223 protein-coding genes, 4 tRNA genes, 2 rRNA genes, 5 pseudogenes and 1 riboswitch (2 of these 235 only partly in view) are annotated in these 227,782 nt (G+C 53.7%); of the genes and pseudogenes, 118 read left to right on the top strand and 116 right to left on the bottom strand.

The annotated features are described in order from the left end of the window. The 3 genes and pseudogenes from M0646_RS05670 to M0646_RS13125 form a co-directional block, all read left to right on the top strand. A protein-coding gene (locus tag M0646_RS05670; protein WP_286626972.1) for a ParA family protein crosses the window boundary here: on the top strand, positions 1–429 show its 3' end. Its footprint begins 963 nt before the window's first position; 429 of the gene's 1,392 nt are visible here — the last part of the coding sequence; the start codon falls outside the window, past its left edge; the stop codon is at positions 427–429. Positions 430–522: 93 nt separating this feature from the next. Continuing rightward, a complete protein-coding gene (locus M0646_RS05665) occupies positions 523–828 on the top strand; it encodes a hypothetical protein (protein ID WP_149818940.1) in 306 nt (101 codons plus the stop codon). An 83-nt stretch (positions 829–911) separates the two neighbouring features. Further along, positions 912–1,183, top strand: a pseudogene (locus tag M0646_RS13125) (transposase); the annotation flags it as partial. 79 nt (positions 1,184–1,262) lie between these two features. On the opposite strand, the gene cysK reads toward M0646_RS13125, so the two are convergent. Both cysK and M0646_RS05650 read right to left on the bottom strand, forming a co-directional pair. After that, positions 1,263–2,228, bottom strand: a complete 966-nt coding sequence (gene cysK, locus M0646_RS05655; protein WP_149818938.1) for a cysteine synthase A — start codon at positions 2,226–2,228, stop codon at positions 1,263–1,265. 63 nt (positions 2,229–2,291) lie between these two features. After that, the gene (locus M0646_RS05650; RefSeq protein WP_149818936.1) at positions 2,292–2,729 is read right to left on the bottom strand and encodes an Rrf2 family transcriptional regulator; all 438 of its coding nucleotides are present in this window, start codon (positions 2,727–2,729) and stop codon (positions 2,292–2,294) included. Between the two features lie 215 nt (positions 2,730–2,944). On the opposite strand from M0646_RS05650, the gene tsaD reads away from it, so the two are divergent. Then, positions 2,945–4,006, top strand: coding sequence for a tRNA (adenosine(37)-N6)-threonylcarbamoyltransferase complex transferase subunit TsaD (tsaD, locus tag M0646_RS05645; protein WP_286626969.1), 1,062 nt, complete (start codon positions 2,945–2,947; stop codon positions 4,004–4,006). Here the strand turns inward: tsaD and M0646_RS05640 are convergent. After that, positions 3,951–4,805: a metal ABC transporter permease gene (locus tag M0646_RS05640; protein WP_286626967.1), complete on the bottom strand. Its 855-nt coding sequence runs from the start codon at positions 4,803–4,805 to the stop codon at positions 3,951–3,953. The genes tsaD and M0646_RS05640 overlap by 56 nt on opposite strands. Positions 4,806–4,887: 82 nt before the next feature. On the opposite strand from M0646_RS05640, the gene ispE reads away from it, so the two are divergent. Continuing rightward, a complete protein-coding gene (gene ispE, locus M0646_RS05635; RefSeq protein ID WP_286649952.1) occupies positions 4,888–5,823 on the top strand; it encodes a 4-(cytidine 5'-diphospho)-2-C-methyl-D-erythritol kinase in 936 nt (311 codons plus the stop codon). On the opposite strand, the gene M0646_RS05630 is transcribed toward ispE, so the two are convergent. The 4 genes from M0646_RS05630 to M0646_RS05615 all read right to left on the bottom strand — a co-directional run bounded on the left by M0646_RS05630 (position 5,820) and on the right by M0646_RS05615 (position 8,912). Then, positions 5,820–6,932, bottom strand: a complete 1,113-nt coding sequence (locus M0646_RS05630) for an RNA polymerase sigma factor, RpoD/SigA family (RefSeq protein ID WP_286649951.1) — start codon at positions 6,930–6,932, stop codon at positions 5,820–5,822. The two genes, ispE and M0646_RS05630, sit on opposite strands and share 4 nt — an antisense overlap. Before the next feature lie 107 nt (positions 6,933–7,039). Next, positions 7,040–7,627, bottom strand: a complete 588-nt coding sequence (locus M0646_RS05625) for a hypothetical protein (RefSeq protein WP_399374965.1) — start codon at positions 7,625–7,627, stop codon at positions 7,040–7,042. 68 nt (positions 7,628–7,695) lie between these two features. Then, a complete protein-coding gene (locus M0646_RS05620; RefSeq protein WP_149818926.1) occupies positions 7,696–8,406 on the bottom strand; it encodes a Crp/Fnr family transcriptional regulator in 711 nt (236 codons plus the stop codon). Between the two features lie 8 nt (positions 8,407–8,414). Next, positions 8,415–8,912 (bottom strand): HNH endonuclease, encoded by a 498-nt coding sequence (locus M0646_RS05615; protein ID WP_149818924.1) that lies wholly within the window; start codon positions 8,910–8,912, stop codon positions 8,415–8,417. A gap of 143 nt (positions 8,913–9,055) precedes the next feature. Here M0646_RS05615 and M0646_RS05610 point away from each other — a divergent pair, with 143 nt between their 5' ends. Beyond that, positions 9,056–9,595, top strand: a complete 540-nt coding sequence (locus M0646_RS05610; RefSeq protein WP_286626962.1) for a YqeG family HAD IIIA-type phosphatase — start codon at positions 9,056–9,058, stop codon at positions 9,593–9,595. Here the strand turns inward: M0646_RS05610 and aroQ are convergent. From aroQ to sufR, 5 genes are all read right to left on the bottom strand, one after another. Next, positions 9,592–10,038, bottom strand: coding sequence for a type II 3-dehydroquinate dehydratase (gene aroQ / locus M0646_RS05605; RefSeq protein ID WP_190278250.1), 447 nt, complete (start codon positions 10,036–10,038; stop codon positions 9,592–9,594). The genes M0646_RS05610 and aroQ overlap by 4 nt on opposite strands. Positions 10,039–10,088: 50 nt before the next feature. Next, entirely contained in the window at positions 10,089–10,217 is a 129-nt protein-coding gene (locus M0646_RS05600; protein ID WP_286626960.1) for a hypothetical protein, read from the bottom strand. Between the two features lie 126 nt (positions 10,218–10,343). Continuing rightward, on the bottom strand, positions 10,344–10,676 hold the full coding sequence (psb28, locus tag M0646_RS05595) for a photosystem II reaction center protein Psb28 (protein ID WP_149818920.1): 333 nt from the start codon (positions 10,674–10,676) through the stop codon (positions 10,344–10,346). A gap of 50 nt (positions 10,677–10,726) precedes the next feature. Next, the gene (locus tag M0646_RS05590) at positions 10,727–11,605 is read right to left on the bottom strand and encodes an alpha/beta fold hydrolase (protein WP_286649949.1); all 879 of its coding nucleotides are present in this window, start codon (positions 11,603–11,605) and stop codon (positions 10,727–10,729) included. Position 11,606: 1 nt separating this feature from the next. Continuing rightward, complete coding sequence (gene sufR, locus M0646_RS05585; protein WP_149818916.1) at positions 11,607–12,266, bottom strand: iron-sulfur cluster biosynthesis transcriptional regulator SufR; 660 nt, start codon at positions 12,264–12,266, stop codon at positions 11,607–11,609. A gap of 121 nt (positions 12,267–12,387) precedes the next feature. Between sufR and sufB the strand changes: the two genes are divergently transcribed. Then, a complete protein-coding gene (gene sufB / locus M0646_RS05580; RefSeq protein WP_286649948.1) occupies positions 12,388–13,824 on the top strand; it encodes a Fe-S cluster assembly protein SufB in 1,437 nt (478 codons plus the stop codon). An 88-nt stretch (positions 13,825–13,912) separates the two neighbouring features. Here the strand turns inward: sufB and M0646_RS05575 are convergent, their stop codons facing one another. Continuing rightward, positions 13,913–14,923: a WD40 repeat domain-containing protein gene (locus M0646_RS05575; RefSeq protein ID WP_286649947.1), complete on the bottom strand. Its 1,011-nt coding sequence runs from the start codon at positions 14,921–14,923 to the stop codon at positions 13,913–13,915. 148 nt (positions 14,924–15,071) lie between these two features. On the opposite strand from M0646_RS05575, the gene M0646_RS05570 reads away from it, so the two are divergent. From M0646_RS05570 to M0646_RS05560, 3 genes are read left to right on the top strand one after another with little or no spacing between them, the layout of a single operon-like run. Then, positions 15,072–15,506: a thioesterase family protein gene (locus M0646_RS05570; protein ID WP_149818910.1), complete on the top strand. Its 435-nt coding sequence runs from the start codon at positions 15,072–15,074 to the stop codon at positions 15,504–15,506. A gap of 42 nt (positions 15,507–15,548) precedes the next feature. After that, complete coding sequence (locus M0646_RS05565) at positions 15,549–15,875, top strand: 2Fe-2S iron-sulfur cluster-binding protein (protein WP_149818908.1); 327 nt, start codon at positions 15,549–15,551, stop codon at positions 15,873–15,875. A 4-nt stretch (positions 15,876–15,879) separates the two neighbouring features. Then, positions 15,880–16,476 carry a CPBP family intramembrane glutamic endopeptidase gene (locus M0646_RS05560; protein ID WP_149818906.1) on the top strand — a complete coding sequence of 199 codons (597 nt, stop codon included), beginning with the start codon at positions 15,880–15,882 and terminating at the stop codon, positions 16,474–16,476. Here the strand turns inward: M0646_RS05560 and M0646_RS05555 are convergent. From M0646_RS05555 to M0646_RS05535, 5 genes are all read right to left on the bottom strand, one after another. Beyond that, a complete protein-coding gene (locus tag M0646_RS05555; RefSeq protein WP_149818904.1) occupies positions 16,473–18,086 on the bottom strand; it encodes an HD family phosphohydrolase in 1,614 nt (537 codons plus the stop codon). The two genes, M0646_RS05560 and M0646_RS05555, sit on opposite strands and share 4 nt — an antisense overlap. A 60-nt stretch (positions 18,087–18,146) precedes the next feature. After that, the gene (locus M0646_RS05550; protein WP_286626953.1) at positions 18,147–19,067 is read right to left on the bottom strand and encodes an NAD(+) kinase; all 921 of its coding nucleotides are present in this window, start codon (positions 19,065–19,067) and stop codon (positions 18,147–18,149) included. Between the two features lie 4 nt (positions 19,068–19,071). Continuing rightward, a complete protein-coding gene (gene kaiC, locus M0646_RS05545; RefSeq protein WP_286626951.1) occupies positions 19,072–20,628 on the bottom strand; it encodes a circadian clock protein KaiC in 1,557 nt (518 codons plus the stop codon). Between the two features lie 76 nt (positions 20,629–20,704). Next, on the bottom strand, positions 20,705–21,031 hold the full coding sequence (gene kaiB / locus M0646_RS05540) for a circadian clock protein KaiB (RefSeq protein WP_286626948.1): 327 nt from the start codon (positions 21,029–21,031) through the stop codon (positions 20,705–20,707). A 5-nt stretch (positions 21,032–21,036) separates the two neighbouring features. Then, the gene (locus M0646_RS05535) at positions 21,037–21,888 is read right to left on the bottom strand and encodes a circadian clock protein KaiA (protein WP_286626947.1); all 852 of its coding nucleotides are present in this window, start codon (positions 21,886–21,888) and stop codon (positions 21,037–21,039) included. Between the two features lie 218 nt (positions 21,889–22,106). Between M0646_RS05535 and M0646_RS05530 the strand changes: the two genes are divergently transcribed. Continuing rightward, the gene (locus M0646_RS05530; protein WP_286626946.1) at positions 22,107–24,263 is read left to right on the top strand and encodes a histidine kinase dimerization/phospho-acceptor domain-containing protein; all 2,157 of its coding nucleotides are present in this window, start codon (positions 22,107–22,109) and stop codon (positions 24,261–24,263) included. Here the strand turns inward: M0646_RS05530 and hemL are convergent. Beyond that, positions 24,254–25,489, bottom strand: coding sequence for a glutamate-1-semialdehyde 2,1-aminomutase (hemL, locus tag M0646_RS05525; RefSeq protein WP_315863180.1), 1,236 nt, complete (start codon positions 25,487–25,489; stop codon positions 24,254–24,256). The two genes, M0646_RS05530 and hemL, sit on opposite strands and share 10 nt — an antisense overlap. Positions 25,490–25,725: 236 nt before the next feature. On the opposite strand from hemL, the gene M0646_RS05520 reads away from it, so the two are divergent. Next, entirely contained in the window at positions 25,726–26,247 is a 522-nt protein-coding gene (locus tag M0646_RS05520; RefSeq protein ID WP_286626944.1) for a glycosyltransferase family 2 protein, read from the top strand. A 176-nt stretch (positions 26,248–26,423) separates the two neighbouring features. On the opposite strand, the gene M0646_RS05515 is transcribed toward M0646_RS05520, so the two are convergent. Further along, entirely contained in the window at positions 26,424–30,164 is a 3,741-nt protein-coding gene (locus M0646_RS05515; RefSeq protein ID WP_286649945.1) for a PAS domain S-box protein, read from the bottom strand. 307 nt (positions 30,165–30,471) lie between these two features. On the opposite strand from M0646_RS05515, the gene M0646_RS05510 reads away from it, so the two are divergent. The 5 genes from M0646_RS05510 (at position 30,472) to M0646_RS05490 (ending at position 38,305) form a co-directional block, all read left to right on the top strand. Then, a complete protein-coding gene (locus M0646_RS05510; protein WP_225901554.1) occupies positions 30,472–30,699 on the top strand; it encodes a hypothetical protein in 228 nt (75 codons plus the stop codon). Continuing rightward, positions 30,654–31,505, top strand: coding sequence for a prepilin peptidase (locus tag M0646_RS05505; protein WP_399363006.1), 852 nt, complete (start codon positions 30,654–30,656; stop codon positions 31,503–31,505). Before M0646_RS05510 ends, M0646_RS05505 begins: the two co-directional genes overlap by 46 nt. A gap of 302 nt (positions 31,506–31,807) precedes the next feature. Further along, the gene (gene alaS / locus M0646_RS05500) at positions 31,808–34,483 is read left to right on the top strand and encodes an alanine--tRNA ligase (protein WP_286626941.1); all 2,676 of its coding nucleotides are present in this window, start codon (positions 31,808–31,810) and stop codon (positions 34,481–34,483) included. Positions 34,484–34,517: 34 nt separating this feature from the next. Continuing rightward, the gene (locus M0646_RS05495; RefSeq protein ID WP_149818884.1) at positions 34,518–35,750 is read left to right on the top strand and encodes an LL-diaminopimelate aminotransferase; all 1,233 of its coding nucleotides are present in this window, start codon (positions 34,518–34,520) and stop codon (positions 35,748–35,750) included. 71 nt (positions 35,751–35,821) lie between these two features. Next, positions 35,822–38,305: an O-antigen ligase gene (locus tag M0646_RS05490; protein WP_286626939.1), complete on the top strand. Its 2,484-nt coding sequence runs from the start codon at positions 35,822–35,824 to the stop codon at positions 38,303–38,305. Here the strand turns inward: M0646_RS05490 and M0646_RS05485 are convergent. Beyond that, positions 38,302–39,009 carry a molecular chaperone gene (locus tag M0646_RS05485; protein ID WP_286626938.1) on the bottom strand — a complete coding sequence of 236 codons (708 nt, stop codon included), beginning with the start codon at positions 39,007–39,009 and terminating at the stop codon, positions 38,302–38,304. The genes M0646_RS05490 and M0646_RS05485 overlap by 4 nt on opposite strands. Before the next feature lie 69 nt (positions 39,010–39,078). Next, positions 39,079–39,152 (bottom strand) — tRNA-Met (locus M0646_RS05480). 194 nt (positions 39,153–39,346) lie between these two features. Between M0646_RS05480 and M0646_RS05475 the strand changes: the two genes are divergently transcribed. The 8 genes from M0646_RS05475 to nagA all read left to right on the top strand — a co-directional run bounded on the left by M0646_RS05475 (position 39,347) and on the right by nagA (position 48,043). Beyond that, entirely contained in the window at positions 39,347–39,952 is a 606-nt protein-coding gene (locus M0646_RS05475; RefSeq protein WP_286626937.1) for a hypothetical protein, read from the top strand. 52 nt (positions 39,953–40,004) lie between these two features. Next, positions 40,005–40,703: a response regulator transcription factor gene (locus tag M0646_RS05470; protein WP_149818876.1), complete on the top strand. Its 699-nt coding sequence runs from the start codon at positions 40,005–40,007 to the stop codon at positions 40,701–40,703. 73 nt (positions 40,704–40,776) lie between these two features. Next, entirely contained in the window at positions 40,777–43,344 is a 2,568-nt protein-coding gene (gene leuS / locus M0646_RS05465) for a leucine--tRNA ligase (RefSeq protein WP_286649944.1), read from the top strand. A 173-nt stretch (positions 43,345–43,517) separates the two neighbouring features. Continuing rightward, the gene (locus M0646_RS05460) at positions 43,518–43,724 is read left to right on the top strand and encodes a DUF2839 domain-containing protein (protein WP_286626933.1); all 207 of its coding nucleotides are present in this window, start codon (positions 43,518–43,520) and stop codon (positions 43,722–43,724) included. Positions 43,725–43,731: 7 nt separating this feature from the next. Continuing rightward, complete coding sequence (locus tag M0646_RS05455) at positions 43,732–44,979, top strand: D-alanyl-D-alanine carboxypeptidase (RefSeq protein WP_286649943.1); 1,248 nt, start codon at positions 43,732–43,734, stop codon at positions 44,977–44,979. A 3-nt stretch (positions 44,980–44,982) separates the two neighbouring features. After that, complete coding sequence (locus M0646_RS05450; RefSeq protein WP_286649942.1) at positions 44,983–46,614, top strand: ATP-binding protein; 1,632 nt, start codon at positions 44,983–44,985, stop codon at positions 46,612–46,614. Positions 46,615–46,664: 50 nt separating this feature from the next. After that, positions 46,665–46,898: a ferredoxin family protein gene (locus tag M0646_RS05445; RefSeq protein ID WP_149818865.1), complete on the top strand. Its 234-nt coding sequence runs from the start codon at positions 46,665–46,667 to the stop codon at positions 46,896–46,898. Further along, complete coding sequence (gene nagA, locus M0646_RS05440; protein ID WP_286649941.1) at positions 46,895–48,043, top strand: N-acetylglucosamine-6-phosphate deacetylase; 1,149 nt, start codon at positions 46,895–46,897, stop codon at positions 48,041–48,043. The genes M0646_RS05445 and nagA overlap by 4 nt, the downstream gene beginning before the upstream one ends. On the opposite strand, the gene M0646_RS05435 is transcribed toward nagA, so the two are convergent. Continuing rightward, positions 48,014–48,283, bottom strand: a complete 270-nt coding sequence (locus M0646_RS05435; RefSeq protein WP_149818861.1) for a CD225/dispanin family protein — start codon at positions 48,281–48,283, stop codon at positions 48,014–48,016. The two genes, nagA and M0646_RS05435, sit on opposite strands and share 30 nt — an antisense overlap. 226 nt (positions 48,284–48,509) lie before the next feature. On the opposite strand from M0646_RS05435, the gene M0646_RS05430 reads away from it, so the two are divergent. Both M0646_RS05430 and M0646_RS05425 read left to right on the top strand, forming a co-directional pair. Continuing rightward, entirely contained in the window at positions 48,510–49,376 is an 867-nt protein-coding gene (locus M0646_RS05430; protein WP_149821693.1) for a tetratricopeptide repeat protein, read from the top strand. Between the two features lies 1 nt (position 49,377). Continuing rightward, a complete protein-coding gene (locus M0646_RS05425; protein WP_286626929.1) occupies positions 49,378–49,917 on the top strand; it encodes a GNAT family N-acetyltransferase in 540 nt (179 codons plus the stop codon). Here M0646_RS05425 and recA read toward each other — a convergent pair. Both recA and M0646_RS05415 read right to left on the bottom strand, forming a co-directional pair. Continuing rightward, positions 49,884–50,942 (bottom strand): recombinase RecA, encoded by a 1,059-nt coding sequence (gene recA, locus M0646_RS05420; RefSeq protein WP_149818857.1) that lies wholly within the window; start codon positions 50,940–50,942, stop codon positions 49,884–49,886. The two genes, M0646_RS05425 and recA, sit on opposite strands and share 34 nt — an antisense overlap. Before the next feature lie 74 nt (positions 50,943–51,016). Then, positions 51,017–51,805 (bottom strand): hypothetical protein, encoded by a 789-nt coding sequence (locus tag M0646_RS05415; protein ID WP_286626928.1) that lies wholly within the window; start codon positions 51,803–51,805, stop codon positions 51,017–51,019. A gap of 17 nt (positions 51,806–51,822) precedes the next feature. Between M0646_RS05415 and M0646_RS05410 the strand changes: the two genes are divergently transcribed. Together M0646_RS05410 and M0646_RS05405 are read left to right on the top strand one after the other, a co-directional pair. Next, on the top strand, positions 51,823–52,296 hold the full coding sequence (locus M0646_RS05410; RefSeq protein ID WP_226972021.1) for a co-chaperone YbbN: 474 nt from the start codon (positions 51,823–51,825) through the stop codon (positions 52,294–52,296). 14 nt (positions 52,297–52,310) lie between these two features. Further along, the gene (locus M0646_RS05405; RefSeq protein WP_286649940.1) at positions 52,311–53,468 is read left to right on the top strand and encodes a DUF58 domain-containing protein; all 1,158 of its coding nucleotides are present in this window, start codon (positions 52,311–52,313) and stop codon (positions 53,466–53,468) included. Here the strand turns inward: M0646_RS05405 and M0646_RS05400 are convergent. After that, positions 53,465–56,155 carry a CHAT domain-containing tetratricopeptide repeat protein gene (locus M0646_RS05400; RefSeq protein WP_286649939.1) on the bottom strand — a complete coding sequence of 897 codons (2,691 nt, stop codon included), beginning with the start codon at positions 56,153–56,155 and terminating at the stop codon, positions 53,465–53,467. The two genes, M0646_RS05405 and M0646_RS05400, sit on opposite strands and share 4 nt — an antisense overlap. 426 nt (positions 56,156–56,581) lie before the next feature. Between M0646_RS05400 and M0646_RS05395 the strand changes: the two genes are divergently transcribed. Beyond that, positions 56,582–56,842 carry a hypothetical protein gene (locus M0646_RS05395; RefSeq protein WP_206199935.1) on the top strand — a complete coding sequence of 87 codons (261 nt, stop codon included), beginning with the start codon at positions 56,582–56,584 and terminating at the stop codon, positions 56,840–56,842. A 164-nt stretch (positions 56,843–57,006) separates the two neighbouring features. Next, a complete protein-coding gene (locus M0646_RS05390; RefSeq protein WP_286626924.1) occupies positions 57,007–57,222 on the top strand; it encodes a hypothetical protein in 216 nt (71 codons plus the stop codon). Here M0646_RS05390 and M0646_RS05385 read toward each other — a convergent pair. Beyond that, positions 57,219–58,664, bottom strand: coding sequence for a DUF58 domain-containing protein (locus tag M0646_RS05385; RefSeq protein WP_286626923.1), 1,446 nt, complete (start codon positions 58,662–58,664; stop codon positions 57,219–57,221). The two genes, M0646_RS05390 and M0646_RS05385, sit on opposite strands and share 4 nt — an antisense overlap. Next, complete coding sequence (locus tag M0646_RS05380; RefSeq protein ID WP_286626922.1) at positions 58,661–59,602, bottom strand: MoxR family ATPase; 942 nt, start codon at positions 59,600–59,602, stop codon at positions 58,661–58,663. Before M0646_RS05380 ends, M0646_RS05385 begins: the two co-directional genes overlap by 4 nt. A 130-nt stretch (positions 59,603–59,732) precedes the next feature. Between M0646_RS05380 and M0646_RS05375 the strand changes: the two genes are divergently transcribed. After that, positions 59,733–60,473: a hypothetical protein gene (locus tag M0646_RS05375; RefSeq protein ID WP_286626921.1), complete on the top strand. Its 741-nt coding sequence runs from the start codon at positions 59,733–59,735 to the stop codon at positions 60,471–60,473. Positions 60,474–60,601: 128 nt separating this feature from the next. Then, positions 60,602–63,130: a glycogen/starch/alpha-glucan phosphorylase gene (locus M0646_RS05370; protein ID WP_286626920.1), complete on the top strand. Its 2,529-nt coding sequence runs from the start codon at positions 60,602–60,604 to the stop codon at positions 63,128–63,130. A gap of 76 nt (positions 63,131–63,206) precedes the next feature. Here the strand turns inward: M0646_RS05370 and M0646_RS05365 are convergent, their stop codons facing one another. After that, positions 63,207–63,569, bottom strand: coding sequence for a DUF6464 family protein (locus tag M0646_RS05365; RefSeq protein WP_149818841.1), 363 nt, complete (start codon positions 63,567–63,569; stop codon positions 63,207–63,209). Positions 63,570–63,681: 112 nt separating this feature from the next. On the opposite strand from M0646_RS05365, the gene M0646_RS05360 reads away from it, so the two are divergent. Continuing rightward, positions 63,682–64,332, top strand: a complete 651-nt coding sequence (locus M0646_RS05360; RefSeq protein WP_286626919.1) for an exopolysaccharide biosynthesis protein — start codon at positions 63,682–63,684, stop codon at positions 64,330–64,332. Positions 64,333–64,366: 34 nt separating this feature from the next. Further along, complete coding sequence (locus M0646_RS05355) at positions 64,367–64,993, top strand: hypothetical protein (protein WP_286649938.1); 627 nt, start codon at positions 64,367–64,369, stop codon at positions 64,991–64,993. Positions 64,994–65,004: 11 nt separating this feature from the next. On the opposite strand, the gene M0646_RS05350 is transcribed toward M0646_RS05355, so the two are convergent. The 4 genes from M0646_RS05350 to M0646_RS05335 all read right to left on the bottom strand — a co-directional run bounded on the left by M0646_RS05350 (position 65,005) and on the right by M0646_RS05335 (position 68,303). After that, positions 65,005–65,862: an aminotransferase class IV gene (locus M0646_RS05350; RefSeq protein ID WP_149818835.1), complete on the bottom strand. Its 858-nt coding sequence runs from the start codon at positions 65,860–65,862 to the stop codon at positions 65,005–65,007. Between the two features lie 12 nt (positions 65,863–65,874). Continuing rightward, positions 65,875–66,198: a DUF1825 family protein gene (locus M0646_RS05345; protein WP_286649937.1), complete on the bottom strand. Its 324-nt coding sequence runs from the start codon at positions 66,196–66,198 to the stop codon at positions 65,875–65,877. A gap of 85 nt (positions 66,199–66,283) precedes the next feature. Beyond that, positions 66,284–67,309 (bottom strand): 4-hydroxythreonine-4-phosphate dehydrogenase PdxA, encoded by a 1,026-nt coding sequence (pdxA, locus tag M0646_RS05340; protein WP_149818831.1) that lies wholly within the window; start codon positions 67,307–67,309, stop codon positions 66,284–66,286. Position 67,310: 1 nt separating this feature from the next. Further along, positions 67,311–68,303: a 30S ribosomal protein S1 gene (locus M0646_RS05335; protein ID WP_149818829.1), complete on the bottom strand. Its 993-nt coding sequence runs from the start codon at positions 68,301–68,303 to the stop codon at positions 67,311–67,313. 223 nt (positions 68,304–68,526) lie between these two features. On the opposite strand from M0646_RS05335, the gene mscL reads away from it, so the two are divergent. Both mscL and M0646_RS05325 read left to right on the top strand, forming a co-directional pair. Beyond that, positions 68,527–68,943, top strand: coding sequence for a large conductance mechanosensitive channel protein MscL (gene mscL / locus M0646_RS05330; RefSeq protein WP_286626914.1), 417 nt, complete (start codon positions 68,527–68,529; stop codon positions 68,941–68,943). 12 nt (positions 68,944–68,955) lie between these two features. Next, entirely contained in the window at positions 68,956–70,227 is a 1,272-nt protein-coding gene (locus M0646_RS05325) for an ABC transporter substrate-binding protein (RefSeq protein WP_149818825.1), read from the top strand. A 13-nt stretch (positions 70,228–70,240) separates the two neighbouring features. On the opposite strand, the gene M0646_RS05320 is transcribed toward M0646_RS05325, so the two are convergent. The 6 genes from M0646_RS05320 to M0646_RS05295 form a co-directional block, all read right to left on the bottom strand. Next, the gene (locus M0646_RS05320) at positions 70,241–72,115 is read right to left on the bottom strand and encodes a potassium transporter Kup (protein ID WP_286649936.1); all 1,875 of its coding nucleotides are present in this window, start codon (positions 72,113–72,115) and stop codon (positions 70,241–70,243) included. 16 nt (positions 72,116–72,131) lie between these two features. Continuing rightward, entirely contained in the window at positions 72,132–73,328 is a 1,197-nt protein-coding gene (locus tag M0646_RS05315) for an aspartate aminotransferase (protein WP_286626911.1), read from the bottom strand. Then, positions 73,329–74,459 (bottom strand): iron-containing alcohol dehydrogenase family protein, encoded by a 1,131-nt coding sequence (locus M0646_RS05310; RefSeq protein ID WP_149818819.1) that lies wholly within the window; start codon positions 74,457–74,459, stop codon positions 73,329–73,331. Positions 74,460–74,528: 69 nt separating this feature from the next. After that, complete coding sequence (gene psbM / locus M0646_RS05305; protein ID WP_149818817.1) at positions 74,529–74,639, bottom strand: photosystem II reaction center protein PsbM; 111 nt, start codon at positions 74,637–74,639, stop codon at positions 74,529–74,531. A gap of 25 nt (positions 74,640–74,664) precedes the next feature. Next, entirely contained in the window at positions 74,665–75,789 is a 1,125-nt protein-coding gene (locus tag M0646_RS05300; protein ID WP_286626910.1) for an FAD-binding oxidoreductase, read from the bottom strand. After that, positions 75,786–76,139, bottom strand: coding sequence for a hypothetical protein (locus M0646_RS05295; RefSeq protein WP_149818813.1), 354 nt, complete (start codon positions 76,137–76,139; stop codon positions 75,786–75,788). Before M0646_RS05295 ends, M0646_RS05300 begins: the two co-directional genes overlap by 4 nt. Before the next feature lie 192 nt (positions 76,140–76,331). Here M0646_RS05295 and tmk point away from each other — a divergent pair, with 192 nt between their 5' ends. Then, a complete protein-coding gene (gene tmk / locus M0646_RS05290) occupies positions 76,332–77,045 on the top strand; it encodes a dTMP kinase (protein WP_315863024.1) in 714 nt (237 codons plus the stop codon). Here tmk and M0646_RS05285 read toward each other — a convergent pair. The 3 genes from M0646_RS05285 to M0646_RS05275 are packed head-to-tail and all read right to left on the bottom strand — an operon-like array spanning position 76,971 to position 81,884. Further along, on the bottom strand, positions 76,971–79,589 hold the full coding sequence (locus M0646_RS05285; RefSeq protein ID WP_286649935.1) for a DNA polymerase III subunit alpha: 2,619 nt from the start codon (positions 79,587–79,589) through the stop codon (positions 76,971–76,973). The genes tmk and M0646_RS05285 overlap by 75 nt on opposite strands. 36 nt (positions 79,590–79,625) lie before the next feature. Beyond that, positions 79,626–80,084 carry a photosystem II protein PsbQ gene (gene psbQ / locus M0646_RS05280; RefSeq protein WP_149818809.1) on the bottom strand — a complete coding sequence of 153 codons (459 nt, stop codon included), beginning with the start codon at positions 80,082–80,084 and terminating at the stop codon, positions 79,626–79,628. A gap of 39 nt (positions 80,085–80,123) precedes the next feature. Then, a complete protein-coding gene (locus tag M0646_RS05275; RefSeq protein WP_286649934.1) occupies positions 80,124–81,884 on the bottom strand; it encodes an NFACT family protein in 1,761 nt (586 codons plus the stop codon). A gap of 90 nt (positions 81,885–81,974) precedes the next feature. On the opposite strand from M0646_RS05275, the gene M0646_RS05270 reads away from it, so the two are divergent. The 5 genes from M0646_RS05270 to M0646_RS05250 all read left to right on the top strand — a co-directional run bounded on the left by M0646_RS05270 (position 81,975) and on the right by M0646_RS05250 (position 84,867). Then, positions 81,975–82,511 carry an RDD family protein gene (locus M0646_RS05270; protein WP_226972044.1) on the top strand — a complete coding sequence of 179 codons (537 nt, stop codon included), beginning with the start codon at positions 81,975–81,977 and terminating at the stop codon, positions 82,509–82,511. 35 nt (positions 82,512–82,546) lie between these two features. After that, positions 82,547–82,741, top strand: coding sequence for a 50S ribosomal protein L33 (rpmG, locus tag M0646_RS05265; RefSeq protein WP_149818803.1), 195 nt, complete (start codon positions 82,547–82,549; stop codon positions 82,739–82,741). A gap of 13 nt (positions 82,742–82,754) precedes the next feature. Then, positions 82,755–82,970: a 30S ribosomal protein S18 gene (gene rpsR / locus M0646_RS05260; protein WP_011057896.1), complete on the top strand. Its 216-nt coding sequence runs from the start codon at positions 82,755–82,757 to the stop codon at positions 82,968–82,970. 122 nt (positions 82,971–83,092) lie between these two features. Then, the gene (locus tag M0646_RS05255; RefSeq protein ID WP_286649933.1) at positions 83,093–84,154 is read left to right on the top strand and encodes a metal ABC transporter substrate-binding protein; all 1,062 of its coding nucleotides are present in this window, start codon (positions 83,093–83,095) and stop codon (positions 84,152–84,154) included. Beyond that, entirely contained in the window at positions 84,151–84,867 is a 717-nt protein-coding gene (locus M0646_RS05250) for a metal ABC transporter ATP-binding protein (RefSeq protein WP_149818799.1), read from the top strand. The genes M0646_RS05255 and M0646_RS05250 overlap by 4 nt, the downstream gene beginning before the upstream one ends. Here the strand turns inward: M0646_RS05250 and M0646_RS05245 are convergent. After that, positions 84,864–85,307: an NUDIX hydrolase gene (locus M0646_RS05245; RefSeq protein ID WP_149818797.1), complete on the bottom strand. Its 444-nt coding sequence runs from the start codon at positions 85,305–85,307 to the stop codon at positions 84,864–84,866. The genes M0646_RS05250 and M0646_RS05245 overlap by 4 nt on opposite strands. A gap of 371 nt (positions 85,308–85,678) precedes the next feature. Here M0646_RS05245 and M0646_RS05240 point away from each other — a divergent pair, with 371 nt between their 5' ends. Beyond that, positions 85,679–85,999 (top strand): DUF1815 family protein, encoded by a 321-nt coding sequence (locus M0646_RS05240; protein WP_149818796.1) that lies wholly within the window; start codon positions 85,679–85,681, stop codon positions 85,997–85,999. An 84-nt stretch (positions 86,000–86,083) separates the two neighbouring features. Then, positions 86,084–86,959 (top strand): alpha/beta fold hydrolase, encoded by an 876-nt coding sequence (locus M0646_RS05235; protein ID WP_149818795.1) that lies wholly within the window; start codon positions 86,084–86,086, stop codon positions 86,957–86,959. Positions 86,960–87,017: 58 nt separating this feature from the next. Here M0646_RS05235 and M0646_RS05230 read toward each other — a convergent pair whose 3' ends face one another. After that, on the bottom strand, positions 87,018–88,256 hold the full coding sequence (locus M0646_RS05230) for a DUF4912 domain-containing protein (protein ID WP_149818794.1): 1,239 nt from the start codon (positions 88,254–88,256) through the stop codon (positions 87,018–87,020). Between the two features lie 328 nt (positions 88,257–88,584). On the opposite strand from M0646_RS05230, the gene M0646_RS05225 reads away from it, so the two are divergent. Beyond that, on the top strand, positions 88,585–89,835 hold the full coding sequence (locus tag M0646_RS05225) for a SufS family cysteine desulfurase (RefSeq protein ID WP_286626904.1): 1,251 nt from the start codon (positions 88,585–88,587) through the stop codon (positions 89,833–89,835). Here M0646_RS05225 and M0646_RS05220 read toward each other — a convergent pair. From M0646_RS05220 to M0646_RS05200, 5 genes are read right to left on the bottom strand one after another with little or no spacing between them, the layout of a single operon-like run. After that, complete coding sequence (locus M0646_RS05220) at positions 89,832–91,190, bottom strand: OB-fold nucleic acid binding domain-containing protein (RefSeq protein ID WP_286626903.1); 1,359 nt, start codon at positions 91,188–91,190, stop codon at positions 89,832–89,834. The two genes, M0646_RS05225 and M0646_RS05220, sit on opposite strands and share 4 nt — an antisense overlap. A gap of 27 nt (positions 91,191–91,217) precedes the next feature. Further along, entirely contained in the window at positions 91,218–91,850 is a 633-nt protein-coding gene (locus M0646_RS05215; protein WP_286626902.1) for a hypothetical protein, read from the bottom strand. Beyond that, positions 91,847–92,248, bottom strand: coding sequence for an HI0074 family nucleotidyltransferase substrate-binding subunit (locus M0646_RS05210; RefSeq protein ID WP_286626901.1), 402 nt, complete (start codon positions 92,246–92,248; stop codon positions 91,847–91,849). Before M0646_RS05210 ends, M0646_RS05215 begins: the two co-directional genes overlap by 4 nt. Continuing rightward, positions 92,224–92,535 (bottom strand): nucleotidyltransferase family protein, encoded by a 312-nt coding sequence (locus M0646_RS05205; protein ID WP_286626900.1) that lies wholly within the window; start codon positions 92,533–92,535, stop codon positions 92,224–92,226. The genes M0646_RS05210 and M0646_RS05205 overlap by 25 nt, the downstream gene beginning before the upstream one ends. 18 nt (positions 92,536–92,553) lie before the next feature. Further along, a complete protein-coding gene (locus M0646_RS05200) occupies positions 92,554–93,099 on the bottom strand; it encodes an Npun_F5560 family protein (protein ID WP_286626899.1) in 546 nt (181 codons plus the stop codon). 59 nt (positions 93,100–93,158) lie between these two features. Here M0646_RS05200 and rsmH point away from each other — a divergent pair, with 59 nt between their 5' ends. The 7 genes from rsmH to M0646_RS13115 all read left to right on the top strand — a co-directional run bounded on the left by rsmH (position 93,159) and on the right by M0646_RS13115 (position 97,502). Next, positions 93,159–94,031, top strand: a complete 873-nt coding sequence (rsmH, locus tag M0646_RS05195) for a 16S rRNA (cytosine(1402)-N(4))-methyltransferase RsmH (protein WP_286626898.1) — start codon at positions 93,159–93,161, stop codon at positions 94,029–94,031. Positions 94,032–94,119: 88 nt separating this feature from the next. Continuing rightward, positions 94,120–94,560, top strand: coding sequence for a hypothetical protein (locus M0646_RS05190; protein WP_190278241.1), 441 nt, complete (start codon positions 94,120–94,122; stop codon positions 94,558–94,560). A gap of 9 nt (positions 94,561–94,569) precedes the next feature. Further along, positions 94,570–96,336 carry a penicillin-binding protein 2 gene (locus M0646_RS05185; RefSeq protein WP_286626897.1) on the top strand — a complete coding sequence of 589 codons (1,767 nt, stop codon included), beginning with the start codon at positions 94,570–94,572 and terminating at the stop codon, positions 96,334–96,336. 24 nt (positions 96,337–96,360) lie between these two features. After that, entirely contained in the window at positions 96,361–96,912 is a 552-nt protein-coding gene (gene psbP, locus M0646_RS05180; RefSeq protein ID WP_149818780.1) for a photosystem II reaction center PsbP, read from the top strand. A gap of 10 nt (positions 96,913–96,922) precedes the next feature. Continuing rightward, positions 96,923–96,995, top strand: a tRNA-Ala gene (locus M0646_RS05175). Position 96,996: 1 nt separating this feature from the next. Next, on the top strand, positions 96,997–97,272 hold the full coding sequence (locus M0646_RS13120; RefSeq protein ID WP_149821683.1) for a hypothetical protein: 276 nt from the start codon (positions 96,997–96,999) through the stop codon (positions 97,270–97,272). After that, entirely contained in the window at positions 97,260–97,502 is a 243-nt protein-coding gene (locus M0646_RS13115) for a hypothetical protein (RefSeq protein WP_315863011.1), read from the top strand. The genes M0646_RS13120 and M0646_RS13115 overlap by 13 nt, the downstream gene beginning before the upstream one ends. 16 nt (positions 97,503–97,518) lie before the next feature. Here M0646_RS13115 and M0646_RS05165 read toward each other — a convergent pair whose 3' ends face one another. The 4 genes from M0646_RS05165 to M0646_RS05150 all read right to left on the bottom strand — a co-directional run bounded on the left by M0646_RS05165 (position 97,519) and on the right by M0646_RS05150 (position 100,613). Beyond that, positions 97,519–98,259, bottom strand: a complete 741-nt coding sequence (locus M0646_RS05165) for a hypothetical protein (protein WP_286626894.1) — start codon at positions 98,257–98,259, stop codon at positions 97,519–97,521. Beyond that, positions 98,151–98,732: a CRISPR-associated endonuclease Cas3'' gene (locus M0646_RS05160; protein ID WP_286626893.1), complete on the bottom strand. Its 582-nt coding sequence runs from the start codon at positions 98,730–98,732 to the stop codon at positions 98,151–98,153. The genes M0646_RS05165 and M0646_RS05160 overlap by 109 nt, the downstream gene beginning before the upstream one ends. A 242-nt stretch (positions 98,733–98,974) precedes the next feature. Next, entirely contained in the window at positions 98,975–100,096 is a 1,122-nt protein-coding gene (locus M0646_RS05155; protein ID WP_286626892.1) for an aldo/keto reductase, read from the bottom strand. A gap of 1 nt (position 100,097) precedes the next feature. Beyond that, on the bottom strand, positions 100,098–100,613 hold the full coding sequence (locus M0646_RS05150) for a bifunctional nuclease family protein (RefSeq protein ID WP_190278239.1): 516 nt from the start codon (positions 100,611–100,613) through the stop codon (positions 100,098–100,100). A 261-nt stretch (positions 100,614–100,874) separates the two neighbouring features. Here M0646_RS05150 and wecB point away from each other — a divergent pair, with 261 nt between their 5' ends. Together wecB and M0646_RS05140 are read left to right on the top strand one after the other, a co-directional pair. Then, entirely contained in the window at positions 100,875–101,999 is a 1,125-nt protein-coding gene (gene wecB / locus M0646_RS05145) for a non-hydrolyzing UDP-N-acetylglucosamine 2-epimerase (RefSeq protein WP_149818770.1), read from the top strand. A gap of 26 nt (positions 102,000–102,025) precedes the next feature. After that, positions 102,026–102,676, top strand: a complete 651-nt coding sequence (locus M0646_RS05140; protein WP_190278238.1) for a diacylglycerol/polyprenol kinase family protein — start codon at positions 102,026–102,028, stop codon at positions 102,674–102,676. Here M0646_RS05140 and M0646_RS05135 read toward each other — a convergent pair. Both M0646_RS05135 and M0646_RS05130 read right to left on the bottom strand, forming a co-directional pair. After that, positions 102,663–103,307: an alpha/beta hydrolase gene (locus tag M0646_RS05135; RefSeq protein WP_149818768.1), complete on the bottom strand. Its 645-nt coding sequence runs from the start codon at positions 103,305–103,307 to the stop codon at positions 102,663–102,665. The genes M0646_RS05140 and M0646_RS05135 overlap by 14 nt on opposite strands. 1 nt (position 103,308) lies before the next feature. Then, the gene (locus M0646_RS05130) at positions 103,309–104,265 is read right to left on the bottom strand and encodes a LysR family transcriptional regulator (protein WP_315863010.1); all 957 of its coding nucleotides are present in this window, start codon (positions 104,263–104,265) and stop codon (positions 103,309–103,311) included. A gap of 95 nt (positions 104,266–104,360) precedes the next feature. On the opposite strand from M0646_RS05130, the gene M0646_RS05125 reads away from it, so the two are divergent. Further along, complete coding sequence (locus tag M0646_RS05125; RefSeq protein ID WP_286649932.1) at positions 104,361–105,107, top strand: pentapeptide repeat-containing protein; 747 nt, start codon at positions 104,361–104,363, stop codon at positions 105,105–105,107. Between the two features lie 9 nt (positions 105,108–105,116). Here the strand turns inward: M0646_RS05125 and ispF are convergent, their stop codons facing one another. From ispF to uvrB, 3 genes are all read right to left on the bottom strand, one after another. Further along, entirely contained in the window at positions 105,117–105,599 is a 483-nt protein-coding gene (ispF, locus tag M0646_RS05120) for a 2-C-methyl-D-erythritol 2,4-cyclodiphosphate synthase (protein ID WP_149818762.1), read from the bottom strand. A gap of 80 nt (positions 105,600–105,679) precedes the next feature. Then, positions 105,680–106,189: an allophycocyanin subunit beta gene (gene apcB, locus M0646_RS05115; RefSeq protein WP_149818761.1), complete on the bottom strand. Its 510-nt coding sequence runs from the start codon at positions 106,187–106,189 to the stop codon at positions 105,680–105,682. 158 nt (positions 106,190–106,347) lie between these two features. Further along, positions 106,348–108,357, bottom strand: coding sequence for an excinuclease ABC subunit UvrB (gene uvrB, locus M0646_RS05110; protein ID WP_286626885.1), 2,010 nt, complete (start codon positions 108,355–108,357; stop codon positions 106,348–106,350). A gap of 360 nt (positions 108,358–108,717) precedes the next feature. On the opposite strand from uvrB, the gene pyrR reads away from it, so the two are divergent. Both pyrR and M0646_RS05100 read left to right on the top strand, forming a co-directional pair. Next, on the top strand, positions 108,718–109,260 hold the full coding sequence (gene pyrR / locus M0646_RS05105) for a bifunctional pyr operon transcriptional regulator/uracil phosphoribosyltransferase PyrR (protein ID WP_190278235.1): 543 nt from the start codon (positions 108,718–108,720) through the stop codon (positions 109,258–109,260). A 15-nt stretch (positions 109,261–109,275) separates the two neighbouring features. Continuing rightward, positions 109,276–110,070, top strand: a complete 795-nt coding sequence (locus M0646_RS05100) for a site-specific DNA-methyltransferase (RefSeq protein ID WP_286626884.1) — start codon at positions 109,276–109,278, stop codon at positions 110,068–110,070. Between the two features lie 113 nt (positions 110,071–110,183). On the opposite strand, the gene M0646_RS05095 is transcribed toward M0646_RS05100, so the two are convergent. Next, a tRNA-Ser gene (locus tag M0646_RS05095) sits at positions 110,184–110,270 on the bottom strand. A 137-nt stretch (positions 110,271–110,407) separates the two neighbouring features. On the opposite strand from M0646_RS05095, the gene M0646_RS05090 reads away from it, so the two are divergent. After that, positions 110,408–111,397, top strand: coding sequence for a cysteine synthase A (locus tag M0646_RS05090; RefSeq protein ID WP_149818753.1), 990 nt, complete (start codon positions 110,408–110,410; stop codon positions 111,395–111,397). Between the two features lie 88 nt (positions 111,398–111,485). Beyond that, positions 111,486–112,325: a M48 family metallopeptidase gene (locus M0646_RS05085; RefSeq protein ID WP_226972018.1), complete on the top strand. Its 840-nt coding sequence runs from the start codon at positions 111,486–111,488 to the stop codon at positions 112,323–112,325. Here the strand turns inward: M0646_RS05085 and shc are convergent. Then, on the bottom strand, positions 112,322–114,265 hold the full coding sequence (shc, locus tag M0646_RS05080) for a squalene--hopene cyclase (RefSeq protein ID WP_286626882.1): 1,944 nt from the start codon (positions 114,263–114,265) through the stop codon (positions 112,322–112,324). The genes M0646_RS05085 and shc overlap by 4 nt on opposite strands. Before the next feature lie 87 nt (positions 114,266–114,352). Between shc and M0646_RS05075 the strand changes: the two genes are divergently transcribed. From M0646_RS05075 to cobT, 4 genes are all read left to right on the top strand, one after another. Next, the gene (locus M0646_RS05075; RefSeq protein ID WP_286626881.1) at positions 114,353–115,066 is read left to right on the top strand and encodes a phycocyanobilin:ferredoxin oxidoreductase; all 714 of its coding nucleotides are present in this window, start codon (positions 114,353–114,355) and stop codon (positions 115,064–115,066) included. A 79-nt stretch (positions 115,067–115,145) separates the two neighbouring features. After that, complete coding sequence (locus tag M0646_RS05070) at positions 115,146–115,439, top strand: nucleotidyltransferase family protein (RefSeq protein ID WP_286626880.1); 294 nt, start codon at positions 115,146–115,148, stop codon at positions 115,437–115,439. A 44-nt stretch (positions 115,440–115,483) separates the two neighbouring features. Continuing rightward, entirely contained in the window at positions 115,484–116,254 is a 771-nt protein-coding gene (gene pgeF, locus M0646_RS05065; RefSeq protein WP_149818742.1) for a peptidoglycan editing factor PgeF, read from the top strand. Continuing rightward, on the top strand, positions 116,251–117,339 hold the full coding sequence (gene cobT / locus M0646_RS05060) for a nicotinate mononucleotide-dependent phosphoribosyltransferase CobT (protein WP_286649931.1): 1,089 nt from the start codon (positions 116,251–116,253) through the stop codon (positions 117,337–117,339). Before pgeF ends, cobT begins: the two co-directional genes overlap by 4 nt. Positions 117,340–117,368: 29 nt before the next feature. On the opposite strand, the gene M0646_RS05055 is transcribed toward cobT, so the two are convergent. From M0646_RS05055 to M0646_RS05015, 9 genes are all read right to left on the bottom strand, one after another. After that, a complete protein-coding gene (locus tag M0646_RS05055) occupies positions 117,369–117,905 on the bottom strand; it encodes a hypothetical protein (protein ID WP_286626878.1) in 537 nt (178 codons plus the stop codon). Beyond that, positions 117,902–118,870 carry a metal-binding protein gene (locus M0646_RS05050; RefSeq protein WP_286649930.1) on the bottom strand — a complete coding sequence of 323 codons (969 nt, stop codon included), beginning with the start codon at positions 118,868–118,870 and terminating at the stop codon, positions 117,902–117,904. The genes M0646_RS05055 and M0646_RS05050 overlap by 4 nt, the downstream gene beginning before the upstream one ends. Positions 118,871–118,913: 43 nt before the next feature. Next, the gene (locus M0646_RS05045) at positions 118,914–120,704 is read right to left on the bottom strand and encodes a serine/threonine-protein kinase (RefSeq protein WP_286649929.1); all 1,791 of its coding nucleotides are present in this window, start codon (positions 120,702–120,704) and stop codon (positions 118,914–118,916) included. Between the two features lie 94 nt (positions 120,705–120,798). Beyond that, positions 120,799–121,599 (bottom strand): tetratricopeptide repeat protein, encoded by an 801-nt coding sequence (locus tag M0646_RS05040; RefSeq protein WP_286626874.1) that lies wholly within the window; start codon positions 121,597–121,599, stop codon positions 120,799–120,801. 38 nt (positions 121,600–121,637) lie between these two features. Then, entirely contained in the window at positions 121,638–122,120 is a 483-nt protein-coding gene (locus M0646_RS05035) for a 2Fe-2S iron-sulfur cluster-binding protein (protein WP_149818733.1), read from the bottom strand. Between the two features lie 51 nt (positions 122,121–122,171). After that, positions 122,172–122,843 (bottom strand): V4R domain-containing protein, encoded by a 672-nt coding sequence (locus tag M0646_RS05030; RefSeq protein ID WP_286626872.1) that lies wholly within the window; start codon positions 122,841–122,843, stop codon positions 122,172–122,174. A gap of 56 nt (positions 122,844–122,899) precedes the next feature. Continuing rightward, entirely contained in the window at positions 122,900–123,385 is a 486-nt protein-coding gene (locus tag M0646_RS05025; RefSeq protein ID WP_286626871.1) for a phycobilisome protein, read from the bottom strand. A gap of 9 nt (positions 123,386–123,394) precedes the next feature. Then, positions 123,395–123,970 (bottom strand): hypothetical protein, encoded by a 576-nt coding sequence (locus tag M0646_RS05020; protein WP_190278233.1) that lies wholly within the window; start codon positions 123,968–123,970, stop codon positions 123,395–123,397. After that, on the bottom strand, positions 123,951–124,688 hold the full coding sequence (locus M0646_RS05015; protein WP_149818725.1) for a V4R domain-containing protein: 738 nt from the start codon (positions 124,686–124,688) through the stop codon (positions 123,951–123,953). The genes M0646_RS05020 and M0646_RS05015 overlap by 20 nt, the downstream gene beginning before the upstream one ends. Before the next feature lie 332 nt (positions 124,689–125,020). Here M0646_RS05015 and M0646_RS05010 point away from each other — a divergent pair, with 332 nt between their 5' ends. Together M0646_RS05010 and larC are read left to right on the top strand one after the other, a co-directional pair. Beyond that, the gene (locus M0646_RS05010) at positions 125,021–125,401 is read left to right on the top strand and encodes an MGMT family protein (protein WP_149818723.1); all 381 of its coding nucleotides are present in this window, start codon (positions 125,021–125,023) and stop codon (positions 125,399–125,401) included. Positions 125,402–125,473: 72 nt separating this feature from the next. Further along, positions 125,474–126,673, top strand: coding sequence for a nickel pincer cofactor biosynthesis protein LarC (gene larC, locus M0646_RS05005; protein WP_286649928.1), 1,200 nt, complete (start codon positions 125,474–125,476; stop codon positions 126,671–126,673). Here larC and M0646_RS05000 read toward each other — a convergent pair. Further along, entirely contained in the window at positions 126,665–126,883 is a 219-nt protein-coding gene (locus M0646_RS05000; protein WP_149818719.1) for an Hfq-related RNA-binding protein, read from the bottom strand. The two genes, larC and M0646_RS05000, sit on opposite strands and share 9 nt — an antisense overlap. Positions 126,884–126,912: 29 nt before the next feature. Between M0646_RS05000 and dapF the strand changes: the two genes are divergently transcribed. The 4 genes from dapF to M0646_RS04980 are packed head-to-tail and all read left to right on the top strand — an operon-like array spanning position 126,913 to position 130,517. After that, on the top strand, positions 126,913–127,773 hold the full coding sequence (gene dapF, locus M0646_RS04995) for a diaminopimelate epimerase (protein ID WP_149818717.1): 861 nt from the start codon (positions 126,913–126,915) through the stop codon (positions 127,771–127,773). A 7-nt stretch (positions 127,774–127,780) separates the two neighbouring features. Next, complete coding sequence (locus tag M0646_RS04990; RefSeq protein WP_149818715.1) at positions 127,781–128,683, top strand: VWA domain-containing protein; 903 nt, start codon at positions 127,781–127,783, stop codon at positions 128,681–128,683. Between the two features lie 9 nt (positions 128,684–128,692). Further along, positions 128,693–129,412, top strand: a complete 720-nt coding sequence (locus M0646_RS04985) for a peptidase (RefSeq protein WP_149818713.1) — start codon at positions 128,693–128,695, stop codon at positions 129,410–129,412. Further along, positions 129,405–130,517, top strand: a complete 1,113-nt coding sequence (locus M0646_RS04980) for a DUF819 domain-containing protein (RefSeq protein ID WP_149818711.1) — start codon at positions 129,405–129,407, stop codon at positions 130,515–130,517. Before M0646_RS04985 ends, M0646_RS04980 begins: the two co-directional genes overlap by 8 nt. Here M0646_RS04980 and M0646_RS04975 read toward each other — a convergent pair. Together M0646_RS04975 and M0646_RS04970 are read right to left on the bottom strand one after the other, a co-directional pair. After that, positions 130,509–131,828 (bottom strand): class I SAM-dependent methyltransferase, encoded by a 1,320-nt coding sequence (locus M0646_RS04975; protein ID WP_286649927.1) that lies wholly within the window; start codon positions 131,826–131,828, stop codon positions 130,509–130,511. The genes M0646_RS04980 and M0646_RS04975 overlap by 9 nt on opposite strands. 80 nt (positions 131,829–131,908) lie before the next feature. Continuing rightward, positions 131,909–133,180 (bottom strand): FAD-dependent hydroxylase, encoded by a 1,272-nt coding sequence (locus tag M0646_RS04970; RefSeq protein WP_286626866.1) that lies wholly within the window; start codon positions 133,178–133,180, stop codon positions 131,909–131,911. Between the two features lie 120 nt (positions 133,181–133,300). Here M0646_RS04970 and M0646_RS04965 point away from each other — a divergent pair, with 120 nt between their 5' ends. Continuing rightward, complete coding sequence (locus M0646_RS04965; RefSeq protein WP_149818704.1) at positions 133,301–133,891, top strand: DUF3318 domain-containing protein; 591 nt, start codon at positions 133,301–133,303, stop codon at positions 133,889–133,891. Here M0646_RS04965 and M0646_RS04960 read toward each other — a convergent pair. After that, the gene (locus M0646_RS04960) at positions 133,888–135,045 is read right to left on the bottom strand and encodes a DUF445 domain-containing protein (RefSeq protein WP_255451733.1); all 1,158 of its coding nucleotides are present in this window, start codon (positions 135,043–135,045) and stop codon (positions 133,888–133,890) included. The two genes, M0646_RS04965 and M0646_RS04960, sit on opposite strands and share 4 nt — an antisense overlap. A 126-nt stretch (positions 135,046–135,171) precedes the next feature. Further along, positions 135,172–135,486, bottom strand: a complete 315-nt coding sequence (gene trxA, locus M0646_RS04955) for a thioredoxin (RefSeq protein WP_149818701.1) — start codon at positions 135,484–135,486, stop codon at positions 135,172–135,174. 128 nt (positions 135,487–135,614) lie between these two features. On the opposite strand from trxA, the gene M0646_RS04950 reads away from it, so the two are divergent. Next, positions 135,615–137,261, top strand: a complete 1,647-nt coding sequence (locus M0646_RS04950) for an AarF/ABC1/UbiB kinase family protein (protein WP_286649926.1) — start codon at positions 135,615–135,617, stop codon at positions 137,259–137,261. Positions 137,262–137,265: 4 nt separating this feature from the next. Here the strand turns inward: M0646_RS04950 and M0646_RS04945 are convergent, their stop codons facing one another. Together M0646_RS04945 and typA are read right to left on the bottom strand one after the other, a co-directional pair. Continuing rightward, entirely contained in the window at positions 137,266–137,547 is a 282-nt protein-coding gene (locus M0646_RS04945; protein ID WP_149818699.1) for a DUF3593 domain-containing protein, read from the bottom strand. After that, positions 137,547–139,337, bottom strand: coding sequence for a translational GTPase TypA (gene typA / locus M0646_RS04940; protein ID WP_149818697.1), 1,791 nt, complete (start codon positions 139,335–139,337; stop codon positions 137,547–137,549). The genes M0646_RS04945 and typA overlap by 1 nt, the downstream gene beginning before the upstream one ends. Positions 139,338–139,476: 139 nt before the next feature. Between typA and M0646_RS04935 the strand changes: the two genes are divergently transcribed. After that, positions 139,477–141,945, top strand: coding sequence for a sigma 54-interacting transcriptional regulator (locus tag M0646_RS04935; RefSeq protein WP_286626863.1), 2,469 nt, complete (start codon positions 139,477–139,479; stop codon positions 141,943–141,945). A gap of 28 nt (positions 141,946–141,973) precedes the next feature. Here the strand turns inward: M0646_RS04935 and M0646_RS04930 are convergent, their stop codons facing one another. The 3 genes from M0646_RS04930 to M0646_RS04920 form a co-directional block, all read right to left on the bottom strand. After that, positions 141,974–142,429, bottom strand: coding sequence for a hypothetical protein (locus M0646_RS04930; protein WP_190278231.1), 456 nt, complete (start codon positions 142,427–142,429; stop codon positions 141,974–141,976). 193 nt (positions 142,430–142,622) lie between these two features. Beyond that, a tRNA-Tyr gene (locus M0646_RS04925) sits at positions 142,623–142,704 on the bottom strand. Between the two features lie 71 nt (positions 142,705–142,775). After that, complete coding sequence (locus tag M0646_RS04920; RefSeq protein WP_149818693.1) at positions 142,776–143,288, bottom strand: hypothetical protein; 513 nt, start codon at positions 143,286–143,288, stop codon at positions 142,776–142,778. Positions 143,289–143,330: 42 nt separating this feature from the next. On the opposite strand from M0646_RS04920, the gene M0646_RS04915 reads away from it, so the two are divergent. Further along, the gene (locus tag M0646_RS04915) at positions 143,331–145,295 is read left to right on the top strand and encodes an adenylate/guanylate cyclase domain-containing protein (protein ID WP_286626859.1); all 1,965 of its coding nucleotides are present in this window, start codon (positions 143,331–143,333) and stop codon (positions 145,293–145,295) included. Here M0646_RS04915 and M0646_RS04910 read toward each other — a convergent pair. From M0646_RS04910 to M0646_RS04890, 5 genes are all read right to left on the bottom strand, one after another. After that, a complete protein-coding gene (locus M0646_RS04910) occupies positions 145,292–146,419 on the bottom strand; it encodes a geranylgeranyl reductase family protein (protein ID WP_286627161.1) in 1,128 nt (375 codons plus the stop codon). The genes M0646_RS04915 and M0646_RS04910 overlap by 4 nt on opposite strands. Before the next feature lie 69 nt (positions 146,420–146,488). After that, complete coding sequence (locus M0646_RS04905; protein WP_286626857.1) at positions 146,489–146,707, bottom strand: GDCCVxC domain-containing (seleno)protein; 219 nt, start codon at positions 146,705–146,707, stop codon at positions 146,489–146,491. A gap of 16 nt (positions 146,708–146,723) precedes the next feature. Further along, on the bottom strand, positions 146,724–147,101 hold the full coding sequence (locus M0646_RS04900; protein WP_149818687.1) for a SaoD/DsrE family protein: 378 nt from the start codon (positions 147,099–147,101) through the stop codon (positions 146,724–146,726). Between the two features lie 32 nt (positions 147,102–147,133). Continuing rightward, positions 147,134–147,289 (bottom strand): DUF2256 domain-containing protein, encoded by a 156-nt coding sequence (locus M0646_RS04895; RefSeq protein ID WP_149818685.1) that lies wholly within the window; start codon positions 147,287–147,289, stop codon positions 147,134–147,136. Positions 147,290–147,298: 9 nt separating this feature from the next. Continuing rightward, the gene (locus M0646_RS04890; protein WP_286626855.1) at positions 147,299–148,345 is read right to left on the bottom strand and encodes a GTP-binding protein; all 1,047 of its coding nucleotides are present in this window, start codon (positions 148,343–148,345) and stop codon (positions 147,299–147,301) included. A gap of 208 nt (positions 148,346–148,553) precedes the next feature. On the opposite strand from M0646_RS04890, the gene pyk reads away from it, so the two are divergent. Together pyk and M0646_RS04880 are read left to right on the top strand one after the other, a co-directional pair. Beyond that, positions 148,554–150,338 carry a pyruvate kinase gene (pyk, locus tag M0646_RS04885; RefSeq protein WP_286649925.1) on the top strand — a complete coding sequence of 595 codons (1,785 nt, stop codon included), beginning with the start codon at positions 148,554–148,556 and terminating at the stop codon, positions 150,336–150,338. Between the two features lie 10 nt (positions 150,339–150,348). Continuing rightward, complete coding sequence (locus M0646_RS04880) at positions 150,349–151,302, top strand: serine hydrolase (RefSeq protein WP_149818679.1); 954 nt, start codon at positions 150,349–150,351, stop codon at positions 151,300–151,302. On the opposite strand, the gene psaK is transcribed toward M0646_RS04880, so the two are convergent. Continuing rightward, positions 151,279–151,530: a photosystem I reaction center subunit PsaK gene (gene psaK, locus M0646_RS04875; protein WP_226972017.1), complete on the bottom strand. Its 252-nt coding sequence runs from the start codon at positions 151,528–151,530 to the stop codon at positions 151,279–151,281. The two genes, M0646_RS04880 and psaK, sit on opposite strands and share 24 nt — an antisense overlap. Before the next feature lie 95 nt (positions 151,531–151,625). Here psaK and M0646_RS04870 point away from each other — a divergent pair, with 95 nt between their 5' ends. Further along, positions 151,626–152,318 carry a phosphoribosylanthranilate isomerase gene (locus M0646_RS04870; RefSeq protein ID WP_149818675.1) on the top strand — a complete coding sequence of 231 codons (693 nt, stop codon included), beginning with the start codon at positions 151,626–151,628 and terminating at the stop codon, positions 152,316–152,318. Here the strand turns inward: M0646_RS04870 and M0646_RS04865 are convergent. Further along, the gene (locus M0646_RS04865) at positions 152,268–153,002 is read right to left on the bottom strand and encodes a DUF2993 domain-containing protein (RefSeq protein WP_149818673.1); all 735 of its coding nucleotides are present in this window, start codon (positions 153,000–153,002) and stop codon (positions 152,268–152,270) included. The two genes, M0646_RS04870 and M0646_RS04865, sit on opposite strands and share 51 nt — an antisense overlap. A gap of 141 nt (positions 153,003–153,143) precedes the next feature. Here M0646_RS04865 and M0646_RS04860 point away from each other — a divergent pair, with 141 nt between their 5' ends. Further along, positions 153,144–153,728, top strand: a complete 585-nt coding sequence (locus M0646_RS04860; RefSeq protein WP_226972016.1) for a Uma2 family endonuclease — start codon at positions 153,144–153,146, stop codon at positions 153,726–153,728. On the opposite strand, the gene M0646_RS04855 is transcribed toward M0646_RS04860, so the two are convergent. Beyond that, positions 153,725–156,283: a DUF3536 domain-containing protein gene (locus M0646_RS04855; protein ID WP_286649924.1), complete on the bottom strand. Its 2,559-nt coding sequence runs from the start codon at positions 156,281–156,283 to the stop codon at positions 153,725–153,727. The genes M0646_RS04860 and M0646_RS04855 overlap by 4 nt on opposite strands. Positions 156,284–156,397: 114 nt before the next feature. Beyond that, entirely contained in the window at positions 156,398–156,787 is a 390-nt protein-coding gene (locus M0646_RS04850; RefSeq protein WP_149818669.1) for a universal stress protein, read from the bottom strand. 154 nt (positions 156,788–156,941) lie between these two features. Here M0646_RS04850 and M0646_RS04845 point away from each other — a divergent pair, with 154 nt between their 5' ends. The 13 genes and pseudogenes from M0646_RS04845 to M0646_RS04790 all read left to right on the top strand — a co-directional run bounded on the left by M0646_RS04845 (position 156,942) and on the right by M0646_RS04790 (position 168,596). After that, positions 156,942–158,144, top strand: coding sequence for a phosphoglycerate kinase (locus M0646_RS04845; protein ID WP_149818667.1), 1,203 nt, complete (start codon positions 156,942–156,944; stop codon positions 158,142–158,144). A gap of 409 nt (positions 158,145–158,553) precedes the next feature. Next, positions 158,554–158,880: an HU family DNA-binding protein gene (locus M0646_RS04840; RefSeq protein ID WP_190278230.1), complete on the top strand. Its 327-nt coding sequence runs from the start codon at positions 158,554–158,556 to the stop codon at positions 158,878–158,880. 5 nt (positions 158,881–158,885) lie between these two features. Then, positions 158,886–159,950: a threonine-phosphate decarboxylase CobD gene (cobD, locus tag M0646_RS04835; protein ID WP_149818663.1), complete on the top strand. Its 1,065-nt coding sequence runs from the start codon at positions 158,886–158,888 to the stop codon at positions 159,948–159,950. Positions 159,951–160,378: 428 nt separating this feature from the next. Further along, positions 160,379–161,686, top strand: a complete 1,308-nt coding sequence (locus M0646_RS04830; RefSeq protein WP_286649923.1) for an aminopeptidase P N-terminal domain-containing protein — start codon at positions 160,379–160,381, stop codon at positions 161,684–161,686. Positions 161,687–162,193: 507 nt separating this feature from the next. Beyond that, positions 162,194–163,156, top strand: a pseudogene (locus tag M0646_RS04825) (transposase). 187 nt (positions 163,157–163,343) lie between these two features. After that, positions 163,344–164,303 (top strand): SPFH domain-containing protein, encoded by a 960-nt coding sequence (locus M0646_RS04820; protein ID WP_149818658.1) that lies wholly within the window; start codon positions 163,344–163,346, stop codon positions 164,301–164,303. A 3-nt stretch (positions 164,304–164,306) separates the two neighbouring features. Next, complete coding sequence (gene purS / locus M0646_RS04815; protein ID WP_149818656.1) at positions 164,307–164,576, top strand: phosphoribosylformylglycinamidine synthase subunit PurS; 270 nt, start codon at positions 164,307–164,309, stop codon at positions 164,574–164,576. Between the two features lie 5 nt (positions 164,577–164,581). After that, a complete protein-coding gene (locus M0646_RS04810) occupies positions 164,582–165,187 on the top strand; it encodes a hypothetical protein (protein ID WP_286649921.1) in 606 nt (201 codons plus the stop codon). After that, positions 165,184–165,909 carry a phosphoribosylformylglycinamidine synthase subunit PurQ gene (purQ, locus tag M0646_RS04805; protein ID WP_149818651.1) on the top strand — a complete coding sequence of 242 codons (726 nt, stop codon included), beginning with the start codon at positions 165,184–165,186 and terminating at the stop codon, positions 165,907–165,909. The genes M0646_RS04810 and purQ overlap by 4 nt, the downstream gene beginning before the upstream one ends. A 7-nt stretch (positions 165,910–165,916) precedes the next feature. Continuing rightward, on the top strand, positions 165,917–166,894 hold the full coding sequence (locus M0646_RS04800) for a linear amide C-N hydrolase (RefSeq protein ID WP_149818649.1): 978 nt from the start codon (positions 165,917–165,919) through the stop codon (positions 166,892–166,894). A gap of 226 nt (positions 166,895–167,120) precedes the next feature. Next, on the top strand, positions 167,121–167,375 hold the full coding sequence (locus M0646_RS04795) for a type II toxin-antitoxin system Phd/YefM family antitoxin (protein ID WP_286626843.1): 255 nt from the start codon (positions 167,121–167,123) through the stop codon (positions 167,373–167,375). An 89-nt stretch (positions 167,376–167,464) separates the two neighbouring features. Further along, positions 167,465–167,752: pseudogene (locus tag M0646_RS13110) on the top strand (type II toxin-antitoxin system VapC family toxin). Positions 167,753–167,879: 127 nt separating this feature from the next. Further along, complete coding sequence (locus M0646_RS04790; protein WP_286649920.1) at positions 167,880–168,596, top strand: C40 family peptidase; 717 nt, start codon at positions 167,880–167,882, stop codon at positions 168,594–168,596. On the opposite strand, the gene M0646_RS04785 is transcribed toward M0646_RS04790, so the two are convergent. The 5 genes from M0646_RS04785 to M0646_RS04765 form a co-directional block, all read right to left on the bottom strand. Continuing rightward, positions 168,593–169,756 carry a GuaB3 family IMP dehydrogenase-related protein gene (locus M0646_RS04785; protein ID WP_149818647.1) on the bottom strand — a complete coding sequence of 388 codons (1,164 nt, stop codon included), beginning with the start codon at positions 169,754–169,756 and terminating at the stop codon, positions 168,593–168,595. The genes M0646_RS04790 and M0646_RS04785 overlap by 4 nt on opposite strands. Before the next feature lie 112 nt (positions 169,757–169,868). Then, the gene (locus tag M0646_RS04780) at positions 169,869–170,756 is read right to left on the bottom strand and encodes a hypothetical protein (RefSeq protein ID WP_286649919.1); all 888 of its coding nucleotides are present in this window, start codon (positions 170,754–170,756) and stop codon (positions 169,869–169,871) included. A 144-nt stretch (positions 170,757–170,900) separates the two neighbouring features. After that, positions 170,901–173,084 carry a glycine--tRNA ligase subunit beta gene (glyS, locus tag M0646_RS04775; RefSeq protein WP_149821668.1) on the bottom strand — a complete coding sequence of 728 codons (2,184 nt, stop codon included), beginning with the start codon at positions 173,082–173,084 and terminating at the stop codon, positions 170,901–170,903. A 12-nt stretch (positions 173,085–173,096) separates the two neighbouring features. Beyond that, a complete protein-coding gene (locus M0646_RS04770) occupies positions 173,097–175,244 on the bottom strand; it encodes a polyribonucleotide nucleotidyltransferase (RefSeq protein WP_149818643.1) in 2,148 nt (715 codons plus the stop codon). 70 nt (positions 175,245–175,314) lie between these two features. Then, positions 175,315–176,340, bottom strand: coding sequence for a hypothetical protein (locus M0646_RS04765; protein WP_149818641.1), 1,026 nt, complete (start codon positions 176,338–176,340; stop codon positions 175,315–175,317). A gap of 201 nt (positions 176,341–176,541) precedes the next feature. Between M0646_RS04765 and M0646_RS04760 the strand changes: the two genes are divergently transcribed. Both M0646_RS04760 and menA read left to right on the top strand, forming a co-directional pair. Continuing rightward, positions 176,542–176,931, top strand: a complete 390-nt coding sequence (locus M0646_RS04760; RefSeq protein WP_190278228.1) for a hypothetical protein — start codon at positions 176,542–176,544, stop codon at positions 176,929–176,931. Between the two features lie 33 nt (positions 176,932–176,964). Beyond that, complete coding sequence (menA, locus tag M0646_RS04755) at positions 176,965–177,861, top strand: 2-carboxy-1,4-naphthoquinone phytyltransferase (protein WP_149818639.1); 897 nt, start codon at positions 176,965–176,967, stop codon at positions 177,859–177,861. Here the strand turns inward: menA and M0646_RS04750 are convergent. From M0646_RS04750 to metE, 5 genes are all read right to left on the bottom strand, one after another. Beyond that, the gene (locus M0646_RS04750; protein ID WP_149818636.1) at positions 177,849–178,115 is read right to left on the bottom strand and encodes a DUF5340 domain-containing protein; all 267 of its coding nucleotides are present in this window, start codon (positions 178,113–178,115) and stop codon (positions 177,849–177,851) included. The two genes, menA and M0646_RS04750, sit on opposite strands and share 13 nt — an antisense overlap. 44 nt (positions 178,116–178,159) lie before the next feature. Next, the gene (locus M0646_RS04745) at positions 178,160–178,666 is read right to left on the bottom strand and encodes a GNAT family N-acetyltransferase (RefSeq protein ID WP_226972042.1); all 507 of its coding nucleotides are present in this window, start codon (positions 178,664–178,666) and stop codon (positions 178,160–178,162) included. Positions 178,667–178,837: 171 nt separating this feature from the next. Beyond that, entirely contained in the window at positions 178,838–179,494 is a 657-nt protein-coding gene (locus tag M0646_RS04740) for an NAD(P)H-dependent oxidoreductase (RefSeq protein WP_149818632.1), read from the bottom strand. Between the two features lie 128 nt (positions 179,495–179,622). Beyond that, positions 179,623–179,859, bottom strand: coding sequence for a His/Gly/Thr/Pro-type tRNA ligase C-terminal domain-containing protein (locus tag M0646_RS04735; protein WP_226972012.1), 237 nt, complete (start codon positions 179,857–179,859; stop codon positions 179,623–179,625). A gap of 169 nt (positions 179,860–180,028) precedes the next feature. Continuing rightward, positions 180,029–182,281 carry a 5-methyltetrahydropteroyltriglutamate--homocysteine S-methyltransferase gene (metE, locus tag M0646_RS04730; protein WP_286649918.1) on the bottom strand — a complete coding sequence of 751 codons (2,253 nt, stop codon included), beginning with the start codon at positions 182,279–182,281 and terminating at the stop codon, positions 180,029–180,031. A gap of 290 nt (positions 182,282–182,571) precedes the next feature. Next, positions 182,572–182,717: riboswitch (cobalamin riboswitch) on the bottom strand. 151 nt (positions 182,718–182,868) lie between these two features. Here metE and M0646_RS04725 point away from each other — a divergent pair. Beyond that, on the top strand, positions 182,869–183,312 hold the full coding sequence (locus tag M0646_RS04725) for a SufE family protein (RefSeq protein ID WP_286649917.1): 444 nt from the start codon (positions 182,869–182,871) through the stop codon (positions 183,310–183,312). A 117-nt stretch (positions 183,313–183,429) separates the two neighbouring features. Here M0646_RS04725 and M0646_RS04720 read toward each other — a convergent pair whose 3' ends face one another. Both M0646_RS04720 and thrS read right to left on the bottom strand, forming a co-directional pair. Then, positions 183,430–184,212, bottom strand: coding sequence for a glycosyltransferase (locus M0646_RS04720; RefSeq protein ID WP_286649916.1), 783 nt, complete (start codon positions 184,210–184,212; stop codon positions 183,430–183,432). Between the two features lie 17 nt (positions 184,213–184,229). Beyond that, positions 184,230–186,044 carry a threonine--tRNA ligase gene (gene thrS, locus M0646_RS04715; protein ID WP_286649915.1) on the bottom strand — a complete coding sequence of 605 codons (1,815 nt, stop codon included), beginning with the start codon at positions 186,042–186,044 and terminating at the stop codon, positions 184,230–184,232. 248 nt (positions 186,045–186,292) lie between these two features. Between thrS and M0646_RS04710 the strand changes: the two are divergent. Continuing rightward, positions 186,293–186,832 (top strand): annotated as a pseudogene (locus M0646_RS04710) (response regulator); the annotation flags it as partial. A gap of 166 nt (positions 186,833–186,998) precedes the next feature. Here M0646_RS04710 and recR read toward each other — a convergent pair. Together recR and prfC are read right to left on the bottom strand one after the other, a co-directional pair. After that, the gene (gene recR / locus M0646_RS04705; RefSeq protein WP_286649913.1) at positions 186,999–187,607 is read right to left on the bottom strand and encodes a recombination mediator RecR; all 609 of its coding nucleotides are present in this window, start codon (positions 187,605–187,607) and stop codon (positions 186,999–187,001) included. A 7-nt stretch (positions 187,608–187,614) separates the two neighbouring features. Further along, positions 187,615–189,240 (bottom strand): peptide chain release factor 3, encoded by a 1,626-nt coding sequence (prfC, locus tag M0646_RS04700; protein WP_149818617.1) that lies wholly within the window; start codon positions 189,238–189,240, stop codon positions 187,615–187,617. Positions 189,241–189,284: 44 nt separating this feature from the next. Between prfC and galE the strand changes: the two genes are divergently transcribed. Then, positions 189,285–190,316, top strand: coding sequence for a UDP-glucose 4-epimerase GalE (gene galE, locus M0646_RS04695; protein ID WP_286649912.1), 1,032 nt, complete (start codon positions 189,285–189,287; stop codon positions 190,314–190,316). Positions 190,317–190,339: 23 nt separating this feature from the next. Here the strand turns inward: galE and M0646_RS13195 are convergent. Continuing rightward, positions 190,340–190,706 (bottom strand): annotated as a pseudogene (locus M0646_RS13195) (transposase); the annotation flags it as partial. Between the two features lie 166 nt (positions 190,707–190,872). Between M0646_RS13195 and M0646_RS04685 the strand changes: the two are divergent. Further along, positions 190,873–192,138: a hypothetical protein gene (locus tag M0646_RS04685; RefSeq protein ID WP_286626818.1), complete on the top strand. Its 1,266-nt coding sequence runs from the start codon at positions 190,873–190,875 to the stop codon at positions 192,136–192,138. Here M0646_RS04685 and M0646_RS04680 read toward each other — a convergent pair. Together M0646_RS04680 and M0646_RS04675 are read right to left on the bottom strand one after the other, a co-directional pair. Next, complete coding sequence (locus M0646_RS04680) at positions 192,127–192,885, bottom strand: hypothetical protein (protein WP_286626817.1); 759 nt, start codon at positions 192,883–192,885, stop codon at positions 192,127–192,129. The genes M0646_RS04685 and M0646_RS04680 overlap by 12 nt on opposite strands. Positions 192,886–193,112: 227 nt before the next feature. Further along, on the bottom strand, positions 193,113–193,322 hold the full coding sequence (locus tag M0646_RS04675; RefSeq protein WP_149818613.1) for a chlorophyll a/b-binding protein: 210 nt from the start codon (positions 193,320–193,322) through the stop codon (positions 193,113–193,115). Between the two features lie 187 nt (positions 193,323–193,509). Between M0646_RS04675 and M0646_RS04670 the strand changes: the two genes are divergently transcribed. The 3 genes from M0646_RS04670 to M0646_RS04660 are packed head-to-tail and all read left to right on the top strand — an operon-like array spanning position 193,510 to position 197,943. Beyond that, positions 193,510–194,490, top strand: a complete 981-nt coding sequence (locus M0646_RS04670; RefSeq protein WP_149818611.1) for a bestrophin family protein — start codon at positions 193,510–193,512, stop codon at positions 194,488–194,490. Positions 194,491–194,513: 23 nt separating this feature from the next. Continuing rightward, positions 194,514–196,820 carry a heavy metal translocating P-type ATPase gene (locus M0646_RS04665; RefSeq protein ID WP_286626816.1) on the top strand — a complete coding sequence of 769 codons (2,307 nt, stop codon included), beginning with the start codon at positions 194,514–194,516 and terminating at the stop codon, positions 196,818–196,820. Beyond that, positions 196,795–197,943 (top strand): tyrosine-type recombinase/integrase, encoded by a 1,149-nt coding sequence (locus M0646_RS04660; RefSeq protein WP_286626814.1) that lies wholly within the window; start codon positions 196,795–196,797, stop codon positions 197,941–197,943. Before M0646_RS04665 ends, M0646_RS04660 begins: the two co-directional genes overlap by 26 nt. Here the strand turns inward: M0646_RS04660 and M0646_RS04655 are convergent. From M0646_RS04655 to M0646_RS04645, 3 genes are all read right to left on the bottom strand, one after another. Continuing rightward, positions 197,921–198,124 carry a hypothetical protein gene (locus M0646_RS04655; protein ID WP_011058047.1) on the bottom strand — a complete coding sequence of 68 codons (204 nt, stop codon included), beginning with the start codon at positions 198,122–198,124 and terminating at the stop codon, positions 197,921–197,923. The genes M0646_RS04660 and M0646_RS04655 overlap by 23 nt on opposite strands. Before the next feature lie 65 nt (positions 198,125–198,189). After that, a complete protein-coding gene (locus tag M0646_RS04650; RefSeq protein ID WP_149818605.1) occupies positions 198,190–198,453 on the bottom strand; it encodes a DUF3146 family protein in 264 nt (87 codons plus the stop codon). Positions 198,454–198,465: 12 nt separating this feature from the next. Next, positions 198,466–200,058 carry an Hsp70 family protein gene (locus M0646_RS04645; RefSeq protein ID WP_286626812.1) on the bottom strand — a complete coding sequence of 531 codons (1,593 nt, stop codon included), beginning with the start codon at positions 200,056–200,058 and terminating at the stop codon, positions 198,466–198,468. Positions 200,059–200,178: 120 nt separating this feature from the next. Between M0646_RS04645 and hemH the strand changes: the two genes are divergently transcribed. The 3 genes from hemH to M0646_RS04630 all read left to right on the top strand — a co-directional run bounded on the left by hemH (position 200,179) and on the right by M0646_RS04630 (position 201,898). Beyond that, on the top strand, positions 200,179–201,345 hold the full coding sequence (gene hemH / locus M0646_RS04640) for a ferrochelatase (protein WP_190278227.1): 1,167 nt from the start codon (positions 200,179–200,181) through the stop codon (positions 201,343–201,345). Between the two features lie 81 nt (positions 201,346–201,426). After that, entirely contained in the window at positions 201,427–201,711 is a 285-nt protein-coding gene (locus M0646_RS04635) for a hypothetical protein (RefSeq protein ID WP_149818600.1), read from the top strand. 16 nt (positions 201,712–201,727) lie between these two features. After that, complete coding sequence (locus tag M0646_RS04630) at positions 201,728–201,898, top strand: hypothetical protein (protein WP_149818598.1); 171 nt, start codon at positions 201,728–201,730, stop codon at positions 201,896–201,898. A 3-nt stretch (positions 201,899–201,901) separates the two neighbouring features. Here M0646_RS04630 and argC read toward each other — a convergent pair whose 3' ends face one another. Continuing rightward, a complete protein-coding gene (gene argC / locus M0646_RS04625; protein WP_286649911.1) occupies positions 201,902–202,954 on the bottom strand; it encodes an N-acetyl-gamma-glutamyl-phosphate reductase in 1,053 nt (350 codons plus the stop codon). 202 nt (positions 202,955–203,156) lie between these two features. Between argC and M0646_RS04620 the strand changes: the two genes are divergently transcribed. Next, a complete protein-coding gene (locus M0646_RS04620) occupies positions 203,157–203,486 on the top strand; it encodes an Hpt domain-containing protein (RefSeq protein WP_226972011.1) in 330 nt (109 codons plus the stop codon). Positions 203,487–203,491: 5 nt separating this feature from the next. After that, positions 203,492–204,190: a DUF1995 family protein gene (locus tag M0646_RS04615; RefSeq protein WP_286626807.1), complete on the top strand. Its 699-nt coding sequence runs from the start codon at positions 203,492–203,494 to the stop codon at positions 204,188–204,190. Positions 204,191–204,197: 7 nt separating this feature from the next. Here the strand turns inward: M0646_RS04615 and M0646_RS04610 are convergent, their stop codons facing one another. From M0646_RS04610 to lpxA, 3 genes are read right to left on the bottom strand one after another with little or no spacing between them, the layout of a single operon-like run. Then, the gene (locus tag M0646_RS04610; protein WP_286649910.1) at positions 204,198–205,634 is read right to left on the bottom strand and encodes a serine/threonine-protein kinase; all 1,437 of its coding nucleotides are present in this window, start codon (positions 205,632–205,634) and stop codon (positions 204,198–204,200) included. Positions 205,635–205,641: 7 nt separating this feature from the next. Next, complete coding sequence (locus M0646_RS04605; protein WP_286626804.1) at positions 205,642–206,175, bottom strand: hypothetical protein; 534 nt, start codon at positions 206,173–206,175, stop codon at positions 205,642–205,644. Positions 206,176–206,229: 54 nt separating this feature from the next. Beyond that, positions 206,230–207,033, bottom strand: a complete 804-nt coding sequence (gene lpxA / locus M0646_RS04600) for an acyl-ACP--UDP-N-acetylglucosamine O-acyltransferase (RefSeq protein ID WP_190278226.1) — start codon at positions 207,031–207,033, stop codon at positions 206,230–206,232. A gap of 64 nt (positions 207,034–207,097) precedes the next feature. Here lpxA and M0646_RS04595 point away from each other — a divergent pair, with 64 nt between their 5' ends. The 13 genes from M0646_RS04595 (at position 207,098) to M0646_RS04535 (ending at position 221,780) form a co-directional block, all read left to right on the top strand. Further along, positions 207,098–208,624, top strand: coding sequence for a UbiD family decarboxylase (locus M0646_RS04595; protein ID WP_149818584.1), 1,527 nt, complete (start codon positions 207,098–207,100; stop codon positions 208,622–208,624). 25 nt (positions 208,625–208,649) lie between these two features. Beyond that, complete coding sequence (locus tag M0646_RS04590) at positions 208,650–209,063, top strand: HI0074 family nucleotidyltransferase substrate-binding subunit (protein ID WP_190278225.1); 414 nt, start codon at positions 208,650–208,652, stop codon at positions 209,061–209,063. After that, positions 209,060–209,380, top strand: a complete 321-nt coding sequence (locus M0646_RS04585; RefSeq protein WP_286626801.1) for a nucleotidyltransferase family protein — start codon at positions 209,060–209,062, stop codon at positions 209,378–209,380. The genes M0646_RS04590 and M0646_RS04585 overlap by 4 nt, the downstream gene beginning before the upstream one ends. Before the next feature lie 64 nt (positions 209,381–209,444). Further along, positions 209,445–210,284, top strand: coding sequence for a DNA repair protein RecO (gene recO / locus M0646_RS04580; protein ID WP_286626800.1), 840 nt, complete (start codon positions 209,445–209,447; stop codon positions 210,282–210,284). Then, entirely contained in the window at positions 210,281–211,582 is a 1,302-nt protein-coding gene (locus tag M0646_RS04575) for an MFS transporter (RefSeq protein WP_286626799.1), read from the top strand. The genes recO and M0646_RS04575 overlap by 4 nt, the downstream gene beginning before the upstream one ends. Before the next feature lie 118 nt (positions 211,583–211,700). Further along, on the top strand, positions 211,701–213,077 hold the full coding sequence (locus tag M0646_RS04570; protein ID WP_286626797.1) for a PP2C family protein-serine/threonine phosphatase: 1,377 nt from the start codon (positions 211,701–211,703) through the stop codon (positions 213,075–213,077). Positions 213,078–213,203: 126 nt separating this feature from the next. Then, complete coding sequence (locus M0646_RS04565; protein ID WP_190278224.1) at positions 213,204–213,593, top strand: hypothetical protein; 390 nt, start codon at positions 213,204–213,206, stop codon at positions 213,591–213,593. A 76-nt stretch (positions 213,594–213,669) separates the two neighbouring features. Then, positions 213,670–216,303: a DNA mismatch repair protein MutS gene (gene mutS / locus M0646_RS04560; RefSeq protein ID WP_286626796.1), complete on the top strand. Its 2,634-nt coding sequence runs from the start codon at positions 213,670–213,672 to the stop codon at positions 216,301–216,303. Between the two features lie 429 nt (positions 216,304–216,732). After that, complete coding sequence (locus tag M0646_RS04555; RefSeq protein WP_286649909.1) at positions 216,733–217,890, top strand: MFS transporter; 1,158 nt, start codon at positions 216,733–216,735, stop codon at positions 217,888–217,890. A gap of 68 nt (positions 217,891–217,958) precedes the next feature. After that, positions 217,959–219,668 carry an AarF/ABC1/UbiB kinase family protein gene (locus M0646_RS04550; protein WP_286626792.1) on the top strand — a complete coding sequence of 570 codons (1,710 nt, stop codon included), beginning with the start codon at positions 217,959–217,961 and terminating at the stop codon, positions 219,666–219,668. A 24-nt stretch (positions 219,669–219,692) separates the two neighbouring features. Continuing rightward, a complete protein-coding gene (locus M0646_RS04545) occupies positions 219,693–220,415 on the top strand; it encodes a Stp1/IreP family PP2C-type Ser/Thr phosphatase (protein ID WP_149818567.1) in 723 nt (240 codons plus the stop codon). Between the two features lie 17 nt (positions 220,416–220,432). Next, positions 220,433–220,612, top strand: coding sequence for a hypothetical protein (locus M0646_RS04540; protein WP_149818565.1), 180 nt, complete (start codon positions 220,433–220,435; stop codon positions 220,610–220,612). A 34-nt stretch (positions 220,613–220,646) separates the two neighbouring features. Further along, entirely contained in the window at positions 220,647–221,780 is a 1,134-nt protein-coding gene (locus M0646_RS04535) for a cob(I)yrinic acid a,c-diamide adenosyltransferase (protein WP_286626789.1), read from the top strand. Here M0646_RS04535 and M0646_RS04530 read toward each other — a convergent pair. From M0646_RS04530 to M0646_RS04515, 4 genes are all read right to left on the bottom strand, one after another. Continuing rightward, positions 221,777–222,100, bottom strand: a complete 324-nt coding sequence (locus M0646_RS04530) for a helix-turn-helix transcriptional regulator (protein WP_149818561.1) — start codon at positions 222,098–222,100, stop codon at positions 221,777–221,779. The genes M0646_RS04535 and M0646_RS04530 overlap by 4 nt on opposite strands. After that, the gene (locus M0646_RS04525) at positions 222,100–223,422 is read right to left on the bottom strand and encodes a S41 family peptidase (RefSeq protein WP_399363193.1); all 1,323 of its coding nucleotides are present in this window, start codon (positions 223,420–223,422) and stop codon (positions 222,100–222,102) included. Before M0646_RS04525 ends, M0646_RS04530 begins: the two co-directional genes overlap by 1 nt. A gap of 169 nt (positions 223,423–223,591) precedes the next feature. Next, positions 223,592–223,708 (bottom strand): 5S ribosomal RNA (gene rrf / locus M0646_RS04520). Positions 223,709–223,833: 125 nt separating this feature from the next. Beyond that, positions 223,834–227,782, bottom strand: a 23S ribosomal RNA gene (locus M0646_RS04515) (it continues 1,095 nt past the right edge of the window).

Here is a 227,782-nt window from a genome sequence, read left to right as displayed (position 1 = left end):
AGCGCCGTGTATGCCAGTGACGCCGTTTTGATTCCCACCCGCCACACCGATCTCTCCTCCCTCAACAATGCCGCTCAGGTGATTCACCAATTTCTCTTTAATGAAATTCACACATTGCGCCGTGAAGGCGGCCCCCTTCCTTTGCCTATTTTCTTTAATGGTGCTCCCACAACCGACAAGGCAATGGCCGTTGCCCAAACAGAAATTGAACGGATTCTCCAGAAACTCCCCCACCTCACTCCCTACTTTTGGCCACAGTATCAAGCCAACGACACAAGCGTATTTGCCATTCCTGAATATGCCATTATTTCCCGTGCCGCCTTTGCCCGTGTTCCTGCTGTCTTCAAAGATAAGCGCGTCTTAGGCTTTTATCAAACATTGGTGCAGACCTATCTTCGCCCCTTAGCTGCTGTCAATGACCTCCCCTAACCAACAACCTTCCTAACAAGATTTATAAAAAAATCTGAAAACAGAAATTGCTTGTTCCCCTAAAATGAAATTACCCCTCCCTGAGCAGCCGTCATGACCGAGCCTGTCACCCAATCCCAACTAGCCGAAGTTCTGGAAACCGTCAAGGCAATCCAGTCGCAGTTGACAGAACTCACCCTTGAAGTGAAGGTGGGGCAAGCAGAAATCCGTGAAAAGTTCAACACCATGGAGGCCAAAATCGAGGCCGTTCGCCTAGAAGTACAGAACAATCGCGAGCAGTTAGTGGAGCTAGGGAAACGCCAAAGTTCAACGGACAATCGCCTGTGGGCATTACTGGTGGCACTGTTTTTGATGGTGGCAGGACTCTTGGCCAAAATTACACTGTTTGACAGAGTTTAGAGGAAAATTGCTGTGACTCAGTCCCAATTGGCCGAAGTTCTAGGGCGTGTCATCAGATAAATTGACCATCGAGGCAGTGTTTTGCTGAGGCATTACTGGCGGACAAAGCCTATGCTGCAGATGAGCGGGTGCTAAGACGGCTAGCGGAGAAAGGGTGCGAGGCTGTCATCCGCGCAAGTCTTGTCGTAAACAGCGTCGTGGTTATGACAAAGAACTGTACAAAGCTCGGCACTTGATTGAGAATTTTTTTGCTAGGCTCAAGCCGTATCGAGGGATTGCCACACGTTACGATAAGACAGCGCGAAACTTTTTAGGTGCGATATATCTCGCTGCCGCTGTTATCTGGCTTAACTGATGACACACCCTAGGCCCCACCCCACAAACCAAGTTTTAGTTGGCACAAAACAACCTCTGACGCTGAACTCAAAGCAGGCCTAATGTTGCAAGTAACTGGGTACCAAGGGCAGTGCATCCTGAAACAGGGGTGTGGTTAAGTAGCGTTCACCAAAACTCGGCTGCACCATGACAATTAACTTGCCCGCATTTTCGGGTCGTTGAGCCACCTGAATGGCAGCGCAAAGGGCAGCCCCACTGGAAATGCCTGAAAGAAGGCCTTCTTCACGGGCTAGGCGGCGACCAAAATAAATCGCTTGGTCGTCAGAGACGGGGATCACTTCATCAATGAGTTCTCGTTTAAGAACGGGGGGTACAAAGCCGGCGCCAATACCTTGAATTTTGTGGGGGCCTGGTTTGCCTCCTGAAAGGACAGGACTATTGCTAGGTTCGACAGCGATCGCCTGAAAGCTGGGCTTCTTGGCTTTGATCACTTCTGCCACTCCCGTAATCGTACCTCCAGTACCCACTCCAGCCACCAAAATATCCACTTGACCGGCCGTATCTTGCCAAATTTCGAGGGCAGTGGTTTCACGATGAATCTTGGGATTGGCGGGATTTTTGAATTGTTGCAGCATGAAAGCATCTTCAAGGGAGGCAGCAATTTCTTCGGCGCGACGAATGGCACCACTCATCCCCTCTGTGCCGGGGGTCAAATCCAGCTCTGCTCCATAGGCACGCAGCATAGCTCGCCGCTCTGCACTCATGGTCTCTGGCATAGTGAGAATCAGGCGATAGCCCTTTGCCGCCGCCACCATTGCTAAGGCAATCCCGGTATTGCCCGATGTGGGTTCCACCAAAACCGTCTTACCGGGGGTAATAAGACCCGCTGCTTCTGCCTCCTGAATCATACTCAGGCCAATGCGATCCTTAACCGAGGCCGCAGGATTCATGCTCTCTAGCTTGACAACAATTTGCGCAACGCAGCCTTCCGCTTGGGGAATGCGGTTCAGGCGTACGAGGGGCGTCCGACCAATGAGGGCAGTAATATCGGGGGCAATGTTCATGGGATATCAATCTCCAATTCAAGACAAAAACCTTAGAGAAATTAGATGAATGTCAACCCCAGCCTAGATGTAGTACATGACATCCACTTGCTGGTAAGCCTGCCGCCGATCGCACAAATCTTGAAGGGTATGCTTTTTCAAAACATCATTGGCTGCTGCGCAGGCTTCTAGCCACACTGAACGGATCAGACTACGCTCCAGATCGCCCTTTTCAGGCGGCTTTTGGGCGAGCTTGGACTCAATCCCCTCGATACAGTTGAGCACGTCCAAAATTGAGATTTGCCAAGGTGCTTTTGCCAGCAAGTAGCCACCCCGGGCGCCCCGCTGACTGCGAATCAGCCCCTTGCGGCGTAGGGTCGCCATCAGTTGCTCCAAATAGCGATCGGGAATGTTATGCAGGGCAGCAATTTGGCGAATTTGTAGCGGCTCCGCCTGTTCATAGGCCGCTGACATTTCCAAGAGCGCCAAGAGGGCGTACTCACTTTTGGCAGACAGTTCCACAAGACGTTTGGCACACGCACGACATTGAGCAGATTGCCCAACCCATAGTATATCCTACTTCTTGATCGGGATTTAGGAGATTCTTAAGAATCTTCACCGTGGCGCAGGTTGCAACCTCGAGAATTCACGGCATTGCGCAAACGCCCTTCAGCAACTTCACTCGAAAAACCGGCTAGACTGAAAAGAGGCTCTAGCTTCATGCCCACGTCTGCCCGATGGTCAGAATTCTAGCCATTGAAACCAGTTGTGATGAAACGGCTGCTGCCGTAGTGCGCGATCGCGCCATTGAAAGTAATGTGATTGCCTCCCAAGTGCGTGCCCATCAACCCTTTGGCGGTGTCGTACCGGAAGTTGCCTCCCGTGCCCACTTGGAAAACATTAACGGCGTGATCACAGCAGCGATGAGTGAGGCCGGTTGTGATTGGTCTGCCATTGATGCCGTTGCTGTCACCTGTGCTCCCGGATTGGTGGGGTCGCTGCTCATTGGGGTTACGGCGGCAAAAACCCTTGCCCTTGTGCAGCAAAAACCGCTCTTGGGAATTCACCACCTTGAAGGCCACCTCTATGCCTCCTACTTAGCGGAACCGACCCTTGAACCACCGTTTCTCTGCCTCTTGGTATCTGGCGGGCATACCAGTCTCATTGGCGTTTATGGCTGTGGCGAGTACCAACTCTTTGGCCAAACGCGGGATGATGCGGCGGGGGAAGCCTACGATAAGGTAGCACGCCTACTGGGCTTGGGCTATCCAGGGGGGCCAGTGCTCGATCGCTTGGCGCAGCAGGGCAATCCAGAGGCCTTTGATCTACCAGAGGGAAATATCCGCCTCCCCGATGGCAAGGTGCATCCCTACGATTCCAGTTTTAGTGGGCTGAAAACCGCAGTGGCACGACTCGTGGAGGAGCTGCGTCAAACCCATGATGAATTGCCGGTGGCTGACCTTGCAGCCAGTTTTCAGAAGGCGGTAGCACAGGCCTTGACCAAGCGGGCGATCGCGGCAGCAGTGGATCATGGATTCAAAACCCTCGCCATTGGGGGAGGCGTAGCGGCAAATTCTGGACTGCGACAACACCTGACTGCGGCTGCTGAACCCTTGGGGCTACAGTTGATTTTTCCGCCTCTGCGGCTATGTACCGATAATGCGGCGATGATTGGTTATGCGGCAGTGGATCATTTCCAGCGGGGCGATCGCTCCCCCTTGGAGCTGACAGCCCGTTCACGCCTCAGCTTGCTGGAGATTTCTGCCCTCTATGCAGCCACGCCCCTCGCAGTGAGTTAATGGCGATCGAGCCTAAAAAGAACACCAGTTGACAGACCACAATACTCGGCCCCGATGGCCAATTCATCCCTGCTGACAAGAGCATACCAACAATGGCACTGCCTACCCCTACTAGGGCCGCCAAAACCACGTACTGCGAAAATTGCCGACTCCACAGGCGAGCGCCACAGGCGGGAATCACCACAAAGGCACTAATGAGCAATACCCCCACTGTCTTAATCGAGACGGCAACCACCAAGGCCAATAGGGTGATAAACAGCAGCCGCTGAATCCCCACCGCCGCCCCCCGCGCCACCGCCAAGGCCTCATTCACTGTGATTAACAATTGCACCCGTAACGTGAGCAGGATGAAAGTGCCGACAAGGGCGCAGAGCGTGCCACTCATGACGAGATCGGCTGGGCGCACCGCCAAAATATCGCCAAACAGTAAATTATTTAGCCCCCCCTGATAGCGATCGCTGATACTGAGCAAAATCACCGCCACCGCCAACGAGGCCGAATAGATGATATTCAAGAGGGCATCCGTCCACAGTCGCGTATGCTCGAGCAAATACGTCACCCCGAGGGCAAACACCACGGCAAAGGGCAACAACATCACGGAGGGATTCAATCCTAAAATAATTCCTAGGCTAATTCCCAGTAGCGCGGAATGCCCCAAGGCATCACTAAAAAAAGAAAGTTGCCGCAGGATTGTAAAGCTACCGAGGGCACCCGCCATCCCTCCCGTAAAGATCCCTGCCCACAGTGCCCGCTGCATAAAGGGCAACTGCAACAGCTCAATCATTCGTTCCAAAATCATGGGGACTTCTGTTTAGCGCCTGCCAAAGAGGAATAGAAGAATAATATGCTATTGAACGAGGTGGTTGTGAGGATGGGGCTGCGTGTATCGTCTGCTGGCACCTGCCAAAATTAATCTCTTTTTACAAATTGTTGGCAATTGTTTAGATGGCAGTGGCTACCACGAGCTGGTAATGGTCATGCAGGCGGTTTCCCTCATGGATCGCATTGAACTCATCCCGCGGCGCGATCGCCAAATTAAAGTCCATTGCACCAACCCGGCTGTCCCCTGCGATCAACGAAATCTCGCCTACAAAGCAGCGGCCTTACTCCAGCAGCATTTTCCCGATCGCGATGGCGTTGAAATTTTCATTGAAAAACGAATTCCTATGGGGGCAGGCTTGGCCGGGGGATCCACCAATGGGGCAGCGGTACTGGTGGGCTTAGATCTCCTGTGGCAGTTGGGTCTGACGCAAGCGGAATTGCAAACCTTTGCAGCGCAATTGGGGGCTGATGTGCCCTTCTGTCTGCAAGGGGGGACCGCCTTAGCCCTAGGGCGCGGTGAACAGTTGACGCCCCTAGCGGATTTACAGGGATTAACTGTCATCCTAGGGAAGTATCGCTCCCTCAGTGTGGCTACCCCTTGGGCCTATCAAACCTATCGGCAAGAATTCGCCGCCACCTATGCCCAAACCCCCAACGAGCAGGAAAAAGCCCGCCAAGAGGGGGGATCCGCAACCTTGTTACAGGCCATTCAGCAGCGTGACATCGCCAAATTGACCGCCAGCCTCCGTAATGATTTAGAGAAGGTAGTGTTGCCCCGCTATCCCTTGGTGGCAGAGTTAAAGGAGCAATTCCTCGCCGCTGGGGCGATCGCCAGCATGATGTCAGGATCCGGGCCAACAGTGTTTGCCCTAGCGCCCTCTGCCGATGAAGGTTACAGCATCATGCAACGGGTACGGCGCGCCCTACCAGACCCCGACCTTGATCTATGGATCTGTGAGTGCTGTCCCCACGGCATTCAGTTGGAGACGCCCTAGGCAAACTCCTCAAGATAGTCTTGAATTTCTCGGCGCCGTTGGGGCTGCCGCAACTTTTGCAGGGCACGGTGCTCAATTTGGCGAATCCGCTCCCGACTCAGTCCCAGCAGTGCCGCAATTTCCGCCATCTCAAGGGCGGGCTGCTCCCCGAGGCCATAGCGCAGTTCCATCACTTGCCGCTCACGGGGCGAGAGATCACTGAGGAGTTGCTTCAAAGTAGTACGCAGGGACTCACGCATGATCACTTCATTGGGGGTGGGGGCAGTGGATTCAATCAGCTCCTGCAATTCCGTTTCTTGGTCGGAGCCAACCCGCTGTTCCAAGGCCACGGATTTAGGAACAGCCATGAGCACTTCCCGCACCTGTGACACCTCCAGATTCAGTTCTTGGGCAATGTCCGCTAGACTGGGCATCGCGCCTTGTTGAGCCGCAAGACGCCGTTGGGCACGCTTAATTTTATTGAGTTTTTCCACCATGTGAATGGGCAAGCGGATTGTGCGGCTTTGGCTAGCAACGGCACGGGTGACACTTTGGCGAATCCACCAGTAGGCATAGGTGCTAAAGCGAAATCCCTTGGTCGGATCGAATTTTTCAACGGCACGTTCTAGACCCAAACTCCCCTCTTGGATCAGATCTAAAAATTCCACGCCGCGATGTTGATATTTTTTGGCAATATTCACCACCAAGCGCAGGTTGGCTTGCAGCAATTGGGCTTTTGCCCGCTGTCCTTGCCGCTCAATGTGCTGAAGTTCACTTAGGGTCATATTCGCTGCCTTTGCCCAAGCTTGACGACCCGCCTGCACACAGGTTTGCAATTCAGCCACACTCATCTTAAGTCGCGCAGCCCATTGGGTACGGGTAAGGGGACGCCCCAACTGCCGCTGCTGGCGATCGCGCTCCGTAACAGCCGCCACATAGCGCTTGATCTGGGGGTCATCGGACTGATCTCGCACTGCGAGCAGGGCTTGGTACTGCTGAACCTGTTGGGCAAGGCGCAGTTCTTGGCTAGGGGTGAGCAAGGGCACACGGCCAATTTCCTGCAAATACTGCCGCACCAAATCCGTTGTCAATGGACGGTCGGACACGGGTTGAATGGGGGTAGCCACCATAGGACAACTCAACTCACAATATCGAGAATTCAGCTCGATAGTGGTATTCTCTGCCCTTGGCGAGGGGGACGGCAGTGATGGAGCTGGTGCTTAAGTTGTGATATTGATCAACCTTCTGTGCTTTCTGAGGCACCCGTCATAAGCTTTGTGGCTGAAGACGGCTGTTCCTTGAGAATCGTGGTATCAATCACGCAGGGCAATCGGGCAGCCTTGAGACCGCGCTTGATCACGGCAAGGGTTTCTTGAAAGAGGACAAAGAGGGGAAATTGACGATTGGCGCCCTCACTAAAGACATCCCGATGCTGCAAGGGCATATCCCAGCTATAACTGCGACTGAGGAGCACTTGGGATTGGCGCCAGCGGGTCAGCAGTTCCGTAAAGCTTTCCCCTGGCCGATGGATAAAGACCAGCAGTTCAATGTCGGTTTTGACTTTCCACTCGGGATCGCACAGGACAAAGACCAAATCACAGGGCACCATCACCGACTTCACTTGGGGACGTTGGTTCGAGGTTGTGGCGGCAGGAACCTGAATATGGGCGATCGGCAGCGGAATTGGAATTAAACTCTCTTGAGGTCGCCGCATACTGGGAATCATTTCTAGGTACGGGCGATATTGCCGCAGGAGTTCTGTCGCATGCAGCGGATCCGTGTAGCGAACCAAGGTGTGTTCGTAGAGGTTGGGGGCGATCGCCATAGCAGAAAGAGCTTGCAACTATTGCTATCCTAGGCGAGGTCACTGCTCCTCAACAAGCCAACAGAACTTTAATTCACCGCTTGCTGTGCCAATTGCTCTAGTTGCGGCAAATTGAGAATTTGGAGTTGTTGCTTGGCCGCATCAATCTTGATCCAGTTTTTCGCCACCAGTTTATCCAGCAGTTGATGGGCTTCATCAGGGCTAATGTTAGCCACATCCGCTAAATCCTTGATGGGCACATTGAAAATCACGGCTGTGTTGGCATTGCCCCCTGGATGCTGACCATAGCGCCGTGCCAAATTCACCAAGACATGGGCTAGTTTGACGGCAGGAGGTTTGTGCAACAGTTCAATGCGCGTATTGGTCAAGCGTAGCCGTTGTGCCATCAATTGCAGCATCCGATAGTGCAGATCCGGCTCATGGCGCAGGACATGGACAAATTTTTGCGCCGGCACAGACAAAACTTCCGCTGGACACAGCGCCACCACATCTGTTGAGCGGGGTGATTGGTCAAGAATGGCCATTTCACCAAAAAAATCCCCCGGCCCAAGGATCGCTAGGGTCATGAAATCCCCATTGGCGAGCAGTCGTCGCACCTTCACCCAGCCTGCGAGGATAAAGTAAACTGCATTGCCCCACGCATCTTCAATTAGAATGGCACGCCCCGCCGGGTAGGTGTTATGCCAAGCCACTGAGAGCATCGAGGAAAGCGCCTCTTGGGAACTGGCACCAAAAAGCGGAAAGAGTTGACTAAAGTTTTCGGTCTCAATACTTGACATAACAACCTTTAGACACCGATGACATATTTCCGCCACTCTTGATGAGTGCCGGTGCGCACGTGTTTCGTGACTTCGAAGTACAAACTACTAATGGGACGACGCGGTGTTTGCCGTAGGGGCATATTTGCTTCTTTAGGGGTGCGATTCCCTTTCTTGACGTTACAGCGAACACAGGCGGTCACAATATTTTCCCAAGTTTCACCGCCACCGCGCGATTTGGGGATGACGTGATCAAGGGTGAGCTCATCCCCGGTATAGCCACAGTATTGGCAAGAATGGCCATCTCGATGCAGGATATTGCGGCGAGTAAGGGGAATTTCTTTGTAGGGAGTGACGACATAATGCCGCAGACGAATGACGGTCGGCAAGGGAAAATTGTTGTAAACCATCTTGCCGTTGTGCTCGACTTGCTCCGCCTTGCCCTTGATTAAAAGGACAACTGCCCGTTGCCAACTCGTAATATTGAGTGGTTCATAGGAGGCATTGAGTACCAGAACCTTCGCCATATCCGTTGACACGCGGCATTCTCTCAGATGGTAGCATATCCTTTGTGATTGGAGTAACACTAGGAAAGATTTTTGCAGTTCCCACTCTCCCCTGGGATCGTGATAGTCTGGCAGAAGCTTCTTCTTCGTTATTTGCGTTTTCAATGGCCACTGGGTCTCTAGCAGCACTGCTGCAACCGGATTTAATTCTTGAAAGCACCATTGAACAGTTGCACCCCAGTCTGTTGGAAAAATATCATCTGCGGGGCATGGTGTTGGATGTGGATGATACGCTCCTCCCCACGTGGGATGAAGATCTGCCGCCGAAAATTTTGGCGTGGCTACTGGAGATCAAGCATCAGATGCCGATCTGGCTAGTGAGCAATAACTTGAACCATCGCCGCATTGAACGTATTGCCCAGCAGGTGGAGTTACCCTTTTTGATGGGGGCGGGCAAGCCCTCGCGGCGTAAGATTCGTCAGGCCGTGCAAGCCATGAATTTGCCCTATGATCAGGTGGCCATGGTGGGCGATCGCCTGTTTACGGATATTCTCGTGGGCAATCGCTTGGGGATGTTCACGATCTTGGTGCAACCCGTTCTTGTCAAGCGCCTTGATGGTAAATCTTGGGTACGCAATCTGGAATTTTGGCTGGCACGACAGTTGGGAACACCGCTGGCGATCGCGCGCCCCGCTGAGAATTAGCCTTTTGCTTGTAAATAATTGACCAGTGCCCGTAACCCCAACAAATAACTATCAGCACCAAAGCCAGCAATTTGACCGATCGCCACCGGCGCAATGTAGGAATGATGGCGAAAAGTTTCCCGTTGATGAATGTTACTCAGGTGAACTTCCACAGTGGGCAGGGCAACCGCAGCAATCGCATCTCGTAGAGCTACGCTGGTGTGGGTATAGGCGGCGGGGTTAATTAAAATGCCTTGGGCACGCCCCATTGCCTCTTGAATCGCATCTACCAAGACCCCTTCATGATTGGATTGGAGGCACTCAATGGTTACCCCTAACTCCTGCGCCAAGGCTGCCAAAGATTGGTTGATGCTCGCTAGTGTCACAACCCCATAAATCCCCGGCTCCCGTTGCCCTAACAGGTTTAGATTGGGGCCATGAAGCACCAAGATATGAAAGGCCAAGCTTAACCTAACCGTTCAAAACTGACTCAATTTTGTTGAATGCTGTCGCTCTATCGGCGATCGCGCACGGGAATCGGAATTGGCTCCAGCTCAGGGGTGGGCTCGGCGCCACCTAGAAGTTCCAACAGTTTTTTTAACCACGATTTGAGGGTGTCAAGCAGGCTCTCTAGATAATCCATTGATGTCCCTACTGTATCGCTATAGAACTTGCAGATGCCCTGTGTCCTGAATAAAGACAAAAAAGGCATCGTAACTTTAAGCTAGCACAATCTTTTTGAATCGGCACCCGATCAATTTAAGACTGGTTAGGACTTCTGGAAGCCAAGGCCATGGCTGGCAGCGTAGCGATCCATAAAGCGAATAAAGCGATCCCACTCTTGGGGGCTGCGCATCGTGTAGGTGGCCTCAATGGCAACGGGCTGACCGTTAATGAACTTGGCATTGACATCACGGGTAACAATTTCGCCTTCTTCGTCCACCATGTACATCCCCGTGATCTCCAAATTGCCCTCTTGGACGATTTTCGGGTTATCAAAGTAAAACATGGCTTGACCACTGCTGCCATCCCGTGCCCGCGTCAAACGCACATCGGGAACCACTTCTTCATCAACGCCACGGATAAATTGAATTTCTGCCATTGCACCAACACTTCAAGCAATACTTCTAGGATACCTGTATCGGGAACAACTTAAAGCAAGAAATCGCGCCGCAGGCTGTAGATCACCCATTCGGGTTGCTCCAGATGGGGTAAGACCCCTGCTTTGGGGATCACGTGAAACTGTTGCAGGCGATCGCGGGCGGTGGCATAGAGTCGCTGACCTAGAGAAAGGGGCGTGAGCTTGGCCTTTTCTCCCCAGAGGATCACGGTGGGGATCGTTAACTGGGGTAAATACTGGCTGAGATCAAAGGAGAGATTTCCCTTCAGGGTCGCCAGAGCTGCCCATTCGGCATTGGGACGACAGGCGGCATCCAAGTAGGCTTCAACAGTTTCCGAGCGTAGCCGCTGCGGATCGGCAAAAATAAATTGGGTGAGGAAGTTGCGCACCGCCAAGGGGTTAGCAGCAGCAACGGTGTAAATGAGGCGATCAAGAATCGGCACCCTCAGCAGGGCATTGGCGATCGCCTGTCCTTGATCTTCACCAAAGTCATTGAATCCACTGGGGCAGACTAGACACAAACGCTCAAAAAGATGGGGTTGTTGAATCGCCAAGCGCACCACAATGCCCGCCGTTAGGGAGGAAGCAACCACCGGCACAGGGGAACCCAGCATGCGCAGCAGTTCAGCAATCATCAGCCAGTAGTCGCTGCTGGTGTAGTCACGGGCGGGGTGATCCGACTCCCCCCAACCAATCAGATCCGGGGCAATAACGCGGTAGCGAGCCGCAAAGGCAGGATACACCTGCGACCACTCGTAGTGGCTAGAACCACCCCCCAAACTGTGGAGAAAGACAAGGGGAGGGCGAGATTGCACCTGACCCCAGTAGCGATCGCTGGGGGTGTAATAGACCATACGGCCACTGCTGGTGCTGAAGCTCTGCTGGACAAAGGTGGGCGGACAAAAGGCCATGCTACTTCAGAGGACGAATCAGGTAACCACAGCGATGTTCACCATCCACAAGCCAATGGGTGCGCTCCACAGCACAATCCCCAAGGGCGATCGCAAACATCTCTAACTCATGATTACAGACGGTGGGAAAAGACTGGGCAACGGCGGAAATTGCACAATTGTATTCCGTAAAGAGATAGGCACCTTGGGGTTCACTCACAGGGTAAAACTCTGCCATATACCCTTCCTGTCGCCGCAGGGCCACCAGTCGTGCCAAGCGTTCCGCCAAAGTACCGCTTCCCATTTGCTCGCGATAGGCCAATGCCTTGCGCTGCCAAGCTGCCTGCAATACGTCCTGCATCTGCTCGGGGCCAAGGGTTGCTGCTACGGATTCCAAGAGTTCAACGGCAAAGCCCTTTGTCTGACTCGACTGTTGCCGCAGTTGCAGTTGCCGTAGTTCCTCTCGTCCCGCCTCGCTAATCGTGTAACGGTATTGGGGACGCCCCACCGTACCCGACAGGACTTCATAGGTCACTAGTTGCTCCGCCTCTAGATCCTTGAGGTGCCGCCGCACCGCTTGCGGACTAATCGCCAGTTGTGCCGCCAACTCCTGGGCACTGAGGTGACCGTCGCGGAGAAGGCAGTGTAAGATGTCCTGTTTAGTATCTGATGTGAGCGTCACGCAACGCCCCCTTGACTAAAACAACCGTTTTGTTGCTAAATTAGTCCTAGGGATAAAGCAACCATCTTGTTGCTTAATATACTCTAAATTTTGGCCATTCCTTCACCCAAGAGAACACTCGATGTCGGCAACGGTACAATCCCTCGTCAATCAGCCCTATAAATACGGCTTTGTCACCCCAATTGAGACGGAAACCATTCCCCGCGGTCTCAATGAAGACATTATCCGCCTCATCTCTGCCAAAAAGAACGAGCCAGAGTTCATGCTGGAGTTTCGCCTGCGGGCCTATCGCCAATGGCTGAAGATGAGCGAACCCACATGGCCACGGGTGAGCTATCCCCCCATCAACTACCAAAACATTGTCTATTATTCAGCTCCAAAACAAAAGGAAAAGCTGAAGAGCTTGGATGAAGTGGATCCCGTCCTGCTGGAAACCTTTGAGAAACTGGGGATTCCCCTTTCCGAGCAAAAGCGGCTGAGCAATGTGGCCGTCGATGCCATTTTCGATAGCGTGTCAGTGGCTACCACATTCCGTGAAGAGTTGGCCAAGCAGGGGATCATTTTCTGCTCCATTTCTGAAGCGCTCCACGAATATCCCGAGTTGGTGCAGAAATACTTGGGCAGCGTTGTCCCCATTGGCGATAACTTCTATGCTGCTTTGAACTCCGCCGTCTTTTCCGATGGCTCTTTTGTCTATATTCCCAAGAACACCCGCTGTCCGATGGAGCTATCCACCTATTTCCGCATTAACAATGGTGAGTCGGGGCAGTTTGAGCGCACGCTGATTATTGCTGATGAGGGCAGCTATGTGAGCTACCTTGAAGGCTGTACTGCTCCCATGTTCGATACCAATCAACTCCACGCAGCAGTCGTAGAACTGATTGCCCTTGACAATGCCGAAATCAAATACTCCACGGTGCAAAACTGGTACGCTGGCGATGAAAACGGCAAGGGGGGCATCTATAACTTTGTGACCAAGCGTGGACTCTGCCTTGGCCGCAACTCCAAAATTTCTTGGACACAGGTGGAAACGGGTTCAGCCATTACTTGGAAGTACCCCAGTTGTGTCTTGGTGGGGGATAATTCCGTGGGTGAATTCTACTCCGTTGCCCTCACCAATCATTACCAGCAGGCGGACACGGGCACCAAGATGATCCACATTGGTAAGAATACCCGCAGCACGATTGTCTCCAAGGGGATCTCGGCAGGGCACTCCCAAAATAGCTATCGCGGCTTGGTGAAAATTGGGCCGAAGGCCACAGGGGCACGCAACTATTCCCAATGCGATTCGATGCTCATTGGTGATACGGCAGCCGCCAATACCTTCCCCTATATTCAGGTACAAAATCCCACGGCACAGGTGGAGCATGAGGCCTCAACCTCAAAAATTGGTGAGGATCAACTCTTCTACTTTGCTCAGCGGGGCATTTCTGCCGAAGATGCGGTCTCAATGATGATTAGTGGCTTCTGTCGCGATGTCTTTAACCAGTTGCCGATGGAATTCGCGGTCGAGGCCGATCGCCTGCTGAGCCTGAAGCTCGAGGGGAGTGTTGGCTAAAGAAGATTCAAGCCGTTGTTCTCCGTGGCTAAGATTCTTGGGCATCTTAGCCGTTTTTTTTGCTTCGCAGTTGAGACATATAAGTTCTCTATGAGCTTCCGGGAAAGAGGCGCCACACCTTAATGGTTCGGTCTTCACTGGCGGAAATCAGTTGATCTTGACCAAAAATGACACTGTACACGGCACCAGAGTGGCCTTTGAGGGTGCGCAATGACTGGCCGGAGAGAGACCAAAGTTTGACGGTTTGATCGCCGTGGCCACTGGCAATGGTGCTGCCATCGGGACTCACCGCCACGCTAAAGACTTGCCCACCTTCGGTGCCAAACTGATGCTGGAGTTCTCCTGTGGCTAGGTTCCAGACTTTGATACCGTCTTTGTCACTGCCGCTCACTAGTTGGCTGTTGTCGGGGGTGAAGGCGAGGCTATTGACATCGCTGGTGTGTCCTTCGAGGGTGCGCAGGAGGCGGCGAGAGGGCAAATCCCAAATGCGGATCAGCTTATCCACTCCGCCAGTGGCTAAAAAACGCCCATCGGGACTAATGGCAACGCTGAGCATGATGCCCTCATTGCCCTTTAGGGTAGTGATTTCCTGACGGCTAGGGAGATCCCACAGTTTGACGGTGTGATCATAGCTGGCACTGGCAAGGGTGCGGCCATCGGGACTAAGAGCTAAGCCATTCACAAAATCTTGGTGGCCACTGAGGGTGGCTTGGAGCTGGCGATCGCTCACACCCCAGAGTTTGATGGTTTTGTCTTTGCTGCCGCTAATCACGGTTTGACCATCGGGAGTGATCACAAGGGCGTAGATCCAATCGGTGTGACCGGTGGCTTGTCCGAGGGCAGTTCCCGTAGCCAAATTCCAAAAATACAGCTTGCGATCGTCGCCACCACTGACGAGTAAATTGCCATCGGGACTGAGGGCGATCGCGTTCACTTCATCTTGATGGCCGCGCAGCGTCGTAGCGAGGGCAATTTTTTGCCACTTGGAGGTGGTTTCTGTGGGGGAGCCACCATTCTGATCGGGGGAGGGCGTCCAGCGTTGACTGAGTTGCCAATAGGCTAGTCCTGCGACCAAGCCGCTGATGACAAGTGTGCTCAAAAGAAGCCGAAGATCAGAACTGCCTTTGTTACTCATCCGTCCCGTACCCCAATAGCTTGCGAAAGGGCTGTACCCTACATTAACAATAAAGGCTGTGGCACGTTTTTGCGTATGACTTGTGTTGGGCAACCCTATGGGATGGTCATCAATGAATACAACACCCCTTCGCGACTATGAGCGCACGGTTCATTTTGCTGACACGGATGCCGCTGGGGTAGTTTACTTTGCTAATCTACTGCGGTTTTGCCATGAGGCCTATGAGGATGTCCTTGCCCAGTTGGGGGTGGATCTGCGGCAATTTTTTAGCAACAATGGCTTGATTGTGCCGATTACGGAGGCGCAGGTGCGCTTTTTGAAGCCCCTCTACTGTGGCGATCGCCTGCGGGTGACCATTGACCCCCAAAGACTGGATCACAGCCGTTTTCAACTCACCTATACCCTCTACAATGCGGGGGGCGATCGGGTGGCCATTGCCCAGACGCAACACATTTGCCTGCAAGAACGCCAACGGGTCGCCATCCCTGAACCTTTGAGCCGCTGGCTAAAGTCCGCACCAGAGGAAACCAGCGATCGCGAGGATTAGGGGGATAATAGGAAAGATGTTGCGTCATAGCTCACTGCAAGAATGACCCAAACCTTTCGTGTTGAAATCCTGCACCAAGGACAAACCTACACGTTTGAAGCCAGTGCCGATAAACCCATCCTGCGATCGGCCACCGCTGCCGGCATTGATCTCCCCAGTTCCTGTAATGCCGGGGTGTGCACTACCTGTGCCGCCCAAATTCAAGAGGGCACCGTTGATCACGGCGATGCCATGGGGCTGAGTCCCGAACTGCGGGAAAAAGGTTATGTGCTCCTCTGTGTGGCTCGCCCCTGTTCAGATCTCAAACTCATCTCTGAAAAAGAGGAAGAGGTCTATAACTTCCAATTTGGTCAATTCCAGAAAGCGTAGGCCTATGGAGGAGTCCCCCCTGCCCGATGAGCCTCTGAGTCGTACGCAGGTCTTAGTGGCCATGGCGTTGACAGCCATTCTGTGGCTGATTTTGGCGCGGGTGTGGTTATTGACCCCCTTTTCCGGGGGACTTCTGCCGCTGCGCTGGGATGGTTGGGCAGTGGTTTTAGGGATTGTCCTCTGCTTAGGAATTACGGGGATGGGGGCTATTTTGTATCGCCTCTGGCCCGCCTACCGCCATGCGTCGGATACCTACCTGAAACTGGTACTTTCACCGCTGCTGTGGCCTGATTTATTTTGGATTGGCATTCTGCCCGGCCTCAGTGAAGAGCTGCTCTTTCGCGGGGTGCTCCTACCAAGCTTGGGTCTCAACTGGGCAGGGATCATCGGTAGCTCGGTGTGCTTTGGTATTTTGCACGCTGGATCGCGGCAGCAGTGGCCCTATGCCCTGTGGGCAACCATTGTGGGCGGGCTGTTTGCCTATAGTGCCGTCGCAATGAATAATTTACTCCTAGCGATCGTCGCCCATACCTGTACTAATTGGCTGGCGGCTACGCTTTGGAAAGTCTCCTTTTTGCGATCGTCTCCCCATCAACCCTAGCGCTGGTGCCCCAGCACCCGAAAGACCTCCTGTTGCTCAAAGAGTTCAACGAGATCGGGATTAATCTTAAATTCCTTGGCCTCCTGCCACAGAATCTCTAGGGCCGCATCCACGGGTAGGCTCTTTTTGTAGGGGCGATCCTTGGCCGTCAGGGCATCGTAAATATCGGCGATCGCCAGCATCTGGGTTTGCAAAGGAATCTCCGCCGCCCCAATACCTCGCGGGTAGCCACTGCCATTCAATCGCTCATGGTGACCATAGGCAATGATCGGCACATTTTTTAGGTGGGGTGTCCAAGGAATGCGGCAGAGAAACTGGTAGGTATGGGTGACGTGGGCCTCAATGAGCCGCCGCTCCTGTTGGGTAAGATTCCCTCGCCGCACCAAGAGTTGTTCCAGTTCGCTGGCCGTAATCAGGGGATGGAGTTCGCCATCAGTCCCGCGATAATAAAACTGGGTTAATTCCTGAAGGCGGGCAAGGGGTTCTTGATCGAGAATTTGCGGCTCATTGGCCTGCTCGAGCAACTGCCAATAGGCTTCGAGGGTGACCAGTTGTTGGCGGAGTTCCTCATCGAAGTGACGCAAAAAGGCGCAGTGGTGACAGGCCTGTTCTGGGCTATGAACCGTGTGGGGATGACACAGGAGATAGTTCACCTTGGCTTGAGCCGTTTCCATTTCTAGGGTGCGGCGCACGAGGGCAAACCGTTGGCGAATCACCTCCAATTGTTCAGGGTAGAGTTTCTTTTGCTTGTTGAGAATAGCCTCCGGCACACCCACCTTGCCAAAATCATGGAGCAGCGCTGCATAGCGAATCTCTTGCAGTTGGCGATCGCTAAAGGAGACTTCCCGAAAGACCCCCCTTGAGGTTGCATGGGTGATCTCCGCTAAGCGTACTGTCAGTGCTGCCACCCGTTCCGAATGTCCCGCCGTCGTGGGATCCCGCACCTCAATTGCTTGTACTGAGGCGGTGACAAAGCCCTCAAAGAGCTGTTCAATACTTTCCAGCAGATGGTTGCGCTCAATAATCACAGCGGCCTGACTGGCCAGCGATCGCACAATGTGTTCTTCCCAAGGGCTATAGGGTTGGGTGAGAGCCACAGTGGTTTCTGGCGTCAGCAGGGTGTCGGGCGATCGCTTGCGATTAATCAGCTGCAGCACCCCAATCACCTCACCACTGACATTTTGCATTGGTACCACCAGCACCGAGCAGGTTCGATAGCGCAGGGCTTCATCAAAAGAACGATTGAATTGGTACAGCTCGTTTCCCGCTAGGGCATACACATCGGGAATATTCAGGGATTCCCCCGTGAGGGCGGCATAGCCCACCAAGCTATCAGGGGTGAGGGGGACTGTAGTGTCCTGTACCTGCTCAGGGAGAGCAACACTATCATTTTGAGCCGCCTTAAATTCCAGAACTGCCCGTTCGCCCTGAACTAGAAAAATTGTGCCGGCATCGCTAGCAGTAATTTGGCGACTTTTCGTGAGAATGAGATGCAGTAGTTCCTCTAGGGATTGGCTCGCGGAAAGGGCAATGCCAATTTCCAGAAGCTGATCGACCAGCGTTTCGGCACTCGATCCAAGCACCGCTCGTTCAAGGGGACTGACAATCATCGCAAAAGACCCGTGAGGAATGCGCCCATTATAGATGCGTTGCCAGCATGGGGTTGTGATCTAATTGCGGTGGTTGTTGTGGTAAGGAATGCGTGCCCCTGCCCAAGCCAACTTCTCCCGTAGCGTTTGATAGAAAGAGTAGTGATCCCGCAGGATGATAAAGCGTGCCTGACAATCGGCCATCGTCACCTGTACCCGCTGTCCCGGCCAGATGGAGGTGGCCAGTACGCCATCCATCCACAGTTTAGTATTGAGGCTGTGATCATCCAACGGCCAAATGCTCACTGACGAGCGTGCAGGCAAGACAATGGGGCGACTCGAAAGACTCAAGGGGCAAATCGGCGTCACCACAAGCGCTTCCATCCCCGGATGCAAAATGGGGCCATTGGCGGCGACCGTATAGCAGGTGGAGCCGGTGGGGGTGGCCACCAGCAACCCATCCCCTTGGTACTGATCCACCACATCGCCATCAATTTCCATTTCGAGGATGGCGGTGATCATGCGATCGGCAGATGCCGGCTTAATGCACATTTCATTCAGAGCATAGTAGCGATCGCCCACCACTTCAGGATGCAATTTTGATCCCTCAAACACTTGGGCTTGCAGCATCATTCGCTGTTGCATGGCGTACTCATCCCGCTCAAGGCGATCCCAAACCGCCTCCATATCGCGAAACAGCTCTAATGGTTCCGTCAAAAACCCCAAATGCCCCCCCACATTGACCGCCAGAATCGGAACCTCCGCCGCAGCCAGATGCCGTGCCGCCGCCAAGGAAGTGCCATCTCCCCCCAGAACAATGGCCAGATCTATGGGCTCTGTTACCGAGGCCATAAAGACGGGGTAGGGGTTGTCCTTAGGTCCACTCGGCCCCACAAGCACATTGGCGCCACGCTGTTGCAATTGACGGGAGGCGCGATCCGCCCATTCCTTGCTCTGGCGATCGCCGGCCTTGTGCACCACAATGACTTGGTTGAGCTGCATGGGGCTACTGGTTCTCTAGATCCTGCATTCCCTTGGCAATCCGTGCCAACTCTGTTTTTTCATCCACCGCAATACGGGTTGGGGTACCGCTGATAATCCCCTCAAAGTTACGGAACGAATCGCGGATCTCGGCGCCCTTTTCTGTGATGACATACTCGCGAATGCCCTTGTCGTGCCACGAACCCCGCATCTTAAAGACGTTAATTGCCCGGGACATTTCACCGCGAATTTCCACATACTGCAGCAGCAAAATCGTATCTGTGATCGTGGAAATATGGGACTCGGTAATGGAGTTAGAGCCCATAAACTGATCGGTCGTATTGGTGAAAAAGCCGGTGATCTCCTCCTGCTTAGCAAATCCAGTAACCCCAATCACAAACTGACGGAAGGCATTGTTGCTTACCCCCCGCGCCAAAGCAGAAAGGGAGTCAATGGCCACCCGTGAGGGCTTAAAGTCAGCAATCTCGGATTTAATAATCTGTAGGTGATCCTCTAGTCCCGCAGACTCAGGGTAGGCACAAATAATCCGCAACAGATCTCGCCGTTCTAGCTCCTCAAAATCAATTCCCCAAGAGGAGGCATTGCGAGACAACTGCGCTCTTGACTCTTCATAGGCAAACAGCAAGGCTCGTTCCCCCTGCTGGCAGCCTGTCTCCAAGAACTTGCTCACCAACAGGGTCTTGCCCGTACCCGTTGCCCCCGTGGCCAAAATAATGGAATCCTTGAAGAAGCCGCCGCCACACATCTCGTCGAGGGTCTTGACCCCCGAAGACACCCGCACATTGGAGGAGCGCTGGGTAAGACGCATGGCTCCCAAGGGGAAGATATTGATGCCGTTGTTGATCGTAAAGGGATATTCCCCCTTCATGTGGGTGGTGCCCCGCAGCTTGAGAATTTCTACAGTGCGCCGCCGCCGTTCCCCCTCAAGCACATTACGTAAAATCACCACGTTGTCGGAGACAAATTCCTCCACCCCAAAACGCGCCACTGGTCCATATTCATCTACCCGCTCCGTGGTCATAATGGTGGTCACGCCCAGTTGCTTCAGACGAAACGCCAAGCGAAAAATTTCTCGCCGTACCACCGAGGCGGCATCGTACTGCTGAAAAACGGCTGTTACGGAATCAATTGAGACGCGTGTCGCTTTGTATTTGCGAATTGCGTATTGAATGCGCTCAATCAGAGCAGATAAGTCAAAATCCCCAGCCACCTCCTGACCATCGGGATCTGGGGAAGCATCGAGGATAAAGAGCTTACCTTGATCAATGAGGCTTTGCAGATTCCAGCCAAAGCTCAGGGCATTTTTAATAATGTCGTGGGGAGACTCTTCAAATGTAACAAATATACCCGGCTCATTAAAAATCGTAATGCCATTGTAGAGAAACTGAACTGCAAAAAGGGTCTTCCCTGTGCCAGAGGTGCCACTGACTAAGGTGGTGCGTCCCTGGGGAAGTCCCCCATGGCTGATGTCGTCAAATCCCTCAATCATTGTTGGGATTTTCTTGACTTCCGCAGGGGATTGCCCAGTTGTACTGAACTGACTTTCAGGTAGGTTCGTCATAGAAGATTTTTTAGATCAGTATGCTGCCAAAAATTCCAAAAGGTTATTCTAAACTGAGATACTCTAACCACTGCGCCTATTCCAAGCTGAGATCATCATCCGCTGGCTCGCTAATTTCTTCATACAGCAAGTCCAAGCCAATGAGCACCTTCTCTCGGTTGGACAGATCACCAATGATGCGGCGCACCGGTGGGGGCAAAACTTTGGCAAGGGTTGGAGTTGCTAGAATTTTATCCTCCTCCGCTAGTTGCGGATTTTTTAGGACATCAATGACTTTGAGGGCATAAACCCCCTTAAATTCCTTTTCAAGAATATTATTGAGGGTCTTGAGGGCACGCACGGAGTTGGCGGTGTTGCCAGCCACATAGAGCTTGAGAACGTAGGTTTTCCGCAGTGGGGCCATAGAAACTACACCTCACGCGGAATTGAGCGACGGTACATTTCGCACAGATGGGCAATGACATCGATGAGGGTCAGGCGATAATCGAGCAAAATGTCCTCACTACGACCTTCGAGTTTGAGTTGCTTGGAAAAGTTATCCATGAGTTCGACGTGAATCTCTAGCACTTGGGAAACAGAAATATCCGCGAAGAACGCTTTACTAACAAACTCGTCAATATGCTCATTAACTTTGGCATCGGTGTTAAAGTATTCAAGGATAATGGTACGATAAATTGAGCGCAATTCGTCCAGCAGCTTGCGTTTATCGGCAGTGGACATACGGCGGAAGAAAAATTCCGTGTCTCGCTTGTAATAGACCCCTAGGTAGCCGAGCCGCTCCTTCAATTTTTGGGAAAGACGATGCTGCGGATCGACATTACTACTTTCTTTCAGGGCTGGCATGCGAAACATGACATGGGGCGGCACCGCACAACCCGGACAGAGTTTGACAAATCCCGTAATGGCTTCCTCAATTTGGTGGTTGAGCTGGTGGAGGTTGTCAGCGGTAAGAATGATTTCAGCAATGTGGTAGTGCGGCCCCGGCGGAACGGGTGAGGTGCCGGCAGGAAAGACAATGATCGCGGGCAGGAGTGTGACGCTGTGGTGAAGATAGGTAATGATTTGCGGCGTACCCTCTCCCCATTCTAAAATTAAACAAGCGACATTATTGCGCCGCTGCTCTAGGTAAGTGCAAAACTCTCTCTCGTTGGAAAAGTAAACCAGTTCATCGATGTCGGAGTTGTGCAAACGGACTAATTCTTGGCCAATAGCGGGCGAGTAAACTAAGCCACAGATTGTTAGTGCGGTTGACTGCGCCACGTGCTTTCAGAACTTGAGTTTGCATCTGATAGCATCCTATCACTTTCTCGCTGGTGGTGGCAGTGTTTTCTGGAGGAGTGTTGCCATTTCATTACAAGCTTAGGACCAACAGCCCTGCTCACAAGGACAGAACACACTCAAGAATGGCAAAGCCTGTGTAAAGCGGCATCCTACTTCATTATTTGATGTATCCCCCATTGCAAAAAAGGGCTGTATCCATGAATTCCCTCTCCCTAGCCAGCTTTACTGAACCTGCAATGACGGTGGGGGCAGGTTTGTCTCTCAGCGAGGTGTGCCAGCGTTGGCAAGAAACCCTCCCAGAGACGATCGTCATTGTGGATGAGGGGCAAAAACCCTTGGGAGTGGTGCAGGGCTGGCAGTTGGCGTTGAGTTTGGAGCGGGAAGGGACGTTAGCCGACTTGGCGGTGGGGAGTGTGACGGCTTCTTGGCGATCGCCCGTGATGGTGGTACCCGCAACGTGGACACTATTGCAGTTTCAGGGGTGGTTGCGCAGCCAAGTCCAGATGCCAGCCTATATTGCGGTTGTGGATGCACAGGGTTGTTTTTTGGGACTGCTGGATCAGCAACGCTTGCTCTATCGCTGGGCGTGCCAGCCCCCTTTGCCTTGGCTGGAGGTGATTGAAGAATTGCCTTTGCCGGTACAAATTCAAAACGCCCAAGGGAGAGTCGTTTGGCAAAATCGCGCTTGGTCAGAACACTTAACTGATTTCTTGCCACTGGTGCAGCCTAAATTTGAAGGCATGAATTGTCAGGCACTAGAGGCGCGATCGCGTAGCGGGCCCTTCGGGCGATCGCTCTGGCAGGTGTGTTCGTTTCCCTTGAATTTAACGTCGTTGGACTGGGAGAAGGCAGAAAGCGGTGTCGCGGTGGCGAGCGATCGCTATTGGTTATTTTTTGCCCAACGGCGGCAGGAGTCAGATCCGACGACCCCCACCCGCTTGCACCAACTGCGCCTCCATCAGCAAAAGCGCCTCCTCCTGAGCTTGGGGCATGAACTCAAAAATCCCCTAACGGCGATTCTCAGCCTCACCCAACTTTTGTGGCAGCACCCTCTACCAGAGCAACAGGACTACCTTGCCCTGATCCAGCGTAGCGGTTGGCAAATGAATCGCCTCATTCAGGCGTGGCAGGACTACACCCGTGCCCTTTGGCGAGAGTTGGAATTGCAATGGGAAACCGTAGAATTGGCGGGTTTGTGGTTGCGATCGCAGGAGTTGGCGGAGCATCTCTACAATCTAACCCCGCTAGGTTGGCAGTGGCAGTGGCACATTGATCAGCCCTTGAGCCATGTGTACCTCTACGGCGATGCTCTGCGGCTACGGCAGATTCTTGCCCATCTCTTGGGGTGGCTGATGCTCTTTCCCAGCGATCGCTATGGACTGCGCTTGAGTCGCTGGCAAAATTGGCTGGCGCTGCAACTGTGGGAAGAGGGACATGGCATTCCCCTCAAGGATCACGATCGCCTGCTGCACGAATGCCTCGAGGACTATGCCGAAGTCACCATGGGGCTGATGCTCGCCCGCCAACTCTGTCGTCTCCACAATGGTGAGCTTTCCTTTATTGCCCAAGCTGACGACTCCAGTGAGTGGACAGTGCTACTGCCCTTTGCTGAGGAACTTCCCCCTGAGTTACCCACTACGGCTCAATTGATCCTTTTGGTGAGTAATGATGCCACGTGGATCATGGACACGACTTCCGCATTGCGGCGCAATCACTACGGCTATGTGGTCGCTCGCCATCCCCTTGAAGCGCTGGATAAGCTGGAGCAACTGCAACCCACGGCCATTGTCGTCCGCCCCGCCAGTAGTCTCATTCTGGCTGATGTGGTTGAAAGTCTGGCCACCAGCTCCTTCACGGCCACTGTTCCGTTGATCATCCTCTCCGATGAAGCCACTCCCTTGGGCTTGACCGGTTTTGTACAACGGCTGCCCTTGAGTAGTCATCCCAGCCTGCTGATTGATGTCCTCGATCGCTGGTGTTTCCCGCGATTGGTTGCTCCAGTGGAAGAATCGACTTTTGAGCGTCCCCTCCTCAATCAAACGGTACTCCGCCTCGGCCTCCTCCATGACATTAGCCTGCCCCACCTGCGGCTCCTCGAAGCAGAAGACCTTGAACAGGCCGATCTCTTGGTGGAGATTTGGCAACCCGATGTTCTGATTTGGGATTTGCCCGCTGACGCGGTCGCCCATCTGGAGAATCATCCCAAACTGCGAAAACTCCCCATGATTACCTTGGCCGAAGATAGCAGCCGAGCCATTCATCAATTGGGGGATGTCATGGTCTTTCCCTGCCTCAACCTTGCGGACTTAATGGATGTGGTGCTCCTTGCCGCGACGGTGAAAGCTCAAAGCTGACTCAGCACTGTCCGCGCTGCCGCAATGGTGCGCTCAATATCCGCCTCTGTATGGGCAAGGGAAGTAAAGCCCGCTTCAAACTGGGATGGCGCAAGGTAAATCCCCTGCTCCAACATACCCCGGTGGAAGGCCGCAAACTTTTTCAAATCGGACTGCTTGGCTTGCTCATAGTTCGTCACCGGACCAGCGGTGAAAAAGAGACCAAACATGCCACTGATGTACCCACCACACACCTCATGGCCAAATTCCCGTGCGGCCTCTAACAGTCCTTGGATCAGCTTGCCTGTGATCCGATCCAGTTGCTCATAGCTACCGGGGCGGCTGAGAATTTCCAAGGTTTTAATGCCCGCTGTCATTGCCAAGGGATTGCCAGAGAGGGTACCCGCTTGATACACCGGTCCTGCCGGCGCCACCATCTTCATAATGTCAGCGCGACCGCCATAGGCACCCACCGGTAGGCCACCGCCAATCACTTTTCCGAGGGTGGTGAGGTCTGGTGTCACACCAAATTTTTCCTGAGCACCGCCATAGGCAATGCGAAAGCCAGTCATCACTTCATCGAAGACCAAGAGGGCACCGTACTGTTTCGTCAGCTCCCGCAGCCCTTCGAGAAAGCCAGCATCTGGCGGAATAAAGCCAGCATTGCCGACCACAGGTTCAAGGATCACCCCCGCAATGTCATTGGGATACTGTTCAAAGAGGCGACTAACCGCTTCGAGATCGTTGTAGGGTGCGGTTAATGTGGCGGCGGTGGTTGCTTTCGGCACGCCGGGAGAATCGGGTAAGCCCAATGTAGCGACTCCTGACCCTGCTTTGACCAAAAACATATCGGCATGGCCGTGGTAGCAACCTTCAAACTTGATCACTTTTTCCCGCTGGGTATAGGCACGCATGAGCCGCAGCACTGCCATACAGGCTTCGGTGCCAGAATTCACAAAGCGCACCATCTCGACACTAGGGACAGCGGCAATCACCATTTCCGCCAAGATATTCTCAAGCACGCAGGGGGCGCCAAAGCTGGTTCCCTTTTCAAGGGCGGCATGGAGAGCATCAATGACTTCGGGGTGGGCATGCCCGACGATCGCGGGTCCCCAAGACCCCACATAGTCAATGTATTGGTTGCCGTCCACATCCCAAATGTGGGCACCCTTGACGTGATCAAAGACAATGGGCTGGCCGCCGACGGACTTGAAGGCACGCACGGGTGAACTGACGCCACCGGGCATGAGTTTTTGGGCAGCGGCAAAAATTTCTTGGGATTTTGTGGTTTGAAAAACGGTCGTGGTCAACGTCAACTCCCTCAAGCATTGGCGTGCTCACAGTATTATAGGCAATTCTTCTGCCCCTTAACCCGACAAAGGCGCATGTTGCAATTCTTTACGGTTTGGGCGGCTCATTTATGGCGCTTGGGAGAATAACACTGGAGTTGTACCCACAGAACGGCTACCTCTGCAAGATGTCTATGTCCTCCACGCCACTTCTGCCCACCTTCTCCATCATCTTGGAAACTGAGAACTTGGCAAATGCGGATATGGCTGGACTCCACTGTGCCCTCCAGTCCCTTGCTAGCCAAGATTTACCCCCCACTGCCGCCAATGAAGTCCTGCTCTTGGAAACAGGGGATGCTCCCCAAGCGTATCTTGCGCAACTGGCCGAGGCCTACCCTTGGCTGACGTTTTGTGCCGTGCCCAAGGCGCTTGGCTACTACGAGGTGAAAATGTGGGCAGCGGAGAAAGCAACGGGTGAGGTGATTGTGTATTGTGATTCGGACTGTTGCTATGAGCGCAGTTGGTTGCAAAGGATGGTGATGAGCTTTACAGCCAATGAACAGATTCAAGTGCTGGCTGGGGAAACTGCGATTCGGGAGTGTATTTGGCGTCAACCCCAAGCCCGTGCGAGTCATGCTCCCCCAATGGCCTCCGGCACTTCTACTGGCGATTTTTGCTCATTGGCCACGATGACTACTGGCAGCAGCGCTTGTTAGGAAAGCCCTCCCAAAGGCCACGGGTGCAAGATCATCAGGGCTGGCGGGGCAAGTTGAAAATTTTTGGCCAGCGGTTGCGGCGGATGGTTCGCCATGATCCAAAGCATATACTGTTCCTGCCCTCAAGCCCCACTATCTGCTGAAGGCCTACGAAAGAGTTCTCACTAAGCAAGAACCTAAGCATAGCAATAGCGATCGCGCCCGCCCCGCTTGGCGAGATAGAGCTGCTGATCAGCAAGGGTGATGAATTCATTCACCGGTTGGCCAACTTGGGGCAGCAAGCTGACAATGCCCATACTCAGGGTGACGCGATCGCTCACTGAGGAGGCCATATGGGGAATCTCCAAGGCATAGAGAAGCTGTTGGATGCGTTCGGCGACGCGCAGACTGCCAGTGAGATCGGTATTGGGCAAAATCAAGGCAAATTCCTCACCACCGTAGCGTGCGGCTAAATCGGTGGGACGGCGCACCGCTTGGGTTAATATTTTCGCGATCGCGATCAGGCAGTCATCCCCTGCTTGGTGGCCGTAGTGGTCGTTGAAGTTCTTGAAGCAATCGACATCACAAAGAATCAGGGAAATGTTCGTCTGTTCTCGCTGGGCTAACTGCCACTGCTGCTGCAAATACTGGTCAAAATAGCGCCGATTGGCAATCTGGGTGAGACCATCAATGGTCGCAAGGCGAGAAAGTTCGGCATTGGCCAATTGCAGTGAGTCATACAAGTTTGTTTGCTGAATGGTAATTGCCAGTTGATCGGTGAGGGAGAGAATGAGTTGGCGTTCCTCATCTGTCCAGCCGCTGGAATGATTAAAACGCTGAAAGGAAAAAGCCCCCCAAATCTGCTGATTGATCCGAATTGGGGCAATGAGCCAGCCACCACCGAGCACTTGAGCAATTGCACGGTTCACTGCATCGGTGGGATCCAGATTCTCTAGGGCAGGCAGCTCGGCAATTTTTCCTTGGTGGAGGATTGCGGCAATGGGATTATGCTCGTCTGGAATCGTCAGCCCCACGCTAGGGGTTATATACGGTTTGTTGAGAAACTCCACTAGGGGAATCCAGTGGTGCTGTTCTGGCTCGTACTTGACGACAATGGCGCGATCGACCCGCAGGATATGACACACCTCCTGTACCGCCTTGGCAAAGGCCTGATTGAGATCAGGGGCTTCGCGAATCTCCTGAATGAGCTGGTTGAGTTCCCGCTGGCGAACGGCTTGATCTTGAAGGTAGGCCTCGTAGTGCTTGCGATCGCTAATATCGCTAAAGGTGAGAATCACCTGCTCAATACTCCCTGTTGCCGTGACTTCTGGATCAGCGGTCACTTGCAACCAGAGCCGCTGTTGGGTTTGTTGATTGAGAATGCCCATCACCCCTTGTACCCGTTGCTTTTGAGCAATGGCAATCATCAGCGGAAAAGCCGCTGGCGGCATTGGTTCTCCGGCATCGTTGAGGGCATCCCAAGCCATTTCTGTTGGTTTTTGACCAATGATGTCCGCTTCCTTGACCCCCAGCAGCTCACAGCCCCGAGGATTAATCACTTTTGCGTAGAGATCGGCAGACAGCAGCATCACTCCCACATCTAAATCGTTAATGAGATTGCGAAAGAGTGCTTCCCGTCGGCTGAGTTCTTTGGCGATCGCCACTTGAGTTTCTTCAAAACGCTTGATTTGTGTAATATCGCGGATGACGCAGAGGACTTGATTTTTGCCTTTGTAGCGCAACCTTGTGGCAAAGATATCCACATCAATAATCTGGCCATCGCTACAGCGATGCTTGCTGACACCGTGCCAAGTGGGCTGATGCCGAATCGTCTCTAGGAATTCCTGAAACTGATCGCGGTAGTCGGGGTGCAGAAAATCCTCAGGTTGGAGTTCAAGGCATTCACTACGACTGAAACCATAGACGTCGCAGATGGCATCATTGACCTCAACGATCTGTAGGTTTTCGGTGTCATAGATCACTAGGCCATCGGCCACAGACTCGAAAACACTGCGATATTGAGCCTCGCGCTCATCCAGTTCAGCAAGGGCACGTTTGCGATCGCTAATATCAGTACAGACCACCACACAGCCGACAATTTCTTCCTCCTCATCCAGCAGGGGAAAAAGGTGGCTGAGCATATCACAGGGAGCATCGGTGCGGCAACGCAGCAGAATTTCTTCATCGTTAATGGTTTCTCCGTCCAGAACGCGGTCAATCAGGGCTTCCACCCGAGTCACTGATTCTTGGGGATGGAGCAGTGCCGAAAATAGCATACCGAGCACCACTTGAGCCGCTGCCAGTGTCTTCAAGCCAACCCAATTACTGGTTAAGAGAGTTTTGTCGCGATTGAGAGTCAAAATGATGACGGGGCAATTGTTCACTAACTGCTCATAGCGGTTGCGCTCGCGATCGAGGGCGAGTTGCAGTTGGCGTTGGCTAGTAATGTCATCAATCAGGGCAATTAGCAGGTGAAGCTCACCATGGGCATTGCGCACACAGGAGAGGGTTAAATTTCCCCAGACGGTGTGCCCTTTTTTGTGGCGGTAACGCTTGACAATTTGATAGGTGTTGCGCAGTCCCAGTTGACACTCTTGGATGAGAGCCGCCTCCTCAGGCCAATCTTCAGCAAAGGTCAGATCATGGGCGGTGAGATTTGCCAGTTCAGGAGCGGTGTAGCCGACAAATTGGCAAAAAAAGGGATTGCAATACACAAGGCGGTAGTGGTTAGCAGGGCCAGTGACAATAATCCCGACTTGGGCATTTTCAAAGACTGCACGCCAGGGATACTCACTTTCTCTGAGGGCTTGCTCTGACTGAATTCGTTCTGCTTCATCCACAATGATGCCCTCAATTGCATAGGCTTTGCCAGTTACGTCATAGACTCCCTGACCGTACTCATGTACCCAACGCTCCGACCCATCAGCACAGAAAATGCGGTAGCCGACACTAAAGGGCAAGCCCTTGGCAAGGGCCTCATGGATTGTGCAATCAACGCGATCGCTATCTTCTGGATGCGTAATACTAGCGTAGCTACGAACCTGATTGTGCACCAGTTCGCTCGGGAGATACCCCGTCAGCTCAGTGAACTTGGGACTTAGGTATTCCATCGTCCACGAAGCATCGATGGCACAGCGATACACCACGGCGGGTAGGTGATCTACGAGGTTGCGATAGCGTTGTTCGCTTTCCCGCAGGCGCATTTCCTGTATCTTTTGGTCATGGATATTGACCATAACGCCGATGATGGTTGTGGTGTTTGGTGGTTGCTGCCGATATTCCCAGCGATCGCGCACCCACACATACGCACCATTGGCATGGCGCAGGCGATATTCCAAATCGCAGGGTGTTGCTCCCCCTTGCTGAGGGATGGCTTGCCAAAAGCGCTCTTGATCCTCTGGGTAGATGAGTTGCTGCCACGCTCGCAGGGTTTTGGGCAATTGCTCTAGGGGGTACCCCAGCACCCCTTGACTGTCACCGTACCAATAACACCACTCCCCTTGGATTTCCCAGAAGAGCTGTTGACCTATCTCCGTCAGGGTGTGAAATCGCTGCCACCATTTTTCCAGTTCATTAACCCGCGCTTCTTGGAGCAGCCAATGGCGATAGCGTTCCGTAATTTCCGTTAGGATCAGGGTCCAGCCGTGAGCATCAGCGGTTAAATCCAGTTGCCACCACTGCTGTTTGCGCGGATCATAGCAGTCCCATTGTGCCGGGGTTTGGGTGTTGAGCACCTGCTGGAACCGCTCTAGGGAAAGGTCAAAGTTGGCGGACAGTAGCTCGATGACGGAGAGGCCCGCTAAATCGGTACTAGCGTGGTTCAATAACCGTTGCGCCGCAGCGTTGGCATAAAGAATGGTGCCCTTGCGATCGCCCGCCAAGACAGGATGAGGTAAATGGTGCAGATGATTGGCAAGGGAGAACTGCTGTGAGTTCATGGTTCGGTCAAGGGAGTGTGAGGAAACAAGGAACACAGTCAATAGCTACAGGGCGACGTTAGCGATCGCCAAGGGGCTGGGCATGGTGAAACAATCAATTCTTTAATGAATAGGTGATTTCACGAGGAAGATGTCTTAGCGCCGTCCTACCCCTATGCTATCGCTTTGCTAAGACAAGATGATTGATAGTCAGGTAGAGGATTTCAGATCTGCTTTTGCATAGGCGGAGCGCTTGGCGAGAACTGATGATTGGCTCAAAACCAAACATAACCGTTTCTAATTGTTCGATTGCCGAGGAGTGGGGCACATGCCAGTTTTGCAGACCATGGAAACCGTTGATACCCCCCTACTAGCCGCTGCTCAATCCATCTATAATCTCTACCAGCAGGTTCATGGGGCAAAAACGGTGCCTGCGGGTGTCGCTGTTAATCGGCAAACCCTGCGGGGCTATGTGCTGTTTACTAGTCAACCAGTGCTGCTGCCCCAAGAATGCTTTATTCCCTACGATCATCTGCCGGAAGTAACACGCCTATAACTGCACTAACTTTTTTGACCTTTGCTAGCTACTGCCTTGTCTTTGGCCTTGGGGCAGCGGTGGGGAGCTTTCTCAATGTTGTGATCTACCGTGTGCCGAGCGGGCGATCGCTCCTTTATCCGCCGTCTCGCTGCCCGATCTGTTTGACCACACTCAAGCCCTGGGACAATATCCCAATTTTGGGCTGGCTATTCCTGCGGGGGCAATGTCGTTACTGCCATGCACCGATTTCTTGGCGGTATCCTGCGATTGAGCTGTTGACGGCACTGCTGTACGTCCTGATTGTGGCTGTGAGTGGCTGGCAAGTGCAAACCCTTGTGCTCTGGCTGTTGAGTGCGTGGCTCTTGGCCTTGGCCTTGATTGATCTAGACACGATGACGCTGCCCCATCCCCTGACAAAATGGGGGTTGATTGTCGGCCTGCTCGTGAGAGGGTTAACGACGGGTCTAGGCGGACTCACGGAAAGCATCATTGCCGCAGTGATTGGCATTTGGCTCTTTGATCTGATCCGCTGGGGGGGGGCGATCGCCCTTGGTCAGGAGGTCATGGGGGGAGGGGATAGCAAACTGGCAGCGATGATCGGGGCTTGGCTAGGTTGGCAGGGATTGCTCGTTACCTTTTTCTTGGCCTGTGCCCTCGGTGGCCTGATGGGTGGACTGGGGATTGCCCTCGGTTGGATTCAGCGGCGGCAACCGATTCCCTTTGGCCCTTTTTTAGCAGTAGCGGCTATTGTCAGTGGTCTCTTTGGCCGCCAATTGATTCATCTTTATCTCGAAACCTTTTTGCCCGGCGTGTTTGTGCGCTAACTCTTATCAAAGTAAAGACAACTTGACAAGATAAGCCGAAATTCCCTGACAAGGGCGACAATAAAACCCCATAGGCGGGCATCCACCACCCGCTGGCGATCGCTCAGATCGGCAACTTTCTCATATTAGCGCGCATTCCTCTCACTTCCTCAAGGAGTTGACCCATTTCAGAGCGGGTGGCTGGCTCAGCCATGGCTATTCTCGTAAATCCTGCCAATGGGGTGCCTTATTCCCAGAGTACAATCCAGTATGATGAAATAGTATTCTTGCCGTTTGTTGCGCTCCGTTGAGACTTTGCTCCAATGACCTCGTCCCCCTCTGCGTCGGCGACAACTGCCCTCACAGGTGATCAAATTCGCCAAAAATTCCTTGAGTTCTATGCCGCTAAGGGACACACGATTTTGCCCAGTGCCTCGCTGATTCCAGAGGATCCGACGGTGCTGCTGACGATCGCCGGCATGCTCCCCTTCAAACCAATTTTCCTCGGCCAAGAAGCCCCGAAAGTGCCTCGCGCCACCACTGCCCAGAAATGTCTGCGCACCAATGACATTGAAAATGTGGGTCGCACTGCTCGCCACCACACGTTCTTTGAAATGTTGGGCAACTTCAGCTTTGGCGACTACTTCAAGGCGGAGGCCATTGCTTGGGCATGGGAATTGATGACCACGGTTTATGGTTTGCCCCCGGAACGGCTCTTGGTGAGCGTCTTTGAAAATGACGATGAGGCCTATGACATTTGGCATCGCCAAGTGGGCTTGCCCAAGGAGCGCATCCAGCGCATGGGAGAGGAGAGCAACTTCTGGACGGCGGGGCCAACGGGTCCCTGTGGCCCTTGTTCTGAGATTTACTACGACTTCTATCCGGAAAAGGGACTAGCTGACGTTGATCTCGATGACGATCGCCGCTTCATTGAACTCTACAACCTAGTGTTCATGGAGTTGAACCAAGACGATCAAGGGCGCCGCACCCCCCTCAAGGCGAAAAACATTGATACCGGTATGGGCTTGGAGCGGATGGCGCAGGTTCTGCAAGGGGTGCCCAACAACTACGAGACAGACTTAATTTTCCCGATTATTGAGGCGGCAGCGCAGCGAGCCGGGATTCAGTACCGCAAAGCCAATGCCAGCACCAAAACGTCCCTCAAGGTGATTGGCGATCACACCCGTGCCGTGGTTCATCTCATTGCCGATGGCGTTACCGCCAGTAATGTGGGGCGTGGCTATGTCCTGCGGCGATTGATTCGGCGCATTGTCCGCCATAGTCGGCTGTTGGGGATCAATGAACTGGTGACCCCTGCCTTGGCTCAAGTGGCGATTGATCTGGCTGCCAATGTCTATCCCAATGTGCGTGAGCGGCAGGCAGTGATTCTCAGCGAACTCCAGCGGGAGGAGGAACAGTTTCTTAAGACCTTGGATCGGGGTGAGAAGCTCTTAGCGGAGATGCTCGCTCCATTGAAGACAACTAAGGGCAAAAAACGCAGTAAACCACAATTGGCAGGGCGCGATGCCTTCGTTCTCTTTGATACCTATGGCTTCCCCTTGGAGTTGACCCAAGAGATTGCCGCCGAGCAAGGCATTGGTGTGGATGTGGCTGAGTTTGAGGCCTGTATGGCCGAGCAGCGGCAACGCTCCCAAGCCGCTCACGAAACCATTGATATTACCGTTCAAGAGGGGATTGACTCCCTAGCGGATCAACTGCATCCGACGCAGTTTCGTGGCTATGACGAGTTTAGTTTGACCACGACCGTAACAGCGATTTTGGTGGCGGGTCATCCGGTAACAACGGCAACGGCAGGGACTGAAGTGCAGGTGATCCTTGAGGAAACTCCCTTCTATGCTGAATCCGGTGGCCAAATTGGCGATCGCGGGTATCTTGCCAGCAGTGATGCGCTAGTGCAAATCCACGATGTGCAAAAGCAAAAGGAAGTGTTTGTTCACTACGGCAAAGTGGAGCGGGGCAGCCTCAGCGTTGGCGATCGCGTGAGCGCCCAAATTGATCTCAGTTGTCGGCGGCGGGTACAGGCGCACCACACCGCAACGCACCTCTTGCAGGCGGCCTTGAAAAAGCGGATTGACGAGAACATTTCCCAGGCGGGGTCACTGGTGGCCTTTGATCGGTTGCGGTTTGACTTTAACTGCCCCCGTGCCCTCACTCGCGAAGAACTGCAACAGATTGAAGATCAAATCAATACTTGGATTAGTGAAAGCCATGCCACCCACACCAGTATCATGGCGCTCAATGAAGCCAAGGCCAAGGGGGCGATCGCCATGTTTGGTGAAAAATACGGCGAGCAGGTGCGGGTTCTCGATATTCCGGGCGTTTCTATGGAACTCTGTGGTGGCACCCATGTCCACAACACTGCTGAAATTGGCCTCTTTAAGATCATTAGTGAAAGTGGCGTGGCTGCCGGGATTCGTCGCATTGAAGCCATTGCAGGACCAGCGGTGCGTGACTATTTGCAACAGCGCGATAGCATTGTCCGCGAGTTGTGCGATCGCTTCAAAGCCAAACCGGAAGAGATTCTAGATCGCATTAGCCAACTCCAAGCGGATCTCAAAGCCCAGCAAAAGGAACTGGAACACCTCAAAGCTGAACTAGCCCTCGCTAAAACTCAAGCCCTCTTGGAGCAGACTGAAGCCGTCGGCAATACCCACATTCTCATTGCCTCCTTAGCAGGGGTGGATCCCCAAGGGCTAAAAACCGCCGCTGAATGGCTCCTGAATAAACTGGGTAGTGGAGCTGTGGTGTTGGCCACTCAACCGGCTGCTGACAAAGTGAACCTTTTAGTCGCCGCCAGTCCGGACGTTGTAGAGCGGGGGGTTCATGCCGGTCAACTGGTGGCGGAACTCGCCCAAGTCTGTGGTGGCCGCGGTGGTGGGCGTCCCAACTTTGCCCAAGCGGGGGGATCTGAACCTGAAAAGTTATCCGAGGCGCTGCAATTGGCGCACTCTCGCCTCAAAGGGATTCTCGAATCCTGATATATTGAGCTTCTGTTTCTCACTCAGCAGCACTATGGCCTTTGTTAACGCAAACTACCTCAAACTCAAGGCAGGGTATCTCTTTCCGGAAATTGCCCGCCGTGTCAATCAATTCTTGCAAGCCCATCCCGATGCCCCCCTGATTCGTCTCGGCATTGGGGATGTCACCGAACCGCTGCCAGCGGCCTGTCGTCAAGCGATGATTCAAGCGGTGGAAGAAATGGGCGATCGCGCCACCTTCAAAGGCTATGGGCCTGAGCAGGGGTATCCTTGGCTACGGGAAAAAATTGCCGCCCACGACTTCCAAGCCCGCGGCTGCGACATCGATGCCAGTGAAATTTTTATTTCCGACGGCTCCAAGTGCGACACAGGGAATATCCTCGATATTTTTGGCGACGGCAACCGCATTGCCGTTACCGACCCCGTTTATCCCGTCTATGTGGATACCAATGTCATGGCAGGGCACACGGGGGAAGCCAATGAACGCGGGGAGTACGCTGGACTGGTCTATTTGCCGATTACCGCTGAAAACTACTTCACCGCCACGCTGCCCAGTGAACCTGTGGACTTAATCTACCTCTGCTTCCCCAACAATCCCACCGGTGCGGTGGCCACACGGGAGCATTTACAGGCGTGGGTGGACTATGCCCGTGCCCATAAAGCAATTATTTTCTTTGATGCCGCCTACGAAGCCTTTATTACCGATCCCGCTATTCCCCACTCGATCTATGAAATTCCCGGTGCCCGCGAGTGCGCCATTGAATTCCGCTCCTTCTCGAAAAACGCCGGTTTTACGGGAACCCGCTGCGCCTTTACGGTGGTGCCCAAGGGTCTTAAGGGGCAAACCCCCAGTGGCGAGGCCGTCGAACTCTGGGCGCTGTGGCAACGGCGGCAATCCACGAAGTTTAATGGTGTGTCCTACATTGTGCAGCGGGGCGCGGAGGCGGTTTACTCTGAAGCCGGTCAAGCCCAAGTACGGGAACTGGTGGCCTTCTATATGGACAATGCCCGTCTCATTCGCGAAAAACTCACCCAAGCGGGCTTTGCAGTCTATGGTGGGGTCAATGCTCCCTATGTCTGGCTGAAGACGCCCCAAGGGATTGGCAGTTGGGACTTTTTCGATAAATTGCTGCACACTTGCTATGTAGTGGGTACCCCCGGTGCTGGTTTTGGGGCAGCGGGTGAGGGCTATCTGCGCCTTTCGGCCTTTAATAGTCGGGAAAATGTGGTTGAAGCCATGGATCGGGTGGTGGCAGCCTTTGCCTAAGAATTCACCTAGAATCAGGACAAGGCTCATCAAAGCGGTTGGAGCGGCTTTAAACCCTTTTAGCATCACCGATGACGGCAAAACATTGGGGCGAACAGGCGGCTAAACAGGAGGGCATTCTGCTGGGGTTGTTCACAGCAGCTGGCTATGCCTTTTTTACCCTCTTACCCGATAGTCACAGTCTGATGGTGGCGTGGCCTTGGGTCTTACTCTGGCAAGCCGCGCTGGGGGTGCCTCTGCTCTGGTTTTTGCAGGTGTTGGCCTATCAACGGCGGGTGCAGCCCTTGGGAAATGGCTTTGATGGCGTAGTGCTATTACTCCTGTTGGCATTGGCGATTTCAGGGACGTGGAGTGCTTTTCCCCATCAGGCTCGCTGGTATGGCTGGGCACTCTTGGGAAGCATCGCTGTCCTTTATCCCCTCGGGGCTTGGTTGCGAACCCCAGAACGCCGCTGGCAAATCGTGCGCTTTCAAGGCTATCTCACTGCCCTCGTGATTCTTGTCAGTTTAGGCCTTTGGCTGGGCACGACGATCGCCCCCGCAATTTTGAATAGCCCTCAAGGATTCACCCCCCATTTGAATCCAGATACCCTAGAACTACGCAACTGGGCACCCTTTGGTCACCAAAACTACGTGGCGGGCTACCTGCTGCTGGCATTACCCTTGGTAGGACTGTTGGCCATAGAAGCAGAAACCAGTGGATCGCGCCGGTTTTGGATGGCGGTGCTGCTTTTGGGTCTAGTTACCCTCTATACAACATTTTCACGGGGGGGCGGCCTCGGCTTACTGGCAATGGTCATTCCCCTTGGCGTGGGTTGGGTTTGGCACTATCGCCGCCAGCGTCGCTTCTGGTGGGGATTTTTGGCTTTGGTGGGCTTAGCGGTGGTCGCTTTGGCCAACGATCGCCTGCGCCGCAGCTTAGTGGCTCTCTGGCAGGGAGGACAAGGGAGCGAACTGGCCTACCGCTGGATTACCAGTATTGTTGGCTGGCGGATGGGGGCCGCACATCCTCTGAGGGGCAATGGCTTAGGTAGTGTGCCCCTGTGGTATCAGCACTATCGTCCGGGCTGGGCTGGCCGTGAAGCGGAGTGGATCTATCAACTCCACAGTACCCCCGTACAACTCTGGGCCGAACTTGGGCTTTGGGGCATTGCCGTATTGCTCTTGGGGGTGGGGCTACTGGTCTATTGGGCAATGCGCTACCGGCGCTGGTGGCCGAACTTAGCACAGCGGGAACAACGGCTGGCGATCGCCCTCTACTTTGCGCTTTGGGGCTACGGCGTGCTCAGTCTTACGGATTTTCAACTGGACAATGTCGGCATTGGTGGCCTCTTCCTAATTGAACTCACCCTCTTAACAACCCTGATTCGCACAGGCCAAGGGCAAGCTCCTCCTCAACGGTTGCGGGTACGCTGGGCACTCTCGCTGGTGGGCGTGGGTTTAGGAATCATCCTAGTGATGGTGGGTTGGCTGACACCGATTCACCGTGCTTGGGCAAGTAGCAGCGAAGGTTTTCTAGCCCTCTTGGAAACCCCTCCCGACTGGAATCGCTTTACTGAGAAGCTCTTCCATGCTCAGGAACTCGCCCCTTGGGAACCCTACTATCCGCTGCAACTGGGGTGGAACTATGGCCAGCGGGGCATGATGGCAGACAATCCTGAAGCACGAACCAACCTCTTGCGCACAGCAATGGTTAACTTTGAGAAGGGAATTGAGCTGTCTCCCTACCTAGAGTTTGGCTACAGCAACTTGGCGTGGCTCTACTGGCGAGATGCTAATTTTGGCGCAGCAGCACAGACATTTGCCAAAGCGGCTCAACTTGTACCGGCTAAACGGGGCAATTTTCTGGGTCTCGGCTTAGCCCTCATTCGTAAGAATCAACCGCAACTCGCCACCCAAGCCCTGATCCTTGAGGTGCTGCGCCATCCCATCTTCATCACCAGTCCGGCTTGGCGGGTTGCTCCCCTCGCACCCTTTTATCAACCAGTTCTGACGGCGGTCACGGAGCGTTATCGTCAGCTTGAGCAGGACATTGCCAGCGATCGCCCCTCAGGCGCCTATGTGCGTCAAGTGTCAACCCTCCTCCGCTGGTGGCAAGGGGAACTCCCTCGGGACACCGACCCCCTAGCTGCATGGCTACAACCCTTGGCCAACCCCCAAGAGGCAACATTGAAGGCTCCTGCAACGCTGCAAACCTTTCTCAAGGCATGGGATGACCCTAACAACCGCCGTGACCTCTTGGCCTCCATTTGGTCGGGTAGCCCGGAGCAACTGGAACAGATGGTGCGCTCCATAGCTGGTCAGCCAACACCCCTTGAGTGGTTGCGTTCGGCGGCTCCTGCTGTTGCTATTACCTATAGCCGTAGCGGTTTTGGGGTGAATAGTCGCCACATTGATGGCCGTCAACCCACCGACTTTTTCATTGCCATTGACAATTTGCCGATGGTAACGTTGTTTGCATCGCTGTGGCCAGACAACACCTTTTTGCCTGAACTGGATCAAGCCCTAGAGGGCGATCGCCAGCGTCTTTTTGCTGCTCTTAACCAAAGGCTCTAACGGCAAACCCCCGTGGGTCGCTCAATTTGGGTGGTGGGGGGATTGGCAGCAATGTCTAAGACAATCTGTAGGCTTCGCACGGCTGCACACTGGTCTTGGGGCAAAGGCATGGGCATTAAGGGCCGCGTCACCCCTGCAAGAACATATTCCCGTTGCGGGCGCAGCTCAAAGAGCCGTTGACCATTCTCCGCCAAGCCTCTGACTGTGATTTGATCCGCCTCGATATGCACATTGCCCCGATTACTGACAGTCATTTGCAGGGTTCCCTGCTGCACTTGGGCATTGAGGAGTTGCCCCTGCCGCCGAATGACCGCTGGTTTGATAAATACGGGTAGGCTATGCACCGTTACGAGGCGCGTTTCTGAGCCGATTCCTTGAGGGGCTGGAGGAATTTCTGCAACTAAAAGCCGATATGTCCGCTCGACATCAGCAGCCGGCAAGCGATGTCCAATGCGAATTTCAGCCCGTCCGCCCACGGGCAGATGCAGGAGGTTGGGAAAGGCGACTAGCTCTAGGCTATTTGCGGGTAAGAGATGGAGTTCATCTTCCCCCGTTGCCCGCTGTTGCCACTGCTGCACCCGCACCTTAAAGTCGAGGGGGACATTGCCCGTATTAGCGATCGCCAGTACCGTAAAAGGTTCTTGGGGTGCCAGTTCAATCTTCAGCGCACTCAAGCGATATTGAGCCGTCTGCGCTGTGGACATGCCAAGAATCAAGCTAGGGAGAGGAATTAAAGGAGCTAAGAAGCGCCAGAATCGATTGAAGATCATGAATGGCGGGGCATGGATTTGAACCATGGACCTTCGGGTTATGAGCCCGACGAGCTACCAGACTGCTCTACCCCGCGTTGCTCTAGCTTATCCAAGATAGCGTATTCCCTAGAGGATTGGCAAGCGATCGCTAGAAGATTTATAAGATCCTATCAATACCCTAAGTTTTTTCTGGGTCAACTGTAGCAACCCTTACTTCCATCATCCCGACAAACACATATAAAGAAAGTATTAAGATTACCTAGGTCTTTTTAGACTAACTCCTTGAGCAATGCTGCTACCGCCTCTTCTCCTCGATACTCTGAGGGAAATTTATCAGCGCCAAGGCTCAGCCCTCTCTGCCAGTCCCCTGCGAACTGAAAATCAGCTTCTTCCCCTGATTGAGGGACTCCCAGAAGCAACCCGTGCCACCCTAGAAACATTGCTGATGTCCTACTCTCGGGCTAAGGCGTCTCTCCCTATCAATTTGGCCTACCTCTTGGCACTAGAGGGTGAAATCCTGAACCTGCTTGGCGTGACATCCGCAGTACGCCCCTTGTTTACGCCACCAGTGGTACAAACGCTGCAAAACTATCTGCCATGGTTTAGGAAGGCAAGCCAGATCGTCCAGAATCACCTCGGTCGCGCCCTTGTGCGTAACTACTGGTTGATTACCCGCCCGACTCATCCTTGGCTGCGCACGATTCGGGTTGAGACCTTTTACACTGAGCAAGTACCTGCTCTCGATCGCTACCTCAACGAGGAGCAGCAAGACCTGCTACAAACATGGTTAGAGCAATTTCTTCTCTACTGTTATCGCCTTGTACCCACACTGCCAGCGGAGGCGATCGCAGCGGGAATTCCGGTGCCGCCTCAGTTGCTACAAGCAGCCGCCTAACTCAAGAGGATTTCGCTAAAATTTTGGTGTCCATCGGCCATCAATTGATGTTGTGGAGCACATTCTGCTGCTAGAGGATGAAACGGAGCTAGCCGATCCCTTGGGTCACATCCTGCGCCAAGAGGGCTACCACGTTGACGTGGCCTACGATGGTGAAACGGCTCAAGCCTACTGGCAAACGCAGCGCCCCTACCACCTCTTAATTTTGGATTGGATGGTGCCACCGCCTACGGGGCTAGAACTTTGTCAACGATTGCGCCAAGCCGGTGATGAGACTCCCGTTCTCTTTCTCACTGCTCGAGACACGGTGGATGACAGGGTGCGGGGTCTGGATGCCGGTGCTGATGATTACTTGGTTAAACCTTTTGAACTGCGGGAATTGCTGGCACGGGTACGAGCACTGCTGCGGCGGCGACATACCATGGGGTGTGCAGCCCCGATTCTTTGCTGGCAAGATTTGCGTTTAGATGTCGAAGGTCGTCTGCTCTACCGGGGGCAACAGTGCATCTGTCTCTCGGAAAAGGAAACGGCACTTTTGGCGCTCTTCCTCAAGCACCCGACGGAACTCCTCAGCCATGAATTGATTGCCAGTCAACTGTGGCCGGATCAGCCCTGCGTCAATCGCAACCTATTGGCTGCCCAGATTCGGCTGCTACGGCGCAAAATTGAGCATGCCGACGAACCCTCTCTAATTCAAACGGTCTATGGTCAAGGCTATCGGCTACGCCCCGTTGCGGCACCGGCAAGCTAAGACCACTGTTGCCGTATCTTGGAAAGGAACGTGCTAGATACAATAGATAAGCTGTTCTTTCGGGAAAACTGTTGTGGACGATCGCTACGACCCCCAAGTGATTGAGGCCAAGTGGCAACAGGAATGGGCTGCCCGCCAGATCGATCGCACCGATACCGATCCGCAAAAGCCGAAATTCTATGCCCTCTCAATGTTTCCCTACCCCTCTGGGAATCTGCACATGGGGCACGTTCGCAACTACACCATTACTGATGTCATTGCCCGCTGTCGGCGGATGCAGGGCTATCGCGTGCTTCACCCCATGGGGTGGGATGCCTTTGGCCTGCCGGCAGAAAATGCCGCCATTGAACGGGGGATTCATCCTCGCGTCTGGACACAGCAAAACATTGCCCAAATGCGCCAAGAACTCCAGCGCTTGGGTCTGTCCTACGACTGGGAACGGGAAGTGGCCACCTGTCACCCCGACTACTACCGCTGGACGCAATGGCTCTTCTTGGAATTCTTTGAGGCGGGCTTGGCCTATCAGAAGGAAGCGGCGGTGAACTGGGATCCCGTGGATCAAACAGTGTTGGCCAATGAACAGGTGGATAGCGAAGGGCGATCGTGGCGATCGGGCGCCTTAGTGGAACGGCGACTGCTTAAGCAATGGTTTCTGAAAATTACTGCCTATGCCGAGGAACTGCTGAATGACTTGGAACAACTGACCGGCTGGCCAGAGCGGGTGAAATTGATGCAGGCCAACTGGATCGGCAAGTCCACGGGTGCCTATCTGGAATTTCCAATTGTTGGCAGCGATGAGAAAATTGCTGTTTTTACCACCCGTCCCGATACGGTCTATGGGGTGACCTACGTGGTGCTGGCGCCCGAACATCCCCTGACACCGAAAGTGACCACTAGCCGCCGCCGCAAAACCGTCGAAGCCTTTATTGCCAGTGTCCAACAGCAAAGTGAACTCGAACGCACAGCGGGCGATCGCCCCAAGCGGGGTGTGGCCACCGGTGGCAAAGCTCTGAACCCCTTTACCGGTGAAGAAATCCCGATCTGGATTGCCGATTATGTCCTCTACGAATACGGTACCGGTGCTGTAATGGGCGTGCCTGCCCACGATGAGCGCGATTTTCAGTTTGCCAAGGCCCACAAGCTCCCCATTCGCCAAGTGATCATTCCCCCAGACGGCAAAGCCAGTGCCCGCCTCAAGGCTGCCTATACGGAGCCGGGGAGATTGATCAACAGTGGTCCATTTGATGGCATGGACTCCACCGCAGCTAAAGCAGCCATTACCGAATACGCAACCACCCAAGGCTGGGGACGGGAGCAAGTGCAGTATCGGCTGCGGGATTGGCTCATTTCCCGCCAACGCTATTGGGGTGTCCCCATTCCCATCATTCACTGTCCGCAGTGTGGAGCGGTGCCTGTGCCGCGCTCAGAATTACCCGTGCTGCTCCCCGAGGAAGTGGAGTTTACCGGTCGTGGCCCTTCTCCCTTGGCGAAACTTACTGCATGGCGGGATGTTCCCTGCCCGAAATGTGGTACCCCTGCCCAGCGGGAAACGGACACAATGGATACCTTTATTGACTCCTCTTGGTACTACTTCCGCTACGCCGATGCTCGCAACAGTGAAGCCCCCTTTGACCCAGCAGCCATTAAGGACTGGTTGCCGGTGGATCAGTACGTGGGGGGGATTGAGCACGCCATTCTCCATTTGCTCTACTCGCGCTTTTTCACCAAAGTTTTGCGCGATCGCCAGCTTGTCCATGTCAGTGAACCCTTCCAACGTCTGCTCACCCAAGGCATGGTTCAAGGACGCACCTACAAAAATCCGCGCACGGGCAAGTACATCATTCCTAGCCGCATCGCCGATCTCAACCAACCCACTGACCCCGACACAGGGGAAGCCCTAGAGGTCGTCTATGAAAAAATGTCCAAATCCAAGTACAACGGCGTTGCCCCCGGCGATGTGATTCAGAAGTACGGGGCGGATACTGCCCGCATGTTCATCCTTTTCAAGGCGCCCCCCGAAAAAGACCTCGAGTGGGACGATGCCGATGTCGAAGGTCAGTTTCGCTTCCTCAACCGCGTCTGGCGCTTGGTGCAAACCTTCAAAGTCAAGGGGGGTCAGCTGGGTCAACCCCTGCCTGCAAGCCTCACTAAAACTGAAAAAGAGCTGCGCCGTGCCATTCATACCGCAATTAAAGAAATTAGCGAGGACATTGAGGGCGACTATCAATTCAATACCGCGGTTGCCGAACTGATGAAACTCACCAATGTCCTCAGTAGCGCCGATTACTATACCTCTGGCGTGTATAGCGAGGGCATCCAAACATTGCTAACCCTGCTTGCTCCCTTTGCCCCCCACATCAGCGAAGAACTCTGGCACCAACTGGGTGGCACCGACTCCATCCACCGCCAGCCTTGGCCGAAAGCAGACCCCACTGCCCTTGTTGCCGATGAAATCACCCTTGTCATTCAGGTGATGGGCAAAACCCGTGGTGCGATTCAAGTCCCTGCCACGGCTAGTCAAGTGGAACTGGAGGAAGCCGCCAAGCAGTCGGAGATTGGCCAACGCTACCTTGCCGGTAAAACCATTAAAAAAGTCATTGTCGTGCCGGGCAAGTTGGTGAACTTTGTCCTAACTCCTTAAACACTAGCACTTTGCTGTGGTCCACTTGGTCTGCTGAGGACGCCCCATTTTTCCCATAGGATTTTGCAGAAGCTAGCGGAGTTTGGCGTAGTGTGTCTAGGATCGAGTCTAAGGGGGTCGATCGCTTCCTAAAAGCGTCTAGGATAAGGACTGTAACCATTTGAGCGGCAACTATGGGTGAGGCAAAACGGCGCAAGGAAACCCTTGGTGAGGGCTACGGTCAAGAAAAGGGGGGCTGGCTCCGGAAGGAGCAACTGCTGCTAATCCAGAAGTGGGTAACGCGGGGTACCTGGGTAGGGATTGGCCTGCTGGTAGTCATTTGGCTCACGGTTCGCTTTATTGGCCCCAGTTTGGGATGGTGGGAATTGACAGTGAATTAGAACTGGCATGTTGGATCTGTTGGCAGCATTGGCATGGTACTGGGGACAACCGCGCTTTGAGGCGTTAAAAGCAGTGATATTTCCCTATGAGGCTGCGCTGCATCAGTATCGCGATCGCTACCTGCAAACATTGGCACAGGAGGGTTTTTCTCCCAATCAACAGGGCATCTGGGTTCAAAGTGCCCACCAGTTATTGGTCAACCACCAGGGCGATCGCCCCCTTGCCGCTGCCTCTGTTACCAAAGTGGCAACCAGTCTGGCGGCTCTAGATAAATACCCCTTTGACTATCAGTTTCTGACTCGCATCGGCACCACAGGCACGCTGCAAAATGGTGTTCTCAGGGGGGACTTGGTCTTGATTGGCGGCAATGATCCCCTCTTTATCTGGGAGGAGGCGATCGCCATCGGTAATGCCCTCAATCGCTTGGGCATTCGCCAAGTACAGGGGAATCTAGTCATCGTTCCCCCTTTTATGATGAACTTTTACCCTGAACCCCAGACCGCCGCAGCGCTCTTCAAACTCGCCCTAGATCACCGCCGCTGGACGCCTGAAATTCAAACGGCCTATGAACAGCACTTCAAGGGACAACCCCGCCCCCAAGTCACGATGACGGGTGAAACACGCTTCCAAAGCACGATCCCTGCGAGTGTTACCCTGCGCCTCGAGCATCGCTCACTCCCCTTGGGGGAAATTGTGCGGCAAATGAATATCTACAGTAATAATGAGATTGCGGAAACCCTAGCAGAAATGGCAGGGGGTGCTGCAACCGTAGCTCAAGTGGCCGCCCGTAAAGCCAATGTACCCCCCAGTGAAATTCAACTGATCAACGGCTCAGGTCTGGGGGAGAAGAATCGCATTTCTCCCCGGGCGGCGTGTGGGATGCTTTTGGCGCTTCAGGAGATGCTCGCTCAGAAAAACCACAGTTTGGCGGATGTGCTACCCATGGCGGGGCGCGATCGCGGTACGTTAGAGTATCGTCAACTACCGGCGGCAACCCTAGTAAAAACGGGGTCTCTTTGGAATGTGAGTGCGTTGGTTGGCGTCTTACCCACAGCAAAATACGGCACCGTCTGCTTTGCGCTTCTCAATGGCGGTGGCAACCTAGAAGGGTTTCGGCAGATACAGGATCGCTATGTGCAGCACTTGAGTCAAACGCTACAAGCGACGCCAAGACCGGGTGCTGAATTCCACAGCCAAGCCCCTGCTCCGCGGTTTGGCGACCCGCAACGCATCCAACTCGTGACCGCTCAATAGGCAATGACGGCTCAACAACTGGGAATTGTTGTCCAAGGTTCCCTCAGTCAAGGCCTCGAAGTGCGGCTCAGTGGCAGCGTCTCTGTTGAAGAACTGCGGGTCGGCCAATTTTTGGTGGTGCAAGGCCAGCGATCGCGCTTCTTTTGTCTGCTGACGGATGTCGTGCTTGGTACGGCCAATCCCCGCATTCTGCTCAATCCCCCCGCCCTTGAGGATACCTTTTTGCAGGAGGTACTGGCGGGTACGGGCACGTTTGCGACGCTGAGTGTGGCACCGATGTTGATGATCCTCAACGATGAGCAGGATTTACTGCCCGTAAAAACCATCCCTGCCCATTTTAGTCCCGTCTATGAAGCCAGTGAGCGGGACTTTCGCGCCGTGTTTGGCTGGGAGGACGATCCGCAGCGGCGTAACTTTGCCATTGGCACTCCCTTAGATATGCAGGTGCCCATTTGCTTGGATTTGGATCGTTTTGTCGAGCGCAGCAATGGCGTATTTGGCAAGTCGGGTACTGGCAAGTCCTTTTTAACGCGGCTGTTGCTGTCGGGAATTATCCGCAAACAGGCGGCGGTGAACTTGATTTTTGATATGCACTCGGAGTATGGTTGGGAAGCCACCCGTGAAGGCAAGCAACTGAGTACCGTTAAGGGATTGCGGCAACTGTTTCCCCGCCAAGTCAAGATCTATACGCTTGACCCTGAATCCACCCAACGGCGAGGGGTGCGCGATGCCCAAGAACTCTACATTGGCTTTGATCAAATTGAGGTGGAGGACTTGGCCTTGGTGCAAGCGGAACTGAACCTCTCGGAGGCCAGCCTTGAAAATGCAATTATTCTGCGCAATGAGTTTGGCAAGGGTTGGATTAGTCGCCTCTTGGTGATGACCAATCAGGAGATTCAGGAGTTTTGCGAAACGAAGATGGGCAGCAAAGCCTCGATCATGGCGCTGCAACGCAAACTGACACGGCTGGAACAACTGAAGTACCTACGGAATACCTGTGCTAAGAACTACATTGGCCAAATTTTGGAGACCCTCGCTGCCGGCCACCACGTAGTGATTGAGTTTGGCTCCCAAGCCAATATGCTCTCCTATATGCTGGCGACGAATATTATTGCCCGCCGCATCCACCAAGCCTATGTGCAGCAGTCGGAGATTTTTTTGCAAACCAAAAATCCCAGCGATCGCCCGCGTCAACTGGTAATCACGATTGAGGAGGCTCACCGCTTCTTGGATCCGGCCACGGTGAAGCAAACGATTTTTGGGACGATCGCCCGCGAAATGCGCAAGTACTTTGTCACGCTCCTCGTTGTTGATCAACGGCCTTCGGGCATTGATAGCGAGATCATGTCGCAAATTGGCACCCGCATCACCGCACTCCTTAACGATGAAAAGGACATTGAGGCCATTTTCACGGGGGTGGCGGGTTCGCAGCAGTTGCGATCGGTGTTGGCCAAGCTGGATTCTAAACAACAGGCGCTTGTGCTGGGTCATGCGGTGCCGATGCCTGTGGTGATCCAAACCCGCAGCTATGACGAAACCTTCTATGCCGAGATCGGCGATCGCGATTGGGAGGAACTCCCTACACCCATGTTATTGGAGGCGGCTCAAGCGGCGAAGTCAGATCTGGGGATCTAGCCTAGAGCTTTAGAATTGATCCTGAATCAACTCTCAGTGAGGAGAACACTGTGGCGCACACCATTGTCACCAATACCTGCGAAGGGGTTGCCGATTGCGTTGAGGCGTGTCCGGTGGCCTGTATTCATCCGGGACCGGGGAAAAATGCCAAGGGCACCGATTGGTTCTGGATTGATTTTGCCACCTGTATTGACTGTGGCATTTGTTTGCAAGTGTGTCCTGTGGAGGGGGCAATTGTGCCTGAAGAACGCCCTGATCTGCAATTAACCCCCACCACCCCATGAGTGTTTATTGGCTCGATCGCGTGCGGCTTTTGGGGAGCGATCGCCTGCAACAGGTACAACTCACGAATGGCAAAGTGACGGCGATCGGCACTGACCTGATTCCCCCCGATTGCTCTGAGGTGCTGGACTTCGGCGGCGATTATCTCTCCCTTGGGGGCGTCGATCTGCAAATTAACGGTGCCTTGGGCATTCCCTTTCCTTGGTTAAAGACCACCGAACCACTGCCAAAAATTGGCCGCTATCTTTGGCAAGAGGGGATTGATGCCTACGCCCCGACGATTGTGACTGCTCCCCTCGCGGAAATTCACACTGCCTTGAAGGTGCTCCACGAATACGCGCCCAATGCGCAAGAGTCTGAAGCCAAAATCTTAGGTGTGCATTTAGAGGGGCCTTTCCTCAATCCCCAGAAGCGGGGTGCACACCCCCAGCAGTATCTGCAACCCTTGACTTTTGAAGCGGTTAAACAGGTTCTAGCAGAGTTTAGCCGCTCGGTCTGTATTCTTACCCTAGCACCGGAACTGGATGCCACTAATCAGGTTCTGGCCTACTTACGTGGCTTGGGAATTACCGTGAGTTTAGGTCACTCTTTAGCCACAGTGGAGGAAGCGCAGGCGGCTTTTGATGCCGGTGCCACAATGATCACCCATGCCTTTAATGCCATGCCCCCTCTGCATCATCGCGAGCCGGGACTGTTAGCAGCAGCCTTGACAGATCAGCGCGTTTGGTGTGGCGTGATTGGCGATGGGGTGCATGTTCATCCGCAAATGCTGAAGGTGTTGTGGCAGTGCGCGGGCGATCGCCTGTTTTTGGTGAGTGATGCCCTTGCTCCGCTGGGGTTAGGCGATGGGGTCTATCCTTGGGATCAGCGGCAGATTGCAGTGAAAAATGGTACGGCACGACTGGCTGATGGCACCCTCTGTGGCACCACTGTGCCGCTGTTGGCAATGGTGGGACGCCTAGTGGATTGGGGAGTTTGCGATTTTGAAGCAGCGTTGACCCTAGCAACGGTGAATCCTCGCCGCGCCATCGGTTTGACGACAGAACTCCTACAGCAGCCGGTGACCCATCTTCTGCGCTGGCGATCGCCCCACCACTATGAACGACTGCCCAGCGAGCTACATCCCCCCTTGCTCAGCCATGATTGAGAGCACCATGAGTACCGCATAAAGGGCACCACCGAGCAATCCCGCAATCACCGAAATCCAAGTAAATAGCTTGGCCTTGTTTGAGGCCTCCAACGCCCCGGCGCGATCGCCGACTGCTAACCTTGAATTGACTTGGGCAGCAAAAATAATAGCGACAATACCGAAAGGCAAACAGCAGCAAATCGTGGACAGAATCGCTGGAACCATGTAGTTAGGAATGTTTTCATTTGAAGGGTTCATTGTTAAATTTCCTTAAAAATCAGGTTTGAATAGGGTTTAAAAAATTGACAGCAATTGATTAGCGATCTTTGAATAAGCACAGGCTAGCCTATTTTTTCTCTAAAGGCAATCATCTCCCTTCCACTTTTGTCAAGAGTTGCCCTCAGTCACCGCAAACGTCGGTAGGGTATGGCAAACTAAAGAGGAATTCACTTAGCTTGCAACACGGAAATTGATCGTGCCTAAAATGCTTGCCCGTTTAACCCTGAGTCTGGGTCTTGTTCTCCTGAGTGGCAGTCTGGCAACGGCACAGGTGGTGTTACCGCGCACCCTTGAACTCAATGCCAAGGAGATGGAGCAAAATGGCTTTATTGTGGCTCAAGAAGCCCTACAACTGGCACAGTTTCGGCAATTTCAAGAGGCGTTGGTGCGAGCCAAGCTAGCAGTGCAGTTGGCACCCCAAGCCCACGAAATTTGGGCATTACTGGGGGGACTCTACCTCACGGTCAATCAACCCAAGGATGCAGTGCCAGCCCTAGAGCAGTCTTTGAAACTCAATGATAAAAATCCGGGGGCTTATTTCAACTTAGGCTCTGCCCATTTTCGCCTAGGGCACTATGGAGCCTCAGTGCGGGCGATCGAGCAGGGATTGGCACTGAAACCCGATGCCACAGAGGAATGGTTCAACCTTGGCAATGCCTATCTCAAATTGGGACAAAAGGATCGGGCGATCGAGCAATACCGCCGCTCATTGCGCTTGGATCGTCAGTTTTGGCCAGCCTATACCAACATTGGCCTCGTGCTCTATGAACAAGGCAATATCCGTCAAGCAGCCAAGAACTGGGAACAGGCAGCAGACATTGACCCCAAGGCAAGCGAACCGAAACTGGCTTTGGCCACAGCCCTGTTGCAACTGGGAAATGAAGCAAGAGCACTACAACTGGCGGAAGAAGCCCTGCGCCTCGATAGCCGCTATGGCACGGTGGAGTTTCAACGGGAAAACCTCTGGGGCGATCGCCTAGTGGCCGATACGCAAACCCTATTGGCCAAGCCCCCTCTGCGGGCACTGCTGAGCCAACTCCAACCTGAGCAATCTGTCCTTCCTCAGCCCTAGAATGATTGAGATTCGTGCGGCAGAGATCACCGACCTGCCCAGTGTGGCTCAACTCGTGGCACTGAGTTTTCACCCAGGGGGAGGGTGGCAAGCCCTTTGGCGCAGCTTTGTCCAGTTGGGGATGGAGCAGGATTTGCGCGATCGCTGGCAGCGCGAGCGTCCCCACTACCACTGTTGGCTAGCCCTCCTATCCACAGGTCAATCTGCTCTATGTGTGGGGAGTGTGGAAATGCAGCTCCGTGAGATCAAGGGTGAATCCAAACCTTATCTCTCCAATTTGGCGGTGCATCCGGACTACCGGCGGCGTGGCATTGGTCGGCGGCTATTACACACTGTTGAGGGCAGCCTTTGCTCCGCCTATTGCGATCTCTATCTGCACGTCCTTGCTCACAATCAAGCGGCGCAGCAGTTATACGCCCGCTGTGGCTTTGCAGTCGTTGAGGAAGGCTTCACCTTTTGGGGAGAGCGGAAATTGCTCCTACGGAAGTCCCTCGCGGGCGATCGCCCCTATTCCTCGTCAGCCATTTCCTCGTGGGTATGAGTCACCGTATTGGCAGAGACGGCTACCCCTTGGTCTAGCTTTTGCCGCACCTGCTGTTCGACCTCTTGGGCAAAGGCAGGGTTCTCCTCCATATATTTAATTGTGTTGTCGCGGCCTTGGGCAAGATTTTCGCCGTTGTAGGAATACCAAGCTCCTTTGCGGCTAATCACACCGGTTTCCTCGGCCATATCAAGAATGCAGCCGAGATTGGAAATGCCCTTACCAAAAATGATGTCAAACTCAGCAATGCGAAAGGGTGGCGCCACTTTGTTTTTGGCCACCTTGACTTTGGCGCGAATCCCAAATTCCTCCGTTCCCTTCTTCAGAGTTTGCACCCGCCGAATATCTAGGCGCACTGAAGCATAGAACTTGAGGGCAGTTCCCCCCGTCGTCGTTTCTGGGTTACCGTAGGTGACACCAATTTTTTGCCGCAATTGGTTCAGGAAAATCACGGTGCAGCCTGTTTTACCAATATTACCGGTAATTTTGCGCAAGCCTTGGCTCATGAGGCGCGCTTGCAGCCCCACATGGCTGTCGCCCATTTCCCCTTCCAGTTCAGCGCGGGGCACCAAGGCCGCAACGGAGTCCACCACCACAATATCTACGGCTGTCGAGCGCACCAGTTGATCAACAATTTCTAGACCCGTTTCCCCAGTGTCTGGCTGAGCCACCAGTAGGTTTTCAATGTCCACGCCGAGGGCAGCCGCATAGGTGGGATCAAGGGCATGTTCAGCATCGACAAAGGCAGCTACACCACCGGCTTTCTGGACTGCGGCCACCGCATGAAGTGCCAAGGTGGTTTTCCCCGAACTTTCAGGGCCATAAATTTCAATGATCCGCCCCTTCGGCAGTCCACCCCCCAAAGCAAGGTCAAGGGTGAGGGCACCGCTAGAGATGGTTTCCACCTTCATGCGGGTGGCATCCCCAAGGCGCATGATGCTGCCCTTACCAAAGTTGCGTTCGATTTGGGAGACGGCAAGCTCAAGGGCTTTGCGTTTTTCGGAGGCAAGGGTGGTGTCACTCATAGCAAGCTGAAGAAGTTGGCACTTTTCTAGGTTAGCGGATTGGCGAAATTGATGGCTTAAGCTGCGGGGGTGAGTTAGATCAGCTTGCGACGCACAACGATGGCATTATCACCCACCACCGGATTGCGGACAAGCAGGTGACCTTCGGTATCCACCACAATGACGGTCTGATACCCCAAGTCATGGGCAGTTTGCCAAAGGTTCTGGGCTAGTTGATCCTGCTTTGTAGGACTGAGATCATACCAACTGTTGGCCAGCATCAATTCCAAGCGCTGTTCGCTGGGGGTGAGGGTCAGGGTGGGATCAAGGGCGTTGCTGTAGCGATCGCAAAGGGCCAGCAATTGCTGGCGGACGGTGAGGCTGTCACTGACGAAGGTGGAAGGAGCGATCGCCCTTGGTGACGGAGTGGGTGTTGGTGTCGGCTGAGGTATTGGGGCGGGTGTTGCTGCCATGGGTGTGGGTGCCGGGCGGGGTTGCACAAGGACACTGGGTTGGGGACGCTGGGTTGCTTTCACCGTTGGCTGGCGAGGAGATTGCAGCCAACTGAGGGGATTCAACCAGAGCAAAATGAGGAGTAGGGCGATCGCGATCCCAGTTAGAGTAGCGCGGTTATACCGCTCCTGGAGATGGTTCGGCAGCCGTTGCTGCACCCAGCCCATTCCCTGCCACCATAGGGCTGCCCCTCGACCGACCCATGAACGTTCGGGATTCAGCTGCTCTGGGGCGATCGCCCGTTGTGTGGCTACCTTCTTGAGTTGCGCTGTGGCCTTGCTCAGCAGTTCACTGATCCCCTGAAGTGTGGCGATCGTTTCCCGTAACAGCAGGGGGAACAGTTTTTGCCAAAGGGTGGGCTTGGGGGTCATTTGGGCACGCCAATCGATTGGATAAACTATTTTTGATCCTACGGCATCAGATCGCCGCAAATGGCTGCTGCAAAACCGCCGCTGACTGCTACCATGATCCCAAGACAAAACGAGATAACAACGTGAAGGGCATTCAGCAATTTAATATTGAAGGATTCCAGCGGCAAATTCGCAGTGCCCCCGTGCCTGTGATCGTGCATTTTTGGGCCCCTTGGTGTGGCCTGTGCCGCCTCATTGATCCCCTGCTGGATCAACTGGAGCAGTCACTGCCGCACCGGCTGCAAATTCTCAGGATCAATGCTGATGAAAACTTTGCCCTCAGTCGTCACTTCCAACTGACGAGTCTGCCAACCCTTCTTTTTTTCGATCGCGGCGAATTGGTGCAGCGGTTTGATCCCGCCCTTGTCAAGGGGGACTTTCGTCAAGCCTTGCAGCAACTGCTTGCCTACTCCTTTCCTAGCCTCTTGCCCGCTGAGTCCCACCGCTCCTAAGGCGAGAATTTGCGATGGCCAAGCTGCGTCGCCTCAGTCAGTTTTTAGAGGAACGCTGGGTGACCCCCGCCTACGCGGGACTGCTGCTATTGGGCATGAATCTCTTTCTTTTTGCGGCAGCCATTAATTCGATGGCGGGTTGGCTGTACGTGATTACGGGGATCATTTTTGGTCTGCTCTTGGTGGCGGCGATTCTACCGCCGCGCTATTTGCGGGGATTGGTGCTGGAGCGAGCCAAGGTGGCGCCAGTTCATGCGGGCGATCGCCTACGCCTGACCGTCTTTCTGACCAATGCCACCCAAACGCCTCGCCACAATTTGCAAGTGATTGACCCCGTTCCCCGTGATCTATGGTCAGCCACCCAGAGAAAATGTCCCCAACAGGCAATCGCGGAACTGCCACCGCAGCAAACCATTCCTTGGCACTACGATCTGATCCCACCCCGTCGGGGCATTTATGAGTGGTCGCAGCTAATCCTCCGCACCGCTGCCCCCTTGGGCCTCTTTTGGTGTCAGCGCGCATTTCCCGTACCGCAGCAGGTGGTGGTTTATCCGCAAGTTCTGCAATTACAACAGTGTCCTTTGCTGGATCAACTGGGGCAAGAGATTTCCCAAGAGTGGCGCGATCGCCAGCATCATCTTCACGTTGCCCAAGAGGGCATCACCCGTGCCTTACGTCCCTACCGCTGGGGTGATCCTTTGCGTTTAGTCCATTGGCGCACCAGTGCTCGCTATGGCGAACTGCGGGTACGCGAGTTTGACACCTTTAGCGGTGGGAATGCGGTGACCATTGCCTTGGATACCCGTCCCCATTGGATTGGGGAGGACTTTGAGCAGGCGGTGATTGCGGCGGCTAGCCTCTACCTTTACAGTTTGCAACAGCAAATTCCTGTCCAGTTTTGGAGTCCCGCCACGGGGATGCTCCACGGTCAGCCAACGGTACTGCGGGCCCTAGCAGCGATCGCCCCCAGCGACACCGATGCTGAGTATCCCATCGATTCCCTTGTCTGGCTCACCAGTCAATGGCCTAGCCCTGAACCTTTGCCCCCCGGCAGTATCACTGTGCTCTGGGGAGAGCCACCCTCACGGCGGCAAGGGGCACTTCTGTGGATTGATCGCGATCGCCCCCTCGGCAGCCAATTACAAACCCCTGTCAGCTACCCCCTGTCTTAGGGCAGCGGGCGCCACTCACCACTGCTAACAAAGGCAGCCCAAAAATAGGGAATTTGCTTACTGGGGTCATTCATTAACTGCAACTGCGCTTGCCGTAGAGCCTCACTGCGTCCCTTGCCAGCCGCTAGATTTTGATAAAAGGCAACCATCAGTTGTTGGGTCGTGGTGTCATCCACCTTCCAGAGGGAACTCACTTGGGTACGCGCCCCCGCCAAGGTAAAGGCTCGCCGCAAGCCATAGACACCATCGCCATTGAGAATATCGCCGCGCCCCGTATCACAGGCGGACATCACCACTAACTCGGTACCATCAAGGTTAATGCCGGTGACTTCAAAAGCCGTTAACACGCCATCATCCACCCCACTCTGCCGTTGATTGAAACCCGCCAAGGCCAAGCCGGAGCGCAACAGTGGATTTTCCCCCCTAAAGGGAGTATTGGCATTGAGACCACGGGTATGTTGCAGGACTTGGGGAGATAGCGGCGGACTCTCTAGGAAAAATCCATGGGTGGCGAGGTGAAGTACCCGCGGCCGCTGCGTTTGTTTGATGGCAGTTTCGGTGGCACTGCTGCCCGTGAGGATCTGCGCTTGGGGCAAGAGCGTGCTTACGGTTTTCACCTCCGTGGCGGTTCCGGGTAACTCCGTAAATGTCAGGCTGCGCAAATCCAGCGATCGCGGGTTCACTCCCCGCTGACTACTTGCCACAGCACGACCACTCCCTTGACTAAACGTGGGATTACCCACCACCAAGGGGGGATTGGCGGGTTTAACCCGCTGTTGCAGCCGCAGCAAGTCGCGTCCTGAGGTGAGCAGCGTGATCGTATAGGACTGCACCAGATAGCGATCCTGCCGATCCACCAAGGCCTCAAAGGAGAGAGTATTGAGCTGACCGTCGGGAGCCACCAGCAGATGGGTACTGCCCGCTAGGAAGGGTTCCAGAGGAGCCAAGAGGCGCTCATAGGCCGCCTTCAAAGAGGGCTTCGTTACCGTAGCGGGCAATCTTGGATCCGCCATCCGCTGGCGTGCTGCCTTAATGACCGTATCGAGATCAGCGACGGTACCCAAGTCACGCCATTGGGGAGCACCCCTATTTTTCAGGGCATAGAGGGCGTAGCGGGGGGCTTCCCAGCGGTTGGCTTTCGGGTTGTAGGGCACATACTGGATAAACTCCAACAGCACAGCATTGGCGGGAATCGCTTGCTGCACCGCACTGAGGGTGACGGGGGTAACGTCTAAACGGAAGCTGACATTTTGACTCACCAGTTGCGCTTCCAGTTGGTTAGCACGCTGTTCGAGTTGGCTAATTTGGCTGGCCGGCGGTGGGCGATCGCGTACAAAGGTGAGGCTAGCAATCTGTGTTCGCACACGAATTAATTCATCCAGTTGCTGCTGCCCCGAGGCATCCAGTTGATTACGTAGGCGACTGGCTGTTGCCGCTAAAACATCCAACAACCGACCTTTACGGCGCAAAATGGTAGTCAAGGCGAGGTTGGCCACTGCTGGATTCTGGGAACTCCCCTGTAAATGGAAGGAAATGGCGGTGTTGGTGGAGTCTTGAAACGTGGCCAGATAGTTGCGCTTGTATTCCTCGGAGCCAACCACGAGGTTACGGCTGAGGTTGACCTCTTCAATCTCAAGGGCGCGGTTGAGAGCCGTTAAGGCCTCGTTGATCATTCCCTGCGCCCAGTAGGCTTTGGCTAAATTGGCAAGACTTAGCGCCAAATAGGGATGCTCGCCACTGAGGGTACGCTGCCGCAGGGCAATACTGCGTTGATAGAGGGGAAGCGCCGCCCCATAATTCCCCTGTACCCGATAGAGTTCAGCCAAGTTGTTGAGGCTAGTGGCAACATCGGGGTGATCTGTCCCCAGTACCTTTTCACGGATCGCCAAACTGCGTTGGTAAAGGGGAAGCGCCGCGCCATAATTGCTCTGAGCACGATAGAGTTCGGCAAGGTTATTCAACACCGTTGCCACCAAGGGATGTTCTGCCCCTAAGGCGGGTTCGAGGAGACCCAGACTGCGCTGGTAGAGGGGCAAGGCTGTGGTTAGGCTGCCCTGCAAATGGTACATCACTGCCAAGTTGTGCACACTCAAGCCCACATCGGGATGGGTCTTGCCAAGGGCTTGTTCACGGATGGCAAGGGCGCGTTGATAGAGAGGCAGGGCCTCACCGTAGTTGCCTTGATCGGTGTAGAGGTTGGCGAGGTTATTGAGGCTGGTGGCAACATCGGGATGATTGGCGCCAAGGGCTTGTTCACGGATGGCTAAGCTGCGCTGATAGAGGGGAATCGCCTCACTAAAGTTGCCCAGTTCCTTGTAGGTGACAGCAAGGTTATTCAAAGTTGCAGCCACAGTGGGGTGATGGGCACCTAAAACCCGCTCAGCGATCGCCACCAATTCCCGCGAGGGTGCCACTGCTGCGCCATAATTCCCCTGTTTTTGCAACTGCTCAATCTGATTTGTGAGGGCAATGACATGATTACTATCGCCGCCAAAAGAGGTTTTGCGAATCACGTCTAGTTCACTGACGGCGGCACTATAGCGCTGTTGTAGGGCGTCCAACCGCTGCATAATATCGCGCAACTGTTGGGCTTCATTTTGTGCGAGTCCCCGCTGGTAAAATCCTGTGGTTGTGGCGATCGCCAACAGAAGCGCAAAACAACACCGATGACCCGACATCTGTCTCATAAAGCACCTGCCGCTGCTGCTTCTTTATCCTAGACAGCCAAGCGTCAGAATGTGTTTCCAATGTAACGACAAATTACAGTTATCCCCTAACCCCTAGGCGTTGCCTATAATAGAAGTGTTACGGTTGTTAACAACTCACGACAATCTCTCATTTTCAACCGAACTTAGCAATAGCAATAGCAGCCTTAATGCCTGACGGACAGGGTTTTCGGCTATTCTTGGGAACACTAGCAAAAACAACAATCGCAGTTAGGGTAAGCTTATCTAAAGGTCATCAATTTGTAAAGAAGTGTGATTCATTTTTCAATTCTTTATTTGTATTGATGAGAATGAAGTGCCTATGAAGTATTTCCACTCACCAATCATCCCAACTGATCAATGTTTCTTTAGGTGATTTTCTGCGTCAACTCAGCCGAGAGTATTTTTATGGATAGTGATGGTTATTTACCAGAGATTCTTACCCTTCTAAGACAATTGCTACCTTTGTTGATTAGCCTTTTAGATGATGCCTTTGCCCTTGTCCTGACCCGCCTCGGTTGCCATCTTCCTTGGCTCGAGAAGATCATGCCTTTTGTCCTCAGTGGAGTGACGCTCTATGTGATTATTCATGGCGGTAAGGTGATCCACGAGTTTTGCCAGCAGAAATGGGAATCACCTCAATCCCCGAATGTATCCCCGTTGCAATAGTGTTAGGAAATCCCCACAAATCCCACTGCATTTTGGTAGTCATTTTTACAATCGTGGGCGATCGCCGTTAAGATCGAGGTGAGGCCTATGACCGGTTGAATGTGGGTGTGGGAAGCGCACGGAAGCCTGTGTCGCCGTGAACAACGGTGAATTCGAGGCAACCTATGGAACTGCAACGTTCAGTCCCCCCAGCAATTGAACAAGAATTTATTCGACGTCAGGTGGTGAGTCAACTCCTGCAAGCGCGTTTGCGGGCAACTTGTGGGCTGACGCAGACCCCGACACCCCTTCCCCTAGCGACATCAACGGGCGATCGCCCGCCCCTACGGCCATTACAGGAGCCAAGGAATACCAGTGTGATCGAGGCTAGCCAACCCTAGAGGCGACCACGGGCTTTTAGCAGCAGATAGCGATCCACCAGTTGCTCACTCATTTGATCCGCAGGCGCGTCAAGGACAAGAACCCCCTGTTGCTCCAAGTGGGCAAAGGCGCGCTGGCGCTGGTGCAGGAGATCGAGAGCGACGGCTTGCTCGTAGAGGCTGGAAATTTGATCTACGGAGCCTGTGAAGGGGCGGTGGGCAAGGGTTTCAATGTAGCGATCGCGCAAAGCAACGCAGAAGGGTAGAAAACGCGGCGTGAGGCGAGCCATGGCTGCGAGGAGTTCTTGGGAAGCCACCTCATCAATGACTTCTGTAAGAACCACCACAAGGGCACGGCGGGTATAGTGTCCCAAGATCGCGCTGACGGTGCCCACATAGTCGGATTCTTCGAGAATGGGTTCACAGCGATACACCTGACTTAGAATCTGCCCCAGATGGGAATCGCCACTTTGAGGCGCAATCCACGTGTGCAGTTGCTGATCAAAAATCCCCAAGCCCACCTTATCCCCCCGTCGCAAGCCCGTCAGCGCCAGTGCCAATGCCGCGTTTAAGCCCCAGTCAAAGCGTTTCAAACCAGCGACAGTAGCGGTCATCAAGCGGCCTCGATCCAGCAGAATGATCAGGGGTTGATCCCGTTCGGGCTCCATGGCGCGCACAAGAGGCCGTCCGCGGCGGGCACTCGCTTTCCAGTCCATGAGGCGCAGATCATCCCCCAGATGGTACTCCCGCAATTCGGCAAACTCGGTGCCCCCCAAGGCATAGCGTCGCCGCCGCAAGCTGCCACTGGATTCTAAACTGAGGCGAATCGAGAGCGATCGCAAGCCCATCAAATCGGGATAGACTTCCACCTCAGTCACAACGGGTGCAAACCAGCGTCGCCACGCCAAGCCCCAAGAACTGCGCAGCCGCACATCGCAGCCTGACCATTGAAAGGCACCCCGTCGCGGTGGAAACACATGGTAGAGCAATTCCAACGTCCTCTGGGCTGAGGCCGCCAAGGCAAAGTAGGGGATTTCACCCGTAAACTCAGCAGGCATATAGTCGTAGAGTTCAACCCAGATCTGCTCATTCAAGGAAACCTCACCACGGGTGTGCAGCCTGAGGCGAATCGGGTTTTGCCGACCAATGGAGAGCCGTGACTCACAGGCGCGATCGAGGGTCAGTTGCCAGCGACCGATGCGGATATAGTCCCACAGGGACAGGCCGAAAATGAACAGATCGTACAGTCCCATCAGGAGCCATCCCAGCCCCAGAGGCCAGTGGTGCAACCATTCCCGCAACTTCCCTTGGGGAACCGCCTCGGCGATCGGCCATAGCTCTGCTGGCAGAAAGCTGGTCAGCACTGGAAAGAGAAGCCCCAGCAGCAAGAGGCCATAGAAGCGAACCGTGGGCACCCAGCGGGGGCGATGGCGACCAAACTGATAACTGGCAGGTGCTTTCATCGAGGAACAGCAACTTTCGCGAGAATACCTTGGATCACTTGGGGCAGCGTGGTGCCGTCTAACTGGGCTTCGGGCTTGAGGATTAAGCGGTGTTGCAGTAGCGGGGTGGCGATCGCCTTCACATCCTCAGGGGTAACATAGGCGCGATCCTCTAACCACGCTTGGGCTTGGGTGGCGCGTAACCAGCCCACTGCCGCTCGTGGGGAAGCCCCCAACAGCAGTTCAGGATGTTGACGACTGGCCTGCACCAAGGCCAACAGATAATCCAGCACCGCAGGCGCCACATGGACTTGCCGCACTTGCTGCCGTGCTGCCAAAACTTGCTCAACGGTAATCAACGGCTCCAAATTGAGTTGATCGAGATCCCGCGCCTCAAAGCCCCCAAGGGCATTTTCAAGCATTTGCCGTTCTGAGGTTGGCTCTGGGTAGGGAACGACTAGCTTAAATAGGAAGCGATCCAGTTGGGCTTCGGGCAAGGGATACGTCCCTTCAAATTCCAAGGGGTTTTGGGTGGCCACTGTCCAAAATAAACCCGAGAGGGGCAGAGTGGTGCCGTCAAGGGTTACCTGCCGTTCTTCCATGGCTTCGAGGAGAGCCGCTTGGGTCTTAGGCGGTGTGCGGTTAATTTCATCCGCCAGCAGCACTTGGGTAAAAATTGGCCCCTTGCGCAGGCGAAATGTGCGACTGTTAAAGTCAAAGATACTCGTACCGAGAATATCGGCGGGGAGGACATCGGGAGTGAGTTGGATACGGCGAAATTCCGCTGCAATCAGGCGAGCGAGGAGCTTCACAAGGAGAGTTTTAGCAGTTCCTGGCACCCCCTCAAGGATGACATGGCCTTCGGCGAGGAGCGCCACAACCAACCCTTGGGCGATCGCCCCTTGACCGACAACAATCTCATTGAGACGCTGCTGCAGGCGATGAAAAAGCTCTTTCACACGCGTTCTGTTACTGCTAAACTCTCCCAATGCTAGCAGAGGTCTTGACAATCTCCCCTTGATGACAATCAATAAATTATCGTCTAGGAAAATTGGCTAGAATACAGATCGAGGGACTTTTGGCAAACCTGTGACGACAACAACTTCTCCAATTGCCACCGCTGCCCAACAAATCGTCCAGCATCCGCAGCACAGTCGTCTTTTTAAGCTACTGTATGCCCTGCAGCAAAATCAATGGCCGACTCAAGCGCCGCCGTGGACCGTCAGCGATGTGCAACAGGCCGTGATCCAAATCCTTGAGCAGCTGAAAACCCCCACCCTTTTGGGACAACGCCTAACGGCCATTGTCAATAGTCTCAACAAAGCACCAGCCTACCAGATTCTTTCAGCAGCACTCCTGCAAATTTTGGTGCCCCTCTACACCCAATCCCCAACGGCCACACTGACCATCGAGGCGCCAACCCTCAGCACCGCCGATCTCTACGATTTGCGCTTGGAAGTCACTCGCTACTGTACCCCCCTGCAGATGAAGCTTCTTGTGGCCGCTCTGTTGACCACTAAACCGGTGCATGCTCAAGGCCTAGAGCGGTTTACCCTCATTGATTTACTGCAACGGCTGACCCGCCGCTATGGGGATTTAGAGATCTTGCAGACGCAGATGGCCGCTGCTTTGGCGCGCTTGCCCGATGACCCTCTCTATGCCAGTGGCGGCGATCGCCTGATCAAACTGCTGACTACGCTCTATCAACGCTATCAACAAAGCCCCGCCCCAGACATGACCCTTGGCACTACCCCACCCACCGTTGCCCCACCAGATCCCTCAGAAACCGAGGAAGAACTCACCTGCCAACTGCTCCCCCACAGTCAATAAACGCTAGGGAAGGGCTGGCCTGCTGGTAAAGAGATTCTGTACTTAGCGGGGAATCCTTGGCGATCGCGGTAGAACAGAAGGGAAGGGCTGACTACTAATCGCGTTAATTCTTTGCGAGGATTCCCACAATGACCAGTCTCATTCCGCCCGGTTGTCCCACGGTGCTGACGGAAGACGATCGCACCGGTACGAGTATTGAAACGCTGCGCCGCGCCTTTATGGATAATCTCTTCTTTATCCAAGGGCGATTCCCCGAAGTGGCGACGAAAAATGATTACTACTTGGCCTTGGCCTACACCGTGCGCGATCGCCTACTGTTGCGCTGGTTGAATTCTGCCAAAACCTATCGAGATCAAGAAAGCCGCACTGTTTGCTATCTCTCCGCCGAATTTTTGCTAGGGCCACACCTCGGCAATAACCTGATTAACCTCGGACTCTATGAGGCCGTTGAAGAAGCCATGCGGCAAACGGGTTTGAACCTCAAGGAACTGCTGGATCAGGAGGAAGAGCCGGGCTTGGGCAATGGTGGCTTGGGTCGCTTGGCCGCCTGCTATATGGATTCCCTCGCCACATTGGAAATCCCCGCCATTGGCTACGGCATTCGCTATGAGTACGGCATCTTTGACCAAGAGATTCGCGATGGCTGGCAAGTTGAGATTACGGATAAGTGGTTACGCTACGGCAACCCTTGGGAAATTCCGCGACCAGAGTTGATTTTGCAGGTGAAGTTTGGCGGCTATACCTATAGCTACACCGATGATCAGGGTCGCTATCGGGTCGTTTGGGAACCCCACCAAGTGATTCAAGGGGTAGCCTATGACACCCCAATCTTGGGCTACAAGGTGAATACCGCCAATCTTTTGCGTCTATGGCGGGCAGAGGCGGTGGAGTCCTTTGACTTTCAAGCCTTTAACACGGGCGATTACTACGGTGCCGTCAACCAAAAAATTGCCTCGGAAAACATCACCAAGGTGCTCTATCCCAACGATGAGCAATTGCAGGGCAAAGAACTGCGGCTGATGCAGCAATATTTCTTCTGCTCCTGTGCCCTTCAGGACATGATCCGCCTCTACAAGCAATCGGGGAATAAGGATCTCAGTCGCTTCCACGAGAAGTTCACCGTGCAGTTGAATGATACCCACCCGGCAATTTCAGTGGCAGAACTGATGCGCCTGTTAGTGGATGAGCATCTCATGCCTTGGGAGCAGGCGTGGGACATTACTTGCAAGACATTTGCCTACACCAACCACACCCTCTTGCCCGAGGCACTGGAAAAATGGCCGCTAGATCTCTTTGGCTCACTACTACCCCGCCACTTGCAAATTATCTACGAAATTAACCAACGCTTCCTCGATCAGGTGCGCCTGCAATATCCGGGGGATAACGATCGCCTACGGCGGCTGTCGATTATTGATGAAAGTGGCTGTCGTTATGTGCGCATGGCACACTTGGCAGCGGTGGGGAGTCATGCCATCAACGGAGTGGCGGCGCTGCACTCAGAACTCTTGAAACAAACGGTGCTCAAGGATTTCTACGAACTGACGCCGCAGAAATTTTCCAATAAAACCAATGGCGTCACCCCTCGGCGCTGGATGGTGCTCAGTAATCCCGGATTAACTCGCCTGATTACCGAACGCATTGGCGAAGATTGGGTGAAGCACTTGGATCAACTGCGGCGATTGGAACCCTTGGCAGAGGATCGCGACTTTGCGGCTCAGTGGCGATCGGTGAAGCATGGAAACAAGGAACGCCTTGCGGAATACATTCGCGATCGCGTGGGAGTAACGGTGGATCCCCACTCCCTCTTCTCCATTTTGGTGAAGCGCATCCACGAATATAAGCGGCAGCACCTGTGTGTCCTCAATATCATCACCCTCTATCAGATGTTGAAGGACAATCCGCAACTGGAGATGGTACCCCAAACGTTTATTTTTGGCGGTAAGGCGGCGCCGGGCTACTACATGGCCAAGCTAATCATCAAGCTCATCAACTCGGTAGCCGACGTGATTAACCGTGATCCAGCGGTGCGCGATCGCCTGAAGGTGGTCTTTTTACCCGACTACAATGTGACTCTGGGACAGTGGGTCTATCCCGCAGCGGATCTCTCCCAACAAATCTCAACAGCGGGCTACGAGGCCTCAGGCACAGGGAATATGAAATTTGCCCTCAATGGGGCGCTGACGATTGGCACCCTCGATGGTGCCAATGTGGAGATTCGCGAAGAAGTAGGAGCAGAAAACTTCTTCCTCTTTGGCAATACGGTGGAGCAATTGCAGGAATTGTGGCGTAACGGCTACCGTCCGTGGGAGTTTGCCAATAATAACCCGATACTGAAGCGAGTCCTTGACCTCATCGGCTCTGGTTACTTTTCCCATGGGGATACGGAACTCTTTCGCCCAATTGTGGAACACCTCTGGCAAAACGATCGCTATTGCCTTTTGGCAGACTACCAAAGCTACATGGACTGCCATCAACAGGTGCTTCAGGTCTATCAAGATCAAGCCCAATGGGCAAAAATGTCGATTCTGAATGTGGCACGGATGGGCAAATTTTCTAGCGATCGCGCCATTCGCGAGTACTGCCAAGACATCTGGCACGTTGAACCGGTGAAAATTGTTCTACCGGAAACCTCCTATATGACGCCCGCTGTGCAGTAGGCTGGCCGTCTCTGGCTCAATCTGAAATCACCCTGATGCTCCCCCTCTGCGCGAGGGGGTTTTTCGCAGCAAAACGTTAAGGTTCTCGAGGCTGGTAATCTCGACAGTCTTGGCAGGAGCCTTGAGGGTTCACAGCACACCGCAACAAGGGTGAAAGCGCATTCCAGCGGCAGGTGGGATCTCCAATCACCCACTGTCCATTGACGAGATGGCGATCGCTGGTAGTATCGCTGTGCTGCACATAGAGGGCAATTTTTTCCAGCTGATAACGTCCGCCACGAAACCGGTAGCGATGACGGCGTTCTAACACGGTATAGGTTTCCCCTTCATGATCCACATGGCAACCAGGTTGGGGTGTCCAGTCGAGATAAACATGACCCAGCGATCGCCGCGGGTTGATCAGGTGCAACTCTGTCGGTAAGTCAGATGGGGTTGCCATGGCTTCAGGTTGATCGCGGCCTTAGGATCGCCTGTCAACTGTGTTGGGCATAACTAACGATCAATCTATCGTATCCTAGCAGTGGCAACATTTCCACCTCCCGTAATTTTTTATGGCAAAACTGTCCACTGACCTCGAACGTGCCTTTTTGAGTCCTGTGCCCAGCCCCAGCAATGGCGAGGTGTTAACGCAGCAACTGGTGTCCTTGGGGGATATTCTGCAGTTGGCGGGAGAGCGAACCTTCGGCTTTTTGCTGGCTGTACTTTCATTGCCCTCGGCGCTGCCTATTCCAGCCCCCGGTTACTCCACCCCTTTTGGCATTGTGCTGTTACTGTTGGGCTGGCAATTGCTCGTGGGTGCCTCAACCCCTTGGTTACCCCCGCGGCTGCTCAAGCGCACGATGCCGCGATCCCAGATTCAAAAGATTGTGCGCACAGCTTTGCCTTGGCTGCGGCGGATTGAATTGATCTCCCGTCCCCGCTTGCGCCCCATTTGCACGACCCGAGGCGGACGTTTGGGCTTGGGAGTTGCCGTGTCACTGATGGCAATCTCGATGATTTTGCCCATTCCCGGCACCAACACCATTCCAGCGATGGGCATTTTTACGATTGGCTTTGGTCTTTTGGATGACGATGGTTTGATTAGTCTGGCAGGGGTGGCTATTTCTCTGATTGGCTTAGCGGTGACCACCTCCATTCTGGTTGCCCTTGCGTGGGGGGGGAATAGTCTCCTCGATGTATTGAAGGCTTGGCTGCATCCGTAATATAGGAGGTAATCTCCTTCCCGACTCAAAGCAAATGAGAACCCTATCCCCTCCCAAGTCCTGTGGCCGATGGTTGAGTGCCGTGGGGACGATCGCGCTATTAGGGTTGCAGCCCCTCAAAACAGCCGCCAATACCTCGGCAGAAGACTTACCGCCAGCGGTTGCGGGGGCGATCGCGCTGCCGGTCAATGAAAAACAAGTCGTGGTGAGTGAGCAACCCTCGGCAGTGGGCTTAACGGTACCCAGCCTCTGGTGGGCAGTGCAGCAGTTTGGGGATGGGGTGATTCAGCGCTGGCAGGCTTTTCCGGCCATCACAGCGCCGGGGGGTAGAGTTGAAGCCTTTGTGTCGCCGTCTGCTTGGGGACGCCTGCCCTATTTACGGCGTTTTGCCCTGATCAATCAGTTGGGCAATGCCAGTCGCAGCTTTGGTTATCAGTTGATCCTGCGCGATCGCGCAGCGCGCCCTTCGGGCGATCGCCGGCAGGTCATTTATGGTGCCTACACCTGTCAATTTGATGCCCTACCCCTTGAATACCTGCCAGAAGTCACCGATGCCGCAGGCAACCCGATTCCTTTTTTCCCAGCCAGTACCGAACTCGACTGTCAAGTATGGGTGAATCCCAATATTCCCGTCATGTTCCCAACTCAAGGACTTCGCTAAAAGGACTGTATCTAGGCCAGAGTCGCCTTTTCCATCACTGTTAATAATTCCTGCCATAACTTTTGGGTCACAGGCCCTGGACAGGCGGGAAAGATCACCTCATCCACTTGGCGAATCGGCATTAGCAGGCGCACCGATGAACTCAGAAAGCCCTCACTGGCTCTCGCTAGCTCCTGTGGGGTGAGAATCACTTCCCGATGGGGCATGCCCAAGTTTGCAACGATCTGCAACAGCGTCGCTCGCGTAATTCCGTGGAGCATCCCAACAGCAGTGGGGGGTGTCTCGACCACACCCTCACGGACAATCCAGAGGTTACTGGTCGTGGCCTCGGTCATCTGCCCTTGGGCATTGAGAAGCAGGGCGTCGTCAAACCCAGCTTGCTGCGCTTCCAATAGCGCCAAGATATTGTTGAGGTAATTGCCCGTTTTGGCGGCTGGATCAAGGGCAGCAGTGCTCGTGCGTTGCCGCTTGGCAATGGTCAGGCAAATTCCCTGTTCGCTCAATGTTGGTTCGGGGGCGATCGCCATCAACACAATCAATAATCTGGGCTGGGTCGTTGGTTCTGGCAATAGCCCAATGCGGCGATCCCTACCACGGGTCACGACAATCCGAATGTAATATTCTCCCGCTGGGGCAGCCGCTAAGGTGCGTTGCACTTCTTGGGTAATGTACTCATCAGACCACGGCACGCTCATGTAGAGATAGGCCGCTGAAGCACGCAACCGTGCGAGGTGCTCTGGTAAGGCAAAGGGAATCCCGCGGTAGGTACGCATCACTTCATAAACGCTATCGCCGTAGAGAAACCCGCGATCAAGAACAGAAATCGAGGCCTCTGGCGTAATCACCCCATCCAAATTGCAGAGCAACACTCGCCCTCTCCCCTAGGGTTGGCGTTCCACTTCGGCTTTCATGCGCTCAAGGGTTTGATGCATTTGATCAAACATGGTTTGGGCAGACATACCAAACTGGCTGAGTTGGGTCTCCAATTGTTTGATGGTCATCTGCGCCATGAAGTCATCGGACAACTCAAACCGCTTCATAAAAATACGGTAGCGCTCCATGAGTTCTTCCATTTTTTCGATATAAATTTTCTTGCCTTCGCGGTCAAACTTGCCGTACTCGGAGCCAAGCTGCATCAACTGCTGGTAGTCCTGAAACAGGCGTTGTGCTTCCTGTTGAACAATTTCTGAATCAAAGAATCCCATATGACTCTGCCCGATACAGCAACAACCCAAATGCCAACGCTTGACCGTTTGGTTTGTTATCTAGTTGCATTCTATCAAAGGCACTTTAGGCGGGGGGAAGAGGGAAAACCGATCCTTCACTCAGGGTTTGCGCCCAAGCGATCGCCGCCAGAAAACTCTGTGGGTCTGCCATCCCTGTACCCGCAATATCAAAAGCCGTACCGTGATCCGGGGACGTGCGAATAAAGGGCAAGCCAATCGTCGTATTCACCGCTTCCCGAAAAGCGAGCATCTTCACGGGAATCAACCCCTGATCATGGTAAAGCGCGAGGTAGGCATCGTAGGCAGTTGCCGGGGCAGGGCGTCCCCACCACGCATCGGCAGCTCCAATCCAGAGGGTATCAGGGGGCACAGGACCAATCAGTTCAACTTGGGGATACTGCTGCTGGGCTGCTGCGAGCCATGGAATCAGCCAAGTCACTTCCTCTTGGCCTAAGTGTCCCTGCTCACCACTGTGGGGATTCAAGCCAGCAATGGCAATGCGAGGCCGCTCCAGATGCCGTCGCTCCCTCAGAAACTGCACAAGGAGCGCGAGTTTTTCATTGAGGCGTTCGGGGGTCAGTGCTTTGGGCACCTCTTGCAAGGGGATGTGGGTCGTCGCGAGTAAAGTGGTCAGCACCCAGTTGGTTACGGGCGATCGCCCCAAGAACACCATGCCCACGTTGGCGGTTCCTGTAAAGTGAGCCAGCACTTCTGTTTGACCGGGAAAAGCATAGCCTGCCGCCTGCCAACTGGCCTTAGAAATCGGTGCCGTCACAATGCCTGCCACCTCGCCAGCGATCGCCCGCTGAATGGCTGTTTCTAAGTAGGCAAAGCTCGCCGCCCCACTCACCACACTCGGTTGCCCCGGCACAATCACCGCATCGAGGGGATGCTCCCAAATCCGAAGCTGGGCAGGATCAATGGCCACCTGTCCCTGCTGGCAGAGGCGAGCGTACGTTTCCTCTAATACTTGGCCTGTACCAGCAATAAAAAACTGCCCTAACATTTCTGAGGGCAGGTGAGCTAGGGCTTTCAGGAGAATTTCTGGGCCAATGCCCGCTGGATCCCCAAGGGTGAGGGCAAGGGACATCCTAGGCTTCTTGAAGAATCGGCTCAGCCGTATCGTCTTCAGTGGCTTCGGGAATGTCTTCAATGACTTCCTCAGTGGTCTCTGCGGTGGCCTGCTGCTGTTGTTGCAGGAGTTGCTGACGATAGCGCTCTGCCATCTCTTCAGCCTTTTCATAGACCAACTGCGGATTTTTCACCATGTCACCGGGTTCTGGCTCCAGTTGCTTGGTGGACAGGGAAATCCGACCCCGCTCAGCATCAAGGTCAATAATCATCACCTTGACTTGGTCATTGACATTGAAAACACTGTGGGGCGTATCAATGTGATCGTGGGAAATCTCGGAAATGTGCAGCAGACCGCTAACCCCACCAATGTCAATGAAGGCACCGTAGGGCTTAATCCCACGCACGGTTCCAACCACTACTTCGCCCACTTCCAGTTTGTTCATCTTGCGTTCGACAAGGGCACGGCGGTGGCTGAGGACGAGGCGGTTGCGCTCTTCATCCACTTCTAAAAACTTCAGGGGTAGCTCTTCACCCACCAATTCTTCTTTGTTGACACGGGTGCTGATGTGGGAACCGGGGATAAAGCCGCGCAGCCCTTCAATGCGCACAAGGGCACCCCCACGGTTGGTGGCAAAGACCTGAGAACGAACGGTGGCATCTTCCGCTTGCAGTTGGCGAACGCGCTCCCAAGCCCGCATGTACTCAATACGGCGAATCGACAGCGTCAGCTGCCCTTCCTCATTTTCATCCGCCAAGATAAAGAACTCACGGGTTTCGTTCGGTTGCAGGACTTCTTCCGGACTGTCAATCCGGTTGATAGACATTTCTTGGATGGGGATGTAGGCAGCGGTTTTCGCACCGATGTCAATCAGGGCACCCTTCGGTTCGATGCTAAAGACGGTGCCAGCAACAATGTCGCCGGGGTTGAAGTGGTAATCGTACCGGTCGAGTAAGGCTGCAAAATCAGCATGCGTAAAGCCCACGTCTAACGTTTTTTCCTGATTGACCATGCGAGTGTTTTCCTAGCTCCTTTAACGAAAATGGGGGTGTATAGTGAGTTATCAAGCGGGCAGAAGTGGGTGCCATACGCAATCATACCAGCGATCGCTCGAACACTTTCTGACTGGATCTACAATGTTAGCCTAGAGTTTGCCCGTTGGCTAGCGGCATCGCTAAAATTTTGGTCATTGATGAAGATAAGTGTTAATTTTTGTGTACTACTGAGGAGTGGGCATGGGGCGATTGAACCGCCGACAGGTCAAGCAATTTTGGCAGGAGTTCCGCCAATTTGCCTTAAAGGGGAATGTGATTGATCTGGCGATCGCTGTCGTGGTGGGGGGTGCCTTTAGCCGCATTGTCACCTCCGTGGTGGAAGACCTGATGATGCCTTTGATCAATCCCCTGATTCCGGGGGGCGACTGGCGCGAGCTTACGGTCGGGTCGGGGATTAGAATTGGCAAGTTTTTGGGCAGTTTGCTCGACTTTGGGGTGATTGCCCTGAGCTTGTTTATTCTTCTGAAGCTGCTTTTACCCTTGCTACCGAAGAAACCCCCTGCGTCAGAACAACGGGAGTGTCCCTACTGCTTGGAATCAGTGCCCCTCAAAGCAACTCGCTGTCGTGCCTGCACCTCTGAACTCCCCCCCCTGTAGGAGTCCTCAGCAATGCGATCGTGGCAACGCTGGATCGGTGGGCTGTTGGTGGGGCTATGGCTGGCCATCCTCACCAGTTGTGGAACAACGCCGCCTACCCAAGGCACCCAGATTGAATTCTGGACCATGCAACTGCAACCGAAATTTACTGACTACTTCCATCGCCTGATTGCGGAATTTGAAGCCCAACATCCCGATGTCCATGTGCGCTGGGTGGATATTCCTTGGACGGCAATGCAGACCAAAATTCTCATGGCAGTATTAGCGGGCACTGCTCCCGATGTGGTGAACCTGAACCCCGACTTTGCGGCGTTGTTGGCAGGACGCAATGCGTGGCTCAATCTCAATGACTATGTGCCGCCAGCCGTGCGCGAGCGTTATCTACCGAATATCTGGCAGGCAACGACGTTAGAGGGCAAGAGTTTTGCCGTGCCTTGGTACCTCACCTCGCGGGTAACGATTTATAACAAGGCGATTCTTGCCGCCGCTGGGATCGATCGCCCCCCGCAAACCTTTGCTGAACTTGCCAGTGTTGCTAAAGTCGTGAAGGAGAAAACGGGCAAATACGCCTTCTTTATCACGATGGTGCCCGAGGACTCTGCCGAACTGATGCAGGCCATGGTACAGATGGGGGTGAAGCTTGTCGATGATCAAGGCCGTGCTGCCTTTAATTCCCCAGTGGGCAAAGCCGTTTTCCAGTATTGGCTGGATTTCTATCGTCAGGGACTCTTGCCGCCACAGGTGCTGACTGAAGGCCACCGCCAAGGTATCGAACTCTATCAAGCGGGACAAACGGCTCTATTGATGACCAGTCCGGAATTTTTGAACGCGATCGCCACCAATGCCCCCAGTATTGCAGCCGTTTCAGCCCCCGCCCCCCAGTTGACCGGAGACACTGGCAAGAAAAATGTTGCTGTGATGAATTTACTTGTGCCCCGCCAGAGCCGCCATCCTGACCTAGCCGTAGAATTTGCCCTCTTTGTCACCAATAATGCAAACCAACTCGCCTTTGCCAAGGAAGCCAATGTCCTGCCTTCTACACAAGCGGCTCTAGCGGATCCCTACTTCTGTACCATTGGCGAAAATGCCACCCCCGTGGACATTGCCCGATCGGTCAGCGCTCGTCAAATGAACCAAGCAGAGGTTCTCATTCCCCCTCTGCGGGATATTAAGGAGCTACAACGACTCCTCTACGAGAATTTACAGGCAGTTCTCTTGGGACAAAAGACAATTGATCAGGCACTCAAGGATGCAGAAACCGCATGGAATAGCCGTTTGGGATAAATGCTCCCACGTATCAAATCTCTACCTGTATGCCAAGCTCCACTACTTGTTCAGGGGGCAGACGAAAGTAGATCATGGCATCCTCAGCATTGCGATATAGCCAAGCAAAGACAACCTTTTGCCAGTAGGTCATACCGGGGGCGTGGGTGGGGATGATTGTGCGACGGCCTAGGAAGAAACTCATCGGTTCGTTGAGGGGGAGATTGAGGACACGTTGGCAAGTTTCAAGGGCGAGTAGGACATCGGGGCGATCGCGAAACCCCGAGGTAAGGATGATTTCATAAATACCGACATCCGTGACTGTATAGGCGAATTGTTCTGACAAGGGCACATGGGGTAAATTCGCAGTTGCTAAATGGATAAAGATCATCTGCTCATGCAACACATGATTGTGCTGAAGGTTTTGAATAAAGGTCGGTGGAATGGTGTGGGGAAGTGGTGAGAAGAAAACAGCAATCCCCGGCACACGCGCAACCCCTTGACTGAGCAGTTCCTTGAGGGAGAAGTGAGTATTTGCTTGCAGCAGTTGCTGGCGCAGCAGAACCTGACCTTGTCGCCACGTCACTAAGAGCATATAAATAATCCCGCCGAAAACAAGGGGATACCAGCCACCGTGGGGAATCTTGAGGGCATTTCCCATCAGGAAAGCAATTTCAATTACTAAAATACTGACCCAAACAAGGCTAATTTGCAGAATAGACCACCGCCACAAGTGCCGCGCCACCAAAATCAGGCAGAGAGTCGTAACTACCATGGTTAAGTTAACTGCCAAACCATAGGCACCCGCGAGTTCTGATGAGTTTCTAAAGGTGATGACCAAGAGCAGAACCGTAACCAATAGCAACCAGTTGATTACAGGAATATAAATCTGGCCACGGTGATGATCATCCGTGACATCAATGCGCAGCCGGGGCAGATAGCCCAACTTAATAGCCGCAGCAGTCATTGAAAAAGCCCCCGAAATTACCGCTTGAGATGCAATAACGGTGGCCAATGTACTGAGAATGACTAAGGGCAAAACGCTCCACTCAGGCACAAGTTGGAAAAAGAGATTATGGGTAGCCGTTGGATGCTTGAGAATGAAAGCACCCTGCCCCAGATAATTCAAGGCAAGGGCAGGAAAGACTAGACGATACCACGCCAAGCGAATCGGCTGGACGCCAAAGTGTCCCATATCGGCATACATCGCCTCGGCACCCGTCAGTGCCAGAATAACCACTCCCAATAGAAAAAGAACTTGGCTGGGATGGGTGCGAAAGAGTTCTACTCCCCACCAAGGATTGAGGGCGTTCAGAATTGTGGGGTGCTCGAAGATGTGAATCGCGCCAAGAATGCCCAAGGTCATAAACCAGAGGAACATGATCGGGCCAAAGACCTGCCCCACTTGGGTGGTACCGCGATGTTGAAACCAAAACAACCCCACTAAAATGACCCCCGTTAGCGGAACTGTCCAAGTTGCAAACTGGGAACTGAGCACCTCTAGCCCCTCAACGGCAGAGAGAACACTAATCGCAGGGGTAATGGTGCTATCTCCATAGAACATGGCCGCCCCCACGAGACCGAAAATGATCACCCAGCGCCGCCAGTGGGGACTAAGGCGAATTCGGGAGAGGACAAGTGCCGTCAGGGGAAAGATGCCGCCTTCACCGCCATTGTCAGCACGCAGGGCAAAGATTGCATACTTGAATGTTGGAATGAGGACAAGCGACCAGAGGATCAAAGAGAGAATGCCGTAGATATTGTCCGGAGTAACCGTTAGGGGATGAAGGGGATTGAAGGTTTCTTCAAAGGCATAGAGGGGACTGGTCCCTAGGTCACCATAGACGACACCGAGGGCACCCAGAATGAGGAGCCTTGAGGGCTGGTGGGCAGCATTCGTTTTTGTCATGGCCGGATGGAGTATGTTACCGACTTAAGCTATCGAAGCGAATATTGGCTTGAGCCATGCGTTTGAGGGCTTCCCCTAAACGATCGCGATCGGCAATGAGGCTAATGCGCACGTATCCTTCACCCCCTTCGCCAAAAGCATTGCCGGGGGTCACAACAACGCCTGTCTCCTGAAGCAGTTTGAGGGCAAAATCGGTCGAACTCATGCCCACGGGTACGGGCACCCACAGGTACATGGTTGCTTGGGTTGGGGTGAGTTGCCAGCCCAGTTCATTCAAGCCTTGAATCAGAAAATCCCGCCGTTGGCGATAGCGATCGCACACAGAGGCAATGTAGCTATCGGGCAGGCTCAAGGCCACCTCTGCCGCTTTCTGTAAGACGGAAAAAACCCCATAATCTAAGTTCGTTTTCAGGGTACGCAAGCCCTGAATAATGTGGCGGTTGCCCACCACAAACCCCACCCGCCAACCGGCCATATTGTAGGTTTTCGAGAGGGTATGGAACTCAACGCCGATTTCCTTGGCACCGGGAATTTCCAGTAAGCTGGTGGGTTGATAGCCATCAAAGGCTAGTTCGGCGTAGCAAAGGTCATGCACTAGAAGGATTTGATAGTCGCGGGCAAAGGCAACGACTTCTTCAAAGAAAGAGCGGGGGGCGATCGCCGCCGTAGGATTGCTGGGATAGTTGAAGTACAAAACCTTCGCTTGACGGGCAATGTCACTGGGAATCTCACTGAGATCAATGAGCCAGCCCTTTTCTGGTTTCAGAATCAGGGGATAGATGTTGGCACCGGCAATCGCGGGTCCACGAAAATGGGCAGGATAGGCCGGGCTAGGCACAAGAACGACATCCCCCGGATTGACATAGGCAAGGGCAAGGTGCGTCAGTCCCTCTTTTGATCCCAACAGGGGTAAGGCTTCACCATCGGGATCAAGGGAGACATTGTAGCGGCGCTGATACCAACGGGTAATGGCTTGACGGAAAACCGCTGTGCCTTCAAAGGGAGGATAACCGTGGTAACTAGGTTCCTCAAAGGCGGCGATCGCTGCTTCAATCACTGGACGCGGGGCAGAGCCATCGGGATTACCCATCCCCAAGTCAATGAGGTCGAGTCCCTGCTGGCGGGCTTTCAGCTTCAGTTCATCGAGACGCGCAAAGACGTAGGGCGGCAATGCCCCCAAGCGATCGGCCGGCTGAATCCACTCTAACCCCATCTAGCGGGCACTCCCATCTAAGACTGTGGCACTGTAGCCGACCACGGTGGACACCATTGCTTCTAGCAGCAAATCAGGTGTCACCGCAAAAGGCAAATAGTGAATATCGGAGTGGGGAGCGCAGGCAACGGTTGCAGCGTGCTGGAGTTGCGCCAAGCTGGCCTCTTGGAAACCCAAATCCTCTAAACTCAGGGGCAAACCCACCTGTTCATAGAACTGGCACAGCTGATGGCGAGCGCTAGCAGCTAGCTGACTGCCTTGAACTAGCTCTTCCAAGCGTAGTTGCACCAGAATACCGTAGGCCACTTTTTCTCCATGGAGGGTGCCCCTACTTTGGGGTAGTTGGGTCAGACCGTTGTGCACCGCATGGGCTGCCACCGTGCGGCATTGGGCACCCCCCAAACCCCCAATCATCCCTGCCATGAGGACACTGGCATCGACGACATTTTCCCAAGCGGTACTGCCCACATTGGCCAGGGCCTCAGCGGATTGCTGCAAGAGAAGATCGCGCAATACTCGGGCTTGCTGTACCGCAGCCACAATCAGCGTTTCTTGGCGGTGGCCACTACTCACCGAGGCCTCATACCACTTGGCAAGGGCATCGCCAATGCCGGCAAGCAGGGTTCGCTTCGGCGCCGTTTGAATCAGGGCGTAGTCCAAGAGCAGCAGATCCGGGCAACGGTGGAGTGTCACATCGTAGGCAAAGGCACCGGCCTCTGTATAGATATTGGAGAGGGCTGTCCAAGCGGCACAGGTGGCTGCGGACGTGGGGATCGTCACTACGGGCAAGTGTAATTGATGCCCCAAAAGTTTAGCGGTATCTAGGGCTTTGCCACCGCCAATGCCAATGATGAGATCACTGCCTTGCGCCTCTTGGCGGAGCTGGGCAAGGGTGGATTCACTGCACTCACCATGGAATGTCCCCACGCTGAAGGTGAGATCATGGGAGCGGGCGATCGCCTGCCACTCCTGCTCAAGCTGCTGATACCGCTGCGGTGAAACCACTAAAAGGGGATGATGCCCCAATTGAGCAATGGCTTCCCCCGCTTGGGAGAGAATGAACCAACCACGATAGACGTGGGTAGGTGCAATACAAAGGGGTGAAAACGAAGCAGCAGTCACAGGCCGTATAAATAAGGACTATTTAGAGCATCTGCGGCAAAAATAGAGTCATTTTCGCTCTAGCCGTAGAGATCTATCTTAGCTGCTCTTCTTCTGACTTTCCGTTTGCACGTACAAAATAATCAAGAACACTGTTGGCACCAAGACAAACATGGCTGTTGCCACCAAGCCAAAAGGATTGACTTCCATGGTATGTACCCCACAACGCTGGCTTTTATTTTATCAATGCTGTGTCCCCCTTGGGGCGATCGCCCTTGGCCAAGGTCAGCCTCAGGGATTGGGCAATTTTTTGGGCGGTGATGGGAGCTAGCAGGATACCATTGCGGTAGTGGCCAGTGGCCAGCCAAGTGTGGTCGTCTATTTTTTCGATGATGGGTGCCGGGCGATCGCTCGGGCGGGGTCGCAGTCCCTGCCACTGTTGAGTTAAGGGAGCCGTTTTCAAAACTGGCCAAAGTTCGATGGCTCTCCCATGCAGTTGATCAAGGGTTTGCGGATTCGCGGTGAGGGTGTTGAACTCCACGGTGGCACCCACCCACACCCGCCCCCAAGGCAAGGGGACAAAATGAATGCCTTCAGCGGTCATTACTGGTGTATTTGCATCAATATCACAGGCAAACTCTAGGGCTTGTCCTAAAACCGGTTCCACAGTGACAGAGCGATTCAGGGCTTGCGTAAGGGGTGTTGTTCCCAGACCCGCCGCTAGGATCAGGTATTCAGTCTCGATGGCTGCTTGATCGAGCTGTAAAATCCATCCCCCTTGGAGCGATCGCTGGAGCTGTCGGACAGGGCTTTGATACAAGAACTTTACGCCCCGTTGATGAGCCGCTTGGCGCAGGGCTTGAGTCAAGGGTTTAGGGGTGACTTGGCGATCGCCCGTTGCCCAAAGTGCGCCGTGAATGTGGTGGATATCCACAAGGGGATATTGATCTTGGACTTCTTTTGGCGAGAGCCACTGCACCCCTTGGGGAGCCTGTTCCTGCAACCATGCTTGGGTGGCGATCGCCTCGTCCTTAGTGGTACAGATTTCGATAATGCCGCAGCGCTGGTAGGGAATCTGAACCCCCGTTTCTGCCGCCAACTCCGGAATGAGGGTTTCATAACGTGCCAAACTGGCCTGCCGTAGTTGAAAGTTGCGTCCACGTCGCCGCCGACTGAGGTGGACAATGAGAACACCAAGAGCCGCACCGGTCGCTTGCCAATCTTCCTCCCGTTGTGCTTCAAGGACAAGAATCGGCGTTTCCGCTGGATCAAGCACACGACTCAGTTCGTAGGCGATCGCCGAGCCAACCACCCCGGCGCCCACAATGGTCACTGTTGCATTTGCTAGCAGCACCGTCACAGTGTGGCAACTGTATTAACTAATTCCCAATTTTCATTTTCGGCAATGGCGCGACTGACACGGTCAAACCATTCAAAGCAGTGATTATTTTTCTTGAGGGTCAGTTCCTTATTCTTGAGCACCAGATCAAACTTGGTGACATCCTTTTGGGGCGTGGTTTTATCAATCAGGACTTCAACCGTGACCAGTTGGGACATTGAAATGGCATCGAGCGCGCTCTCCCGTGCCACGACGTAATCATCCCCCACATGGGTTACCGTCAAATCGCAGGCTTCTAGGGTTTGCACCAGCTCTTCCTTTAGCCGTGCCCGAGGGAGTGCAATGGTAACAACACGAGCATATCGAGCCATAACCGCCAAGTGGTAAACTAATAATTCGCGAACAATGGTTCTAGTGTAATCACGGAACAGACGGGGCGCTCTCGCTGCTGGTGTTCCTAGGAAATCACAGGGAATTGAGCATTACCCCCATTGTAAGGTGACCTGCATTATATGGCAGGATGCCGCGATTATATCAAACCTTTCTTCAAAATCGCTGAATTCATGCATCCCTACACTGGTTTGTTTATTGTCCTAGAGGGGGGAGAGGGTGCCGGCAAAACGACCCAAATGGGGGCGATCACCACATGGCTAGAGGACAGTGGCTGGCTGGCAAAATTACGATCCGCTGACATTGATCCGCCCTTGCTGCTGACCCGTGAACCGGGGGGAACGCCCCTTGGCCAAGGCCTGCGGCAACTGCTGCTCCATAGTGATTTAGAGATTGATCCCATGGCAGAACTCCTGCTCTATGCCGCCGATCGCGCCCAGCACGTGGCGACGAGTATCCGCCCCCAACTGCAACGGGGGGGCATTGTCCTGTGCGATCGCTACACGGCTTCCACCATTGCCTACCAAGGCTATGGGCGAGGACTGGACTTGAGCCTCATCGAGCACATCAACCAGATTGCCACCGCTGGACTGATGCCGGATTTAGTTCTCTGGCTGGATCTGCCGGTTCAGGTTGGCCTTGCCCGCACCCAACGGCGGGGCATAGCGGATCGCCTAGAGCAGCATGCGGTGGCCTTTCATGAGCGAGTTCGTCAGGGATTTATGGCCTTGGCTAAGGCAGGGGGCGATCGCTGGCAGCGAATTGCGGCGGATCAACCCACTGATCAGGTGAGTGAAGCTATTCAAGATTGTCTAGCGGCTCATCTGCACCGCTGGTTTGAGACCTTGAGCCAGCGCCGTACTGGGGGCGATCGCGAATTGGAATAGCTCTCGTCCTTCCTGAAAAATTTGCTCAATGGGCAGCATCTGGCCACGGGTGGTCATAAAGCGGTGATCAGGTGTCGCACAAATCGTTGAGCCATCCTCAAGTTCATACTCATACACGGGACGGAAGCCCTGAAAGTGCCATTGGGCAATGGGCTGGGTATAAAGATGCCCTTGGGGATCAAGGCTGTAGACCTGACAGGCCAACTGTTCCTGCACCAAGCGGCGAATCGGGACAGCCCCATATTCCACCGTCATCACCGCCGTCTCCCCACTCAGACAGTATTCAGCAAAATCCAGCATCTGCTTAAAGAGTTCTTGGGCGACTGCGCTGGGCACCCCATTTTTAGCCGCTCCCTCAATGAAGAGGGCTTCGTGTTTTTCCATTTCCTCTTTTTTCTTTTTGCCCATCGCGCGGCGGAGCAGATCCGCTTGACCCAGAGAATAGCCCGCCAAGTCCTGCGCCATCCGCATGATCTGCTCCTGATAACAAAGAACGCCGTAGGTTTCCTGCAAAATGGGTTTCAAAAGCTCATGTTGATATTGAATGGGTTCCCGCCCATGCTTGCGGTTAATGAATTTGGGGATCAGGCCTGCATCCAACGGTCCCGGTCGATAGAGTGCCAGCACCGAGGAAATGTCCTCCAAATTTGAGGGCTTCAGTTCTCGAACAATTTGGCGCATCCCCGAAGATTCCAATTGGAAGATCCCCTCCAGTTTGCCTTCAGCAAGGATTTGGTAAGTCTTGGCATCATCGAGGGGGAGGGCATCCAAATCAAGGGTTTTACCGTGGTTTTTCTGGATCAACTCCCGCGTTTTTTGGATCATTGTCAGGTTCTTCAGACCCAGAAAGTCCATCTTCAGGAGGCCAAGGGATTCCAGATCCTCCATGAAATACTGGGTGATTAGCGCCCCATCATTGTTGCGTTGCAGCGGCACCAGTTGATCCAAGGGTTCTGAGGCAATGACGACGCCGGCCGCATGGACGCCATAGGTTTTGTTGGTACCTTCAATACGCATCGCCATATCAATCCAGCGGCGCACCAGCGGATCACTGTCGTACTTTTCCTTGAATTCTGGCGAGGGGGTGTCATCGGAGATCATCACCGCCAATTTGACCGGTTTGCCCCGCACCACCGGAATCAGCTTTGCCATTTGATCCGCTTGGCTGTAGGGAATATCCAGCACCCGTGCCACATCCTTGAGCACCGCCTTTGAGGTCATGCGGTTGAAGGTGATGATCTGGGCGACGCGATCGCTGCCGTATTTTTCGGTGACGTACTGGATCACCTCCTCGCGGCGGTCAATGCAGAAGTCCGTATCAATATCGGGCATGGACTTGCGCTCCGGGTTCAAAAACCGCTCAAAGAGCAAGCCGTGGTGTACGGGATCAATGTTGGTAATGCGCAGGGCATAGGCCACAAGGGAACCCGCCGCCGATCCCCGCCCTGGCCCGACGGGAATATTGTGGTCGCGGGCATATTTGATGTAGTCCCAAACCACGAGGAAATAGTTCGAGAACCCCATCTGTTGCAGCATTTTCAGTTCATATTCCAGTCGCTGCCGGTAGGTGGGATCCAACTGCTGGCGATCGCTGAGGTGAAATCGCTCCAACAGTCCTTGCCACGCCACTTGCTCTAGGTAGGTATCGGCTGTATGACCAGCAGGCACCGGAAACTCTGGACTTTGGGGTTCACGAAAGATGTTATAGGGTTCAATCTTTTCGGCCACTTCAAGGGTATTCGCCAAAGCCTCTTCAATGACCTCAGCGGGCAAGTGATCCCGAAACAGGCGAGCCATTTCAGCGGCGGATTTCAGGTATTCCGTACCGCTGTAGCGCATCCGCTTCTCATCGGCGAGCAGCTTGTTGGTCTGGATACAAAGTAGAGCGTCGTGGGCTTCAACGTCATTACAGGAGATAAAGTGGGAGTCATTGGTGGCAATAATTTTGATCCCCAACTCGCGGCCAATGCGCACCAGTTCAACGTTGACCACCCGATCCTCTTGACTGCCGTGGTCTTGGATCTCAAGGTAAAAATCCTCACCAAAGGTCTCTTGATACCAAGCAGCAACACTGCGTGCCAAATCCGGCTTACCCTGCAAAATGGCTTGGGGAATCTCACCGCCGAGGCAAGCACTGGTGACAATGAGTCCGTCGCGGTATTGTGCCAAGAGTTCTTTGTTGATGCAGGGGCGAGCAAAAATGCCTTTGCCTTGGCAGCCCTGGAGGTGGGAGATGGTGGTGAGTTTGCAGAGGTTGTGGTAGCCCTGTTTATTTTTGGCCAGCACCACTTGGTGAAAGCGGGGTTTGCGCTCCTGCTTGGTGATGTCGCCATTGATGACGTACATCTCATTGCCAATGATTGGCTTCAGGGGTTTGCCGCGACACAACTTTAACAGCTCAACGGCGCCGTACATCACCCCGTGATCCGTGAGGGCGATCGCGGGCATCCCCAATTCCATTGCCCGTGCCACTAGGTCGGGAAGCTGACTTGCACCATCCAGAAGACTGTAATCACTGTGAATATGCAGACCGACGAAGGACATGGGCAACGGTTATCAACCTAGGAGAAACGCAGGGGACTAGGACAACTCAGGCAAGCTATTGAGATAGGCCTTGAAGTCCGCTTCAGCATCACGGAAGCCCTCTTGAGCCACGGTGACACTATTGAGATCCGCCCCCTGATCAATTTTCAGGAAGTCATCCGTCAGGGCACGGGTCAAAGCTGTGGGGGTGGGTTGATCCTTTGCCAAGAGATTGCGGTTGAGGGCACGCATATCCATCAGCATTTCACCGAGAGGGCCGCGCATAATGTTGCGGGCTTCCTGCCAATCCCCTTTGGCCACACTGACCTCTAGGTCGGCAAAGCGTTCAGCATTTTTCTCAATGTCACTCAGGTAGTCTTGAATGCGAGTAATTTGCAACTCACTATAGGTGGGCGGAGGGGTGGTCGTGGCACTGGGGCCGCCACAGCCGACTAAAATAATGGCAACAACGCTTAATAGGATTGAAATTAGGGATTTTCGATTTAGGCGCAGCATAGAACCTCAGCAGTCAATGGTGTCGTAAAAAACACGGTTCTATTCTGCCATGATCCCGTGGCGATCGCCGCCAGCACCCCCTTGGGGCAGATCGGAAGAGCCATCACTGACACTCAGAGGGCACCCCCACACCACTGTCGCCTGATCGTAGATCACCATCCCCGGATTGGCGCCCTTCGGTTTTTGCACATACTTGCGGCGCGTATAGACCACGGGTACTTGGGCACTGGCACGGGCTTGACTATGGTAGGCCGCCAAATTCGCCACGTATTGAATATCTTTCTCACTGGGCACCTCCCCCGCTGCGAGGCGGAGAATCACATGGCTACCGGGAATCTCTTGGGTGTGAAACCACCAATCGTAGGGACTGGCAACGCGAAAGGTGAGATCGTCATTCTGACGGTTGTTGCGCCCCACGAGAACCGTGAAGCCACTCGGTGTCGTATAGCGTAGGTAGGGACTGGGCGTGGTAGGGGGACGATAGTAATCGGGCGCCGTCAGGTATCCCTGTTGAATCAATTCAGCGCGAATTTCCTCAAGGACATCTAAGGATGTGGCCGTAGTGAGGGTGGCCGCCACCTGATCCAGATAGGCCAGTTCCCCTTCAGCAGCGGTGAGGAGCGGCGTAATGTGCTGCTGGGCACGTTTGAGTTTCTGCTGTTGTTTGTACAGCTCCTGCGCCGTTTGGATGGCGCTCTTCTCTGGCGAGAGGGGAATGGCGAGGGGTTCTTGGGTGGCAAAGTCCGTCACGATCAGTTCAGTCATGCCGGGTTGCCACAGGTGGGCATGGGCCATGAGTAAATCGGCTAGGTAGCGTTGGCGATCGCCCCCAGCAGCGGCGGCCAATCGTTCTCGAAAGCCCTCAATTTTAGCGATCAGTTTTTGCCGTTGTGCCTGTAGGCTCTGGTGCAACTGTTGCTGAAGTTGCTGCGTTTGCTGTTGCTGTAGTTGGTTTTGGTAATAGGTGGCGAGAATTTCGTGAATGCTGAGGGTTGAGGGGGTCTGCGTCCCAAGGGGGGGAATGACGCGATAGCCCGTTGATGTAAATTGGGGGACAAAATGCCCGCTCTCTAAACACGCCAGCCAGTGCTGCCAATGGTCAAATAGCCGCCGCCATTCTTCAGCGGTTAGCTCTGTGGTGCGACTTTCTAGGGGCAATGCGGCATCCGCCAGTAGTTGCTGTACCAAGGCTGGACTCAGTCCCCGATAGGCCTTCAGAAGTTGCTGCCGCAGCAGTCCGGGAATCACGCTTACCTGTTGTTGCCACTGCTCAAAGGGAATCTCGCAACTGGGCAACGCGGCCGTTAGGGGGGGTGGGGGCACATAGGGTTGACCGGTCAGAATTGGGCGCAAGCGGGACTGTTGGGCATTGACTTGGTGGGCAGCAGTAACAATTTCCCCGGCAGCGTTAACCAGAATCACGTTGCTGTACTTGCCCATGATCTCGGCATAGAGACGCCACTGCGTTGCTTCCTGCGGACGAGGGGCAAATTCCAAGACCACGACGCGCTCCCAAGGGTTGACTAACCCCACCCGCACAAGGGCAAGGCGATTGAGTTGGGCATGGAGTTGCTGACTAAAGGTAAAGGTGTCGGGTTGGCGGGGGGGCGGTGGTTCAAAGGCAATGCGTGCCGCTTGGGGATGCCAACTGAGGGTCAGCCAATCCTGTTTTTTCAGCGTGCGCAGCGCCAAGGCAATCGTGTGGCGATCGCGCTGGTAAACCGTTTCGAGCCGTGCCGGTAGCCAATGTTGGAGATCGGCACAAACAGCACGCAGGGTCGTCAAATCAACGGGTTGCACCGTCCAAACTCCGCAGAATTTTTTGAGGGAATCGGCCCCAAGCTATACTAGTGTAGCCACTCTCTGGCCTTTTGCCACCGCGTGTTTGCTATGGCACTTTCCCGTCAATATCCACCCCCCTTACCACTGGCTCAGCCTTGGCGACGGGCGATCGCCACCAGCATTGACTTTATCCTCATCTGGTTGACGAGTGTTGTCGGTATCACGCCGGGAGCCGCCATTCAGTGGGGGCAACTGTTTGTTTTTGCCATCGTTTGGTGGTTGCTGCGGGTGGCAATGGTGAACCGCAATAAGGGTCAAAGCCCCGGCCATTGGCTGATGAATGTGCGCCTGTTGGATCAGCGGCAGCGGACACCGGATCTCCTTTCCCTCAGCAAGCGAGAACTGGTGATTGGTGTCGGGGCACTGTTGACATTGGCAGGCTGGGAGTCCTATGGCCCGAGTATGGCGCTGATTATTTTGGCACTACCCTTGGCCGTTGACTGTAGCTTGGCGTGGATTGATGAAGAGCACCGCACGCTCCACGATCGCCTTGGCGGCACAAAGGTGTATCGCTGCCAGCGGGGCTTTGCCCTTGATCGCAAGCTCATTGAATTGGTGAGCAAAATCCGCAAAGATCTGCCATAATTAGAGATCGGCTCACTGGATAGATAGGCAAGACCATGGCTAAAGCAAAAGGCGCCAGAATCATTATCACCCTAGAATGCACAGAGTGTCGCACTAATCCGGCCAAGCGATCGCCTGGGGTATCTCGCTACACCACCACCAAAAATCGTCGCACCACCACAGGGCGGTTAGAACTGAAGAAATTTTGCCCCCACTGCAACAAGCACACCATTCACAAAGAAATCAAGTAATTAGAGGACAGCTATGGCATTTTATCGGCGACGCATTTCTCCTATTCCCCCTGGACAGCCCATTGATTACAAGGATGTTGATTTACTACGGCGTTTTATCACTGAACGGGGGAAAATCTTGCCGCGGCGGGTGACTGGTCTCACGGCCAAGCAACAGCGACAACTGGCAGTGGCCATTAAGCGGGCACGGATCATGGCACTCTTGCCGTTCTTGAATCTCGAAGGCTAAAAACTCGCGATCGCTAATTGGTTTTTGCGCAGGGGTAGGTTGAGGCTTGCCCCTTTATTTTTGCTTGCTCTCCCTGCTTAAGTGTGCAAATATGAGAATGGTTATCATTCATCTATTTCTCTATGGCTATCCAAGCTCACCTTAAACGCTGGGGGCTGCTGGTAACTCTGGGGGTATTTTTGGGCAGTTGTGCCCCCCAAGCCCAGTCGCCACAGGAGCAGGAGACCTCACAGGCAGAAGCCCAATTCACAATTGTGACGACTTTCTTACCCATCACTGCCTTTACAAAAGCGGTCGCAGGCGATCGCGCCACTGTTGAGCAACTCTTGCCGGCCAATATTGACCCCCATGACTTTCAAGCGCGGCCTGAGGATGTGCGGCTGCTGGCCACAGCAAGGGTTTTGGTCAAAAATGGCCTTGAGATGGAAACCTTTTTAGACAAACTGATTGAAAATGCCGCCAATCCCAATCTCAAGATCATTGATACCAGCGCGGGGGTGGCCACCCTTGCCAGCGAAAAGGATGATCACGATCACCACCACGACCACGTTCATGATGACCACGGTCACAGCCACGGTGAATTCAATCCCCACATTTGGCTAGATCCCCAGCGCGCCATGCAGCAGGTGAAAAACATTCGCGATGGTCTGATTGCTGTGGATCCCGAAGGGGCTGCCATCTACAAGCAAAATAGTGCCGCCTTTATTCAGGAGTTAGACGCCCTAGATGCCCTCGCCCGGGAAAAACTCGCTCCCTTTGCGGGCAAAACATTTGTGGTTTATCACGATGTGGCGCCCTATTTTGCCGAGAGTTATAACCTGAAAGCAATCTATCTCGTGGGCATTCCGTCGGTTAATCCCTCACCTGCGGATGTGCAGCGGGTGATGCAGGCGGTGCAACAAAGTGATCTGAAAACGCTCCTGACGGAACCGGGGCAAGAACAGGTCTTTGACAGTTTAGCGCAGGATTTGGGCGTAAAAGTGAGTGTGTTTGATCCCCTAGAGCGTGCTCCCACTGCCGCTGATCTCACGCCGACCTACTTCCTGCAAAGAATGGAGCAAAACATTCGCAATCTGGCTGAGGCTTTTGGGGCGCAACAGCAAGCCTATCGTCGTCCCGATGCGATCGCAGTGGTAGGGACATGGTGGATGCAGGTGAATAGACCGTTAGGGGCAGCACTGTGAACGAATACCTGCTAGAGGTGGCAAACCTCTCGGTGCGGCGGGGCGATCGCTGGGTGGTGGAAAATGTCTCCTTTACCCTCGCCGCCAATACGAATATGGCCATTATTGGTCCCAATGGGGCGGGCAAAAGTAGCCTGATTCAAGCCATTTTGGGCATTATTCCCTACCAGCAGGGGCGGGTGACCCTCTTGGGCTATGGTATGGGCTATCGCCGCACACTCCCCTATGTCCGCCAACAGGTAGCCTACTTGCCGCAAAATTTTCAGTGCGATCCACGCATTCCGATCACCGTGGCTGAATTTGTGGGTTTGGGCTGGGGGCAACCTACGTGGCAGTGGCCTTGGCAGCACCGACAGCAGCGCGATCGCGCCATCTTGGAAAGTCTCCAACGCCTGCACCTCGAGCATCTTGCGACACAACCCATGAGTTCCCTTTCCGGGGGCGAAACAAAACGCGCCCTCTTGGCCTATTGCTTGGTGCAACCCCGTCGTCTCCTGATTTTGGATGAAGCTCCCGCTGGCTTAGATCTCCGAGGTGAGCAACAATTTTATGACCTCCTAGAGACCCTCAAGGTGAGTGAGGGCTGGGCGATTTTACAAATTTCCCATCACTTGGAGCGGGTAAGGGCAACCTGTGATCAGGTGCTGTATCTCGATCGCTCTGTCCAAGGACTGGGAACCCCCGAACGGGTGCTGCAACAGTTTGCTGCTTAAACGGGGGATTCTCTCCTAGCAAAGAAATCCAGCAGAATGCGCTGGTGGATGGCGCCTAAGGGGCGATCTTCGCCGAGGGTTTGGGCATAGTGAACCCCAGCCACCACAGAATCGTAGGGTACCAAGTCCATGCCCTGTCCTTCGTTGAGTACCAAGTTTTCCAGTGCACACGTCAAAGGGCCTGTGAAAATATAGCGATGCACTTGGGGATCGCCGTACTCTCCAAAAAAGGTGAGGTGAGGTGGGCAGTAGCCAATCTCCTCATAGACTTCCCGCTGGACACCCGCGAGCGGTGCTTCTTCGGGTTCAAGATGACCGCCAAAAAGTCCCCAGTGGCCGGCATACAAGATATGGGGATAATCATCTCGCAGTTGCATGAGAACGCGATCGCCTTGGTAAAGAACCGCAAGGGCAACGGGAACAATTGGGCTTGCTGGCATTGTCTTGCAAAATGTGTCGTTAGGGCTACTCTACCCTAGAAACGTAAAGCCAATCCTAAAGCAGATTAAAGGTAAAATGAAGAGTACAGCAGCAAAAACAAATCAACAGCCGCTAAAACGTTAAGCAAGGGGTAGCCAGAGGTAAAAGTCGCGCTCTAGAGGACTCTCCCCAACGGGCAGCTGTCAAGTCTCCTCTTTCATAAGATTGTCTCGATAACAAATTTTAGCTTTTCTGATTTTTCTATCAAATTTTACAAATGGCTGCAGGGTTTTAACAACGTTGGTACAGCATTGCCCTTTCTTAAGATTGTCTTAATATTTCCCTAGCAGCTGTGCTATAACTTTGTTCATTGCTTGGAGTGAATCGTCCTATGTTTTACCGCTTAGCCGAACAACACCGCCAGTTTATTCGCGATTTAGTGCTGAACCTGCAAGCTCTGGCAATCGCCCTAGAAAATCGAGGCTACATGGCCTCCTGCTACACCTGTGGCGGTGAACTCAACAGTGCCTCCTTCATGGTCAGTTTGGCCGACAACCACCTGATTCGCTTTTTGGTCTCTGACTATGGGATCACTTGGACTGAAATGCGCGATGACCGCGAACTCATGAAACTCGAAGGGGCAGAGGCCATCAATCAACTGCAAGAACTGGCCAATCTCCTCAAGGAAGTCCGTATCCCCACTGCGGTTTAACCCTGTCGGGGCTATCCTTCGTTCTTTTGTCGGTGCTAGCTTAAAAGTAGCTGGACTTTCCTTCTACTTTGATCCCCACCCTCAATGACTGAAGCGTCCCTTAGTTGGCAACACCAGTACCTCAGCGTTAACCAAGTACGCCTGCACTATGTCACCCAAGGCAGCGGTGATCTTGTGATTCTGTTGCATGGCTTTCCAGAGTTTTGGTACTCTTGGCGATTTCAAATTCCCGTGCTGGCTCGTCATTTCAAGGTTGTAGTGCCAGATCTACGGGGCTACAATGACTCCGAGAAGCCTGCCCACGGCTATGATCTCGATACCCTCAGCCAAGATGTCACGGCGCTGATCCAAGAACTGGGCTATGAACGCGCCCACATTGTCGGTCATGATTGCGGTGGCCTGATTGCTTGGCATGTGGCGGCACGTTTTCCGCAGAGGGTGCAGCATTTAGCCGTCTTGAATACCCCCCACCCCTACCGTGTGGGACTGGAACTCTGGCAACAGGTAGAGCATTTTTGGCGCAACTGGCCACTGTTGGCCTGCCACATCCCCGGCTTAGCGGAATACTGGCTAGGGCATAATCTGCAGAGTTTTTTACAGGATCTCTTTCAACGCTACTCCATCCGCAAGGCTGCCTTCTCGGCAGAAACTGTGCAACTCTATCAAGCCGCCCTTGAAAAAGCGGGGGCGATCGCTGCGGTGCTCAAAAGTTATCGCCATCTTTTTTCACCCCAACAGTGGTGGCACCTACTGCAACAGCACACGGAAGCCATTACCAGCCCCACCCTGATTCTCTGGGGCGCCGATGATCCCCTCGCCCAACCCAGCCTTGCCAATGGCATCGAAGCGTGGATCCATGCACCGTGGCGGCTGAAATATCTGCCCGACTGTGGCCACTGGGCACAACAGGAAGTGCCGGGGCTAGTCAATCGCGAACTGCTTGCCTTTTTGCGTGCCTAAAAAAATCCCCCCACCCATCGGCAGAGGGAAAGGCATGGATTGAGCCAACCAACTTAGCTTAGGCCAGCCACTCCAGCACCGCTTCTTCCTTGGTATTGGTGCGACGTTCGGGGGTTTCGCGGGTGAACTTCATGTGAATGGCGCGGTTTTGTTCCCCATCTGCCGCCACTGCCAAGATCGGGAAGTCGATGAGGCCATCTTGGAAGGACATCTGGAAGCGGAAGGTGCCATCGGGATTGAGTTTGATCGGGCGCCCACCAATGGTGACGGTGGCATCTGGCTCCGTAGCCCCATAGACAATGAGTTCAGCATCCGCCACCAACCAGAATTTGCGGGGACGAATGGGAGCCGCCGAAGCTGAGAAGCCAACGCCCGACATCGTCAGACCCGAGACCGTCGGCACAGCCCATAGGCCAACCCCCGAGGGGAAGACGTAGGAACTGATGGCCATTTCGGGCAACTGGGAGATGGAGCCGGGGACTTGGTGCATGGAACCAAAGAGAGAACCTGCCACCCGCTGCGCTTCGGCTCCTTCGGCCATGGCAAAGATGCCTTCGTAAATGGGATGGGGTTCGGCAGTGCCCGCCAAGGGTGCCCCCAGATCAAAGAGGGTTTTGCCCCGCAGATCCATATCCCAATCCACCGTAATGAATTGATCCCAGACCCAATCTGAGGGGTAGGTGGGGGGAATATGCACAGGGGCAGAACGGGCTAGAACCAACCAGCGGCCATCGGCACAGCGGTAACCAATTTCCACCACATAGTCGCGATCGCTCACGGGGATGGGCAGATACCACTCCCGCGCCAACTCATCGCAGGGGTACTCCTGAACACTGTGGGGAATTTGGCTATCGAGGTTGATATTCGTGGCATCGTAGAGCCGTAGAGCCAGTTGCTGACCCCCTTGCCGCCGCAATTCTTCGCGGTGCTCGTTGGGCACATCCCAATAGGCGTAGGCCCACTGCGGATCCCGGGGCATGAGGACAATGCGGCTTTCACCATAGCCCCCCGGCAAATCCCCAAGGCCTTCATCTACAGAGGCCAAGAGAACATCCTCTTGAGCAGGACCGAGGTCAAATTTTGCTGCTTCCACTTTTTCTTGCGACTCCAGATTAGAGGGGACAGGTTGGACAGAAATGGTAGTGGTGGATCCGTTGGCTTGCGCCTGCTTTTCACGGATGGCAGCGAGGAGTTGATCTTTGCGCATACGGCTATAACGGGACACTTGCAGTTCACTGGCGACGCGCCGCAACTGCCGCAAGGTCATTTCTTCTAAAGGGGGGCGATCTTTCGGCATGGGTGCCTCCTTATCGTGGGTTGATAGACAGAGCTATCCTTTGCCCTTGATCTTTGGCAAAAAAGTCTTGGGGCGTCAAGGGAATTCGGGCATACTTCTAGGAATTTATACGCAGTTTAGTCTTTTGCAGGGATCAAATGTCAAGATTTCATAACATTTATTCTGCACGGGGATCAAGATAGCGGTTTGCTATTCCTGTTCAGCCTCAAACCACCTTCTGCGAGGGGGAAGGGAGTATAGTGAGAAATGTATCCCTGCAAATGCCGTGGGGACTTGCCAGGAAATTCCTGAATGTTACTGATGTCACCACAACCACACCACAACCACTATGACGATCGCCCCGAGCCGCTCCCTCGCTGACCTTTGCCGTGCTGACTTTCCGATTTTGGCGCGACAGGTGCACGATCGCCCGTTGATTTACTTTGACAATGCGGCCACCTCCCAAAAGCCCTTGGCAGTTCTCAATACCCTTGAGGACTACTATCGTCGCTACAACTCGAATGTCCATCGGGGCGTACACACGCTGAGTGCTGAGGCGACCACGGCCTACGAAGGGGCACGGGAAAAAGTGGCGCGTTTTGTCAATGCCCCCCATGCCGAGGAGATTATCTATACCCGCAATGCCAGTGAGGCGATTAACCTCGTGGCCTATAGCTGGGGCATGAATACGCTGCAGGAAGGGGATGAAATGATCCTGACGGTGATGGAGCACCACAGTAATTTGATTCCGTGGCAGTTTGTGGCTCAGAAAACCGGTGCTCGCCTCAAGTTTGTCGAACTGACGCCAGAGCAAACGTTTGATCTTGACCACTACGCAAGTCTTTTGAGCGATCGCACGCGGTTAGTGGCCGTCGCCCATGTATCCAACACGCTGGGGTGCCTCAACCCGATTCCCGAGATTGTGCGTCTTGCCCATGCCAAGGGGGCGCGGGTACTGGTGGATGCCTGCCAAAGTGTGCCTCACCTCCCCATTGATGTGCAGCAGTTGGGCTGCGATTGGCTGGTGGCCTCCGGTCATAAAATGTGTGCACCCACGGGCATTGGTTTCCTCTGGGGACGCGCGGAACTCCTGCGGCAAATGCCCCCCTTCTTGGGCGGTGGCGAAATGATTGCCGATGTCTTTTTTGAACATGCCACCTATGCGGATATTCCCCACAAGTTTGAAGCGGGAACGCCAGCGATTGCGGAGGCGATCGCCCTTGGTGCAGCGGTAGATTACCTGAGTCAGTGGGGAATGGAGCGCATCCATGCCTACGAACAGGAACTGACGGCTTATCTCTTTGAACGCCTCCAAGAGCTTCCCGGTGTCACAGTGTATGGCCCCAAATCGGGCGATCGCGCTGCCTTGGCCAGCTTTACCGTTGGTGAGGTGCATCCCCACGATCTCTCGACCATCCTTGATCAGTCGGGGATTGCCATCCGCGCAGGACACCACTGCACACAGCCCTTGCACCGCTATTTAGGGGTTCAGTCCACGGCACGAGCCAGCCTCTATTTCTACAACACCCGTGCTGAAATTGATCAGTTTATTGCTGCCCTTGGAGAAGCCATTGCCTTCTTTAGTGATGTCTTTGCCTAGAGCTTGAGGCTCAGCAGTTCACTGGCTTGGGCGTGAAAACCGGCACTGGTGAGGGCATGGCGGGCGCGATCGGCATCTTCAACGCGAAACTGCGGTCCTAGGCGCACGTACTGGGCATGGTAGCCATCGGTAACTTTGACCACCACCGGCACCTTGGGCATGTCACCCACCTGTTGTTTGAGCACTTCCGAGAGGCGACTTTGGGCTTGAATGTCCCCCGCTTGCTCAACAGGCAAATCCACAAGCACCAGTTTCACTTCTTCAAGGGGTTCGGCATCTTCAATAAGGAGTTGGGGGCGATCGTCGCGCATCTCTAGGGTGCCCCACAGCAGTAGCCGATGATCAAGCTGCAATTGGCCATGAATCCGCTCGTAGGCTTTGGGAAAAACCACGGCCTCTGCCTGGCCCGTGAGGTCTTCCAACTGGACAATGGCCATTCGCTCGCCGCGCTTGGTGGTAATGGGCTTGAGGCCCGTCAGCAGGGCAATGACACTCACCATCCCTTGACCTGTGTGCTGCTCGAGATCCGCCAAGCTAATAGGGGCAATCATGGCCGCTGGTCGGTGAATATCTTTGAGGGGATGGTTCGACACATAAAATCCTAGGAGGTCTTTTTCTTGGCGGAGCTTTTCGGCATCCGGCAAATCATCCACTGGGGGCGCACTGGGGGCTGGGTCATAGCTACCGCCGAATTCATTGCCGGAGCCACCCGCCAACATATCAAAGAGGTTGACTTGCCCCACCGCCCGATCCTTGGCGCGCGCCTGTGCCCACTCCAGCACAAGGGGGAGATCCTGCATCAGTTGGTTACGGTTGCGCTGGGGATGGAGACTATCCATGGCACCACAGGCAATGAGGGATTCAAGGGCACGACGGTTGAGAATGCGGCTATCGCCCCCCGCACGCGGAACCCGTTCGCAAAAATCCGCCAAACTTTGAAAGGCGCCCCCCTCTGCCCGTGCCTGTAAAATGGCCTCAATCACCCCCTGACCGACATTGCGCACTGCCGACAGACCAAAAAGAATTTTGTCCCCCACGGGCGTAAAGTCAATATCCGAGCGATTCACATCGGGGGGAAGAACCTCAATCCCCATGCTCAGGCAAGTGGCAATATAGCGCTGTACCTTGTCTTGGTCGCCACTATTCGCCGTGAGCAAGGCGGCCATGTACTCGACGGGAAAGTTGGCCTTGAGAAAGGCGGTTTGATAGGTCACATAGCCGTAGGCCGTGGAGTGGGACTTGTTGAAGCAATTGGCGGCGATCGCTCCATTGGCCAAGAGAAAATTGTGATCCCCAGCTAAACCAATGTCATAGACCGCTTGCCAACCCACTAGCCGCCGGCGGACAATCTTCACGCTTCACCTTGCCAAACGCTGCGCTCTCTATTCTAATCGTCGCACTGTGTCGCGAGCAGGAATCCGCACATCCCGCAATGGTATCCCCCTGAGACACTGGTAGTGAGCCGTCAACCAGTCGGGGGTTTGCACACCAATACTGGCTAGAGCCGCCACGGTTGGAAAAGGCCACAGCTGCTCAAAGATCACTTCCCCCTGCCAGCCAAATTGCAGAAAATAGCAGCCCACCGGTGCCTGTAAGTGATCTAGGAGTCGCCGTCCGAGGTCATAGAGGGTTTGTCGCTGGCGATCGCTGGCATGGATGGGTAACTGCCATGTCCCTTCAAGGCAGCCAATGATTTCGCCAAAGAGCGTCCCCTTTGCCGTTTGCGCTAGTGGCAACTGATAGAGACCCCCTGTGCTGGTTCGTATCCCCCACTGGGTAACCAAGGCACGCAACGCTTGACACTGCTGCCAAAGCTCGGATGCTGCCCAATGGGTGAGGCTATAGTCTAGCACCTGCGGTTGGGGAGCGATCGCGATCGGGGCATCGAGGGGACAGATGGCAATCTCGGCACTGTCCTGACACTGTTGCAGCAGGGGTACCACTTGGGTCACGACTTGATCCGCAGACAGTTCGGCTTCCCTTGGCTGTGCCGCACACCAAATCCGTATTTTCAATCCTCTAATCCTCCTGCTGTGAGGGCAGCTAACCAGCGATCCATGAGCATGGCGTGCTGTGCTAACCGCGAGAAAATTGCATCTGCCAAGGTCTCATTGTAGGTGTAGACGGCTAAGTTGCGATCGTCCACCATTTTTAGCGCTAAACGGCCTTCCTCTGGAGTAAGTAGGCCAACAGCCAAGCAAGCACGGATCACGCCCTTCGGTGAGGCGATGTCTAATCCTTCGCGTTCCCGTAGATATAGCTGTGCTGCTTTCCAGACGGCTTCTAGGGTGTATTCAAATCGCTGAATTGCAGCATCACGAATAATCGTATCTGTGCGCTTGCCCAAGGGCAATTCTTGCAAAGTAGCTAGTGCTCTTTGGGCAACCACTAATCGTTCCCTGAGCCGATCCACTCAATTCCCTCTGCAATCACTCGCGATCGAAAGTCGGCGGACACTTCTGATAAATCCACGACATCGACTGGATAGATCAAATTGGACATCTCTAGGTGCTCCCGCAACTCACTCAACAGCCCCACGGGCAGTGGTGCAAGGGGCAAAATCCCGACATCTAAGTCAGAGCTTTGGCGCAGAGCACCACGGGCAGCCGAGCCGAATAGATAGACCTTGACGGGAAGCCCTGTAAAAAAGTCTTCTAGTATTTTTTTGAGTTCCCGCAGATCTTCGTTGGCAGCGGTCACGCTTTGATTCCTGTCCACCTAGGTATTAAAGCTGGGAATCAAGCCAACACGCGCAGGTTGCAATGAGGGGAATCCCTGCTGTTGTTGCTGGCGGGCTTGAGCGGCCAAGAGGGTTTGCAGATTCCGCAGTTCGGCACGCAGTTGGGCATTTTCTTTTTCGAGGCTTTCAATCTTCAGTTTGACTTGACTGAGCCGCTCACTAAATTTTTGCCGATAGACTTCGGGCATTTCTTGGATGACGCGCTCTAGCATCTCATTGCGATCGCTCAATTCAATGACTTGAGCTTTCAATTCATTCATTTCCGCTTCACGACTTTGGCTCTGCTGCTGGTAGGCAAGGATCTGTTCTTGATAGGCAGCAATTTGTGCTTCCACCTGTTGCACTTGGGCTTGCAGCAACTTCAGAGCTTCGGCATTGGCGGCCTCGGTCTTGCGGGCTTGGTAAAAGCGCACAAATAACTCAGGATGCTGCACCATGAGTTGATAGAGTTCCTCTGAGAGTTGCTGCACGAGTTGATCCCGTATCAGCAGTTCATCGGCTAAGTTGAGGGAAGTATCGTTCACGGCGGCTGCTCTCCAAGGGACTGTGCTGTGGCAAATTTTACGCTGCTTCTGATCCACTCATGCAAGATTTGGAATTTTCCACCTACCATCAACCGGTGCTGGCAACTGCGGTGCTTGCGGCACTCCAGCCCAAGGCCGGGGGACTATACTTGGATGCAACGGTGGGGGGTGGCGGCCACACGGCGCTGCTCTTACGGAGTGAACCCACTTGTCGGGTGCTGGCGATCGATCAAGACCCCATGGCCTTAGCGGCGGCTCAGGAATTCCTCGCCCCCTTTGGCGATCGCGTCCAGTTTTGGCACGGCAACTTTGCTGATCTGCCTGTGGCTGAGCCGATGTTTGATGGCATTCTCGCAGATTTAGGCGTGAGTTCCGCCCAGTTGGATCGTCCAGAGCGGGGCTTTAGTTTTCGCTTTGATGCCCCCCTCGATATGCGCATGAACCCCAATAACCCCTTGACCGCCGCAACGGTGATTAATCACTACAGCGAGCGAGAACTGGCGGATATTTTCTATGAGTATGGCGAAGAACGCTTTGCCCGCCGCATTGCCCGCCACATTGTTGCCCGTCGTCCCCTTGCCACCACCCAAGAACTGGCGCAGTTGGTTGCCCACTGCCTCAAGGCTTCTCCGCGGCAACGCATTCATCCAGCCACACGGGTTTTTCAGGCCTTGCGTATCTATGTGAACCAAGAGCTAGCGGTGCTCGACCAATTTTTGGCGCGATCGCCCCAGTGGTTAAAGCCCGCAGGGCGCATTGCCGTCATTAGCTTCCATAGCTTGGAAGATCGGCGGGTGAAGCAGGCGTGGCGTGGCAATCCCCTCTTGGCAGTTGTGACTCGTAAACCGATTGTGGCGGATGCAGCGGAAGTTGCTCTCAACCCGCGATCGCGATCGGCAAAGCTACGAATTGCAGCGCGTACTTTTGCATGAATTGCCCGAATGATGGTTTATTTATGGGTATCTTTACAGTGCGTCATAATCTTTTAGGGTAATAAATTGCTGAGGAGTGCTGGCGTCTATGGTTGCTGCCCCTAAATTCAAATCCCGATTTATTCCCCAATCGTCGCCAACCCTAACGGAAATTCGGCCCCTCCCCAAGCCGCAAATGCCCCTGTGGCAAAAAACTTTGCTGGGGATTCAATGGGTTTCTGGGGTGGCGGCCACCAGTGCCCTCGTGGCTGTACTGCCTCTCTATGGTTGGTCAGCCCTCTCTGAGCGGCAGTGGAGTCAAGCCTATGACCGCTTAGAAACCCTCAAACGGCAGGAGCGGGAGCTATTGGTGAGCAATGAAACCCTCCGCTATCGGGTGACGCAGCAAGTGCAACGCGCTCCTCAAGGGCTTGTTCCCCAAACGCCGCAACACGTTCTTTTTGTGCCCAATGAGGGCAAGATTGCTGCCAAAACTCATTTTGAACGCCCCCCCGTGACACCACCGCCGCAGCGCACTGTCAATTACTGATCGCTCTCCATGACAACGGCCCGCCCCCAAAACCAATCCCTGCCACCCTTGCGAGTTGGCTTGATCTTTGGCTTTTTGCTGATGGTGATGGGGGGTGTGGTTGCTCGCCTAGTTTATTTGCAAGTGGTTCAGGGGGAAACCTTAGCGGCACGGGCACAGCAACAACAACGGCGCTATACTCCGCCAACCTTGGCACGCTACCCAATTACCGATCGCCGAGAGACGGTTGTTGCCCTAGATCGGCCTGTGTTTACCCTCTTTGCCCATCCAATTCAGTTCAAAGTTGAGCGGCGGGCGATCGCCCGCGATCTGGCCCCTTTACTCAAGCAATCTCCAGAGCAACTGTTGGCCAAATTCAGCACCTACCCCACAGGCGTCCCCATTGCCTACGACATTGACGAGGAAACTGCTGCTAAAATTCGTGCTCTCAACCACGATGGTTTGGAACTGAACCAAGCGTGGCAGCGCATTTATCCGCAGCAGGAACTCATGGCGGGCGTTGTCGGCTATGTGGATCGAGAGCACCAAGGTCAAGCGGGGATTGAGTTTAGCCAAAACCAGTTTTTACTGGTTCCCCATAACCGCCAGCTCCTGTCAACCAATGCTTTGGGTCAATGGTTACCTGCCCTTGCCCCTGCGGATCCCCGTGCTTTGAGTCAGGGGTACCATGTGCGCCTCACGATTGATACTCGTTTGCAACAAACAGCACGCCAAGCCCTGCAACAGCAGTTACGCAAATTCAACGCTAAGCGGGGCACGGTCATTGTCCTAGAAGTGAAAACTGGTGCACTGCGGGCACTGGTCTCAGAACCTTCCTACGATCCCAATCATTACTACCGTGCTGATCCGGCACTGTTTCGCAACTGGGCGGTATCGGATCTCTACGAGCCAGGATCAACCTTTAAGCCGATCAACACCGCGATCGCCCTTGAACTCAATGCCATTACTCCCGATACAGTGCTACCCGATGAGGGGCGGATTACGGTGGGGGGCTGGCCAATTCAAAACAGTGATTTTAGTCAGCGGGGCGGCCGCGGTGCCCTCAATATTGCCCAAATTCTTGCCTACTCCAGCAATGTGGCCATGGTGCACATGATGAACCGCATTCCCGCCCGCCACTACTATCGCTATCTGCATCGCTTGGGGCTGACCGAGAAGGTGGGCAGTGATCTCCCCTTTGAAACCGCCGCTCAATTAAAGCCCCCGGAGCAATTTATTAACTACCCCATTGAACCGGCAACAACGGCCTTTGGCCAAGGCTTTTCCCTGACCCCGCTGCATTTGGCTCAACTATTGGGGGCGATCGCCAACGGCGGCGAGCTGGTCACTCCCCATGTCATTGATGGCCTCTACGATGAAAATGGCCAACTGCAAAAACGCCTTGAGCAACGCCCCCCTCGACGGGTCTTCTCGCAGCGCACCAGTCAAGCAGTGGTCAAAATGCTGGGAGAAGTTGTGCGCTTCGGTACAGGGAAACCCGCCCATATTCCCGGCTACCGCTTGGGGGGTAAAACCGGCACAGCACAAAAAGCAATTGGCGGTACCTACAGCAATCTGCGCATCACGAGCTTTGCGGCTATTTTTCCCCTTGATCAGCCGCAGTATGTGATTTTGGCGGTAGTGGATGAACCCAAGGGGGATGATGCCTATGGCTCAACGGTGGCGATTCCCATTGTGCGAGCGGTAACGGAGTCACTGATTACGATTGAGGGCATTCCCCCCTCACATCCAGAGGAATTGCGCCGCCCCGCTACGCCAGCTTCGGTGTCACAATAGGGAAGAACAGCGCAAAAGGACGGTATGATTCAACGGTTTTTTGCCACAGCGTTGGCGATTCTTGTGGTGCTGCTGGGAGGGTGTTCGGCCACCAGTGGGCTACAGGCCTATGTGGATAGCTACGATGGCTATGAGTTTCTCTACCCCCGCGGTTGGGTACAAGTACAGGTGGATGACCCCGTGGATGTGGTCTTTCACGACATTATCGAGACGACAGAAAACGTCAGTGTGGTCGTGAATACGGTTTCCAGCACAAAGTCTCTTGAGGAATTGGGGTCACCAGAGGAGGTGGGCGATCGCCTGCTGCGCAATATCATTGCCCCAACTGAAAGCGGGCGCAGTTCTGCCCTGATTTCCGCTAGCTCCCAAAAGGCAGATGATAAGACCTACTACATTCTGGAGTATGCCGTCACTCTGCCGGGGGATGGGGACAATGCTCAGCAGCGACACAATTTATCGAGTATTGCTGTGAGCCGAGGAAAGGTCTATACCTTGAGTGTGTCAGCTCCCGAGGAGCGCTGGCCAAAGGTAGAAGACCAATTTAAGACCATCGTGTCCTCGTTTACCGTATATTAAAGAAAGAATCGGGGAGTTAGCTCAGTTGGTAGAGCGTCGCGATCGCACCGCGAAGGTCAGGGATTCGAGTTCCCTACTCTCCATATTTTTGCCCCCTTTTCAATTGAGGAGTATTGGCAACGGCTGCTCATCAAGCACCCTGATATTGAAGAGTTGGAAGATTGTGTGCGGTTAGCTCTTTCTACACCAGATGAGGTTCGTCGCAGTAGCCGAGATTCAGGAGTATTATTGTTTTATCGGGTACAGCGAGAAAAACGTTGGGTTGTTGCAGTGGCACGATGCTTAAATGGAGATGGTTTTTTAATCACTGCTTATCAAACTGACGCCATTAAAGAAGGGGAGACAGTGTGGCTCAAATAAGAGTATTTTATGAGCCAGAAACAGAGCTGTTAAGTGTATTCTGGCAAGTTCCACGAAGAAACCAGGTTGCGACAGAACTTGGAGATGGGGTGATTTTGTTCAAGGATGGGGTGACTGGGGAGCCAATTGGTTTAGAAATCCTGTCATATCGTCCCGGGGACGATCGCTTTGATGCTGTCAGTGTCGTTTCAATCCTCGATCGCCCCGAAGGACGATCGCAACTCCTCTAGTTTAACTCTGGTTGACCTAAAAAATAAGATCGCTGGGATCTGCGACGATGGGGCTTGTTGCGATCGCAATCCCTTTGAGAGGGTCATAGTCACCCTGCCAAGCCCAGAGGCCGGCAGCAATCAGTTCCCGCAGGTGCTCAGTGTCATGAAATTCCTTGGTGCGTAGGTTGACAAGGTAAGGCTGCAATGCGCGGATCTCTTTTGCCCTTAAGCCGCGTTGCTGAATACGGCGAATTAACTGTTTTACTTGATTGTGTTCATCTTTATTTTTTGCTTGATCGGGCACAATGACAACTGGATACGTGTGATCCTCGATGAGACGAAAGCGTTGCGCAACTTCGGGAAAATTGAATGACTGACGATACTGCTGAATTTTTTCGGTATCAAGATCACGAACTTGGTAAAGCTGCTGGAAATACCTCTGAAAAACTGTAGAGTCATTTAGGTCAACCATGGCTTGCCTGAGTAAAGTGCGAGTAGTTTCAACAGCGCTGCAATACTCCCGTTGAGGCGTGCGACCCTCTTGGGGGTCAAAAATCACGACCCGTCCCAAGGATGAACGTTGCCCTTCACGGTTACAGCGACCTGCCGCCTGCACAATGCGATCCAGTGGTTCCATGGCGCGATAAACGACCGCAAAATCTAAATCTACACCCGCTTCGACCACTTGAGTAGAAATAAGCCAGCAGGGTTGATTGTTTCGCAGGCGATCGCGCACCTCCTGTAGGACGGCTTGCCGATGGGCACCGTAGAGCAATGTTGAAAAATGTCTAGCTCAGGGCTAGCAATGGAAGTTAACTCTTTTTGAAAATCTGCTGACGGGTCTAAATCAATCCCATCCGCCTTGGCTAGGCCTTTAATATGCTCGTAGGTTACCCGATCAACCTCCGCCAACCGATTCTGCAAATCTGCCATATTAGGCAGGCCGCTATGGTGGCCATAGATCATTGGTGCAAGAGGCTGACACTTCTGAAAAGCGAGGAGCGCACCATACTTAGCGTGAGGGAGTTTCTCTTTAACAGCTTGATTTTGGGCACAGGCTTGGAGATAAGCCTGAAAATCAGGGTTGTATTTGCCTAAGTCGTGCCAAAGGCCACCATAGTTGCCCAGTTGAGGTGTACCTAACTTTCCAACCAGCTTCGACGCTCTACCAGCCACTTTAGAAAGATGCGCTGACAGGGAATGCCATTGACCATCTTGGTTTGGAGTATGAGCATAGTAATTTGACATAATTTCACATAATTCTTTCTCAGCTTATATACTTCACATTGACATTGAGAGCAAGAATTTTGACCCGACCTTGACAATACTGCGCAACATCGTGGCGGGATGACAAGCTATCTTCACTTTAGATTTTAGCGAAGCCCTTGAGTTGGGAACAGGACGGGAATATTGGGATTGACCCATACTTGACAGTCGAGTTCGGTACTGGGTGGGAAAATAGGAAGTTTTTTCGATTTTTGATTATTTGATTAAATGTTCTGCCAAAGGCGCGATCGCGAGGTGCCCTGCAACTGCTCATGGGTTTCGCGCAATAGCCGAGGAATCTCCAAGCCACTGGGACAGCGGGGCAAACAATCGCCACATTCAGTACAGCGGTTGGCGGGTTGACCGGGAAACCAATGCCCGGCACGACCAAACATCCCATAGCGATACTTGCTAAATTCTGTCATGTCGTAGGCGACGGCTAAGTTGTGAAGCCGCAGCACTTCGGGGATGTGAATTTCCTCAGGGCAGGGCAAACAAGCATAACATTGTTGACACAAATCGGTGCCCAAGGTTTCCTGCATCACTGCTTGCAGGCGATCGCCCACCGCTTGCTCTTCAGCGCTCAGGGGTGCCACCTGATCAGCCACGGCCAAGGGAAAGGCCAACTCGGCAACGGTGGCCGGTCCAATACTCAAGGTGGTGATGGCAGGCTGACTCAGCAGCCAGCGATAGCTCCAATGGAGAGGGTGAAAGGGCGCACAGAGATCTTGGAGCCGTTGGGAAGGCCGGTAGAGTTGTCCCCCTTTATCGGCTGGCGAAATGATAAAAATCCCCATATCCCGCTCAGCGGCAGCGGCGATCGCTGGGGCATTGCGTTGCTGAAAGTAGGTGTAATGCAGATTGACAAAATCAAATTGATTGCTGGCGATCGCCCGCGAAATCACAGACAACGATCCATGACTGGAAAAGCCTAAAGCACCAATTACCCCCTTTGCTTGCAACTGCCGCAGCATTGCCATCCCCTCAGTGCTCAGCCATGCGAGATGCTCAGGGGTGTTGAGGCCATGGAGGGCGACACCATCTAACCGTGAGACTTGAAGACGCTCAAGGGATTGAGCAATTTGCCGCTGGACGTGATCCGCATCCCCTTGGGGCAAGAGTTTAGTGGTGATAAAAACGGTGGGCTGACCCAGTGCCTTGAGGGCACGACCAATATAGGCCTCACTGGCACCGTAGGCGGCGGCGGTTTCAATGTGGTTAATGCCGTGGGCGATCGCCCCCTCAATGACCGCCTGCATCACCTCTGGACTGCCCAAGGCGCGCATCGTTCCAAGGGAAAAAACCGAGAGGTTCAGCCCCGTGCGACCAAAGCGGCGGTAGCGCATTCTAGCCTGCGGAGGAATCCTCTTCCATTCCCCGGCCCTGCTGAATAAAATCTTCAGGGCGAATCGAATCTAAAAAGCGGCGAAAGGCTTGGCGTTCTTCCTCGTCAGCATCGCGATCGACGGGAATCGAGGCATCGGCAACAACCGCTTCCATCACCCAAATCGGGCAATCACAGCGCAGGGCAAGGGCAATGGCATCGCTCGGACGAGCATCAATCTCTTTACGAATGTCTCCTTGGCGCAGGGTGAGCACTGCATAGTAGGTGTTGTCTTCCAAGGAATGGATGACCACCCGTTCTAGGGTCATATTCCATTCGTTGAGAATGTTGACCATCAGATCATGGGTCATCGGTCGCGGTGCTCGTTGATTTTCCAAGGCCATTAAAATTGCCCGCGCCTCATTATCACCAATCCAGATGGGCAGTGCTCGCCGTCCAGCACCGTCTTTGAGTAAGACAATTGGAGTGCGACGGTTAGTGGCATCGAGGGCAATCCCAGCAACGGTCATTTCAATCATGGCCACCTCAGCGAGCGCAATGGCGGTGCATTCCCTTCTATTATTAACATACAGTCCTTCCCACCAAGATGGCACACCCCTACCACTGTAAGACTCCCTATGGGAGAAGTAACGGAGGGGCGACGCGCAGGCATTCCTTAAGACTCCATGCTTTAGAAAAAGACTGGCGAACGACGGAATCATGGGCAGTGGCAACTAGACACTTTTTTGACGCTCGCTTCTCGGTACACTAAAGTTATTATTTTTGGTATTTAGACGGCTATGATTGCTTCCTCGATCCCGATCTGCATTACGTTGGGTACGCGCCCGGAGGCAATCAAATTGGCACCGGTCATTCAAGCTTTCCAGCGATCGCCCCTGTTTGAACCCTACGTTGTCCTCACGGGACAGCACCGCGAAATGGTGGATCAAGTGATGGCACTGTTTGACCTGCGGGCAGATCGGGACTTGGCCATTATGCAGCCCAAGCAAACCCTGACCGAAATCACCTGTCGTGCTCTCCAAGGCCTTGAGCAACTCTATCAAGAACTCCTGCCCCGTCTTGTTTTGGTTCAGGGGGATACAACAACCGCCTTTGCCGCTACCCTTGCCGCCTTTTATCAGCAGATTCCTGTCGGCCATGTGGAAGCGGGCTTGCGCACCGACGATCTCTACAACCCCTATCCAGAAGAAGCCAACCGCCGCCTTATTTCCCAATTAGCGCAGTTGCATTTTGCCCCTACGGAACAAGCCGTCAAGAATCTTCAGGCGGCCGGGGTCACGGGTAGTATTCACTTGACGGGCAATACCGTGATTGATGCGCTGCTGCAAGTGGCCGATCGCCAGCCAGTGTGCCATGTCCCCGGCCTTGACTGGCAACAGTATCGCGTGATCCTCGCCACCGTTCACCGACGGGAAAACTGGGGTGCCCCCCTAGAAGACATTGCCAATGGTTTCCTGAAAATCTTAAACACGATTCCCGATACCGCTTTGCTCTTGCCCTTGCACCGCAATCCCACCGTGCGTGAACCCCTCAAAGCCTATTTGGGGCATCATCCTCGCGTTTTTCTGACGGAGCCACTGGACTATCCTGCTCTTGTGGCAGCGATTAAGGGATCAACACTCCTGCTGACGGATTCCGGTGGTCTCCAAGAGGAAGCCCCTAGCCTTGGTAAACCGGTACTGGTGTTACGGGAAACCACTGAGCGGCCGGAAGCGGTCACCGCTGGCACTGCTAAACTGGTGGGCACGTTTGCAGATACGATTGCAGCGGCAGCCATTGAACTGCTCACGGATCCAGTGGCCTACAACCGCATGGCGACGGCGATTAATCCCTTTGGCGATGGTCATGCGAGCGATCGCATCCTTGAGATTGTGACCCAGTTTTTTGCCCAGCAGACACAGTAAGGAGCCACGGCCATCTGAGGATAGCAATGACAATGTTCTGGGCAGGAATTTTGGTCACAAGTTGGCTGGGCTTGGTGCTGTTAACCGCAGAACTGATTCACGCTTGGTTTCCCAATGCCAAGGAATGGTCACGGAAAGTGGTTCACATTGGTGCGGGTCAAGTGATTCTCATTGCCTATGCCTTGGGGGTACCCACGAGTTGGGGAATTGTGGCCGCAGCGATCGCTGGCGTCGTCACACTGCTTTCTTACCGCATACCGATTTTTCCCAGTATTAGTGGCGTGGGGCGCCAAAGCTGGGGCACCTTTTTTTATGCGGTGAGTATTGGCACATTAATGGCGCTCTTTTGGAACACGCTGCCGGAACTGGCGGTTCTGGGAATTTTAGTGATGGCTTGGGGAGATGGCTTGGCTGCCCTTGTGGGGATTAACTGGGGACGCCATCCCCTGCCGCGAACCAGTAAAAGCTGGGAAGGAACCCTGACCATGTTCTGTGTGAGTACCGTGGTGGCGGCTCTATCCCTCACCCCCATTGCGGCCTTAGAGTTGCTCTGGATTGCCCCCTTAGTAGGTCTGGGTGCGACCCTTTTGGAACTGATTGCTTGGCGAGGGGTTGATAATCTCACAGTTCCGATCGGTAGCGCTTTGCTTGCCTATGGGTTACTCAATTTGAGTTGATGTTAGGCAGGGTCTTCTCAATAAACTGGCGGGCGATCGCGATCGCGTCTCCATTAATTTCATGGGCCATGGGTAGGGCATGAAACGCTCCCTTCACTCCTGCGGCTTGCAAGGCTTGCCAACTGGCTTGGGCACTGGCAAAGGGCACCACAGGATCCGCTGTGCCATGGATCATCAACACGGGTGGCGAGGTGGCTGTCACCACTGGCGGGCGCACTAAATAGCCACTAAAGACCAATAATCCCGCTAAAGGCAACGTTAACCCCACAACCAATGTCAATGCTCCCCCTTGGGAAAATCCCCCTAAAATTGTGCGGCTGAGATCAATGGGCAAGCTGGCAATCCACTCCCGCAGTGCCGCTTCACTGGTGGCTAGATCCGTTGCCCGCTCATCGAGCAGTAATGAGCCACTGCGGGCATCGTGCTGATTCAGGTCGTACCACATCCGCCCTTGGGGGACGTAAGGATGGGGAAAGGGAGCTTCCGCTGCATAGGTTTGGGCTTGGGGAGCCAGCAACGATCCAAGGGAAATCAGATCTGCGGCATTGGCACCCCAGCCGTGGAGCAATAGAAGGCTGTGATCGGCCGCGATCGGCGGATCGGGAAAGGTGAGAAATTGGAGGGTTGTCATGCTAGACAGGATTGAGTTCCTTGGTCGGCGCCGCCACACTGGGATAGGTGAGGCTCGATTCAATCATCTCCCGACCCTCAGTGGACACATAGTCAAAGAAGGCCTGAGCCACGACCGACAGTTGTTTGCCCGCAGGATAGACCAAATGCCAGTGCCGCTGAATCGGGAAATGTTCGACATCGAGAATCGTCAACTGGCTGGACTCGCGATCAAGGGCTAAGCAGTGGTGAGACAGGACAGAAATCCCTAGGCCGCCAGCGATCGCCTGCTTAATGGACTCGTTACTTCCCAGCTCAAGGCGGATATTGATCGGCACACCGTGCTCTGCAAAGAGCTTCTCCACCGCTTGGCGGGTGCCCGATCCCTGCTCCCGCATAATAAAGGGTTCTCCCGCCAGTTCTTGGATCGGGATTTTACTGCGGCCACTGAGGCGATGGTGACTGGGGGCAACCACCACTAAGGGATTATCCAAAAAGCGGTGGCACTCCACATCCACATTCTCCGGTGGGCAACTGGGAATATAGAGATCGTCCATATTGCCTCGAATGCGCTCTACCACCTGTTCATGGTTGGTGACCGTCAGGGCGACATCAATCCCCGGATAGCGCTGGCAAAATGGCCCCAGCAGCCGCGGAATCACATATTTGGCCGTGGTAATGACACACAGCCGCAAGTGTCCCTGCTTGAGACCCTTGAGATTGGCAACGGCCATTTCAAACCGCTCAAGGCGCTCAAAGATGTCTTGGCAGGTGGCCAGTAGTTCCTTGCCGGCTTCTGTGAGATAGAGCCGCTTGCCCACTTGCTCAAAGAGGGGCATACCAACGGCACGGGTCAACTGCTTCATTTGAATCGAAACGGTGGGCTGCGTCAGAAAGAGTTCCTCGGCAGCGCGGGTAAAACTTCCGTGGCGAGCAGTGACCTCAAAAACCTTAAGCTGATGTAGGGTTGCTTGTTTCAAACCCATTCTCCTTTCGTCAGCGATAGGGCTACATAGACGAAATTCTATCAAATTTCGCGCCATGATAACGAAATGTGAAGAATCTCAAGGCAAGAATGATGATCAAAGGGCACTTAAATCAGGTAATGAGCGATCGCCTGCGGGGGGGAAAACACCTCTGGAACGAATGGCGGCGAGCTTATCCTCAGCTTACTGTAGATTTGAGTGAAATGAATCTTACGGGCATGGATCTGCGGGGCTATGACCTGCGGGGCTGCAATCTCAGCCGTGCCTGTCTGCGAGAGGTGAACCTTGCCCACGGGGATTTGCGCTTTGCTAACCTCTATGAGGCGGATCTGACAGCGGCGAACCTCGATGATGCCGATTGCCGAGGGGCGTTGTTCTTAAAAGTGGTGGGCGATCGCGCCACTGCCCAGCGGGCAAATTTTCAACTGGCCAACTTGCAGTACGCTCGGTTGACCTATGCCGATTTCTCTTGGGTCACCCTTGAGCAGGCGGATTGTCGCCACAGCAATTGGTGTCAAGCAGATCTCAGCCATGCCCGCGCCGCTGCCAGTGATTTTTCCTTTGCGCTGTTGATAGCAGCCAGTCTCAATGAAGCTACGCTGCGGTTTGCGCAACTGGTGCAGGCTTGTCTTGAGGGGGTTCAGGCTTACCGCTGCAACTTCTATGCGGCCAATTTAGCCTATGCAGGACTGACGCGGGGCTATTTCTCCCATGCCCTTTTTGTGCGCGCCAACCTCAGTCATGCCATCTGTCGCTGGGCCAATTTTCGCCATGCCAATCTCCAGCAAAGCCAGTGCGAGCAAACGGATTTTCACTACAGCCTGTATGTTAGCTAGTAGTTCATCTTAAGCTTCTGACTGGAGCAGCGCCACGGCATAGGCAGCAATGCCCTCTTCACGCCCCACTGGCCCCAGTTTTTCATTGGTGGTGGCTTTGATACTAATCTGGTCGCGATCGATCCCTAGGGTGGTTGCAAGGCGATCGCGCATCTGGTCGAGGTAGGGTTTCAGCTTCGGACGCTCTGCCACCACTACGGCATCAATGTTGCCCACTTGCCAACCCCGTTCTGCAATCAGTGCCGCTACTTTCGCCAGCAAGACTTGGCTATCTGCCCCTGCCCACTGCGGATCACTGGGGGGAAAGTAATGGCCAATATCGCCAAGGCTGAGGGCCCCCAAAAGGGCGTCCATAATGGCGTGGGTGAGGACATCGGCATCACTGTGCCCCAAGAGTCCCAAGGTGTGTTCTAGTTTGATACCGCCTAAAATCAGAGGCCGCTCGGGCACCAATTGATGGATGTCGTAGCCATTACCAATGCGAATTTTCATACTTGCTGCACAGGACAACGAAGGGGCGATCGCCAATGCCACCGCCCTCTATTGTTGCAGAGTCTTCTACCTTGGCCAAACTAGATATTCACTTCACTCAGTTGCCGACACATGTAGTCAAAGGGTTGTTCGACAATACTCGTGTCCTCGATGCCCGCCGCTGCCACGCGATCGCGCACAATCTCCTTCATGATTTGAATACCGCGCACCGTTGGTCCAATGGGCACCCCAAGGGAGTTGTAGGTTTCCCGCAGACCTTCGAGGACGCGCTCGTTGAGGACATCCACATCCCCGGCCACAATGGCGTAGGTGGCATAGCGTAGGTAGTAGTCCATATCCCGCAGGCAGGTGGCGTAGCGGCGTGTGGTGTAGGCATTGCCGCCGGGTTGAATCAGTTCCGGCTGCTCTGTGAAGAGGGCAGAACCCGCTTCCTTCACAATGGCTGCGGCATCGCCATTGATCACTGCTGCCGCTTTAACCCGTACCGCACCGGAATTAAAGTAGGAGCGCAAACTGTCAACAGCATCGCGATCGAGGTAGCGACCGGTGGAGTCATAGTTTTTAATCAGTGTGGTGACGGCATCACGCATAGGTTTTTCTTACTCCTAGAACTGGTAAAACTAGCGTCAACCCGAACGCCAGCCGAAATTGCGCGGATCTAAAATCGTACTTAGCTTATCACGGTAGGGTTTCTCCCCCTTCGCTCCTGTTTACGGACTGTTGCGAACTATTACAAAAGTTCATAATTCTAGGGGTGCCCCACGAGGCGATCGCGCAAACGCTTAATTTGATCGCGGTAGCGGGCAGCCTCCTCAAAGGCCAATTCTTGGGCAGCCGCCTTCATTTTCGCCTCAAGGTCTTGGATCAGTTGGGGGATGTCCTCTAGGCTCAGTTCCTGTAAGGTTTGGGAAGATAAGACAGGCACCGACTCGGCATTGAGGCGGCGAGACACATCCAAAAAGGCCAAGATGGCATTGCTGGTTTTCTTGACAATGGGCTGGGGAGTAATGCCGTGGGCTTGGTTGTAGGCCAGTTGAATGGCGCGGCGGCGCTCCGTTTCTTGGATGGCTTTTTGCATACTGTCGGTGAGGGTGTCGGCATAGAGAATCGCCTGTCCACGGACGTGCCGGGCAGCACGGCCAATGGTTTGAATCAGCGATCGCTCCGCCCGCAGGAAGCCCTCTTTATCTGCATCAAGGATGGCCACCAAGGACACTTCGGGTAAATCCAGTCCCTCCCGCAACAGGTTGACACCAATCAACACATCAAAGTCCCCTTGGCGCAGGGCTTCAAGAATTTCAATGCGCTCAATGGCATTGATTTCTGAGTGCAGATAGCGCACTCGTACCCCCCGTTCTTGGAAGTATTCCGTGAGATCCTCGGCCATTCGTTTCGTGAGAGTGGTCACCAGTACCCGCTCTTGGCGATCGCACCGCAGGCGAATCTCCCCATAGAGATCATCCACCTGTCCTTGGGTGGGACGGACAAAAATTTCTGGATCCACGACCCCCGTCGGCCGAATAATTTGCTCGACAACTTGCCCTTCAGACACCGCCAATTCCCAATCGCCGGGGGTTGCCGAGACAAAGATACATTGCTTCACCTTTTGCCAAAATTCCTCCGCCTTCAGGGGGCGATTATCCGCCGCACTGGGCAACCGAAAGCCGTGATCAATCAGCACTTTTTTCCGCGCTTGGTCGCCATTAAACATCCCGCGAATTTGCGGCACCGTTACATGGGACTCATCCACCACCAACAGCCAATCCTCAGGAAAATAATCAATCAAACACTCCGGCGGTTCCCCCGCTGCGCGGCCTGCGAGATGGCGTGAGTAGTTTTCGACACCGTTGCAGTAGCCCACCTGTCGCAGCATTTCCAAGTCATAGCGGGTACGTTGACTCAGGCGCTGTGCTTCAAGGAGTTTATTTTGGGCTTCCAAGTAAGCCACTTGGGCTTGCAGTTCCGCTTCAATGGCAGCACAAGCCGCTTCAAGGCGTTCGGCAGGGGTGACAAAGTGCTTCGCGGGATAGATATTCAGGCGTTCGACACTCTGCAATGTTTCCCCCGTCAGGGGATCGAGATAGCGGATGGCTTCGATTTCGTCACCAAAAAACTCCACGCGAATGATGCGATCCTCATAGGCTGGGCCAATTTCTAAAACATCTCCCTTGACACGGAAGCGCCCCCGCCCCAGTTCCACATCGTTGCGCGTGTATTGAATTGTCGCCAATTGCCGCAGTAGTTGCCGCAGATCCATTTCACTGCCCACTTCGAGGGGAATCGCGGCTTTGAGGTACTCTGCTGGAATACCCAAGCCGTAGATGCAACTAATCGAGGCAACCACAATCACATCCCGCCGTTCAAAGAGGGAGCGGGTAGCGGAGTGCCGCAGCATATCAATTTCCTCATTAATCGAGGCACTTTTTTCGATGTAGGTATCGGTAACGGGAATGTAGGCCTCAGGCTGATAGTAGTCGTAGTAGGAGATAAAGTACTCGACGGCATTTTCTGGAAAGAAGGAGCGCAGTTCATTGCACAGTTGCGCCGCAAGGGTTTTGTTGTGAGCCAGCACAAGGGTTGGGCGACCAAGAGCCTCGATCACGCGGGCGATCGTGTGGGTTTTGCCAGTGCCCGTTGCCCCCAGCAATGTTTGGAAGCGATATCCCGCCCGTACGCCGGCGACGAGCTTTTGAATGGCTTGGGGTTGATCTCCCGTCGGTTCAAAGGGAGCGTAAATACGAAAGGGAGTGCTGGTCATTGCCCAATTTCTAACGAATTCTTACCTAGCTTTTAGGGTAGTCGAGCAACAGAGGAGCGAGCCACCCAAAATCTTGTTCAGAAGGATTGAAGGCGCTTGAAACGGTCAAAACCACGTCCTCGCCCATTTGAGAAAGCAGCCCTAAGATTTGGTATTCTAAATAACAGTTTATTGTGTATTGTAACAGTTAATTGCGCCAAATCTAAAGAATTGGTAAAAGCTTTCGCTCCCCCAAAATATCGGCAGTATCGTAGGGAAGCAAGATACCTCCTAACTGCGTCTTTGGCCCTACCCGCTTGGCGTAGGGTCTCTTTTTGCGGGAATTTCGCTAAAATCTGTGAATTCCCTACCGTGACGGCTATGGCTGGTGAAGTCGTTGAAATTCTCAGTGCCGATGATCTACGGCGCACTGTCACGCGCTTAGCTTCCCAAGTGGTGGAGAAGGCTCGCGATGCCCTCGACAAATTAGTGTTGTTGGGGATTCATACCCGTGGGGTTCCCCTTGCCAAGCTGTTGGGGCAACAAGTTGAACAACTGGAAGGAGTGAGCCTCCCCATTGGTGAGTTGGATATCACGTTTTATCGCGATGACTTGGATCGCATTGGCCCGCGCACACCGCGTCAGACCCTGATTCCCGTGGATCTCTCTGGGCGGATTGTGGTCTTGGTGGATGATGTGATTTTTAGTGGCCGCACGATTCGCTCTGCCCTCAATGCCGTTCATGATTACGGTCGCCCCAGTGCCATTTGGTTATTGGTACTCATCGATCGCGGGCACCGCGAATTGCCGATTCACCCCGACTTTACGGGTAAAGTACTGCCCACGGCTCGCGATGAAGTGGTCAAGGTACTCTTGCAGGGGATTGATCAGCGGGATGGGGTAGAGCTATGGAAACCCTCTTAATCTTGGGAAAACTCAATGCCATTCATCTCAAAAAAAGAAGCCTTCTTTCAAATGAAAGATACATGGCTATTCAATGCCAATAGCCTTGATGCTGATTTATTTACTGAGCCTTTTATTGACCTGATTGTGACTTCCCCGCCCTACAATGTGGGTCTTGAATATCGCTCAGTCAAAGATGATGCCCCCTACAGCGATTATCTAGAATTTAGTCGCGCTTGGCTGTCCAACTGTTTTCACTGGACAAAAACGGGCGGACGGTTTTGCCTTAACATTCCCCTCGATAAAAACAAAGGGGGACAGCGCAGTGTTGGCGCGGATTTGACGGTTTTGGCTCAAGAGGTTGGCTGGAAATATCAGTCCACCATTGTCTGGAATGAGGGTAATATTTCGCGGCGGACGGCTTGGGGATCGTGGATGTCGCCCTCAGCACCCTATGTGATTGCGCCTGTGGAGTTAATTGTGGTGTTGTACAAAGAGGAGTGGCGGCGCAAGTCCGATGAAAAGGCCGATATTACTCGGGAAGAATTTATGGAATGGACAAACGGGCTATGGACATTCAGCGGCGAAAGCAAAAAAAAGATTGGTCACCCTGCACCGTTTCCAAGGGAACTGCCGAGACGATGTATCAAGCTCTTTAGTTTTCCGGGGGATATCGTCTTCGATCCCTTTTGTGGCAGCGGCACAACACTGGTGGAAGCTTTTGCCAACAAACGAAAAGGCGTCGGCGTTGAAATTGATCCTCGATATGCAGAACTGGCAAAGGAGAGACTCCTGAATGAGATTACACTTTTTGATGTAATCAATTTATAGGACTTTTCGAGCTTGATAGGTTCTATTAGCCAAGCTTCTAGATCAGTCGTGCCACTACATCTATCGCTAGCTAAAGCGAGGTATCCATTTTTCTAAGCCATCGCCGACATCAACGGAGAGGGGGGGATTCGAACCCCCGTTAGGTGTTACCCTAAACTTGATTTCGAGTCAAGCGCATTCAACCACTCTGCCACCTCTCCAAGGATCTCCAATCATAGCAAAGGTGAATGCCAAAGGCACACTTCGCGATTGACTCCGTCACGCTCCCCCTCAAGGCAATTCTGGCGGCAAACCCCTTTACGATAAAAGTATTCAGTTAACTTAAAACAACGACGGCATGGATATTAAACAGGGTTTTGTCGGCACCGTCGGGCAGACGCCGCTGATTCGCCTCAACTACTTTAGCGACCTCACGGGCTGTGAAATTCTTGGTAAGGCAGAGTTCCTCAACCCCGGTGGCTCTGTTAAGGATCGGGCTGCCCTCTACATTATTGAAGATGCTGAAAAAAAGGGCCTTCTCAAACCCGGTGGTACGGTGGTCGAAGGCACAGCAGGCAATACGGGCATTGGCCTAGCCCACATCTGTAATGCCAAGGGCTACAAGTGTCTGATTGTGATTCCCAATACCCAATCCCAAGAAAAAATTGATCTGTTGCGTACCCTGGGTGCCGAAGTGCGCCCCGTTCCCGCTGTGCCCTACAAAGACCCCAATAACTATGTGAAGCTCTCTGGCCGGATTGCTGCTGAGATGGAGAATGCCATCTGGGCGAACCAGTTCGATAACCTTGCCAATCGCCAAGCCCACTACGAAACCACAGGACCGGAAATTTGGCAGCAGACCGATGGCCGCATTGATGCGTGGGTGGCAGCAACGGGCACAGGGGGCACCTATGCAGGTGTGGCGATGTACCTCAAGGAAAAAAATCCCACCATTCGCACTGTGATTGCTGATCCCATGGGCAGTGCCATCTATAGCTATGCGAAAACGGGCACCCTCAGTAGCAGTGGCAGTTCCATTACCGAAGGCATTGGCAATAGCCGCATTACCGCCAACTTAGCAGGCGCTCCCATTGATGATGCGATTCAAATTGAGGATCAAGAGTGCCTTGAGATCATTTATCAACTGCTGCACTACGATGGCCTCTTTATGGGTGGCTCCGTCGGGATTAATGTGGGGGCAGCGGTACGCCTCGCCAAGGAACTCGGACCCGGTCACACAATTGTTACTGTGTTGTGCGATGGGGGTTCCCGCTATCAATCGCGGCTCTTTAATTCAGAGTGGCTGGCCAGTAAAGGGCTACGGGTGCCAGAGATTAAAAAACGTTAAGCCTTGGGAACAATGTCTAAAATAGAGGGGTCAGAAGGGGGCAAGTAGCCGCTAGGCGTGGGTGTGGATTTTACGCGAAATATTAGCCGTGAAAAAACAACGTTGGTTTCTCCTCTTTGCGAGCTTGGTCTGTGGGGTGGCGATCGCTCTCCATCCTGTGGCTGCGCAGGCCCAAAATCTCTGGCAGCGGTTACTGTTGCAGGGGATTCAGGTCATCCAACTATCGAATATCTCGCCCCGCCAAGAGGTGGCCTTGGGGCAACAGATCCATGAGCAGATGCTGCGGCAAGGGATGCGCCTTGTTCGCAATCCCGCTGCGCAAAACTATGTGAATAGCATTGGTGACCGCTTGGTTAATGTCGGCGAACGTCGAGGTGTGCCCTACCAGTTTCACATCATCCAAGACCGCCAAGTCAATGCCTATGCCACAATGGGGGGCTTTGTCTATGTCACTACAGGGCTAATGCTGCGGGCGGAAAACGAGGCGGAACTAGCCAGCGTCATTGCCCACGAAATTGGCCATATTGATCAGCGCCATGTGATTCGTCAACTGCAACAAATGGCGATCGCCCAAGGCTTAATGACGGCTGCCGGCTTGGATCGCGATCGCGGGCTACAAATGGCCATGGAACTTGCCTTTCGGCGTCCCCGCAGTCGTGAGCAGGAACTAGAGGCCGATCGCTATGGACTGGGGCTATTGGCTCGCAGCAACTATGATCCACGGGCGATGGTGACATTTCTCCAGAAATTGCAACGGGAGGGAGGGGCACCGCCAACGATTTTGAGTACCCACCCTGCGCCGCGCGATCGCCAGTTGCTTGCTGAAAATTTAATTCGCTCTGGTTTGAGCAATGACTGTGTGGTTGCCCCCCAACCCCTGTGTGGCACCGATCCCTTGGCCTACCAGCAACAGCTGCGCTCCTTCTAGCCTGATTTTTTCTCATTAGCCAAAAGACCCCGCCAGCGGGCATAGCGCCCCAAGGCCGTCAGCGGAAAGTGCTGCTGGTAGTAGTGGTACTTCAGGTAAAAGTGGCAGGGAAAGCCCGTGCCGGTGAAGTAATCCTCGTGCCATGTGCCATCGGCGCGCTGGGTCTGCAGCAGGTAGGCCATCCCCTTTTCAATAGCTTCTGTGGCGTAGTCTCCTGTGGCATCGCCAGCGGCCAAAAGGCCAATAATGGCCCAAGCAGTTTGGGAAGCGGTGCTATCCCCTTTGCCCTTGAGGGAAGGGTCGTTGTAGCTCCAGCAGGTTTCACCCCAACCACCATCGGCATTTTGACACTGCACCAACCACTCAGCGGCACGGCGAATGCGCCAGCGATCGTAGCGAGGGGCAACAAGGGAGAGGGCTGCCAACACCCCACTCGTGCCATAGAGGTAGTTCACCCCCCAGCGGCCAAACCAACAGCCTTCCGGTTCTTGCTCATTGCGCAAGTAAGCAAGGGCGCGATCGAGGGCACCACTGTCAAAGGCCAACTGACACCGCCCCACCATCTCCAGCACCCGTGCCGTGACATCAGCAGTATTCGGGTCAATCATTGCCTTGAGATCGCCGTAGGGAATGGCATTGAGCCAATCTTGGTCATTGTCCACATCAAAGGCTGCCCAGCCCCCCGGCCGACACTGCATTGAGGCAATCCAAGCGACTGCCCGCTCAATGGCTCGCCGTTTGAGGTTTTCGTCAGGCAAGGTCACAGCATGAAGCGCCATCACCACCACCGCTGTATCATCCACATCGGGGTAGAAGCGATTCTCAAATTCAAAGGCCCATCCCCCCGGCTGACCTTTTTTGTTTTTTACGTGCCAGTCCCCATAGTCAAGGATTTGCTTGGACAGCAGCCATTCGCCAGCTTTGACCAGAGCGGGATGATCGGGGGCGACGCCTGAATCCACCATGGCGCGCATGACCAAGGCAGTATCCCAAACTGGCGAGACACAGGGCTGGACGCGATACTCGGTCTCGGTTTCAATCGCAAAGCGATCCACTGCTGCCATCCCCCGCTGCACAATGGGGTCATCCACAGCATAGTCAAGGGCACGCAATGCCAATAGGGAGTTGAGCATCGCCGGAATAATGCCGCCCCAGTCGCCACTGGCTTCTTGACGCTCGAGCACCCATTCTTCGGCGGCCTTTAGCCCCTGTTCTCTAAGGGGATTAATGTTTAGGATTTCAAAGAGCTTGAAAACGCGATCGAGACCAATAAAGACATCACTCCAGTCGCCTTGGCGGGGCAGTTCCCAGATCACATTTGCCCGCCCTTCGGCATAGAGTTCATCGAGGGTAATGGGCGGATCCATGGCATAAACGGGCTTGCGATCCATGACAATCAACAGCGGCACGGTGCTGCTACGTGCCCAACTAGACATCTCATAAATAGTGAAGGGGCTACCCTCCGGCAGGAGCATGATCCAAGGGGGGAGGGAGGGAATCCCACGCCAGTCGTAGCAGCCAATGAGGGCAAGGTGCAGTTTGGTAAAGATGCGAGTTTTGCTAATGCCGCCGCGGGCAAGGATAAATTGCCGTGCCTTCACTAGGGCGGGATCCGTTGCGGGGACGCCCAAGAGCCGCAGTCCCATATAGGCTTCCACACTGGTGCTGAGATCGCCGCCATCGCCATAAAATAGCTCCCAACCGCCGTGATCCCGCTGATGGTTGCGCAAATACTGTTCCGCTTTGGCCAAGGGTAGCCGCTGTTCGGTGCCCCAGATTTTGTGGAGCAGGATCACCTCTGCGGTCATGGTCACATTGGACTCTAATTCCGCCCACCAGTAGCCCTCAGCATATTGCTGTGAAAAGAGAAAGTCTTGGCTGGCGCGAATCGCCTGTTGGAGTTGCTTTGGGTCAATGGCAGCGGCAATTTGAGTTTGCATGATTCCTCGGCTGTTAGACTCTTGGTTAGTTTAGCGGGGGCGATCGCTCCCTCGCAAGCGGCACAGACTTGGGTTAGGATCAAGGCTATGTCTCTCCGTCAACACCAGCATCCCCTAATTCAGCGGCTCGCCGATCGCATTGAGCAGATTTGGCAGAGCACTTTGCCCTTAGCCCCCTATACCCTGCCTGAGGATCTCGGTTATGTCGAGGGCAAACTGGAAGGGGAGCGGCTAACGATTGAGAACCACTGCTACCAAGCGCCGCCCTTTCGCAAACTTCACCTTGAACTGGCACGGGTGGGGGAGAGTCTGGATATTTTACACTGTGTCATGTTTCCAGAGCCGCGCTACGATCTGCCAATGTTTGGCTGTGACCTCGTGGGGGGCCGAGGGCAAATTAGTGCCGCAATTGTGGATCTCTCGCCGGTGACGGGTGAGTTGCCCGCTGCCTATACATCGGCCTTAAATGCTTTGCCAAAACTCACCTTTAGTCAACCCCGTGAGTTGCCCCCTTGGGGACAGATCTTCTCCCCCTTTTGCATTTTTATTCGGCCACAGGGAGACACTGAGGAACAGCAATTTCTTGATCGCATTGGTGAGTACCTCACGCTCCACTGTCAACTTAGCCAGCAAGCTGTGCCCACGGATCACCCGGAAGCGGTTATGGCCGGGCAACGGCACTACTGCCACCAGCAACAGCAGAACGATAAAACCCGCCGTGTGCTGGAAAAAGCCTTTGGTGCTGCTTGGGCAGAACGCTATATGACCACCGTTCTCTTTGACTTGCCCCCTGCTGCCTAGAACCCCTTAAGGACTCTCTCCCCGATGAACCGCATCAGCCAGTGGATCAGTCAGATTAAAAGAATAAGGAAACATTGGAATGGTGACTCCTCAGTTAGTGATCAATACCTTAGAAAACCATCGAGAATCCCTTAAAAAATTTGCAGTAAAGACCCTGCAGCTGTTTGGTTCAGTGGCACGGGATGAAGCTCACGCTGAAAGTGATGTTGATTTGTTAGTAGCGTTTGAAAGGCCTGTTGGATTATTTACCTTCATTGAGTTAAAAGAATATCTGGAGGAAATCTTAAACTGTTCTGTTGATTTGGGCACACCTCAATCTTTACGTTCAAGGCTTAGGGAGGAGGTATTAAAGGAGGCGATTCGTGCCTTCTAGGGAGCTACGAGAACGCCATAGTTTAGCTGTCATTGGATCTGACAATGTGGCACTGGCAAACCACTGACCTCGGGCGCTTTCTTACCTGCGATCTTTTGCAGGGGTTTTCCCATGGCTTCTTTACTCGCGATTGGCAAGGACAAGACCTCAGCACCCTCACCGCAGCCCTAGGCACGACAGCAACACCGCTACGAACCCAACAGGTGCATGGCGATCGCGTTGCTTTGGCAGCAGAAGTTTTAGCCCGTGATGAACGATTGGCAGCGGATGCCCTTGTGGCCACAGGGTCTGATCAAGCCCTCTGGGTGTGTAGTGCTGACTGTGTCCCCTTACTAATTGCCGATGTGGCGAGTGGACGGGTTGCGGCGATTCATGCGGGATGGCGGGGGACAGCGATCCAAATCTCTAAGGCCACGCTCCAGCAGATGCAAGCATTCGGCAGTGATCTTGCTAATTTACGGATTGCCATGGGGCCTGCGATTCGCGGTGAGGTCTATCAAGTGGGGCTGAATGTGGCCCGTGCCTTGGCGCAGACCATTCTTGAGGGGGTGACGGAAACCACTGACCGCGATGATCTTTACCAGCGTCTCGCTGCCTTAGACCCAGAGATGATCTTTCTTGATCCAGACCCTGAGCGACTTCGGGTGGATGTGGCACGGGTGAATCGTTTGCAATTGCTGCAATTGGGGCTAAGGGACGAGCAAATTGCCCTGTCTCCCCACTGTACGTTTCGCGATGCTGAATGCTTTTTCTCCTATCGCCGTGAACACCTCAAGCAGGTGCAGTGGTCGGGAATTATTAGTCGATTAGTATGATTGGCGTTGCCACGGGAGAATCCATTGCCCGCGCTTGGGGCGATCGCCACTGCCAGCACCCCGACTCTCCTGCCCTAGTCTGTGTTCTTGGCTTTACGGAAACGGCATTGATTCCCGGAATCTCGGCGGCGGGTCAAACCCCCAGCGATCGCCGGATCACAGCCCTAGCGGATGGCGAGTTCCTGCTGCGAGGCATTCAACCCTACTACCGCTATCCACTGCCACCCCTGACGGCGGGTGCTTCCCCTGCCCTAATTAGTCGTGCCCTCATTGAGGCTTTGGCGTTGCCCCTCTACGTCTTTGATGCGGGTTTACCTTTGCCGCGTCTGCCCGAGATGATTGACTTGGGGGGCGCCCCGGCGCGCTGCCTAACCACGGGTGAAGCGATGACAGCCCAAACCGTAGCGCACCTCTGGGAACAGGGATGGTCTTGGGGGGCCAAGCTCAGCAGCCAATATCCGTGGCTGATCATTGCTGAATGTGTCGTGGGCGGCACAACCACTGCCCTTGCCCTCTGTGAAAGTTTGGGCATCCTCGCTCGCGATTGTGTAGGCAGTAGTCATCGCCAGAGTAACCATGCCCAAAAGTGGTCACTCGTGCAACAGGGGCTTGCCCATGTCCCTGCTAATGCCGATCCCTTGACCTATGTAGCGGCGATTGGCGATCCAATGCAGGTGGTTGTGGCGGCTATGGCCCTGCGGGCAAGTCAAACCTGTGGTGTGTTGCTGGCGGGGGGGTCACAAATGATGGCGGTCTATGCCTTGGCACGGGCGATCGCCCAGTGGCGTCAGCTTCCTTGGTGTCCCGAACAAATCGTGGTGGGCACAACCCGCTGGCTGATTGAAGATCAAACGGCTCAGATTCACCGCTTGGCAGAGCGTGTCCAGTGTCCACTCATTTACACGCAACTTGATTTCAGCGCATCCCGTCATCCTGCCCTGCGTGCCTATGAACAGGGGTTTGTCAAGGAAGGGGTTGGTGCGGGGGGGTGTGCCATTGCTGCCCATCTGCTGGCGGGCTGGAGCAATTCAGACATGATGCATATTATTGACAGGTTGGGCGATCGCTGGTCTAAAGGGATGTGATCGCGACTTTCTTGGGGAAAAGGGGGAAGTTACTGGGGATTCAGCCACTCGATACTGCCCGGAAGCTGTCTTAGAATATCGGTTTCGACTAAGATGAGGCGATCGCTCCGCCCTGAGCGACGGTACACAGGATATTTGCCTTGATGTTTTTTTAGGGCCTCTGTAGGTTGGGTCACTAGAACGGCGAGATCGACATTCTTTTGCACAAACGCTATCAGTGCTGTGCGCTGCACCAAAATAAATGAGTTCAACGTTTGAAAGGCAATATAGTCTGAGTGACCGCCAAACAACCAGCCTCGATCACGTACCCCCTGCAATTCTATCCAAGTGTATTGATCTTGGGGCTGCGGGTCTTGGCGTTGAATTTTCTTGACTGCCTTGATGTCCACTTTCAGGGACTCATGCCCCTTAATCAACAAACAATCCCAGTGCTCATGAATATCAGCAGCTTCGCTCGCGTGGTGAACTTGGAATCCCTGCTTGCGGGCAAGCTCTAAGAAGGCGTCCTCTGCTTTGAGACCACGTTTGAGATTTTCGCCCTGACCGTCATACTGGTTGGGTTTCATGGCTCACTTTCGGCTCCCTCATCTCCTCTCAGCGGTTCACTCATCGCCAACTGACAGGCCCCAAGACTGGCACTGCTGTACATCTGCTCTAGGGTGGCCATTAACTGCGCCACTTCACTGGGAACCTCATGGGGAAAGGGGGGTAACACTGAAAGCACCGCATGGGGTTGACCACTGGGGACAAGCACCACTAACTCTGGGGGTAGGGGCTGGCGATATTGGCAAAAGGGAGCATCGGTTTTCAGTGGCTCATAGAGGGGTGGGGGGGTGGGCACCATAGAGGGGGTAGTCGCCGTTGCCCGATAGTGGCGCAGGCGTTGGAGAATCTCCTCTTTGGTTTTGCCCCGCAACTGAAAGAGCAAAAAGGGATCGTCATTAAAGTACTGCCCCAGTAAGTAATAGACCGCGCCAATGTGCTTACAGGGATTCACCGGGTCAGGGCAATTGCAGCGGCTGTGGATGTCAAATTTGGTAAAGGGAAATAAACTGAGTCCGGCTTGGGTGAAAACCTCCTCAATACTGGGGGGCATCTCCCCGGCGAGGAGCTTGGCCGCATAGAAAGCCTTTTGAGCCATGCCGTCAATGGCATATTGCCACTGCTCTTCACTAAAGGCATCGAGATGCAGTTTGACGTGATAGGGTTCGGGAGCCGTGCCTTGAACTTGAGCATGGACTTGGTTGCCCTGGAATTCCAAGGTGAGCACCCGTCCTTCACGGACATAATTGCGTGCCCGCTCTAGCCGTCGGCGCCAGCCAAAGGACTCTAGCACACCAATCCAGCGTTCACTCCACCAGTGTTGGTGACCCTCGGCATTGTGGCGATCGCCCGCTGCTACCTCAACGACGGGTTCAGAGGCTACCGTTGTCGCTGTAACATCAAGGGTGGTGGGAGATGACTGCTGCTTTTGCTTTTGTTTCAGACTGGCCGCTTTGCGGGTAATTTTGAGAATCTGGGGCTGTTTCATGGGGCATATCCCACGGCTATTCTTTCTATCATAGGCTGCTGGCTTAGAGGATGAGGTCAATCTCCCACGTGGCAATGTCCCACGTTTGCAAGACATACTTGTCCTGGTAGTGACGAATCAACCAAAGGTGGCGATCGCCCGTAAAGCCGAGGCCACAAATCTCCTGTTCACTTTCAGCCGTGCCGACAATTTCGCCGCTGTGGGTCACTAAATTCAAACGATGGCGACCCGCCACCACATAGCCCCAAGGCGTAGCACAGAGAAATTGGGGACGAAACCGCAGCCCCAAGCGTTGAATCCGCCAAGGCCGCAAGTGCAGGAGCATCAATAGAGGTTGTTGCGGATGATCTTCAAACGCTGCTAGTTGCCATGGCTGGTGGTGGGCAGGGGTAAACAATCTCAGGTGGGCAGGCAGTTGGGTGTATAGCCGCCAGTGTCCGCGGCGGTCAAAGAGTTGAAAATGGGTGGTGGCATGCTCCGTCTCAGGATGGTGCGATCGACTAATCACCACGCCATAGCGACAATTGAGGAGCAGGGTATCCACAAACGTTCGTCCATACCATTGACAACGGAGAGTCCGCTGCCCTTGACCATTGATCAGTTGGACATGAAGCTGTAATTCCGCTGCTGCGCTATCAATCTCGGTTTCTGCACACCAGTAACCAGTGGCGTCAATGGCTAATTGGTTGAGGCTAGAGTGAAGACGACAGTCTAGGGGGATAAGCTGGTCATGGATGCAGAAAAACTGGGGGGGCAGCACATTGATTCGCAGCCAAGCACTCACTTCACCGCCATAGAGTTGAATGGGCAGCGGTGGTAGCGGCCATTGACCCATCTCTTCGGGCACAGTCTCCCTAGCTTGCCAAGCCCAGAGGCGATCGCCCACCACCCCATAGAACCTTGTGGCCGTACTAGCAACCTGTTGGGGCGGTATCGCTAAAGAATAGCCTTGGGGTTCCCCCAGCCAAACCGCCGCCGGTGACCTAGAGAACAACAACGGCTGCTCATGACGCTCTGCCTCGATCACCTCTAAGGCTAATTGCACCGCCATCGTCATTTCCGCTGCACTTTTATAGCGGCGCTGCGGTAATTTATCCAACGCTTTAGTAATAATGCTCCGCACCAGAAAGGGCAAGCCTTCAGGAAGGGTATAGGGACGGCTAAGGTGGGCAGTCATGAGTTCAGCAGGTGTGCCGTGGAAGGGGCGATCGCCAACGATCATCTCGTACATGAGAATCCCCACTGCATAGAGATCCGAAGCGGGCAGCGTCTGACCATAGAAACGCTCCGGCGCCATATAGGCAGGAGATCCCGTTTGACCGCTGCCCTTGACATCCTCAATGAGGCGTGCGACACCAAAATCGGACACCTTTGCCTGCCAGCCCGTAGCAGTCACCTCCAGCAGGATATTTTCCGGTTTGAGATCGCAGTGGAGAATGCCGCGATGATGGGCATAGGCCAAAGCTGCGAGAATATCCAACGTGAGGCGCAAAGCGGTCGTCAGGGGTAAGGCCTGTTCTTGCTCTAGGAGCGATCGCAATGTCCCGCCGGCACAATAGTCCATTACCAAACTGCGGCTTACTTGGGGGCTATGGCGCACGCGAATATAGTCAATCGCCTGACAACCCACCACATGGGGATGCTGTAGCGTCAGCAAAAAGTTCAACTCCCGCAAAAAGCCACGGGTCAGCAACTGCTGCTCGCTGAGCACCTTAATCGCCACAAGGTCACCGGACTCACGATTGACCGCCAGATAAACTTTTCCGTACTGGCCTTGACCGGCTAGATCCACCAGTCGGTAACGGGAGGTTTGGGCAGTACGAGCCGTGGCCAACAACGAGCCTCAACCATCAACGAAAAACATTTCTCAGAATGATTCGCAATCTCGCCCCTGTCCATGCAGATTGAGCCGCACAGCCAATCGGTTCTTAGGAGAAAAGAATTTCTAAGGGGACTTCCTTGTCTTCCTGTTCAATACTCCCCACCTCATGGATGCGCTTGGCCAGATCCCGTGCCCGCTGATAACTGCTAATGTCCCCTTGTTCAAAGAACAGCTTTGCCGCTGTGCGCAAATCCTCTACTGCTCCCTTGCGATCGCCAAGGGTCGAGCGAGCAACGCCGCGATTGTGGTAGGCCTTGGCATAGTTCTCATTAATGCGAATGGCTTCGGAGTAGTCGAGAATCGCCGCTTCGGCATCCCCTAGCCGCTGATGGGTGAGACCGCGATTGTAGTAGGCCTTGGCATGGCTGGGGTTGGTTTGAATCACTTGGGTATTTTTCTCAATTTCCCGCAGGCACTCGAGAACCTGTTCAATTTGTTTTTGCTCCGTGTCGAGAATGCGGGTATAGTCGTGGAGATGCTGCGTCCCTTGACCCAGCTGTGCCAGCTGTTGTTGCACATCCTCAAGGCGATCGCGCACCTGACTAAGGGCAAGGGTGAGGCCGCCGACCTCTGACTGCTGCTGTTCTTGGGACGCCACCAATTCAGCAATTTTGGCCTCCTGTTGCTGCACAAAGGCTTGGAACTGGTCATCCAGTTTTTTACGGCTCACTAAGTTTAAGCCCACCGCCAGCGAAAGGGGCAAAGGGGCGATCGCTGTCAAAATGGCCTGTTGGGTCGCAGCCGCCGCCACCGACAACACAACCGTTAGCCCTGTTGCGCCCCATTCTAGAGGTGCTAGCCCCCTGCGAGATGGCGTGTCATGGGAATTTAAACTACGGTCTTCCATAAATGGTGCCTCCCTGAGGATGAAAATGAAGTGGTTGGTTAGGCATCCGACGTATTGGCGAGATATTGCCCCACCTGCACTTGGGTATCTTTCAACTGGGTAATCATCGTGCGGGTAATGAGCTTGCCCGCTTCCACCAAGACGCGGCCATCGAGGGGGTGCAAAATATCCTGCTCAGCCCGCCGCCCAATCAAAGACTCAATATCTTCAACCGCGTTGACATACATCCCTGAGGGTAGCTCCACCACTACCCCCGGCCCCAGTACCCGTGCCTGACAGGCCAAGCGAGAGGTGGCATTTGCCGTTGTAATCACCTCAAGGGTGCGTTGCTCACGCTTATTGATTGGGGAGAGGCTCTCCATCCCCTCTTTGATATAGACATGGCAGGTGGCACACATTCCACGCCCGCCACACTCCTTGAGCACATGGAGTTCAGAGTCCAATAGAGCAGACAGCAAATTGTCATTGGTATTAATCGTGGTTTCCCGCGAGATGGGTTCAAGTTTGACAACTTTGGCCACTGCTCTTTTCTCCTTATTAATGACGCATCGAGAGTTACTTTAGGATCATACTCAAGCCGCTTGAGTGCGACACAGCCGCTCCATAATCGTGTCATGATCCTGTCCCTCTTGCAGCCAAGCCTTAGCCGGTTCGACCCGCTCCCGCAAGCCCAAGACAAAGAGGTTATTGGTTGCCCCTAGGGTTTCACAGGCGGTTTGCACACAGTGGAGATCGCGACCAGTCAATTGGCTAAAGAAGGATTCTAAAATCCCCGCCTCGGCAGCGCATTGGGGCTGACCCGTATTTTTGGGAGCCGCCGCCGCAAAGGGGGAGTCCCACGTTTTCACCACCAAAAAGCCCTGCTGGTAGAAGCTCACATCGAGATCAATCGTGCCCCAACCGTGGGTCTTCCAGCATTCCTTGAGACACTGGAGAAACTCCACCATTTCCATTTCCGCAAGGGGACGGCGATAGTACTCGCTGACCTCCTCGACAAAGCGGCGATAAAAGTTCTTGCCCCACCAGCGACCACAGTTAAAGAGAACCACCCCACTGGCCTGTCCCACTTCCTGATCGAGGCCGGCATAGATGGCTTGGAGCAAAATATCCGGTAGGGCAATGAGACGGGCACCTTTGCGGTTTTCAATCAGACCTGTTTCAAAATCCCCCTGTACATAGGCATCGGCAGCGTAGTAGTTGCCGGGGATGATGGGGTCTTTGACCAAATCAGCAACAGAGATCATAGGACATCCTCATTCGTAGGCATAACAAGCACTTTCAGCAGACTTCCAACCCTAATCTAGGCGTGGACAGAGACCACCGCTGGCAGACCCACAAGGGTCGCTTGGGCGTGATCCAACAGCGGCAAAATCAAGTCCTGTTCAGCCTCGGTGAGCATTTCCTTGAGGCGGGCACTGAGAAGCTCGTGGCAACTGCTCCATAGGGTTTGGGTTTGGTGGGCGTTGACCACTTCCGTGAGCCACTCGAGGAGCCGATGCTGCAAAAACTCGGGGTTATTCAGGAGCATGGCCATGGCGGCATAGCGCAGTAGGGCGATCGCTTGACGCAACACTTGCTCAAGGGTTTGGGGATTTTCGGTGGGGTATTTCTTTTGCAGAGTGTCGGCCACAGGCTGGAAGATTTCAATTTCATGATCCCGCAGAAATTCATAGGTGTTCAACCGCTGCTGGAGCGATTCGATGTGGTGGCGGAAGACTTTGATGTCCACATTGCTGAGGTAGTTTTCTTCGGCTTTGTAGTAGAGATTCATTAACTCGGTGTGCATAGGGATCTCCTAAAACAGGTTTGATAAGTCTGAGAGGGTGACTTCGGGTTCCACGGGGGCAGGGGGCGGGGGTTCCACTTTCCTCACTTGGGCAATTACGGGTTGGCCTGCCCAAGGCAGGCTGGCACAGAAGTCTTTGACCGATAGGCGCCAGAGGCACAGACTCGGCTCGAGGGAAATGGCCTGATCCGGACGGCCTTCCCAATTGAGTTGGCGGAAGAAGGTTTCTACCGACCAAGCAGCCCAAGGGGTGGCAGGGGCAGCAACGGGGGGAGCCGCCATTTCCTCCGCGTAGGGGGGTGAGATCGCAGGCAAGATGACCCTAATCCCTTCCCAGTTGATGTGACCAAAGAAGTCCTTGACGCGATAGCTGGGCCATTCTGTGGGACTCGTGGGAGCGATCGCCCCTTTGACCTCAAGCCCCAGCCAATTGACCCGCTGCCAAAATTCGCCAACTTTCAGGGATTGCCAATTGAGTACCACAGCTTCCGCCACCGGTTGCTGCCGCACCAAGCCCAGCCAGTTCAGTTCCTCAAAGAATTCAGCAACGGCTTGCTGTTGCCAATTACCGTTTAGGTTTTTCATAGACCAGTTCTCCACTGCGGAGCCGTTTTTCAATATCTTTGGCGGAGGCTCCTTCGTTTTGCCAGAAGGCAGCGGCATCAATGCGATCCTGCTTGCCGAGCAGGAACTTGCAGTAGGTTTCTCCCATAGCGTAGCACTGGATTTCAATACAACTGAGTTCTTTTTGAATCAGGCCGCTAAAGAAACCGGCAAAGAGGCCTGCGTAGAGGTGGCACACGGGTCGGCCAACATCCCCCAAGGTACGCGCCACAACGGAATCAAAGATATTGATGAACATAAAGCCATGTTTTTGCTCGCTGAGATCCACTTCCCAGTTGCCCCAGCCTTGGGTTGTGCAGGGCCACCACCAAGCTTCGAGGACATAGGGAAGCCGCATTTGCTTGATCCCCTGCTCATAGCCATATTCCGTGGGAAACCACTCTTGGAAGAAGCGGGCATCGCGGCGTCCCCATTCTTCACCAATTTTGTACATGACGACGCTGGAGGCAGGGCCAACTTCCTCTTCAAGGCCTTCAATGAGGCCAATGATGAAGTCTTCAGTCACTAGGAGGTTACGGGCATTGTTCCAATCGGTATAGGTACCGCGATCGCTATCGAATTGAAAGAAGTCCCAAAAAGCATAGTGATGGTGGCGTTTCGGGTATTTTTTGCGCAGGAGATGGTTAACACCGTAGCGATCGCCAGCGGCGGCTTGGGGTCGGGAACTGGTCATGGTCATAGGGCGACTCCATCAAATAGCGTCAAGAATATCGACAAAGACAATTGGGAGCTCAAGTCAAAAAAGCATAGAAGCAATCATTCAGCAAAAAACAATTAGATGAGAAACACATCATGGTTCAACACAAAGCAAAGAATTCCACCCTCCCCTGCCTCAGCATTGCTGCTGCTTAAATCATGACCGATCTATCTTTTCGGGGGCAGGTGTTCTTAATTGAATTTAGTAATCCTGTTACCACCCTTAATGTTTAATCTAGGGGGTTCATTTTGATGCTTTCCTCCGTAGGAATACGGATTTAGAGGGGTTGAATGTGCCTTAAAATATGAAATCTTATGAAGACAGATACACAGGCACTGACGTTTCAACAAAAAATTTATTGGTTAGTGAAGCAAATCCCCGTAGGACGTGTGGCCACCTATGGCCAAATTGCTGCCCTGTGTGGTTGGCCACGGCATGCACGCTATGTGGGCTATGCCCTTTATCAAGTGGCACCGAATTCTGACATTCCATGGCATCGGGTGGTTAATGCCCAAGGCAAAATCTCCTACGCGCCCCAACGCCAAGGGACGGATGAGTTACAGCGCTGGCGCCTAGAAGCAGAGGGGATTATTTTTGAGGCGGGCGATCGCATTAACTTGAGGCGCTACCAGTGGCAACCGTCGGTTATAGTTGATGAGCTGTTGATCGCCACAGAAACCTCAGCGGTAGGGTAAGTCTCCTCGCAGTTTCGCTCACTATAAACCCGGTATCATAGTCCTTAGTGCCGCTGCACCTGTGAGTTTGCTATGACGGTTGCCTATTTTGACTGCCCTGCTGGGGTGGCGGGGGATATGTGTCTGGGTGCCCTCCTTGATCTGGGGGTTCCCCTCGACTACCTCCAAAGCGAATTGGCAAAGCTCGGGATTACCGATGAGTTTGAGTTGACCACAGAAACGGTGCAGCGCAAGGGACAGCGGGGATTAAAAGCACAGGTGCATCTGCGCGATCGCCACTCCCATCACCATCGCCATTGGCCAGACATTGCAAAGCAAATCCGTGCCGCCCACCTTAGCGATCGCGCCCGTGACTGGAGTCTCAAGGTTTTTGAAGCCTTGGCCATTGCTGAGGGCGCCGTGCATGGCATTGAGCCAGAAAAAGTACATTTCCATGAAGTGGGAGCGGTGGATGCGCTTGTGGATATTGTCGGCACCTGCTTAGGGCTGGATTACCTTGATGTGAGCCGCATTTACTGCTCTGCTTTACCAACGGGCGGCGGAATGGTCAAAGCTGCCCATGGTCAATTGCCGGTGCCCGTGCCTGCGGTCTTACAACTGTGCCAAACCTACCAAGTGCCCCTCTACAGCAACGGTATTGAAAAAGAATTGGTGACACCCACAGGCGCTGCCCTTGTCTGTGCCCTCAGTGAGGGCTTTGGTGCGCCGCCAGCGATGACATTGAAACGGGTGGGCTTAGGCGCTGGGAGTCAAGAGTTGCCCCTACCGAATCTCTTGCGTCTCTGGTTGGGAACGCTGCCGAACTCAGCAGAAACAACTACGGCAAAAACCATTGTCGAACTGCAAACCCAACTGGATGACATGACACCCCAAGCCCTCAGCTATACTCTTGAACAACTTTATGCTGCTGGTGCGATTGAGGTCTTTTACCAACCCATTACGATGAAAAAGTCACGCTTGGGGGTGTTGCTCACGGTGCTGTGTCCCCCCAGTGTTGAGGCCGCCTGTGTCCAGACCCTCTTTCGGGAAACAACGACGCTGGGGCTGCGGCGGCAGGTACAGGAGCGCTATATCCTTGAACGCCAAATTAAAACCATTGCAACGGTCTTTGGTGAAGTACGGGTGAAAGTAGCCGAACACCAAGGACAGCGGCTCAATGTCCAGCCGGAATACGAAGACTGTGCCGCCCTTGCCCGTCAGCATCAGCAGCCTTGGCAGGTGGTCTATCAAGAGGCCTTGGCAGTGGCGCTGCAACTGTGGTCCTTAGGCTAGCTTGGGTTTAATAAAGACAATGGCCTGCTTCCAAATAATGGTGGGTTGATCATAGTGATCGACAACGCAGAGGCAATTCATATCCTGCCAGCGCACCTTACCAACCACGAGATCACTGGTGCTGAGCTTGACTTCAACCTCGGTGCTATCTTTAATGAAGGTCTGCAACTGGCGAATGCTGGGCAGTGCCGTATTGAATTCGTCGGTCATGGATTTCCCTCTCGTACCTTTTCAATTTTATGAGCCTATCTTTTCAGAAGTACCAAGGGTTAGGTAACGATTTCCTACTCATTGACAACCGCCATCAGGAAGAGCTGCTCTTAACCCCAGAACAAGCGCAACACTGGTGCGATCGCCACTTTGGGGTCGGCGCCGATGGCGTGATTTTTTTGCTGACAGGCACGGGGGATACCGACTACCGCATGCGGATGTACAATGCCGATGGCTCAGTGGCCGAAATGTGCGGCAATGGCATTCGCTGTTTGGCCAAGTTTATTTTTGCCCTTGAGGGTCGCTCCGCCGGCGAAATCGTGCGCTACCGCATTGACACCCTTGCCGGTCTCATTGTGCCAGAGGTACAAGCGGATGGTCAGGTAACGGTGGATATGGGTAAACCCCAACTCTTGGCGCAGCAGATTCCCACCACCTTGGCAGCCGCAGATCAAAAGGTGATTGATGTGCCCCTAATGGTGGGCGATCGCCCGTGGTTGGTGACGTGTGTGAGTATGGGCAATCCCCACTGTGTCACGTTTGTCGAGGATGTCGCTGCGGTTGATCTGGCAACCCTTGGCCCACAGTTTGAACATCACCCCGTTTTTCCCCAGCGTACCAATACTGAGTTTGTGCAAGTCCTAGGGAGCGATCGCTTGCGGATGCGCGTCTGGGAACGGGGAGCTGGTATCACCCTTGCCTGTGGAACGGGAGCCTGTGCCACCCTCGTCGCTGCCGTCTTGACCCATCGCCTCAGTCCTGTGGGCGATCAAGCCCAAGCCACGGTTGAACTGCCGGGGGGAGATCTCCATATTCGCTGGGATTTGCCTAGCCAACATTTGTATATGACCGGGCCTGCCCTCGCAGTCTTTAGCGGTACCTTGCCTTAGGTGAGTTATGACTCGTCGGCGACAACTGTGGTATTACCCTCTTTTTCAGATTCCCCTCATTCTTTTCATAGGCTGTGTCCTGCTGGCGTTGCTCTTCTCACTGTTGAATTGGGGACGCCCTAGTGTCGCCGTTGTTCTCTCCCTTGATCTCAGCGGCAGTACGTTTGGCAATAATCCGTTGCAATTTAATCAACCGCAAACTGTAATGGCGCAGCAGGTGCTCGCTGCCAAGCTCTACTTACAACGTAACCAACGGGAACTCACCAACCCCAACGAAGTCATGATCCACGGCTTTGGTCGCAATGTGGTGTTTCTGACGCCGCGGTTTGAAACCAATAGTGATCTGCTCCTCACCCAACTGGATCAAGCCCTCAATCGCAGTGACTTGCTTGCCCAAGTGGATCCCAGTGCCACCAATCTTTCGGGGGCGATCGCCATGGCCACCCAACAACTGCAACAGATCTCGAATCGCTGCCGCCAACTGCTCCTCATTACCGATGGGGAAGCCCCAGTGGATGCAGGCGTGGTGGCCAATGCCCGCCAACAACGAGTCAAAATCAACGCCATTGTTGTCGGTGATCATGCTCCGCAACTCGCCGCCGCTACCCAAGTTACGGGTGGGCAATACCGCTCTGCCCCCGTCGCCATTCTCGAAGAACTGGTGGGTCAAACCTTTTTTGAGGGCTTCAATAGCAACGCCCGCTGGCCAATCTTTTGGGGCGGAATGGCCGTCATTTGTTTTATGTGGCTCTTGGTCTTGCCCTTGGATCGCTGGGTGCTGCAGGGATGGTTGCATTTGCCGATGAATCTGGCGGGTCAAATTGCCTTGCTCAATGCCTTTTTCTGGACAGTGGCAATTCCCATCATTCTCTGGCGATTTCCGGGCTGGCCCTTTGTACAGACCTGTTGAGGAGCAAAGATGAAGCGTCGCTGGTGGTTCTTGGTGTGCATGGTTGCCCTAGGATTGATGCTGGGCGGTACCCAAGGGAATTGGGAGTCCTTGGCAGGCACCGCAAACCTGACGCGCCAGAATATCCAACTGCCAGCAGCAGTGCATTATCCGTTGCCCCCCTCCCTAGCTGAGATTCCTAGGAAAGGTGAGGACTATTTTGATGAAGTCCAAGCGGTGGAAGTGGGCTATCTACTGTGGACAGAGTTCCCGGTCACCGTTGCCATTGAACCGCCGCCGTGGGATCCGAACCATGTGTGGCAAGCAGCGGCAGAACAGGCCGTAAAGGAGTGGTCCGCCTATTTGCCCCTAAAAATTGTGGATGCCAGCCTAGCGGCGAATATTCGCTTGCTCTCGCAGCGACCCACGGATCAAAATAACCGCCGCGCCCGCTTTGCTGAAACCAGCTACGAACTCTTTGTGGATAGCCAAGGGGTGCTGCGCCATCGCTGCCGTGTCGTGGTGCGTCCGACTCAAGCTGCCAAGTTTGTCCTTGCAGCGCTGCGCCATGAACTGGGTCATGCCCTCGGCATTTGGGGACATAGCCCCCTACCCACTGATGCCCTCTATTTTGCCCAAGTGGCGGATCCGCCCCCCATTTCACAGCGGGATGTGAATACCCTGCGGCGGGTCTATGAGCAGCCGACACGGTTGGGACAGCGGCTAGCGGAGTTGCCCCCCCATGGATGACTTGATCCTTTGGGGCATCCTATTAACCCTGACGGCTCTGGGGCTATGGCTAGAGCATCGCTTTCGCTGGGCGGCACGCTTGGGGTCTTCGCTGATCATTTTGATCTTGGCGGCCATCTGTGCAAATTTGGGTCTTATTCCCCAACAATCGCCGGTCTATGACACGATCTACGGCACCATCACCTCGTTGGCGATCGTCTGGCTACTACTGCTGGTGAATTTACAGGATGTGCGGCGCTTGGGGCGATCGGCCCTGTTAGCCTTTGGCCTTGCTAGTTTTGGAACCTTGGTGGGTGCGCTCCTTGCCAGTGTGCTGTTCCACAGTCGGTTTCTCGGGGATACCCCCCGCTTGGCGGGCAGTTTGGCGGCCAGTTATATTGGCGGCAGCATTAACTTTGTGGGGGTTGGGCGTGCCCTCAACCTTTCGGATTTGCTCTTTAGTGCGGCAACGACGGCGGATAACCTGCTCACGGCCATTTGGCTGGCCACCACGCTGAGTCTGCCTTCGCTGTTGGCACATTTTTATCCACCACGGGATCAGGGGGAAGCGGCTACGGTGACTCCCCTGCCCACCACCTCAGCGATCGCCCCCCTAGATCTAGCCATTCTCCTCAGCTTGGCTGTGGCTATCTTGGTCCTGTCAACGGCACTGCATCAGTTTTGGCCGCTAATTCCCACCATTGTCTGGCTTACCACCCTCAGCTTGGCGCTGGCGCAATTTAAGTGGATGCGCTACCTGCGGGGCACGGGCGCTCTGGGAATGTTTGGCCTGAATCTTTTTTTTACGGTGATTGGTGCCGGTACCCATGTGCCCTCGCTAATTCCGGTGGGACTGGACATGATTTTCTTTGCTACTGTGATTGTCTTTACCCACGGTCTTGTCACCTTTGGTCTTGGGACACTCCTGAAGTTGGATGTGGAACTGATTGCCCTTGCCTCCCAAGCCGCAGTGGGGGGACCAACCACAGCCGTTGCCCAAGCCACCGGTCGGCATCAGCCTCAGTTAATGGGGGTAGGGATTACCCTAGGACTGCTTGGCTATGCGATCGCCAACTATTTGGGACTAGCACTTGCCCAAGCTCTTGGCTGGATGGGCCTAGGGTAGGCTGACCAAAACAAATAAACTCACTTCCAAGCGGGTCAAGAGGGCTTGCAGTTGTTGCCGTGCCACCCTTGGTTCAATGGGGTCTAGGGTGACGGGGTCGAGGGGTGCCAAGCGTTGATAGCGATCGCACAGCTCTGGAAAGGGAAGGGGCTGATCAAACAAGGGCAGCAGTGTTGCCAATCCCAGCGGATCCACATAGACCGACGTGGGACTAGAAAAGGACATAAATGTGCCCAAGTCTACAATCATGCGGTCATTGAGATACCCTAGCCATTTTTCCTTGATTGCCTCAGTGCGCAGTTGCGGATGCAGATAAATCGTACTTTGATCCCACTGCTCCTCAGACCATTCCCCTAAGTCGGGTACCGCGGCACGGGGTTGCGGACTACACCAAAAATCCAAGAGGCGATGCACGGGATGCAAAAGTTCATACATCTCCAATTGCACCGCCTGCGGCACATCGGGCAAGCTCAGCGCTAAAAAGGTGGGCAGGTTCTCTGGGTCTTTGAAGAGATCCACCAGATTCCAGTGGCGCCAGTTAACCATGGAAATGAATTCCAGACCCGCTGCTTCTAGGTATTGAAAGAGTTGGGGAATCGTGCTGCCCTTATCGCCCACCAGTAAATGATTCGCCAAGAGGGTCTCATTACTCTCCTCCTTCTCATAGTGCGGGTTCCAAGCGCGAACCTTCAGATCGACACCATCCTTGAGTTCTTTCATGATCTCGCGGACAATGTCCATTTCCATTTCTTCGGGATTGTCGTCCATCAAGCCCATCAGCTTAAAGAGGTTTTGGGCACGAAAGTAGGGGAAGCGTTGCAGCGCACTGTGGAGATTGGCGCGCAAGATACCATCGGGCTTAAGGACACTTTTGAGGGCATTGAGGCCTGCGACGGGGTCAGGCAGCAGATACAACACCTCATCGCAATTGATGTAGTCAAACTGCTCGCCCCAACTGGGTAAATCCAAAATGGAGCGCGCCTCAAAGTAAACGTTGTCAAAGTGATGGAACTTGAGTCGCTCTGCCGCTAACTTCACAGACTCAGGGGACAGGTCAATACCGACAATTTCCGCGCCGGGGTTGGCAATGGCTAACACCAAGGACTTATAACCTGTCCCACAACCAGCATCGAGAATCCGCTTGCCCTTGGTCTCTGGCACCCGATGATCTCGCACATAAAAGGCGGTCACCAAATCGTGGACAAAGAGAACATTCGGCTCATCCTTGGGAGTTTTGTCAATGGCAACACGGGGATAGGGACCATAGTCAAACTGGCGGCGAATTTTCTCTAGATCATCCGTAGCAGCCATCTATTTCTCCCAAGTGGTTCGTTTCTCTGTCAAATTAATCCTACAGAATGACGGCGCTAGCGATAATTGCGCAGAAAGTTTTAACGCCCTCTGGGGAATTGACGATCGCTGGGTAGGGGTAGCAGGAGACCGGCCATAAACCGCAGCACCAGACGTTTGAAGGGGGCAACAGTTCGCAACAGCCACAAGCCCCAGCGGCGCACCCCCACCAAAGGCCACCACGCATTGGAAAAAAGCCGATTGAGCAGGTCGGTAAATCCAAGGGTTAGGGCATTTTGCCACCAACGTTGACGGTGGAATTGGATCAAGGACGGGCGATCGCCCAGTCTCTCACAAGGCGTAGCAAGAATTTGTTGCGCTAGTGCCCACACATCCCGCAGGCCTAAATTTAGCCCCTGCCCTCCCACGGGATGACAGCGATGGGCCGCATCGCCAATAACCACAAAGCGATCGGCCACATAGGAATTCACTTGCATTAATTGGGTTGGAAAGACAAAGCGATCGCTTACAGCGGTAATCTGCGCCATCTGTGGGTCAAGATAGGGCTGCAGTTTCGCTAGAAAGGCGCGATCGTCGAGGGCAGCAACGGCTTCCGCCTCTGGGTGGGGCAGTGTCCAAACCACGCGATAGCGATTCCCCGCTAGGGGGAGCACCCCCATGGGGCCTGTTGGCCAAAAGCGTTCATAGGCGATCACGGGTTGGGGATGGGCAACATCGAGAGTAGCAACCACACAGGACTGACCATATTGCCATCCCTTGGGTTCAATGCCCATTTGTTGCCGCAGGGGAGACTTGCCACCATCTGCTGCCACCACTAAACGCGCTGCCAAGTAAGCCACCTTGGGTGCGGCCGGGTCACCAGAAATGAGCGTCAACTGAGCGCGATCGCCCTTTATCTCATTCGTCACCACCCGCCACGGACAATAGAACGTCACATTGCCAACAGACTGTAGAACGCTCTGTAGGGTCTCGGCGATCGCGGCGTGCGCAGCCACATAACCAATGGCTTCTGTGCCCAAATCGGCGGGGGAAAAGCGAACCGTCAAGGGGAACCGTCCATCGGAGAGTTGTACCACCTCAAAGGGCTGCACGTGAGGCATCAACTGATCCCACACCCCTATCCCCTCAAAGAAACAACGAGACACTTGGTGCAGGGCATAGGCTTGGCCTTTGGTGTTTTCCCGCGCGTAGGGGGTTGCCTCAATGAGGGCGATCGCTAGACCACTGTTTCGCAGCGCACAGGCCAAACTCAGACCCACAATCCCCGCACCGACAATCGCCACATCCACGGCGGGCAATTCTTGGGGAGAAGCGACCAGCGATTGTTCTGCGGGGGCAAAAGCCGATGTCATGACCATTTTGATTCAGGCACAAAAAACACATGCCCTTTTATTTTAAGGAATGCAAAAGATTGCAGAAAAGGGATGGTAATGGCAGACTAAAGGCAGAGCAATGAGTGTATGAGTTTCCCTATGACCCCAGAGGTTGAGATTCCGCGCTTGCTTGATCTAATGCCGGCGTCGGCACGAATGCGCTGTAAGTTGGTTTCTCGACCACAGCAAAGCAAAGTGTTGCGCTATCAGCCCGCTCTTCCTTGGGGCGATCGCCCGATTGAAATTAACTTTCGCCTGTGGCAGCATCTCGATACCCCGGAGCGCGATCTTTTATTGCTGCGGGCAGTGGCTTGGTTTAACACCACGGGTTTGATCAAACTTGACCTCTACCAAGGACTCACGGTGGCAGGCTTGCTGGGTACAGTCTTACAAGTTGTCCAAGCAGACCCCGTAGGCATTTTGGTAGCGGGGGCGCTAACCACCTTTGCTGGCCTGCAAGTGTGGCAAAATACGCGGGGCATTCCCGTAGAAGTGGCGGCCGATCGCCAAGCCCTGCAATTGGCTCAACGGCGCGGCTACAGTGAACAAGAGGCTGCCAAGGCTCTCCTTGCAGGCATTTCTCAGGTGGCAGAGTTGGAGCGTCGTCCTGTCCTTGATGTCACTGAACTGATTCGCTGCCAAAATCTACGCCAGTTGGCGGGTGAATCTGAGGTCAAAGTCCCAGTTTAGGACGCTTGCAGACTTTGCCAGTACAAAAAGCCCGCCTGCACGACACCAATCAAAAAGCCAAGAATGCCCCCCAAGCGGACAATGGCTTGCAACTCACTGCGAACAATGCCCTGAATAGCTAGTTCCAGATTTTCTGGCGAGGTGGCCTTGACCCGATCCACAATCACCCGATCCAAATCCAAAATCGGAATTGCCCGCTCAATAATCAGTTCCATATCCCGTTCCAGATAGCGATCGAGCACTAGAGCCAATTCATCACTAACCACTTCCAGCGAGGCACCCAGACTTGCCGAATCCCGCAGTCGCCGCAAAATACTCAAGGAAATCGTTTCCCACTCCACTGTTTGGCTTACCGTTTCAATAACGCTAAAGCCCTGCTCTTGGATATAGCTGCGCACCGTCTGCCGAAATAGTTGCCGTAGCTCCCGCACTGTACCGAGGGGCAAACTTTGCAGGGTGATATTTTGCAGCGCTTCCACCAAGCGTTGCCGCAGTGCCAATGCTGTGATTAATTCTCCGAGGCGGCGGTTACAGGCTTCGCGTTCATTGAGACAATACTCCCGCAGGCGAATTAACGTATTGCGCACCCCCACCAGATTAGCCACCACCCAGTAGGTGCCACTGGTATTTTGGCGTAGTTCTTGATCGAGGACATTAATCGTGCGATCGGTAAGGAAGTCAATGATGGCCAGTCGCAGGCGATCGGGGGGCAACATGACCGACAGCAGCCAATCTGCCAGTTTTTCCGCCTGCTCATCACTCAGTTGCAGCTCCACTAATACCTGATCAAAGAGTTGATTCAGTTGTGGTTCCAGAAAATCTTCCCGCCGCGACCACACTTTAATCAAACGGGGTAGGGCACTGCCAAAAAAATCCCGTAGAATATTGGCCAAAACTTGGGCCGATCGCTGCTCACTTTGAGCCTGAATTTGGCTCAGACTTGTTTGTAGGAGCCAATGGATGACCGCCTTCACTCGTTCCACTTGCAACAGACGCCGCGCTAAGTTTTGCAGCTCCTCTGGCGTCAGGAGAGAACCCAAAATGGCATCAGCAATGCGACGAGCCAGCCGCTCCTGATTGTGGGGAATCAGACCGGGGGTAAAGGGGAGTTGCTTGCCGCCGACATAAATAGGCTTGTAGGGGCGAAAGAGCATGGTAATGGCTAAATCATTCGTAAAGTAGCCAATGACGCCCCCCGCCAACGGTGGTACGAGCAATGTCCAATAGCTGATATTGGCCAATCCTGATTGATTCCTCAAACACCTTTCTTTTGAAGAATTTTACAGGCGGCGAATGGCGTCAATCAGAACTTCTGGCGGCTGAACCCCTTCCCAGCGCTGAACCTCACGGCCTCGGTGGAAGAGAATCAAGGTTGGCAGAGCGTGAACGTGGTATTGACTCGACAGTTGGGGATAGCGCTCGGAGTCAATTTTGACGACCTCAACAGCCGATTTCAAAACTTGCTTGACCTGCTCTAAAATCGGCGCCATCATGCGGCAAGGACCACACCAGTCGGCATAAAAGTCAACCAAGAGGGGTTTATCTGTGGTGGCTAGGAGATCGCTGAAGCTACTAAATTGACGTGTTGTCGCCATAGCAAATTCCGATCGGGACTCTAGTTCTCATCATAGACACGGCAAAAGAGAATCGGGGCGAGCAAGTCTGAATGCCCGTGAAAAAGGGAGTATTGTTGAGGTTGGGCACTTTTTGTGATTGCTGCTGAATGCTGGTTACTGCCTCTACCTATCGTCCCAGTCGCTGGCTCCTGTTTCGCCGTGTCAGCCAAATTGTGGGGGTGCTGGGGCGCTTTGGGAGTCAGCTGCTGTGGGATTATGCTTGGCGGCGGCGGAGCGATCGCGCCCAATCTCAACGTGCGCGTTGGCTCGTACAGCAATTATTGGTCTTGGGGCCAACGTTTATTAAAATTGGTCAATTTCTCTCGACTCGGTTTGATCTGTTGCCCCCCGCCTATATTGAGGCGCTGAGGAAACTACAGGATCAGGTGCCTCCTTTTGACTCGCGGCGGGCGATCGCCCTCATTGAGCAGCACTTGGGGCAACCCCTTGCCGATCTCTACGCCACATTTGATCCCAAACCCCTTGCAGCCGCCAGTCTCGGTCAAGTCCATCGCGCAACGCTCCACAGTGGTGAAGAGGTGGTGGTGAAGGTGCAACGCCCCCATCTAGAGGCGCAATTGTATCTGGACTATCTGGCCATTGGTGAACTCATTCGCTGGGGCGATCGCTGGCTCCCCTTTCTCCGTCCCTATGCTCTCCACGAAATCTATGAGGAGTTTTTTAGTATTCTGCTGCGGGAAATTGATTACGTTCAAGAGGGGCAAAATGCTGATCGCTTTCGGGCTAACTTTGCCCAAGACCCCCATATCCGCGTCCCCAAGGTCTATTGGACGCACACCTGCCGCTATGTCCTGACGATGGAGTATCTCCCCGGCATTCGCATTGACAATCGCGCCGCCATCGAAGCCTTTGGCTTGAATCCCCAGATGATTAACCAGCGGGGAATTTGTTGCTATCTCAAGCAATTATTGATTGATGGCTTCTTCCACGCTGATCCGCATCCGGGGAACTTGGCCGTGACCAAGGAAGGCAATCTCATCTTCTATGACTACGGCATGATGACAGAAGTGCCAGCCCTGAATCAGCAGCAGATGGTGCAAACATTTTTTGCTGTGCTGCAAAAGGATAGCGATCGCGTGATTGCTGCCTTAATTGAACTGGGGCTATTGATGCCTGTTACCGATAGAGTCCCCCTACAACGGATTATGCAATTGATTTTAGATCGATTTACCGAACGGCCTGTGGATTTAACCGCCTTTCGGGAGTTGCAACAGGATGTGTATGCCCTTTTTGAGCAGCAGCCCTTTCGCCTACCCGCAAAGATGACCTATATTCTCAAGTCCCTCACAACCCTCGATGGGATTGCCCGCAGTTTAGACCCTGAGTACAACCTGAGGGCGGCGGCCCAACCCTTTGTCAAGGAATTAATGCGTCGCTCGCGGGGGGGCTGGCGAGAACTGATTCACCAAACCCAAACCCTAATCAACCAACGATTACAGCAGCCCAGTCGCCTTGAAGTGCGGCTGCAACAGTTAGAGGATCGCTTGGCTTGTGGCGAACTGCAACTGTCGGTGCGCAATCCCACGATGGAGCGGCAACTGCGGCGCATTGAGAGTTTGTTAATTTGTTTAGTCTATTTGGGATTGGCTGGTTTTACCCTTTTGGCGGGGGCGATGTTGTGGTCAGCCAAAGCTTTGGGGGGTGCGATCGCTCTTTTTACAGTAGCAGCACTAGCGGGTTTGGCACTCCTGCGCAGTTGGCTGCGCTTTCTTTGGTTATGCCGCTGGCAATAGGCGGTTAGGAGGATTCCCTGAGGGCGCGGCGAAAGCCCAAGGCAATCAGGATATTGGCCAAGGTTAGAAAAAATTCTGCCCCCCCGTGCAACCCATCCACATTGGCCAAGGTTGTGCCATAGACCTGTTGGGCATAGAGTCCCGCTGGAATGGTGACAGCAACAAACACCAGTGTCCCATAGAAGCCAATGAGGGCTAAACGGGGGGTGTTGGGGTTGCGGGTCATGAAGTACAAGAACCCCAAATAGGGAAACAGCGAGAGGGCAAAAAAGGCATTCGTCAGCATTAGCGGCGTGCCAGCTTCTTGCTCATTTTCCGCAGTCGGATGGATTGGGGCGTTACCTCCACCAGTTCATCGGGGCCAATGTACTCCAGTGCCCGCTCTAGGCTCATTTCCACAGGTGCTTGCAGTTGCACTAGTTCATCCCCCGTTGAGGAGCGAAAGTTGGTGAGTTGTTTGGCTTTGCAGACGTTGATTTCGAGGTCTTGGGGACGGTTATGCTCACCGACAATCATGCCCTTATAGACTTTGGTGCCGGGGGTAATGAAAAAGACACCACGATCTTCGGCGTTTTTCAGGGCATAGAAGGTGGCCGTGCCCTCCTCAAAGGCAATTAAGACGCCATTGCGACGGGTGCTGATCTCGCCTGCCAAGGGACGATAGTCCAAAAAGCTGTGGTTCATAATCCCTTCGCCGCGCGTTAGGCGCATAAATTCGCCCCGGAAACCAATGAGACCCCGCGCCGGAATCACAAACTCCAGTTGCGTCCGACCATTGCCCCCCACCTGCATATCCTGCATTTCACCGCGTCGCTGGCCGAGGCGCTCAATACAGCCGCCAACGGCTTCATCGGGAACGTCGAGCACTAAGCATTCGTAGGGTTCGCAGGGCTGACCATTGACTTCACGATAGATCACCTGGGGCTGGGACACTTGGAATTCATAGCCTTCGCGGCGCATCGTTTCAATGAGAATGCCAAGGTGCAATTCACCCCGACCAGAAACGGCAAAGCGATCGGGGGAGTCGGTTTCTTCGACCCGCAGTGCCACGTTGGTTTCCAGTTCCCGAAACAGGCGATCGCGCAATTGCCGCGAGGTGATAAAGGTTCCCTCCTGACCGGCAAAGGGGGAGTCATTGACCGCAAAGGTCATTTGCAGGGTCGGTTCATCCACCTTGATCAGGGGTAGGGCTTGGGGGGTGTTGGGGTCGGTGATGGTTTCGCCAATGTTGGCATCACTAAAGCCAGCGATCGCCACAATATTGCCGGCACTAGCCATGTCCAATTCAATCCGCTTCAGTCCCTCAAAGCCCAAGAGTTTGGTAATCTTTGCCTTGACAATTTGGCCGTTATCCTTGACCAAGGCCGCCTGCTGTCCCACCTGCACCGTACCATTGTGAATTTTGCCAATAACAATTCGCCCTAGGTACTCCGAGTAATCCAAGGTGGTCACTTGAAGTTGCAGCGGCGCATCGGGATTGCCCACTGGCGGTGGAATATGGCGGACAATGGCCTCAAAGAGGGGCTGCAGATCCTTGCCCTCTTCGTCTAGATCTGTTTTTGCGTAGCCCGCCAAGCCCGAAGCAAAAAGATAGGGAAACTCGCACTGATCATCATCCGCCCCCAGTTCAATAAATAAGTCCAACACCTTATCAATGGCTTTGTAGGGTTCTGCCTGCGGCCGGTCAATTTTATTCACAACCACAATGGGGCGCAGACCTTTTTCAAGGGCTTTTTTCAGGACAAAGCGGGTTTGGGGCATTGGCCCTTCGTTGGCATCGACAATCAGCAGACAACCCTCCACCATGCCAAGGACGCGCTCCACTTCACCGCCAAAATCGGCGTGGCCGGGGGTATCCACAATGTTAATCGTCAAGTCTTTGTAGCGAACCGCTGTATTCTTGGCCAGAATCGTAATGCCACGCTCGCGCTCCAGATCATTGGAGTCCATGACGCACTCAGGAATGTCTTCCCCTTCACGAAAGGTACCCGACTGACGCAGTAGGGCATCCACCAGAGTGGTTTTGCCGTGGTCAACGTGGGCGATAATAGCAACATTACGAATCGGCAGACTCATAGCGACTTCCTGCGGGTTTTGTAATAGAGCGTTGAGGAGCGTAAGAAACCTTTACAATCCTAGCGTAGTTTGGTAAAGGAACTGAGCCATAGGTAGTGAGGTGTTTCCTCATCACTAATTTTGTTGGGGGGTGCCCTCGATGACCGATCGCCTGAGTTGGCTGCAAACCTATACTCCCCTAGGATCGCTTTCTTTGGCAGCATTAGAGGCGATCGCTGCCGCCCTGCGCACAGAATCCATTGCAGCCAATCGTCGCCTTGTCCTTGAAGACACAGCCGTTACTCATCTGATGATCCTGAAATCGGGAGAACTGGAAGCCTACCACACCACCCGCGATCGCCCCGCCACTATAACGACCCTGCCACCGGGAACGGTTTTACACTGGCCAGAATTAGTACTGGAGCAACAGGCACCGCAAACAGTGATTACCCTCACGGACTGTGAATTGTGGACATTGCCCCGCGAGGTGTTTGCCACATTGGCTGATCAATTTCCCGAACTCCGCCAACAGGTGTCGCAGCAGCTGCAAAGTACCCTCAGTGATCTTGCCCACGAGCAGGAGCGGCAGGCAGTCTTGCGCCCCTATCTTGTGCCGCGCGTAAAACAGGGAATTGTAGGGAGTAGCCGCTATGCCGTGCGCTTACGCCAAGGGATTAAAGAGGCCGCGAGCGATCGCCAGCCGGTATTGATTTTTGGTGAACCGGGTCTGGAAAAGGACAATATTGCTGCGCTAATTCATTATGGCTCGCGCGATCGCCGTCAACCTTTGATTCGTTTTAACTGTGGCACCCTATCCGCCAATGGGGCAGAACTCTTTGGCAAAGCCACGAAACCGGGTCTCCTTGACTGGGTCGCAGAGGGCACCCTGATCCTCAACAATGTCCATGAATGGCCTGCCCACCTCTATCCGCAACTGCGCCGCCTTGTGGCCGAACAGACCTATGAACCCGTCGCCGACCCCCCCATATCCTCCCGCCGCTTTCCGGGGCGATTGATCTTGATTGCCGAAAAGAAAGGCTGCGATTGCCAAAATCTGGTGCACCACCAAATTAAGGTACCCCCACTGCGGGTGACAAAAGCAGATATTGAAGCCTTGGTGAATTACTATATTGCCCTCTACTGCCGGCAACGGGGCATTCCTAAGCCTCAGATTACCCCCGAAGCCCTACGCCGGCTGCAAAGTTATGATTTTCCCGGCAATTTGCGGGAGTTAGCGAGTCTGGTGGAGCGTGCCCTTGTGCAAGCAGACGGGGCGGAGTTACTCACTGAAGAAGTCTTTTGGCCGGAGCGATCGCGCCAACGGCGATTTCGTTGGAACCTACTCAATGCCTATCCCCAATTGCGTGCTTTTCTACGCAGTCCGTGGTGGCCCGATCGCCTCAACTATGGCCTGACCCTTTGGCTTTTTCCGCTGATTGTCGCCATTGGCCTCTGGGGACCCCAAGATCGCCCACACAACTTTACCCTGAACCTCTTCTGGGCGTGGTGGTGGCCGGTCTCATTGCTGATCTTTCCCTTTTTGGGGCGCATTTGGTGTGCGGTCTGCCCCTTTATGATCTACGGCGAAGTCCTGCAAAGGCTATCCCTCAAGATTTGGCCGCGCAAGCTGCGCCCTTGGCCGCGTCAACTGGCGGAACGCTGGGGGGGCTGGGTGCTCTTTGGCCTCTTTGCCGTGATTCTCCTGTGGGAAGAATTGTGGGATTTACCCAATACGGCCTATCTCTCCAGTTGGCTACTGATCTTGATTACAGCGGGAGCCGTGATTTTTTCTCAGCTCTATGAACGTCGCTTTTGGTGTCGCTATCTCTGCCCCATTGGTGGCATGAATGGCCTCTTTGGCAAACTCTCCATTCTTGAATTGCGGGCACAGCAGGGGGTGTGCGCTGCCAGTTGCCAGACCTACCAATGCTACAAAGGCGGTCCCGCCCTTGGGGAAGGTCAAGAAACGGGGGGCTGTCCCGTCTATTCCCATCCCGCTCAATTGACGGATAACCGCAATTGCGTTTTGTGTATGACCTGTCTCAAGGCTTGCCCGCATCGCTCGGTGGAAGTGAATCTGCGTCCGCCGGCTATTGATCTCTGGACTAGTCATGAGGCCACGGCGGCTGAAGTTTGCCTGCTGTTTTTGCTCTTGGGGGCGGTGGTATTGCACCGTTTACCGCTGCTTTTGGAACGGCTAGGACTGACGGAAGCTCATTTTTGGTTACAGGGGATGATTGCAGTGGTGGCGCTAGCTCTGCCGGGACTCTTGGCATGGGGTTGGCATCAGATACACCGACAAGGCTTGGTTCCCTTTGTGCGCTTGGCCTATGGGTATCTACCTTTGGTGCTGGGTGCCAATTTGGCCTATTATTTGCCCCTTGGTCTAGGGGAGGCAGGGCAGTTGTTGCCCGTAACCTTTGCAACCTTTGGTCTTGATGGCACGAGTTTGCCCAGTTGGCAAGCCCATCCAGCGGTGATCGGGTTCCTGCAAACGACCACACTTGTCGTCAGTACCCTTGCCAGTTTGCTCCTCAGTCAAAAGATTGCGCGATCGCCCCTACGACAGATGTGGCACCCTTGGCTAGGCATTCTCGCTCTCGCTTGGGGAATTGCCTATTTACTTTGATGGGCTGGGCTGGATTCGCAAAACTGCATCAAAGGCGTGGCGTGTCAAAAAACAGCAGCTTAGTGATTAAGCCAGCAGCCAGCACTAGCAGCGTCACCAAGAATCCCCACAAACGAGCATCGGTTCCATCCTGCCGTTTGACAATTTGCTGCAATGTGGTCTCTACTGTGTCAATGCGCTGCCCCAATTGTGTCTCTACGGCACTAATACGCTGCGACAATTGCGCCTCGACGGCACTGATGCGCTGTTCCAGCTTGGCCTCAACAGCATTGATACGCTGCTCTAGCTTCGCCTCAACAGCATTGATACGCTGCTCTAGCTTCGCCTCGACGGCATCAATTTTGTTCTCAAGTCGTTGGAACCTCTCGCCACTGGTGGCAATGTGAATATCTAGCTTTTTCTCTATGGCCTGAAGACTAGCCTGCATCCCTTGGATGGCATCCAACACTTGACTCAATTCCGATCGCGTTACAGGTTCACTCATGATTGCCCCTTTGCATCAATTCCTTTCCTGAACGTCCTAAGCGACCATCGCCCGCCTTTGAAAACTTTGGACCAAAATATGACCAGTTCTGCCCCTTTATTAAGCAAGCAACAGCAACAAATAGTTCACTTACGAAAAACATAGCAAACCTGAAACCCCTGATATTCTTTGGCTTCAGGCTTTTTTATCTGTATGGGCCGGGCTGGATTCGAACCAGCGTAGGCGTAGCCAACGGATTTACAGTCCGCCCCCATTAACCACTCGGGCACCGACCCTTTCATCGCGATTTTTTAATATACCACATCAGGGGGGAGACTTGAGCTTCCCGTTTTGAGAAAACAATTCCCTACTCGTCGAGGGTGTAGCTTTGCAGGTTTTCTAGGGGTTGCACTTTGAGGAGACGTTCGGCGCGGCGAATCTCGCTGTCGCTACCTTGAATTAGGATCAGGTATTTGCCCCGCTGCAATCGCTTTTCAAAGGGGATGCCCGACTTACCCGTAATCACCACTTGGAGACCACCACCTACGGTGAGACTACCGAGAGCGCCAGCGATCGCCCCAAAGATGCCCCCCAAAAGACTATTGTTGAGGCGATCCAGCATCGGCAAAATGTCAATTTGAGTCGCTTGGTTAAAGGTAAAACCGGCAAAGAAGCCAAAAGGAACAAGCCAGATCAACATCCGTTGCATTTGCTGCCGTGCCACTTGAAAGGGATCGGTGAGTCCCAACTCTGACCACTGTTTGTAACCTCGACCCAGCAGAGCTACTTTTTCCATCGGGAAGCCGTCCTTTTCCAGCTGGGTATAAACGGCCTCGGCCTGGAGGCGATCGCCCAAGGTGGCAACCAAGTAATTTTTCATAGGAATTAGGATAAAAGAAATCTCTCGCTTGTTAGCGAACCTATGTTGCCCCTATTGTCCCATTTTCGCCGCACCTTTGCCGATCTCGGCCTGATTCTGGCGGCCAGTGCCATCGCCAGCACGGTGGTGATTGGGATTCGTCAAATGGGTTGGCTACAACCACTGGAATTGGGTGCCTACGACCGCCTGATGCAATTGCGCCCCATGCCCGGCCCCGATCCGCGACTATTGGTGGTGGCAGTCACCGAAGCCGATATTCAACGTTACCGCTCCCTATCGCTGCCGGATCAGATCTACGCCCAAGCTCTAAAACAACTCCTCAAACATGAACCCCGTGCCATTGGCTTGGATATTTACCGCGATTTTGCTGTACCGCCGGGGCATGAAGCGCTAAACCGCCTTTGGCTGAATTCTGATCGCCTCTTTGCGGTCACGAAACTAGGGGATGCTACTCACCCAACCATTCGTCCGCCGGCTGCCCTCAGTGCCGATCAGGTGGGATTTAATGATGTCACGGTTGATGCCGGTGGCATTGTCCGTCGCAGTTTACTCTTTTTGCCGGACGATCAGGGGAATACACTGTACTCCTTCTCATTGCGGCTAGCGCTGCGGTATCTGGCGGATGAGGGAATTGAGCCTCGCAGCAGTGATGCCGATCCCAATGTAATGCAGTTAGGACAAAGCATTTTCACACCCCTGCAACCCAATGATGGTGGCTATGTGGGGGCAGATACAGCGGGCTATCAGGTTATGCTCAACTATCGCGGTGATCAGCGGGCAGTGACGTGGGTACCTTTGGAGGATGTGCTTAATGGGCGGGTTGCTCCTGCATTGATTCGCGATCGCGTGGTTCTCATTGGCAACATTGCCGAAAGTGGCAAAGACTTTTTCTATACCCCCTTTAGTTCCGGCCTGCGGGACAATCAGCGCATGGCAGGGGTGTTTATCCACGCCCAAATGGTGGGGCAATTCATTGATGCGGGTTTGGGCGATCGCGCCGTCATTTGGTTTTGGCCCAACAGTGTCGAGAATGTTTGGATTGTTCTTTGGGCATTGATTGGTGCCATCCTTGCTTGGCGAGTGCGCCATCCTCTAGCCTTAGCAACGGCAGTGGCAACGGCTCTACTACTTCTTTTGCTCACCTGTTACGGCCTATTTCTCAAGTTGGGCTGGGTGCCCCTTGTACCGCCGGCATTGACCCTCCTCCTTGGCAGTGGCGGGGTAGTCAGCTATACCGCACAGCAAGCCCAACAGCAACGGCAAATGGTGATGCGCCTCTTGGGTCAAAGTATCTCCCCAGAAATTGCCGCCGCCATGTGGGAACGGCGCGATGAACTCCTCAAGGATGGTAAGTTGCCCGGCCAACGCCTGATTGCCACACTGCTTTTTACTGATTTGAAGGGGTTTAGCACCATTTCTGAAGGTATGGAACCGGAGGAACTCTTTAACTGGCTCAATGCCTATCTAGAAAAAGTGGCGGATGTGGTACAAAGCTACCACGGCGTGATTAATAAGTTCACCGGTGATGGCATTATGGCCGTGTTTGGCGTGCCCATTAAACGAACCAGCCGCGAAGGAATTGCCATTGATGCCCGCAATGCCGTGGATTGTGCCTTGGCCTTGGGACAACTGCTAGAGGAACTGAATCGTGAATGGGCGGCTCAAGGGCTACCGCAGGTGATGATGCGGGCGGGGATCTACACAGGTCCGATTGTGGTCGGCAGTCTCGGTAGTAAAAATCGCCTCGAGTACGGTGTGATTGGCGACAGTGTGAATACCGCCTCGCGCCTTGAGAGTGTGGACAAGCACCGCCAGCCTAGCCCCTGTCGGATTTTAGTGGCACAGGAAACCCTGGAGTATCTCGGCGATCGCTACGAGGTCGAGGCATGGGGACCTTTGGAACTCAAGGGCAAAGAGCGCAAAATTCAGGTCTTTCGGATTCTTGGCCTACGCAAGGGACTGGCGATCGCCCCCAATCAGCCCACCGCCATTGAAGTGGAGATCTAACGTCCGGGAATCAGGGAACTACTGAGCCGTTGGATGGCACGGCCGGCAATATCGCGATAGCGCAACTCACCACAGAGGACTTGACCCAGCCGCTGGGTAGCGGAGGGGCGTTTCATGGCAAGGTGGTAGCCGACCTTCGGCATGCGATGGAAGAGTGCTGCGAGGCGTTGCGCCCACACTAAATCCGCTCCCCATTCCTCCTGCAAGGTTTTGCTGTAGGTGGCCAAGGCATCCACTTCACCAGCAAGAGCCGCATCAATGGCTTCAGCAGCCCGCATGCCACTGTAGAGAGCCGGACGAATGCCTTCGGCGGAAAAGGGATCCACAAGACCAGCGGCTTCACCCGCAAGGAGGGCATGGGGGGTATGGAGTGGTTGCTGACCCTCCCATACCCGCAGGGGATGGTATTGAATGGCATAATCGGCCAACTGCAGCCCATGGGCAGCACAATACTGTTGCAAAATCGGTTCCCAATTGGGGCGATCGCTCCCCCGTACAACAGCAACCCCCACCGTTCGCTGATCTCCCTTGGGAAAACTCCAGAGGTAGCCATTTTTCACGAGGCCAAATTCAAAATGCGCCGCGCGATCCCCCCCTAGATTGGGAATGGTCAGCACCGCCGCAGTGCGCACCACTTTGGGCTTAAACCCCAGCCACTGAGCCACTTGACTATTGGCACCATCGGCAGCAATGAGATACCGCCCGCCATAGGTCGTGGTTGCCGTGTGGATCTGCCAGTGATCTGCTTGGAAGGTAATCCCAGTAACCTCGGTCTGATCTGTAACAACCGCACCCTTTTGTTGTGCCTGCTGCAACAGGTACTGATCAAACACCGTGCGATCAACAATCCAGATGGGTTCGGGAATGCTTAACTCGGCTTCAATGGCATCCCTGAGCTGCCAACTGTAGCGCACAGTGCGGGTGGTATCGGCAATGGCGGGCTGAAAATCAAAATCAAACCACTGGGCAATGGCGGGTGAAACCCCTCCAGTGCAGGGCTTTGAGCGGGACAAGGCCAATTTTTCTAGAACCAAAACCTGACGTCCGCGGCAAGCGAGATGATAGGCGGCTGACCCGCCGGCAGCACCCCCACCCACCACAATACAGTCGTAGATTGCCTGCATACAGTTACTCACGGGAGGCAAAAGCGCCCCCACGATAGCGGTTTCCTCAGGGGATAGCAACCCCCAATTCTAGCGATCGCCAGTGTGTTCCAGCTGCCGCGATGGACAAGGAACCGTGCCATAGCTACAGAAGACACAACAGTCCCCCGCCTTGGGTTTGAGGTGGGCATGACATTGGGGACACTCCCAGAGCACGACACAGGCATCGCTGGGCATCCATTCCGCTTGCTTCGTGTGACAATGGGGACAGACCAAGGTGCTGGAAAACACAACTGACGGTTGACTCATCTTCCTCAGCAGAGACTCAAAGGGTAATGACTTGATCGAGTCCGCTTCCTGCAAGGCTAGCATAAAACTGCGGAAAGCAGCCACACACTACCCCTTCAACCATCCCCTTGGCTTTGACAGAACCGGTGCCACATTCGTCAAATGTTCCTTCGGCCAAACCACGGCGCACCGCACACTGATCACAGGCCATGAGTAAAATCCCCTGTTCCTTGGCAATGCGGGCTAAGCGCTCACCAACGGGATCCCCTAAACGCAAACAAAAGAGATTATCATCAAAAAACATCATACCCACCACTTCAGCGCCATGATCGCCCCGCTCCAGCTGCGGTAAAACCATGGTTGCCAACTTAAAGGTGCTGGCCATGTCAGTGGCAAAAATATAGGCAACTTTCATAGAACCATTCCTTTTGATTCAGCAAAAGCACATTAACTTTGGGCTTGGGAGCGCCGCCGCCGACAGCGCTCAGAACAGTACTTGACCTCCGGCCAGCAATTTGCCCATTTTTTGCGCCATTGGAAAGGCCGCCCACAGACCAGACAAATTTTGCTAGGAAGGTCTCCCTTGCGCCGTTGCTTGGCCATGATTGGGGGTTATGCGTCAGTGACACAGGCAGCCAACTGGGTCAGCAGGGTTGGATGATCCAAATTTTGGCCAATGAGAACCAGTTGATTTTTGCGATCGCCTTTCCATTCCTCATCATCGAGGCTAAAGCGCTTACCACTGAGGTGAAAGACGTGGCGGCGGGGACTTTCCTTAAACCAAAGGATGCCCTTGGCACGAAAGACGGATTCGGGGAGTTGGTGATCCAGAAAATACTGGAATTTGCGCAGTTCAAAGGGGCGATCGCTCTGGAAAGACACGGAAGTAAAGCCATCCTCCTCAAGGTGATTGGAGTGATGATGAGGGTGATGATGGCCATGATCACAGTGTTCGTCACACTCATGGTCTTGGTCGTGATCAGAGTGTTCATGCTCGGGATGGAAGTAGCGATCGCTCTCAAACAGCCCCACACTCAAAATCAAGGGCAGGGGCACTTGCGCCTTCACCGTGCGAATGATCCGCGCCCCCTCCCGCATCTCGTGAATTCGCCGTTCTAACTCCTGCAAGCGTTCCTCAGTGACGAGATCTGCTTTGTTGAGGAGAATAATGTCACCGTAGGCAATTTGGCTTTGGGCAGCGCTGCTATTGAAAAGATCAAGACTAAAGTTCTCCGCATCCACCACCGTAATAATTGAATCCAAACGGGTGAGATCCCGCAGATCTGTTCCTAAAAAGGTCAGAGCCACCGGCAGCGGATCCGCCAAGCCCGTTGTCTCCACCACCAAGTAGTCCACCTTGTCGGGGCGCTCAAGCACTCGATAAACCGCATTCACCAAGTCATTGTTAATCGTGCAGCAGATACAGCCATTGGTGAGCTCCACCATGCCCTCATCTTGGGTCACCAATAGCTCATTATCAATACCAATCTCCCCAAATTCATTGACAAGGACGGCGGTCTTCAGTCCCTGTTGATTAGTCAGAATATGATTGAGGAGTGTGGTTTTACCACTACCGAGAAACCCGGTAATGATAGTTACCGGTAGGCCGTGCTTCATTGCCTCCATTTTGGCGGTTGTAGGCAGGGAAGAAGTCGTCATAGGCAGGCTGTTACGGGCGAGAATTATTCTCAAATTATAGCCGCTGCACCTCCCTCAAGGGGGGAGCGATCGCTGTAGGCTAGAAACAGGACTCAATTGCCACCAACAGCCGTTACCGTGGGTAGGACAATGTCCAAAACGCTCCTGCGTATCTCCCCATGTCAAGCAAAATAGGGTAACCTGTTGAGGCCTAACGATTAAGTTAAATATGTCGAACCAGCCGTTGCAACGCCGCACTAAAATTGTCGCCACCATTGGTCCAGCGGTTAGCCATCCCGATAAACTGCGCGCCATTATCCAAGCGGGAGCGACTACCCTGCGCCTGAATTTTTCCCATGGTACCCACGACGATCACCAGCGCAGCATCCGCCTGATTCGCCAAATTTCCTATGAGTTGGGGCAACCTGTGGGCATTTTGCAGGACTTGCAAGGCCCCAAAATTCGCCTCGGGCGGTTTGAACAGGGCTCCATTTCCCTCAAACGGGGCGATCGCTTTACCCTCACGAGTCGCTCTATCATGGGCAATCAGCACATTAGCTCCATTACCTATCCCCCCTTGGCTCAGGAGGTTCCCGCCGGCGCCACAATTTTGCTCGACGATGGCCGCGTGGAAATGTTCGTGGAAGAAGTGGATAAAGACGCGGGTGAACTCCATTGCCGAGTGGTTGTTGGCGGCACGCTCTCCAATGCCAAGGGTGTGAACTTTCCGGGGGTTTACCTCTCGATTAAAGCCCTGACAGAAAAAGATCGTGAAGATCTGATGTTTGGCCTCAATCAAGGGGTGGATTGGGTGGCCCTCAGCTTTGTTCGCAATCCCCAAGATGTACTGGAGATCAAAGAACTGATTGCCAACGCTGGGAAGCAGGTGCCGGTGATTGCCAAAATCGAAAAGCACGAGGCCATTGAGCAAATGGATGCCATCCTTTCCCTCTGTGATGGGGTGATGGTGGCACGGGGTGATTTGGGGGTGGAACTGCCCGCCGAAGAGGTGCCGATTCTGCAAAAACGGCTGATTGCTGCCGCCAACCGCTTGGGCATTCCCGTGATTACGGCCACCCAAATGCTGGACAGCATGGTGAAAAGCCCCCGCCCTACCCGTGCCGAGATTTCCGATGTCGCCAATGCTATTCTCGATGGCACCGATGCCGTGATGCTCTCCAATGAAACGGCCATGGGGGAATACCCCGTCGAGGCAGTGAAGATGATGGCCACGATTGCCGCCCGCATCGACAACCAACCCCAACTGCGGCAACCGCCCGTGGCTGAGTCCATAGCGGTGCGTTCCATTCCCAATGCCATTAGTCAAGCGGTGGGACAGGTGGCAGCACAACTTCATGCCAAAGCCATCATTACCCAAACCAAGAGCGGCGCTACAGCCCGCAATGTCTCCAAGTTTCGTCCCCAAATTCCGATTTTGGCGGCAACGCCCCATATCGAGGTGGCACGGCGCTTGCAGTTAGTCTGGGGGGTAGAACCACTGCTGACTCTGGATCATCCCTCGATGCGGCAGTCGTTTCAGGCAGCCATTAATGCGGCACAGGAGCGGGGCTTCCTAGAGGAAGGGGATCTAGTGGTGATGACCGCTGGCACGCTGCAAGGGGTCTCTGGCTCCACGGATATGATCAAGGTGGAACTCGTCACCTCGGTGATGGGACGCGGCTGTGGCATTGGTCATGGGTCGGTGAGTGGCCCGGCGCGGGTGGTACACGCAGGAATGCCAGTTCGCACGTTTAATAGTGGCGAAATTTTGGTAGCCGAGCGCACCAGTGCTGAATTGGTGGAAGCCATTCGCAAAGCGGCAGGCATTATTACCGAAGAGGATAGCCTGACGAGCCACGCGGCGGTCTTGGGGTTGCGCTTGGGGATTCCAGTGATTGTTGGGGTCAAAAATGCCACCCGCCTGATCCGCGAGGGCACGATTCTCACTATGGATGTGGAACGGGGCTTGGTCTATTCCGGTGCCCGCAATGGGGTCGAGCGATCGCCAGAGTAGGAGTGAAATAATGATTTTTTTTCAGGCCAACACCTATCTCACGGATTTGGTGACGCGGACACTCCAAGCGACATGGCAACACTTTCCTTGGCTGGGACAAGAGGACATTGCCCTGACCTTATTGGTGTATCCACCCCCCATTCCCGTGAATACGGGCGGAGCGCTGACCGCAGCAGAATTTTGGCAGTATTCGATTCCCGGCGCCCACTATCGGGGTGATGTGCTGATGTACCCGGCCAGTGTGGTGAAGCTGTTTTATCTGGTGGCCTGTCATGAATGGCTCCATAGTGGCATGCTCCAGCCGGATGCGGAATTAGCACGCGCCCTGCGGGATATGATTGTGGATTCTAGCAATGATGCCACAGGGTTGGTGGTGGATATGCTCACAGGGACGACCAGTGGCCCAGTGCTGCCACCGGAACCTTTTCGCACATGGCAATACCAGCGCAATATCGTCAATCGCTATTTTCAATCCTTAGGGTGGCCAGAGCTAACTAATATCAACGTGAATCAAAAAACGTGGTGTGATGGCCCCTATGGACGAGAGCAGGAATTTGTCGGGCGCGATCGCCAGAATGCCAATCGTCTGACAACCAATGCAACCGCCAAGCTGATCCATAGCATTGTGGGGGGCGTAGCCGTCTCTGCCAGTGCCAGTCAAGCAATGATGGAACTGATGGAGCGTTCCCTCGATCCAGAGCTTTTGGCCGAGGATCCAGAAAACCAAGTACAGGGCTTTTTGGGGGAAGGGCTACCGCCGGGGGCAAAGTTGTGGTCAAAGGCGGGACTCACCAGTTGGGTGCGCCACGATGCGGCCTATATTGAACTCCCCAATCATTGCCCCTATACCTTGGTGGTTTTTACGGAAAATTGCACCGCCAGCAAGAATACGGAGGTACTGCCCTTCCTTTCCCGTCAGATTGCTAAGGGTATTCCGACCCTAGAGGGCACCGGAGTACTGTAGGCCGCTGACGACACCTGCTGCCAAAATGTGGCCAAAGCTGGTAGTAGCCAGCAATTCCGGCAGACCAAAGCCTTCAAAGAGGGCGGGCAAGGAAACGGGTAAACCGGGGCCTTTTCCCCGTGATTGAATGGCATAGCGGCCAATGGCGATCGCAAACAGGTTGCAGAGGATCACCACCAAACCCACAGACGGCGTCCAAGTGGTATCGGGGAGCGTGGCTAACACCATGGTTCCTCCTAAATGGGTACAATTGCCCATGAATTATACGGAACGGCCTGATCGCCCACCGCTAGTTCTTTACAAAATGGTGCATCTCGTTACAAATGCTTAACTCAACTGTCCCTGCCAAAATTACTGTCAAAATTTGTGGCTTGACTCTACCCGAACAGGCGATCGCGATCGCCCAAATGGGCGTCAGTGCCCTGGGGTTTATTACCGTGCCCCATTCCCCCCGCTATGTCCCCGCAGCAACCATTGCCGAGATTTGTCGGCAGTTGCCCCCCTCAGTGCTGACTGTTGCTGTGGTTGCCAATCTCGATTTAGCAGCATTAGCCCACTTAGTCACAACCACAGGGGTACAGGCACTACAGCTTCATGGCAGCGAATCGCCCGAGTTTTGCCAACAGGTGCGCCATACTTTCCCTAATATTGTGTTGATCAAAGCCCTGCGGGTGCGATCGGCAGCCAGCCTCGCTGAGATTCCCGCCTACGCCCCGATTGTGGATCGTATTCTTTTGGATGCTTACCATCCGCAGCAGTTGGGAGGCACGGGACAGCCCTTTGACTGGACGCTCCTCAAAGCGTTACACGTTCCTTGCCCTTGGTGGCTGGCGGGGGGTATTACGCCCGAAAATTGTCGGCAGGCGATCGCCCAAACCCAACCCCAAGGGATTGACCTAGCCAGTGGTGTGGAAAGCCAACCGGGAATCAAGGATTTAGGACGCGTAGCAGCGTTGCTGAGCAACCTAGGGATAAATGCAAATCATTCCCTGCACCCTGAGGGCACCCGTTTCTAGCCGCAACTCCTGAATGGCCACCCCCTCACCCAAATCAATGGCCACCGTGGGATGAGGGTCACCTTCCCCTTGCCAATGCACCTTTTCTAAGCAGAGGGTTCGCTCATCCTGCAAGCGCACCTGGGTCATCAAATGCCAATCCGCCTGCTCCCCTTGGGCATTCACCATCGAGAACACCAGTTTGAGGCACCCAGCACCCAATTCTGCCTGCGTACGCCGCAATTGCCACTCTTGCAGATTGACCCCTGCTTTGCCCAAGCCGCGCTGATCGAGCAATTTCAGCAGTTCCCGTAGGCCGGATTGCAGGAGCGGCGCCCCCAAAGAGGCGTTGAGATCGGCTTGGTTGAGAATTAGTTCCCCGCGTACCGGCACTGGTGCCAAGAGTTTTAGGGGTTTGCCTCGCAACACTTGTCCTAGATTAATCTGAATCTGTTCCGCTTGGACGGCTGCTTGGCGCAATTGAATACCGCGATAACTGGCTCTTGCTGCGGCAATGCGCACGTGGGGTAAGTATCCCCGCAAAATCTGGCGATCGCCCCCTTGAATTTGAATTTCCAAGCCTGTTGCCTGCTCCAACTGCGCAGATAACCACCAGTGCAACGCCGGTTGCAAGACTCGGGGAATTAGTCCGCGTTCAGAAGCGGCACCAAACGCCTCAGCCATTTCTGGCGACGTTAACGACATACGTACTCCTCACACACTTTTTGGGTGATACCTAGGCCAGCCTATGGGGCTAGTTCGCTGATTTTAACGAAACTGGACGTAGGTTTGGTCTGGCCAGAGGCAACTTTCCTAATTTGCTAGAACTGGGGTAGTGGAAACGCGATGAGAGGCTGCTCAGCCATGCTGACGATCGCCCTACAACCGGTGCTGGAACTAACCGATGAGCAGTTTGCCGCAATTTGCCGCCAAAACCCTGATCTGCGGCTGGAGCGATCGCCCCGTGGAGAATTAATCATTATGCCCCCCACAGGTGGAGAAACCGGCAGGCGCAATCTTCAAATAGCTGTTCAACTGTACCTCTGGAATCAGCAATCCCGATTGGGCGTTGCCTTTGACTCCTCGACGGGATTTAAGCTGCCCAATGGCGCCATTCGCAGTCCCGATGTTGCTTGGATTCCAAGCGATCGCTGGCACGCCTTGACCGCCGAACAACGGCAAGGATTTGTACCGCTTTGTCCCGATTTTGTGATTGAGCTGCGCAGTGATGATCTGCGGCCACTCGCAGCCAAAATGCGCGAATATCTGGACAATGGTTTGCACCTAGGCTGGCTGATTGACCCGCAAAATCAACGGGTAGAAATCTACCGTTCTCAAATACCCCCTGAAGTCGCGATCGCCCCTCGGCACCTCTCTGGGGAAGACCTGCTCCCTGGATTCGTGCTGGATTTAACGGAGATTCTTCCCTAGGAAGAGAGGGCAACCAATAGTTGGGGATCAACCTTGAGGCGGATAGCTAAGGTTTGTAGGTGCCGCCGATCGCCCTCGCTGAGGTGCCTGCCCTTCTGCCGCAGTTCACCCATCAGGGTATAAAGCTGTTCCTGTGCCCGATCCAGATTCAGGTTCAAACCTAAGGCATCGCCAATGGTGATCAAGTCCTGCAGCAGGGGACTCAACTGGCCAAGGGTGTCACTGTCGAGGTGGTGGGCAAGATAACGCAATCCAGTGCTAATTTGCTGCTCAAGGAGTCGCTGTTGCTCTTGAAGGCTAAGGTGACAACCCAACAACCGTGCTTCACGGGCGATCGCCGCCAATTCTGCTAAATGGTTTTGTAGATCCGCCAAGGGCAAATCACTGAGATCGCTCAGGTCTTGCTCTAAACCCCGCAAATGGCTAATGGCACGATGGGTCAACGCCACCGCTGCCGCGACTTGCAATTCTTGGGGCACACTCAGGCCATCCCGCTGAAACCCCATCAGGATACCGTAGTTATCGCGATAGACTTGGGTATAAAGCTGATCCAAGCGCGTAAGGGTTTCCCGCGCCAGCACCCCCATGAGACGGTGTCGTTCCTCAGCAAAGAGATCATCCAAGCTGTAGGCTACCCCCCCAAAGCGTTCCGTAATTGCCACCACCACCCGTGCTGCACTCCCCTGTTGGAAGGCTTGCAGGAGATGGGTCTTGATCTGGCTATATTCCCGCCGCCCTTGGAAGGGTTGAATCCCACAGTGGAAATCCCAGCCCCCCAAGTGCAAGACAGCAAAGATCAGCAGTTGGGACTCGGTTGTCATCGTCGAGGTGAGTTGAATCTGGCCGATCGCCAAGGTCAGGCTGCCCATGCGTTGGAGATGATAATCCCCCTGCTCGATCTCATAGCAGTAGAGCTGGTGTTGGCGGGGGTAGCTGTTAAAGAGGGAACTCATAGCATAGTGGGCGGCCACCTGCTGCAAGCTAATTTGAGCCGTTTTCACCAACTGGTGATAGACTGCTGCCCCATTGCCAAACTGGGGCACATTGCTGGGGGCAGCGGCCAGACGCTCAATAAACTCCGGTTCCAACTGCACCCCTGCCACATCTCCCGCCAGTTCGATCGCCCGTGCCGCATAGCGGAGAATTTGTACCCCCTCAGGCCGCGAGAGTTCATCAAAGAACCAGCCACAACTGGTAAACATCAGCAGGGCATGGTGCTGCATCTCCAGCAGACGCAGGGCATCAATTTGCTCGCTTTGACTCAGGGGGCGGCGTTGGTGATGTGCCAAAAAACGATGCAGGGTCTCCGGGGCGCGATCGCCCAGCACCTGAATATAGGCATCGCGGGCAGCCCAAACATCCTGAAATAGCTCGCCCCCAAGCGTTTCATAAATGTCAATTAGCTCATCCCGCAGCCAGTTCAGCGCCTCCCGCAAGGGGCGTCGCCACAGTTGCTGCCACTCGCCTCCGCCACCGCAACCACAATTGTCCTGCCAGCGATCCACGCCATGGGCACAACTCCACGCCGTGACGGGTTTGAGTTCCACCTCCCATGTGGGCGGGAACAGGCTGAGGTAGTAGGCAAAGTTAGTGATCTGCCAGCCTCGACGGGGAATTTCTACCTTAAAGGCATAGGCGAGGGCTTTTTCACCGCCATACTTGTGATGGCCAAAGGTTTCCCCATCAGTGGCAACGGCAATGATTTGACTGGGGCGATGATCGCCGCGTACGGCCTGCCCTAGGCGTCCTACTAGAAACTGCGAGCTACTGAGCAGGTCACTAAAGCCCATGTCCCGTGAAATGGGGCCATCGTAGAAGAAAATGTCGAGGTAATCCCGCTGGCGATCGCCCTCCGGCAAATAGCAGCGATAGGGACGGGTCGGATCAATTTGGCTGCCACTGACTTCAATCCACTCGCTTTCACCGTCAGCGAGAATGGGACGACAGCGTTGGGCTTGGGAAGGCGCCAAAATCGTAAAGCGAATCCCCTCTTGAATCAGGGCGGCTACGGTTTCATAGTCAATGGCCGTTTCCGCCAGCCACATCCCCTCCGGTTCGCGGCCAAACCGCCGCCGAAAGTCCGCCTTGCCCCACCGAATTTGCGTGAGTTTGTCGCGGTAGTTGGCCAAGGGCAAAATCATGTGGTTATAGACTTGGGCGATCGCGTTGCCGTGGCCATTGAAGCGCTGACAACTGTGGCGATCAGCCTCAATAATGCGCTGATAGACCTCAAGATCGTAGCGTTCGAGCCAACTAAAGAGCGTCGGACCGATATTAAAGCTGAGGTATTCAAAGTTATTGACAATATCAATGACCTCACCGCGATCGTTGAGAATCCGCGCAAAGGCATTGGGGCGATAGCACTCGTAGTAAATACGCTCATTCCAATCGTGGAACGGCTGGGCACTGGGTTGGTGTTCAATGGCATTGAGGTAGGGATTTTCGCGGGGGGGCTGATAGAAATGGCCATGGATGGTTACGTACACCCCAAGGGCTTGCAGTTGATCAGCAGCAGGGGAAAACACGGTCGGCGTCACATCTGTTGGATTCAGCATGCAGATCAACCACAAGACAACACATTCACTTTCCTTAGATCATCGGCGATCGCCCCAAGGGCTAGGCCACCTGTGACGAAACTTTAACCTCCGCAAGATTCAGTTACGCAGCGCCTAGGGCACCACCAAGACCGGACAGGGCGCCAAATTAATCACGCGGTTGCTGACACTTTCTTGAAACCCCTCTGGGGTCAGGCCCGTTCCTCGGCAACCCATAATAATCAAACTGGCATTGATCTCATCGGCCACATCACAGATCACAAAGGCCGGTTTGCCGCGCCGTAGCAAAGTTTCCGCCGCAATCGCGTGTTGGGCAAAGGCCTCCTTAGCACGATTCAAAAATTCTGTAATCGCTGCTTCTAATTCCGCATCCGGTTCAGGGCTTTCCTCCACTGATAGCAAAAACAACTGACTCTGAAACAACTTCACCATCTCCACCACGGTAGGTATGGCTTCTTGGGTGTCACGGCTACGGTCAATGGGAAAAAGAATGGTTTTGAACATAGAGTTCACCTCATTGGAGTCAAGTGGAAGGGCACGCCCTTGGGTAGAATGAGGGTCAGGTGAGGGTTCTGTAACGGGTCACTCCATCGCTGGCTGGGATTGTTATGCCCCTAGTACTATCATCCATGTTTTAACGCATTTAGGAGGCTCTAGCGTGTCTAAAAAATCTGTAGCGCAGTTATCGGCTGCCGACTTAGAAGGAAAGCGTGTCCTCGTGCGGGTGGATTTTAACGTTCCCGTCGATGAGAATGGCGTCATCACTGACGATACTCGCATCCGCGCCGCACTGCCCACCATTCAAGACCTGATCAGCAAAGGTGCCAAGGTGATTCTTGTCAGCCACTTTGGCCGTCCCAAGGGTGTGGATGATAAACTGCGCCTCACTCCTGTGGCTCAGCGGCTCTCGGAACTGCTCCACAAACCCGTGGCCAAGCTCGATGACTGCATTGGTGATGCCGTGGTGGCCCATACCCAAGCAATGGCCAATGGGGATGTCTGTCTTCTGGAGAATGTGCGCTTCCATCCGGGGGAAGAAAAAAATGATCCTGAATTTGCCAAGCAACTGGCGGCCTGTGCAGAAGTCTATGTCAATGATGCCTTTGGCACTGCGCACCGCGCCCATGCCTCAACTGCTGGGGTGACGCAATACCTCAGTCCCTGCGTGGCGGGCTTTTTGATTGAGAAAGAACTGGAATATCTCCAAAACGCCATTGAGCATCCCCGCCGTCCCTTGGCTGCGATTGTGGGGGGATCGAAAGTCTCTTCTAAAATTGGCGTGATTGAAGCCCTTTTAGAAAAAGTGGATAAATTGCTGATCGGCGGCGGCATGATCTTCACCTTCTACAAAGCGCGGGGGCTGAATGTGGGCAAATCCTTGGTGGAAGAAGACAAGTTGGAGCTAGCCAAACACCTCGAAGCCAAAGCCCAAGAAAAAGGGGTGGAGTTGCTCTTGCCCACAGATGTCGTGGTGGCGGATAACTTTGCCGCCGATGCCAATAGTCAAGTGGTCAGTATCGAAGCGATTCCCGATGGCTGGATGGGTCTGGATATTGGGCCTGCTTCCGTCAAGCGCTTTCAAGAGGCGCTCAAGGATTGCAAAACAGTGATCTGGAATGGCCCAATGGGGGTGTTTGAGTTTGATCAATTTGCTAAGGGCACGGAGGCGATCGCCCGCTGTTTGGCTGACCTCACCAGTGAGGGCGTCTCCACGATTATTGGCGGTGGCGATTCCGTAGCTGCTGTGGAAAAAGTGGGCGTTGCCGATCGCATGAGCCACATCTCCACCGGTGGTGGCGCCAGCCTTGAACTCCTCGAAGGCAAAGAACTTCCTGGTATTGCCGCCTTGGATGATGCCTAGGGGATAGATCATCGCCAATACGCTGTGATCAAATCCTCCGAATCCAAGCATTAAATTCATGAAATTTGTGAATGCCCCATCGTCTCAGCCATGGGGCTTTTTTGTTCTCTGGGGCGATATTCAGACCTTGGGACACCGTGATTTGTTAATTTTTCTAACAACTGTCACTGCCCCAAACTATCCCTGCAAAGAGGATGGAATAGGCTAAAAGACTGATGAATCAAGGGTTTGAGAAATTTCTAATGGATAAAAGTGGCTGAAAACCACATATCTTAAAGGTTTCAGGGTTCCAGTTGGGGTCTGGCTATTCTAGAATGAGGCTTGAAAGCAAGCAGAGGCAAGGGTTTCGTGCCTTTCACCCATTTGTTCCTCAATTAACAACCTTTAATGTTTCTGTGGAGTGATCCCCATGAATAAAGCTGAACTCGTGGATGCTGTGTTTAGTCGTGCCCATAGCACCAACAACGTCACCAAAAAGCAAGTTGAGGCCATTATCTCAGCCACCGTTGAGGAAATCATGGAGGCCGTGGCCAAGGGAGAAAAAGTGACACTAGTGGGCTTTGGTGCCTTTGAACCGCGGGAGCGCAAAGCCCGTGAAGGACGCAACCCGAAAACCAAAGAAAAAATGCAAATCCCAGCAACTACCGTTCCCGCCTTTTCAGCAGGGAAACTTTTCAAAGAAAAAGTTGCACCGCCGGCGGCTCCTGAACCGGCGGCCAAGGGCAAGAAAAAATAGTCTGAATGCCCCCCCGCCACGGTGGCAATTTAGCTTGGGCGGCAGCGATCGCTGGCTGTGCTCCCGATGCGATTTTGGATTTCTCCGCCAGTCTCAACCCCTGGGGACCTCCTGACTCAGTGATAGCCGCCCTTCAGGCGGCGCTGCCCACGATTCGTGACTATCCCGATCCCGATTGCCGTCCCTTGGTGGATGCCCTTGCCGCCCTGCATCAACTACCGAAGGATTATTTTTTGGTGGGCAACGGCGCGGCGGAGTTATTGACTTGGGTAGGTCGCGAGTGTGGCGATCGCCAGCAGATTTATCTTATTACTCCTGCCTTTGCTGACTACCGGCGGGCACTGGCGGCTTTTGCTTGCCCAATTGTGCCGATTCCCCTAGCCCAGGTGCAAAGCGGCTTTGGGGCGATCGCGCCTGCCCTAACCCCTGAAGATGCCATCCTCATTAACAATCCCCATAACCCCAGTGGACAGCTCTGGTCGCGGAATCAGCTCCAGCCCTTGCTAGAGACGGGTGCCTTAGTGGTCGTGGATGAAGCCTTTATGGACTTTTTGCCGCCGGCAGCGAGCGAGTCTCTCATCGCGGCTGTACCTGAGTACCCCAATTTAATCATCCTGCGATCGCTGACGAAGTTCTATGGTCTGGCGGGTCTGCGTCTCGGCTATGGGGTGTCGGCTCCAGAACGTTGGCAACGCTGGCGATCGTGGCGCGATCCCTGGAGTGTGAATTGCTTGGCAATCATTGCCGGTGTCACAGCTTTGGGCGATCGCCCCTTTCAGGAACAGACTTGGGCATGGTTACCGCCAGCGCGTCATGCCTTTGCGGCGGCCTTAAATAATATGCCCGAACTGAAGGTGGTGACCGAGAGCAAGGCAAACTTTCTACTCCTGCAAGCAACGGACACCATTTTGCCCCTGCAAACCTACCTCCTCCAGCAGCATCACATTTTGATTCGCGATTGTTGCAGCTTTCCCGAATTGGGCGCTTCCTACTTCCGAGTGGCGGTGCGCCGTGACAGCGAAAATCAGCGGCTCCTCGAGGGTTTGCGGGCTTATTACCAACGCCGGTAGGAATTGCATCCCCCAAAGCCAAGGTGGTATAGTAGCGGTACTGAAGGGGGCGTGGCGGAATGGTAGACGCTGCGGACTTAAGCAATTGAGCCTTAGTAGAGAAATCTATTAAGTGAATGCTCTCAAATTCAGGGAAACCTACGTTTGTCCATAGGGCAAATAGGGCAATCCTGAGCCAAGCCGTTTCCCATGGATCATTCCTCCAGAAACGGAAGGTGCAGAGACTCGACGGGAGCTACCCTACCGTAGATCCTCTACGCGGGTAAAGGGAGAGTCCAATCCTCAACACCCAAGGGGTGGTCGCGAAAGCGGCAGGAGGATGAAAATCCGTTGACCTTAAACAAGTCGTGAGGGTTCAAGTCCCTCCGCCCCCACCAAACCACTTCAGGGTCATCATTCCCAAGGGTTGACCCACTTTTCAAGGCGCGATGAAAACAGAGTACCAGCAACGACAGCAGCAGTTTTTAGAGAAATTGGGCACGGGTGTCGCTGTTTTCTGTAGTGCCCCGCGCGCCATCATGCATAATGATGTGGACTACAACTTTCGCCAAGAAAGTAACTTTTATTACCTCACGGGCTTTAATGAGCCAGAGGCCGTTGCTGTTTTTGCGCCCAACCACAGTGAGCATCGCTATGTTCTCTTTGTGCAGCCCAAGGATCTCAGCCAAGAGATCTGGACAGGGGCACGCCTTGGGGTAGAAGCAGCCAAGGAGCAATTAGGCGCCGATGCGGTGTATCCCATTGGCGAGCTAGAGCAGCACCTGCCGCGCTATCTGGAAACTGGCGACCCCCTATACTACCACTTTGGTCACCATGAGCGCTTTAATCAACTGATTCTCAAGCACTATCAACAGCTTTTAGCAACCCTACCCAAGCGGGGCACAGGGCCGCGGGCGATCGCCGATCCCAGTATTCTCTTGGCACCGATGCGGCAAATTAAATCAGCAGCAGAATTGGCCTTGATGCGCCAAGCGATCGCCATCACTGTCGAAGCCCATCAGCGTGCCCGCGAAGTGGCTGCCCCCGGACGCTGGGAATATGAAATTCAGGCGGAGATGGAGCATCTCTTTCGCCTACGGGGGGGCGATGGCCCGGCCTACCCTTCCATTGTGGCTTCAGGGCCCAATAGCTGTGTGCTCCACTACACTGAGAACCAACGGCAAATGGCAGCAGGAGACTTACTTTTAATTGATGCTGGCTGTGCCTATCGCTACTACAACGCTGATATTACCCGCACCTTTCCTGTGAGTGGCCAGTTCAGTGGCGAGCAAAGAGCCATCTATGAGATTGTGCTTGCTGCCCAAAAGGCGGCCATTGAGCAGGTGCAACCGGGGAATACCTACAACCAAATTCACGATGCGGCTGTGCGGGTGATCGTTGAGGGTCTGGTTGACCTTGGCCTGCTGCGGGGAGCGATTGACGATCTGATCAACGAAGGCAAAGAGAACAATACCCAGAAATATCGCACCTTCTTTATGCATGGCACCGGTCACTGGCTGGGTCTCGATGTCCATGATGTCGGTCTTTACAAGCACAACAAAGAGACATGGGTTACCCTGCAACCAGGTCAAGTGCTGACAGTGGAGCCGGGAATCTATATTCACCCCGAAGCAACTCCTGCTGAGGGTCAACCTGAGATTGGCGATCGCTGGCGCGGCATTGGTGTGCGCATCGAAGACGATGTCTTAGTCACCACCGAGGGGCACGAAGTACTGACAGCAGCGGCGCCCAAATAATAGAGAGCAGGAAGTCCTCCTCATTTAGTCCTTGACAGCAAGTCCCCGTGGAAAAAACTGTCAAATCCAAACGCCGCGTTCCTGACCATGGTGAAGTCTCACCCCCCAGCACATCGTGCAGGCCATGCTAGATTTAGTCCAGCCAGAAACCGAACGCATTAACTCGCCTTTCTTGGAACCCACCTGCGGTACTGGCAACTTCTCGGTAGAAATCCTCGCACGGAAGCCTGTTATGCCAAGGTTTAACTTGAATATGAGCGCTAGGCGGTGCTGGCAGTGGCATCAATTTATCGTATCGACATCGTAGAGGACAATACCGAGAAGTATCGCAAAAGGCACTAATCGTGTAATGAAGAGAAACGGCACACCTTCCCCTGTCGTCAAGCGAAGCAGAAAAAGAATAATAGCATTTGGTTCAGAAGTGTTGAAAGATAGTTTGAGAGGCTAGAAAAAAGGGAAGAAATGTCATATTCTTCCCTTAAAAGAAGAAGAAAAAATCAATTTACTATGGCATCTTTTGCAACTCTTGTCAAGTCCATTCTCAATCGGCTCAGCCCCTGTGACTACCCCGTGCTGAACTCTCAATTGTTCTTCAAAATCTGGTTGACCTACGTTCTCGACCAAGGGTTAACCAGTATGAGAGCCTTATTTTATCGCTTGAATCATGCAGGGATTACAGTGGATATGTCAACGTTTTCCAAAGCCAACAAAACTCGGACAACCCGCTTATTTGAGGGGATTTACACTCAACTGATGTCTCAAGCTCAAAAGAGACATCGTACTTCAAGCATGACGCTGTTTCCTATCGATTCAACCATCATTACCCTGACCAGTAAACTCTTTTGGTTCTATAAATATCATCAAGTGAAGTTAATTACGGGATTTGATTTAACAGAGAACATCATAGGTAAAGCGGTGATTTCTTTTGGGGAGAGACATGACTTGAGCTTTCAAGAGGAGATTCTAGAAATGATCTCTGAGAATACTGTTGTAATCATGGATAGAGGGTTTGCGAGCTGGCAATTTTTAGAGCGACTGAGTGAGAGGAAGTGCTCATTTGTTGTACGTATCAAGAATAACATGAGAATGAAGCTCAATCATGAGAGATATCGCGTGGTTCAATTTTTTGACGAGAATCAAACGGAGTTTCGTATAGCGACAAATCTAAAGGAGCTGAGTGATGAGGAAGTGAGTGAGTTATATCGGCATCGGTGGGCGATTGAGAACCTATGGAAATTTCTGAAGATGCATTTATCATTAGACAAGTTGATTACGAAGAGTTTGAACGGGGTGATAAATCAGATTTATATGGTTTTAATTGCCTATTTAATTTTAGAGCTGGTGGAGATACCTTAATACTTTGGGAAGAAGCTATTAGACAAATTGCGATATTTGCAACTGGAACTCAGTCGTCGCTGCTCGATAGTGCATTGGAGCTTTGATTGGCAGCCAGAGCTACTGGTCACTTAAAATGTTAAGTTTTGTTGCAGGATTCAACACTTCTGGGTATTAACCAAAATCCTTGCTCCATGGTGCCAGAATCAGCACTCCTAGGTCAGCTAAAGGCGAGTAACAAATTATGAATTAGCCGCTGCTGTAGCCCAACCTAGACCGCCAGCTCCTAGAGTAGTAGTGAACTGATTCAGGAACGGAAACTATGGGTGAACTCTTTGGCCTCCTGTTTCTACTGGGGTTTGGGGGCTGGGCTATTGGTAGCTCTGTGCGCATTGTCAATCAGGGCAATATGGCCTTGGTGGAGCGGTTAGGCAGCTATAGCCGTCGCTTGGAACCGGGGCTAAATTTTACAGTGCCGCTCCTTGATCGCGTGGTCTTTGAGCAAACGACTCGGGAAAAGGTCTTAGATATTCCGCCGCAGCAGTGTATCACCCGTGACAATGTGACGATTACGGTGGATGCCGTTGTTTACTGGCGGATTATTGATATGGAGCGCGCCTACTACAAGGTGGAAAACCTGAAGATGGCAATGGTGAATCTGGTGCAAACGCAGATTCGAGCAGAAATGGGGAAGCTAGAGCTGGATGAAACCTTTACCGCTCGTACTCAGGTGAATGAGAATCTCCTGCGGGATCTCGATATTGCTACAGATCCGTGGGGGGTGAAGGTGACCCGTGTGGAACTGCGGGATATTGCCCCCTCGAAGGCGGTTCAAGACTCAATGGAACTGCAAATGTCTGCGGAGCGCAAAAAACGGGCTGCGATTCTCACCTCTGAAGGGGAGCGGGAAGCAGCGATCAACTCGGCTCGAGGTAAAGCGGAAGCTCAAGTGTTAGCCGCCGAGGCCGAACAAAAAGCCACTATTCTGGCAGCGGAAGCAGAACAAAAAGTGGTGGTGTTGCGTGCCCAAGCTGAGCGCCAAGATCAGATTTTGCGTGCCCAAGGAACTGCAGAAGCAATGAAAATTATTGCCGCAGCACTGCGCGAAGATCCCAAGGCCAAGGAAGCGCTCCAGTTTCTCCTTGCTCAGGGCTATTTAGATATGGGACGCACCATTGGCCATAGTGATAGCAGTAAAGTACTATTTATGGATCCCAGCAGTATCCCGGCAACGATTGAGGGTGTGAAGTCCCTGATCGAGCAGTCCCCCCGCGAGGTATAGTCCATGGCACAATTTCAGGCACAGGTTTTTGTTACGCTGCGACCATCGGTGTTAGATCCCGCAGGCGTCGCGGTACAGGCGGGGATTCATCATCTGGGCTATACCAATGTGCAAGCGGTGCGCATTGGCAAACTGGTGGAACTCACTCTAGAGGCCAGCGATCGCGCCACTGCCGAGGCACAACTCACCCACATTGCCGATCAACTGTTGGCCAACCCCGTGATTGAAACCTTTCGCATTGAATTGCAGGAGCTGGCAACTGCCGCAGGATAGGCACGATGTTCAACTGGTGGGATGATCTATTAGCCAGTATCGAGGCGGGCATCAAGGCCGGGATTGAATCGGGATTAGAGTCCTTGGCGGAGACCCTTGCCCCCTTGCTTCAGGTACCGGAACCCGCAGCCCCCTTCCAACGGGTTGCCCTTTTTCGGGCGGGTGTGGATCAGCCTATTGCTGGCTCTGGTCTCAGGGTCGAAGGTGCCGCTTGGTATCTGGAGTCCCACTGGCCGCAGACGATTCCCCTCTTTGAACTCCCGGAAGCCCACCTCTGGTTGGAAGTGCCCTCTGCCCAAGGGGGCGATCAATTGCTCCTGTGCCGTGCCTTAGTGAAAACCGGGATGCTGCCTGAGGGGGGACAACTCTTCCTCAGCCGCAGTCAACCCTTTGGTTGGACATTTTCCCGCACGGTTTCCCTCGTGGGCGATCGCGACTGGCACCTGTGCGAAGTGCCTTTTCACCTCAAACCAGAACCCCAGACCCCCGGCTTGATTAAAATTGGGGTGGAATTCATGGGACACGGTGTGGTCTGGCTACGGGATATTGAGCTACTCCATGCCCCTGCCAAGTTAAAGCCGATTACTGACGTGATGGATGGATTGCTGTGAGTCATGCCCTAAACGTGGGGATTGTTGTTTTTCCCGGATCCAATTGCGATCGCGATGTGGCCTACGTCACGAGTGAAATTCTCCAATGGCGAACGCAACTGCTGTGGCACGAAGAGACCCATCTGAGTGACTATGATTTGATTGTGCTACCAGGGGGCTTCAGTTTTGGTGATTATTTGCGCTGTGGGGCGATCGCCCGCTTCTCACCAATTATGGCCGCCGTCAAAGACCATGCCGCCGCTGGCAAATGGGTGCTGGGCATTTGTAATGGGTTTCAAATCCTGACCGAGGCCAAACTGCTCCCCGGTGCTCTAGTGCGCAATCGGGACTTGCATTTTATTTGCGATCGCGTGTATTTGCGCCTAGAAGCCAAGGAACGCCCGTGGCTACAGGCCTATGGCGATAAAACGGTGATTCGCTTGCCCATTGCCCACGGTGAGGGCTGCTACTACGCCGATGCCGCCACCCTCGCTGAACTGGAAGCCAACCGCCAAGTCCTCTTTCGCTATGCCGATGCCCAAGGGAATGTCACCCCTGAGAGTAATCCCAATGGTTCGCTCAACAATATCGCCGGTATTTGCAATGCTGCTGGCAATGTGTTAGGCATGATGCCCCACCCTGAGCGCGCCGCTGACCCCGCCTTGAGCCACTCCCCCAGTGACCATACTTTAGACGGCTTGCAGTTATTTAAGTCCCTCTTGAATGCCGCCGTTTGCTGTTGAGGGTTCCATGTGTACTCGCATTCTCTGGCATACCAATGCCCTAGGGGTCTTTGTGGCGCGAACCATGGACTGGCCCACCACCACTGAACCAAAGCTAATCATTTTTCCGCGTGGGCTTCAGCGTCAGGGCAATCATCTGGGCACCGCTGCTCTTGAAATGGCAAACCCCGCCCGTTGGCAGTCCCGCTATGGCAGTGCCGTTGTCAGTATGTACGGCTTGGGAACCGTCGATGGCTTCAATGAACAGGGCTTGGCAGTGCATCTGCTCTATTTGACAGCAACGGACTTTGGCACACGGCATCCACAAAAGCAGGGGGTACACGCCGGACTCTGGGGGCAATACCTGCTGGATAATGCGGCAACAGTGCAGGAAGCCCTTGACCTCATGGCTCAGATTCAACCAGTGATGATCACGGTACAGGGCTTTGCCAGCACGGTTCATGTAGCGATCGCGGATGCCAGTGGCGACTCGGCCATTTTGGAATATCTCAACGGTGAACTGGTTATCCACCATGGACGCCAGTATCAAATCATGACCAACGATCCCCCCTATGATGAGCAGTTGGCCTACCGTGCCCAGTTTGATTTCACCAATGCCACACGCCAAACACCGCTGCCGGGGAATGTGGATCCCAGCCATCGCTTTGTGCGGGCTGATTATTTCTTGCAGGTGCTGCCCGAACCCCGCAATCAACGGGAAGCGATCGCCAGTGTGTTAGCGATCGCCCGCAATGTCTCTGTGCCCTTTGGTGCCCCCAATAAAGTGCCGGGAAGTCTCTACAACACTGAATACCGCACCGTTATGGATTTAACCCACCGCTATTACGTTTTTGAGCTAACCACAGCGCCCAACATCCTCTGGTTTCCCTTAGAGAAGTTTGAGTTACACCCTGAGGCACCGGTGATGATGCTAGATCCGAACCATCCTGAGTTGGTGGGGGATGTGGCGGCACAGTTTGCTCCCGTTGTAGCTGCCCCCTATTGAACTGTAGCTGACCTCTTTTTAGTCGCCTCAAGAGAAAGAAATTAAAATAAAGTAGCAGAGTATTGAGAAAGCTATGAATACCCCAAGAGCCGCTCTACCCAGCCTTTAGTTCGTTGATGAGCATTGCGACCTGTACTTGGAATCACTAAAGAGGGGAAGAGAAGCCTTGAAATGTTTCACTGCTTTGGATTTTGATGCATATATCAAGTTGTGTTGAGGCAAGCCGATGTTGAATGTAACGGTTGATGAGATTCAGCGTGATCCTCTCAAGTATCTGGATCAAGTAGAGGCAGGTGAGACCCTTATTATTTTTAGATCTAACCAGCTGATTGCTGAACTTAAACCTCTTAAACCTATTGGCAAGAGTAAGCAATTGCGACCATTTGGTTTATGTGCGGGCGAGTTTACCGTTCCAGATGATTTCGACGCTCCTTTGCCGGAAGAGCTGCTCAACGCATTCGAGGGTACAGCCCTTTTCTAAAATATGGGGGTCATCGAGAGGCTGTAACCCTGTCATAGAGGAGCTTTAACTTTCCTAGGTAAGTTCAATTCTTTTGAAAAGAGCTGTAAATGAGAATTTTGTTAGATACGCATATTTTCTTATGGTTCATTAGTGGTGATATCCAGTTATCAACGGATCTTCGGGATATAATTTCGTGATCCAGACAATGAGGTTTATCTGAGTATTGACAGCCTTGGTCTTGATGAAAATAGTGTAATTCAACTGGCTAAGCTAAACTGCCACCCTTGCATCGCGATCCGTTTGACAGAATGCTCATCTGTCAAGCATTACAAAACGGTTTGACCATTGCGACAGTGGATACAGCAATCCGTGCCTACTCAGTCGATGTCATGTAGCAGTACAGCCCAACTTCACTGATACCCCTCTTCGGTCACCTTAAGAAAAAGAAATTACATACGTAGAGTTTTGAAGCCTTCAAACCATGCTACTGACCCGCTATAAGCAAAAAGAGGGGCAACTCAAATGCAAAGTCATTATTCTCTAAACCATCAGACGGTAATGCAGCTTTATCAACTCACGGCCATGGTGAACCTCTACGACGCCCCCACGGGCGATCGCTTGGCGACCCAAGGGGCAGCAGGACGCTTGCTCTGGGCACCTGCTTTGGGGGCTGAACGTACCTACGTGCAACTTGCTGAGGATGAATACTGGGGCTGGCTGGATCCACAGGATTACCGCCATCTCACACCCGCCACTCAGCCCTATCAACCCATTACCCGCGATCGCGCCTATATTGAGGCTGTCCTTGAGGAGGTGATTGCCTTTTGCTTAGCGGCACAGCGGGTTCCCCATGCATACCTCTGGGGCGGAACCGTTGCCCCCAACTACGATTGCTCTGGCTTGATACAGGCTAGTTTTGCCCATCAAGGCATTTGGCTGCCGCGGGATGCCTATCAGCAGGAGGCTTTTGCCACGCCCCTAGGAAGCAACTCCATTGAGGAAACCTTACCCCAGCTTCAGCGGGGTGATCTCGTCTTTTTTGGTACCCGTGAAAAGGCGACCCATGTGGGTCTCTATCTGGGGCAGGGAGAGTATATCCATAGCTCTGGCAAAGAATATGGCCGCAATGGTATTGGCATTGATACCCTCTACGCCAGTGAGGATCCCGTCAGCATCGCCTATCGGCAGCAGTTTCGCGGCGGCGGCCGCATTGACTATAGCTATCTGCCTCTTGACTAGCGACCCATCCCCAGTTTTTGCGCTTTTTGATAGACCTTGCCTTCCGTGAGGAGGGAAGGAGCAATGACGATCTCCACCTGTTGCATTTCCCGCAGATCCTTGGCGCCAAGGGTGCCCATGCTGGTTTGCAATGCCCCAAGGAAGTTATGGGTACCATCGTCCAACTGAGCGGGTCCCCGCAGAATCTGCTCAAGGGTGCCAGTGGTGCCGACATGAATGCGCGTCCCCCGAGGCAGCACCGGACTAGGCGTGGCCATACCCCAGTGATAACCGCGACCGGGGGCTTCTTTGGCACGGGCAAAGGGGGATCCCATCATCACCGCATCAGCCCCACAGGCAATACACTTGCAGACATCGCCACCGGTAACTAAGCCGCCATCGGCAATCACAGGCACATAGCGCTGCGTTTCTTCAAAGTAGGCTTCCCGCGCGGCGGCACAGTCGGCGATCGCCGTGACTTGAGGCACCCCCACCCCAAGCACACCCCGAGAAGTACAGGCTGCCCCCGGCCCAATCCCCACTAGAATTGCTGCCGCACCACAGTGCATAAGACTGAGGGCCACCTCATAGGTGACGCAATTCCCCAAAATGACGGGCATTGGCATCCGCTCACAAAAAGCAGCAAGGTCTAAGGGGTCTGTCCCCTCAGGGGCAAGGTGAGCCGGTGAGACAACCGTGGCTTGGACAAAGAGCAAATCGGCCCCTGCCGCTGCCACAACATCGCCAAAACGACTGGCTCCCGCTGGGGTTAAACTGACGGCAGCAATCCCCCCTTGGGATTTGATTTCTTGAATGCGTTTTTCAATGAGGTGGGGCTGAATCGGCTGGGCATACAACTGCTGCATCAGGGGCACAAATTCATCAACACTGACGCTGGCAATGCGTTCGAGAATCGGTGCTGGATCTTCGTAGCGGGTTTGAATTCCCTCAAGGTTGAGGACACCCAGTGCCCCCATTTGGCTGAGTTTGACGGCCATCGTGACATCCACGACCCCATCCATGGCACTGGCAATAATCGGAATTTCCCGTTCAATGGTACCAATGCGCCAGCGGGTATCGGCCAGTTGGGGATCAAGGGTGCGGTTGCCGGGGACAAGGGCAATTTCATCAATACCGTAGGCGCGACGGGCGGTGCGATGTCCCCCTAGTTGAATCGTCATGGTGTTCCTCGCAGTAGGTGGGCTAAATGATCAAGTACGGTGTCTAAGTTGTTGTTGGCAGTGCAACAAATTTACAAAAATTTACAACACCTCGACAAGCCATGCCTTGGCGCTAGTTCAATGGTGGGTTGGGCGATCGCCGAACCGGGCGAAAGGAGGTCGGACGCGGCGAACTAGGACGCTGAGGGCGCTGGGGACGGGCTGGCCGTGCCTTGGCTTTCTTGGGCTTCTTGATTTTGCGGGGGGGCAGGATACCGACGGTGGTTGCCTCCTGAACTACTAGACTGGTTCCCTGTCGCTGCACTTGAAAGTCCCAAAAGTAGCCCGGCGACTTCATGGGTACCATTCCCACTAGTTTCAATTTGAAGGCTTTGGGTTTTTCCCCTCGCCGACGCGGCAACTGTTGAATTTTAACGACGACAAAGTTCTTTTCTTGGGAGTTGAAGATCACTTCTCCGCGTACAGAAAAGTAGCCGTCATTGACGCCGGGATCCGCTGCTGTGGCATTGGCCTGTTGCAGGCGCTCCGGTTCCCATACGCCCACAATTTGCAGGTGCAGTTTCACCGCTTCTTTGTCAACGTCGCGGGTGCGGGGATAGACCACCCAGAGGTGGGGTTCATTCAGGTCGAGATATTTTTTAATCAGGTTTATCACCTGCCCCAAGAGGACGGTTTCAATTTCCACGCCATCCTCGGTTATCATCACCCCGCGGTTGAACTCCGCCTCCGAAGCGGGTACATAGCGACCGCGTACAACTCCGATCGCCCGATATTGCATCCGTTCACTGGGGGGTGGGATCGGCTGGGGACGGGAAGGAAGATCTTCTGGCTCAGGAATGGGTTCTTCAAGAGCCGCGTTGAACTTGGGCGGTGAGCTACCCGCTGCCGCAACACCGAGAATTTCTGGGCGAGATTTGGTTTCTAACTCAGGGGAAGGCGTTGGCGGAGTCGCTGGGGTCTTCTTGGCGCGGGGGCGCTTGGCCGGGGGTTCAGCAGTCATGGTAATTCTCGCAAACAGTCTAAACACCAATTGAGCGCCTGTTCAGATGAACAGGCCACGGCAATTCTCAATTGGGGTACTCTCAATTATGCGTTGCCGCTGTGAGCTAAGCAACACTTTTGTTCCTGCCAAAAGTTGTGAGAACTATGAGCTGGATGCAACGCTCTCGATTTGGACGATCGCCCCAAAATCGCCAATAATGGCTGCACAATTGCGCAACAGACCAAGGAGCGCTAAGCGATTGGCACGCACGGCTGCATCCTCTGCCATCACTAGGACACTTTCCTCGCCATCGAAGAAGCGACTGACAATGGGGGCAAGGGAGACTAAAGCAGCCACAATTTCCCCATAGGCACGCTGCCCCTGCGCCTGTTGCACCCTTGGCAAGAGGTCCTTGAGAGCGGCATAGAATTCCTTTTCAATGGGGGCTGCGAGGTGCTTGGCCTTGACAGCGCGGATATTCAGGCAGTCTGTTCCTAGGGTGCCCTGACGTGCCAAACGCGCGGCACGATTGACGGTGGGGTAAATGGCCATGAGTTCACCGGATTGGCGCAGTTTTTGGAGAAATTGGGCGCGATCGCGGGCATCAACCACATCCCTAAGGGCACGAGTCTGCAACTCCGCCTGATCCTCTGGAATGACGGCATTCACCAAGTCATACTCAATGCCGAGTTCTTCTTGCAGTAAGGTTCGCAGCCGTTGGCTAAAAAACTGCCGCAGTTCCTGCTCTAAGTCAGCGGCACTGAGCTTGGCGGCAAATTGGCGACAAAAGGCTTGGGCAGACTCCTGTAGCAGAGCGAGGAGATCCAAGTGATGTTCCCCCTGCCAGAGAATGGTGATCACGGCATTGGCAGCCCGCCGTAGGGCAAAGGGATCTGATGACCCCGTGGGACACAGGCCGATACCAAAGAGGCAGACTAGAGTATCCAAGCGATCGGCGAGTCCCACCACCTGACCCGTGAGACTTTGGGGCGGGCGATCGCCCGCAAAACGCGGCAGATAATGTTCAAAAATCCCCGTGGCCACCGCTGGCGCTTCCCCGGAGACCGTGGCATACACTTGCCCCATGTAGCCCTGCAGTTCCGGAAATTCCCCCACCATCTGCGTTACTAGATCCGCTTTACACAGGCAGGCCGTGCGTTCAATGGCAGCAACGTCCGCAGCCGCACAATTTAAGGCGGTGGCAATTTGGCGAGCTAGTGCGGTTAGCCGTTCCACTTTGTCGGCCATGGATCCCAATTCATCTTGGAAGGTAACCGTGGCTAGTTTGTCACGATAGTGCTCTAGGGGCTGTGCCGTATCCACCTTGTAGAAGAACTCGGCATCCGCTAGGCGAGCACGAATCACCCGCTCATTCCCAGCACGAATCAAGGGGGTGGCCGCAGGGTCGCCATTGCTAATCGTGATGAATACAGGGAGTAGCGCTTGGCGAGTGGCATCGGTGTACACGGGAAAATACCGCTGATGGGACACCAATACGGTGGTAATCACCTCAAGGGGCAGAGCCAGAAACCGCGCTTCAAAACTTCCCAAAACCGCCGTTGGCCATTCCACGAGGTGGGTGACTTCCTCCAAAAGGGGCACCGCTAAATCCACCCATCCCCCCGCTTCCGCAGCAAGGGCAGCAATTTGCTCGCGAATCCGTTGCTGGCGAACCTCTGGATCCACCAAGACTCCCGCCGTTTCAAGGGCAGCTTCATAGTCTTGGGCATGCTTGAGGACAATAGCCCCTTGAGAAAGGACACGATGGCCATAGGTGGTGCGATCGCTGGCAATGCGCACGGAATGGCTCTCCAAGACCAAGGGCAGCACCTGATCCTCCCACAGCAGCACTAGCCAGCGAATGGGACGCGAAAACCGCAAATCCCCATCCCCCCAGCGCATGAAGCGGGCACCCTCAAGGGCGGCAATCCACTGTGGTGCCAACTCGGTCAATCGTTGGGGCGTCGGTTGGCCGGGGCGAACTTGCTTGAGATAGACCACCTCCCCTTTTTCCGTGGGACGGATTTCAATTTCCTCAAGACGACCTTGGCGCGATCGCAGGAACCCCAATAGAGCCGGGGTAGGTTCCCCCTCCCGAAAGGCCACGCTGGCCGCTGGCCCTTTGATTTCAATTGCTTGATCGGGTTGCTGGGGCGGTAACCCCTCAATCAGTACGGCTAAGCGGCGCGGGGTTGCCCAGACTTTGACTTCCCCCTCCAGTCCCTGTTCCTTGAGGGTTTGGGGAATCAGGGTGTGCCACTGGCGCAGGGCACTACTGACAAAGCGGGCGGGGAGATCCTCGGTTCCCACCTCCAAGAGGAACGTATGCGGTGATGACTTGGGCATGGTGACCATGGGCTAGACAACGGAGCTACTGCGGGCGGCTTCGGCCTCGTCGGGATGAATACCAAGGCGGGTCAGGTTAATGCGGCCTTTGCTGTCCACCTCACGAATTTTGACCACAATTTCATCGCCAATTTTCACTTCGTCCTCAACTTTGCCGACGCGATATTCCGCCAACTGGGAAATGTGGATCATCCCCTCCTTGCCGGGGAGAAACTCGACAAAAGCACCGATGGGAATAATCCGCGTCACCTTACCCAGATAGACATCACCGGCGTTGAGCTTTCGCGTCAGACCCTCAATGGCCGCCCGGGCTTGCTTGGCGTTGGTTTCATTGGGGGCAGTAATGGTGACCAGCCCTTCTTCACTAATGTCCACCTTGACGTTGTATTGCTCAGAGATACCGCGCACGGTTTTACCCCCGGGACCAATGACAAGGCCAATCATATCGGGGGGAATTTGCAACGTCAGCAGTCGTGGCGCACTGGGGGGCAGTTGGGGACGGGGTTTGTCCAGCACCGCCAGCATTTTCTCAAGGATATGGAGCCGTGCCGGACGTGCCTGTTCGATTGCCTGTTTGATCACCGACATCGGCAAGCCAGTAATTTTCATGTCCATTTGCAGGGCGGTAATGCCGCTATCGGTGCCGGCCACCTTGAAATCCATGTCGCCAAGGAAGTCTTCAATCCCCTGAATGTCGGTGAGGATGCGCACCTCATTGCCCTCCTTGATCAGCCCCATGGCCGCCCCACTGACGGGTTTACGGATCGGTACCCCGGCATCCATCAAGGAGAGGGTGGAACCACAAACGGATCCCATGGAGGTAGAACCATCGGAAGAGAGCACCTCCGACACGACGCGAATCACATAGGGAAACTCCTCTTTGGGAGGAATGACCGGTTCGAGGGCACGCTCGGCGAGGGCACCATGGCCAATTTCCCGCCGCCCGGGCGATCGCAGGGGTTTGACTTCACCCACAGAGTAGGGGGGAAAGTTGTAGTGGTGCAGATAACGTTTGCTGTCCTCGGGATGCAGATCATCAAGGGCTTGGGCATCAGCAGGAGAACCGAGGGTGGTTACAGACATCACCTGCGTCAAGCCGCGATTAAAGAGGGCACTACCATGAACCCGCTCTGGCAGAACCCCCACCTCACACCAAATGGGGCGCACTTCATCGAGACGGCGGCCATCCACTCGCACCCCTTCTTCAATAATCTGCTGCCGCATGAGTTTTTTCGTCACGGCCTTAAAGAGGGTAGGCAGGGCTTTGGGGTTTTCCGCTGCCGCCACAGCCACTGGGTGATCTTCGGGCAGAGCCGCAATGTCTTGGGCGATCGCCCCTTGCACCTCATCGAGGGCAGCATCGCGAACATTTTTGTCCTTTTCAAAGCGTTTGAGAATGGCTTTGACCGGTTCAACGGCGCGATCGTAGATGAAGTTTTCCAAGGTGGGGTCGATCGCCGGCGGTTCCACTTTGACGATATCAAGACCCAGTTCCTTGAGGAGATGCCGCTGCGCTTGAATCAGGTCTTGGATGACCTCATAGCCAAAGTCAATGGCTTCAATCATGTCGGCTTCGGGCAGCTCATTGGCACCGGCTTCCACCATCACCACGCCATCGGGAGACCCGGCCACGACCAGATCTAAGCCACCGCGCTCAATTTCTTTGTAGGTGGGGTTGATAATAAACTCATCCCCCACAAGGCCCACCCGCACTGCTGCCATTGGACCATTAAAGGGAATTTGCGCTAAGAGGACAGCGATCGAGGCTCCCGTTACCGCCAATACATCGGGGGGAACATTTTCATCCAAGGAAACCGTCGTGGCTACTACTTGCAGATCATCGCGCAACCATTGGGGAAAGAGGGGGCGCAGCGGCCGGTCAATCAGGCGACCAATAAGAATCGCTTTTTCGGGGGGACGACCCTCACGCCGTAAAAAACCGCCGGGAATCCGCCCAGCGGCATAGAGGCGCTCTTCGTAATCCACCACAAGGGGTAAAAAATCAATGCCTTCGCGAGCAGCGGCACGATTTGCCGTCACTAGGACAGCTGTTTCCCCCGAACTAATGAGAATGGAACCGGCCGCTTGGGGGGCAAATTTTTGCAATACTACCTTAATATCCCGTCCATCTAGGGGGATAATCTTTTCTAGACCCTTCATTGGCGTTCTATTTTGTCCTTCTTCCTATTCCTTTCTCTCTACTAGGATAGCCGCTTCTGCCACTCATCCGCTAAAGTTCAAGGATTAGCCGTGTGCCCCCAAGGACGGCAAGACTGGGGGTGGCTGTCCAGCTTTGGGTTAATAAAATTTGTATCAGTTCTGCCGATCGCCGGCTGCTGGGGCTGTCCTGTAACCCCAAATAGAAACTGGCAGAGTGGTGGCTATCTTGACCGAGCACTTTCAGCAGATCATCGGCGTAGTGAATGGCTTTTTCCATCTGGGTTTGCAAGTTAGTCCATAAATCCACATTCCGGAGGTTGCTCAGGGTTTCGGCCACCACATCTTGACGGTGTTGAATTAGGATGGTTCGCGGCTGTAGCTCTGGCGGCAAATCCGCAAAGAAAATGGCCGGGCCATAGCCAATGAGATGCACCATCTCCATCCATTTCGTTTGCGGCAGCAGCAATTGCCGCACAATGTGGCAGGCAAGGGCAGTAATAATTAACCCTTGACTATGGGCGACAAGGTACAATTCGGCTCCCGCCTGTAACCCCTTGACGATTTCATAGGCCAACCGCAGGGTGGGACGCGGCGCACCGGCTGGAAAGGCACCGTAGAGATACTGGGCAAAATCCCCCCAACCTAATTTTTGTAGGAACGATAGGTCAAGGAGTTTCGTTAAGTCAGCGGTGCTGTTGATATCGAGGGGGCGCTGTTGCAGTTGGCTCGGTTGGGCGATCGCCAGAATATCCGCATCATCGGTCAGATCTTGAGTCACCAGTTGGCCAAGAAGTTTAGCATACTCATAGCGGCGATCCTTGCTGGGGTCTGGGGCTGGGGTCTGGGGCCAAAAACGATAGAGTTCTGCCTTACCGAGGAAACTTTCCAAAAGATCTGCTTGGAAACCATGGGTCTGATTGTGAATGCCGCGAACTTCTAAAGGATAAGTCGCTGTGAGTTCGGCAAGGCGGTTCAAATCCCGCCGTTGCTTGGCGCGATCGCTCCCTATCCCATTCACATGGAGTAAACGCCGCCGTAGGGGGACGCTCAGGGGGTTGTCGGGCAAAATAATCGTACCGTCTAGGGGAGAGGTCATAGGGAATTTGGAAAGTCTAATGAGAGAATTTGGTGAAACTCAATAAAAGGCGGCTAAATTGTGATCATCGTCACAGTCATTCTATCGGGGGATGAGTCATACTAAATAGTGACTCAGTACTATCCGAGTCATCAACAGGGAACACACAACGAGCCGACAGACTGTAAGTAAGTTTGTCGGTTTTTTTTTGGAATTTCAGTCATGCCCCACAAAAAGATCACGCTTCGTTTAGATGCTGAACTCTATGGCCAACTCCAACGCTGGCAAGTGCAGCAGGGATGCGGTTCCCTTAGTGAGGCAATTCGTAAAATTTTGCAACAATCTCTTCAGCCGACGGAGATGGCCTGTCCCACGGTTTTGCAGCGCCTGAGTACCCTAGAACAGCAAGTGGCCGCCCTTGAACGCCAACTGTGCCCGCCTCAACCCACTATCGAAACGCTGACGATCGCGGAGCTAGAGCGACTGACTCGCCCACAACTGGTGGCCTTAGCGCGGGACTTGGGCATCTATAGCTATAAGCTGAATAATCCAGCGTTGCGGCAAGCCATTTGGGCAGCGAAACAAGCGATCGATGGGCACAAGCGGCAATGATATGCTGACGAAGGTGACTCAAGTGTAGGTGAGATGGCTAGTCCGTCAGAATCGATGGATCGCTCCCGTTTGTGGTGGGCGGCGATTAAGCTTCCCATGTACAGTGTGGCTGTGATGCCGATTTGGCTGGGCACAGCGGTGGCGATCGCCGAAACGGGAAGGGTGCATTGGTGGCCGTTTGGTTTGTTTCTAACAGCAGCCGTACTCATTTTGGTCTGGCTGAATCTCAGTAATGATGTCTTTGATGCCGAAACGGGGATCGATCGCCACAAGTACCATTCGGTCGTCAATCTCACGGGCAAAAAGCAACTCATCTTCTGGCTGAGCAACCTCTGCTTACTTTTGGGGCTACTGGGGATTGTGGCCATTAGTTGGCTGCAACAGGATGCAACGGTTTTAGGGTTGGTATTACTCTGCTGCGCCCTAGGCTATAGTTACCAAGGTCCACCCTTTCGTTTGGGCTATTTGGGTTTGGGAGAGCCAATTTGTTTTATCTGCTTTGGGCCGCTGGCGATCGCTGCTGCCTACTATAGCCAAGGGCAAACCTTTAGCCCTAGTATTTGGCCAGTGGCTATCCTCAATGGTCTGACGACAACGCTGATTCTCTTTTGCTCCCACTTTCACCAAGTGGCCGATGATCTAGCCGCTGGCAAACGTTCGCCGGTCGTGCGCCTAGGGACGGCTCGCAGTGCTCAACTGGTCTATGGCGCCTGTGGCGTCTTTTATGCTCTCTTAGTGGCCGCTGTCCTCTGGGGAATGCTGCCGTGGCCAACACTGCTGGCTTTGAGTTCACTGCCTTGGGCGATTTATTTGTGTCAGCGGATGGCGCAATTTCACAGTGTCCCTGAGCAGATCAAGAACTCGAAATTTATTGCGGTGCAACTGCACTTTTGGAGTAGCTTGCTCTTGGGATTGGGTTACTTGCTCTGAGCTGGGGGGCGATCGCGATTCAGCGACCATTGGTACTCCACACTGCCACCCCTCAATTGCCATTCCTCCTCAAACTGCTTTTGTAGCCGCAGGGCTTTGCGTAGATGAATAGCAGCGCTATGGAGTTGCTGGTAACCACTGGAGTGGGGAGGGAGGGCGGGCAACGAGACCTGTTCCAAAATTTGCAGCACTAGCTCGTAATGGATGTGGGCAGGAACAGGAATCTCATCTGAGGGGGCAGAAGAAAGAGTCACCAAGGCAGACACCTCCAAGGAACGACTATCTAGATTTCAGCTTTCTAGCGGCGGCGGGGACGGCGATAGGTCAACCGCTCGGAGCGATCGCGCTCGTAGGCAATCAGCCGGCCATAGATTTCGTGCTTGGTTAAGTTTAACGAAAAAAAGACATGCCGCCGCGGATTGCCAAAACCCTTACGGGTAAAAAACTTTACTGCGGGCGTGTTGGCCGGATCGGTATCCACCAGCATAAATCGCGCCCCCTCCTCAATCATCCGCTCGATGAGCTTATCCACCAGCTTATCGGCAATGCCCCGCCGCTGATAGTGGGGATGCACCCCCAGCCAGTTAATGTAGCCATACACCCATGGGGCTTTGCTAATAATGGTGCCCAAGATGAACCCGACCACCTGAGAATCCGCCTCGGCCACCAGACAGTATTCGGGATCGGTGTTATAGAAACCAATGACCTCCCACTCATCCCAGATGCGATAGAGCGAGGGATACAGATCACTGGTGAAGAGTTCCTCGCCAAGGTGAAACACGGGGGCAATGTCATCAATGCCCATCTCGCGAATAATGATGTTAGTGGGTTCAGAGCGCTCTTCTTCTTTGGCGGGAACGATTTCTAAATCAACTAAATTGTGGTCAATGGGATCATCGGTGTGCAAAGACATACAAAGGCGAGTACCGAGCTATTTCTAGCTTAGCCTATGTCCAGCGGGGTCAATTCGTGAACCTTAGCGCACTTCCACGACTGCCTCTAGGGGATAGCGTACCTTGGGCAAAGTCGCATAGTTGTCATCGGCCGCTCGATAGCCCGCTGCACATAGAACGACGGCATGATAACCTTGGGTAGGTAGACCGAGAAGGCGATCATATTCTTGGGGCAAGAAACCCTCCATCGGGCAGGTGTCAATGCCCAGCAGCGCCGCCGTCACCATAAACTGACCCAAAGCAATATAGACTTGGCGGGTTGACCATTCATCAACATTGAGGGGGTAGGGGGGTGAGTGCAAAAAGCCCTTGACCAAGTCCCCATACTTTTGCAGATTTTCCACTGCGGTTTGGTGGACTTCCGCTTGCCGTGCAAGGTAGCGATCAACGTCCGTAGCATTGAGATTGGTTTTAATGGCAAATACCACTAAGTGGGAGGCATCCACCACCTGTCGTTGATTCCAAGTGTGGGGGAGCAGGGCTTGGCGTAGCTCAGGCGTCTCAATGACGTAAAACTTCCACGGTTGCAAGCCAAAGGAAGAAGGAGCCAGTACCAGACTTTGTAGAAGTGTTTGCCACAGATCCGCAGGAATTTTGCGATTGGGGTCAAATTTCTTCGTGGCGTAGCGCCATTGCAGTTGTTGCAAAACCGTTGTTGGTGAAATCGGTGCTTCAGTCATTCTGTTCCCTAGAGAATTGATTAGAGCGATTACCCGAAGGGTACGCTACGCGATCGCGAAAACCACTCGCCGCTCATTTTGACAAACTATTAAAGGCGAGGTCAACTGCCCTGTAGATCAATTGCCCACTATTGCCACTGAATATCGGCATCCATCGCAGTCATGGCAGAGGTGAGTTTTTCAACCAGTTCCTTAACAGGGAAAGCGCTGACATCTTTTGCTGCACGGGTGCGGATACTTACGGTCTCGCTTTCGACTTCCTTGGCACCGATAATGCCCATCACAGGAATTTTCTGGGTTTCAGCATTGCGGATTTGTTGACCTAGCGATCGCCCGTACGATTCACACTCATGCGGATGTCCCATCAGCCGAGGTCAGGTGCCCCTACCAATCATGGAGCAGGTCTTTAGGCATGGGGCAGCCTTCTTACAAGCATTGCCCCGCTAATCGCAGGAATGGAAACGCAGTTTTGAGTGGTGGAAAAATCCTGCGATTTTAAGGGGGCAACGGTGCGCTGGCAGCAACAACAGATCCTCAGTTGGTAAGACGAGCCCCTCGCAATTGCTGGGCGGCTGCCACCATGTTTTTCAGAGAGGGAATCACTTCCTCCCAGCGACGGGTTTTCAGACCGCAGTCTGGGTTAACCCAAATCTGGTCACTGGGTAGATGGGCGATCGCAGTCTCCAGCTGCTGAACCATCTGCTCAACAGTGGGAACTGCCGGACTATGAACATCATAAACACCATTGCCCACCTGCTTTTGATAGCCGGCATCAGTAATTTCAAACAGCGTTTCATTGTTACTGCGGCTATTTTCAATGGACAACACATCTGCATCTAGGCGCTCGATATGTTGAATAATGTCGCCAAACTCCGAATAGCACATGTGGGTATGAATTTGGGTTTCTGGCTTAGCCACACCAGCCGCCAACCGAAACGCATCGACGGCCCAAGCCAAGTACTCCTGCCAACGTTCCGGCTTCAGGGGTAATCCTTCCCGTAAAGCGGGTTCATCAATCTGGATAATCTTTGCCCCAGCAGCTTCTAAATCGGCCACTTCATCCCGTAGAGCCAGGGCAATCTGCATCGCCTGTTCGCTCCGCGGAATATCAGTGCGGGTGAAAGACCAGTTAATCATGGTCACAGGGCCCGTCAGCATGCCCTTGACAATTTTCTGGGTCAACGATTGCGCCACCTTAAACTCTCGCACCGTCATTGGCTCGGTTCGCGCTACATCCCCATAAATAATGGGTGGACGCACACAGCGACTGCCATAGCTTTGCACCCAGCCGTGTTCGGTAAAGGCAAAACCAGTGAGCTTCTGGCCAAAGAATTCCACCATGTCGGTGCGTTCAAATTCGCCATGCACCAATACATCCAAGCCAATTTCTTCCTGCAATCGAATGCATTTGGCAATTTCAGCATCAATTGCTGCTTGGTACTCCGCAAGGGTGATTTCTCCGCGCTTGAGCTTCACCCGCAATTGCCGCACTTCTGGGGTTTGCGGAAAAGAACCAATGGTAGTTGTCGGAAAGAGCGGTAAGGTGGGCTGCAGTTGGCGGCGTTGTTCATAGGGCATAGCCCGTTTCAGATCGTTGACGGTTAAATTGCGCAACCGCTGTTGTACCACTGGATTCACAGGCCTAAATTCCTTAAAGGCCTGCCACTGGGCTTCAATCTCTGCTAATTGGGGGTGCTGGGCAAGGGCTTTGGGACTCTCCTGCAGCGTCTGGGCCAATAGCACCACCTCATCCAACTTTTGTTCGGCAAAACTCAACACCCGCCGCAATGGCTCTGGTAACTTCACTTCTCGTGCTGCATCGTAGGGGACGAATTGTAAAGAGGCTGAGGGGTGCAACCGGATATTGGTTGTGATACCCTGAATCGCTGCTAAGGTTGACACAACAAGTTCTGGGCAAATTTTCCAAATGTTTCGGGCATCCACAATACCCACCCCCAGCTGTTTATCCCTTGGGAAACTAAACTGCTGCAATAATGCCAAGTTCTGCCCACGGGTAAAATCTAGACTAATGCCGGCTACGGGCAACGTCACCACCCAAGGATAGGCAGCGCCGAGATCATCAAAGTAGGTCACTAGGTAAATCGGCAAGCCAACTTGACAGAGCGCATCAAATGTTGATTCATACAATTCCCTGAAGTTGTTGGTGTCCCCAAAAACCAAGGCAGGTTCGTGGATTTGTACCTCAACCACCCCTAGGTTCTTCAATTCAGCCAACAGGATAAGATAGCGCTCCACTAGGCAAGACAACGCTTCCTCTAGATTCATCTGCAGCCGACTCAGCCGTAGCAGGGTTAAAGGCCCTAGCACCATGGGAACGGCGCGATCGCCCAAGACCTTTTGGGCGCGACCGATGATCCCCAGAAAATCACTAAAGTCTGCTGCCTGAAGAGGCTGACTCATTTCGGGAACCAAGTAGTGATAGTTGGTGTCAAACCATTTGGTCATCTCAAGGGCTGGAATTCCCTCTCGACCGCGAGCCATTGCAAAGTATTGCTCCAACCCTGTAAAGGCTTGATACCGCTGTGGGATGAGGCCGAGGCGGACACTCCAGTCGAGAACGGGATCGTAAAAACTGGTATCGCCAACGCCAATGCGATCAATGCCAGCCTGCAGTTGCGTTTGCCAATTTGCCAATTCAATATCTTGAACCGTTTGTAGTAAATTTTCTTGATTGGATTTACCATTCCAAAAGGCTTCCAATGCCTTTTTCAGCTCGCGATTTTTACCAATACGGGGGTAGCCTAGCGTTGCAGTCTGAATGGTCATTGTTATGGTACCCTGAGTTTTGACAGTTCTCTCAATAGACAATGAAAGCTGGCTGTTTTCAGTCCAACAAGCAGTGCACTTCCAGCATCATCAGCAGAACCTAGCGTGGGTCACTGCAAGAGGAGCCCTTCTCTAGGTGCTTGTAGGTACTTGAAAATCTCCAAAATCACTTGTGCTACAGTAACGGCAGGAACCTTGCCAGAAAAGGGCGGTAGGGGGGGTCTTTACCTAGGCAAATTAATGAAAATTGAAGCATGAAGAACATCATCCGTACCTCGCAGATGTTGGCATAACGACATTCACAACTCGGCGGGCATTCTGACTGAGAGAGTAGTGCCTCTCATCACAGCTGCGGGACAGCGGCAGATTTGCACTGCACTTTCCCCCTTGCGTCTGATGGCTGATCCCCACCAGAACCGAGTAAGTACATTAAAGGCTAACACAAGTTACGAGTTAAGGGTAAGAGCACGGCGGTCTATTGGCATGAAAAGCTGCCCCTAGGTTGACTGCTGCCGTTATTGTGCAACTGCTGAGGGTAAAATCAGAAATGGTTATCATTTTTCTCAGCAGCGTTCTTCTAAGTCAATATGCCCTCTGCCTGCCAGCCTTTACCGGCTTCCCTCGATCGCATTGTTCAGCGGTTCCAACAGATCTCAGATCCAAAGCGGCGCTATGAATACTTGCTGAGCTTTGCAAAGCGCCTGCCGCCATTTCCTGAGGAGCAGAAGGTCGCCGCCAACCGCGTGCCCGGCTGTGTCTCCCAAGTGTACGTGAAAGCCTCTTTAGAGCAGGGCAAGGTGATTTTTCAGGGGGATTCTGACGCTCAAGTGACGAAGGGATTGGTGGGGCTATTGGTCGAAGGGTTGAGTGGGTTGACACCCGCAGAAATCCTGCAGTTAAAACCTGACTTTATTCAGCAAACCGGACTAAATGTCAGCTTAACCCCCTCGCGAGCCAATGGCTTTTACAACATTTTTCGAACGATGAAAGCCCTAGCGTATCACTTGGCCGAGACTTCGTGTCACACTTAAAGCCTCAGCTGATGGGACTACAGCAGCAAAAGCTGGACTGGTTGCTAGAGAACACCTTTACGAAGGAGGATAATCCCTTAGTTGTAGGATGACGCAGCAATCCACGCAACGGGGACATTAAGCTTCGTTTAAGGATTTAACACTTCTGCTTGTACCCCATATTAGAGAAGGTATGTACTTAGGAATAACAACTCGAATAAATAAAGCACAAATAAGAATTAATATTTGTAAAAGCAAGTTTTTTCCAGTTTCTACCTGTAAACGGAAGACATCACATACAACTGATAATTTATCAGTTGATGAAATACCGCCAAGCATAAATTCTCCGGCAATAAAATCGCATCCGTGAAACTTACAGCCATTTTGAATAGCAGTTTTGATAAAGAAGTAGTCTGCGCCAACTGGAAATCTATAGGAATAGTATCCTAGTTGCCTATGAAGATCGGTTTTAATTAGAGTACCAACAGCATGGGAAGATATGTAGGCTCCGGCTGAAAACAAATACGGTCTTCCTCTATTAGGGCGCCTTAATCGTTTACCTAACCACACATGTGCTGATAGTATATCTGCTTTCGTAGAGCAAGCAGCTTTTCTAAACAACTCTATTGCATTCTGTTCTAGTACATCTCCAGCACCTAAAACAAGATAATAATCTCCACTTGCAATTTTAAGTGATTTATTGATCGCATGATATAAACTAAAATCTGGTTCTGAGATAATTTTTATATTTAAGCCCTTTGTAGACTGAATAATACTAATGGTACTATCAGTTGAAGCACCATCTCCAATAATCCATTCAAAGTTTTTATCCGTTTGACCTTGAAGGCTTTTAATGGTTCGAGTAATCGTATCTTCGACATTGAGAGTTGCCGTAATAATTGATATAAAAGGATAGGTCATAATGAGTTAACCTCTAGCTACTGCCACTGAATCTCGGCATCCATTGCATTCATTGCCGATGTCAGTTTCTCGATCAGTTGTTTAACCGGCAAGGCGCCGACATCGCCTGCAGCACGGGTGCGGATACTCACGGTCTCGCTTTCGACTTCCTTGGCACCCACAATGCCCATCACGGGAATTTTCTGGGTTTCAGCATTGCGGATTTGTTTACCTAGGCGATCGCCACTGCGATCCACGCTCACGCGCACACCCTGCTCTCGCAGTTGAGCGGCCACACGTTCGGCATAGGGGCGTTGCTCATCCCCCACGGGCAACAGGCGCACTTGCTCTGGTGCCAGCCAGAAGGGGAAATCCCCTGCATACTCCTCAATGAGAATGCCAATGAGCCGCTCCAGCGAGCCAAAGGGGGCACGGTGAATCATCACTGGTCGGCGGCGGGTATTGTCCTCAGCAACGTATTCCAAATCAAAGCGCTCAGGCAAATTGTAGTCCACCTGAACCGTTCCCAACTGCCACTCACGACCGAGAGCATCCTCAAAGATAAAGTCTAGTTTCGGCCCATAGAAGGCGGCCTCCCCAATCCCCAAGAAATGCTCCATGCCCAACTGTTCTACCGCTCGCTGAATTGCTGACTCCGCCTTTGACCAAGCCTCGTCGGAGCCAATGTACTTGTCGGATTTGGGATCGCGGAAGCTCAGCCGTGCCTTGAATTTATTTAAACGCAGACAGCGAAAGACTGAGAGAATGAGATCAACCACATTCAAAAACTCGGCATCCAACTGCTCCGGCGTGACAAAAAGGTGGGAGTCATCAACGGTAAAGCCGCGCACCCGCGTCAAGCCCCCCAATTCCCCGGACTGCTCATAGCGATAAACCGTACCAAACTCCGCCAACCGTAGGGGCAAGTCACGGTAGGAGCGCAACTCACTTTTATAGATTTGAATGTGGAAGGGGCAGTTCATTGGCTTGAGGACAAAGCCCTGCTCGTTGGCTGCCGCCTCAGCATCTTCGGCCATCAGGGGAAACATATCCTCTTTGTACTTTTGCCAGTGGCCAGAGGTCTTAAATAGATCCACACGGGCAATGTGCGGACTCACCACCGGTAGATATCCCCGCTTCATTTGCTCTTTTTTGAGAAACTCCTCGAGGGTTGAGCGCAGAATCGTCCCTTTAGGAGTCCACAGGGGTAGCCCTGGTCCTACAGGATCAGCGAAAATGAAGAGACCCAGCTCTTTGCCCAGTTTGCGGTGGTCGCGGCGCAGGGCTTCTTCCTTGCGGCGTTTATACTCCGCCAGTTGCTCAGGGGTTTCCCAAGCAGTGCCATAAATGCGCTGCAGTTGGGCTTTGGTTTCATCGCCGCGCCAGTAGGCACCGGCAACACTTTCAAGGGCGATCGCCTTGGGGTTAATCTCACCGGTGTTTTCCACATGGGGGCCGGCGCACAGATCCCACCACTCATCGCCGAGGTGGTAAATCGTAATTGGCTCTTCGAGGTCTTGGAGAATTTCTAGCTTATAGGGTTCTCCCAGTTCGCGGATACGCCGCTCAGCTTCCTCACGGGTTACTTCCTCACGGATCACTGGTAACTTGCGTTTAATGATCTTGACCATCTCCTTCTCAATGAGCTTCAGGTCTTTTTCACTGAAGGGTTCGGGGTGGTCAAAATCGTAATAAAACCCATTCTCAATCCAAGGACCAATTGTAACCTGCGCCTTGGGAAACAGCTTCTGGACTGCCATGGCCAGAATGTGGGCACTGGTGTGGCGAATCCGCTTCAGCTGCTCCGACTCACTGGTTTTGGGGAGGTGGATAGGGGCAGCAGACTCTGGCATAGGGTGTGACGTATCGAACAAATCTTTGGTAGGGGTGAGACTTCTATTGTGACATTCTCCTGCCCTCAAGGGTGGGTCTTTGACCCCAAATTTTTGGGTTCAGGGACGCTTTGCGGCAGTGTAAGGCGAGTGGTCAACTCCAAAAGACAGGGCTATGCTAAGGTTGGAATCACGTGGTGGTCATGCCACTGCCGCCCTCTATTCACAATCTCTTCTATAGGAATCTTGTATAGGAATGGAGTGTTTCCGTGACTAGCCGCAAAGTCCTTGTCATTGATGACAGTAAAGTAATCCGGATGCGCGTCCGCGAGATGTTGCCAGAGGGCGACTACGAAATCCTTGAGGCCAAGGATGGCCGTGAGGGGCTGCAACTCATTGAGCAGTCTGAGCCGACGTTGATCATGCTGGATTTTCTGCTGCCGAAGGTGAGCGGCTGGGAAGTTTATCAAGAATTGGAGAAAAATGATCTCCTTGGCGCTATCCCCCTCGTAATTATGTCAGGGCGCAAGGAAGAGGTCACCGAAAAGCTCCAAGAACCCTTTGAGTGGTTTGAGTTCATTGAGAAGCCCTTTGAAAAAGAACAACTCGAAGCAGCAATTCAAGAGGCCTTTCGCAAAGCCCGTAAGCCCAGACCCGTCAAAGCAGCAGCTCCTGCGGAAGTAACGACTCCCGTCGCTGTGGATCTCACCCCCGTCTATGCCAAACTGGCCGCCCTTGAAGGCGCTATTCAAGCTTTGCAGGCACAATCTGTCAAGGCAAATGACTTTGCTCAACTTCAAGCAACGGTTGCGCAACTGCAACAGCAACCAGCGGCAACAGGCAGTGGTGGGGATGACAATCGCCTCGCCGCTTTGGAAGCGGAAAACCAGCGGTTACACCAAGAAGTCGAGCAACTGAAGCGAGCCATTCACCAAATTGTGACGGCATTGCGGCGATTGCAAGGGGGGCACTAAGCTACTGCCACTCAATTTCCCGGCGACCGGCAAGGGCACGGGCAAGGGTCATTTCATCGGCATAGTCGAGATCACCGCCCACCGGTAGGCCAAAGGCAATGCGAGTGACCTTCACAAAAGGCCGCAGCAGCTGCCCCACATAGAGAGTGGTCGTTTCCCCTTCAATACTGGGGTTGATGGCCAAGATCACCTCTTGCACCTGCGGTTGGCTGGCGCGCTGAATCAGAGGTTGAATGTGCAGGTGTTCGGGGGTGATGCCCTCTAGGGGCGAAATGAGTCCGCCCAAAACATGGTACTTGCCGTGGTATTCGCGGGTTTTTTCAATGGCAATGACATCGCGGGAATCAGCCACAACACAAATGGTGTGATCGTCACGGTGGGGGGAAGCGCAGATGTCGCACACGGGTTCCGCAGAGAGGTGAAAACACACGGAACAAAGCCCCACCTGCTGTTTGGCGTCAAGGAGGGCTTGAGCCAAGGCTTGGATATCGGCTTCGGGACGTTTGATCAGATGGAGGGCAAGACGTTGGGCGGTTTTTGGGCCAATACCCGGCAGGCGTTGCAACTGCTCAATGAGGCGAGCAAGGGGACGGGTATAGACACTACTCATGGGTCAGCTAGGCAGGCACAGCAGCGGCAAGGGGGGCGATCGCGCTCAGGCGCAGTTTGGGATGATCTGCCATTGTCTGTTGCAGATTCCACTCATTCTTAAAGAGCAGCACCGGCCGTCCCCAACTGTCTTTGACGGTGACAGCATTAAAGATGCGGCCAATGGCTGCAAGGGCTTCCCAACCATCCAGTACCCAGCGCGCAACGGTATAGGGGAGAGGGTCAAGACGAGTTTCCACACCGTATTCGTTTAATAGGCGAAACTGCACCACTTCAAATTGCAATTGGCCAACTGCCGCCAGAATCGGTTCTCGTTTCGATTCATCGGTAGAGTACATGATTTGCACGGCACCCTCTTCCCGTAGCTCATTCACCCCTTTTTGGAAGGATTTGAACTTGGAGGGGTTGGGGTTGCGCAGATAGGCAAAGAGTTCTGGGGAAAAACAGGGAATGCCTTCATATTCCAATTTGGGGCCGACATAGAGGGTGTCGCCAATGGCAAACATGCCTGGATTATTCAGGCCAATCACATCGCCCGCATAGGCCGTTTCAAGGGATTCGCGACCTTGGGCAAAGAGTTTTTGGGGACGAGAAAGGCGGATGGTTTTGCCGGTACGAGCATGGTTGACGGTCATGTCCTTTTCAAATTTGCCGCTACAGACCCGCACAAAGGCGACGCGATCGCGATGTTTCGGATCCATATTGGCCTGCAGCTTAAAGACAAAGCCAGTGAAATGCTCCTGCGTCGGATCAATCGCCCCGCGATCGCTCTTGTAGGCCATGGGTGGCAACGCATAGGTCAAAAAGTGCTCTAGAAACAGGCGCACGCCAAAGTTGGTCATGGCACTGCCAAAGAAGACAGGAGTCATTTTCCCCTGATGCACCAGATCAAGATCTAGCTCCGCCCCCACGCCATCGAGCAGTTCTAGTTCATCCTTGAGTTGGTTGTATTCCAAGCGATAGGACTCAATGTAGGGATCAATGGCAGGATCCCCAAGGGCAATGACCGTTTCAGCCGCAGCACGGCTACCGTGGGTGGTGCGCTCAAAGAAGTGAAAATTCTGCCGCAGGCGATCATAGACGCCGCGAAAGCGATCGCCCATTCCTAGCGGCCAGTTCACAGGATAGGGAATCAGCCCCAGCTCCTGTTCAATTTCATCAATCAGTTCAAGGGGTTCCCGCCCCGGCCGATCCAGCTTGTTGATGAATGTAAAAATCGGCAGACCCCGCAGTTGGCATACCTCAAAGAGCTTGCGGGTTTGGGGTTCTAAACCCTTGGCCGCATCCACCAGCATCACAGCATTATCAGCCGCCGCAAGGGTGCGATAGGTATCTTCACTGAAGTCTTGGTGGCCGGGGGTATCCAAGAGGTTAATCTGATAGCCTTGGTACTCAAACTGCAAGACCGTCGAGGTAATCGAAATCCCCCGTTGTTGCTCCATTTCCATCCAGTCAGAGGTGGCTTGCCGCTGTGCCCGTCGTGCTTTGACGGCTCCCGCCTCGTGAATAGCCCCACCGTAAAGCAGTAACTTTTCCGTCAGCGTCGTTTTCCCGGCATCCGGGTGAGAGATAATGGCGAAATTACGACGTCGTTTCACCTCTTGGGTGATTTCATGGTGTAAGTCACTGGTCATGGCAGAATTTGTAGCAGCTTTTCTAGTGTAACAGATGGACTTTAATGACAATTAATAATGGTAATAATTCGCCGCTGATTCTGGTCACCGGGGGCGCGGGCTATATTGGCAGCCATACCGTTTTGGCACTGCAGCAAGCCGGCTTTCAGGTTCTGATTTTAGATAGCCTTGAGCGAGGGCACCGCGATTTGGTCGAGTCTGTTCTTAAAACAGAACTCATTGTGGGTCATATTGGCGATCGCTCCCTCTTAGATTGGATTTTTCAAACCTATCCCGTGACGGCAGTAATGCACTTTGCTGCCTATATTGAAGTGGGCGAGTCTGTCCGCTCCCCCGATCGCTTTTATCAAAATAATGTTTATGGTGCCCTGACCCTCTTACAGGCGATGGTGGCCGCCGCGATTCCCTATTTTGTCTTTTCCTCCACAGCCGCCGTCTATGGCTTGCCCTCAGAGGTGCCGATTCGCGAAACCTGTCCCTGTGCTCCCATTAACCCCTACGGGCGCTCTAAGTGGATGGTGGAGCAAATTGCTGCCGATATGGGCAGGGCCTACGGCCTCAAGTCGGTGATTTTCCGTTATTTCAATGCCGCGGGTGCGGATCCCGACTCCCGCTTAGGGGAAGATCACCATCCAGAAACCCACTTGATTCCCCTAGTGTTGCAGGCGGCGATGGGACGACGCCCCCACATCTGCATTTATGGCACAGACTACCCTACTCCCGATGGCACCTGCATTCGCGACTATATCCATGTCGTGGACCTAGCCCAAGCCCATGTGCTGGGATTAAAGTACCTCCTGAGTGGCGGCGACTCGCAAATTTTTAACTTGGGGAATGGCCAAGGCTTTTCGGTGCGGCAAATTATTGAAGCCGCTCAGAGGGTCACAGGTTGTTCGATTCCAGTCGTTGAGGGCGATCGCCGAGCAGGAGACGCCGCAATCCTCGTTGCCAATAGCGATCGCGCCCGTCAGATTTTAGGTTGGCAGCCGCAGTATCCTGACATCGAGCAAATCATTGATCACGCTTGGCGATGGCACCAGTACCGCCACGGATCAGGCACAATTGTGGCAATATAGCTATTCCAATCAAGAATGAGACATTATCCAGCACAATACTTGCGAATCACCTCATCCATAGAACGGTTTGACCCTGCATACCTGCGCGCTCGCTTCAGCCCACTCACTTCAGCCCACTAAAGTCATGCTCAACCACATTCAAATCAGGAGAGGATTTCGGTAAAAATAACACCGCGTGACCCGCCGCTTTTACCACTGCCTGCATCCCCCCTTGCGGATGAATCGGTGCATTATCCATAATCAACTAATCAACAGCGATGGTTTCTCTAACGCCGGCAAACAGTACTCACTCAGCCAGCTCACAAACCCTCACCCATTCAAATACCCGCAAAACAGCATTGGGGCTATAAAGTCTTTCTGGTGTCTATACCGTCTTGCCACTAAACGCTCTACTTTTCTGACACTTCCCAACTCTCCATCAATCCGTTAGCCTCGCGCTGACCACCCCTACTCACAGGCCACCTGAGAGTCAAACGCTGTCTCATCATCCGACACAGCCTGAAATATAGGGGATGATTGCGGCAACATAGACAAGAGACCTTCTGTGAAAACCACTATGGGTTGTAGCATTCTCCTTTCCTTTGTGGGTCATCAAGATCCGTACTCTGAGAAAACCAACCAAGAAGGCTCCATTGTTTCACTGGCAAAGTTTTTAGCCCAACAGCAGCCGATCAAACGGGTTCTATTGCTCTACACAGAAGACTTTCAACAACGGGCGATCGACACCAAGGACTGGCTTCACAGTGAGCTGCAAATTGGCGAGGCGGCAATTCACCTAAAAGTGGTCAGCAGGGAACTCTCCGCAGACCCAATTAACCCTGTCATCGCCGTCCAAGAGGCCAAGCGCGCACTACACCTAGCCAAGTATTATCAAGGCTCCAACGACTGGCTAGAACTGAATGGTTCCTCTGGTACCCCCGCCATGAAAGCGGCTTGGGGCATTTTACAGGCGATCGAGACGCAACACCGACTCCGGCTATGGCAAGCCCGCAATCCCCAAGAAATTCGACCGGGTCAAAAGCGAGTATTTGCGGTGGACTTAAATGTCTTTCGCCAAGCGTTAGATCGTCAAGGGATTCAACAGCAGTTGGATAGTTATGACTACCAAGGGGCTGAAATTTCCCTCAAGCATAGCTCTATTGAGGCTCCTCTGGCCTTAGCACTGATTCGCTATGGTAAATATCGCCTTGCCCGCAACTACCACCAAGCCTTTGATGCCATCAACCCCTACAAAACTAAGATTGAAAAGCTCTGGCTTCAGGAAATCGCCCAACTGCGGCAGAACAATCGCCACGCCCTCTTTCGGGACACTTACTTTCAAGTTGTTGGCCTATTTACGGTGGGGCGCTATGCAGAAGCCCTAATCTTGGCCATGAGTTTGTACGAAAACTTATTGCAATACTTTGTACAAGAGACGGTGGGTCTTGACATTACAACTGATGGAGCAACGCGAGAACGCAGCTTGAACTTGCTGCAACACCACGATCACGGTCGGCTTTGGCAATACCTCAGAAGCTACCAGCGCAAAAATGGCGATCGCCTGTTCCTTGATGTCGTGACGCGGGAGCTTTTGCTAGCAGTTTTAGAGTATGACTCCCAAACAATGGATCTTGCTCCTCACTTCCAGCGGATCGAGGCCTACTATCAGCAACGCAATAACGTTGTCCATCAACTGGCAGGACTGTCCGAGGTTGAAGATATGCAAGAAAAGGTGCTGAATGCCCTGAGACAGATATTAAGCAAAGTGTTGCCCGAAAAGCAATTGTCTTGCGATCCTTTCAAGGCCTTAAACTGCGTGATTGTTACTCACCTATCCCGCTGAAGCGACTCCATTAGCCTGATAAGGATTTTGTGCCACGATTGTGATGACCTCAAATCCCCCGCGATCGCCCCTCAGGTGATTTTCAAAGCCACGCGGATTGGGTAATTGATTATTAGGATCGTAAACAAAACAAATCAATTTTCTAAAACTCATTTCACTATGGCGGTACGCTTCAAGGTCTATTGCTAATTCGTCAAATAATCGATTGCGCCCTCTCTGTGCTGAGACTACCCCTCTCTGTGCTGAGACTACCTTGACCTCAATTGCCACCTTCTCATCAACAAGCATAAAGTCAATCAATCGACCATGGGAGTAGGGCTGAGGAATAGGGTACTCCCGTCTAATATCCGAGTTGGGAAACGTACTTCTCAAGAGCCTTTCAAGGACAACTTGCACATCTTTCTCTTGGAAATTACTGGGAAGCTGTGAATGCGCTCTACTGTAGAAATTGCGACATAGATCAAGAATTTGCTCTAGGGATTCTCGCTGGGAGTGATCTAAACTGACATCTGTTTGATCCCTTGGGGCGATCGCCCTTTGAGGTTGCTGACTGAGGAGAGCTTGCTGATTCTCGCGAATGGAAAACCAAGCCGCACTGAGACTAATTGAGACACCGCCGGTGGCTACAGCCATATTGCCATAGCCAATGCCCACGCCTGCACAACCCAAACCGAACAAAACTGCCAGATCAGCCCACAGGCATTTGGTCGAGTAGCCGAGGATGCGCAAAATTTTTTCTCGCAGCATAGGTTAAATAGACGATTTTTTGGTTAGTTTACATAGCTCTGTCCATAGAAGCAAGATGTAAACAATAATTTATGATTTACTAATTCCAATAAAGACTAATTCCAATAAAGACTAAAAGCAAAAAGCCCACCCCGAGAGGCAGGCTGACCCATTCCATGAGTTATTTGTTCTTTCTAACCGCACAAGGGCTGCTGAAGAACGGATATGCCTAAGAGCGCAGCGACGACCTAGAGGCTATTCAAAAAGCCAATCAGACCGTGACCCGTAATCACTTCCAAGGCCAGCAGGGAGATAAAGCCAATCATGGCCAAGCGACCATTGAACAGTTCTGCATAGGGAGTAAACCCAGCCTGCGGCTCACTCATCACGTACATTTTGGGTTCAATGGCAAAGTTGTTCATTTTGCCTTGATCATCAATGATGCTACCACCTCTCATTTTTGTCCTCCGTTTGTTACAAAGTGTTTCATGTTCTTAATATAACTTAACACTTCTGTGGGGGAATGGCAAGGGCTAACGGATTTTCTTAAGATTTGCAGTCTCTTCGGTTGTTCTTTGCGGTAAAAACACGGTTTCAGTACGCCAGTGTGCTAAAGATTGGGGTGGGAATCGCCCACTGGTATTCATGAGCCGCTTCTCTTTCCTCGGTTTTCACCCCTTCAGACGCCAATTACCCCGAGATCGGTCGGGCGTGGCGAAGTTTTTGTTGCAACCGCCGCAATGGTTACGTCTTGCCCTGCGTTTGCGTGGCTCAGTCATTCCGGCCATTCTTTCGGAAGTCCTCTTTTGCGGTGGCTTTGGCGTCTTGGTGACGGTGATCGACCTTTATGTGATCAATGTCCACTGGCCAGTGCTAGGCAGTCTCATTCCCTCGATTGTGCTGGGGTTGCTCCTCGTCTTTCGCACCAACACTGCCTATGAGCGCTTTTGGGAAGGCCGCCGCCAGTGGGGCAACATTGTGAATAATTCCCGCAGCCTAACCCGCTTGATGTGGACTGCCATTGACGAAAATAGTCCGGAGGATCACCAAGCCAAAATTGATGCCGTTCATTTAGTGGGGGTGTTTGCGATCGCCACCAAGCAACACCTGCGAGGAGAATCCTTTGCCGAACTGGAACCCCTGCTCAAGCCCCATCAATACAAAGAGCTACAAACGGTGCAAAATGTCCCCTTGCGCATTGCCCTGTGGATTGAGGACTATCTGCACCAACAACACCGCCGAGGGCACCTGTCCCTATATCAACTCACCTACATAGATGAACTGTTGGTGCAATTGGTGGATGCCATGGGTGCCTGTGAGCGAATTTTGAAAACACCGATGCCCCTTGCCTATGCCATTCATCTCAAGCAGCTATTATTTCTCTATTGCTTGCTGCTACCCTTTCAACTGGTGGATAACCTTGTGTGGTGGACAGGCCCAATGGTGGGACTCATTGCTTTTACCCTCTTTGGCGTTGAAGAAATTGGCATCGAAATTGAAAATCCCTTTGGCCGTGACCTCAATGATCTGCCCTTGGATGCAATTTGCCTAACAATGCAGCAGAATATCAATGACCTCATTAGTGCGCCGACCCATCGCCATCGCTCCCCCCAGCCCTTTTCTTAACCGATCCTTAGGGGTAATTGATCATGACTGCAACTGTGGTTTCCCCGCCGCCAGCAAGGGTTCATTACGAAGTGGTGCATCACCTACCGGGGCGAGTGCGGTTGCGGATTCCCCGCCTGCAATATGACGATCGCTATGGGCGGCAACTGCAAGCTCTCTTTGTTCAAGAAGACAGTGTGCAACAAATTCGCCTTAACTTGCCCGCCGCTAGCCTGATTGTTCAATACAGTCCTGAAGCTGACAATCCCCTTCACCGCTTTGGCCAATTGATTCAGGCCGCAGCAGATGAGCGTTTACCCTTACCGGGGATGCTGCCCATTGATAAGTTGGTGTACTCCCCTTGGAACACCGCTTACTTTATCGAGAAAATGGCGCTACCCACCTTGGCGCTGGCGATCGTGGCGCTACTACCAGTACAAACCCCCTTCTACCCTGCCATTGTCGCCACTGTGATTGTGATTGTGGCACTGCCCACCTTCCAAGAAGCCCTAGAGAGCCTCGAACACCGCCATCTCAACGTCACCCAACTGGAATCCCTCTGGACGATTCTGCATACGCTGCAAGGGGAATACATGGCGCCGGTGTTAGCTGCCTTTATGGGGCAAGTGGGGGGGTCACTGCGGGATATGACCGCTCAAGTGGGGGAAAACCAAGTCTTTGACCCCCTCGATCAACAGCGCACCTATTGGGTAGAGCGGGGCGGCACTCGCCAAAATGTCTCTGTGCGCGAGCTACAGGTGGGCGATCGCGTGATTGTGGCCGCCGGATCTGCGGTGCCCGTGGATGGTACCGTGCTCTGGGGATCCGCCGTGATTCAGCGGCAGTTTCTCACGGGAGAGTCGGATCTACTGCCCTGTGAACCTGAGCAAACGGTGCTGGCCTCTTCCCTTGTGGTGCGGGGACAAATTTGCGTTGTTGCTGAAGCCGTTGGTGAAGAGACGCAGGTGGGCAAAACGCTGCAACTGGCTCGCCAAGCGCCGCAACTGGATACCCGCATTGAAAACTACGCTGAGGAAATCTCGAACCAAGCCATTTTGCCGGCAATGGGCGTGGCTGCCATTGTTTATGGGGTTACCTTGGATGCCCATCGGGCGATCGCCCCTCTGCAATTGGATTTTGGCTCAGGGATTGGCATTACCATTCCCACTGCGATTTTGGCAGCCCTCACCCATGCGCCCCATGTCGGGGTGTATTTTCGCAATGGCCGCGCCCTTGAACTGCTCTCACGGGTTAATGTCATTGTTTTTGACAAAACCGGCACACTGACGGAAGTGAAGGGAACCATTGTGGGGGTCAATCTCCTCAAGCCCGGCCTGAGTGAACAAACGCTGCTCTATTGGCTGGCAACTGTGGAACAGTCAATCAATCACCCCTTTGCCCTTGCCATCCTTGAGTATGCGGCTGAACGCGGGATTGAGGGGGGAACCTATAGCAACTGGGTCTATGAGCCGGGTAAAGGAGTTGCGGCAACCGTCGAGGGGCAAGAGATTTTGGTGGGCACCCCCCAACTGATGCGCGATCGCCAAGTGCCCATTGATCTTGATGAACTGCGCACCCATGAAGGCGTGCTTTGGAACCGCTCCCTTGTCTGTGTTGCCTGTAATGGTGAACTGGTGGCACTGGTGTTCTATAGCAACCCCGTGCGTTCTGAAGCCGCTAGTGTGATTGCCGCTCTGCAACAGCGGGGTATTGAGTGCTATATGGTGACGGGAGATCACCACGAAGTCGCCAATGCGGTGGGCTATGCCACTGGCTTTCGTCTCGGTCAAATCTATACCAATAAAATGCCAGAGGACAAAGTTGAACTTCTAGAGAAGTTTAAAAATGGTGGCGAAAAAGTCGTGGCCTATGTGGGCGAAGGCTTCAATGATACAGCAGCAATGGCCTACGCTGATATTTCCATTACCCTTTCTGAAGGCAGTGATGCGGCGCGGCAAACCGCAGATCTTCTCTTGATGAATAATCGCCTTGAGGGACTGGTGCAGGCGATCGCCCTCAGCCAAGAAGTGATGAACATTATCAATCAAAATATCGCCCTTGTGGTCATTCCCAATGTCAGTGTGGTTTTAGCGGGGGTCTTTTTGAGCTTGCACCCTGTGATTGCCGTCTTGATTAGCAATGGAGCAACCCTCTTGGCCGAACTGAATAGCCTGCGCCTCCTCACGAACTATCGCCCCGTCAAAGTTGAGCACAAGTCCAGTCGTAGCCGCTCCCAAGCGGGGGTTCTCGATATTCCTTGGAAAAAACGTCCGCGCCGCAGTTTTGGTCATTTCGGCAGCGAGTTGAGTTCTGAGTCCCTCAGCAATGGCCACGTCCCCTCAGAAACTTGACCAACAACTTCAGCAGGTCAATCAACGCCTCAAACTGGCGCAGTTGGGTCTGCAAATTGAACAACGCGGCCAACGTCTCAGCCTGCGGGGTACCCTGCCGCCACGACCGGGCAGTCATCGGCTCCGCCCCCACCAACAGCGTTTAAGTCTAGGGTTACCCGCCACCCCCAGCGGTCTTAAGGCAGCGGAAAAGGAAGCCAAAATTATTGCCGCCAAATTACTGGAAAACACCTTTCGCTGGCAGGACTATGAACGGGTCAAGGGCTTAGGGCGCCTTGGGGAGTTATCCTTGGGGGAACAAATTACTGCTTTTGAAACTGCCCTGTTGGCTCAAGGGGATCTCAGCCGCACCACTTGGGAAACGGCCTATGCCCCCTATTTGCGGCAGTTGCTCAAAGCCGCCGCTGCCCATCCCGACCATTCATTACCAGAACTGATCTATGGCCTGTTGCAGCAAATCCCCGCTGATAAGCGACAACGGCAGGTGGCCTGTACCGCCTTTCAAAGGTTTTGTCGGTTCCTAGGGGTAGAGTTACCGATTCCCCTAGCTCAGTTTTGGGGCACCTATTCGCGGCGATCGCTCCAACCACGGGAGTTACCCAGTGATGAGGAGATTCTAGCCGCCTACCAGCAAATTCCCAATCCCCAGTGGCGCTATGTCTATGGCTTGATGGCGGCCTATGGCCTGCGCAATCATGAAGTGTTCTTCTGCGATTTAAGTGGCCTTGTCACAGGTGACGCGGAAGGGATGATCGAGGTGCAGGAAACGACAAAAACTGGCTGCCATCAGGTGTGGCCCTTTCCTCCCCAGTGGGTCGAGGTGTTTGGCTTGCGATCGCCCCAGTTGCCGAGGATCAATACGGATTTGACCCAAACAACCCTCCAACGCATTGGCCAGCGGGTAAATCAACAGTTCCGTCGCTACGGCTTGCCCTTTCGTCCCTATGACTTGCGCCATGCGTGGGCGGTGCGCACAATTCACTATGGCTTACCCGATACCGTTGCCGCACGGATGATGGGACACAGTGTGGCGATTCATACCCAAACCTACCACCGCTGGCTGACCCTACGGGATCAACGGCAGGCAGTGGCTCGTGTCCTTACTCAATTCGAATGCTCTTGAAGTCACTGGGGGGGGGTGGCGGCGGGCTGGGGGGCTGATAGTCGCCGTACTGCTTGAGCCAATCGCTGACTGGCTTTTGATCAAGGCTCAACCCCAACAATCCAGAGACAAAGCCGCCCATAAAGGCAACGGGTTTTTGGCTCAACTCTTTGACAAGGGGCGCTAATTCGCTCAAGAACATAGGCTATCTGGCAATATCAGCACAGGTTTCCTCACTGATTGTAGCTTAGGCACAGCGGAACGCACCTAAAACTTGGCACGGACAACAAATTCATAATCGCCCCCCGGCTCCAATTGATAGTCTTGGGCTTCCAGAAACCGCCCCAAGGGTTCTTTGATCAGAGCACGCCCAAGGGCTGGGGAGATTTGCAGTTTTTTCGCCTTAAATTGCCAGCAAAATTCCCACTGGTACTCGCTGGCGCAGACATGGCCACGAATGTGACCCTCTTGCCAACTGTGGGCAATGATGCGGACATAGGCAGTAGTTTGGGGTAGGGAATGGGGAGCCACAATGCAATTCGGTCAACGCAATTGGGTGACGATTTGATTATTGATGAGACGCTCTTGGGTGAGCAAGTCATCAACGGTAACTCGCAGTTGGCGATCGCCATCCACTTGAAAGAGAACCCGAATGCGATCGCTCCCCGGATAGCCAGGGGGATCCAGCTTGGCGAGGGTTTTGCCTTGGGGGGTGTCATTGAGGGGCTGCACCGTGCGTTCACCGGCACTACGGGTAATCAGGCGATCGCCATCAAAAAAGATCTCCACACCCCCTTGCTCGTCCCCCAATTCACCAATCACCAGTTCAATACTGGGCTGTCCCTCCGTCGAGGCCCCTAAAATCAATTCCACGGGTTCGCCCATGGGGTAGGGTTGTCCCCGCTGGATAATGGGGTGCCAGCCATGACGGTTGAGCTTAGCATCCCAGAAGCGAATGCCGTAGCTGTGGTAGAGAAAATCCTTGAGATCCAGCCCTTGGGTCACTGCTAGAGCACCCATGGCCACCGCTGTAAAAGGCTGTTGGGCGTTGATCTTTGTGGCCTCAAAATACTCAGCAACCCATTTTTGCACTGCGGGAATTTGCGTTGTCCCCCCCACTAGGAGCACCGCATCAATCGTGTCGGGGGTGATCCCTTGGCGGCGAGCCTGTTGGAGTACTTGAGTGAGGGCATCATCGAGGCGTTGGAAAAATTGCTGTTGGCGAAGCATCTCCTCCAGTTCAGACCGTTCGAGGCGCAGTTCAAGGGTGGTGAAGGCTTCGCTGTCAAAGTACACCTCTTGGGCATAGGGCTGCTGCGAGAGTTGAATTTTTAAGCGCTCGGCAAGGCGCAGGAGTAGGCTATTGGCGGTCATTCCCCGCTTCACCCACTCATCCACAATCCAGTGGTCAATATCGGTGCCCCCTAAATTTAAGCCCGCTTTGGCAATCACCCGCGCTGTGCGAGGCCGTTGGTTGTCGCTTGAGGCCCACTGGCGATCGCCCCACTTGAGAATAAATCCCAAAGGACGGCTTTGGCGTTGATCGGTCTTGAGTTCCACAAGGGAGAGATCGAGGGTGCCCCCACCAAAATCAATCACTAAAATCAGCGGGCGATCGGCCACGCCATAACCTAAGGCCGCGGCCGTGGGTTCATCCAAGAGGCGAATTTGCTCAATGGCAAACCCCTCACACACCTGCAACAGCCAACTGCGATAGGTTTCAAAGCTATCCACCGGCACGGTGAAGATCAACCCCTGTTCGACATCGCCGCCGCTAGTGTGTTTCAGTTCCTTCAACAGGGCTTGCAAAAACCACGTGCCAATGGTTTCAAAGCTCAAAGAACAGCCATCCAGCTCGGGTAAATAGCCCTGTACGGTGGCGCCAATCCCCCGCTTAAACCGCGAGAAAAAGCGACGATCGCCCACGACATCAAACCCGCGATCGCGCACCTGCTGCCCCACCACCACAAGGGGGACACTGGCATCCTCCACATAGGCCAAGCTAGGAATGAGCGCCGGTACCTCACCAAACCCCACCGAGAGTCCAGAGAGCGTTACCGCTTCCGCCGCTTGGGTGGCATAATTCCACCGCGCCACCAACGTATTACTGGTTCCAAAATCAATTGCGTAGGTCACCGTTTGCACACATCAACCGCATTCTCTCATCCCTACCTTACCGAGATTTTTTCCCCTTGAGATCCTGAGAGTATGTCACAATAAGAAAGCGATCGCGAAAAGATTTAGGTGATTTTGGGAATGGCGAGCCAAACAGGTGTACTACTTCTCAATTTAGGGGGGCCCGATCGCCCCGAGGATGTGCGCCCCTTTTTGTACAACCTGTTCTCTGATCCCGAAATTATTCGCCTACCCTTCCGTTGGCTGCAAAAGCCGCTTGCTTGGTTTATCTCCGCCAGTCGTGCCCGGCGCTCTCAGGCCAACTATGCCCAAATTGGTGGCGGCTCTCCCCTGCGGCGGATGACTGAACAGCAAGCCCGTGCCCTCAAGGATGCCCTAGGAGGCATTGGCATTGAGGCCAATTTGTACATTGGTATGCGCTACTGGCACCCCTTTACCGAGGAGGCGATCGCCCAAATCAAAGCAGATCAAATTCGCGATCTAGTGATTTTACCTCTTTACCCGCAGTTTTCCATTAGCACCAGTGGCTCTAGTTTTCGCCTCCTAGAGAGCCTGTGGAACCAAGACCCTGAATTGCAAAAGATTCGCTATACGCTGATCCCTTCTTGGTACAACCACCCCGGCTATGTGGCGGCTATGGCGGACTTGATTCGCCAAGAACTCGACCAATGCCCCAACCCCGACGAAGCCGTGATTTTCTTTAGTGCCCACGGCGTTCCCAAAAGCTATGTCACCGAAGCAGGGGATCCCTACCAAGAGGAAATCGAAGCCTGTGTAAAGCTCATCATGGCTGCCCTGAATCGCCCCAATGTCCATGTGTTGGCTTATCAAAGTCGGGTGGGGCCTGTGGAGTGGCTGCAACCCTACACCGAAGATGTGATTCCTGAGTTGGCCGCTCAAGGGGTGAAAACCCTTGTTGTTGTTCCCATTAGCTTTATTTCAGAACATATTGAAACGCTTCAAGAAATTGACATTGAGTACCGCGAGATTGCTGAAGAAGCGGGTATTGAAGTCTTTCGGCGGGTGCCTGCCCTCAACGATCACAAGGGGTTTATTGCTGCTCTTGCCCAGCTAGTGAAGGACGCCCTTGCTGCTCCACCCCGCACCTTTGCCGAAGTGAATAAGTCTCGCAAGCGCGTCAAGCTCTATCCTCAGGAGCGCTGGGAATGGGGGATGACCTCCGCTGCTGAACGCTGGAATGGTCGCTTAGCAATGTTGGGATTTTTAGCCTTGATTATTGAGTTGATTAGTGGTCAAGGGCCATTACACATGCTGGGGCTGCTGTGAAAAATTGCCGCCTGTTGCCCATAGGAACCTGAAAATTTTCGATAGAATAGGGGGTAACCTCACTGGCAAAGGGCTACGCCTGTGTCTGAATCGCCCAAACCGGAATTTGACAAAGAAAAGTTCCTCTTCCCCACCAGCCGCTACCATGGTGTATTTACGCCGCAAAACTTGGCCTTTAATGCCAATTTGCAGGAATTTGCTCAACGGGTGAGCTATATTTGTGGTCTGGAAACCGGCGGCAAAATTAGCACCGAGGAGGCCTACAGTCAAATTAAGGCACTTTGGAAGCAACTGAAGAAATCACGAGACTTGCTCTTTGCCAATGTTCCTCCTGAGGAGGATACGGATAGTTCAGATGTTGATTAGTTCTTGATGCGTTCTGATGGCTCGCTTAGCACCGACAACACTACTGTTAAGCTTGAGTACCGCTCCCTTTCTAGCGGCTTTGTGCCTAGGGCAGGGATTATGGCAGATGGGATTGTCCTTGAGTGCAAGCAGCACTGAGCTATTACGGGGCGATCGCCTGCCCTTGGTCGAACAGGATGAAACTTGAGTCCTAGGGATAAAAGGCGACCTGCGGTAAGCCCAGCGTTTCTGGCCAGCCCATCATTAGATTCAAGCATTGCACCGCTTGGGAAGCCTGTCCCTTCATTAGGTTATCAATGGCGGACATGACAATCACCCGGCCGGTGCGCTCATCCACCTCAATGCCAATAAAACAGGCATTTGTGCCCCATGCCCATTTCGTCTGGGGATAGAGGCCGGGGGGCAGGATATTCACCCAAGGGGAATGGCGATAAAAAGCTTGGTAGATGGTGATTAAATCTTCACGCACTAGACCGGGATCCCGCAGCGTGGCATAGACAGTGGCCAAAATCCCCCGTGGCATGGGCACGAGGTGGGGCGTAAACTGCACAAGGACGCTTTGGCCGGCTAATTCGCTACAAATAGCTTCAATTTCTGGGGTGTGGCGATGTCGAGCAACACTGTAGGGAGCAAGGGAGTTGTCAGCTTCCGCAAGCAGGAGATTGATTTTGCCCTGACGACCACCGCCGGAGGTACCGGACTTAGCATCAATAATTGCCGTATTCGGTTCAATCAGACCCTGCTTCATCAGGGGTGCTAGAGCCAGCAAGCTAGCGGTGGGATAACACCCCGGACAACCAATGAGGGCACTTTGGCGAATGCGATCGCGATAGAGTTCTGGCAACCCATAGACCGCCTGTCGGACCGTAGCCTCATCTTCCCTTTGTTCACCGTACCACTGGGTGTAGGTTTTCAAATCCTGAAAGCGATAGTCTGCCGACAAATCCAGCACTTTGCAGCCCTGCTCAAGGAGTTGCGGGGCAAGCTTACAGGCAATGCCATTGGGCAGCGAGAGAAACACCACTTGGGCGCGATCGCGAATCACCTCCACAGATACGGGTTCCACCGTGAGATTCACCCGACCCTGCAAATGGGGATATAGCTCCGTGTAGGGGCGACCCGCACTCCCCTCACCGCCAAGGTATGCAATCTCCACTTGGGGATGGTCAAGGAGTAAACGCACCAGTTGGACGCCCCCATAGCCAGAGGCCCCCACAATCCCCACCGTCACGCGATCGCCCATCGTTCCTCAATCCTGCCGCTACTGTTGGCCTCACCACTGCGATAGTGCCATCCAATCCCCTGTTTCGCCAAGGGGGCAGACCACGCTGAAGAAGTTAAGAATTATTACAAATCTAGCCTTGCTTTTCCTCTCTGATCCTTGAACAGCCCTACGGGGGACAGGCTACAATAGCGACGAAGAACCTGTCGGGAATAATGAGTTGATGACATCGCCAATTGATTGGGACTACTTGGCTGCCCTTTCGGGGGGCGATCGCGAGTTTGAAATGGAATTGCTGCAAACCTTTGTCGAGGATGCCCAAGAGCGCCTCCAAACATTGGCTAACGCTGTCAACCAAGGCAACATTGAACAAATTAAGCGGGATGCCCACCATCTCAAGGGCGCCAGTGGTAATGTCGGCATTACTGCCATGCAAACCATCGCCGCCCAACTGGAACAATCCACAACCCCGCAAACGCTCGCCCAAGCCAAAGCCCTAGTGGAAGAGCTACAGCGCCTGTTTGCCACCGTTGCTAGTGAGGTCTCCGCTTAAGACTCATGTCGATCCTGCCCCCCGATAGTCTGGAGACTGCCCTTAGCCAAGCCCAACAGGCCACCCAAGCTGCGCTTCAAGAGGGGAAAAATCGGCTGCAAATCGAGATCCTGTTGCCCGATCTCAATGCGATGGCCTTTGCCGCTGGCTACCTCCCTTTGTTTGAGGAACTAGGTCGTGATCTCAAGGTCTTTTTTGCCGATGCCGGATCTGCCGCCCTAGCCCGTCGCGAATGGGGAGAAACCGCCTATAGTGTGCGGGGCGTGAATGAACTACTGACACCCATTGCAGCGAGCGATCGCGCCATTGTCATCGTTGCCCCAACCCCTGTAGAAGTCAATGCCATTGAGCAGATGTGTGAAACGGCTGGCGATCGCCCTTTTATCCTTTTGAACCCAAGGCTTCAGGATGTGGCCGTCGTTGGTATTGGCTACGCCGGTCGGCGGCTGCGGGAGCGATTTCTCAACACCCTTGAACCCTGCTACTACCTTCGTCCCCTCGCAGAAACCATCATTCTCTGGCGCTGTTATCCGCAACCGTGGCAAATTTGGCAATACGGCAAAACCGCCCCCACCTGCCTAGCAGAATTTGAGCAACGCCCCAGTAGTGAAGACATTGAGCGTGCCCTGACGCCCCAAGGCAAACCCCGTGGTCAGGGAATCTTTAGTCGCTTGGGTGCCTTTTTGCGAGCACTTCAGAACTAGCCAATCTCTAAGGGGTGGCCGGTTCAGTGTTACTGGTTGGCGGGGGTGACACCTCGGGCATTGCCTCTGTCGGTGGCGGTGAGGGCGTAGGTGTTGGTGGAGATGGTTCAACGGTGGTGGGGGGGGCGACGGGAGGCTCTGCGTTCTTTGGGGGCTTTGGGGACTTTGGGGGTTTTGGAGAGAGGGATGGAGGAGGAGTCGGCGTTGGTTCTGGGGATGCTTCCTCAGGACTCGGGCTAGGGGTAGGCGTTTCCGTTGGCTCTGGGGTGGGCGTCGGTTCCGTAGGGGTGGGTTCCGGCTCTGGCGTCGGTGTCGGGGTGGGAGTGGGCCTCACCTCTACAGGTGGCACAATGGTCGGCAGGGTGGGTGGAAATTCCTGTTCCTGAGGACGCGGGGGGCGAGGGGTGACTGTGTCCACGGGTTGGTTGCGCAAAAATAGCCCTAGGCCAATGCCTGCTAAGCTGCCAAAGATTGCCGTTCCCAATAGCCATAGCCACGGCGAAAAATTGCGTTGTTTGAGGGGAGCAACGACGGCTGTCCCCTCCGGTTGAGTATTTGCCAAGATAGTGGATCGGTACTGCGGCATCACCGCTACTGTTGCTGTGGTTTGACGCGCCACGGGCTGTCCCATGAGCAGTTGCAGCCACGCCCGCACCGTTTGGGGACGTTCGCGGACATCCAAAGCCATTCCTGCTTCAATGGCATCAATGGTGTGCTGACTAAGATTGGGCTGAAACTGGCGTAAATCCTCGAGAGGCACGCGATCGCGCAAGACCGAGGCCACAGGAGGGCGTCCCGCCAAAAGGGCATAGAGCGTTGCTGCTAGGGCATAGACATCCGTTGCCGGCGTCCATTGGTGGCGGGGTAAATACTGCTCCACCGGCGCATAACCTGCTGAGAGCAGTCCCGTATTTGTTTCCGTCACCCCAGCAGTGTATTCACGGGCAATGCCAAAGTCAATCAGCACCACTTGATCTGTGCCGTCCCGCAGCATGATGTTATCGGGCTTGACATCGCGGTGCAGCAGCCCATGCTCATGCACTAATTCAAGGGCGCTAGCCACTTGGCGAATATAGTGGAGAGCCGTTTTTTCCGGTAGGGGGCCTTCCTCCTGAATCACTTGGGCAAGGGTGCGTCCGGGGATATAGTCCATGACAATGAAGGGACGCCCCCCCTCAATAAAGCAATCACTGACGCGCACAATGTGGGGATGATTAAACTGGGCAAGGCGCTGCGCTTCTTGGATAAAGCGCTCCCCCAGATCATGAATCCGCTTCGGGGGTTCCTGCTGCAAGTTCAATGTTTTGAGCACCACTGGCTGATGGAGCAGGGTGTGGGTTGCGCGATAGGTGACACCAAAGCCCCCCTGACTCAAAAGGGCATCGAGGCGATATTTTCCCCCTTGGAGGGTTGTGCCCACACTAAGCAAACTGAGGGAGGACATAGGCACCTTAGGGACGCAATGGAGCAGATGGAGTAGTGGTTGGCAGTGGGGCTAAGCGTTGACTGAGAATAACCAAGCGATAGCCCAAATATGCAGGTAAGGTTGCCATCATCATCAAGAGTATCACGGACAACAAAGATTCCCATTCAAACCGAGACCCATAGTAGCTGCGGTAGGGATCGTAGTTGGCACTGGGCTTGATTTTTTCCCGCAGGGCCATGGGTCGCTTAAAGCGCAATCGGCGATCGTCGAGCTTCTCAAATAAAATCCAACCCCCTTGGGCTTCCTCTTGGCAGACTTTGCGCAGGACATCGGGATCATGAAATTGGTTGCGGCGCGATCGCAGGATTTTGAATTCCCAACCTCCCAGCTTGGGGGATACTTGACGCTGTTCTTCTTTGGAGGGGTAGGTGGTCAACTGTTCCTCTTCTTCATCGCGTTGTTGGCTGAGTTGCTCCCGCCAGCCCCACCACTGATAGTAAAGCAGTGCTGAGACACCGAGGCTACCGCTCATCAGGGATAATAACAGCACTTCAGGCATGGGGAATAGGAGCAAGCGTCTGTTGGGCGATCGTACTCGAAAAGTTGATCCTCCTCAGGAGAGATCACCCCCTTCCCCCCGGCGGACAAAGTGGCAAATCCCTCGTTCTGAGGCACTAATAAAATCGCAAAACTCTTGAATGAGGGGATGGATAAACTGTTCCCGCAGGTGCTGTACCGCTTGGGAGGTGGTGAATTGGGAGCGGTAGAGGATATCCAGCGCTTTTTTAAGCAGTTGGCGCTCTTGCGCTGAAAAGCCAGCACGTCGCAAACCCACCACATTTAAGCCCATGATCGTATTGGTACTCAGACTACGGGTCATACAAAAGGGGGGCACATCTTTTTGAATGGCAGTGCCGCCGGAGAGCATGGCCAAGCGACCAATACGGGTAAATTGATGCACAAGGCAGTTCCCGCTGATAAAGGCGCGATCGCCCACATGGGCATACCCGGCAATCAAAGTATTATTGGCGATCGTCACATGGTTTCCCACATAGACATTGTGACCTAGATGACTGTGGGCCATCAGCAGACAATCATGCCCGACATGGGTGACGGTTTCTGGTTGGGTTCCCCGATGAATGGTCACGCCCTCGCGCAACGTACAGCGATCGCCAATGTGGACATAGCTAATCCCCCCCTGATAAGCCACATCTTGGGGGAGATCGCCAATGACTGCCCCACTGTGAACTCTACAGTTCTCGCCAAGACGGGTATATCCCAACAGGGTGACATGGGGAGCCAACTGCGTACCGCGTCCAATCTCCACCGTGGCCGCCACATAGCAAAAAGGACCAATCTCCACTTCTTCCCCAATGTGGGCACCCGCCTCAATCACTGCCGTGGGATGAACCGCCATGACATTCCTGCACGATTGGCTAAAGATTCTTAACATAAAAGAGATTAAGCGATTTTGATCCCCGATGACGAACGACCTGCGGCAATATCTCCAGCTTTTAGAACAGCGGCAACAACTGCGACGCATCACCGTACCCGTTGATCCCGATCTGGAGATGGCGGAAATCTGTAACCGCCTGTTGGCTGCCGGCGGGCCAGCGTTACTGTTTGAAAAGGTCATTGGCTCTCCCTATCCCGTGGCAATTAACCTCTTGGGCACCGTCGAGCGCGTGTGCTGGGCCATGAACATGAACCACCCCTTAGAGCTAGAGACCCTCGGGGAAAAGTTGGCTAAGCTACAACAGCCGAAGCCGCCCAAAACCCTGAGTCAAGCCCTTGATTTCGGCAAAATTCTCTTTGATGTCGTCCGTGCCAAGCCGAGTCGCGATTTGTTACCCCTCTGTCAGCAGGTGGTGATCAAAGACCCCGATTTGGATCTACGGCAACTGCCCCTGATTCGCCCCTACCCCAAGGATGCAGGCAAAATTATCACCCTTGGCCTCGTCATTACCAAAGACTGTGAGACGGGCATTCCCAATGTCGGGGTTTACCGCTTGCAACTGCAATCCCCAACCACCATGACCGTGCATTGGCTTTCAGTGCGGGGAGGAGCACGCCATCTCCGCAAAGCTGCCGCCCGTGGCAAGAAGCTAGAAGTGGCTGTGGCATTGGGGGTGCATCCTCTAATCATCATGGCGGCGGCAACGCCAATTCCCGTGGATTTATCCGAATGGCTCTTTGCGGGTCTCTATGGTGGGGGCGGCATTCATTTGGCCAAGTGCAAAACCCTTGATCTCGAGGTGCCTGCCCACGCGGAATTTGTCCTTGAGGGCACCATTACCCCCGGTGAAGTTTTGCCCGATGGCCCCTGTGGCGATCACATGGGCTACTACGGTGGCGTTGAAGACTCCCCCGTCATTCATTTCCACTGCCTGACCCATCGCCGCAATCCCATTTACCTGACAACATTTAGCGGTCGCCCCCCCAAGGAAGAGGCCATGATTGCCCTTGCCCTCAACCGCATTTACACACCCATTTTGCGGCAGCAGGTACCGGAGATTGTGGACTTCTTTTTGCCCATGGAAGCCCTCAGTTATAAGGCGGCGATTATTTCCATTGACAAAGCCTATCCTGGCCAAGCACGCCGCGCTGCCCTCGCCTTTTGGAGTGCCCTACCCCAATTTACCTACACCAAGTTTGTGATTGTTGTGGACAAAGAGATCAATATTCGTGATCCGCGTCAGGTGGTGTGGGCGATCAGCTCCAAGGTGGATCCCAGCCGCGATGTCTTTATTTTGGGAGATACCCCCTTTGACTCCCTTGACTTTGCCAGCGAAAAAATCGGCCTTGGGGGACGCATGGGCATTGATGCCACCACGAAAATTCCCCCAGAAACAGACCATCCTTGGGGCGATCCCCTCACATCGGATCCTGAGGTGGCACGGCGAGTCACAGAACGCTGGCAGGAATATGGCCTTGGGGATATTGACTTAACAGCCGTAGATGCGACGCGGTTCGGCTATGAGCTAGACCCCGCCTTTCGTTGGCGATAATCGGAGAAACAACGGTTCATAAAACATGACGAATAGAGATGCGATGCGTTGGCAACAGCGGTTGCAGAACTTTGGTCGCGCCCTAATCCGCCTAGAAACCGCCTGTGCTCAGGAGGAGTATTCGGAACTAGAGCGAGCCGGTCTGGTGCAAATGTTTGAGTTCACCCTTGAACTAGCGTGGAAAACATTGAAAGACCTTCTTTTTTATGAGGGGCTGGATGTGAAAACTCCCAGAGAAGCTATTCGCAAGGCCTTTGAGACGGGCTATCTCACGGAGGAAGACACGGAGACACTGCTAGATGCCTTGGCAAAGCGAAATCTCTTGAGCCATACCTACGAAGAGCAAACGACAAAAGAGGCGGAACGACTGATCAAACACAGGTTGACTCCTGTTTTTCGGAAACTGTACAACTGCTTGCAGGAAAAATATCAACAATGACGGACGGACTCACCCCAGAAAAACGCAAAGCCATCGTTGACACTCTAACGGCCAATCCCAAGGTAGAACGAATCGTCCTCTTTGGCTCACGGGCGATCGGTACCTTCAGAACAACTTCGGATATTGATATTGTCCTCTTTGGCGAGAACCTCACCCTTAGTGATCAAGCTGCCCTTGCCGAGGCGATCGCTGAACTGCCCATTGCCCAACGGGTGGATCTCCTCGTCTATCACAGCATCGAGAATGCAACTCTGCGGGAAGAGATTAACCAGCATGGGGTGGAATGGTTTGCCCGCGACAAGTTGATTAGTGGATAGGGGACTGGCCGCGATAGCCTAAAAGATAGGCTAAAAATGTGCTGCTATTGTCTGGATACTTCGGATGGGTCGCACCTACCGCACAATTGGCATTAACCTCAAGGCCATGCCCCTGGGGGAAAGCGATCGCCTGCTCAGTGTCTTTAGTCGCGATCGCGGGCTGTTGAAGTTAGTCGCCCCCCATAGCCGTGGCTCCCGCTCGAAACTGGGCGGACGGGTGGATTTGTTTGTCGTCAATGACCTCTTTATTAGTCCTGGCCGCAATTTAGATCGCATTCTCCAAGCAGAAACAGTCGCCACCTACCAAGGCCTCAACAGCCACTTGACCACTCTGACCGCTGCCCAATATCTCGGTGAGGTGGTGCTCTACCAAGTCCATCCGCAGCAGCCTCAACCGGATCTCTTTGATTGGCTCTGTACCACCTTAGACCAGCTTCAGGGGGTTTCGAGTCGCGCTGCCCTAGCGCTATTGGTGCGCGGCCTGTGGGGCATCTTGCGATTGGGGGGCATTGCCCCGGAATGGTACCAGTGCCATGAAAGTGGCTGCCAGATTGCTGTTCCTGCGGCGGATACCGACTGGCGGGTGGGCTTTAGTTTTGCTAGGGGAGGCGTTTTTACCCTTACTGAGGCGCGTCCCAACAACTCTCTTGCGGCGGTGTCTTCAGAGGGCGATCGCCAACTGACAGCAAGTGAAGTGCGCCTCGGGCAATGGCTAGCACTGCCCACCACCCCATCCTTGGCACGGGATGAATTCCTTGCCCAAGCCGAGACCTATCCCCTTAGTGTTTGGCTGTCCCTTGAGCGGGTGTTGCGCCAGTACCTGCAATTTCATCTGGAGCAAACGTTGCGGGTGCCCCCCCTCCTTGATAGTTGTTTTTCACCTGTTGCGGTGTCCCAGCCATGACCATTGAGCAGCAAGACATTCGCATAGATCTCCCCCTACCACCGGTGCCTCCCCTCTGGCAAAACCGCAATTTTATTGCTCTTTGGTTGGCGCAGGTCTGCTCACAGTTGGCTGACAAAATTTACCTTGTATTTGTAATTGCCCTCACTACAGAGTTTTTCCAAGCGGCACACCAGAGTATTAGTGGCTGGGTGTCGGCCATCATGGTGGCCTTTACGATTCCGGCCATTCTCCTCGGATCGGTGGCGGGGGTGCTGGTGGATCGCTGGTCAAAAAAACAGGTGCTCATTGTCACCAATCTCTACCGTGCCCTCCTTGTCTTAGGGATTCCGATCACGATTCTCCCTGGCGCCGGGCAATGGTTTGGGTTTATGGCGCTGTTGCTGATCACGTTTACGATTTCCTGTTTAACCCAGTTTTTTGCCCCCGCAGAACAGGCGGCCATTCCGCTGCTGGTGGATAAGTCCCATCTGATGTCCGCCAACTCCCTCTATACCCTGACGATGATGGCTGCTCTCGTGGTGGGGTTCGCTGCGGGTGAACCGCTTTTGAATCTTGCGAGCCACTGGCACTCCCAGTGGGGTGGGGCTGTCTTTGTCAGTGCCTGCTATGGGGGGGCAGCACTCCTACTCATGCTGCTGCGGCCACCGGATCAGTGTCATCTGCCGCCAACCCACTATCGTCAAGTGTGGCAAGAACTCCGCCAAGGCCTTCAGCTTTTGCAGGAATATACAGCATTGCGTTTTGCCCTGCTGCAACTCATCCTGCTGTTTGCCATTGTCGCGGCGATGTCGGTTTTGGTAGTGCGCCTTGCGGAGGTCTTACCCAGCCTCGATACGGATCAATTTGGGTTTCTTTTGGCGGCTGCGGCCGGCGGACTCGGGCTAGGGGCACTGCTCTTGAATACGGTGGGCAAGCACTTTGCCTACGGCTGGTCGGGTTTAGTGGGCTGTTGGGGCATGGGGGGCATGTTTCTTGGTCTGTCCCTGAGTTTGGATTCTTTGGCTTGGAGCATGGGCTACATCATTGGTTTGGGCTTCTTTGCCGCCTTTGTGGCGATTCCGATGCAAACCTTAATTCAACTAATGACCCCAGCCGAACAGCGGGGGACGATTTTTGGGCTACAAAATAATCTCGTGAATATTGCCCTCAGTGTGCCCTTGGCGGTGGTTGGTTTAGCGGAGACTTGGTGGGGGCTACAGCCGGTACTCATCGGTTTGGCGGGGGCGATCGCCCTTGGTGGGACGCTGATGACCCTCAGCCATCGCAACGGCATGGTGACCGGCGGCCTGCTCTAAAAGTTCCATAAAAAATCTTAAATCCTTTCATCTTGACGTTTTTTGCGCTACGCTGTAGAGTCAATTGACGCTTTTGCTGGCGTAACTTACCATGTCACCTGCCTTCCCCTCCTCCTCTATGACCTCCTCTAGCCCTGTGATCGCCCTTAAGGAAATGGTGTCGCGGTTACAGCGGGAAAACAGTAAAATTCAGGAGCTATTGGCCTCCCTAAGCTTTGCGCTGCGGAGTTTCAACAACCTGAATCAATTTTTTGAACTGATCCCCCTCATTACCTGTCGGGTCACAGAGGCAGAGGCAGCAGCTCTAGTCTTATTTCGCGCCGATGGTCAGGCTCGTCTTGAACAACTCCATTGTCACGCCAGCGATCAGTGTCCCAATATTCGCGCCGCCCTAGAAACGGCCACCCGCACCCTTGCCAATAGCGTTGGTATGGCGGCAATCGATGCGGAGAATAATCGCGAGATCAGCCGGCCTCGGCTTGAGCAACTTCTGGATCAGCAACTGCGAGAACGCCTCCCCCAAAGCATTCAGTTCTACGGCACGGCGATTCTCGTCAAGGATTCGGGACTCACGGAGCGGGGGCGGCTCTACGTTTTTAGTCAGCAACCTGAGTACGAGTGGAATGAAACGCGGCAGCAACTGTTGCAGGTAATTGCGGATCAAACGGCAGTGGCCATTGCCAATGATGAATTGGCCTTAAAGTTGCGCGATCGCCAGCGTTTGGATCGGGAACTGGAAATTGGGGCAGAAATTCAACGGCGACTCTTGCCCCACCGCTGTCCCAAAATCCACGGCCTCGAGCTAGCCGCCGAGTGTCGCACCGCCAGTTGGGTGGGGGGGGACTACTATGACTTTATTCCCATTACCTATGGCCTCGGCGATCAACAAGACATTGAACAGGGTCGTTGGGGCATTGCCATTGGCGATGTGATGGGTAAGGGGGTACCGGCCGGATTGATCATGACCATGACCCGAGGCATGCTGCGGGCAGAAGCACTCAATGGTCACCGTCCTAGCCGCATTTTGCAGCACCTCAACCGGGCGATGCAGCCGGATTTAGAAAGCTCCCACCGCTTTGTCACCCTCTTTTACTCTGAGTACAACCCGCAAACGCGGCTCTTGGCCTACAGTAATGCGGCTCATCTTCCTCCCCTATTATGGCGAGCTGAAACCGGGATTATCCATCGGCTGGACACCTACGGTATGCTCATTGGTCTGGATACCCGCAGCCAATATCAAGAGGCAGAAGTGCGACTGCAACCCGGCGACACGGTGGTTTACTACACGGATGGCATCACAGAAGCCGATAATCCGAAAGGTAAACGCTTTGAGGAAGAGCGCCTCGCAGCAGTCTTCAAAGAGGGCTGTGCCAAGGGTTTGGGTGCTCAGGCACTATTGGATTATATTTTTGATGCCGTTGATGCCTTTACCAATGCCAGTGGCCGGCGCAGCGATGATATGACGCTAGTGATTCTGCGGGTCATTGACCAGTAGGCAATCCTGCTTGACCCTTGTTTGACCCCATCGAGCTAACAAAGGCACCAGCAAAACCCTTGCCATAACGCACAAGGATTGAAAGTTGCTGCCTCCTCTCCCATTCGAGGGAACCCTCCCAACAGCATGACAATGAAATCAATAAAAGCGGTTAAGATAGCCGCAGGTGCCTGTGAGGTGGGGATGCGCTATTTCGTTGAGGTGAGTTTCCGATGCGATGATGATGCCATTTGGGACATCCTAACCCGTCATCTCGGCTTTGTTGAAGCCAAAACCCTTGAGCAAGCCATGGCACTCCATCATTTTTTTGAGATGCATCCCCTTGTTACTGGTGTGGAAACCTTTGTGCAATCAAGGGAAAGCCAACCCTACCTCCTGATGACCACGTATCCAGAGCGCATCAGCAAGGCCAATGTTCAACGCAGCCGCTTTCAAGAGGCCATTTCCATCCTTGGGGAACATAGTCCGGGACTGGCGGAGTGGCTCTTTATGGAGACCACGGGGGATGAGTATTAGGTGCTCTACTCCACAATAGAGAAAACTATAATATAAGGTCCCCTTGGAGCACACCACAGGAAGCTGTGACGTTGCCATGTCCGACGATCGCCCGCTGCCCCATTCTGAGACTGAGTCCCCTGCCCTGCGCTTAGGACGCAACCCTGGCCTACAGGTGCGCCACGATGAGGTGGAGCGATCGCTCTTGACGCCGATGCTTCAGCACTATGCTGAAATTAAGGATGCCTACCCCCAGGCCCTCCTCCTCTATCGGGTGGGGGACTTCTACGAAACCTTTTTTCAAGACGCCTGCACCGTTGCCCGCGAGCTGGAACTGGTGCTCACCGGCAAAGAGGGGGGCAAAGAAGTGGGACGAGTGGCCATGGCTGGCATTCCCCACCATGCCCTTGAACGCTATTGCCGCACCCTCATTGAAAAGGGCTACGCCATTGCCATCTGCGATCAAGTGGAAGACCCCGCCCAAGCTCAAGGACTGGTGAAGCGGGAAGTGACCCGAGTGTTTACGCCAGGAACGGTGTTGGACACAGAACTGCTCCAACCGCGCCGCAATAATTTCCTTGCTGCTGTTCTGCTTTCTGGGAGCCATTGGGGATTGGCCTATGCCGATGTTTCGACGGGCGAGTTTTGTACCACCCAAGGGAGCGATCGCGCCGAGTTAATTGCTGAACTCAACCGCTTGCAACCCGCAGAAATTCTCCTGCCTAGTCAGGCTCCGGACATTAATCGCGTTTTGCGCCCGGGTGAAGCCAAGGATCAATTGCCCCCTGAATTGCCTCCCCAGTGGTGCTACACCCTGCGATCGCCCCAAGATTTTCAGGCAGCGGAAGCTCGCCAACGCCTGTGTCAACGCTTTCAGGTCAAATCCCTCGAAGGCTTTGGCTGTGAACATCTGCCCCTTGCCATGCGGGCGGCCGGTGGCCTCTTGGCCTATTTGGATGAAACCCATCGCCAACAACCAGTGCCCCTGCAAAACCTCAGCACCTACTCCCTCGCCCAGTATCTCTTTCTCGACCCGCAAACCCGCCGCAATCTGGAACTGACGCAAACCGTCCGCGATGGTAGCTTCCAAGGTTCGTTACTGTGGGCGATCGATCGCACAACGACGGCAATGGGGGGGCGTCTATTGCGCCGCTGGCTCCTGCAACCCCTCCTTGATATTGAGCAGATCACGGCGCGCCAAGAGGCCATTGCTGAATTAATGGCCAATAGTAGCCTACGTCAGAGTCTGCACCGCCACCTTCAGGAAATTTATGACCTCGAACGCCTAGCGGGTCGGGCGGGTTCTGGGACGGCCAATGCCCGTGATTTAGCGGCACTGCGGGACTCCTTTCGGACGTTAGTTTCCCTTGCGGCGGTTGTGACGGCAACCCAATCCCCCTATCTCCAAGCCCTTGCCCACCTGCCACCGGTGATTGAGCAGTTGGCGGATACCCTCAGCGCAGCCCTTGTGGATCAGCCCCCCATTAGTCTCACCGAAGGGGGTCTCCTGCGGTCGGGTGCCTACCCCGAACTAGATCAGCAACGCCAGCAAATTGAGCAAGATCAGCAGTGGATTCTTAATTTAGAAGCCCAAGAACGGGAGCGCACGGGCATTACCACCCTCAAAGTGGGCTATACAAAAGTCTTTGGCTACTATCTGAGTGTCTCCCGCGCCAAGCTGAACCAAGTCCCCGATGACTACATCCGCAAACAAACCCTAACAAATGAGGAACGCTTTATCACGGCGGAACTCAAGGAACGGGAAGCACGGCTATTGGCGGCTCAAAGCCATCTTTTTGAACTGGAGTACCAGTATTTTGTGCAGTTGCGGGAGCAGGTGGCCGCTCAGGCCTCAACGATTCGTGAGATTGCGGCAGCGGTGGCAGCGGTAGATGTGCTTTTGGGGTTAGCAGAGGTGGCGCTGTATCAGGACTATTGCCGACCGCACATGACCCGCGATCGCCAGCTTCAGATTCGCGGCGGGCGCCATCCGGTGGTCGAGCAGATGCTACCAGCGGGGTTTTTCGTTCCCAACGATACGGAACTCGGTACAAGCGCTGATCTGATGGTGCTGACAGGCCCCAATGCCAGTGGCAAAAGTTGTTATCTACGGCAGGTGGGTTTGATTCAACTGCTGGCGCAAATGGGCAGTTATGTGCCCGCCACCAGTGCCACCTTGGGAGTGTGCGATCGCATTTTTACGCGGGTGGGTGCCGTTGACGATCTCGCCACGGGTCAATCTACCTTTATGGTGGAGATGAATGAAACGGCCAATATCCTCAACCATGCGGGCGATCGCTCCCTTGTCCTCCTTGATGAAATTGGGCGCGGCACGGCCACCTTTGATGGGCTGGCGATCGCTTGGTCAGTGGCAGAATATCTTGCCACCACCCTCAAATCCCGCACCATTTTTGCCACCCATTACCACGAACTCAATCAACTGGCAACGCTGCTGCCCAATGTGGCCAACTACCAAGTGGTGGTCAAAGAACTCCCCGACGAGATTATTTTTCTCCACCAAGTCAAGCCCGGTGGTGCCGATCGCTCCTACGGCATTGAAGCGGGACGCCTTGCGGGCCTTCCTCCTGTAGTGATTCAGCGAGCCCGTGAAGTGATGCGCCAAATTGAAAAGCACAGCAAAATTGCCGTGGGGCTACGCAAAAGTCAAATGAATGGAACTCCGAAAACCGAAACTCCCGAAGAAATTGATCAGGGAGAATTACCTCTTTAACTAATCACCAAAGAGTTTCCATTCATTTCCATTCATTCTGCTTCCCCGAAGAGAAGCAATAGCATCTTCGACATAGCCTCTCCCGGAGCGGATTGCAACCCCCTGTTCCGAGGGATCCCTTTTGAAGGGGGGCAAATTATTTTCTACAAGGTCATCGAAAATACTCAAATCCTCTCCCAGAGCGACTCCGAGGGATTCTACGAGAGAATCAACCTTAGGGAGGCTTTTGGGGATCTGTCGGAGCAGGATCGCAGGCATTCTTGAGCCAGCAGCAGTGGACAGAATTCAGGTGCATAGCCAGCGGCCAGCAAAAAGCTATCATAGATAAGGAATGTAACGTTTTGTTAACAAGGGGGATTTGTGGTTGTCCTGTTGAAGCTACCCCCATCCGTGCGCCAAACGCTACTCAGGCTCGTACTGGCTGGTCTGTTGTTTTGGTCCAGCATTGCCGCAATGTTACCCACATTACCCCTCTACATTGCTGAGAAGGGGGGCACGCCCCATCAGGTGGGGTTTGTCATGGGTGCCTTTGCTGTGGGGCTGATTGGTTCCCGCTCGTGGTTAGGGCCTCTGGCCGATCGCCGGGGACGCAAAATTACATTGCTGATTGGCCTCGCTGTGGCCGCGATCGCTCCCCTGTTTTATATCGTCAGCCACGACCTACCCCTCCTTGTTGCGGTGCGCCTTCTCCATGGCGTGAGCATCGCTGGCTTTACCACCGGCTACATGGCACTGGTGACAGATATTGCCCCACCTGAGCATCGCGGTGAAATCATTGGCTACACCAGCCTTGTCCATCCCATTGGGGTTGCCCTCGGACCGAGTCTCGGTAGTTGGCTGCAAATGAACTACAGTCATAGCTCGGTCTTCATGGTTGCCAGTAGCTTAGCTGCCCTTGGGTTCATGGCTGCCGCAGGCGTGCGGGCGGTGAATATCCCACAGGACTCTGGAGGGTCTCGCCCAGAGAAAGCCCTCTTTTGGCGGCTCTTGCTTTCAGAACGGCTGCGGATTCCCAGCTTGGTGATGCTGAGTGTAGGGCTGACCTTTGGCACGATCGCCACCTTTATTCCCCTGTTTATTGCGGCTGAGCGGCTCAACATTTCGGCAGGGCTGTTTTACTCCGTGGCGGCGATCGCCAGCTTTATCGGTCGTGTGGCCACGGGTTCTGCCTCCGATCGCTGGGGAAGGGGCATTTTCATCTCCGCCAGCCTTGCCTGCTATGGGGTCTCAATGGTGCTCCTCGCCCAAGCCCAAACCCCCTTGGATATCCTCTGGGCGGCGATTCTTGAAGGTCTTGCCGGCGGTGTCCTGATTCCCATGGTCGCTGCCCTGATGGCCGATCGCTCCACCACCGATGAGCGGGGACGGGTTCTCAGCCTCAGTTTAGGGGGATTTGATCTGGGGATGGCCTTGTCAGGGCCACTGCTGGGGGGGCTGATTGATCCTTTGGGTTATCGCCTGATCTTTCGCATGGCGGCGGTCTTTAGCCTCTTGGGGCTAACCTTCTTTTTAACCGCTAGTAGCAAAAGCCTGCCCGATTCCCTGCGTTTTGCCCTCGGCATGGGGCGCGATCGCTATGCCCTGTAGCCTATTATTCTTTGGTATCGTTAGGGATTCGTTACAATTTGTTGAGATCACCCACTAGGGAAGAGCGTGTGTCCACACCAGTTTCGGCCAGTTTGACGCCCACCGGCAAATCCTATCGTTGGAATCGCGAGCGCTACTCAAAAACGCGGCGCTTCTTTGATATTTGGTTTTTTGTCTGGCGATTTCTCTTTGGCCGTTGGCTCCTCACCAAATCTTGGAGCTACTGGGGCGGTATGACCGATGCTAAGCGTGCGGCGCGACGCCGTGCCCAAGCGATCTGGATTCGTGAAACCTTCCTTGAGCTGGGCCCCACCTTCATTAAACTGGGGCAACTCTTTTCTACCCGTGCCGATCTCTTCCCCAGCGAATACGTCGAAGAACTGAGTAAACTTCAAGACCGCGTCCCCGCCTTTAGTTACGAGCTAGTCGAAAAAATCATCTACGAAGACTTTGGCCGCCATATCCCTGAACTGTTTCGCAGTTTTGACCCGATCCCCATGGCCGCCGCCAGTCTGGGTCAAGTCCACAAAGCACAACTCCTCTCAGGCGAAGAAGTGGTGGTCAAGGTTCAACGCCCCGGCCTGCGGCAGTTGTTTGACATTGATCTGGCGATTCTCAAAGGCATTGCCCAATACTTTCAAAACCACCCCAAATGGGGGCAAGGGCGCGACTGGATGGGCATCTACGATGAGTGTTGTCGCATTCTCTACGAAGAAATTGACTACCTCAATGAGGGACGCAATGCCGACACCTTCCGCCGCAACTTTCGCGATCGCGACTGGGCCTGTGTTCCACGCGTCTATTGGCGGTATACCTCACGGCGTGTGCTCACCCTTGAGTACCTACCGGGGATTAAAATTAGCCACTACGAAGCCCTTGAAGCGGCGGGTCTAGACCGCAAACGCCTTGCTGAACTCGGTGCCAAGGCCTACCTCTATCAAGTTCTCAACGATGGCTTCTTCCACGCTGACCCCCATCCGGGCAACATTGCCGTCAGCCCCAACGGCCAACTGATTTTCTACGACTTTGGCATGATGGGGCGCATTCAACCTGTGACCCGCGATAAATTGCTGAAAACATTTTTAAGCATTGCCCAACGGGATGCCGAACAGGTGGTACAGTGCCTTGTAGAGCTAGGAGCGTTGGTTCCCACAGGCGATCTAGGGCCGGTACGTCGCTCGATTCAGTATCTCCTCGACAATTTCATGAACCAGTCCTTTGAAGCCCAATCGGTGGCTCAAATTAGCGATGACCTCTACGAAATTGCCTATGACCAACCCTTCCGCTTTCCCGCCACATTTACCTTTGTGATGCGGGCATTTTCCACCCTAGAGGGGGTAGGTAAGGGACTCGACAAAGACTTTAACTTCATGCAAGTTGCCCAACCATTTGCGACTGAACTTATGACCAACGGAAACTTCCCCGATCCCAGTAATGGCAGTCTTTTCTCTGAACTGAGTCGTCAAGCGGCTCAAGTGGGCAGCAGTGCCATTGGCTTGCCCCGTCGCCTTGAAGAGGTGCTCGATAAACTGGAAAATGGTGATCTGCGCTTGCGTGTCCGTTCCAGTGAGAGCGATCGCATTCTGCGGCGCCTGAGTAACATTAACTTAGGACTAAATTATGTCGTCCTTATTGGCAGTTTTTCCTTAGTGGCGACAATTTTACTCGTGAACCAGTATCTCCTCTTGGCGGGTGTGGCAGCCGCATTAGCGGTATGGTTTGGTATCCTCTATTGGCGACTCATGCTTAAACTCGATAAGTATGAAAAAATGTTTTAACAAGCAACCCAACATAGGGGGGTCATGGACGTTGCCGGCTTAACTGATTGTGGTCTGATTCGCAAAAGCAATCAGGATGCTTTTTATATTGACGAAAAGCATCAGCGTTTTTTTATTGTGGCCGATGGCATGGGTGGGCACGCTGGGGGCGAGGAAGCCAGTCGTTTAGCTGTCGAACATATTCAGGCATTCTTGGAAACCCACCTTGAGGACCTTCAGCATGACCCTGTGACCCTACTCCGCCAAGCCTTTCTCGCTGCCAATCATGCCATTGTTGAGCAGCAACGCCAAAATACTGCCCGTGCTGATATGGGGACAACGGCTGTGGTGGTTCTCGTTGATGAAAAGGGCGATCGCGCTTGGTGTGCCCATGTGGGCGACTCCCGCATCTACCGCTGGCGCAAAGACCAACTCCAGCAAATTACCAGCGATCACACTTGGATTGCCCAAGCCGTACAACTGGGAAGCTTGACCATTGAGCAGGCGCGGCAGCATCCATGGCGCCATGTCCTCTCCCAGTGCCTAGGCCGTGAAGACCTCACCCAAATTGATATTCAACCCATTGATCTAGAGCCGGGCGATCGCCTGCTGCTGTGCAGTGACGGCTTAACTGAAGAACTCACCGACGAGGTGATCAGTATCTACCTCAGTGAACCCAATGTCGAAAAAGCGGCGGCTGCCCTCGTGAATGCTGCCAAAACCCACGGCGGCCGCGACAATGTCACCGTCGTTGTCATTGGTGTTTAACCCATCAAGCAAAACCTATGCAAACGGAATTTATCCGTCTGACCCTACCCCGACACAGCCTTTCCTCGCCTTTCCATGAGGCTATCGAACAGGCGCTGCAAGCCCATGGTCAGCCCCTGCGTTGGGCGATTACCGCCACCACTACCACAGATCTAACGGTTGAAGCCGTTGTTCTCAAAACCCCACCCCGCCCTTGATACAATCCCTCTAGGTTCTTTGATTCACACCTCTATGACCCGTGCAGGTATTGGCATTCAAACCGCTCAGATTCGCCCCGGACGGGTGAGCGGTCAACTCCACGTCTATGACGGTGCTGGTAAGGGCAAATCCCAAGCTGCCCTCGGGGTTGTTCTGCGCTCCATTGGTCTGGGTATTGCCTCTGCTTGGCCCACTCGGGTACTCCTGTTGCGCTTTCTCAAAGGACCTGGCCGTGCCTATGCCGAAGATGCCGCCATTGAAGCGCTGCAGCGCGGGTTTCCCCACCTCATTGACCAAGTGCGCACTGGCCGCGCTGAATACTTTACTGCCGAGCAAATTACCAAGTTCGATCGCCAAGAGGCACAGCGGGGCTGGGATATTGCCAAGGGGGCGATCGCCTCTGGTCTCTATTCCGTCATTGTTTTAGATGAACTCAACCCCGTCCTAGATTTAGGCCTTTTGCCCGTTGATGAAGTTGTCAACACCCTCCGCCACAAGCCCGAACACCTAGAAATTATTGCCACTGGCCGGGGGGCTCCTGCCCAGCTCCTGCAAATTGCTGACCTCCACTCCGAGATGCGTCCCCTTGTGCATCCTACGGCTCAAGAACAGGGCATTGAAGGTATTGAAATCTATACGGGTGACGGCAAAGGCAAGTCCACCAGTGCCCTCGGTAAAGCCCTGCAGGCGATCGGCAAAGGAATTAGCCGCGATCAATCCCACCGTGTGCTCATTCTGCAGTGGCTCAAGGGGGGGCAGGGCTATACCGAAGATGCGGCGATCGCTGCCCTCAAAGAGAGCTATCCCCATTTAGTGGATCATCACCGCTGTGGTCGGGATGCCATTGTCTGGCGCGGTCAGCAGCAGGAAATTGACTACATCGAAGCCGAACGCGGCTGGGAAATTGCTCGAGCTGCCATTGCCTCTGGCCTTTACAAGACCATTATTCTCGATGAACTCAACCCCACCGTTGACCTCGAGCTTCTCCCCGTCGAACCGATTGTGCAAACGCTCCTGCGCAAGCCCCGCACCACGGAAATCATTATTACCGGTCGCTGCAAATATCCCCCCGCCTACTTTGAACTGGCCAGCGTCCACTCGGAGATGATCTGCCACAAGCACTATGCTGAGAAAGGCGTTGATCTCAAGCGCGGCGTTGATTTTTAAGAACAGATGCGAGCCAGCACCGTTTCCCCCACCGTAAACTGCTGCAAATAGGCCATTAGGACTTCAAATTGGGGACGATTGAGGCGGTAATAGACCCACCGCCCTTCTTGACGCGACAGCACGAGATTGGCTCGCCGCAGTGCCTGCAGATGAAACGAGAGTTTTGAGGGGGTCAGGTGCAGGCGATCGCACAGATCACAGACACACAGCTCCTCCCGATGCAGAATCTCAATCACCTTCAACCGCAACGGCTCCCCAAGGGCATGGAAGGCCAATTGAATCTCAGCGGGGTATTCCTGATCAATCTCTGAAACAACCATCACTGCACCGGACAAGGGACACCAAGGGGTTGGCGAAACTGCTCCTGCTCCCCTGTTTGAGCCGTATTCATGGGCTTAGGCGCTTGACTGCGATAAATGGCTTGGCGCAATTGAGCCACTCCTGCTTGGTACAGGCGATCGGCTGCTGTCGTCCACAAACGGGGATTGGTACTCACCTCCTGCGGCAGCGTCACCATTACATTCGGCGTAATCCCTGTGCGGTTAATATCCGTGCCATTGGGCGTGTAGTAATGAGCAACCGTCACCGACAATCCTGAACCATCACTCAATTGATGAATGGATTGTACCAAGGCCTTACCGTAGGTTGGCGTGCCCACCACAATCGCACGACCGTTATCCTGCAATGCCCCTGTGAGAATTTCACTACTGCTAGCAGAGCGGTGATCCACCAAAACCACGAGGGGCAAATTCGTCAATGCCGATTGATTCGCCCGTGCCTGCTCACTGTGGCCACTGCGATCGACCGTACGCACAATCAAACCTTGATTCAACCACATGCGGGCAATATCAATTCCTGCCTGCAATAGTCCTCCTGGATTCCCTCGCAAATCCAAAACAAACCCCTCCACCTTCTCCGCCTCTAGCTTGCGAATCGCCGCGCGCAACTGATCCGCTGCATGGGCAGTAAATTCACTCAGATAGATATAGCCAATGCGGGCACCGCCTTCCTCCTTCACTAGCGATCGCACCGCAGGGAGTTCAATCAATGCCCGTGTCAGCGTCAGGCGAAAGGTACCGCGATTAGGGCGAAACAACTGAAGTTCAATGGGAGTCCCCACCCGCCCCCGAATCCGCCGCGATGCCTCCTCAATCGACATCCGCCGAGTAGAGTGACCATCAATGGCCAGCAGGCGATCGCCCGCCCGAATTCCCGCCTTAGTTGCAGGTGAATTTTCCAGCGGCTCCAAAATCGTCAACTGTTGTGTCTTTTCATCCACCGTCAAGCGAATACCAATCCCCGAAACTTCCCCCGACGTTTGCGTGCGCAAAGCCGTAAACTCCTCTGGAGTCATGAAGCGCGTATAGGGGTCATTCAACTGCTGCAACATTCCCCGAATAGCTGCATAGGCCTGCTGCCGCGACGTGTAGCGCTGCGCCAAAAGTTGCCGCCGTACCGCCAGCCAATCCACTTGATTAAACGACTCATCCACATATTCCTGCTGCACAATTTGCCACACCTCATCCACCAACATCTTGGGGCTATCCTGCATTCGTCCATAGCCTGGTAACGCCGCCGCCAGCACCGCTGCCACCACCGAGGAACCCACCCGCATCCAGTGCCGAAGACCCATCAAACGCATGAATTGAGGCATGACCCTAAAAACCTTTTGAGGAGAGCGATATTTGATGCAATATAGACCGAACTACCCATCAATGTCACTCCTCTATCCAAAACCGATCATCCCTTAAACATTTCTTAAAAATCAAGACCCCACCTAGGCAACCTAGATGGGGTGGTTTGAATATTTTGCCTAGCACCGAGCTATTTTTGCAGGAGGCGACCCTCCAACTATCTTCACCGCTGCGGCGTTTCACCTCTGAGTTCGGGATGGATCAGCGTGGTTCCACCGCGCCATAGGCACTAGGCAAAGCATTAATTTTGAATTGAGAACCTAGACTAGAGAACTGCTAGATAAATTCAGCGGAAATACCCTTTCAACTAAATAGCGATTGTCAGTACAGTTGCTTAACTCAGACACCGGTTGATTGATGAGGTCAAGCCCTCGGTCTATTAGTACTCCTAGACTTCATCCATTACTGGACTTCGATCGGGAGCCTATTAACGGGTGGTCTACCCGTGACCTTACTGGCTTACGCCATGGGAGCACTCATCTTGAGGTGGGCTTCCCACTTAGATGCTTTCAGCGGTTATCCACTCCGCACATGGCTACCCTGCGTCTACCGTTGGCACGATAACAGGTACACCAGAGGTGCGTTCCTCCCGGTCCTCTCGTACTAAGGAGGACTCCTCTCAATGCTCCTACGCCTGCACCGGATATGGACCGAACTGTCTCACGCATGTTGTTCTCGTATCACTACGAGCATGGACTATATCTTCATCCTGACTCTCGCCACTAACGAATCAGGAGCCGACATTTGATGTCTCTGACAACCTCAGAGCATCTCAGCTTACGCTTGATGGCTAACTCAAGCCTAGGCTTCAGTCTCTACGGGATCAAGAGTTGTCGTGATCTCAAAAACTGCTCCACCTGCTCAGAGCGAATCGAACGCTTTTTAGAAGCATTCAGTTCACCGAATTGATCCACCTGCTGAGCAAGTTTTAGGAATTGTTCTGGCGTTAATCGCCTTGATTGAACAACTTCCTGTAGAACAGTAATTGCTAAATCACACTGTGGCTTCTTGAGTTTAAGGTAGCTGCGAAGAGTTAGCAGTACTTCTAAGACAGATGGCGCATCAACAATTGCATACTCACTTAAGCCACCCTTTCGGTCTCTCACAAACCCTGCTTGGAAAATGGACTTTAACCACTCCAAGAAGGAACGATGCGAAGAAGACTGAAAGAAAGTGATGCTAGCGCGAATTTGATAACCAAGGATGTAATCCTTACGTCGCACTAGTTGAAGGTTGATACAGCCATCACCATCCAAGAAACCAGCAATGTAACTCAGCGTTAAATCGTCTGTCACGAGACTCTTGCTTACCCTCGGTATTGTCTTAATCAGCCGTTCGTCACTGATTAAGATTCTACCGATTTTAGTCGGTTTGCTGCTTCACATTACTGTGAAGTGACGCAATGATTTACGTTCTGAACCCAGCTCACGTACCGCTTTAATGGGCGAACAGCCCAACCCTTGGGACGTACTACCGCCCCAGGTTGCGATGAGCCGACATCGAGGTGCCAAACCTCCCCGTCGATGTGAACTCTTGGGGGAGATCAGCCTGTTATCCCTAGAGTAACTTTTATCCGTTGAGCGACGGCCCTTCCACGCGGAACCGTCGGATCACTAAGGCCGACTTTCGTCTCTGCTCGACTTGTAGGTCTTGCAGTCAAGCTCCCTTATGCCTTTGCACTCTACGGCTGATTTCCGACCAGCCTGAGGGAACCTTTGCGCGCCTCCGTTACCATTTAGGAGGCGACCGCCCCAGTCAAACTGCCCACCTGAAACTGTTCCTTCGCTGGCTAACAGCAGAAGGTTAGAATTCTAGCCTTGCCAGAGTGGTATCTCACTGGCGACTCCATATCCCCCGCAAGGGATACTTCAACGTCTCCCACCTATCCTGCGCAAGCAAAGCCCGAACCCAATTCCAGGCTACAGTAAAGCTTCATAGGGTCTTTCTGTCCGGGTGCAGGTAGTCCGCATCTTCACAGACACTTCTATTTCGCCGAGCCTCTCTCCGAGACAGCGCCCAGATCGTTACGCCTTTCGTGCGGGTCGGAACTTACCCGACAAGGAATTTCGCTCAGTTGTTCTCTACCGTTTCCGATAGAGCTGGACTTTACCTTGTGCGACTACGATTTATTTGAGACGCCAGTTTTTGGATTTTTTCTAGACCATCATTTGTCAAATGGACACCTGCTTGACACAGCAGAACTGCATCTCTGAACTTCAAGAAGTCAATGTTCTTACTTGTTTTCAGAGGATGCTTAAGAAAAAAGGGACAAATACGGTCAGCTAGATGCTCTATGCTTCGGACTCGATAGGCCATGCGATCGCCATGATTCACACGAACCACGCCACAATCGAAATAAGCCTTGAGTGCATAGAGAATTTTTACGTCTCGTCGATGTTGAACAACAGTAAACTCAGGAAGCACCTGAAAACCTGTTGCCATCTCGGAGTGAGGATTGACCCTCACATGAAAGCATCCCTCGCCATCAACGAAACCAACAATCCACTGGGCATCTAAATTCATGCGTCGCACCTGAACATCAAGTCTCTGAGGATTCCTAGAAACTTCTAGGTCTTTCCTGCGGATTATCCCCATGTCTTTCACATTTTGACTGAACAGCACCGCAGCACCTTAAGTTTTCAAACTCTTTCGAGTTAAGTGCCTCGCTGAACGAGTAGTGAAAAGCTGTCAGAGGATTTCCCCGCATATGGTTCAGTTTTACTAAGGCTAGCGTTCGTTAACCTTAGGACCGTTCATTTATGTTTCACTCAACTCTCAAGTATGCTGTACATAATTGTTGAGTGCGACCAGAGCATCACCTAAATTTACTCTGATCCTTCATGTCGCCATGAAGATCGGACTATATCATCACCTTCAATTTGCGGTGTCTGGCATATAGTCTCTGAGGATTTGCCAATGGTTGCCAAGATTTGATCGTCCGTGTATCGCCGTTTCCCACCGTCATTCATTAATTGACGGATCTTGAGAATTTTTTTGATACCGTCCTCCGTTAGGTGAGCACCTTGCAGCATCAGAGCTACAATTTGCTTAAATTTGGAAAAGTCCCGCTTTTTCTTAGCTGAAAGAAAGCCAAACCGATTAAAAAAAGGTATGACCTTTTCAGCTATAGCATTCAGATTGGTAACTTCGTAGTACCATACCCCATCAGGGCGCTCACGAAGTGTTCCACAACCCAAATGCTTTTTGTACAAAGCAAGGATGACACGGTCTTTTTGGGAAACATTGAAGCTAGCAGTAACCTTCCAAGGCACAAAGTAGTCAGGACGCGGGCGAAAAGAAACATTGAAGCTTCCTTCGCCATCAGCAAAACCTGCTAGGTAGTAACCTATCTGTGGAGGCACTTGCTTGATATTGGCAGTCATTGGCACCTTTCCTGCTGATTGTCCGCACTGCATGCATTGTCACTGCTCTTTTATCTTAGGAGCGAGTAGCAGCAGATACACCGGATGTTCCAGCATATAGCCAGATTTATTTACGTAACTACAACTGGGTCATAGTTACGGCCGCCGTTCACCGGGGCTTCGGTCGCCAGCTTCGCTTGCGCTGACCAGCTTCCTTAACCTTCCGGCACTGGGCAGGCGTCAGCCCCCATACATCGTCTTACGACTTAGCGGAGACCTGTGTTTTTGGTAAACAGTCGCCTGGGCCTCTTCACTGCGACCACCTCTCGGTGGCACCCCTTCTCCCGAAGTTACGGGGCCATTTTGCCGAGTTCCTTAGAGAGAGTTATCTCGCGCCCCTTGGTATACTCTACCCCCCCACCTGTGTCGGTTTCGGGTACGGGTATCTTGGCTTAACGTGCTTAGAGCTTTTCTTGGAAGCATGACATCAATCACTTCCCCACCGTAGTGGGTCGTACTCCTGCCTCAGCTCAGAGCGTTTTCACCGCTCCTCAACACCTCGGACAGTTGAACCGGTAACCAACATCCGGCTGATCTAGCCTTCTCCGTCCCTCTGCACAAACCAAGATGAGTACTGGAATATTGACCAGTTGTCCATCGACTACGCCTTTCGGCCTCGCCTTAGGTCCCGACTAACCCTTCGCGGACGAGCCTTCCGAAGGAACCCTTGGGGTTTCGGGGCATTGGATTCTCACCAATGTTTTCGCTACTCAAGCCGACATTCTCACTTCTGCCTCGTCCACACCTGCTTACGCTAGTGCTTCAAACTAATGCAGAACGCTCCCCTACCACTTACGTAGTAAGTCCACGGCTTCGGTACATCACTTAGTCCCGTTCATTTTCGGCGCAGGAACGCTTGACCAGTGAGCTATTACGCACTCTTTTA

The organism is Thermosynechococcus sp. B3, assembly GCF_030323045.1.
GTDB lineage: Bacteria > Cyanobacteriota > Cyanobacteriia > Thermosynechococcales > Thermosynechococcaceae > Thermosynechococcus.
This window is presented reverse-complemented; position numbering and strand designations above follow the sequence as displayed.

Excerpts from the sequence above, each read along its gene's own strand:
- M0646_RS05550 (WP_286626953.1), bottom strand. The coding sequence starts at position 19,067 with ATGCAGCTCAACCAAGTCATTGTGGTGCACAAGGCCGGCGATCGCCAG.
- pgeF (WP_149818742.1), top strand. The coding sequence starts at position 115,484 with ATGTGGCACTGGCAAACCACTGACCTCGGGCGCTTTCTTACCTGCGAT.
- psbQ (WP_149818809.1), bottom strand. The coding sequence starts at position 80,084 with ATGCTGCGCCTAAATCGAAAATCCCTAATTTCAATCCTATTAAGCGTT.
- argC (WP_286649911.1), bottom strand. The coding sequence starts at position 202,954 with ATGGGCGATCGCGTGACGGTGGGGATTGTGGGGGCCTCTGGCTATGGG.
- M0646_RS04960 (WP_255451733.1), bottom strand. The coding sequence starts at position 135,045 with ATGCTCTTTCGCCCCTACAAGCCTATTTATGTCGGCGGCAAGCAACTC.
- M0646_RS05620 (WP_149818926.1), bottom strand. The coding sequence starts at position 8,406 with ATGTCAAGTATTGAGACCGAAAACTTTAGTCAACTCTTTCCGCTTTTT.
- M0646_RS05100 (WP_286626884.1), top strand. The coding sequence starts at position 109,276 with ATGCCATTCATCTCAAAAAAAGAAGCCTTCTTTCAAATGAAAGATACA.
- shc (WP_286626882.1), bottom strand. The coding sequence starts at position 114,265 with ATGCAAACTCAAATTGCCGCTGCCATTGACCCAAAGCAACTCCAACAG.
- M0646_RS04915 (WP_286626859.1), top strand. The coding sequence starts at position 143,331 with ATGTTGCCCCTATTGTCCCATTTTCGCCGCACCTTTGCCGATCTCGGC.
- M0646_RS05050 (WP_286649930.1), bottom strand. The coding sequence starts at position 118,870 with ATGAAACAGCCCCAGATTCTCAAAATTACCCGCAAAGCGGCCAGTCTG.
- M0646_RS04615 (WP_286626807.1), top strand. The coding sequence starts at position 203,492 with ATGTCGATCCTGCCCCCCGATAGTCTGGAGACTGCCCTTAGCCAAGCC.
- rsmH (WP_286626898.1), top strand. The coding sequence starts at position 93,159 with ATGCAAGATTTGGAATTTTCCACCTACCATCAACCGGTGCTGGCAACT.
- rpsR (WP_011057896.1), top strand. The coding sequence starts at position 82,755 with ATGGCATTTTATCGGCGACGCATTTCTCCTATTCCCCCTGGACAGCCC.
- M0646_RS05565 (WP_149818908.1), top strand. The coding sequence starts at position 15,549 with ATGACCCAAACCTTTCGTGTTGAAATCCTGCACCAAGGACAAACCTAC.
- M0646_RS05590 (WP_286649949.1), bottom strand. The coding sequence starts at position 11,605 with ATGGCCTTTTGTCCGCCCACCTTTGTCCAGCAGAGCTTCAGCACCAGC.
- M0646_RS05510 (WP_225901554.1), top strand. The coding sequence starts at position 30,472 with ATGCCAGTTTTGCAGACCATGGAAACCGTTGATACCCCCCTACTAGCC.
- typA (WP_149818697.1), bottom strand. The coding sequence starts at position 139,337 with ATGAGTCTGCCGATTCGTAATGTTGCTATTATCGCCCACGTTGACCAC.
- M0646_RS04565 (WP_190278224.1), top strand. The coding sequence starts at position 213,204 with ATGACAATGAAATCAATAAAAGCGGTTAAGATAGCCGCAGGTGCCTGT.
- M0646_RS04980 (WP_149818711.1), top strand. The coding sequence starts at position 129,405 with ATGGATGACTTGATCCTTTGGGGCATCCTATTAACCCTGACGGCTCTG.
- M0646_RS04785 (WP_149818647.1), bottom strand. The coding sequence starts at position 169,756 with ATGACGATTCAACTAGGGGGACATCGCACCGCCCGTCGCGCCTACGGT.
- M0646_RS05240 (WP_149818796.1), top strand. The coding sequence starts at position 85,679 with ATGTTTTACCGCTTAGCCGAACAACACCGCCAGTTTATTCGCGATTTA.
- M0646_RS05390 (WP_286626924.1), top strand. The coding sequence starts at position 57,007 with ATGGAACTGCAACGTTCAGTCCCCCCAGCAATTGAACAAGAATTTATT.
- M0646_RS05370 (WP_286626920.1), top strand. The coding sequence starts at position 60,602 with ATGACCAGTCTCATTCCGCCCGGTTGTCCCACGGTGCTGACGGAAGAC.
- M0646_RS04680 (WP_286626817.1), bottom strand. The coding sequence starts at position 192,885 with ATGCTGCGAGAAAAAATTTTGCGCATCCTCGGCTACTCGACCAAATGC.
- M0646_RS05455 (WP_286649943.1), top strand. The coding sequence starts at position 43,732 with ATGTTGGATCTGTTGGCAGCATTGGCATGGTACTGGGGACAACCGCGC.
- pdxA (WP_149818831.1), bottom strand. The coding sequence starts at position 67,309 with ATGTCCCTTGCCCTCACCCTTGGGGATCCAGCGGGCATTGGCCCAGAA.
- M0646_RS05285 (WP_286649935.1), bottom strand. The coding sequence starts at position 79,589 with ATGTCCTTCGTCGGTCTGCATATTCACAGTGATTACAGTCTTCTGGAT.
- M0646_RS05405 (WP_286649940.1), top strand. The coding sequence starts at position 52,311 with ATGGCCAAGCTGCGTCGCCTCAGTCAGTTTTTAGAGGAACGCTGGGTG.
- M0646_RS05140 (WP_190278238.1), top strand. The coding sequence starts at position 102,026 with ATGACAATGTTCTGGGCAGGAATTTTGGTCACAAGTTGGCTGGGCTTG.
- M0646_RS04740 (WP_149818632.1), bottom strand. The coding sequence starts at position 179,494 with ATGACTGAAGCACCGATTTCACCAACAACGGTTTTGCAACAACTGCAA.
- M0646_RS05155 (WP_286626892.1), bottom strand. The coding sequence starts at position 100,096 with ATGCGCTACCGCCGCTTTGGTCGCACGGGGCTGAACCTCTCGGTTTTT.
- apcB (WP_149818761.1), bottom strand. The coding sequence starts at position 106,189 with ATGCGTGATGCCGTCACCACACTGATTAAAAACTATGACTCCACCGGT.
- larC (WP_286649928.1), top strand. The coding sequence starts at position 125,474 with ATGACGGTTGCCTATTTTGACTGCCCTGCTGGGGTGGCGGGGGATATG.
- M0646_RS05315 (WP_286626911.1), bottom strand. The coding sequence starts at position 73,328 with ATGGGGTTAGAGTGGATTCAGCCGGCCGATCGCTTGGGGGCATTGCCG.
- M0646_RS05325 (WP_149818825.1), top strand. The coding sequence starts at position 68,956 with ATGCGATCGTGGCAACGCTGGATCGGTGGGCTGTTGGTGGGGCTATGG.
- M0646_RS04975 (WP_286649927.1), bottom strand. The coding sequence starts at position 131,828 with ATGGCTGCTACGGATGATCTAGAGAAAATTCGCCGCCAGTTTGACTAT.
- pyk (WP_286649925.1), top strand. The coding sequence starts at position 148,554 with ATGTCGAACCAGCCGTTGCAACGCCGCACTAAAATTGTCGCCACCATT.
- M0646_RS04735 (WP_226972012.1), bottom strand. The coding sequence starts at position 179,859 with ATGGGACATCCGCATGAGTGTGAATCGTACGGGCGATCGCTAGGTCAA.
- M0646_RS05345 (WP_286649937.1), bottom strand. The coding sequence starts at position 66,198 with ATGGGATTCTTTGATTCAGAAATTGTTCAACAGGAAGCACAACGCCTG.
- thrS (WP_286649915.1), bottom strand. The coding sequence starts at position 186,044 with ATGCCAGAGTCTGCTGCCCCTATCCACCTCCCCAAAACCAGTGAGTCG.
- M0646_RS04800 (WP_149818649.1), top strand. The coding sequence starts at position 165,917 with ATGTGTACTCGCATTCTCTGGCATACCAATGCCCTAGGGGTCTTTGTG.
- M0646_RS04905 (WP_286626857.1), bottom strand. The coding sequence starts at position 146,707 with ATGAGTCAACCGTCAGTTGTGTTTTCCAGCACCTTGGTCTGTCCCCAT.
- M0646_RS04855 (WP_286649924.1), bottom strand. The coding sequence starts at position 156,283 with ATGCTGAATCCAACAGATGTGACGCCGACCGTGTTTTCCCCTGCTGCT.
- M0646_RS05530 (WP_286626946.1), top strand. The coding sequence starts at position 22,107 with ATGAATTCCCTCTCCCTAGCCAGCTTTACTGAACCTGCAATGACGGTG.
- M0646_RS04920 (WP_149818693.1), bottom strand. The coding sequence starts at position 143,288 with ATGAAAAATTACTTGGTTGCCACCTTGGGCGATCGCCTCCAGGCCGAG.
- M0646_RS05615 (WP_149818924.1), bottom strand. The coding sequence starts at position 8,912 with ATGGCGAAGGTTCTGGTACTCAATGCCTCCTATGAACCACTCAATATT.
- psbM (WP_149818817.1), bottom strand. The coding sequence starts at position 74,639 with ATGGAAGTCAATCCTTTTGGCTTGGTGGCAACAGCCATGTTTGTCTTG.
- psb28 (WP_149818920.1), bottom strand. The coding sequence starts at position 10,676 with ATGGCAGAAATTCAATTTATCCGTGGCGTTGATGAAGAAGTGGTTCCC.
- M0646_RS05425 (WP_286626929.1), top strand. The coding sequence starts at position 49,378 with ATGATTGAGATTCGTGCGGCAGAGATCACCGACCTGCCCAGTGTGGCT.
- M0646_RS05430 (WP_149821693.1), top strand. The coding sequence starts at position 48,510 with ATGCTTGCCCGTTTAACCCTGAGTCTGGGTCTTGTTCTCCTGAGTGGC.
- prfC (WP_149818617.1), bottom strand. The coding sequence starts at position 189,240 with ATGACCAGTGACTTACACCATGAAATCACCCAAGAGGTGAAACGACGT.
- M0646_RS04880 (WP_149818679.1), top strand. The coding sequence starts at position 150,349 with ATGATTTTTTTTCAGGCCAACACCTATCTCACGGATTTGGTGACGCGG.
- M0646_RS05295 (WP_149818813.1), bottom strand. The coding sequence starts at position 76,139 with ATGGCTCGATATGCTCGTGTTGTTACCATTGCACTCCCTCGGGCACGG.
- M0646_RS05015 (WP_149818725.1), bottom strand. The coding sequence starts at position 124,688 with ATGACCATGACCAGTTCCCGACCCCAAGCCGCCGCTGGCGATCGCTAC.
- M0646_RS05355 (WP_286649938.1), top strand. The coding sequence starts at position 64,367 with ATGAGAACCCTATCCCCTCCCAAGTCCTGTGGCCGATGGTTGAGTGCC.
- M0646_RS04945 (WP_149818699.1), bottom strand. The coding sequence starts at position 137,547 with ATGCTGACGAATGCCTTTTTTGCCCTCTCGCTGTTTCCCTATTTGGGG.
- M0646_RS05225 (WP_286626904.1), top strand. The coding sequence starts at position 88,585 with ATGACGATCGCCCCGAGCCGCTCCCTCGCTGACCTTTGCCGTGCTGAC.
- M0646_RS04570 (WP_286626797.1), top strand. The coding sequence starts at position 211,701 with ATGACCTCCTCTAGCCCTGTGATCGCCCTTAAGGAAATGGTGTCGCGG.
- M0646_RS04765 (WP_149818641.1), bottom strand. The coding sequence starts at position 176,340 with ATGACCTCTCCCCTAGACGGTACGATTATTTTGCCCGACAACCCCCTG.
- galE (WP_286649912.1), top strand. The coding sequence starts at position 189,285 with ATGACAATTAATAATGGTAATAATTCGCCGCTGATTCTGGTCACCGGG.
- M0646_RS04595 (WP_149818584.1), top strand. The coding sequence starts at position 207,098 with ATGACGAACGACCTGCGGCAATATCTCCAGCTTTTAGAACAGCGGCAA.
- M0646_RS04670 (WP_149818611.1), top strand. The coding sequence starts at position 193,510 with ATGAGCCGCTTCTCTTTCCTCGGTTTTCACCCCTTCAGACGCCAATTA.
- cobT (WP_286649931.1), top strand. The coding sequence starts at position 116,251 with ATGATTGGCGTTGCCACGGGAGAATCCATTGCCCGCGCTTGGGGCGAT.
- M0646_RS05075 (WP_286626881.1), top strand. The coding sequence starts at position 114,353 with ATGTCTCTCCGTCAACACCAGCATCCCCTAATTCAGCGGCTCGCCGAT.
- ispF (WP_149818762.1), bottom strand. The coding sequence starts at position 105,599 with ATGAAAATTCGCATTGGTAATGGCTACGACATCCATCAATTGGTGCCC.
- M0646_RS05490 (WP_286626939.1), top strand. The coding sequence starts at position 35,822 with ATGACGGCAAAACATTGGGGCGAACAGGCGGCTAAACAGGAGGGCATT.
- M0646_RS05600 (WP_286626960.1), bottom strand. The coding sequence starts at position 10,217 with ATGGATTATCTAGAGAGCCTGCTTGACACCCTCAAATCGTGGTTAAAA.
- M0646_RS04935 (WP_286626863.1), top strand. The coding sequence starts at position 139,477 with ATGACCGATCGCCTGAGTTGGCTGCAAACCTATACTCCCCTAGGATCG.
- M0646_RS05185 (WP_286626897.1), top strand. The coding sequence starts at position 94,570 with ATGACAACGGCCCGCCCCCAAAACCAATCCCTGCCACCCTTGCGAGTT.
- M0646_RS05495 (WP_149818884.1), top strand. The coding sequence starts at position 34,518 with ATGGCCTTTGTTAACGCAAACTACCTCAAACTCAAGGCAGGGTATCTC.
- M0646_RS04660 (WP_286626814.1), top strand. The coding sequence starts at position 196,795 with ATGGCCACGTCCCCTCAGAAACTTGACCAACAACTTCAGCAGGTCAAT.
- M0646_RS05150 (WP_190278239.1), bottom strand. The coding sequence starts at position 100,613 with ATGATTGAAATGACCGTTGCTGGGATTGCCCTCGATGCCACTAACCGT.
- M0646_RS04795 (WP_286626843.1), top strand. The coding sequence starts at position 167,121 with ATGTTGAATGTAACGGTTGATGAGATTCAGCGTGATCCTCTCAAGTAT.
- M0646_RS05320 (WP_286649936.1), bottom strand. The coding sequence starts at position 72,115 with ATGACAAAAACGAATGCTGCCCACCAGCCCTCAAGGCTCCTCATTCTG.
- M0646_RS05160 (WP_286626893.1), bottom strand. The coding sequence starts at position 98,732 with ATGTCAAATTACTATGCTCATACTCCAAACCAAGATGGTCAATGGCAT.
- M0646_RS04910 (WP_286627161.1), bottom strand. The coding sequence starts at position 146,419 with ATGCAGGCAATCTACGACTGTATTGTGGTGGGTGGGGGTGCTGCCGGC.
- hemH (WP_190278227.1), top strand. The coding sequence starts at position 200,179 with ATGGCGAGCCAAACAGGTGTACTACTTCTCAATTTAGGGGGGCCCGAT.
- mscL (WP_286626914.1), top strand. The coding sequence starts at position 68,527 with ATGGGGCGATTGAACCGCCGACAGGTCAAGCAATTTTGGCAGGAGTTC.
- tsaD (WP_286626969.1), top strand. The coding sequence starts at position 2,945 with ATGGTCAGAATTCTAGCCATTGAAACCAGTTGTGATGAAACGGCTGCT.
- pyrR (WP_190278235.1), top strand. The coding sequence starts at position 108,718 with ATGGCTGGTGAAGTCGTTGAAATTCTCAGTGCCGATGATCTACGGCGC.
- M0646_RS04850 (WP_149818669.1), bottom strand. The coding sequence starts at position 156,787 with ATGTTCAAAACCATTCTTTTTCCCATTGACCGTAGCCGTGACACCCAA.
- rpmG (WP_149818803.1), top strand. The coding sequence starts at position 82,547 with ATGGCTAAAGCAAAAGGCGCCAGAATCATTATCACCCTAGAATGCACA.
- M0646_RS05505 (WP_399363006.1), top strand. The coding sequence starts at position 30,654 with ATGCTTTATTCCCTACGATCATCTGCCGGAAGTAACACGCCTATAACT.
- menA (WP_149818639.1), top strand. The coding sequence starts at position 176,965 with ATGGCTAGTCCGTCAGAATCGATGGATCGCTCCCGTTTGTGGTGGGCG.
- M0646_RS04865 (WP_149818673.1), bottom strand. The coding sequence starts at position 153,002 with ATGTCGTTAACGTCGCCAGAAATGGCTGAGGCGTTTGGTGCCGCTTCT.
- M0646_RS04610 (WP_286649910.1), bottom strand. The coding sequence starts at position 205,634 with ATGTCCTCCCTCAGTTTGCTTAGTGTGGGCACAACCCTCCAAGGGGGA.
- recO (WP_286626800.1), top strand. The coding sequence starts at position 209,445 with ATGGGTCGCACCTACCGCACAATTGGCATTAACCTCAAGGCCATGCCC.
- metE (WP_286649918.1), bottom strand. The coding sequence starts at position 182,281 with ATGACCATTCAGACTGCAACGCTAGGCTACCCCCGTATTGGTAAAAAT.
- kaiB (WP_286626948.1), bottom strand. The coding sequence starts at position 21,031 with ATGGCCCCACTGCGGAAAACCTACGTTCTCAAGCTCTATGTGGCTGGC.
- dapF (WP_149818717.1), top strand. The coding sequence starts at position 126,913 with ATGAGCCTATCTTTTCAGAAGTACCAAGGGTTAGGTAACGATTTCCTA.
- M0646_RS05460 (WP_286626933.1), top strand. The coding sequence starts at position 43,518 with ATGGGTGAGGCAAAACGGCGCAAGGAAACCCTTGGTGAGGGCTACGGT.
- M0646_RS05360 (WP_286626919.1), top strand. The coding sequence starts at position 63,682 with ATGGCAAAACTGTCCACTGACCTCGAACGTGCCTTTTTGAGTCCTGTG.
- M0646_RS05255 (WP_286649933.1), top strand. The coding sequence starts at position 83,093 with ATGGCTATCCAAGCTCACCTTAAACGCTGGGGGCTGCTGGTAACTCTG.
- M0646_RS04840 (WP_190278230.1), top strand. The coding sequence starts at position 158,554 with ATGAATAAAGCTGAACTCGTGGATGCTGTGTTTAGTCGTGCCCATAGC.
- M0646_RS04725 (WP_286649917.1), top strand. The coding sequence starts at position 182,869 with ATGCCCTCTGCCTGCCAGCCTTTACCGGCTTCCCTCGATCGCATTGTT.
- mutS (WP_286626796.1), top strand. The coding sequence starts at position 213,670 with ATGTCCGACGATCGCCCGCTGCCCCATTCTGAGACTGAGTCCCCTGCC.
- M0646_RS05400 (WP_286649939.1), bottom strand. The coding sequence starts at position 56,155 with ATGAGACAGATGTCGGGTCATCGGTGTTGTTTTGCGCTTCTGTTGGCG.
- M0646_RS05040 (WP_286626874.1), bottom strand. The coding sequence starts at position 121,599 with ATGGAAGACCGTAGTTTAAATTCCCATGACACGCCATCTCGCAGGGGG.
- M0646_RS05010 (WP_149818723.1), top strand. The coding sequence starts at position 125,021 with ATGAAGACAGATACACAGGCACTGACGTTTCAACAAAAAATTTATTGG.
- M0646_RS05070 (WP_286626880.1), top strand. The coding sequence starts at position 115,146 with ATGGTGACTCCTCAGTTAGTGATCAATACCTTAGAAAACCATCGAGAA.
- M0646_RS05630 (WP_286649951.1), bottom strand. The coding sequence starts at position 6,932 with ATGGTGGCTACCCCCATTCAACCCGTGTCCGACCGTCCATTGACAACG.
- M0646_RS05570 (WP_149818910.1), top strand. The coding sequence starts at position 15,072 with ATGAATACAACACCCCTTCGCGACTATGAGCGCACGGTTCATTTTGCT.
- tmk (WP_315863024.1), top strand. The coding sequence starts at position 76,332 with ATGCATCCCTACACTGGTTTGTTTATTGTCCTAGAGGGGGGAGAGGGT.
- M0646_RS05485 (WP_286626938.1), bottom strand. The coding sequence starts at position 39,009 with ATGTCCACAGCGCAGACGGCTCAATATCGCTTGAGTGCGCTGAAGATT.
- glyS (WP_149821668.1), bottom strand. The coding sequence starts at position 173,084 with ATGCCCAAGTCATCACCGCATACGTTCCTCTTGGAGGTGGGAACCGAG.
- M0646_RS05610 (WP_286626962.1), top strand. The coding sequence starts at position 9,056 with ATGGCCACTGGGTCTCTAGCAGCACTGCTGCAACCGGATTTAATTCTT.
- M0646_RS04930 (WP_190278231.1), bottom strand. The coding sequence starts at position 142,429 with ATGAGTGAACCTGTAACGCGATCGGAATTGAGTCAAGTGTTGGATGCC.
- alaS (WP_286626941.1), top strand. The coding sequence starts at position 31,808 with ATGACCTCGTCCCCCTCTGCGTCGGCGACAACTGCCCTCACAGGTGAT.
- M0646_RS04900 (WP_149818687.1), bottom strand. The coding sequence starts at position 147,101 with ATGAAAGTTGCCTATATTTTTGCCACTGACATGGCCAGCACCTTTAAG.
- M0646_RS05135 (WP_149818768.1), bottom strand. The coding sequence starts at position 103,307 with ATGACAACCCTCCAATTTCTCACCTTTCCCGATCCGCCGATCGCGGCC.
- M0646_RS04970 (WP_286626866.1), bottom strand. The coding sequence starts at position 133,180 with ATGACATCGGCTTTTGCCCCCGCAGAACAATCGCTGGTCGCTTCTCCC.
- uvrB (WP_286626885.1), bottom strand. The coding sequence starts at position 108,357 with ATGACCAGCACTCCCTTTCGTATTTACGCTCCCTTTGAACCGACGGGA.
- M0646_RS05000 (WP_149818719.1), bottom strand. The coding sequence starts at position 126,883 with ATGACCGACGAATTCAATACGGCACTGCCCAGCATTCGCCAGTTGCAG.
- M0646_RS04790 (WP_286649920.1), top strand. The coding sequence starts at position 167,880 with ATGCAAAGTCATTATTCTCTAAACCATCAGACGGTAATGCAGCTTTAT.
- sufB (WP_286649948.1), top strand. The coding sequence starts at position 12,388 with ATGTCGGCAACGGTACAATCCCTCGTCAATCAGCCCTATAAATACGGC.
- M0646_RS05625 (WP_399374965.1), bottom strand. The coding sequence starts at position 7,627 with ATGGCGATCGCCCCCAACCTCTACGAACACACCTTGGTTCGCTACACG.
- wecB (WP_149818770.1), top strand. The coding sequence starts at position 100,875 with ATGATTGCTTCCTCGATCCCGATCTGCATTACGTTGGGTACGCGCCCG.
- M0646_RS05435 (WP_149818861.1), bottom strand. The coding sequence starts at position 48,283 with ATGAACCCTTCAAATGAAAACATTCCTAACTACATGGTTCCAGCGATT.
- M0646_RS04985 (WP_149818713.1), top strand. The coding sequence starts at position 128,693 with ATGAAGCGTCGCTGGTGGTTCTTGGTGTGCATGGTTGCCCTAGGATTG.
- M0646_RS04820 (WP_149818658.1), top strand. The coding sequence starts at position 163,344 with ATGGGTGAACTCTTTGGCCTCCTGTTTCTACTGGGGTTTGGGGGCTGG.
- M0646_RS04540 (WP_149818565.1), top strand. The coding sequence starts at position 220,433 with ATGCAAACGGAATTTATCCGTCTGACCCTACCCCGACACAGCCTTTCC.
- trxA (WP_149818701.1), bottom strand. The coding sequence starts at position 135,486 with ATGGCGACAACACGTCAATTTAGTAGCTTCAGCGATCTCCTAGCCACC.
- M0646_RS04860 (WP_226972016.1), top strand. The coding sequence starts at position 153,144 with ATGAGAGGCTGCTCAGCCATGCTGACGATCGCCCTACAACCGGTGCTG.
- M0646_RS05020 (WP_190278233.1), bottom strand. The coding sequence starts at position 123,970 with ATGAAAAACCTAAACGGTAATTGGCAACAGCAAGCCGTTGCTGAATTC.
- M0646_RS05555 (WP_149818904.1), bottom strand. The coding sequence starts at position 18,086 with ATGATTGTCAGTCCCCTTGAACGAGCGGTGCTTGGATCGAGTGCCGAA.
- M0646_RS05515 (WP_286649945.1), bottom strand. The coding sequence starts at position 30,164 with ATGAACTCACAGCAGTTCTCCCTTGCCAATCATCTGCACCATTTACCT.
- M0646_RS05235 (WP_149818795.1), top strand. The coding sequence starts at position 86,084 with ATGACTGAAGCGTCCCTTAGTTGGCAACACCAGTACCTCAGCGTTAAC.
- M0646_RS04745 (WP_226972042.1), bottom strand. The coding sequence starts at position 178,666 with ATGGGCATTGATGACATTGCCCCCGTGTTTCACCTTGGCGAGGAACTC.
- hemL (WP_315863180.1), bottom strand. The coding sequence starts at position 25,489 with ATGCCCGGTGGCGTCAGTTCACCCGTGCGTGCCTTCAAGTCCGTCGGC.
- lpxA (WP_190278226.1), bottom strand. The coding sequence starts at position 207,033 with ATGGCGGTTCATCCCACGGCAGTGATTGAGGCGGGTGCCCACATTGGG.
- M0646_RS05665 (WP_149818940.1), top strand. The coding sequence starts at position 523 with ATGACCGAGCCTGTCACCCAATCCCAACTAGCCGAAGTTCTGGAAACC.
- M0646_RS05520 (WP_286626944.1), top strand. The coding sequence starts at position 25,726 with ATGTCCTCCACGCCACTTCTGCCCACCTTCTCCATCATCTTGGAAACT.
- M0646_RS04655 (WP_011058047.1), bottom strand. The coding sequence starts at position 198,124 with ATGTTCTTGAGCGAATTAGCGCCCCTTGTCAAAGAGTTGAGCCAAAAA.
- M0646_RS04605 (WP_286626804.1), bottom strand. The coding sequence starts at position 206,175 with ATGCCTGAAGTGCTGTTATTATCCCTGATGAGCGGTAGCCTCGGTGTC.
- M0646_RS05475 (WP_286626937.1), top strand. The coding sequence starts at position 39,347 with ATGCTGCTACCGCCTCTTCTCCTCGATACTCTGAGGGAAATTTATCAG.
- M0646_RS04530 (WP_149818561.1), bottom strand. The coding sequence starts at position 222,100 with ATGGTTGTTTCAGAGATTGATCAGGAATACCCCGCTGAGATTCAATTG.
- M0646_RS05090 (WP_149818753.1), top strand. The coding sequence starts at position 110,408 with ATGGATATTAAACAGGGTTTTGTCGGCACCGTCGGGCAGACGCCGCTG.
- psbP (WP_149818780.1), top strand. The coding sequence starts at position 96,361 with ATGATTCAACGGTTTTTTGCCACAGCGTTGGCGATTCTTGTGGTGCTG.
- kaiC (WP_286626951.1), bottom strand. The coding sequence starts at position 20,628 with ATGACGAACCTACCTGAAAGTCAGTTCAGTACAACTGGGCAATCCCCT.
- cobD (WP_149818663.1), top strand. The coding sequence starts at position 158,886 with ATGCCCCCCCGCCACGGTGGCAATTTAGCTTGGGCGGCAGCGATCGCT.
- recR (WP_286649913.1), bottom strand. The coding sequence starts at position 187,607 with ATGAGTAGTGTCTATACCCGTCCCCTTGCTCGCCTCATTGAGCAGTTG.
- M0646_RS05640 (WP_286626967.1), bottom strand. The coding sequence starts at position 4,805 with ATGATTTTGGAACGAATGATTGAGCTGTTGCAGTTGCCCTTTATGCAG.
- M0646_RS05245 (WP_149818797.1), bottom strand. The coding sequence starts at position 85,307 with ATGCCAGCAAGCCCAATTGTTCCCGTTGCCCTTGCGGTTCTTTACCAA.
- M0646_RS04810 (WP_286649921.1), top strand. The coding sequence starts at position 164,582 with ATGTTCAACTGGTGGGATGATCTATTAGCCAGTATCGAGGCGGGCATC.
- M0646_RS04780 (WP_286649919.1), bottom strand. The coding sequence starts at position 170,756 with ATGACTGCTGAACCCCCGGCCAAGCGCCCCCGCGCCAAGAAGACCCCA.
- M0646_RS04950 (WP_286649926.1), top strand. The coding sequence starts at position 135,615 with ATGCTGGTTACTGCCTCTACCTATCGTCCCAGTCGCTGGCTCCTGTTT.
- M0646_RS04760 (WP_190278228.1), top strand. The coding sequence starts at position 176,542 with ATGCCCCACAAAAAGATCACGCTTCGTTTAGATGCTGAACTCTATGGC.
- M0646_RS04685 (WP_286626818.1), top strand. The coding sequence starts at position 190,873 with ATGGGTTGTAGCATTCTCCTTTCCTTTGTGGGTCATCAAGATCCGTAC.
- recA (WP_149818857.1), bottom strand. The coding sequence starts at position 50,942 with ATGAGTGACACCACCCTTGCCTCCGAAAAACGCAAAGCCCTTGAGCTT.
- M0646_RS04870 (WP_149818675.1), top strand. The coding sequence starts at position 151,626 with ATGCTTAACTCAACTGTCCCTGCCAAAATTACTGTCAAAATTTGTGGC.
- M0646_RS05030 (WP_286626872.1), bottom strand. The coding sequence starts at position 122,843 with ATGATCTCTGTTGCTGATTTGGTCAAAGACCCCATCATCCCCGGCAAC.
- M0646_RS04675 (WP_149818613.1), bottom strand. The coding sequence starts at position 193,322 with ATGAGAGGTGGTAGCATCATTGATGATCAAGGCAAAATGAACAACTTT.
- M0646_RS05230 (WP_149818794.1), bottom strand. The coding sequence starts at position 88,256 with ATGCCGAAAGATCGCCCCCCTTTAGAAGAAATGACCTTGCGGCAGTTG.
- purS (WP_149818656.1), top strand. The coding sequence starts at position 164,307 with ATGGCACAATTTCAGGCACAGGTTTTTGTTACGCTGCGACCATCGGTG.
- nagA (WP_286649941.1), top strand. The coding sequence starts at position 46,895 with ATGAGTGTTTATTGGCTCGATCGCGTGCGGCTTTTGGGGAGCGATCGC.
- M0646_RS04990 (WP_149818715.1), top strand. The coding sequence starts at position 127,781 with ATGACTCGTCGGCGACAACTGTGGTATTACCCTCTTTTTCAGATTCCC.
- M0646_RS04575 (WP_286626799.1), top strand. The coding sequence starts at position 210,281 with ATGACCATTGAGCAGCAAGACATTCGCATAGATCTCCCCCTACCACCG.
- M0646_RS04770 (WP_149818643.1), bottom strand. The coding sequence starts at position 175,244 with ATGAAGGGTCTAGAAAAGATTATCCCCCTAGATGGACGGGATATTAAG.
- M0646_RS05385 (WP_286626923.1), bottom strand. The coding sequence starts at position 58,664 with ATGAAAGCACCTGCCAGTTATCAGTTTGGTCGCCATCGCCCCCGCTGG.
- M0646_RS05365 (WP_149818841.1), bottom strand. The coding sequence starts at position 63,569 with ATGGCAACCCCATCTGACTTACCGACAGAGTTGCACCTGATCAACCCG.
- M0646_RS04665 (WP_286626816.1), top strand. The coding sequence starts at position 194,514 with ATGACTGCAACTGTGGTTTCCCCGCCGCCAGCAAGGGTTCATTACGAA.
- M0646_RS04630 (WP_149818598.1), top strand. The coding sequence starts at position 201,728 with ATGGCTCGCTTAGCACCGACAACACTACTGTTAAGCTTGAGTACCGCT.
- psaK (WP_226972017.1), bottom strand. The coding sequence starts at position 151,530 with ATGGTGTTAGCCACGCTCCCCGATACCACTTGGACGCCGTCTGTGGGT.
- M0646_RS04545 (WP_149818567.1), top strand. The coding sequence starts at position 219,693 with ATGGACGTTGCCGGCTTAACTGATTGTGGTCTGATTCGCAAAAGCAAT.
- M0646_RS05335 (WP_149818829.1), bottom strand. The coding sequence starts at position 68,303 with ATGGTCAATCAGGAAAAAACGTTAGACGTGGGCTTTACGCATGCTGAT.
- M0646_RS04890 (WP_286626855.1), bottom strand. The coding sequence starts at position 148,345 with ATGACGACTTCTTCCCTGCCTACAACCGCCAAAATGGAGGCAATGAAG.
- M0646_RS05190 (WP_190278241.1), top strand. The coding sequence starts at position 94,120 with ATGGTTGCTGCCCCTAAATTCAAATCCCGATTTATTCCCCAATCGTCG.
- M0646_RS05025 (WP_286626871.1), bottom strand. The coding sequence starts at position 123,385 with ATGCACACCGAGTTAATGAATCTCTACTACAAAGCCGAAGAAAACTAC.
- M0646_RS04585 (WP_286626801.1), top strand. The coding sequence starts at position 209,060 with ATGACGGACGGACTCACCCCAGAAAAACGCAAAGCCATCGTTGACACT.
- M0646_RS04590 (WP_190278225.1), top strand. The coding sequence starts at position 208,650 with ATGACGAATAGAGATGCGATGCGTTGGCAACAGCGGTTGCAGAACTTT.
- M0646_RS05055 (WP_286626878.1), bottom strand. The coding sequence starts at position 117,905 with ATGAAACCCAACCAGTATGACGGTCAGGGCGAAAATCTCAAACGTGGT.
- M0646_RS05125 (WP_286649932.1), top strand. The coding sequence starts at position 104,361 with ATGATGATCAAAGGGCACTTAAATCAGGTAATGAGCGATCGCCTGCGG.
- M0646_RS05415 (WP_286626928.1), bottom strand. The coding sequence starts at position 51,805 with ATGACCCCCAAGCCCACCCTTTGGCAAAAACTGTTCCCCCTGCTGTTA.
- M0646_RS04720 (WP_286649916.1), bottom strand. The coding sequence starts at position 184,212 with ATGACCTATCCTTTTATATCAATTATTACGGCAACTCTCAATGTCGAA.
- M0646_RS05395 (WP_206199935.1), top strand. The coding sequence starts at position 56,582 with ATGGATAGTGATGGTTATTTACCAGAGATTCTTACCCTTCTAAGACAA.
- M0646_RS05270 (WP_226972044.1), top strand. The coding sequence starts at position 81,975 with ATGGCACTTTCCCGTCAATATCCACCCCCCTTACCACTGGCTCAGCCT.
- M0646_RS05560 (WP_149818906.1), top strand. The coding sequence starts at position 15,880 with ATGGAGGAGTCCCCCCTGCCCGATGAGCCTCTGAGTCGTACGCAGGTC.
- M0646_RS04965 (WP_149818704.1), top strand. The coding sequence starts at position 133,301 with ATGACCCCAGAGGTTGAGATTCCGCGCTTGCTTGATCTAATGCCGGCG.
- M0646_RS05450 (WP_286649942.1), top strand. The coding sequence starts at position 44,983 with ATGACGGCTCAACAACTGGGAATTGTTGTCCAAGGTTCCCTCAGTCAA.
- M0646_RS04535 (WP_286626789.1), top strand. The coding sequence starts at position 220,647 with ATGACCCGTGCAGGTATTGGCATTCAAACCGCTCAGATTCGCCCCGGA.
- M0646_RS04620 (WP_226972011.1), top strand. The coding sequence starts at position 203,157 with ATGACATCGCCAATTGATTGGGACTACTTGGCTGCCCTTTCGGGGGGC.
- M0646_RS04830 (WP_286649923.1), top strand. The coding sequence starts at position 160,379 with ATGAAAACAGAGTACCAGCAACGACAGCAGCAGTTTTTAGAGAAATTG.
- M0646_RS04895 (WP_149818685.1), bottom strand. The coding sequence starts at position 147,289 with ATGGCCAAGCAACGGCGCAAGGGAGACCTTCCTAGCAAAATTTGTCTG.
- cysK (WP_149818938.1), bottom strand. The coding sequence starts at position 2,228 with ATGAACATTGCCCCCGATATTACTGCCCTCATTGGTCGGACGCCCCTC.
- M0646_RS04525 (WP_399363193.1), bottom strand. The coding sequence starts at position 223,422 with ATGCGTTTGATGGGTCTTCGGCACTGGATGCGGGTGGGTTCCTCGGTG.